This is a genomic window from Kosakonia radicincitans DSM 16656 (genome assembly GCF_000280495.2).
Lineage (GTDB): Bacteria > Pseudomonadota > Gammaproteobacteria > Enterobacterales > Enterobacteriaceae > Kosakonia > Kosakonia radicincitans.
The window spans coordinates 2,523,102-2,753,787 of record NZ_CP018016.1 but is presented as its reverse complement, the minus strand read 5'-3'; the positions used below and the strand labels follow the sequence as shown (position 1 = coordinate 2,753,787).

Annotated in this window: 211 protein-coding genes, 1 tRNA gene, 2 pseudogenes, 1 riboswitch and 1 other annotated feature (2 of these 216 only partly in view); of the genes and pseudogenes, 93 read left to right on the top strand and 121 right to left on the bottom strand. The window is 53.7% G+C overall.

Going from position 1 to position 230,686, the window contains the following annotated elements; all coding sequences use genetic code 11:
• Positions 1–149: the beginning of an ABC transporter ATP-binding protein gene (locus Y71_RS13320; protein ID WP_007375102.1), read on the bottom strand. Its footprint begins 553 nt before the window's first position; the window shows 149 of its 702 coding nt (coding positions 1–149); its start codon is at positions 147–149; its stop codon lies beyond the left edge, outside the window.
• A 235-nt stretch (positions 150–384) separates the two neighbouring features.
• Here Y71_RS13320 and Y71_RS13315 point away from each other — a divergent pair, with 235 nt between their 5' ends.
• Both Y71_RS13315 and Y71_RS13310 read left to right on the top strand, forming a co-directional pair.
• Positions 385–2,163 (top strand): sensor domain-containing diguanylate cyclase, encoded by a 1,779-nt coding sequence (locus tag Y71_RS13315; protein ID WP_007375103.1) that lies wholly within the window; start codon positions 385–387, stop codon positions 2,161–2,163.
• An 81-nt stretch (positions 2,164–2,244) separates the two neighbouring features.
• Complete coding sequence (locus Y71_RS13310) at positions 2,245–2,817, top strand: flavin reductase family protein (protein ID WP_007375104.1); 573 nt, start codon at positions 2,245–2,247, stop codon at positions 2,815–2,817.
• Between the two features lie 8 nt (positions 2,818–2,825).
• On the opposite strand, the gene Y71_RS13305 is transcribed toward Y71_RS13310, so the two are convergent.
• From Y71_RS13305 to Y71_RS13230, 16 genes are all read right to left on the bottom strand, one after another.
• Entirely contained in the window at positions 2,826–3,764 is a 939-nt protein-coding gene (locus Y71_RS13305; RefSeq protein ID WP_007375105.1) for an alpha/beta hydrolase, read from the bottom strand.
• Positions 3,765–3,922: 158 nt separating this feature from the next.
• Positions 3,923–4,171 (bottom strand): bacteriocin, encoded by a 249-nt coding sequence (locus Y71_RS13300; RefSeq protein WP_007375106.1) that lies wholly within the window; start codon positions 4,169–4,171, stop codon positions 3,923–3,925.
• A 141-nt stretch (positions 4,172–4,312) separates the two neighbouring features.
• A complete protein-coding gene (locus Y71_RS13295; RefSeq protein WP_007375107.1) occupies positions 4,313–4,549 on the bottom strand; it encodes a hypothetical protein in 237 nt (78 codons plus the stop codon).
• 101 nt (positions 4,550–4,650) lie between these two features.
• Positions 4,651–4,887, bottom strand: coding sequence for a hypothetical protein (locus tag Y71_RS13290; protein WP_007375108.1), 237 nt, complete (start codon positions 4,885–4,887; stop codon positions 4,651–4,653).
• Positions 4,888–5,023: 136 nt separating this feature from the next.
• Positions 5,024–5,284 carry a hypothetical protein gene (locus tag Y71_RS13285; RefSeq protein WP_007375109.1) on the bottom strand — a complete coding sequence of 87 codons (261 nt, stop codon included), beginning with the start codon at positions 5,282–5,284 and terminating at the stop codon, positions 5,024–5,026.
• 116 nt (positions 5,285–5,400) lie between these two features.
• A complete protein-coding gene (locus Y71_RS13280; RefSeq protein WP_035885681.1) occupies positions 5,401–5,640 on the bottom strand; it encodes a hypothetical protein in 240 nt (79 codons plus the stop codon).
• Positions 5,641–6,057: 417 nt separating this feature from the next.
• Positions 6,058–6,297, bottom strand: coding sequence for a hypothetical protein (locus Y71_RS13275; protein WP_007375110.1), 240 nt, complete (start codon positions 6,295–6,297; stop codon positions 6,058–6,060).
• A gap of 336 nt (positions 6,298–6,633) precedes the next feature.
• On the bottom strand, positions 6,634–6,882 hold the full coding sequence (locus Y71_RS13270) for a hypothetical protein (protein WP_007375112.1): 249 nt from the start codon (positions 6,880–6,882) through the stop codon (positions 6,634–6,636).
• 181 nt (positions 6,883–7,063) lie between these two features.
• Entirely contained in the window at positions 7,064–9,163 is a 2,100-nt protein-coding gene (locus Y71_RS13265; RefSeq protein ID WP_007375113.1) for a peptidase domain-containing ABC transporter, read from the bottom strand.
• Positions 9,156–10,430 (bottom strand): HlyD family secretion protein, encoded by a 1,275-nt coding sequence (locus Y71_RS13260; protein WP_007375114.1) that lies wholly within the window; start codon positions 10,428–10,430, stop codon positions 9,156–9,158. Before Y71_RS13260 ends, Y71_RS13265 begins: the two co-directional genes overlap by 8 nt.
• Positions 10,431–11,209: 779 nt before the next feature.
• The gene (gene pptA / locus Y71_RS13255; protein WP_035885678.1) at positions 11,210–11,440 is read right to left on the bottom strand and encodes a tautomerase PptA; all 231 of its coding nucleotides are present in this window, start codon (positions 11,438–11,440) and stop codon (positions 11,210–11,212) included.
• A gap of 48 nt (positions 11,441–11,488) precedes the next feature.
• A complete protein-coding gene (locus Y71_RS13250) occupies positions 11,489–12,532 on the bottom strand; it encodes an acyltransferase (protein ID WP_007375117.1) in 1,044 nt (347 codons plus the stop codon).
• 11 nt (positions 12,533–12,543) lie between these two features.
• Complete coding sequence (locus tag Y71_RS13245; protein ID WP_007375118.1) at positions 12,544–13,200, bottom strand: SGNH/GDSL hydrolase family protein; 657 nt, start codon at positions 13,198–13,200, stop codon at positions 12,544–12,546.
• Between the two features lie 197 nt (positions 13,201–13,397).
• Positions 13,398–14,018, bottom strand: a complete 621-nt coding sequence (locus tag Y71_RS13240; RefSeq protein ID WP_007375119.1) for a glutathione S-transferase family protein — start codon at positions 14,016–14,018, stop codon at positions 13,398–13,400.
• Between the two features lie 31 nt (positions 14,019–14,049).
• Positions 14,050–14,577, bottom strand: a complete 528-nt coding sequence (locus Y71_RS13235) for an AAA family ATPase (RefSeq protein ID WP_007375120.1) — start codon at positions 14,575–14,577, stop codon at positions 14,050–14,052.
• Between the two features lie 4 nt (positions 14,578–14,581).
• Positions 14,582–15,595 (bottom strand): LacI family DNA-binding transcriptional regulator, encoded by a 1,014-nt coding sequence (locus Y71_RS13230; RefSeq protein WP_081120767.1) that lies wholly within the window; start codon positions 15,593–15,595, stop codon positions 14,582–14,584.
• Positions 15,596–15,904: 309 nt separating this feature from the next.
• On the opposite strand from Y71_RS13230, the gene Y71_RS13225 reads away from it, so the two are divergent.
• Together Y71_RS13225 and Y71_RS13220 are read left to right on the top strand one after the other, a co-directional pair.
• Positions 15,905–17,101 (top strand): L-talarate/galactarate dehydratase, encoded by a 1,197-nt coding sequence (locus Y71_RS13225; protein ID WP_007375123.1) that lies wholly within the window; start codon positions 15,905–15,907, stop codon positions 17,099–17,101.
• 80 nt (positions 17,102–17,181) lie between these two features.
• Entirely contained in the window at positions 17,182–18,492 is a 1,311-nt protein-coding gene (locus Y71_RS13220; RefSeq protein WP_007375124.1) for an MFS transporter, read from the top strand.
• A 69-nt stretch (positions 18,493–18,561) separates the two neighbouring features.
• On the opposite strand, the gene Y71_RS13215 is transcribed toward Y71_RS13220, so the two are convergent.
• The 7 genes and pseudogenes from Y71_RS13215 to Y71_RS13180 all read right to left on the bottom strand — a co-directional run bounded on the left by Y71_RS13215 (position 18,562) and on the right by Y71_RS13180 (position 26,120).
• Positions 18,562–19,455, bottom strand: coding sequence for a transporter substrate-binding domain-containing protein (locus tag Y71_RS13215; RefSeq protein WP_007375125.1), 894 nt, complete (start codon positions 19,453–19,455; stop codon positions 18,562–18,564).
• A gap of 9 nt (positions 19,456–19,464) precedes the next feature.
• Entirely contained in the window at positions 19,465–20,238 is a 774-nt protein-coding gene (locus tag Y71_RS13210) for an amino acid ABC transporter ATP-binding protein (RefSeq protein WP_007375126.1), read from the bottom strand.
• On the bottom strand, positions 20,222–21,145 hold the full coding sequence (locus Y71_RS13205) for an amino acid ABC transporter permease (protein WP_007375127.1): 924 nt from the start codon (positions 21,143–21,145) through the stop codon (positions 20,222–20,224). Before Y71_RS13205 ends, Y71_RS13210 begins: the two co-directional genes overlap by 17 nt.
• A gap of 9 nt (positions 21,146–21,154) precedes the next feature.
• Positions 21,155–21,664, bottom strand: a complete 510-nt coding sequence (locus Y71_RS13200) for a GNAT family N-acetyltransferase (RefSeq protein WP_007375128.1) — start codon at positions 21,662–21,664, stop codon at positions 21,155–21,157.
• Between the two features lie 11 nt (positions 21,665–21,675).
• Positions 21,676–23,940: pseudogene (locus Y71_RS30710) on the bottom strand (NtaA/DmoA family FMN-dependent monooxygenase).
• Between the two features lie 63 nt (positions 23,941–24,003).
• Complete coding sequence (locus Y71_RS13185; protein WP_007375131.1) at positions 24,004–25,125, bottom strand: M20 peptidase aminoacylase family protein; 1,122 nt, start codon at positions 25,123–25,125, stop codon at positions 24,004–24,006.
• Complete coding sequence (locus Y71_RS13180; RefSeq protein ID WP_007375132.1) at positions 25,122–26,120, bottom strand: MsnO8 family LLM class oxidoreductase; 999 nt, start codon at positions 26,118–26,120, stop codon at positions 25,122–25,124. The genes Y71_RS13185 and Y71_RS13180 overlap by 4 nt, the downstream gene beginning before the upstream one ends.
• Positions 26,121–26,568: 448 nt before the next feature.
• On the opposite strand from Y71_RS13180, the gene ansP reads away from it, so the two are divergent.
• From ansP to tnpA, 4 genes are all read left to right on the top strand, one after another.
• Positions 26,569–28,038: an L-asparagine permease gene (gene ansP / locus Y71_RS13175; RefSeq protein ID WP_007375134.1), complete on the top strand. Its 1,470-nt coding sequence runs from the start codon at positions 26,569–26,571 to the stop codon at positions 28,036–28,038.
• A 275-nt stretch (positions 28,039–28,313) separates the two neighbouring features.
• The gene (gene pqqU, locus Y71_RS13170; RefSeq protein ID WP_007375136.1) at positions 28,314–30,428 is read left to right on the top strand and encodes a TonB-dependent receptor PqqU; all 2,115 of its coding nucleotides are present in this window, start codon (positions 28,314–28,316) and stop codon (positions 30,426–30,428) included.
• Between the two features lie 295 nt (positions 30,429–30,723).
• Positions 30,724–31,952, top strand: a protein-coding gene (locus Y71_RS13165) for an IS3-like element ISEc36 family transposase (RefSeq protein WP_172745716.1) whose coding sequence is annotated in 2 segments (ribosomal slippage) — positions 30,724–31,039 and positions 31,039–31,952 — 1,230 coding nt in all. Because the reading frame shifts where the segments join, the coding sequence is not laid out codon by codon here.
• A gap of 11 nt (positions 31,953–31,963) precedes the next feature.
• Positions 31,964–32,398, top strand: coding sequence for an IS200/IS605 family transposase (tnpA, locus tag Y71_RS13160; protein WP_007369221.1), 435 nt, complete (start codon positions 31,964–31,966; stop codon positions 32,396–32,398).
• A gap of 90 nt (positions 32,399–32,488) precedes the next feature.
• Here tnpA and Y71_RS13155 read toward each other — a convergent pair whose 3' ends face one another.
• The 4 genes from Y71_RS13155 to Y71_RS13140 all read right to left on the bottom strand — a co-directional run bounded on the left by Y71_RS13155 (position 32,489) and on the right by Y71_RS13140 (position 37,208).
• Positions 32,489–34,426: a methyl-accepting chemotaxis protein gene (locus Y71_RS13155; RefSeq protein WP_007372110.1), complete on the bottom strand. Its 1,938-nt coding sequence runs from the start codon at positions 34,424–34,426 to the stop codon at positions 32,489–32,491.
• A 195-nt stretch (positions 34,427–34,621) separates the two neighbouring features.
• Positions 34,622–35,278, bottom strand: a complete 657-nt coding sequence (locus Y71_RS13150) for a GntR family transcriptional regulator (protein WP_007372109.1) — start codon at positions 35,276–35,278, stop codon at positions 34,622–34,624.
• A gap of 249 nt (positions 35,279–35,527) precedes the next feature.
• The gene (gene curA, locus Y71_RS13145; RefSeq protein WP_007372108.1) at positions 35,528–36,565 is read right to left on the bottom strand and encodes an NADPH-dependent curcumin/dihydrocurcumin reductase; all 1,038 of its coding nucleotides are present in this window, start codon (positions 36,563–36,565) and stop codon (positions 35,528–35,530) included.
• Positions 36,566–36,632: 67 nt separating this feature from the next.
• Entirely contained in the window at positions 36,633–37,208 is a 576-nt protein-coding gene (locus tag Y71_RS13140; protein ID WP_007372107.1) for a helix-turn-helix domain-containing protein, read from the bottom strand.
• 37 nt (positions 37,209–37,245) lie between these two features.
• Between Y71_RS13140 and Y71_RS13135 the strand changes: the two genes are divergently transcribed.
• Positions 37,246–37,761 carry a GNAT family N-acetyltransferase gene (locus Y71_RS13135; protein WP_007372106.1) on the top strand — a complete coding sequence of 172 codons (516 nt, stop codon included), beginning with the start codon at positions 37,246–37,248 and terminating at the stop codon, positions 37,759–37,761.
• Positions 37,761–38,210, top strand: a complete 450-nt coding sequence (locus Y71_RS13130; protein ID WP_007372105.1) for a DMT family transporter — start codon at positions 37,761–37,763, stop codon at positions 38,208–38,210. The genes Y71_RS13135 and Y71_RS13130 overlap by 1 nt, the downstream gene beginning before the upstream one ends.
• On the opposite strand, the gene Y71_RS13125 is transcribed toward Y71_RS13130, so the two are convergent.
• Positions 38,211–38,444 (bottom strand): YdcY family protein, encoded by a 234-nt coding sequence (locus Y71_RS13125; RefSeq protein ID WP_007372104.1) that lies wholly within the window; start codon positions 38,442–38,444, stop codon positions 38,211–38,213.
• 10 nt (positions 38,445–38,454) lie between these two features.
• Positions 38,455–40,053, bottom strand: a complete 1,599-nt coding sequence (locus Y71_RS13120) for an ABC transporter substrate-binding protein (RefSeq protein WP_007372103.1) — start codon at positions 40,051–40,053, stop codon at positions 38,455–38,457.
• Between the two features lie 279 nt (positions 40,054–40,332).
• Between Y71_RS13120 and Y71_RS13115 the strand changes: the two genes are divergently transcribed.
• From Y71_RS13115 to Y71_RS13105, 3 genes are read left to right on the top strand one after another with little or no spacing between them, the layout of a single operon-like run.
• A complete protein-coding gene (locus Y71_RS13115; RefSeq protein ID WP_007372101.1) occupies positions 40,333–41,679 on the top strand; it encodes an SrfA family protein in 1,347 nt (448 codons plus the stop codon).
• Between the two features lie 4 nt (positions 41,680–41,683).
• Complete coding sequence (locus tag Y71_RS13110; protein WP_007372100.1) at positions 41,684–44,665, top strand: virulence factor SrfB; 2,982 nt, start codon at positions 41,684–41,686, stop codon at positions 44,663–44,665.
• A complete protein-coding gene (locus tag Y71_RS13105) occupies positions 44,662–46,836 on the top strand; it encodes a virulence factor SrfC family protein (protein ID WP_007372099.1) in 2,175 nt (724 codons plus the stop codon). The genes Y71_RS13110 and Y71_RS13105 overlap by 4 nt, the downstream gene beginning before the upstream one ends.
• 56 nt (positions 46,837–46,892) lie before the next feature.
• Here the strand turns inward: Y71_RS13105 and Y71_RS13100 are convergent, their stop codons facing one another.
• The 5 genes from Y71_RS13100 to Y71_RS13080 form a co-directional block, all read right to left on the bottom strand.
• Positions 46,893–47,654: an alpha/beta fold hydrolase gene (locus tag Y71_RS13100; protein ID WP_007372098.1), complete on the bottom strand. Its 762-nt coding sequence runs from the start codon at positions 47,652–47,654 to the stop codon at positions 46,893–46,895.
• 66 nt (positions 47,655–47,720) lie between these two features.
• The gene (locus tag Y71_RS13095) at positions 47,721–47,894 is read right to left on the bottom strand and encodes a GhoT/OrtT family toxin (protein ID WP_007372097.1); all 174 of its coding nucleotides are present in this window, start codon (positions 47,892–47,894) and stop codon (positions 47,721–47,723) included.
• Positions 47,895–47,982: 88 nt separating this feature from the next.
• Positions 47,983–48,156 (bottom strand): GhoT/OrtT family toxin, encoded by a 174-nt coding sequence (locus tag Y71_RS13090; RefSeq protein WP_064569008.1) that lies wholly within the window; start codon positions 48,154–48,156, stop codon positions 47,983–47,985.
• Positions 48,157–48,316: 160 nt separating this feature from the next.
• Positions 48,317–48,586: a hypothetical protein gene (locus Y71_RS13085; protein WP_227136866.1), complete on the bottom strand. Its 270-nt coding sequence runs from the start codon at positions 48,584–48,586 to the stop codon at positions 48,317–48,319.
• A gap of 204 nt (positions 48,587–48,790) precedes the next feature.
• Positions 48,791–49,938 (bottom strand): IS3 family transposase gene (locus Y71_RS13080; protein ID WP_085949497.1). Its coding sequence is split into 2 segments (ribosomal slippage): positions 48,791–49,701 and positions 49,701–49,938, totalling 1,149 coding nucleotides; the frame shifts between segments, so codons are not numbered across the junction.
• A gap of 137 nt (positions 49,939–50,075) precedes the next feature.
• Here Y71_RS13080 and Y71_RS13075 point away from each other — a divergent pair.
• Complete coding sequence (locus Y71_RS13075) at positions 50,076–50,513, top strand: ECs1072 family phage-associated protein (protein ID WP_007372093.1); 438 nt, start codon at positions 50,076–50,078, stop codon at positions 50,511–50,513.
• A 56-nt stretch (positions 50,514–50,569) separates the two neighbouring features.
• On the opposite strand, the gene Y71_RS13070 is transcribed toward Y71_RS13075, so the two are convergent.
• The 7 genes from Y71_RS13070 to Y71_RS13040 form a co-directional block, all read right to left on the bottom strand.
• Entirely contained in the window at positions 50,570–50,791 is a 222-nt protein-coding gene (locus tag Y71_RS13070; protein WP_035942268.1) for a hypothetical protein, read from the bottom strand.
• A gap of 271 nt (positions 50,792–51,062) precedes the next feature.
• Entirely contained in the window at positions 51,063–52,487 is a 1,425-nt protein-coding gene (gene patD, locus Y71_RS13065; protein WP_007372091.1) for an aminobutyraldehyde dehydrogenase, read from the bottom strand.
• A gap of 24 nt (positions 52,488–52,511) precedes the next feature.
• Complete coding sequence (locus tag Y71_RS13060) at positions 52,512–53,318, bottom strand: ABC transporter permease (RefSeq protein WP_007372090.1); 807 nt, start codon at positions 53,316–53,318, stop codon at positions 52,512–52,514.
• A complete protein-coding gene (locus tag Y71_RS13055) occupies positions 53,308–54,243 on the bottom strand; it encodes an ABC transporter permease (protein WP_007372089.1) in 936 nt (311 codons plus the stop codon). The genes Y71_RS13060 and Y71_RS13055 overlap by 11 nt, the downstream gene beginning before the upstream one ends.
• A 1-nt stretch (position 54,244) precedes the next feature.
• Positions 54,245–55,258 (bottom strand): ABC transporter ATP-binding protein, encoded by a 1,014-nt coding sequence (locus Y71_RS13050; protein WP_007372088.1) that lies wholly within the window; start codon positions 55,256–55,258, stop codon positions 54,245–54,247.
• 17 nt (positions 55,259–55,275) lie between these two features.
• On the bottom strand, positions 55,276–56,418 hold the full coding sequence (gene ydcS / locus Y71_RS13045; protein WP_007372087.1) for a putative ABC transporter substrate-binding protein YdcS: 1,143 nt from the start codon (positions 56,416–56,418) through the stop codon (positions 55,276–55,278).
• A gap of 346 nt (positions 56,419–56,764) precedes the next feature.
• Positions 56,765–58,171, bottom strand: a complete 1,407-nt coding sequence (locus Y71_RS13040) for an aminotransferase-like domain-containing protein (protein ID WP_007372085.1) — start codon at positions 58,169–58,171, stop codon at positions 56,765–56,767.
• 369 nt (positions 58,172–58,540) lie between these two features.
• Between Y71_RS13040 and Y71_RS13035 the strand changes: the two genes are divergently transcribed.
• The 3 genes from Y71_RS13035 to Y71_RS13025 are packed head-to-tail and all read left to right on the top strand — an operon-like array spanning position 58,541 to position 61,016.
• The gene (locus Y71_RS13035) at positions 58,541–59,878 is read left to right on the top strand and encodes a cytochrome ubiquinol oxidase subunit I (protein WP_007372083.1); all 1,338 of its coding nucleotides are present in this window, start codon (positions 58,541–58,543) and stop codon (positions 59,876–59,878) included.
• A complete protein-coding gene (cydB, locus tag Y71_RS13030) occupies positions 59,878–60,888 on the top strand; it encodes a cytochrome d ubiquinol oxidase subunit II (protein ID WP_035885647.1) in 1,011 nt (336 codons plus the stop codon). The genes Y71_RS13035 and cydB overlap by 1 nt, the downstream gene beginning before the upstream one ends.
• Positions 60,888–61,016 (top strand): DUF2474 domain-containing protein, encoded by a 129-nt coding sequence (locus Y71_RS13025; RefSeq protein ID WP_007372080.1) that lies wholly within the window; start codon positions 60,888–60,890, stop codon positions 61,014–61,016. The genes cydB and Y71_RS13025 overlap by 1 nt, the downstream gene beginning before the upstream one ends.
• Positions 61,017–61,172: 156 nt before the next feature.
• Here Y71_RS13025 and Y71_RS13020 read toward each other — a convergent pair whose 3' ends face one another.
• On the bottom strand, positions 61,173–61,916 hold the full coding sequence (locus Y71_RS13020; protein ID WP_007372079.1) for an AraC family transcriptional regulator: 744 nt from the start codon (positions 61,914–61,916) through the stop codon (positions 61,173–61,175).
• 180 nt (positions 61,917–62,096) lie between these two features.
• Here Y71_RS13020 and Y71_RS13015 point away from each other — a divergent pair, with 180 nt between their 5' ends.
• From Y71_RS13015 to Y71_RS12975, 9 genes are all read left to right on the top strand, one after another.
• Positions 62,097–64,229 carry a TonB-dependent siderophore receptor gene (locus Y71_RS13015; protein WP_035885645.1) on the top strand — a complete coding sequence of 711 codons (2,133 nt, stop codon included), beginning with the start codon at positions 62,097–62,099 and terminating at the stop codon, positions 64,227–64,229.
• The gene (locus Y71_RS13010) at positions 64,223–65,089 is read left to right on the top strand and encodes an iron-siderophore ABC transporter substrate-binding protein (protein WP_236946459.1); all 867 of its coding nucleotides are present in this window, start codon (positions 64,223–64,225) and stop codon (positions 65,087–65,089) included. The genes Y71_RS13015 and Y71_RS13010 overlap by 7 nt, the downstream gene beginning before the upstream one ends.
• The gene (fhuB, locus tag Y71_RS13005) at positions 65,082–67,055 is read left to right on the top strand and encodes a Fe(3+)-hydroxamate ABC transporter permease FhuB (RefSeq protein WP_007372076.1); all 1,974 of its coding nucleotides are present in this window, start codon (positions 65,082–65,084) and stop codon (positions 67,053–67,055) included. Before Y71_RS13010 ends, fhuB begins: the two co-directional genes overlap by 8 nt.
• A 29-nt stretch (positions 67,056–67,084) precedes the next feature.
• Entirely contained in the window at positions 67,085–68,698 is a 1,614-nt protein-coding gene (locus tag Y71_RS13000; protein WP_007372075.1) for a cyclic peptide export ABC transporter, read from the top strand.
• Positions 68,699–68,911: 213 nt separating this feature from the next.
• Positions 68,912–68,980: riboswitch (Fluoride riboswitch) on the top strand.
• Between the two features lie 77 nt (positions 68,981–69,057).
• A complete protein-coding gene (locus Y71_RS12995) occupies positions 69,058–69,966 on the top strand; it encodes a DHHA2 domain-containing protein (RefSeq protein ID WP_007372658.1) in 909 nt (302 codons plus the stop codon).
• Positions 69,963–70,388, top strand: a complete 426-nt coding sequence (locus Y71_RS12990; RefSeq protein ID WP_007372073.1) for an adenine nucleotide alpha hydrolase family protein — start codon at positions 69,963–69,965, stop codon at positions 70,386–70,388. Before Y71_RS12995 ends, Y71_RS12990 begins: the two co-directional genes overlap by 4 nt.
• 16 nt (positions 70,389–70,404) lie before the next feature.
• Positions 70,405–71,694 carry a phosphopyruvate hydratase gene (eno, locus tag Y71_RS12985; protein ID WP_081120764.1) on the top strand — a complete coding sequence of 430 codons (1,290 nt, stop codon included), beginning with the start codon at positions 70,405–70,407 and terminating at the stop codon, positions 71,692–71,694.
• 268 nt (positions 71,695–71,962) lie between these two features.
• Positions 71,963–72,397 carry a universal stress protein UspF gene (gene uspF / locus Y71_RS12980; RefSeq protein ID WP_007372068.1) on the top strand — a complete coding sequence of 145 codons (435 nt, stop codon included), beginning with the start codon at positions 71,963–71,965 and terminating at the stop codon, positions 72,395–72,397.
• 537 nt (positions 72,398–72,934) lie between these two features.
• Positions 72,935–74,491 (top strand): EAL domain-containing protein, encoded by a 1,557-nt coding sequence (locus Y71_RS12975; RefSeq protein WP_007372066.1) that lies wholly within the window; start codon positions 72,935–72,937, stop codon positions 74,489–74,491.
• Between the two features lie 141 nt (positions 74,492–74,632).
• Here Y71_RS12975 and Y71_RS12970 read toward each other — a convergent pair whose 3' ends face one another.
• The gene (locus Y71_RS12970) at positions 74,633–75,217 is read right to left on the bottom strand and encodes a TetR/AcrR family transcriptional regulator (RefSeq protein WP_007372064.1); all 585 of its coding nucleotides are present in this window, start codon (positions 75,215–75,217) and stop codon (positions 74,633–74,635) included.
• 120 nt (positions 75,218–75,337) lie between these two features.
• On the opposite strand from Y71_RS12970, the gene Y71_RS12965 reads away from it, so the two are divergent.
• Positions 75,338–75,733 carry a RidA family protein gene (locus tag Y71_RS12965; protein WP_007372063.1) on the top strand — a complete coding sequence of 132 codons (396 nt, stop codon included), beginning with the start codon at positions 75,338–75,340 and terminating at the stop codon, positions 75,731–75,733.
• A gap of 184 nt (positions 75,734–75,917) precedes the next feature.
• Here the strand turns inward: Y71_RS12965 and acnB are convergent, their stop codons facing one another.
• The 11 genes from acnB to Y71_RS12910 all read right to left on the bottom strand — a co-directional run bounded on the left by acnB (position 75,918) and on the right by Y71_RS12910 (position 87,790).
• The gene (gene acnB / locus Y71_RS12960) at positions 75,918–78,512 is read right to left on the bottom strand and encodes a bifunctional aconitate hydratase 2/2-methylisocitrate dehydratase (protein WP_007372062.1); all 2,595 of its coding nucleotides are present in this window, start codon (positions 78,510–78,512) and stop codon (positions 75,918–75,920) included.
• Between the two features lie 62 nt (positions 78,513–78,574).
• Positions 78,575–79,138 (bottom strand): RBBP9/YdeN family alpha/beta hydrolase, encoded by a 564-nt coding sequence (locus Y71_RS12955; RefSeq protein WP_035942266.1) that lies wholly within the window; start codon positions 79,136–79,138, stop codon positions 78,575–78,577.
• Between the two features lie 34 nt (positions 79,139–79,172).
• Positions 79,173–80,045, bottom strand: a complete 873-nt coding sequence (citG, locus tag Y71_RS12950; RefSeq protein WP_007372060.1) for a triphosphoribosyl-dephospho-CoA synthase CitG — start codon at positions 80,043–80,045, stop codon at positions 79,173–79,175.
• A complete protein-coding gene (citX, locus tag Y71_RS12945; protein WP_035942265.1) occupies positions 80,020–80,565 on the bottom strand; it encodes a citrate lyase holo-[acyl-carrier protein] synthase in 546 nt (181 codons plus the stop codon). The genes citG and citX overlap by 26 nt, the downstream gene beginning before the upstream one ends.
• The gene (gene citF / locus Y71_RS12940; RefSeq protein ID WP_007372058.1) at positions 80,565–82,085 is read right to left on the bottom strand and encodes a citrate lyase subunit alpha; all 1,521 of its coding nucleotides are present in this window, start codon (positions 82,083–82,085) and stop codon (positions 80,565–80,567) included. The genes citX and citF overlap by 1 nt, the downstream gene beginning before the upstream one ends.
• A 17-nt stretch (positions 82,086–82,102) precedes the next feature.
• The gene (gene citE, locus Y71_RS12935) at positions 82,103–82,978 is read right to left on the bottom strand and encodes a citrate (pro-3S)-lyase subunit beta (RefSeq protein WP_035885634.1); all 876 of its coding nucleotides are present in this window, start codon (positions 82,976–82,978) and stop codon (positions 82,103–82,105) included.
• Positions 82,975–83,268, bottom strand: coding sequence for a citrate lyase acyl carrier protein (citD, locus tag Y71_RS12930; protein WP_007372056.1), 294 nt, complete (start codon positions 83,266–83,268; stop codon positions 82,975–82,977). Before citD ends, citE begins: the two co-directional genes overlap by 4 nt.
• Before the next feature lies 1 nt (position 83,269).
• Complete coding sequence (citC, locus tag Y71_RS12925; protein ID WP_007372055.1) at positions 83,270–84,367, bottom strand: [citrate (pro-3S)-lyase] ligase; 1,098 nt, start codon at positions 84,365–84,367, stop codon at positions 83,270–83,272.
• A gap of 59 nt (positions 84,368–84,426) precedes the next feature.
• Positions 84,427–85,290 (bottom strand): fumarylacetoacetate hydrolase family protein, encoded by an 864-nt coding sequence (locus tag Y71_RS12920; RefSeq protein WP_007372054.1) that lies wholly within the window; start codon positions 85,288–85,290, stop codon positions 84,427–84,429.
• A gap of 72 nt (positions 85,291–85,362) precedes the next feature.
• Positions 85,363–86,607 (bottom strand): MFS transporter, encoded by a 1,245-nt coding sequence (locus Y71_RS12915; RefSeq protein WP_007372053.1) that lies wholly within the window; start codon positions 86,605–86,607, stop codon positions 85,363–85,365.
• 94 nt (positions 86,608–86,701) lie between these two features.
• Entirely contained in the window at positions 86,702–87,790 is a 1,089-nt protein-coding gene (locus Y71_RS12910; RefSeq protein WP_035942264.1) for a 4-oxalomesaconate tautomerase, read from the bottom strand.
• Positions 87,791–87,945: 155 nt separating this feature from the next.
• Between Y71_RS12910 and Y71_RS12905 the strand changes: the two genes are divergently transcribed.
• Positions 87,946–88,872 carry a LysR family transcriptional regulator gene (locus Y71_RS12905; RefSeq protein WP_007372051.1) on the top strand — a complete coding sequence of 309 codons (927 nt, stop codon included), beginning with the start codon at positions 87,946–87,948 and terminating at the stop codon, positions 88,870–88,872.
• A gap of 155 nt (positions 88,873–89,027) precedes the next feature.
• Complete coding sequence (locus tag Y71_RS12900) at positions 89,028–90,248, top strand: MFS transporter (RefSeq protein WP_007372049.1); 1,221 nt, start codon at positions 89,028–89,030, stop codon at positions 90,246–90,248.
• Between the two features lie 31 nt (positions 90,249–90,279).
• Here the strand turns inward: Y71_RS12900 and Y71_RS12895 are convergent, their stop codons facing one another.
• From Y71_RS12895 to Y71_RS12870, 5 genes and pseudogenes are all read right to left on the bottom strand, one after another.
• On the bottom strand, positions 90,280–90,756 hold the full coding sequence (locus Y71_RS12895; protein WP_007372048.1) for a GNAT family N-acetyltransferase: 477 nt from the start codon (positions 90,754–90,756) through the stop codon (positions 90,280–90,282).
• A 289-nt stretch (positions 90,757–91,045) separates the two neighbouring features.
• Positions 91,046–91,501 carry a hypothetical protein gene (locus tag Y71_RS12890; RefSeq protein ID WP_007372047.1) on the bottom strand — a complete coding sequence of 152 codons (456 nt, stop codon included), beginning with the start codon at positions 91,499–91,501 and terminating at the stop codon, positions 91,046–91,048.
• Positions 91,502–91,871: 370 nt separating this feature from the next.
• Positions 91,872–93,031: pseudogene (locus tag Y71_RS12885) on the bottom strand (IS30 family transposase).
• 125 nt (positions 93,032–93,156) lie between these two features.
• Entirely contained in the window at positions 93,157–93,936 is a 780-nt protein-coding gene (locus Y71_RS12880; RefSeq protein WP_081120761.1) for a DUF2971 domain-containing protein, read from the bottom strand.
• Positions 93,937–94,444: 508 nt separating this feature from the next.
• A complete protein-coding gene (locus tag Y71_RS12870; RefSeq protein ID WP_007372042.1) occupies positions 94,445–95,125 on the bottom strand; it encodes a nitroreductase in 681 nt (226 codons plus the stop codon).
• Positions 95,126–95,221: 96 nt separating this feature from the next.
• Between Y71_RS12870 and Y71_RS12865 the strand changes: the two genes are divergently transcribed.
• Complete coding sequence (locus tag Y71_RS12865; protein WP_007372041.1) at positions 95,222–96,184, top strand: LysR family transcriptional regulator; 963 nt, start codon at positions 95,222–95,224, stop codon at positions 96,182–96,184.
• A 70-nt stretch (positions 96,185–96,254) separates the two neighbouring features.
• Positions 96,255–96,509 (top strand): hypothetical protein, encoded by a 255-nt coding sequence (locus Y71_RS12860; RefSeq protein ID WP_007372039.1) that lies wholly within the window; start codon positions 96,255–96,257, stop codon positions 96,507–96,509.
• Positions 96,510–96,538: 29 nt separating this feature from the next.
• On the opposite strand, the gene Y71_RS12855 is transcribed toward Y71_RS12860, so the two are convergent.
• Positions 96,539–98,497, bottom strand: a complete 1,959-nt coding sequence (locus Y71_RS12855) for a peptidase U32 family protein (protein WP_007372038.1) — start codon at positions 98,495–98,497, stop codon at positions 96,539–96,541.
• Between the two features lie 218 nt (positions 98,498–98,715).
• On the bottom strand, positions 98,716–99,309 hold the full coding sequence (locus Y71_RS12850) for a helix-turn-helix domain-containing protein (protein WP_007372036.1): 594 nt from the start codon (positions 99,307–99,309) through the stop codon (positions 98,716–98,718).
• A gap of 76 nt (positions 99,310–99,385) precedes the next feature.
• On the opposite strand from Y71_RS12850, the gene Y71_RS12845 reads away from it, so the two are divergent.
• Positions 99,386–100,570 (top strand): benzoate/H(+) symporter BenE family transporter, encoded by a 1,185-nt coding sequence (locus Y71_RS12845; protein WP_007372035.1) that lies wholly within the window; start codon positions 99,386–99,388, stop codon positions 100,568–100,570.
• On the opposite strand, the gene Y71_RS12840 is transcribed toward Y71_RS12845, so the two are convergent.
• Positions 100,547–101,422: an AraC family transcriptional regulator gene (locus Y71_RS12840; protein ID WP_007372034.1), complete on the bottom strand. Its 876-nt coding sequence runs from the start codon at positions 101,420–101,422 to the stop codon at positions 100,547–100,549. The two genes, Y71_RS12845 and Y71_RS12840, sit on opposite strands and share 24 nt — an antisense overlap.
• Positions 101,423–101,595: 173 nt before the next feature.
• Between Y71_RS12840 and Y71_RS12835 the strand changes: the two genes are divergently transcribed.
• Positions 101,596–102,510: a DMT family transporter gene (locus tag Y71_RS12835; RefSeq protein WP_007372032.1), complete on the top strand. Its 915-nt coding sequence runs from the start codon at positions 101,596–101,598 to the stop codon at positions 102,508–102,510.
• 254 nt (positions 102,511–102,764) lie between these two features.
• Here Y71_RS12835 and Y71_RS12830 read toward each other — a convergent pair whose 3' ends face one another.
• Both Y71_RS12830 and Y71_RS12825 read right to left on the bottom strand, forming a co-directional pair.
• Complete coding sequence (locus Y71_RS12830) at positions 102,765–103,436, bottom strand: DUF3313 domain-containing protein (protein ID WP_007372031.1); 672 nt, start codon at positions 103,434–103,436, stop codon at positions 102,765–102,767.
• A 122-nt stretch (positions 103,437–103,558) separates the two neighbouring features.
• Positions 103,559–105,154 (bottom strand): ABC transporter substrate-binding protein, encoded by a 1,596-nt coding sequence (locus tag Y71_RS12825; RefSeq protein WP_007372030.1) that lies wholly within the window; start codon positions 105,152–105,154, stop codon positions 103,559–103,561.
• 106 nt (positions 105,155–105,260) lie between these two features.
• Between Y71_RS12825 and pepT the strand changes: the two genes are divergently transcribed.
• Positions 105,261–106,490 carry a peptidase T gene (pepT, locus tag Y71_RS12820; RefSeq protein ID WP_007372029.1) on the top strand — a complete coding sequence of 410 codons (1,230 nt, stop codon included), beginning with the start codon at positions 105,261–105,263 and terminating at the stop codon, positions 106,488–106,490.
• A gap of 94 nt (positions 106,491–106,584) precedes the next feature.
• On the opposite strand, the gene tehB is transcribed toward pepT, so the two are convergent.
• Positions 106,585–107,181 (bottom strand): tellurite resistance methyltransferase TehB, encoded by a 597-nt coding sequence (gene tehB, locus Y71_RS12815; protein WP_007372028.1) that lies wholly within the window; start codon positions 107,179–107,181, stop codon positions 106,585–106,587.
• Between the two features lie 115 nt (positions 107,182–107,296).
• Here tehB and ydcK point away from each other — a divergent pair, with 115 nt between their 5' ends.
• The 7 genes from ydcK (at position 107,297) to Y71_RS12785 (ending at position 113,391) form a co-directional block, all read left to right on the top strand.
• The gene (ydcK, locus tag Y71_RS12810; protein WP_007372027.1) at positions 107,297–108,277 is read left to right on the top strand and encodes a YdcK family protein; all 981 of its coding nucleotides are present in this window, start codon (positions 107,297–107,299) and stop codon (positions 108,275–108,277) included.
• Positions 108,278–108,507: 230 nt separating this feature from the next.
• The gene (locus Y71_RS12805; protein WP_007372026.1) at positions 108,508–110,130 is read left to right on the top strand and encodes a glycoside hydrolase family 19 protein; all 1,623 of its coding nucleotides are present in this window, start codon (positions 108,508–108,510) and stop codon (positions 110,128–110,130) included.
• Between the two features lie 145 nt (positions 110,131–110,275).
• Positions 110,276–110,434, top strand: a complete 159-nt coding sequence (locus Y71_RS30385; protein ID WP_007372025.1) for a hypothetical protein — start codon at positions 110,276–110,278, stop codon at positions 110,432–110,434.
• A 106-nt stretch (positions 110,435–110,540) separates the two neighbouring features.
• Positions 110,541–111,593 carry a catalase family peroxidase gene (locus Y71_RS12800; RefSeq protein ID WP_007372024.1) on the top strand — a complete coding sequence of 351 codons (1,053 nt, stop codon included), beginning with the start codon at positions 110,541–110,543 and terminating at the stop codon, positions 111,591–111,593.
• A complete protein-coding gene (locus tag Y71_RS12795) occupies positions 111,593–112,132 on the top strand; it encodes a cytochrome b (protein WP_007372023.1) in 540 nt (179 codons plus the stop codon). The genes Y71_RS12800 and Y71_RS12795 overlap by 1 nt, the downstream gene beginning before the upstream one ends.
• Positions 112,133–112,141: 9 nt before the next feature.
• Positions 112,142–112,648, top strand: coding sequence for an RNA polymerase sigma factor (locus Y71_RS12790; RefSeq protein ID WP_007372022.1), 507 nt, complete (start codon positions 112,142–112,144; stop codon positions 112,646–112,648).
• Complete coding sequence (locus Y71_RS12785) at positions 112,645–113,391, top strand: anti-sigma factor family protein (protein ID WP_007372021.1); 747 nt, start codon at positions 112,645–112,647, stop codon at positions 113,389–113,391. The genes Y71_RS12790 and Y71_RS12785 overlap by 4 nt, the downstream gene beginning before the upstream one ends.
• Positions 113,392–113,429: 38 nt before the next feature.
• On the opposite strand, the gene rimL is transcribed toward Y71_RS12785, so the two are convergent.
• The 4 genes from rimL to Y71_RS12765 form a co-directional block, all read right to left on the bottom strand.
• The gene (gene rimL, locus Y71_RS12780) at positions 113,430–113,987 is read right to left on the bottom strand and encodes a 50S ribosomal protein L7/L12-serine acetyltransferase (RefSeq protein WP_007372020.1); all 558 of its coding nucleotides are present in this window, start codon (positions 113,985–113,987) and stop codon (positions 113,430–113,432) included.
• A 45-nt stretch (positions 113,988–114,032) separates the two neighbouring features.
• Entirely contained in the window at positions 114,033–115,688 is a 1,656-nt protein-coding gene (locus Y71_RS12775) for a glucan biosynthesis protein D (RefSeq protein WP_035885595.1), read from the bottom strand.
• Between the two features lie 269 nt (positions 115,689–115,957).
• Positions 115,958–116,737 carry a transporter substrate-binding domain-containing protein gene (locus Y71_RS12770; protein WP_007372018.1) on the bottom strand — a complete coding sequence of 260 codons (780 nt, stop codon included), beginning with the start codon at positions 116,735–116,737 and terminating at the stop codon, positions 115,958–115,960.
• Between the two features lie 12 nt (positions 116,738–116,749).
• On the bottom strand, positions 116,750–117,919 hold the full coding sequence (locus Y71_RS12765; protein ID WP_035942261.1) for a pyridoxal phosphate-dependent aminotransferase: 1,170 nt from the start codon (positions 117,917–117,919) through the stop codon (positions 116,750–116,752).
• 111 nt (positions 117,920–118,030) lie between these two features.
• Here Y71_RS12765 and Y71_RS12760 point away from each other — a divergent pair, with 111 nt between their 5' ends.
• Positions 118,031–118,882, top strand: a complete 852-nt coding sequence (locus Y71_RS12760) for a LysR family transcriptional regulator (RefSeq protein WP_007372016.1) — start codon at positions 118,031–118,033, stop codon at positions 118,880–118,882.
• Here Y71_RS12760 and Y71_RS12755 read toward each other — a convergent pair.
• Positions 118,869–120,377 carry a carboxylesterase/lipase family protein gene (locus tag Y71_RS12755; protein WP_007372015.1) on the bottom strand — a complete coding sequence of 503 codons (1,509 nt, stop codon included), beginning with the start codon at positions 120,375–120,377 and terminating at the stop codon, positions 118,869–118,871. The genes Y71_RS12760 and Y71_RS12755 overlap by 14 nt on opposite strands.
• A gap of 45 nt (positions 120,378–120,422) precedes the next feature.
• Positions 120,423–121,766 (bottom strand): 2-oxoadipate dioxygenase/decarboxylase HglS, encoded by a 1,344-nt coding sequence (gene hglS / locus Y71_RS12750; protein ID WP_007372014.1) that lies wholly within the window; start codon positions 121,764–121,766, stop codon positions 120,423–120,425.
• A 300-nt stretch (positions 121,767–122,066) separates the two neighbouring features.
• On the opposite strand from hglS, the gene Y71_RS12745 reads away from it, so the two are divergent.
• From Y71_RS12745 to Y71_RS12730, 4 genes are all read left to right on the top strand, one after another.
• The gene (locus Y71_RS12745; RefSeq protein WP_007372013.1) at positions 122,067–122,990 is read left to right on the top strand and encodes a LysR substrate-binding domain-containing protein; all 924 of its coding nucleotides are present in this window, start codon (positions 122,067–122,069) and stop codon (positions 122,988–122,990) included.
• Between the two features lie 142 nt (positions 122,991–123,132).
• Positions 123,133–125,430, top strand: coding sequence for an FdhF/YdeP family oxidoreductase (locus Y71_RS12740; protein ID WP_007372012.1), 2,298 nt, complete (start codon positions 123,133–123,135; stop codon positions 125,428–125,430).
• Positions 125,431–125,685: 255 nt separating this feature from the next.
• Positions 125,686–128,064, top strand: a complete 2,379-nt coding sequence (locus Y71_RS12735; protein ID WP_007372011.1) for a membrane-bound PQQ-dependent dehydrogenase, glucose/quinate/shikimate family — start codon at positions 125,686–125,688, stop codon at positions 128,062–128,064.
• 182 nt (positions 128,065–128,246) lie between these two features.
• Positions 128,247–128,939, top strand: a complete 693-nt coding sequence (locus tag Y71_RS12730) for a DUF2076 domain-containing protein (protein WP_007372010.1) — start codon at positions 128,247–128,249, stop codon at positions 128,937–128,939.
• A 57-nt stretch (positions 128,940–128,996) separates the two neighbouring features.
• On the opposite strand, the gene Y71_RS12725 is transcribed toward Y71_RS12730, so the two are convergent.
• The 3 genes from Y71_RS12725 to Y71_RS12715 all read right to left on the bottom strand — a co-directional run bounded on the left by Y71_RS12725 (position 128,997) and on the right by Y71_RS12715 (position 132,262).
• Positions 128,997–130,682 (bottom strand): methyl-accepting chemotaxis protein, encoded by a 1,686-nt coding sequence (locus Y71_RS12725; protein WP_007372009.1) that lies wholly within the window; start codon positions 130,680–130,682, stop codon positions 128,997–128,999.
• 153 nt (positions 130,683–130,835) lie between these two features.
• Positions 130,836–131,954, bottom strand: coding sequence for an S-(hydroxymethyl)glutathione dehydrogenase/class III alcohol dehydrogenase (locus Y71_RS12720; protein WP_007372008.1), 1,119 nt, complete (start codon positions 131,952–131,954; stop codon positions 130,836–130,838).
• 32 nt (positions 131,955–131,986) lie between these two features.
• Positions 131,987–132,262: a metal/formaldehyde-sensitive transcriptional repressor gene (locus tag Y71_RS12715; RefSeq protein WP_007372007.1), complete on the bottom strand. Its 276-nt coding sequence runs from the start codon at positions 132,260–132,262 to the stop codon at positions 131,987–131,989.
• Positions 132,263–132,723: 461 nt separating this feature from the next.
• On the opposite strand from Y71_RS12715, the gene Y71_RS12710 reads away from it, so the two are divergent.
• Complete coding sequence (locus Y71_RS12710; RefSeq protein ID WP_007372006.1) at positions 132,724–133,065, top strand: hypothetical protein; 342 nt, start codon at positions 132,724–132,726, stop codon at positions 133,063–133,065.
• A 124-nt stretch (positions 133,066–133,189) separates the two neighbouring features.
• Here the strand turns inward: Y71_RS12710 and Y71_RS12705 are convergent, their stop codons facing one another.
• The gene (locus Y71_RS12705) at positions 133,190–134,515 is read right to left on the bottom strand and encodes an MFS transporter (protein ID WP_007372005.1); all 1,326 of its coding nucleotides are present in this window, start codon (positions 134,513–134,515) and stop codon (positions 133,190–133,192) included.
• Between the two features lie 220 nt (positions 134,516–134,735).
• On the bottom strand, positions 134,736–135,266 hold the full coding sequence (gene cybB, locus Y71_RS12700) for a cytochrome b561 (protein ID WP_007372004.1): 531 nt from the start codon (positions 135,264–135,266) through the stop codon (positions 134,736–134,738).
• Positions 135,267–135,453: 187 nt separating this feature from the next.
• Between cybB and gap the strand changes: the two genes are divergently transcribed.
• Both gap and Y71_RS12690 read left to right on the top strand, forming a co-directional pair.
• Positions 135,454–136,455, top strand: coding sequence for a type I glyceraldehyde-3-phosphate dehydrogenase (gene gap, locus Y71_RS12695; RefSeq protein ID WP_007372003.1), 1,002 nt, complete (start codon positions 135,454–135,456; stop codon positions 136,453–136,455).
• Positions 136,456–136,544: 89 nt separating this feature from the next.
• Entirely contained in the window at positions 136,545–137,471 is a 927-nt protein-coding gene (locus tag Y71_RS12690) for an alpha/beta hydrolase (protein ID WP_007372002.1), read from the top strand.
• A gap of 34 nt (positions 137,472–137,505) precedes the next feature.
• Here Y71_RS12690 and aldA read toward each other — a convergent pair whose 3' ends face one another.
• From aldA to Y71_RS12675, 3 genes are all read right to left on the bottom strand, one after another.
• A complete protein-coding gene (gene aldA / locus Y71_RS12685) occupies positions 137,506–138,945 on the bottom strand; it encodes an aldehyde dehydrogenase (RefSeq protein ID WP_007372001.1) in 1,440 nt (479 codons plus the stop codon).
• 198 nt (positions 138,946–139,143) lie between these two features.
• Positions 139,144–139,944 carry a YdcF family protein gene (locus Y71_RS12680; protein WP_007372000.1) on the bottom strand — a complete coding sequence of 267 codons (801 nt, stop codon included), beginning with the start codon at positions 139,942–139,944 and terminating at the stop codon, positions 139,144–139,146.
• A 182-nt stretch (positions 139,945–140,126) separates the two neighbouring features.
• Positions 140,127–140,585 carry a GNAT family N-acetyltransferase gene (locus tag Y71_RS12675; RefSeq protein ID WP_007371999.1) on the bottom strand — a complete coding sequence of 153 codons (459 nt, stop codon included), beginning with the start codon at positions 140,583–140,585 and terminating at the stop codon, positions 140,127–140,129.
• Positions 140,586–140,828: 243 nt separating this feature from the next.
• Here Y71_RS12675 and Y71_RS12670 point away from each other — a divergent pair, with 243 nt between their 5' ends.
• From Y71_RS12670 to Y71_RS12655, 4 genes are read left to right on the top strand one after another with little or no spacing between them, the layout of a single operon-like run.
• The gene (locus Y71_RS12670; protein WP_007371998.1) at positions 140,829–142,481 is read left to right on the top strand and encodes an MFS transporter; all 1,653 of its coding nucleotides are present in this window, start codon (positions 140,829–140,831) and stop codon (positions 142,479–142,481) included.
• Between the two features lie 19 nt (positions 142,482–142,500).
• The gene (locus tag Y71_RS12665; RefSeq protein WP_007371997.1) at positions 142,501–143,583 is read left to right on the top strand and encodes an HlyD family secretion protein; all 1,083 of its coding nucleotides are present in this window, start codon (positions 142,501–142,503) and stop codon (positions 143,581–143,583) included.
• The gene (locus Y71_RS12660) at positions 143,580–144,956 is read left to right on the top strand and encodes an efflux transporter outer membrane subunit (protein WP_007371996.1); all 1,377 of its coding nucleotides are present in this window, start codon (positions 143,580–143,582) and stop codon (positions 144,954–144,956) included. The genes Y71_RS12665 and Y71_RS12660 overlap by 4 nt, the downstream gene beginning before the upstream one ends.
• A gap of 24 nt (positions 144,957–144,980) precedes the next feature.
• A complete protein-coding gene (locus Y71_RS12655) occupies positions 144,981–145,643 on the top strand; it encodes an O-methyltransferase (RefSeq protein ID WP_007371995.1) in 663 nt (220 codons plus the stop codon).
• A 90-nt stretch (positions 145,644–145,733) separates the two neighbouring features.
• Here the strand turns inward: Y71_RS12655 and hrpA are convergent, their stop codons facing one another.
• Entirely contained in the window at positions 145,734–149,636 is a 3,903-nt protein-coding gene (gene hrpA, locus Y71_RS12650; RefSeq protein WP_007371994.1) for an ATP-dependent RNA helicase HrpA, read from the bottom strand.
• 198 nt (positions 149,637–149,834) lie between these two features.
• On the opposite strand from hrpA, the gene azoR reads away from it, so the two are divergent.
• A complete protein-coding gene (gene azoR / locus Y71_RS12645) occupies positions 149,835–150,440 on the top strand; it encodes an FMN-dependent NADH-azoreductase (RefSeq protein ID WP_007371993.1) in 606 nt (201 codons plus the stop codon).
• Positions 150,441–150,484: 44 nt separating this feature from the next.
• Here azoR and Y71_RS12640 read toward each other — a convergent pair whose 3' ends face one another.
• Entirely contained in the window at positions 150,485–150,916 is a 432-nt protein-coding gene (locus tag Y71_RS12640) for a MarR family winged helix-turn-helix transcriptional regulator (protein ID WP_007371992.1), read from the bottom strand.
• Between the two features lie 228 nt (positions 150,917–151,144).
• On the opposite strand from Y71_RS12640, the gene Y71_RS12635 reads away from it, so the two are divergent.
• Complete coding sequence (locus tag Y71_RS12635; protein WP_007371991.1) at positions 151,145–152,059, top strand: LysR family transcriptional regulator; 915 nt, start codon at positions 151,145–151,147, stop codon at positions 152,057–152,059.
• On the opposite strand, the gene Y71_RS12630 is transcribed toward Y71_RS12635, so the two are convergent.
• Genes Y71_RS12630 through Y71_RS12620 form a run of 3 tightly spaced genes read right to left on the bottom strand, consistent with a single transcriptional unit; the run spans position 152,019 to position 155,195 of the window.
• Positions 152,019–152,357, bottom strand: a complete 339-nt coding sequence (locus Y71_RS12630) for a YdbL family probable chaperone protein (RefSeq protein ID WP_035942259.1) — start codon at positions 152,355–152,357, stop codon at positions 152,019–152,021. The two genes, Y71_RS12635 and Y71_RS12630, sit on opposite strands and share 41 nt — an antisense overlap.
• Before the next feature lie 10 nt (positions 152,358–152,367).
• Positions 152,368–152,559, bottom strand: a complete 192-nt coding sequence (locus Y71_RS12625; protein WP_007371989.1) for a YnbE family lipoprotein — start codon at positions 152,557–152,559, stop codon at positions 152,368–152,370.
• Positions 152,556–155,195, bottom strand: a complete 2,640-nt coding sequence (locus Y71_RS12620; protein ID WP_007371988.1) for a YdbH family protein — start codon at positions 155,193–155,195, stop codon at positions 152,556–152,558. Before Y71_RS12620 ends, Y71_RS12625 begins: the two co-directional genes overlap by 4 nt.
• A gap of 171 nt (positions 155,196–155,366) precedes the next feature.
• Between Y71_RS12620 and Y71_RS12615 the strand changes: the two genes are divergently transcribed.
• The 3 genes from Y71_RS12615 to hslJ all read left to right on the top strand — a co-directional run bounded on the left by Y71_RS12615 (position 155,367) and on the right by hslJ (position 157,219).
• Positions 155,367–155,552 (top strand): hypothetical protein, encoded by a 186-nt coding sequence (locus Y71_RS12615; protein ID WP_007371987.1) that lies wholly within the window; start codon positions 155,367–155,369, stop codon positions 155,550–155,552.
• A gap of 135 nt (positions 155,553–155,687) precedes the next feature.
• Positions 155,688–156,677 (top strand): 2-hydroxyacid dehydrogenase, encoded by a 990-nt coding sequence (locus Y71_RS12610; RefSeq protein WP_007371986.1) that lies wholly within the window; start codon positions 155,688–155,690, stop codon positions 156,675–156,677.
• A gap of 113 nt (positions 156,678–156,790) precedes the next feature.
• On the top strand, positions 156,791–157,219 hold the full coding sequence (gene hslJ, locus Y71_RS12605; protein WP_007371985.1) for a heat shock protein HslJ: 429 nt from the start codon (positions 156,791–156,793) through the stop codon (positions 157,217–157,219).
• On the opposite strand, the gene Y71_RS12600 is transcribed toward hslJ, so the two are convergent.
• From Y71_RS12600 to cspE, 3 genes are all read right to left on the bottom strand, one after another.
• Entirely contained in the window at positions 157,213–157,479 is a 267-nt protein-coding gene (locus Y71_RS12600) for a putative hemolysin (protein WP_007371984.1), read from the bottom strand. The two genes, hslJ and Y71_RS12600, sit on opposite strands and share 7 nt — an antisense overlap.
• 990 nt (positions 157,480–158,469) lie before the next feature.
• A tRNA-OTHER gene (locus Y71_RS30315) sits at positions 158,470–158,547 on the bottom strand.
• A 14-nt stretch (positions 158,548–158,561) separates the two neighbouring features.
• Positions 158,562–158,774, bottom strand: a complete 213-nt coding sequence (gene cspE, locus Y71_RS12595; RefSeq protein WP_007371983.1) for a transcription antiterminator/RNA stability regulator CspE — start codon at positions 158,772–158,774, stop codon at positions 158,562–158,564.
• A gap of 849 nt (positions 158,775–159,623) precedes the next feature.
• On the opposite strand from cspE, the gene nifJ reads away from it, so the two are divergent.
• The 3 genes from nifJ to Y71_RS12580 all read left to right on the top strand — a co-directional run bounded on the left by nifJ (position 159,624) and on the right by Y71_RS12580 (position 163,878).
• Positions 159,624–163,148, top strand: coding sequence for a pyruvate:ferredoxin (flavodoxin) oxidoreductase (nifJ, locus tag Y71_RS12590; protein ID WP_007371980.1), 3,525 nt, complete (start codon positions 159,624–159,626; stop codon positions 163,146–163,148).
• Positions 163,149–163,269: 121 nt separating this feature from the next.
• Entirely contained in the window at positions 163,270–163,482 is a 213-nt protein-coding gene (locus Y71_RS12585; RefSeq protein WP_007371979.1) for a KTSC domain-containing protein, read from the top strand.
• A 69-nt stretch (positions 163,483–163,551) separates the two neighbouring features.
• Positions 163,552–163,878, top strand: a complete 327-nt coding sequence (locus Y71_RS12580) for an antibiotic biosynthesis monooxygenase family protein (RefSeq protein ID WP_007371978.1) — start codon at positions 163,552–163,554, stop codon at positions 163,876–163,878.
• 97 nt (positions 163,879–163,975) lie between these two features.
• Here Y71_RS12580 and Y71_RS12575 read toward each other — a convergent pair whose 3' ends face one another.
• Positions 163,976–165,268 (bottom strand): AppA family phytase/histidine-type acid phosphatase, encoded by a 1,293-nt coding sequence (locus tag Y71_RS12575; RefSeq protein WP_007371977.1) that lies wholly within the window; start codon positions 165,266–165,268, stop codon positions 163,976–163,978.
• On the opposite strand from Y71_RS12575, the gene Y71_RS31110 reads away from it, so the two are divergent.
• Positions 165,165–165,446 carry a hypothetical protein gene (locus tag Y71_RS31110; protein ID WP_167289967.1) on the top strand — a complete coding sequence of 94 codons (282 nt, stop codon included), beginning with the start codon at positions 165,165–165,167 and terminating at the stop codon, positions 165,444–165,446. The two genes, Y71_RS12575 and Y71_RS31110, sit on opposite strands and share 104 nt — an antisense overlap.
• Positions 165,447–165,705: 259 nt before the next feature.
• Positions 165,706–166,641, top strand: a complete 936-nt coding sequence (gene ttcA / locus Y71_RS12565; protein ID WP_007371976.1) for a tRNA 2-thiocytidine(32) synthetase TtcA — start codon at positions 165,706–165,708, stop codon at positions 166,639–166,641.
• A 36-nt stretch (positions 166,642–166,677) separates the two neighbouring features.
• On the opposite strand, the gene dbpA is transcribed toward ttcA, so the two are convergent.
• The 4 genes from dbpA to Y71_RS12550 form a co-directional block, all read right to left on the bottom strand.
• Complete coding sequence (gene dbpA, locus Y71_RS12560; RefSeq protein WP_007371975.1) at positions 166,678–168,048, bottom strand: ATP-dependent RNA helicase DbpA; 1,371 nt, start codon at positions 168,046–168,048, stop codon at positions 166,678–166,680.
• Positions 168,049–168,077: 29 nt separating this feature from the next.
• Positions 168,078–168,248, bottom strand: a complete 171-nt coding sequence (gene ynaL, locus Y71_RS31105) for a proline-rich small protein YnaL (RefSeq protein ID WP_435526110.1) — start codon at positions 168,246–168,248, stop codon at positions 168,078–168,080.
• Positions 168,249–168,518: 270 nt separating this feature from the next.
• Positions 168,519–169,502 carry a zinc transporter ZntB gene (gene zntB / locus Y71_RS12555; protein ID WP_007371974.1) on the bottom strand — a complete coding sequence of 328 codons (984 nt, stop codon included), beginning with the start codon at positions 169,500–169,502 and terminating at the stop codon, positions 168,519–168,521.
• Between the two features lie 147 nt (positions 169,503–169,649).
• Complete coding sequence (locus tag Y71_RS12550) at positions 169,650–170,840, bottom strand: methyl-accepting chemotaxis protein (RefSeq protein WP_035942256.1); 1,191 nt, start codon at positions 170,838–170,840, stop codon at positions 169,650–169,652.
• 453 nt (positions 170,841–171,293) lie between these two features.
• On the opposite strand from Y71_RS12550, the gene Y71_RS12545 reads away from it, so the two are divergent.
• Together Y71_RS12545 and Y71_RS12540 are read left to right on the top strand one after the other, a co-directional pair.
• A complete protein-coding gene (locus Y71_RS12545; protein ID WP_007371971.1) occupies positions 171,294–173,429 on the top strand; it encodes a putative bifunctional diguanylate cyclase/phosphodiesterase in 2,136 nt (711 codons plus the stop codon).
• Positions 173,430–173,525: 96 nt separating this feature from the next.
• The gene (locus Y71_RS12540; protein ID WP_007371970.1) at positions 173,526–174,749 is read left to right on the top strand and encodes a GGDEF domain-containing protein; all 1,224 of its coding nucleotides are present in this window, start codon (positions 173,526–173,528) and stop codon (positions 174,747–174,749) included.
• Between the two features lie 52 nt (positions 174,750–174,801).
• On the opposite strand, the gene Y71_RS12535 is transcribed toward Y71_RS12540, so the two are convergent.
• Positions 174,802–174,990 (bottom strand): YdiH family protein, encoded by a 189-nt coding sequence (locus Y71_RS12535; RefSeq protein WP_007371969.1) that lies wholly within the window; start codon positions 174,988–174,990, stop codon positions 174,802–174,804.
• A gap of 427 nt (positions 174,991–175,417) precedes the next feature.
• On the bottom strand, positions 175,418–177,034 hold the full coding sequence (locus Y71_RS12530; protein ID WP_007371968.1) for a peptide ABC transporter substrate-binding protein: 1,617 nt from the start codon (positions 177,032–177,034) through the stop codon (positions 175,418–175,420).
• Between the two features lie 189 nt (positions 177,035–177,223).
• On the opposite strand from Y71_RS12530, the gene mpaA reads away from it, so the two are divergent.
• On the top strand, positions 177,224–177,937 hold the full coding sequence (gene mpaA / locus Y71_RS12525) for a murein tripeptide amidase MpaA (protein WP_007371967.1): 714 nt from the start codon (positions 177,224–177,226) through the stop codon (positions 177,935–177,937).
• On the opposite strand, the gene ycjG is transcribed toward mpaA, so the two are convergent.
• Positions 177,928–178,893, bottom strand: coding sequence for an L-Ala-D/L-Glu epimerase (gene ycjG, locus Y71_RS12520; protein WP_007371966.1), 966 nt, complete (start codon positions 178,891–178,893; stop codon positions 177,928–177,930). The two genes, mpaA and ycjG, sit on opposite strands and share 10 nt — an antisense overlap.
• A gap of 116 nt (positions 178,894–179,009) precedes the next feature.
• Between ycjG and tpx the strand changes: the two genes are divergently transcribed.
• Positions 179,010–179,516, top strand: coding sequence for a thiol peroxidase (gene tpx / locus Y71_RS12515; RefSeq protein WP_007371965.1), 507 nt, complete (start codon positions 179,010–179,012; stop codon positions 179,514–179,516).
• Positions 179,517–179,552: 36 nt separating this feature from the next.
• On the opposite strand, the gene tyrR is transcribed toward tpx, so the two are convergent.
• The 7 genes from tyrR to pspA all read right to left on the bottom strand — a co-directional run bounded on the left by tyrR (position 179,553) and on the right by pspA (position 185,269).
• On the bottom strand, positions 179,553–181,094 hold the full coding sequence (tyrR, locus tag Y71_RS12510) for a transcriptional regulator TyrR (protein ID WP_007371964.1): 1,542 nt from the start codon (positions 181,092–181,094) through the stop codon (positions 179,553–179,555).
• Between the two features lie 144 nt (positions 181,095–181,238).
• Positions 181,239–182,288: a YcjF family protein gene (locus Y71_RS12505; protein WP_007371963.1), complete on the bottom strand. Its 1,050-nt coding sequence runs from the start codon at positions 182,286–182,288 to the stop codon at positions 181,239–181,241.
• Entirely contained in the window at positions 182,285–183,682 is a 1,398-nt protein-coding gene (locus Y71_RS12500) for a YcjX family GTP-binding protein (RefSeq protein WP_007371962.1), read from the bottom strand. The genes Y71_RS12505 and Y71_RS12500 overlap by 4 nt, the downstream gene beginning before the upstream one ends.
• A 40-nt stretch (positions 183,683–183,722) precedes the next feature.
• Positions 183,723–183,959, bottom strand: a complete 237-nt coding sequence (gene pspD / locus Y71_RS12495; RefSeq protein ID WP_007371961.1) for a phage shock protein PspD — start codon at positions 183,957–183,959, stop codon at positions 183,723–183,725.
• 10 nt (positions 183,960–183,969) lie between these two features.
• Positions 183,970–184,329 (bottom strand): envelope stress response membrane protein PspC, encoded by a 360-nt coding sequence (gene pspC, locus Y71_RS12490; protein ID WP_007371960.1) that lies wholly within the window; start codon positions 184,327–184,329, stop codon positions 183,970–183,972.
• A complete protein-coding gene (gene pspB / locus Y71_RS12485) occupies positions 184,329–184,550 on the bottom strand; it encodes an envelope stress response membrane protein PspB (RefSeq protein ID WP_007371959.1) in 222 nt (73 codons plus the stop codon). The genes pspC and pspB overlap by 1 nt, the downstream gene beginning before the upstream one ends.
• A gap of 50 nt (positions 184,551–184,600) precedes the next feature.
• The gene (gene pspA, locus Y71_RS12480; protein WP_081120759.1) at positions 184,601–185,269 is read right to left on the bottom strand and encodes a phage shock protein PspA; all 669 of its coding nucleotides are present in this window, start codon (positions 185,267–185,269) and stop codon (positions 184,601–184,603) included.
• Between the two features lie 167 nt (positions 185,270–185,436).
• Between pspA and pspF the strand changes: the two genes are divergently transcribed.
• From pspF to pdeR, 10 genes are all read left to right on the top strand, one after another.
• Positions 185,437–186,423: a phage shock protein operon transcriptional activator gene (gene pspF, locus Y71_RS12475; protein ID WP_172745715.1), complete on the top strand. Its 987-nt coding sequence runs from the start codon at positions 185,437–185,439 to the stop codon at positions 186,421–186,423.
• A gap of 98 nt (positions 186,424–186,521) precedes the next feature.
• Positions 186,522–188,162 (top strand): ABC transporter substrate-binding protein SapA, encoded by a 1,641-nt coding sequence (gene sapA, locus Y71_RS12470; protein ID WP_007371956.1) that lies wholly within the window; start codon positions 186,522–186,524, stop codon positions 188,160–188,162.
• The gene (gene sapB / locus Y71_RS12465) at positions 188,159–189,124 is read left to right on the top strand and encodes a putrescine export ABC transporter permease SapB (protein ID WP_007371955.1); all 966 of its coding nucleotides are present in this window, start codon (positions 188,159–188,161) and stop codon (positions 189,122–189,124) included. The genes sapA and sapB overlap by 4 nt, the downstream gene beginning before the upstream one ends.
• Positions 189,111–190,001: a putrescine export ABC transporter permease SapC gene (sapC, locus tag Y71_RS12460; protein WP_007371954.1), complete on the top strand. Its 891-nt coding sequence runs from the start codon at positions 189,111–189,113 to the stop codon at positions 189,999–190,001. Before sapB ends, sapC begins: the two co-directional genes overlap by 14 nt.
• Complete coding sequence (sapD, locus tag Y71_RS12455; protein ID WP_007371953.1) at positions 190,001–190,993, top strand: putrescine export ABC transporter ATP-binding protein SapD; 993 nt, start codon at positions 190,001–190,003, stop codon at positions 190,991–190,993. The genes sapC and sapD overlap by 1 nt, the downstream gene beginning before the upstream one ends.
• On the top strand, positions 190,993–191,799 hold the full coding sequence (sapF, locus tag Y71_RS12450; RefSeq protein ID WP_007371952.1) for a peptide ABC transporter ATP-binding protein SapF: 807 nt from the start codon (positions 190,993–190,995) through the stop codon (positions 191,797–191,799). The genes sapD and sapF overlap by 1 nt, the downstream gene beginning before the upstream one ends.
• 122 nt (positions 191,800–191,921) lie before the next feature.
• Positions 191,922–192,710, top strand: a complete 789-nt coding sequence (gene fabI, locus Y71_RS12445; protein WP_007371951.1) for an enoyl-ACP reductase FabI — start codon at positions 191,922–191,924, stop codon at positions 192,708–192,710.
• 178 nt (positions 192,711–192,888) lie between these two features.
• Complete coding sequence (locus Y71_RS12440; RefSeq protein WP_007371950.1) at positions 192,889–194,061, top strand: carboxymuconolactone decarboxylase family protein; 1,173 nt, start codon at positions 192,889–192,891, stop codon at positions 194,059–194,061.
• A gap of 122 nt (positions 194,062–194,183) precedes the next feature.
• Positions 194,184–196,118 carry an exoribonuclease II gene (locus tag Y71_RS12435; protein WP_007371949.1) on the top strand — a complete coding sequence of 645 codons (1,935 nt, stop codon included), beginning with the start codon at positions 194,184–194,186 and terminating at the stop codon, positions 196,116–196,118.
• 296 nt (positions 196,119–196,414) lie between these two features.
• The gene (gene pdeR / locus Y71_RS12430) at positions 196,415–198,406 is read left to right on the top strand and encodes a cyclic di-GMP phosphodiesterase (RefSeq protein ID WP_007371948.1); all 1,992 of its coding nucleotides are present in this window, start codon (positions 196,415–196,417) and stop codon (positions 198,404–198,406) included.
• Here pdeR and Y71_RS12425 read toward each other — a convergent pair.
• Positions 198,403–199,272 (bottom strand): crotonase/enoyl-CoA hydratase family protein, encoded by an 870-nt coding sequence (locus Y71_RS12425; protein WP_007371947.1) that lies wholly within the window; start codon positions 199,270–199,272, stop codon positions 198,403–198,405. The two genes, pdeR and Y71_RS12425, sit on opposite strands and share 4 nt — an antisense overlap.
• Positions 199,273–199,464: 192 nt before the next feature.
• On the opposite strand from Y71_RS12425, the gene yciZ reads away from it, so the two are divergent.
• From yciZ to osmB, 3 genes are all read left to right on the top strand, one after another.
• Positions 199,465–199,647 (top strand): protein YciZ/DeoL, encoded by a 183-nt coding sequence (gene yciZ, locus Y71_RS12420; RefSeq protein ID WP_007371946.1) that lies wholly within the window; start codon positions 199,465–199,467, stop codon positions 199,645–199,647.
• A gap of 88 nt (positions 199,648–199,735) precedes the next feature.
• Entirely contained in the window at positions 199,736–200,494 is a 759-nt protein-coding gene (yciT, locus tag Y71_RS12415; protein ID WP_007371945.1) for a DNA-binding transcriptional regulator YciT, read from the top strand.
• Between the two features lie 255 nt (positions 200,495–200,749).
• The gene (gene osmB, locus Y71_RS12410; RefSeq protein ID WP_035885807.1) at positions 200,750–200,968 is read left to right on the top strand and encodes an osmotically-inducible lipoprotein OsmB; all 219 of its coding nucleotides are present in this window, start codon (positions 200,750–200,752) and stop codon (positions 200,966–200,968) included.
• A gap of 106 nt (positions 200,969–201,074) precedes the next feature.
• Here osmB and yciH read toward each other — a convergent pair whose 3' ends face one another.
• From yciH to pgpB, 5 genes are all read right to left on the bottom strand, one after another.
• Positions 201,075–201,401, bottom strand: coding sequence for a stress response translation initiation inhibitor YciH (yciH, locus tag Y71_RS12405; protein WP_007371943.1), 327 nt, complete (start codon positions 201,399–201,401; stop codon positions 201,075–201,077).
• Entirely contained in the window at positions 201,401–202,138 is a 738-nt protein-coding gene (gene pyrF, locus Y71_RS12400) for an orotidine-5'-phosphate decarboxylase (protein ID WP_007371942.1), read from the bottom strand. Before pyrF ends, yciH begins: the two co-directional genes overlap by 1 nt.
• 188 nt (positions 202,139–202,326) lie before the next feature.
• Positions 202,327–203,496 carry a lipopolysaccharide assembly protein LapB gene (gene lapB, locus Y71_RS12395; protein WP_007371941.1) on the bottom strand — a complete coding sequence of 390 codons (1,170 nt, stop codon included), beginning with the start codon at positions 203,494–203,496 and terminating at the stop codon, positions 202,327–202,329.
• Between the two features lie 6 nt (positions 203,497–203,502).
• Complete coding sequence (locus tag Y71_RS12390) at positions 203,503–203,811, bottom strand: LapA family protein (protein WP_007371940.1); 309 nt, start codon at positions 203,809–203,811, stop codon at positions 203,503–203,505.
• Positions 203,812–203,951: 140 nt separating this feature from the next.
• Positions 203,952–204,716, bottom strand: coding sequence for a phosphatidylglycerophosphatase B (gene pgpB / locus Y71_RS12385; protein ID WP_007371939.1), 765 nt, complete (start codon positions 204,714–204,716; stop codon positions 203,952–203,954).
• A gap of 196 nt (positions 204,717–204,912) precedes the next feature.
• Here pgpB and ribA point away from each other — a divergent pair, with 196 nt between their 5' ends.
• Positions 204,913–205,500 carry a GTP cyclohydrolase II gene (gene ribA, locus Y71_RS12380; RefSeq protein ID WP_007371938.1) on the top strand — a complete coding sequence of 196 codons (588 nt, stop codon included), beginning with the start codon at positions 204,913–204,915 and terminating at the stop codon, positions 205,498–205,500.
• A gap of 46 nt (positions 205,501–205,546) precedes the next feature.
• Here ribA and acnA read toward each other — a convergent pair whose 3' ends face one another.
• From acnA to topA, 6 genes are all read right to left on the bottom strand, one after another.
• Positions 205,547–208,222 carry an aconitate hydratase AcnA gene (gene acnA / locus Y71_RS12375; protein WP_007371937.1) on the bottom strand — a complete coding sequence of 892 codons (2,676 nt, stop codon included), beginning with the start codon at positions 208,220–208,222 and terminating at the stop codon, positions 205,547–205,549.
• Positions 208,223–208,394: 172 nt separating this feature from the next.
• Entirely contained in the window at positions 208,395–208,493 is a 99-nt protein-coding gene (ymiC, locus tag Y71_RS30700; RefSeq protein ID WP_227136793.1) for a small membrane protein YmiC, read from the bottom strand.
• Between the two features lie 138 nt (positions 208,494–208,631).
• Positions 208,632–208,802 carry a YciX family protein gene (locus tag Y71_RS30375; protein WP_007371935.1) on the bottom strand — a complete coding sequence of 57 codons (171 nt, stop codon included), beginning with the start codon at positions 208,800–208,802 and terminating at the stop codon, positions 208,632–208,634.
• A 1-nt stretch (position 208,803) separates the two neighbouring features.
• Positions 208,804–208,965 (bottom strand): YmiA family putative membrane protein, encoded by a 162-nt coding sequence (locus Y71_RS12370; protein ID WP_072439810.1) that lies wholly within the window; start codon positions 208,963–208,965, stop codon positions 208,804–208,806.
• A 318-nt stretch (positions 208,966–209,283) separates the two neighbouring features.
• Positions 209,284–210,258 carry an HTH-type transcriptional regulator CysB gene (cysB, locus tag Y71_RS12365; protein ID WP_007371933.1) on the bottom strand — a complete coding sequence of 325 codons (975 nt, stop codon included), beginning with the start codon at positions 210,256–210,258 and terminating at the stop codon, positions 209,284–209,286.
• A 182-nt stretch (positions 210,259–210,440) separates the two neighbouring features.
• Entirely contained in the window at positions 210,441–213,038 is a 2,598-nt protein-coding gene (gene topA, locus Y71_RS12360) for a type I DNA topoisomerase (RefSeq protein ID WP_007371932.1), read from the bottom strand.
• Positions 213,039–213,433: 395 nt separating this feature from the next.
• Between topA and Y71_RS12355 the strand changes: the two genes are divergently transcribed.
• The gene (locus Y71_RS12355) at positions 213,434–213,685 is read left to right on the top strand and encodes a YciN family protein (RefSeq protein ID WP_007371930.1); all 252 of its coding nucleotides are present in this window, start codon (positions 213,434–213,436) and stop codon (positions 213,683–213,685) included.
• A gap of 34 nt (positions 213,686–213,719) precedes the next feature.
• Here the strand turns inward: Y71_RS12355 and sohB are convergent, their stop codons facing one another.
• Positions 213,720–214,766 carry a protease SohB gene (gene sohB / locus Y71_RS12350; protein WP_007371929.1) on the bottom strand — a complete coding sequence of 349 codons (1,047 nt, stop codon included), beginning with the start codon at positions 214,764–214,766 and terminating at the stop codon, positions 213,720–213,722.
• 224 nt (positions 214,767–214,990) lie between these two features.
• On the opposite strand from sohB, the gene Y71_RS12345 reads away from it, so the two are divergent.
• Together Y71_RS12345 and cobO are read left to right on the top strand one after the other, a co-directional pair.
• The gene (locus Y71_RS12345) at positions 214,991–215,746 is read left to right on the top strand and encodes a YciK family oxidoreductase (RefSeq protein WP_007371928.1); all 756 of its coding nucleotides are present in this window, start codon (positions 214,991–214,993) and stop codon (positions 215,744–215,746) included.
• Complete coding sequence (gene cobO, locus Y71_RS12340; protein WP_007371927.1) at positions 215,743–216,333, top strand: cob(I)yrinic acid a,c-diamide adenosyltransferase; 591 nt, start codon at positions 215,743–215,745, stop codon at positions 216,331–216,333. The genes Y71_RS12345 and cobO overlap by 4 nt, the downstream gene beginning before the upstream one ends.
• Positions 216,334–216,420: 87 nt before the next feature.
• On the opposite strand, the gene rluB is transcribed toward cobO, so the two are convergent.
• The 3 genes from rluB to rnm all read right to left on the bottom strand — a co-directional run bounded on the left by rluB (position 216,421) and on the right by rnm (position 218,897).
• Complete coding sequence (rluB, locus tag Y71_RS12335; RefSeq protein WP_007371926.1) at positions 216,421–217,299, bottom strand: 23S rRNA pseudouridine(2605) synthase RluB; 879 nt, start codon at positions 217,297–217,299, stop codon at positions 216,421–216,423.
• A 98-nt stretch (positions 217,300–217,397) separates the two neighbouring features.
• Positions 217,398–218,018 (bottom strand): L-threonylcarbamoyladenylate synthase, encoded by a 621-nt coding sequence (locus tag Y71_RS12330; protein ID WP_007371925.1) that lies wholly within the window; start codon positions 218,016–218,018, stop codon positions 217,398–217,400.
• An 18-nt stretch (positions 218,019–218,036) separates the two neighbouring features.
• Positions 218,037–218,897, bottom strand: coding sequence for an RNase RNM (gene rnm / locus Y71_RS12325; protein ID WP_007371924.1), 861 nt, complete (start codon positions 218,895–218,897; stop codon positions 218,037–218,039).
• Between the two features lie 161 nt (positions 218,898–219,058).
• Positions 219,059–219,153 (top strand) — a sequence feature (Trp leader region).
• A gap of 22 nt (positions 219,154–219,175) precedes the next feature.
• Here rnm and Y71_RS12320 point away from each other — a divergent pair.
• The 5 genes from Y71_RS12320 to trpA are packed head-to-tail and all read left to right on the top strand — an operon-like array spanning position 219,176 to position 225,710.
• On the top strand, positions 219,176–220,738 hold the full coding sequence (locus tag Y71_RS12320; RefSeq protein ID WP_007371923.1) for an anthranilate synthase component 1: 1,563 nt from the start codon (positions 219,176–219,178) through the stop codon (positions 220,736–220,738).
• Positions 220,738–222,333: a bifunctional anthranilate synthase glutamate amidotransferase component TrpG/anthranilate phosphoribosyltransferase TrpD gene (gene trpD, locus Y71_RS12315; protein WP_007371922.1), complete on the top strand. Its 1,596-nt coding sequence runs from the start codon at positions 220,738–220,740 to the stop codon at positions 222,331–222,333. Before Y71_RS12320 ends, trpD begins: the two co-directional genes overlap by 1 nt.
• Positions 222,334–222,336: 3 nt before the next feature.
• Positions 222,337–223,695, top strand: coding sequence for a bifunctional indole-3-glycerol-phosphate synthase TrpC/phosphoribosylanthranilate isomerase TrpF (gene trpCF, locus Y71_RS12310; RefSeq protein WP_007371921.1), 1,359 nt, complete (start codon positions 222,337–222,339; stop codon positions 223,693–223,695).
• 12 nt (positions 223,696–223,707) lie between these two features.
• Positions 223,708–224,901, top strand: a complete 1,194-nt coding sequence (gene trpB, locus Y71_RS12305) for a tryptophan synthase subunit beta (RefSeq protein WP_007371920.1) — start codon at positions 223,708–223,710, stop codon at positions 224,899–224,901.
• Entirely contained in the window at positions 224,901–225,710 is an 810-nt protein-coding gene (trpA, locus tag Y71_RS12300) for a tryptophan synthase subunit alpha (protein ID WP_007371919.1), read from the top strand. Before trpB ends, trpA begins: the two co-directional genes overlap by 1 nt.
• A gap of 20 nt (positions 225,711–225,730) precedes the next feature.
• On the opposite strand, the gene Y71_RS12295 is transcribed toward trpA, so the two are convergent.
• Positions 225,731–226,198 carry a MarR family winged helix-turn-helix transcriptional regulator gene (locus Y71_RS12295; protein ID WP_035885521.1) on the bottom strand — a complete coding sequence of 156 codons (468 nt, stop codon included), beginning with the start codon at positions 226,196–226,198 and terminating at the stop codon, positions 225,731–225,733.
• A gap of 74 nt (positions 226,199–226,272) precedes the next feature.
• Here Y71_RS12295 and Y71_RS12290 point away from each other — a divergent pair, with 74 nt between their 5' ends.
• A complete protein-coding gene (locus tag Y71_RS12290; protein WP_007371916.1) occupies positions 226,273–227,211 on the top strand; it encodes a quinone oxidoreductase family protein in 939 nt (312 codons plus the stop codon).
• A gap of 10 nt (positions 227,212–227,221) precedes the next feature.
• Positions 227,222–228,526: a chloride channel protein gene (locus Y71_RS12285; protein WP_007371915.1), complete on the top strand. Its 1,305-nt coding sequence runs from the start codon at positions 227,222–227,224 to the stop codon at positions 228,524–228,526.
• Positions 228,527–228,638: 112 nt separating this feature from the next.
• On the opposite strand, the gene ompW is transcribed toward Y71_RS12285, so the two are convergent.
• Complete coding sequence (gene ompW / locus Y71_RS12280) at positions 228,639–229,274, bottom strand: outer membrane protein OmpW (protein WP_007371913.1); 636 nt, start codon at positions 229,272–229,274, stop codon at positions 228,639–228,641.
• 279 nt (positions 229,275–229,553) lie between these two features.
• On the opposite strand from ompW, the gene Y71_RS12275 reads away from it, so the two are divergent.
• Both Y71_RS12275 and Y71_RS12270 read left to right on the top strand, forming a co-directional pair.
• Positions 229,554–229,958 (top strand): YkgJ family cysteine cluster protein, encoded by a 405-nt coding sequence (locus Y71_RS12275; protein WP_071532002.1) that lies wholly within the window; start codon positions 229,554–229,556, stop codon positions 229,956–229,958.
• A gap of 24 nt (positions 229,959–229,982) precedes the next feature.
• Positions 229,983–230,686, top strand: the 5' portion of a protein-coding gene (locus tag Y71_RS12270; RefSeq protein WP_035885517.1) for a YciC family protein. It continues 37 nt past the right edge of the window; only the first 704 of its 741 coding nucleotides appear in the window; its start codon is at positions 229,983–229,985; its stop codon lies off the right edge, out of view.

Sequence of the window (230,686 nt, the reverse complement as noted above, 5' to 3'; positions counted from 1 at the left end):
CGCAACAGCGTGCTTTTGCCGCAGCCGGAAGGCCCAAGCAGCGCAACGATGCTGCCAGGCTGGATATGCAAATCGATGTGATTAAGCACGGTATGTGTGCCGAAGGCGTAGGAAACACCTTGCAGCCGGATGTCAGTGAATGCGAACATCAGCGGCCTCCGCAGCGGGAAGCCGTGATCCACCCGTGGTTTTCAGCCGACGGGTCGCATCCACCTGCACAAAAGTCAGGGGAGTAAACATCTTGTTATCCTCTTTGGGATTTGATGCGGCAGACTATAGGCAGGGATTGTGACGAAGAAATGACGTCATTATTGCGCGTTGATTTTTAACCGAATGTCTAAACTGAAAGGCATACTTCTCCACCGTCTTTAAAAAGGGTTTCTCGTGCGTATCGCAACGATCACTAATTATGCTTACATCGCGACAGTGGCACTGACATTGACCTCCGGCGTTGCGTTGTTTATAGCTTCAGGCGCCGAACACAAAGAGCGCGACACGGTGGCGCAAAGCCGGACGTTTGATACCTTGATCGACGATCTGGAGAGAGAAGCCTTTGCGCTCAGCGATATGGCGCGCGATGCGGTAATCAAATTTACACCTGAAACGGTACAGAGCTGGAAAACCCGCCGGGAACAGGACATAAACCTGGAAAACCGGCTGGCTGCAATGCGTGACAGCGGTGCATCTGATGAAGAAATTCTGCTTCTGCGGGACGGGCTTACCACCCTCGACCAGCTTGAAGAAGAGCAGCGTATCGCCATTGAGGATGTGCAAAACGGCAAAGGCGTCGACGGCGTTAATCTGCTATTCAGTGGCAGCTACGAAGAAAAGCTTGAAGAGGCCGAATACCGCTTTGCCCATTTCCGCAGCCTGGTGGATCAGCGCACGCAGGCTGCCATCAAAGAAGCTACGTCACTCTCGCTGCGTCTGCGCACTTTATCGGAAGTGATGGTCGGTGTGACCGCGCTGCTGTTCTTGTTTGTGCTCGGCTTTATTATCAAACACCGTATTCTGCGCCCGGTGGTGACGCTCAGTGATGTGGTGAACCGGCTGGCGACGCAGGATTACAACGTCGAAGCGCCGGTGCTGGCGCAGGTGGATGAGATTGGCGATATGGCGCAGGCGATCCACATTTTCCGTGAAAACGGCCTTGCCAGGCAGCGGCTTGAGCAGGAGCGCGACAAGGAATGGGCTACGCGCACCCTGCTGGCGCGCATGACCCAGCGTTTGCAGGGGTGCGATACACACAGCGCCATTTTCCGTGTGGTTGACCGTTTTGCGCCGCAAATCATCCCGGAAATGGGCGGTCGGCTTTATGTGCTGAATACGCGGACTAATCGTATGAAATGCGTGGTGCGCTGGGGGTTGCCGCCCGGCGACGATGCCACTTTCCCACCGGAATATTGCTGGGCGCTGAAACGCGGGCAACTCCACAGTCCTGGCAAAGACACCGTGGATATGCCGTGCGAACATATTTTGCCGGAACTGGCGTCGCGGGCAATCTGCGTGCCGCTCAATGCGCAAAATAAGAGCATTGGCTTGCTGACCTTTGATAATTACACACCGGGTAAAGAGCCACCATATGCCTATCTGGAGTTGCTGGCAGAAACGCTGGCGCTGGCGTTAGCCAACCAGATCCTGCGCGATACTCTGACGGAAAGAGCGACGTATGATCCGCTGACTGGCCTGCGCAACCGCTACAGCCTGGAAGAGACGTTGCGAAATATGATCGATCAGGCAATGGTGGAGAACAGCACGCTCAGTTGCCTGATGCTGGACGTGGATTACTTCAAAAAACTCAACGATCAATACGGTCACGAAGCCGGTGATAAAGTGTTGCGCGAAATGGCGAAACTGATCACCGAAACGCTGGATGAGAACAGCATTGCGTTCCGCTATGGCGGCGAGGAATTTCTGATTATTTTGCCGGGCGTCGATGAAGCACAGGCGAAGATTGTTGCCGAAGCGCTGCTGCGTAATGTATTTAACCATCACATGCTGTATGAATCGCAGGATATTGGCCCGGTTTCAGTCTCTATTGGGCTGGCTACCTGGCCGCGCCATGCCCGGGCCGATAATCTGGTGCGCGCCGCCGATCTGGCGCTCTATATGGCGAAAGAACAAGGGCGCGGGAAGATTGTCGTTGCAAAAAGTGCCGGATAGTCCTTTTCCCCTGCTCTGCGCTGGCTTTTGGTGGCAGAACAGTCATTTAATGCCGGAAAATCATGCACAAAGGAGCCGTTTATGAGCTATTTTCGTCCTGTGGCATTAGAGCACGCCAGCCGCCTGTTAAACCATGGCCCGACGATTTTGATTACCAGCCGTGATGAACAGATCGATCGCCGTAATGTGATGGCGGCGGCCTGGTCGATGCCGGTGGAGTTTTCCCCGCCGCGTATCGCGATTGTGGTGGACAAAAGCGCCTGGTCACGCGAATTGATTGAGCGTAGCGGCATGTTCGGCATTGTGGTGCCTGGTGTGGCAGCGACTAACTGGAGTTACGCGGTCGGCAGCATTACCGGGCGCGATGAAGATAAATTCAACTGCTATGGGATCCCGGCGTTTGCCGGTCCCGTGCTTGGGCTGCCGGTGATTGAAGAGAAATGTCTGGCGTGGATGGAGTGTCGCCTGTTGCCGCCCACTGCCGCGCAGGAGAAATATGACACGCTGTTTGGCGAAGTGGTTTCTGCGGCTGCCGACGAACGGGCTTTTATCAACGGACGCTGGCAGTTTGATGACGACAAACTGAATACCATTCATCATCTGGGCGGCGGTAATTTTGTCGCCAGCGGCAAGCGCATTACCGCCGGCGAATAAGCTGGCGGTTACTGCGGTAACGCTTCGATCCAGTTCATCGCCAGTTGCGGCCACACGGCGGCTGGCTGGTTTTTCACACCGCGAACGCCAAATCCATGCTGCCCTTTACTGAACAGATGCAACTCCGTTAGTACGTGATGGGCATGCAGCGCATTGAACATCACCAGCGAATTGGCGACCGGCACGGACGGATCATCAATGGCGTGCAGCAAGAACGTTGGCGGTGTTTGCGCAGTCACATTCTGTTCCGGTGAGTAGCGTTTAATTTGCTGCGCGGCTGGGTTATCGCCAATCAGCGCTTTACGTGAACCGGGATGGGCAATTGCACTTTCCATCGAGATCACCGGATAGCCGAGCACAGCAAAATCAGGCCGTGCACTCTGCTTATCAATACTGTCCGTTGCCCGGTAAACCGTTTCTTCATAGCGCGTTTCCAGGCTGGCCGCGACGTGCCCGCCAGCCGAGAATCCCATCACGCCAATTTTGTGCGGGTTGATCTTCCATTCGGCCGCGCGGGCGCGCAGGGTTCGCAGCGCTCTCTGCGCGTCGGCCAGTGGCGCATCGGCACCTTCGGCATGGCCATCTTCCGGCATCCGGTAGGTCATCACAAACAGAGTGTAACCACGTGCGTTGAACTGCGGGGCTAAATCACTGCCCTCTTTATCCAGCACGACGCGTTTGTAGGAGCCGCCCGGTATGACCAGCAATGCAATGCCGTTTGGTTGTTGCGGCAGGTAAACGGTCATTTGCGGCGCACGGATGCCGGTCACTGCCCTGTCCGGCAGCGTTGGGTCTTTACTCCGCTCAAGCAGTGAATAACTGACCGGACTGTTTTTCGCACCAGGCGCTTCATCTGTTGGCCAGATCGGAAAATGCATGGTGGAAGCAAAAGCGATATGCGTGGTAAAGAAAATGGCGAATGCAGCAGTTTTAGGTATCCGGAACATAAGTCTCTCCTTGAGGAAAATGCTTATGTACCATTAAGCTATCGATGTAAAATCGAGATGCGCCACAAAACGGTGTTTCATTTTTACTAAAAAAGTGGCATTTATCATTAATGCCACTTAAATAAATCAATATAAAAGCGAAGACGGATTGCTAATAATTACTGCTTAGGACCAAAGTCGTCGTTCAGTTTATTGCCCAAAAGCTCAATAAACTTTGCCAGAACCCCACCCACACCTTGTGCAACCGCGTTGAGTACCGGCGTAAGGATCGGTGATAAGACGTTGTAAATAGCGCCGCCAATGGCGTTGCGCACCGGTTCAAAAATGTTGCCAACTATTCCCAGAACAGAGTCGAACAGACCCGCACCGGAAACCGCCTGCATTTCATTTTTAGTTAATTCTTTCACAATAATCCCTTACATTCTAAAACAGGCTGGAGCGTTAACCCCAGCCTGGATGACTGTCAGTGATATTTTAACGAAATGCCATCGACAGTCAGTTAATTAAAAATGGAGATAATTTTCTGTCAGAAATTATTGGCAGATTAATTAAGCTTTGGAGCCAAACAGGCCGCCGAACAGGTTTTTAATGATACCAAAGCCAGATTCGATGAAACCGGCAACTGCCTGGCAGGTTTTACGGCCCATATCAGCAAAAGTGGTTTTGTCGCCACCCAGGATTGCGTCAACAAGACCGCCCAGAGAACCACCGATCATGCCAGCAGTATCAGACAGAAAACCTGCGCCAGAAACAGCCATCATTTCATTAGTGTTCAGTACTTTCATGATATTTCCTTATATTTTAAAATCGGAGTATTCGCTCCGTGGTCATTTTTCATCAATGATATTCCCGCTGGAATTTCACCGATGGAGTTATTCTTCGTTAATTACGCTTTGGAGCCAAACAGGCCGCCGAACAGGTTTTTAATGATACCAAAGCCAGATTCGATGAAGCCGGCAACTGCCTGGCAGGTTTTACGGCCCATATCAGCAAAAGTGGTTTTGTCGCCGCCCAGGATTGCGTCAACAAGACCGCCCAGAGAGCCACCGATCATGCCAGCAGTATCAGACAGAAAACCCGCGCCAGAAACGGCCATCATTTCGTTATTGTTAAGCTCTTTCATAAAAACTCCTTTTTGTGTAAAGGGGCAGAATAATTACTCTACCCATGAAAACCAGAAGTGTTATTCCACCCGGAATATCACTCTCATTCAGTAAATTAAAAATAGAATCTATTATCTTTCAGGAAGACCTGACAGATTATTGATCTTTCGAACCAAACATACCGAAAAGCCCGCCGAACAGACTGCTAACGGCGTTTTTAACCATGTTGTAACCTGATTCGACAACGCCTGCGACGCTTTCGCAAATGCTACGGCCGGCATCAGAGAACGTGGTATTTTTACCACCCAGGAAAAGGTCAACGATGCCACCCAGGCCACCACCAAATGCACCAGCGGCATTTGATAAGAAGCCAGCACCGGAAACGGCCATCATTTCGTTATTATTAAGCTCTTTCATACATACTCCTTGGTATTGTAATAAATCGAAGGGAAACTCCGATTCAGAGATCAAAAGTGTTACCCGATATGGAGTAGCACCCGTGATCGGTTAATTAAAAATGTCTTTTCGAATTATCAGCCGTTATTTCGGTTTAGTAAGTTACCCAATATAACGCCAAATACTCCCAGAGGATTTTCAGCGATTGCACCAATAAACCGGCCAATAGTACGGCAAGCGTCAGTCACGAGTGTGCTTTCACCAGGGATAATAGCATCAAAGATACTACCGATACCTGCGCCGACCATACTACCTACAGTCGATAAAATGCCAGAGCCTGAAACCTCCTGCATTTCAATTGCGTTGAGTTCTTTCATATTTATCATCCTTAATCTTAATGCTCTTTATAATATACGGCTGTGGTTTGTAGAGTCTAATTTCTCGCCGCTCATAAAATTGTTTATAAAATGATTTAAACTCTGCTTTATTCGTTGAGCAAAGTATCTCTTAAAACACTTCTCGCTGTCTATAAAGAGTGAGAGATATTTTTCCTAAAACAGTATGTCGAATTCTGGTAAGAATTAAAAAAACGACCAACCTGGTAAATATCATTAGTCATATTGTATAGAAAAATGGAAATTAACATGATGCACATAGTGAGCGCATGCCAGCCGTTATTTTAGATTGATAAAGAAAGAGGGCATGCAGTCACATAAAAAATAAGTGATATTCCGGATGGAATATCACTTATGAGAGGAGCTACCAGAGTATTAATAAATGATGCTTAGCGGGGATTAGTCGCTTTTTTTACCGAACAGACCGCCGAAGAAAGAGGTAATTGCATTGATGCCAGCTTCAACAATACCGCCAATGCCTTTACCAATATTACGGCCTGCATCAGCTGCCGCAGTGTTTTTGCTACCCAGAGCCAGGTCAACGATAGCACCGATACCCCCACCGAGCATGCCAGCGGTATCAGCTAAAAAACCGGCACCTGAAACTTCTTTCATTTCTACAGTATTGAGTTCTTTCATGACTATTATCCTTAATGTTTACTTATTTAAATGCGAAACAGCAATCGAAAATTATTACTATCCGCTTTCTTTTGTTATTATTGCTAATAACGACAAACGTTATACTGAGTTGTTAAGCGAAATTATCTGCTGAAGTCATTTTTCTGTCCAGCGATCGTAATCGATAAATTTCCTAAAAAATACCATCAAAATATAACAAGCCACTTTTTTATTTATGAAGAGCAAAAGTATCTTTTTTCTTCACAAATAAAAAAGTGGCATCCCATACGGAATGCCACCAAACATAAACATCAAATAATAACTAATGGCGCTTAGCTATCAGAGGGTATTAATAATTTATTTTTTCTTGCCGAACAGACCGCCGAAAATGCTGTTGAAGATATTGTTAATAATACCGAAGCCAGATTCAACGATTCCGGCGATGCTTTCAGCCATGTTGCGGCCAGCATCTGCAGCTGCTGTGCTTTTACCGCCCATAACCATATCCACAATCGCACCAATACCGCTGCCGAGCAGACCAGCCGCATCTGACAGCATGCCAGCACCAGAGACTTCACGCATTTCAATAGAATTAAGTTCTTTCATAATATTATCCTTAATATTTCACTGTATTTTAGTTAATTGCATTTTTAACTTATTGTCTCTTGAACAGGTACTCTTTATAACCTGTGAATAAATTATCTATTATATGCCGCTTTATCGTCCAGAAATAATTTGAAATATTATTCCTAAAGTAAACAAAGCGGCATGCCGGGTGTTTATGGAATTACAGGTTGATAACGCGATCCGCTGTTGCAATAGTTGTTGCACGGTGCGCGATAATAACACGAGTAATATTCAACTGCTTAATAGCGTTATTTACACAGGCTTCGCTTTCATGATCCAGCGCACTGGTCGCTTCATCCATAAAGAGCAGCCCTGGCTTGCGATAAAGCGCGCGCGCAATAAATACGCGCTGCTTCTGCCCGCCGGAGAGCCCCTCGCCCAGTTCGCCAATTAGCGTTTCGTAGCCCATTGGCATTGCGAGAATAACATCGTGGATATGGCTTGCTTTGGCGCACTCAACCATCCACTCCTCATCGGCATGTTCAGCGAATCCACAGATATTTTCCCGCAAAGAACCGGCGAACAGCTTGTCATCCTGTAGCACGCAGCCAATCATTTTGTGGTAGTTATTGATCCCGAGTTGTTTGATATCCATGCCATCAACCAGCACCTTACCGGCATCGGGTTCAAACAGGCCGCAAAGCACTTTCATTAATGTCGTCTTTCCGGCGCCAGAAGCGCCGACCAGCGCTACACTCTCACCCGGCTCAATCCGCAGCGCCAGATCATTAAATATCGGGGCTGACTGGCTGTCGTAACGATAACTCAGTCCGGTGGTTTCAAGGCCGAGAGGACGCATTTCCGTGGTTGCCGGTAAATCCGGTTTTCTCGGCTCGCGCTCATGCAAAGCGATATCGGAAATACGTTCGTTATGCAAACTCATCATTCGCAGTTGCAGTAAGAAATCAACCAGCGAACCGATACGATCAGAGAACTGGCCACGGAAGGCGCCAAAGGCAACGAACATACCGATAGTCATCTGATTGTCTATCACCAGACTGGTGCCGAGCCACAAAATCGCGACCTGATCGCAGGCGGCAATAAACGTATTAAGGCCATTAAAAAAGAGATCCAGGCGAGTAAGTTTAATCCCGGTGTTGATGGTATCGACCTGCAAATTTAGCCAGTGAGTGCCACGACGCTCGCTCATATCCTGCATTTTGACCGTAGCGATACCGTACAGCGTCTCCATAAAATAGGAGCTGGCGCGTGCGCCTCTGACCAGGCGTTCTTCCGAGAGCTGGCGATAGTAGTTATACGTTAACAGACGGATCAGCACATAAACTGCGGTAAACCCAAGCACCACCCATGTCAGCCAGCCGCCATACAGCACCAACATTATCAATACGCCAACCACCATAATACCGTCCATGATGGCGCCGACGACGCTGCTGGTAAAGGTTTCACGTAGCGTATCCAGTGAGCCGAAACGGGATTGAATATCCCCCATTTTACGCCGTTCAAAATAGCCCAGCGGCAGTTTAATCAGGTGCCGGAATAAGCCCGATTGCCACTGCACATTAATGAGCGTAGACATCACCAGCGATGTCCAGGCGCGCAGCATGCTGACGGAGGCCCGCAACAGAATAAAGAAAAACAGCCCGATACAGATGAGCGACAGCAAACCGCGATCGCCCGCCGGAATAGCATGGTCCATGACCAGTTGCGTACCTACCGGCAGTACAAGGTTGATCGCTTCAATGACGATAGAAAGGCAAAAGATCTTTGCCAGCGTGGCTTTAATTCCGTGAACGCTACCGATCAGCGAGCGCAAGCGTACGCGATTTTTTACTTTTTCCTGGGTAAATTCACTGCCCGGCATGGCTTCCAGCGCGACGCCGGTAAAGTATTGCGACATCTCCGCCTGGCCGACAGTTCTGCGTCCACGCGCTGGATCGTTAATCACATACTTATTGCCTTTGACGGCGACCAACACCACAAAGTGGTTAAAATCCCAGTGCAGGACGCAAGGGGTTTTAAGCAGCTTCAGCTCATGCAAATCCAGCGATAATGCACGGGTAGCAAGGCCAAGCTGGCCCGCAATTTCATTCAACCCAATCAGCGTGGTTCCTCTTGCTGAGAGGTTAAACTGCTGACGCAGACTTATCAGGTCAATATTTTTGCCATAGTGGCCACAGATCATGGCCAGGCTCGCCAGACCACACTCCGAAGATTCTGTCTGGTGTACCATCGGAACGCGTCGGAACCAGCTTAAATCCAGCTTGCCGAGCAGCGCGGTAAATAGGCTTTTATTACTCATTTACAGGTCCTGTTGCGCTGTGCTTCATGTCGTAGAACGGGGAAAGCATCCATTGATAAATTCTTCTTTTTTCGAGAAACAGCGTGCTCTGCGCCTTCATGCCATTTTCCAGAGAAATACGTTTTCCGTCGTACTCCACCACTTCGCGATCGGGTTTAATAACGACTTTGTAATAAGGGATCGATGTACCCTGGAGATTTTTTGGTGCTCCAGGATAAGTCATCATTTCCTGTGTTGAAGCCGGTGTTTTCGATATCTGACTGATGGTTGCCGAAAACTGGCCGAATTTTTCGGCAGGAAAAGCTTCATAGCGGAGATTGACTTTGTCGCCGACGGCGATATACGGCGTCGCGTCGTTTGGCACCCAGGCCACCAGTAAATGGTGATCGATAGATTCGGGGATAATCTGCAACAGACTGTCGCCGGCATTCACCATTTGCCCGGCAGTGACGCTCAGGGAATCGATTTTGCCGTCAGACGTTGCCCGCACAATCACATCACCGCTGATATCAGCATTCAGACGCTCTTTTTGCAGGTCGTAACGCTGAAGTTCCATCTGGTAAATACGATTGTCGAAATCTGCCGCCTGCGTCTGAATTTCACTCTCGAGGCTGGTCACTTGCAGCGCATTTTGTTCACTCTGGCTGCGCAGACCTAACAGGTCATTCTGCTGCTGATAATAGAGCGTCACATGGTTCGTAAGCTGATCCTTGGTGATAAGACCCCGGGCCTGATAACGACGATAATTTTCCATGTTCTCTTTCATCAATTTAACGCCCTCTTCTGCCCGGCGAATAACGGCGGTCGAAAATTTAAGCGCTTCGCTATATTGCTGCTTTTGCTTCTCAAGCGTTTTCAGCGTGGCATTTTTACTCTCCTGTAACCCGGCGATAATATTTTCCACGCGGGTGATTTGTTGCTCGATATCATTGCGCTGATTATCACTGACCACGCCGCTATGGGTGCTTCGGCTGACATCAATCAGGTATACCGGATCGCCTTTTTTTATTTTTTGCCCTTCCGTAACATAGGATTTAACAATAAACCCCTGAGCATTTGAATAAATGGTAACAGGGCGAGGCCAGGTGGTAATTTCTCCACTGACGTTTACCCTGCGCATATATGTGCCATCAATTACAAAGGTCAGAAAAGCGGCCAGAAAGCAGACGCAGAACATAATAATGAGCCAGAGCGGGACGCCAGGCAGTAGTATTGCGCGTCCGCGCCATCTCATTTTTCGGTTTTCAAGTGCTTCCTTTCTAAACATTACCCCCCTCCTTAGTGGGATATTTTATCGGGTCTTATTTAGTTGCTGTTTATCACTAAATAAAAATACATTCACAAAGAAAATAATTACGTGATATTGTTTTAACAAAAACAATCACATGCAAGATTCGACATTAATAATATTGAAGGTGGCAAGCACAATTTAAATGATAACAGATATTGTCCGGGTTCTATTTGCTGCTAACGTATGTGAACGGCAAATATAAATGCTCAATATATGTTTTCGCCATAGTCATTATAAAGTTAATCAACCTGGCATAGATTCAGGGGAACTTTATATTTTTGATAGACAACTTGCAAATATGAAAGTTCCTAAATTGCTGAAAGACGTAATAAAATAAATGCGAGGTGTATAATAAAAATGGCTATTAATAAAAAATATGAATACATATAAATAATGCGTCAGCGCGGGCGCATTATCATCAGGAATAATTAATTAGCTTCGGGCTATGGCGTGAATAACCGCCCCGGTAACCTCGTGTGTGGTCGCCTTGCTTCAATATCGCCCTGCCGTTTTGCCAGAGCATGTAGTACGTGAACGCCAGCGGAAATCACTTCCGGGCAATACCATCCGCAGGAAGGGCAACAATAGAACAGGTTTTCACGGGTATCTCTTTGTCAGTGATGTACTGGCGAATATGCAGATATCCCACAGGCAATCATCGGCGGGGAACTATACAAAAAATGCAATAACAGAAATGGAGATAACTCATGATGGATAAGAAAAAAGCCCACACAGGTGATGTGGGCAGCCGCGTTTTACATACTGTAGCCCGGTTTTTTAATCAATTGCTCCATTTGCGGAGCAATTTCCGTATCCCAGACCTGCGCTTTCCACTCTTCCGGCGCGTATTCATTCAGCGCAACGCTGATGGAACTCTCTTTGCTGTTCAGATGACGCATAATCACTGCGGCAATATCCTCTGCCAGAGCGGTTTTCTGCTCATCGTTCAGATCGCGGGGAAAACATTTGATATCAACGTGCGGCATAGCAAACTCCTCGTTTTCAAGAGAGTGTCACAGTAGCACAACACGTTATCAAAGTGTGACCAGTCTGGCCGTTACCCGTGTGCGCTTGAGCAGCGTACAAAGGCCGTAAGAAAGAAGAAAAGCCAGTAACGAATAGAGCAAAATATAGAGATATGTGTCTGTTATCCCTGTCATGCGCAACAGCCGTTCATGAATAAATGCATTGTGTATCTCGATAACAAAAATATTATGCACGAGGTAAATTCCCAGCACGTTTTCACTGAGGTGGTTCACCCAGGCTGGCGAGGTGTTAATGTTCAAACTGGTCATAAAAATAAACAGACCTACAGCCGCCGTGAGTAACAGTAAGTTATAAAATTTACCATAGAAAATAGCGATCCCGGCGTGAGAGGAGATAAGTGACAGCGCAATTAGCGCCGCGATAGCCGCGAACAATGACGCTAAATGCGCAATGCCGAATGGCCTGAAGCCTGGCTTTACCAATCCGAGATAACCTCCAATCAAAAAGCAGATTAATCCTTCAGGTTGAAACGGTATCAGCAAATTGAACGGAAAAATGGCAAAGGAAAAGTAAGCCCCGGTCAATGCGTTCACTAACGTCAGGTTAGAAATCACCACCATCAAAATGAGGATTTTCAGGATCTCTGTGGCATGCTCCTTTTTAAAAGAATATCGAAATAGCGGCGTAAACACATAGAGCGGAATGACGGCAAAGATAAACCACAGCGGTGTGGCTTCGGTGTTTGCATTACTGACATTGAGATAGTTGAGGAAACCGATATCCGGAATATCGGTAAATCTGCTGATAAACTCGTTGTCATAAACATAATAAAATAACAGCCAGAAAACCAGCACGACAACGATGCCTTTGATCTTGCCAATGACATAATTCGCCTGGTTTTCATGTTTGTTATTTAATAAGAAATAGCCGCTACACACGAAAAATAGCGATACGCCAAGTAACCCAGCCTGCCTTAAAAAACATAATATGACATCATTACCATTGCGATTGAGAAAAAAGAGCGTGGTGTGTGCCATTACCACGAAGAAGATCGACAATATCTTCAGAATATCAATGGTTGCAATCCGCATTGCTGGCTCTCCTAAAGCGATAAGATAAAATGCGTGATTTTACTCGCTAACCTTTCCATGCCTAATTTTGAAGGGTGCAGCCCGTCGGAAACCGTTCCAGCGGTGTTGCTGGTCATAATATTCATGTTGAGTTCGTTGAAGCCGGAATTCTTTTGTAAGTCCAGATAAGGAATAGAGTATTGCTCACACATCTCACGGCAAACGTGGCAGTAATCGGTAAGATAATATCCTTTAGCATTCTTTTGATCTCTGCCACGGGCAAAGGAAACCGGCGTGGTGACAATGAATCCGACGCGCGCTAACGGATATTTTTTAATGACGCTGGCCAGTAATAAATTCATCGCGCCATAAAATGTCAATGGCGTATTATCTTTGATTTTTCCTATTTCTGTACCGCCCTCGGAACCGAAGTTAAAACCAAAGTCATTTCCTCCACCCCAGATGGTAATCAAATCGGGGTTCTCCCCCATCTGGTTATATCGTAAACACATCGCGGTATTATCATGTTGGTTTTTCTGTGCAATACAAGTTCCGCCAATACCATAGTTTGTCCACTCAGCAAGCCCCAGATTTTTGGCGACAATAGGCTGATACCATCCGCGTTCTGTTATGCTATCACCCAGAGTAAACCACGAACCACCGACCAGATACGAATGAATATATTCCATTACTATCATCCCGTTAATGTTAATATGATATTTCCATCTTTTATTGCCATCCGGAAATATTATCTATGGACGTCGTCCCGGTAGGAGTTGTCTCACAGAAAAGGGGCGATATCAATTTATTTTTCGCCCCTTCATCTTATATAGATTTTCAATTTATATGATGTTCTAAGAATATTTAAATACCCAGCAATAATCCGTTATGTCATGATGTCATTATTTCGCAGTACCTCCTGAAGGGCGGGTACACGACAAACCGCATCGGCAATGGCGCTGAATTTCGGCGTATGTTCCTTAAACCACGCGTGCCGCGGTCCCCAGGTTCGCATCACGCAGATATAGATATCGAGCAACGTCAATGATTCGCCAAACGCATATGGTGCGGCTTTTAGCTGGCTCTCCAGCCACAAATAGAGCGACTTGCGGTATGCCTTGCAGTTTTCCTGTAATTGTTCCGGCGCGTCGCTGGCCCAGCGTTCCGGGTAATCTGCGTAGGTAAATGTGGGATAAACATTGGCGACCAGCCATACCAGTAATCGCCAGAATTGTTGCCTTTCCGGCGTGCCGACAGGCGGCGCTAAATCCGGGCGCTGGTCGAGGATCATCAACGCCACGGCAGCCGATTCGGTCATAATGCTGCCGTCGTCAAGTTGCAGTGTCGGCACCTGGCCCAGCGGGTTAAGTTTTTTCAACATCTCCTGTCGGGCGCCAGGCTGGTCAAAGCCGTCGACGTTGACAAAGCGATAAGGGATTTCCGCCAGCGTCAACATCACTTCACTTAGCGCCGATCCCCAGCCGGGGACACCATAAACAGTGATCATAAGGGCTCCTTACAGAGGATAAGCCCTAATTTTAGGTCAAAGTGGCGAGAAATTCGTCAGCCTGCTGTGGGCTGGTAAGACGCACAAAACGCAGATGCTGGTAGCGCGGGTCCGCCATATCCTGCGCGTAACGCTGGCGATTCGCGCGCCACGTTTTTATCGTCCAGAGAATGATCGACTTGCGGCTGAAGAATGAGCGGCGGAAACTTTCACAGTTTCCGGTGCCCGGCCATAGCTCCTGTTTATGCCAGGCACGGCGCGCTGCGCGCAATACCGCCTGACGCATCGTGCGCCAGAAACCGTAATCAACCCACACGACAAGATCGACATGCCGCCATTTTATATCCCGGCTGCGATTGTAGTTGCCATCGAGTACCCAGCCCGGCTGTGCCAGTAACTGTTCCAGGCAGGAATACAGTTCCTCATCCGGCGTTCCCTGCCAGTTGGCCCGCCAGTAAAGTCTGTCCATTTCGATATAGGGCAAATTAAGCTTTGCGGCGATGCGTTTCGCCAGCGTTGATTTTCCGCTGCCGCTGGTGCCGATGACATTAATTTTCATGGAGTTATGCGGATTCCCGTTCCACAAAATGGAAGCCAATATCAACAATAGGCGCGTCAACCTCGCATCCTTCGATACGATCGGCCAGCATCGTTGCCGCCCGCTGACCAATAATTTGCCGATCGACGCTGACCGTGGTAATGGCAGGCTGATTTCCGGCGGCAAAATCGAGATCGCCAAAGCCAATCACCGCCAGATCGCGCGGCACCTGTAAACCACGCGACTGCGCTTCAATGATTGCGCCCTGCGCCAGCGTGTCGGAGCTGCAAACAATCACATCGAAATCGCCCTGCTCCAGTAGCTGCGCCAGCCCCTGGCGCCCCGAGGTGAATCGCGCTGGTAAAGCCACATCGACGCTGCCCGGTTCGCTGATGCCATTACGTTCCAGCACTTCGCGCAACCCGGCTTTACGCTGCGCGGCGCGTTTGTCCACTGTCCACAGCAAACCAGGACGGCGATAGCCTTTACGCAGCAGATACTCGGCCGTTGCCTGGCCGACTTTCTCGTGGGAGAAGCCCACCAGCATATCCAGCGGCGTCGGGGTTAAATCCCAGATTTCCACTACCGGTACGTTGGCATTGAGGAGCACTTTTTTCAGATCTGTCGAGTGATGAATCCCGGTCAGAACGATACCGTCCGGGCGGCGCGAAAGCAGCGCGGCAACCAGATCGGCTTCGGTTTGTTGCGTGTATCCGGCAACGCAGAGCAACATATGGTAACCGCGCACTGCCAGCTCATCGCTGATGGCCTGAATCGTGTCGACGAACATGTTGTTGTTAATTTGCGGCACCACCACGGCGATTAATTTACTGCGCCGCGAGGCCAGCCCACCGGCCAACGCATTGGGGATATACCCCGTTGCTTTGACCGCCGCGATAACCTTTTCTACCGTTTTGGGACGTACCAGTTGCGGCGTGTTAAGCGCCCTACTTACGGTCATGGATGACAAGCCAGCGGCACGGGCTACATCTTCCAGCGTGGGCGCACGCGGTGGGACAGAACGAGATGTTTTCGACATGTTCACTCACAGAGCATTCAGCGTTTTTATGATTCTCGCGTTGTATTATACGCATTTCTCCCATCATTGCCGCCGCTCCTCAGAAATCAGTGCGTTAGCAGGCATTTTATACTTTTTATGTTAACGCTATCATTTATAGGGCAACCACTCTGCCTGCGACTATTAAATGCGAAGTTATTCACAATAACATCTCCTTTGGCACCATTATTTGTGATCGATTGTACATAATCACACCATTTCTCTGGTCATATATTTGTTGCGGATCTACAAATGTTAGCGCAAACATTATGTTGTTCACAGGAGCTAATCATGACCGTAAGTGCGAATTCCGATGCCGTGACCTATGCCAAAGCCGCAGGGGCAAAAACCGCCGCTGAAACCGGCGATCGTATTGCGTGGGTAAAACTCTCCCTCGCCTTCCTGCCGCTGGCGACGCCAGTAAGCGATGCGAAAGTCCTCACCGGCCGCCAAAAGCCGCTGACTGAGGTGGCGATCATCATTGCGGAGATCCGCAGTCGTGATGGTTTTGAGGGTGTCGGCTTCAGCTACTCCAAACGCGCCGGGGGTCAGGGGATCTATGCGCACGCCAAAGAGATTGCCGATAACCTGCTGGGCGAAGATCCGAACGATATCGACAAAATCTATACCAAACTGCTGTGGGCAGGCGCATCGGTTGGCCGCAGCGGGATGGCGGTGCAGGCCATCTCCCCTATCGATATTGCATTGTGGGATATGAAAGCCAAACGTGCAGGTCTGCCGCTGGCGAAACTGCTGGGCGCGCACCGCGACTCGGTGCAGTGCTACAACACCTCCGGCGGCTTCCTGCATACCCCGCTGGATCAGGTGCTGAAAAATGTGATTATTTCCCGTGAAAACGGCATCGGCGGCATCAAAATTAAGGTCGGCCAGCCGGATACCAAAGAGGATATCCGCCGCCTGACAGCCGTGCGCGAAGCGCTGGGCGATGATTTCCCGCTGATGGTTGATGCCAATCAGCAGTGGGATCGCGAAACCGCGATTCGCATGGGCCGCCAGATGGAAAAATTCAATTTGATCTGGATTGAAGAACCGCTGGATGCTTATGACGTCGAAGGCCATGCCCAGCTCGCTGCCGCTCTGGATACGCCAATCGCCACCGGCGAAATGCTGACCAGCTTTCGCGAACACGAACAGCTTATCCTTGGCAACGCCAGCGACTTCGTGCAGCCAGATGCGCCACGCGTCGGCGGGATTTCACCCTTCCTGAAGATCATGGATCTGGCCGCCAAACATGGCCGCAAACTGGCGCCGCACTTTGCTATGGAAGTTCACCTGCACCTTTCTGCCGCTTATCCGCTGGAGCCGTGGCTGGAGCACTTCGAATGGCTGAATCCGCTATTTAACGAGCAGCTTGAACTGCGCGATGGGCGTATGTACGTCTCTGACCGCCACGGTCTTGGTTTCAGCATCAGCGAACAGGCCCGCGCGTGGACGCAAACCAGCTGTGAATTCGGTAAACGCCCATAATAATGACATCCTGACGGGAGAGCCCTCCCGTCTTTTTTCTGTTCCCTACACCACATTCAACCCTGTTTCGAGGAGTTGCGATGAATACAATAATTAAACGCACCAATGTGCGTTACAGCATTCTTGTTTTCTTATTTCTTGCCACCGTATTTAATTATGCTGACCGCGCCACTCTTTCGGTGGTCGCGCCAATCATGAGTAAAGAATTAGGTTTTGATCCGGAAGCACTTGGCCTCGCATTTTCGGTATTTGGTATTTCTTACGTGGCCCTGCAAATTCCCGGCGGTTGGTTGCTGGATAAATATGGTTCACGGCTGGTGTATGGCTGCGCGCTGATTGGCTGGTCGATAGTCACCATGTTTCAGGGCACCATTTACCTCTACGCCAGCCCGCTAATTGTGCTGGTAATACTGCGCCTGCTGATGGGCACGATTGAAGCGCCCGCCTTTCCGGCCAACAGCCGCTTAAGCGTGCAGTGGTTTCCAAATAAAGAGCGTGGATTTGTTACGGCTGTATATCAGGCGGCGCAATATATTTCGCTGGGTATTATTACGCCGCTGATGACCATTATTCTGCACAATCTTAGCTGGCACTATGTTTTTTATTATATTGGCGCGATCGGTGTCGTACTTGGCATATTCTGGTTGGTGAAAGTTCGCGATCCGTTATCGCATAAAGATATTAACCAGCAGGAAATTGATTATATTCGCGACGGTGGCGGTGAACCCTCGCTCGGCAGTAAAAAAGGTCCGGAAAAAATCAGCCTGGCGCAGATCAAAAGCGTCTGTATTAATCGCATGATGATCGGTGTGTATATCGGGCAATTTTGTGTCACCTCGATTACCTGGTTCTTCCTGACCTGGTTTCCGACCTATCTCTACCAGGCCAAAGGGATGTCGATTCTGAAAGTGGGTTTTATCGCCAGTATTCCGGCGATCGCCGGGTTTATCGGTGGGTTGCTGGGCGGCGTTGTTTCCGACTGGCTGCTGAGACGCGGTTACAGCCTGACGACGGCGCGTAAATTCCCGGTGATCTGCGGCATGCTGCTCTCCTGTGTGATTGTGCTGGCCAACTATACCGACTCAGAAGTGGTGGTAGTTGCGGCGATGAGCGTGGCGTTCTTCTCGAAAGGGTTTGGCAACCTGGGCTGGTGCGTGTTGAGTGATACATCGCCGAAAGAAGTGCTCGGTATCGCGGGTGGCGTGTTCAACATGTGCGGTAACCTGGCGAGCATTGTCACACCGCTGGTCATTGGCGTGATCCTCGCCAATACCCACTCCTTCGATTACGCCATTTTGTATGTCGGCTCAATGGGGCTGGTTGGTCTGTTCTCGTATTTGTTTATTGTTGGTTCGCTGGAGCGCATTACGCTAGCGCCAACGGCGGCCTGAGTCTGATTCTGGCGTCCCGCTAACGCCGCGCTGCTCCGTCACCCTGTACTCCCGGCGGAGCAGCTTTTTTTAGTTGTAGGTAATACCCGGTGGATTGACCAGCGATTGCGTCACCGCCTCCCCCTGCTCTCCCCAGCGCGCCAGCACCTGCTGGTACTCGCCGCGCGCAATAGCGCCGTCAAGCGCTGCCTGCAAGGCATAGACCAGCCCGTTCCCTTTTTTGGTAGTGGTGGCGACCCACGCTTTTTTCGGCCCCAGCCCGACCACCCGTGTGGTGCCATTCAGCGCCGCTTTATACGACGCCACAGCCTGCGGACCAAATACCACATCCGCCCGCCCGGACTGAATATAAAGATTGCCGGAAGCGTCATCCGTCAGGTAGATCGGCTGCGCCGGTTGTCGTCCGGCGGCGCGGTTCTCTTCATTCCAGCCCAGCAAAATCCGCTCCTGGTTGGTACCGGAGCCGACAATCACTTTGCGACCAGCCAGATCCTCCGCCCCATGAATCGCCTGGATTGGGCAGGAGGATTTCACGGAAAAGGCCAGCGAATCCGCACGATAGGTGGCGAAATCAAACTTCTGTTTTCGCGCTTCGGTCACCGCTATGTTCACCAGCGCTACATCGTAGCGCCCGGAGGTGATACCCAGCGGCCAGTCCTCCCACGCGGTCGGCACCAGTTTCAGTTTTAACCCAAGATTTTGCGCCAGCAAGCGAGCGATATCCGGATCGCTGCCAATGCGGGTGCGATTATCGCTGGCGACCAGCGCCAGCGGCGGCGAGTTGAGCGCGGAGATCGCCACCGTTAACGTCCCCGGCTCCACAAAGCGATAGTTCGCCGGAATTTTGGCGATCGCCGTCTCATCGCGCCGGGCGGTGAGCGGCTTTTCGTTGGCTTGTAAATCGATCTGTCCGGCAGACGCGCTGCCAGCTATCAGCAACAGTGCCAGAAATCCCTGTTTCATTTTCACTCCTTACAACACTTTGGATAAAAACTGCCGTGTCCGTGGATGCTGCGGATGGTTGAGCACCTCATCGCTGCTGCCCTGCTCAACAATTTTGCCATCGACCATAAACACCACCTGGTCGGCGACTTCACGGGCAAAACCAATCTCGTGTGTCACCACCACCAGTGTTGATCCCGCACGCGCCAGCTTTTTAATCACATCCAGCACTTCGCCCACCAGTTCCGGATCGAGTGCGGAAGTCGGTTCATCAAACAACATCACGCGCGGACGCAGCGACAGCGCGCGGGCAATGGCAATACGCTGTTGCTGCCCGCCGGAAAGATGGCGCGACCAGGCATCCGCTTTATTGCACAGGCCCACCACATCCAGCAGTTCCCAGGCTTGTTCGATGGCCTCTTTGCGGCTCAGTTTTTTATGGGCAATCGGCGCTTCAATCAGGTTTTCCAGCACGGTCAGATGCGGGAACAGATTAAAGTTCTGAAACACATAGCCGACATTGACCCGCTGGCGCAGGATCTCTTTCTCCTTCAGCTCATAAAGTTTGTCGCCGCGCAGGCGGTAACCGATATATTCGCCGTCGATGCGGATAAACCCTTCATCCACGCGTTCAAGGTGGTTGATGGTGCGCAACAGCGTGGATTTGCCCGAACCGGAGGGGCCAAGGATCACCGTGACGGACCCCGGCGGGATCTCCAGCGATACGCCGTCCAGCGCTTTGTGGCGACCAAAATATTTGCTGACGCCGGTAATCGAAATATGCCCATTAAGAGACGTTGGCATGAACAGGCTCCTGCGGTTGTGCGGTGCGAACACCAGCGGTAACGCGTTTGCGTGATGGAGAGATAGCGGAACGGCGTTCACTGCGTGCCAGCCAGCGCTCAACCAGATACTGAATGGCCGACAGCACGCTGGTGATCACCAGATACCAGACCGCGCCCACCATCAGCAGCGGGATCACCTCCTGCGTGCGGTTGTAGATCATCTGGATGGTGTAAAACAGTTCCGGCATCGCCAGTACGTAAACCATCGCGGTGCCTTTGGCGAGACTGATGATTTCGTTAAAACCGGAAGGCAATATCGTGCGCAGCGCCTGCGGCAGAATAATGCGCAGCGTACGGCGCCAGGCCGGTAACCCCAGCGCGGCGGCCGCTTCGTACTGCCCGTGATCGACGCCGAGGAATCCCCCGCGGATGATTTCGGCGGTATAGGCGCTTTGCACCAGCGTTAAACCGACCACGGCGGTGGAGAACTGGCCGAGCACGTTAATGGTTTCGTAATGGCCCCAGCTTATTGCCGTAAAGGGAATGCCCAGCGACAAGCTGTCGTACAGATAGGAGAAGTTATACAAAATGATCAGCACGACAATCAGCGGCAGCGAGCGAAACAGCCAGATATAGCTCCACGCCAGGCTGCTCAGTAGCCTGGACGATGAAAGCCGCGCCAGCGCCAGCAAGCCGCCGAACACCACACTCAGCGCCGTGCCGAGCAGCGTCAGCAGTAACGTCTGCCCTAACCCGTCGAGGATCACGGGATCGAAAAACCAGCGGGCGAATACCTGCCACTCCCAACGGGGGTTAAACGCCACAGACTGCACAATGCCCGCCAGCACAAACAGCGCCACCACTGCACCCACCGTGCGCAGCGGGTAACGTGCGGGGACGACTTTAACCGGTTCGATCGTTTTCATGCTCCCTCCTCATGCCGTTTTACTTAAGCGCGCTGTCGAGAGCGCTTTGGTAAAGCGCAGCCGCCCGTCGAAAGGCGGCTGGCTGTACTCTTCCGGATCGCGATGGAGATCAAACTGCGGCTGATAACCCTGGCTTATATAGAGACGCACCGCTTCCGGCTGGCGAAAACCGGTAGTCAGGTAAATGTGGCTGTACCCGGCGAGTAATGCGCGGCGTTCCAGCTCCAGCACAACGCGTGCGGCCAGACCTTGCTGGCGCAGCGTCGGGTGCGTCCAGATACGTTTGATCTCCGCCGTGTGCGTATCAAACGGCTTGTACGCGCCGGTGGCAATGATCTCGCCATCGCGCTCCAGCACGATAAACAGCCCCTGCGGTGCCAGATACCACTCGGTCTGCTCCACTTCCGCATCGCGGGAGAAGTAGTCGCCATAACGCGCGGCGTACTCGCCAAACAGCCCGGTTAAAATAGGCTGAAGCTCCGGCGCTTCCGGCGAGACATCACGGAATCGTTCGCTCATCTCAGACCTCCTTAATCGCCCAGACCGGCCGGGTTGATCTCCGACGTTGGCAGTCTCTCCACGCCTTCGCCCCAGCGATTAAGTACTTTGTCGTAATCGCCATTCTTGATAACGCCGTTCAGCGCGGTTTGTACCGGTTCCGCCAGGCCGCTGCCTTTCCGTAGTGTGACCGCGATGTGCGCCGCCTTCGGCCAGCCGCCATCGACGCTGCCAACCAGCCGGGTTTTGCCGGTCAATGCCGCTTTCCATGCGCCAATGACATTCGGGCCGAAATAGGCGTCGGCGCGCCCGGATTGCAGCGCCAGTGTCTGCGCGGCGTCATCTTTGGTGTATATCGGGGTAAACGGCTTCAGCCCTTTTTTCAGGTTTTCAGCGTTCCATGCGAGCAGGATCGCCTCCTGATTGGTGCCGGAACCGACAATAATGCGTAACCCGGCGATATCTTCCGCTTTCTCGATCGACTTCAACGGACTGGTCGATTTGACGTAAAAGCCGAGGGAGTCTTTGCGATAGGTGGCGAAATCAAATTTTTCTTTACGCGCTTTGGTGACGGTAATGTTGCTGATGGCCGCATCATATTTCCCGGAGGTGACGCCAAGCGGCCAGTCTTCCCAGGAGGTAGGAACGACGTTCAGTTCCAGCCCCAGACTGTCGGCAACCAGACGGGCAATATCCACCTCGCTGCCGAGCAACGTTTTGTTATCGTCGGCGAACACCGTCAGCGGCGGCGAATTAAGCGCAGCAACGGCAACGGTAAATTTGCCCGGCTGCACGAAATGGTAATCCTTTGGCAACTGCGCGACCGCCACCGGATTTTTCTCGGTGTTAATCGGCGTTTTATTCGCCTCAAGGCTGACGCCGGTGCCGTTAATATTCACATCCTGAGCCCAGGCCAGCGGCATGACGCTCAATGTCAAAGCCAGCAGTAGCGATGTTTTGTGCATAGCGTTTCTCTTCTTTTATTGTTGTGAAAACGGATTAGCGGGCAGCGGCAGACCTAAACTCTCGCGGAGTGTTGTGCCGGGATACGCCTTGCGAAACAGCGCGCGCGCCTGCAACAGCGGCACGACTTTGTCGACAAAGCGCGGGAAGGTATCCGGTGTGCCGCCCTGGATGATGAAACCGTCGGCAGCGTAGCTTTCAAACCACTGCTGCAAGCCATCGGCAACCTGCTGCGGCGTGCCGGAAAAACGCGGGCGCGGCGTGGCGCTCTCCAGCGCCACCTGGCGCAGTGTTAACCGGCGTTCACGCGCATTGCGTTTGATTTCGTCAGTGGTACTACGAAAGCTGTTCTGCCCCAAATCGCCGATATCGGGGAAAGGTTCATCCAGCGGATACTGGCTGAAATCGTGATGTTCGAAATAACGCCCGAGATAATTGAGCGCATCGGCAATGGATACCAGCGCTGCGGTGGTCTGGTATTGCTGTTCGGCGTCCTCTTCGCTGTCGCCGACAATCACACTGACACCCTGGAAAATATGCAATTCATCATGGCGGCGACCATACTGTTCCAGTTGCTGTTTGACGTCGCGATAAAATGCTTTCGCCTCGTCAAGCGTCTCCTGATGGGTAAAAATGGCGTCGGCATGACGTGCCGCCAGCTTTTTACCATCATCGGATGCACCTGCCTGGAAAATAATGGGTCGTCCCTGCGGCGTGCGGCCGATATTTAATGGCCCGGCAACCTGAAAAAAATCACCGTGATGATTCAGCGTATGTAATTTAGCCGGTTCGAAGAATTGCCCGCTGGCTTTATCACGAATAAAGGCATCTTCTTCCCAGGAATTCCATAATCCTTTCACCACATCGAGATATTCATCAGCAATGCGGTAACGCAGCGCGTGATCCGGATGTTTTTCCCGTGAGAAGTTTTTTGCCGAGCCTTCCAGCGGCGAAGTCACCACGTTCCAGCCTGCGCGGCCATTACTCAAATGGTCGAGGCTGGCAAACTGTCGCGCCACGGTGAAAGGCTCGCTGTAGGAGGTGGAAAGCGTACCGACCAGCCCGAGATGAGTCGTCACACTGGCCAGTGCGGATAATACGGTGATTGGTTCAAAGCGGTTTAAAAAATGTGGGATCGATTTTTCGTTGATATATAAGCCGTCAGCGACAAATAAAAAATCGAGTTTCCCTTTCTCGGCAATTTTTGCCGTCTCCTGCACAAAGCCGAAATTAATACTGGCATCGGCAACCGCCGCCGGATGTCGCCAGGCGGACATATTTCCCGATGCGCCATGCAATATGGTGCCAAGGCGCAATTGTCGTGCTGTAGACATACTCCATCCTCATATTCAGGCAACAGAATGCCCGGCGCAGCCGCGCCAGGGCGATAATATTTTTCAGGGTTGCAGTAAGGCTTTTTCCGCTAACAGCGCGAAATAACGCGCTGCCGGTTCGATGAGATCCTCATCAGGATTAAACGACGGATGATGCAGACCGTATTCACTGGCGCTGCCAATGCTGACAAACGCGCCCGGAATATGTTGCAGATAGACGGCGAAATCCTCGCCGCCCATATGCAGATCCGCCTGTGCTGTCTGGTAGCCGTGCCAGTCGGCGACATCACGGGCAAATGTCGCCCAGCGCTCGTGGTTGATCAACGCATCCGGACCGGCAAACCAGTTGACGGAGATTTCCGCATCAAAGGCGCGCGCCAGACCAGCAGCAATCTCATCGACACGACGTTTGACGCTGTCGCGTACATCGTGGCGGTGCGTGCGCAGCGTGCCTTCCAGCTCGACGTGTTCTGGCAACACATTCCAGGTGTTTCCACCCTGAATACGGGTGACGCTCAGCACCACGGATTCGAGCGTATTGACGTTACGGCTGGCGATACTCTGCAGCGCCACCACCAGTTGGCTGGCGAGTAAAATGGCGTCGTTGCCTTCATGTGGCCGCGCGGCATGCGCGCCTTTACCGGACACTTTTAAGGCAAAGCGATCTACGTTTGCGTAAAACGCGCCGCTGCGCGTGGCAAACGTCCCCACCGGTAAACCCGGTTCATTGTGCATGCCGAAAATGGCGCTGACGCCGTTAAGTGCTCCCGCCTGAATCAGGCGCTTCGCGCCGCCAAAATTCTCTTCGGCGGGTTGAAACAGAATGCGTACCCGACCAGCAAGCTGAGACTCTTTCTCTTTCAGCAACAGCGCCGCGCCGAGCATCACTGTCGAGTGAATATCGTGGCCGCACGCATGCATGATGCCCGGATTACGCGAGGCAAACGGCACGTCCACCGCCTCGTCGATCGGCAGGGCGTCAATGTCCGCGCGCAGCGCAATCACCGGCTCGCCGTCACCCACTTCCGCCACCACGCCGGTCGGTAGCGACAGCGGCAGCAGGCGCAAACCGGCGTTTTCCAGCCAGTGGCGAATGCGGCGTGTGGTTTCGAACTCCTGCAAGGAGAGTTCCGGGTGTTGATGCAGTTCGCGGCGCCAGGCAAGCAGTTGTTGTTCAAAACTCATTCTGTCACCTCCTGGCGTGCATGGACCTCTGCCAGCAGCCGTAACGACTGCAAGCGCGCGCTCCCTTCGCTCACCGGTGTATCAATAATGAATTCATCAATCGCAAATTCCTGATGCAGCGCTTCCAGCGCCGCGCGTACTTGCGTCGGTGTACCGGCAATCAGCGAAGGTTCGCGGCGAGTAATGCTGACTGCCGGGCTCCCGGCCTGACGGGCAAAGGCATGTCCTTGTGCTTCGCTGGCGACGCTAACGCGTTGTCCATTCGCCAGCGTCACGCCCCATACTTCAACGTGTTGCGCGAGTTCCTCGGCCTGCGCATGGGTTGGCGCGACAATCACCTGCACGGCAACCAGCGTATCGCGCTGGCTCTGCTGCTGCCACTGTGTGACAACGTCACGCAAAAGCGCTTTATCGCCGTTCAGGTGGGCGGCGAAAACAAAATTCCATCCCTGTTTTGCCGCAAGCGCTGCACTCTCAAGGCTCGCCCCCAGCAGAAAACCCTCTGCGCGCACTGGCGGTAGCGGTGTGGCGAGCAACGACTCTTCGGCGCTGCCGTCGGTCGGTGACAGCCAGCCATCCAGTTGCGCCAACTGTTCAGCAAAGCTGCCCTTCTCTGCGCTGTTGACGCCATGCTGCAGGGCGCGTGTAGAAAGCGGTAAGCCGCCGGGTGCTTTACCGATGCCCAAATCAACCCGCCCCGGCGCCAGCGAGGCCAGCAGGTTAAAGTTTTCCGCTACCTTATACGGGCTGTAGTGCTGCAGCATCACACCGCCGGAGCCAACGCGAATACGCTGTGTTTGACCCAGTATCCAGGCAATCAGCAGCTCCGGCGAGGGGCTGGCAAGCTGGGCAGTGTTGTGGTGTTCGGCGATCCAGAACCGGTGATAGCCCCAGCGTTCAGCCTGCTGCGCCAGTTGCAGCGTGCGGGCCAGGGCATCCTGCGCGGTTTCCTGCTCCGCGATGGGGCTTTTATCCAGCAAACTCAGACGATACATGCAACGCTCTCATGTTGAAGGAGATACGTTCATTAATAGGTGGCGCGGCGCACGCTGTGAAACAATTAATTTACATTAAATAAGCAAAAAAGTAGCAAAGTCGGCGCGGCGGTCATTATGCATGCTTATGGGATAAGCCTATAACCTTATAAAATTGGCAGGTATTTACCGGTTTATGGCTGGTTTTTTCTGTTGCTTTTATCTGCTGGTTGAATCATTTACGCTGCTTGTCTCCTTTCACCTCACAATTTCTGCTAATAGTCCCATCACTGGCGGCGGGTATGTTTTGCGTCATTTGCCGATTGCAGGTAGGATGCTGCGCCATGTTTCTCTTATCCATACGTAGAATCACTGGAAAGGCAAACATTTACCGCGGAGCAATCGTTTGGCTTTTGCTCACGCAGGTTGAGGAATTCCGCAAGGTTCAGACAGGTTAACAGGTAACGAAATGAAAACAGACAACAACAGCGCCACGGAGCATCACGCGGCGAAACGACGCTGGCTTAACTCTCATGAAGAGGGCTACAACCGGGCGATGGGTAATCGCCAGGTACAAATGATCGCTATTGGCGGCGCGATCGGGACGGGGTTATTTTTGGGCGCAGGCGCACGATTACAGATGGCGGGGCCATCGCTGGCAATCGTCTATCTGGTTTGTGGTCTCTTCTCTTTCTTTATTCTCCGCGCGCTGGGCGAACTGGTATTGCACCGCCCTTCCAGCGGTAGCTTTGTTTCCTATGCCCGTGAGTTTCTGGGCGAAAAAGCCGCGTTTGTCGCCGGCTGGATGTACTTCATTAACTGGGCGATGACCGGTATCGTCGATATCACCGCCGTTGCGCTCTATATGCACTACTGGGGCGCGTTTGGCGATGTGCCGCAGTGGGTGTTTGCGCTGGCCGCGCTGGCGATCGTCGGCACCATGAACATGATTGGCGTGAAATGGTTCGCCGAAATGGAGTTCTGGTTTGCGTTAATCAAAGTGCTGGCGATTGTGGTGTTCCTGATTGTCGGGACCATCTTCCTCGGCAGCGGTAAACCGCTGGACGGCGGCACAACCGGCTTCCATTTGATCACCGACAACGGCGGTTTCTTCCCGCACGGCTTGCTGCCAGCGCTGGTGCTGGTTCAGGGCGTGGTCTTTGCGTTTGCCTCTATCGAGCTGGTCGGTACTGCCGCCGGTGAGTGTAAAGATCCGCAGACCATGGTGCCAAAAGCGATCAACAGCGTGATCTGGCGTATCGGTTTGTTCTACGTCGGCTCGGTGGTTCTGCTGGTGCTGCTGCTGCCGTGGAATGCCTATCAGGCAGGTCAAAGCCCGTTTGTGACCTTCTTCTCCAAACTGGGCGTGCCTTACATTGGCGACATCATGAATATGGTGGTGCTGACCGCTGCGCTTTCCAGCCTGAACTCCGGGCTCTACAGCACCGGCCGTATTCTGCGTTCGATGTCGATGGGGGGGTCCGCGCCGAAGTTTATGGCGAAAATGAGCCGTCATCATGTGCCTTATGCCGGTATTCTGGTCACCATTTGCGTCTATATCGTCGGGGTGTTCCTGAACTATCTGGTGCCGTCGCAGGTGTTTGAAATCGTGCTGAACGTGGCCTCCCTGGGTATTATCGCCTCCTGGGGCTTTATCGTGATTTGCCAGATGCGTCTGCGTAAGGCGATCAAAGAAGGCAAAGTAGCGGATGTCAGCTTCAAAATGCCAGGTGCTCCGGTCACGTCATGGCTGACGCTGCTATTCCTGCTGAGCGTACTGGTGCTGATGGCGTTTGATTATCCGAACGGTACTTACACCATCGGTTCTATCCCGCTGATTGCCGTGCTGCTGGTTGCTGGCTGGTTTGGCGTACGCAAACGCGTACAGGAAATTCACAGCACTGCGCCGGTTGCGCCGACTGAGAACGCCTCGCGCTAAACGGGCGGCAATAAACATTAAGGGAAGGCACTGGCCTTCCCTTTTTTATTACAGCGCAATACGAATAACATCATCTGGTACGCTGACATACAGCGTTTTGCCATCTCATTAATAACAATAAAGTGGAACACCAAATGAGGCAGAAGCGCATCTGGCAGGCAGGGACTACACTCATTCTTAACTTAACGTGCGTTTAATGTTTTCAAAATATTTACATAACCTTTAACATATTGGCGCATGTTCCATTTGGTTCGTTTTTCTCACTCGGTTCCGATATGACTATTCTTTCTGCCACGAAGGCCACTCTGCCGGCGTTATTACTCCCGGCTGTCCTCTCTCCGTCTGCTTCTGCCGCTGACAATGAACAAACAATGATCGTCAGCGCCGCGCCACAGACAGTCTCTGAACTTGATAGCCCTGCCGCCGTCAGCGTTGTACAGGGCGACGATATCCGCCAGGCGGCACCGCGCGTCAATTTGTCGGAATCGCTAAACAGCGTGCCCGGCTTGCAGGTACAAAACCGGCAAAACTATGCCCAGGATCTGCAACTTTCCATCCGTGGATTTGGTTCGCGTTCCACTTATGGTGTGCGCGGTATTCGCCTGTACGTGGATGGTATTCCTGCGACGATGCCGGACGGTCAGGGGCAAACGTCGAATATCGATCTCAACAGCGTGGAGAGCATTGATGTGCTGCGCGGCCCCTTCTCGGCGCTGTACGGCAACGCCTCAGGCGGGGTGATGAATGTCACCACGCAGACTGGACGCCAGCCGACAACCATTGAAGCCAGCAGCTATTACGGTAGCGACGCAAGCTGGCGTTACGGCCTGAAAGCAACTGGTGCGGTAGGCGACGGCACACACGCGGGCGACGTGGATTACACCGTTTCCAGCACCCGCTTCGTCACCGGCGGCTACCGCGATCACAGCGGCGCGCGCAAAAATCTCGCCAACGCCAAACTGGGTGTGCGGATTGATGATGTCAGTAAGCTGAGCCTGATCTTTAACAGCGTTTACATCAAAGCCAACGATGCGGGCGGCCTGACCAAAGAGGAGTGGCAGGATAATCCGCGCCAGTCGCCGCGTGCTGACCAGTACAACACCCGCAAAACCATCAAACAAACGCAGGCCGGGCTGCGCTATGAGCGCCAGATGAGCAGCCAGGATGATTTAAGCGTGATGATGTACGCCGGAGAACGTGAAACGACGCAGTATCAGTCGATCCCGCGCGCGCCGCAGCTTAACCCGGCCCATTCAGGCGGTGTGATCGATTTGACGCGCCATTATCAGGGTATCGACACGCGCTGGACGCACCGTGGTGAGCTGGGCGTGCCGGTGACTTTTACCGGCGGGCTGAACTACGAAAATATGAGCGAGAATCGCAAAGGTTACGAAAACTATGTGATGGATGGCTCGACGCCGGTCTACGGCGAAAAAGGCAATCTGCGCCGTGACGAACGCAACCTGATGTGGAACCTCGATCCGTACGTGCAAACGGCCTGGCAACTGACGGATAAACTCTCTCTCGATGCGGGCGTGCGCTACAGCTCGGTGTGGTTTGATTCCAACGATCACTACGTTACGGCCGGTAATGGCGATGACAGTGGTGAAGCCAGCTATCACAAATGGCTACCGGCGGCTTCACTGAAATACGCGCTCACCGATGCGTGGAACGTTTATGCGGCGGCCGGACGCGGTTTTGAAACCCCGACCATTAATGAACTCTCCTATCGTTCCGGTAACCAGAGCGGGCTGAATTTCGCGCTGAAACCCTCTACCAATGAAACCGTGGAAATCGGCAGTAAAACGCGCATTGGCAACGGCCTGCTGACCGCAGCGCTGTTCCGCACCGATACCGATAATGAGATCGTGACCGACACCAGCAGCGGCGGGCGCACCACGTACAAAAACGCCGGGAAAACCCGTCGCCAGGGCGCGGAGCTGTCGCTCGATCAACAATTTGCCGGAAACTGGCGCGCCAAAGTGGCGTGGACTTATCTGGATGCCACGTACCGTAGCGAAGTCTGTACCAACAGCGACTGTAACGGCAACCGTATTCCGGGCATAGCGCGCAATATGGGTTATGCGTCACTGGGCTGGATCCCGGATCAGGGCTGGTACGCGGGTGCCGATGTGCGCTATATGAGCGATATTATGGCCGACGATGAAAACAGTGCGAAAGCCCCCTCCTACACCGTTACGGGCATCAACACCGGCTACAAATTTAGCTACGGCAACTGGATGATGGATGTGTTTGGCCGCATCGATAACCTGTTTGACCGTGAATATGTTGGCTCAGTGATTGTTAATGAATCGAATGGTCGTTACTACGAACCCGCTCCGGGACGTAACTACGGCGTCGGTTTGTCCATCGCTTATCAGTTCGAATAATGCTCGCCAACCGCCTTCACCCGAGGGCGGTTTGTAATAGAAAAAAGCCCGGAAGCTGATGCTTACGGGCTTTTTTTATTGTCACCCTTAAACCACCTCCTGGGGAGGTGGTGATTGATCCTGTAAGGCTATAGCCTGAAGAATGCCCATGCCGGAATATCTCTGCTTACTCACCACAAGTAAAAGGAGACAAACCGACATGGGTAGACTGGCCCCCTGAATCTCCAGACAGTTGGTATCACTTAAGTTAGTGATAGTCTTAATACTAGTTTTTAGACTAGTCGTTGGAGTCCGAATGATTGATATTTTAGGTCCAGAGAAGCGCAGACGGCGAAGTGTTCAGGAAAAAATCGCCCTTGTTCAGCAGAGTTTTGAGCCCGGAATGACCGTGTCGCTGGTCGCCCGTCAGCATGGCGTTGCTGCCAGTCAGCTGTTCCTGTGGCGTAAGCAGTATCAGGAAGGCAGCCTTACAGCCGTTGCCGCAGGAGAACAGGTTGTGCCCGCGTCGGAGCTGGCATCTGCGATGAAGCAAATTAAAGAGCTGCAGCGCCTGTTGGGCAAGAAAACCATGGAAAACGAGCTGCTAAAAGAAGCCGTTGAATATGGCCGACAAAAAAAGTGGATAGCGCACGTGCCCTTGTTGCCGGAGGATGGCGAATAAGCCTTGTCAGTCGTTGCCTCCGGGTCTCACGTGCGCAACTGCATGCCATGGCCCGTCGGTCGAAGGACTGGCAGGATCGTCGGTGCAAGCGCAAGCCTGATGATACTGACGCGCTGGCCCGTATCCATACCGTTATCGGCGATCTGCCCACCTATGGTTATCGTCGGGTATGGGCACTGCTGCGCAGACAATCAGAAACTGACGACATGGCGGTGATCAATGCCAAACGCGTATACCGCATCATGCGTCAGAATGCGCTGCTGCTTGAGCGTAAACCGGAAATACCGCCATCGAAGCGGGCGCATACAGGGAAAGTGGCCGTTGGAGAAAGTAACCAGCGGTGGTGCTCTGACGGCTTCGAGTTCAGCTGTGATAACGGTGAAAAACTGCGGGTCACGTTCGCTCTGGACTGTTGCGATCGCGAGGCACTTTACTGGGCGGCCAGTAACGGTGGATATGACAGTGAAACCGTGCAGGACGTCATGCTGGGTGCCGTGGAGCGTCGCTTCGGTAACAGCCTGCCGACATCCCCAGTTGAGTGGCTGACAGACAACGGTTCAGCCTACCGTTCTTATCAGACGCGTCAGTTCGCCAGAATGGTAGGACTGGAGCCTAAACATACGGCGGTACGTAGCCCGGAAAGCAACGGGATGGCAGAGAGCTTCGTGAAAACGATGAAGCGCGATTACATCAGCATCATGCCGAAACCCGACGGGTTAACAGCGGTAAAGAACCTTGCGGAGGCCTTCGAACATTACAACGAATGGCATCCGCATAGTGCACTGGGGTATCGTTCGCCACGGGAATATCTGCGGCGGCGAACCAGTAATGGGTTAAGTGATAAAAAGTGTATGGAAATATAGGGGCCAATCCAATGGGGCTTTACAGGAGTTCATCACATGTATATTGGCGTTGTAAATATCACATAGTCTGGACGCCTAAGTACCGTTTCAGGATCCTGAAAGATAAGTTGGGCAAGGAACTTTACAGGACAATCTACATTCTCTGCGGAATAAAGGATTGTGAGGTTCTGGAGCTAAATGTTCAGCCAGATCATGTACATCTGGTCGTAATAGTCCCGCCGAAAATCTCGATATCAACTCTAATGGGGCATCTGAAAGGTCGCAGCGCAATCAGACTCTACAATCGTTTCCCACACATAAGAAAGAAGCTATGGGGCAACCACTTTTGGTCACGTGGCTACTTTGTAGATACTGTCGGTGTGAACGAGGAAATTATCAGACGATATGTGAGGCATCAGGAGAAAACGGAACAAATACATGAACAGCAAATGGAATTGCTAGAGTAGTAAGCGGGAAGTGACAATAGCCCCCCTTACAGGGGGCATTCTCAAAAGCCACCTTCTAAGAAGGTGGTCTTTTACTGAGTTAAAACACTGTCAGAAGGTGGTCCAGCCTTCATCGCTGCTTTGTGTTTCACGCGGTAAAGCAGGCGCTTTCGCCGTTGGCGTGGCTTTGGGTTTTCCCGCTTTCGGTGCGCTTTTGGCTTCGTTTTGCTCCAGACGGAATGTTGCCACCAGTTCTTCCAGCAGACGCGCCTGTTCTTCCAGCGAACCTGCCGCTGAAGACGATTCGCTCACCAGCGCGGCGTTTTGTTGCGTGGTGCTGTCCAGCTCGCTCACTGCACGGGCAATCTGCTCAATACCACGGCTCTGCTCTTCCGACGCCGAGGAAATTTCACCCATGATATCGTTAACACGCGTTACCGATCGGACAACCTGGTCCATGGTTTCACCGGCTTTGGCCACCAACTCACTGCCGACATTGATACGGGAAACCGACTCGCTGATCAGTTGTTCAATATCTTTTGCCGCCTGCGAACTGCGCTGAGACAGGCTGCGCACTTCGCTGGCCACTACGGCGAAACCCCGGCCTTGTTCACCGGCACGCGCGGCTTCCACTGCGGCGTTCAGCGCCAGAATGTTCGTCTGGAACGCAATACTGTTAATCACTGCGGTGATATCAGCAATTTTGTTAGAGCTGCTGTGAATGTCGCCCATGGTATTCACCACTTCGCGCATTACCGTACCGCCTTCGCCGGCCGTCTGTGAGGCCTGCGCCGCAAGGCTGCTGGCGTTACGGGCGTTATCGGCGTTATTTTTCACCGTCGCGGTCAGCTCTTCCATGCTGGCTGCCGTTTCCACAACCGCTGCGGCCTGCTGTTCCGTACGGGAAGAGAGATCGGTATTGCCTTCGGCAATTTCGGTTGCCGCGCGGGAAACCTTCGTCACGCTGTTACGTACTTCGTGGATCATTTCACGCAGCGTGTCGTTCATCCGCCCCATTGCCCCGGTCAATTGCCCCAGTTCGTCGGTACTCTGCGCGCGAATTTGCGAGCTGAGATCGCCGCTGGCAATACGTTCCGCCAGTGCAAGGTTGCGGTCAATCGGACGGGTAATCTGGCGGATCACCCACCAGGAGACAATCACTCCGAGCAGAATGGCGATAGCGCCGATAATTGCGGCGATGGTACTGGAGCTATAGGCCAGCTCATCGTTGTGCGCTTTTACTAGCGTAATGATCTGCTTCAGCGCCGCGCTGCTGTTATCGCCACCGGTTTTAACATGATCTTCTGCGGTCTTGAGAGCCTGATAGGCGGTGAAATAGTTGCGGCTCAAATCGTGGTATTTAACGGTGTTATCCCATAAAGCCTGTAACAGCGCTTGCAGTTCGCCCGGCAGCTGGCTCGACAGCGCCTGAACACTTTTTTGCGTGTCGCTGAAATGGCGCTCCAGCGCATCGCTGCTCTCTTTGCCTGGGCTATAACGGACAACCAGCGCCGCTTCACGCACTGCGCTGATAGCGAATAATTGCTCATAAACTTGCGTCATCAGGCTCGGATCGGCAACCGGCGTACGCACGAGCGTGGTGTAGCTGGCGGCGAGATCTTCAGCAGCGAGTTTATCGAGCGCATCGCGAACGGCGTGAATATCACTGGTCGCTTTTTGCATCTCGCCAATGCTGCTCTGGAACTTCGCCAGATGATCGGCGACATCGTTGATGATCTGTTTTTCGTTGGTTGACCAGCTCATGTTGTCAGCGCTGGCCGTCAACTCTGAAGCGTGGCGAACGTAATCAGACATCACCTGACCGGATTTATCATCACCATAGAAATATTTCAGGCGGTTAATTTTTGCCTGAAACACTTCGATGTTGATGTTATACATCAGATTGGTTTTTTGATAGACGTCGCGGATTTCCTGAAAGCGCAACACACTGAGGACAGAAGCAACAGCAACCAGAAACAGAACTAACCCAAATCCTACCGACAGCTTTCTACTAATTTTTATATTGCTTAATCGTTGGTTAAATGACATTCCCCGACTCCTCGCTGGACACCAAATGTTAGCGCCTTACTACGCGCAAGAAAGGTTATCGGCAGGGAATGCGTGGATTTCAGGTATTAACTGGTCTTATAAGCGCAAAACGTGATATGGATGCGCCCCAATGACAAATTTTTGTCGGGAAGCATCCATGATTTAGGTTAAGTGATTGTATTTAAGAGAAATAGCTCAGCGATAAAATTGCTTATGAATAATGTTTGCGCCCTCATCGATGGCCCGCCATATTCCGCGTTCGCTGGCAAAAGCATCACCTTCTTCAAGTGCGGCTAATAAGTCTGAATAATCGTGGCTGCGTGTTAAATCATCCGAATGTGGATAAAGATAATTAAAACATGGGCCAATGCGTACCCATAATTGCTCAATCAATGCTGTCAATGTCGGCATACCTGCCTGCTGGTAAATCGAAAAGCGAAAAATCCGATTTGCCTGCAACATCTGCTCGGTATGGCCGCTTTTTAGTGTTTCGTGAAAAGCCGCAGCCAGCGCACGCAACTCCCTGATCCTCTCCGGGGTCATACTTTGACTGGCGGCACGGGCAGCCATCCCTTCAAGGTTTTTGCGTATCTGGTTGATTTCGTCATAGCGTTCAAGGCTGACCTCCGGCACTAAAAACGCCTGCGCCGGTGTGGCATGTAGCGCGCCTGCAGAGACCAAACGCAAAAGCGCTTCCCGTACCGGAGTAATACTGGTACCCAACTGATCTGCTATTTCTTTCGTGATAAGCCGCGCGCCAGGTTTTAGCGCGCCGATAATAAGCGCATTTTTCAGACTCGCCTCCACCTGCATAGTGAGGCTGGTTCGTTGCGCTTTCTCCAAATCAAGCATGTTTGCGTCCTGTATAATTTCTTATTTATTTTCAGCCTGGTAGCGTGTCCGTAATCATTCAAATATATTATATAAACATGCCTGGTATTGGATTGTCGCGTAAAAGATGTAGCTAATAATTAGTTATTATGCACAACTACCAGGAACCGCCTTCACAAGGTTATCAGTTCCTTATGCTTGTCTAATTAAAGACGTTTTTTCGGATTTTGCACAATTCTGACGGCGGTTTTTTTCGCCGCCATCAGTCTCTTAGCGTGATGGTCCAATTTGCACTACGACCTTGCCGAAATTTCGACCTTCCAGCATACCGATAAACGCCTCCGGCGCTTGCTCAAGACCTTCTGTTAGTTGTTCACGGTAGTGAATTATTTCCTGTTTTACCCATTTCCCCATTTCTTGCTGGAATTCGTTAATTCGGTGACCGTAATCCTGAGTAATAATAAATCCCTGCAACCGAATTCGTTTTTTAAGCAGCGTTGCCATTAATAACGGAATACGATCCGGGCCGTCAGGAAGTTCCGTGGCGTTATAACCGCTGACTAATCCGCAAAGCGGAATTCGCGCCCTGGTATTTAATAATGGCAGCACGGCATCAAAGACTTTGCCGCCAACATTTTCAAAATAGATATCGATCCCTTGCGGGCAGGCCCTCGCCAGTTGTTCGGCAAAATCTTCCGCGTGATGGTCGAGACAGAGATCAAAACCGAGTACCTCCACGGCATGACGGCACTTCTCTTTGCCCCCGGCGACCCCGACAACGCGACACCCCTTGATTTTACCGATCTGCCCGACCGTTGCGCCGACCGGGCCGGTTGCAGCGGCAACGACCAGCGTTTCCCCCGCTTTCGGCTGACCGATATCAAGCAGCCCCATATAGGCGGTAAAACCTGGCATACCGAGGATACCCAGCGACCATGAGGGATGCTGTGGATCTTTACCAAGGTTGATCACATCATCGCCGCTGGCGATGTCGTAATCCTGCCAGCCGCTGTAAGCCAGCACCCAATCGCCTTCGGCAAAATCCGGATGCAGTGAACTGACCACGCGGCTGACCGTCGCGCCACACATCACTTCGCCGATTTTTACCGGCGGCGAATAGGATGGCGCATCGCTCATACGACCGCGCATATAGGGATCTAACGAGAGGTAGACCGTTCGCAGTAACACCTGGCCTTCGCCGGGTGCCGCGATGTCATCCTCTTCAAGGCGGAAATTGTCGGTAACCGGGGCGCCATGTGGGCGAGAAGCCAGCACCCAACGGCGATTGCGGTGAGAAGATTGATTCATCGTGCTCTCCTGTGCATGAAAGACTAATTACTGATACTAGTCGTTTCCTGCCAGCAGCGCGTTAACATTATGTACCGGCGTGGTTGAGCCGCACCACCAGATAGCGGCAAGGTGCGCTGCTCTCGTTGATAAAACGGCAATCGTTCGGCGGCCCGAGTTCCAGGCAATCCCCGGCTTTCATTTCGTGCCGCGTATCGCCTTCAACAAACACCAACTCGCCTTCCTGCAACCAAATTAACTGCCGTGCTAACGCATAAGAAGAAGCGGGCATCGGAATATCGCTGCCCGCTGGCAGGTCGATTTGCACCAGATCGATAGGCAGATCGCTGCGCGGCGAAACGTGGCGGCGCAGGTAGTGGCTTTGCGGGTCGCTCCATACCGGCTGATCGGCGTAGCGCAGCAGCTTTCCTTCCTGCATTTCGGCGCGGGCAATCAGCGTTGACATGCTGATGCCGAATGCGCCGGAAAGCCGCGCCAGCAGCGCCGCCGTTGGGCTGCTCTCGCCGCGTTCGATTTTGTGGATCATCGCCCGCGAAACGCCCGCGCGTTCGGCCAGTTCGCTCAATGACCAGCCGCGGGATTCACGTTCTACACGAATTCTGGCACTGATCCGTTGATTTATATTGTCTGAGATAGTATTCATATCGTAATACTATAGTGTACAAATCTGAGGTTCAACCATGAATATTCGTTTTGCCGGGAAAGAAGATTGTGCCGCCATTGCAGAGATCTACAACCATGCGGTGGTGAACACTGCTGCCATCTGGAACGATCAAACGGTCGATGTAGGGAACCGTATTGCCTGGTATGAAGCGCGCGCCAAACTGGGTTATCCAGTGCTGGTCAGCGAAGAAAATGGCGTGGTCACCGGCTACTCTTCGTTTGGTGACTGGCGCGCCTTCGATGGTTTTCGCCACACCGTCGAGCACTCGGTGTATGTTCACCCCGAACATCAGGGCAAAGGCCTCGGGCTGGCGCTGATGGAACGCCTGATCGAAGAAGCCAGACGCATTGGTAAACATGTGATGGTGGCGGGCATTGAGTCGCAAAACCATGGCTCTATTCATCTGCACAGTAAACTGGGTTTTGTCACGACCGCGGAAATGCCGCAGGTCGGCACCAAGTTTGGTCGTTGGCTCGATTTAACCTTTATGCAGTTGCAGCTCGATAACCGTACCGATCCGGATGCTATCTAATGAACCAGTCGTTGACCCTCACCTTTCTGATCGCCGCCGGGATTGGCCTGGTGGTGCAAAACACGCTGATGGTGCGCATTACTCAGTCGGCCTCGACGATCCTTATCGCCATGCTGCTCAACTCGCTGGTGGGTATTGTGCTGTTTGTCTCGATTTTGCTGTTCAGGCACGGAATGAGCGGGTTTCAGGAACTGTACGCCAGCGTGAAGTGGTGGACATTAATTCCCGGTTTGCTGGGTTCGTTTTTTGTCTTCGCCAGCATCAGCGGTTATCAGTACGTTGGCGCGGCAACGACCATTGCAGTTCTGGTGGCAAGCCAGCTGATTGGCGGACTGGTGATGGATGTGGTGAGGAGTCAGGGGATCGCGCTGCGGGCGCTGATTGGCCCGGTATGCGGCGCGGTGCTACTGGTGATTGGCGCCTGGCTGGTGGCCAGACGCCAGTTCTGATCACAGGATTGAGCCACCTTTAGTGAGCTGGTCTCGGCGCGCTTCCATATCTTCTTTATGCTGGCGGCCGTGATGCGCAATCGCCGTTCGCAGGCGCTGCTGCTGCGCATAGCGCTCTTCCCGGCTTAGCGCGGCGTCATCGCTGAGTTCAACCAGTAATTCGTTCATCCCGATAATAACGCTCTGTTCAATGGCCGCATCAACGCGCGCGACAACCTCATCCAGATGTGACATATCCACTCCTTTAATTCAATTTCACTTTCGAGAAATCACTGCCCATCAGGCTGACCTGATAACCGGTCACATTACTGCGCGTGGCGTAGAAGGTTTTGCCATTCGCCAGCGCAATCCACGGCGCCTGCTGGTAGAAGATATCCTGCGCCTGTTCGTACAGTTTGGCGCGGGCCGCCGGATCGCTGACCACTTTGGCTTTCTGCACCAGCGCATCATAGCCTTTATCGCACCAGCGCGCGGCGTTGGCGCCGTTTTTGATGCTGTTGCAGCCCAGCAGCGTATCGGCGAAGTTATCCGGGTCGCCATTATCCGACATCCAGCCGAACAGAGCCGTATCGTGCTCGCCTTTACGCATTCCGGCCAGATACTCCCCCCACTCGAAAGAGACAATCTTCGCTTTCACGCCCACTTTCGCCCAGTCGCTCTGGATCATCTCGGCGATACGGCGCGAGTTCGGGTTATACGGACGTTGTACCGGCATTGACCACAGTGTGGCTTCAAAGCCTTTCTCCAGGCCCGCCTGTTTCAGCAGCGCTTTGGCTTTTTCCGGATCGTAGCTGTAATCCTTCAGATCTTTGTTATAGCCCAGCATATTGGGCGGCAGCGGCGATTTCGCCACGCTGCCGGAGCCGAGGAACACGGCGTTAACGATCGCCTGCTTATCGGTGGCATAGTTCAGCGCCTGACGCACCAGTACGTTATCAAACGGTTTTTTCTCGGTGTTAAATGCCAGATAACCGACGTTCAGCGCATCAATGGTATGCAGCGTCAAATCTTTGTTGTTTTTTATCTGATCAAACTGCACCGGTGACGGCGCCGGAATGATCTGGCACTCGTTGGTTTGCAGTTTCGCCAGGCGTGTCTGCACATCCGGGGTGATAGAGAAAATCAGGTGTTTGGTTGGTACCGGGCCTTCCCAGTAGTTCGGGTTGGCAAGATAACGGATTTGCGCATCGGTTTTGTATTGCTGCAACACATAAGGGCCGGTACCGATTGGCCAGTTGTCGACGTTTTCCGGCGTGCCTTTTTTCAGCATCGCATCGGCGTATTCCGCTGAGAGAATAGAGGCGAAATCCATCCCCCAGTCGGCAAGAAATGCGGCGTTCGGTTCGTTCAGCACAAACTGGACGTGGTAATCGTCTACCTTTTTCACCTCTTTAATCAGCTTATCAAGGCCGACATCGGTGAAGTATTCGTAATTACCCCGCGAAACATTGTGATACGGGTGTTTCGCGTCCATTTGCCGCATAACGGAGAAAATCACGTCATCGGCGTTGAAATCGCGCGTCGGTTTAAAATATTTATTGCTGTTGAATTTTACCCCCTGGCGCAGCGTAAACGTCCAGGTCTTGCCATCTTCCGACACTTTCCACTCCGTCGCCAGCGACGGAATCGGGGTATTTTTCACCGGATCGAAGGTGACCAGGCGGTTATAAAGCACCTGCGAGCTGGCAACAAAAGTCGGCCCGGAACTGGCAATTTGCGGGTTAAAGGATTCAGGCGACGCTTCGGAGCAGTAGACGATGGTGTCGTTAGACGCGGCCCATGCCGCACTTGCCGGTAACAGTGTGCTCAGCGCGAGGGCGAGCAGCGTTTTCCCTGTAGACATTATCAGGAACCTTCTTATTTATATGGAGTAGTAATCTCAGCACAGCTCAGGTGAACTGGCAAATGGTGATTCTCTATCAGGTTATGCTAAAGCAGTTGATTTCGCTGAAATATCAACCATCATTACGATTAAAATTTATCTTAAATAATTATCGCGGCGTCAAGTCTGATTGATGTCATCTATGCATCGAGAATTCAATGGTTTTGCAGTCTCCTCTTCCTTTTACTGGCGACAAGTTTGCGTATAGTAGACGCGTAAAGAAGCCTATGGGATGAAAACGTGGCAAAAACTCTCTTACGCAGCGGCGATCTGGATGATTTCCAGGCCGTGGGCGGCGGCGGTCAGGCCGTATTTGATTCGGCATTACAAATTCGTGAAGCACTGCGCCTGCGCAAACAGCAGGCGCTGGTTGACTGTCTGGCAATACCCCAGGTTAATGATGAAGGCGATCGTGTCGACTGGTATTCACCCATCGACGGTCGCTCGGTTTCGTGGAAAGCCGCCGACGAAGAGGCGCGAAGCCGCGCCCGCGAGCACCTCGAAAATACCCTCGACAGCGCTTATGCCCTGAGCCGCAAATGCCTGCAATCGCAGAAAACAGCGCAGCAGCTGTTTGGCTCGCTGCTGGAGAAAGCGCTGCAATTTCCCGGTGAAAATCACGTTTTCCTCGTCGATGGCAAACCGGTCATCACCTTCTGGGGGTTCGTCAACCTCAATGAAAGCGCACGTGAAAATGTGCTCGACTGTCTGCGCGAACCGGAACCCGAAGTGCCGGAAATCACCATGTTGCCGGAACCGGAGCCAGAAGAAGAGCCTGCCGTTGAAGTCACCTTCAGCCAGGCGGATGCGCCGCTGTTAAGCACGCCGCCGGAAATCAAATTGCAGCCAGAACCGGTTGAAGAACCGCCTGTGCAGGCCGCGCCGATGCCAGAACCCGCTCCGGTTGCCGCCACGCCTGCGAAAAAACGCCGTCGCTACGGTCTGTGGGCGCTGCCGGTTGCTGCCGCAGTCGCGGCGGCTATTGCCACCCCGCTGCTGCTGAAGCAACAAGAAGTTCCGGCTCCCGCGCCGGTGATTGCAAAAGCTGAACCTGTCGAAATTGCGCCGCCCGCCATGCAGGCCGCGCCAATTCCTGCGCTGACGGCGAAGCTGCCACTGCACCAGGCGGAAGTCTCCGCCCCTGCCGAAACCGTAGCCGAGAAACCCGCCGCGAAAGAGCCGGTGGTGATTTCCGCCATCCCGAAAGGCGCGCTGGTGATGGATGCTGTCGAGGTGAAAATCGGTTCAACCAAATTCCTTAACGGTAACTGGCGCGTTGATCTGGATGTCAAAGATCCCGTGACCGGCAAAGCGCCAGCGGTGCGTTATCAAATCCAGAACAACAAAGGGTCGGCGCGCATTGTTCACGGTAAGAACATTACCTGCCGCGCAGATCTCTTCTCTGGCCTGCACGAAACCGGCGAACTGTTGATTAAAAGTCGCGGTAACGCGCGGTGTAGCGACGGTACCCGTTACCCGATGCCGGACATTTCCTGTAAAGCAGGCAGCAACGACGTAGCCGAGTGCAGCGCACGTTTTGACGCCAAAACCACCGTTCCGGTGACGTTCAGAAAAACAGGTGACTGAGTTTATGCTGGTTAATCTTTGCGACTACAAACAGAGCGTGACGCTGATTGCCAACAGCGGCGTGCAGTTTCTTGATTTTGGCGTGACGCCGCAGGATTCGGCCAACAGCGGCCGATTTGTACGTAAAACGGCCAATGGCCCACTGCTGCGGCTCGATTTTGATGTAGTGAATGAGCGCTATACCCTGCCGAACCGCGATGGCGGTCAGCCGGAAGTGGTCAAGCCGGAAAGTACCCACGCGTTGCAGTATTCGCTGTCGATCCTTGATGGCGTCTGGCTGCCGGTGCCTTTTTTGCGCTTTAACCCGCCGCGTACTTTTGTTGAAGGGCCGGATAACTGGGCGCGGGTGCAGATCCGTAAATTGAGCGAACCGGACAGCGCAGGCAACACGCACCGTATCGCGCTGGCGCTCGACAGCCAGATCAACGACAACTCTCCGGCTTCTCTGGCGCCGCAGGAGAACGATATCCTTAACGGCACGCGCTTTGCGCTGGCCTGGCATGATGATGAAGTCGCCGATTTCCTCGATCAAACCTGGGTTGACGGCTGGCTGCGGGAAGCCTTCTTACATTACATTTCGCAGCATGAAAGCCGCAGCGAGCGTGAGATCACGCAGGCGCTGCGCGGTTTTGAATACCAGGCGCACTGGCTGAACCTGATGACCCTGCTCGGCTCACAATTGCAGGTCCCGGAAGTCAAAATTGTCACCCACACGCTGAGCACTCCGGCGATTCCGGTTGATCTGATCCTCGATGTCGGTAACACCCACACTTGCGGCGTGATCATTGAAGATCATGGCGATGCCAATGATGGTTTGCGCCAGACGGCAGAGTTGCAGGTGCGATCGCTCAGCGAGCCGCAATTCCTTAACGAACCGTTATTTACCAGCCGCCTGGAGTTTTCGGAAGCGCGTTTTGGTAAGCAGCACTTCTCGGTGGAGAGTGGGCGCGAAGATGCATTCATCTGGCCGTCGATTGTGCGTGTCGGTGATGAAGCGCGCAAACTGGCGATGCAGCGCGTCGGGACTGAAGGCAACAGCGGGATCTCCAGCCCGCGACGTTATCTGTGGGATGAAACCCCGGTGTTGCAGGACTGGCGTTTTAGCCAGATGAACAGCAAAACGCAGCGCGAACCGCTGGCCACCGCTTTCCCGCTGATGAACCTGATGAATGATGAGGGCCAGCCGCTCTACAGCCTGCCGCTGGATGAGCGTTTGCCGGTCTTTTCGCCGCAGTACAGCCGCAGCACCCTGATGACCCATATGCTGTGCGAATTGCTGTCGCAGGCGCTGGGGCAAATCAACAGCGTGGCAACGCGTTTACGCCTCGGCTTCCCGGCTTCTCCGCGCCAGTTGCGCACCATTATTTTGACTTTGCCTTCCGCGATGCCGAAGCAGGAGCGTGAAATCTTCCGCCGCCGCATGTTTGAAGCGATCGCGCTGGTGTGGAAAGCAATGGGCTGGCATCCGCAGGATGAAGATTTTGCCGACCGCAAGCAGCAGGAAAAAAGCGTGGTGCCGGTGCCGCATATTCAGATGGAGTGGGATGAAGCGAGCTGCGGACAACTGGTATGGCTGTATAACGAAGCGATCTCCCGTTTTGCCGGGCAGACGGAAACCTTCTTTGCCTCCCTCGCCCGCCCGGATCGCGCCGAAGCGCCCGGCGCGGTGAAAGGCCGTTCGCTGCGCGTTGCCTCTGTTGATATTGGCGGCGGTACCACCGATATGGCGATCACCCATTATCAGCTTGATGATGGCACCGGCAGCAACGTCAAAATCACCCCGCAGTTGCTGTTTCGTGAAGGCTTTAAAGTGGCGGGTGATGACATTCTGCTGGATGTCATCCAGCGCTGCGTGCTGCCTGCACTGCAAACGCAGATGCAAAAAGCGGGCATCAGCGATGCGGCGGCGATTATGGCGACGCTGTTTGGCGACTCCGGGCGTATTGATACGCAGGCGGTTTTGCGCCAGCAGACCACGCTGCAACTGTTTATGCCGATCGGTCACGCAATCCTTGCCGCCTGGGAAGAGAGCGATATCAACGATCCGCTGGCCGGATTGCATGCGACCTTCGGTGAATTGCTCAAGCAGCAGCCGACGCGCAATGTGATGAATTATCTGCGCCAGGCAATCGATCATGCGTTGCCGTCCGGCTCGGCGGAGTTCGACGTGCTTTCCGTACCGTTGCAGGTCAATTTCCGCGAATTGCAGGATGCTATGCTGAACGGGCAATTTACGCTTACCGCCCCGCTGCATGCGGTGTGCGAAGCCATTTCCCACTACAGTTGCGACGTGCTGCTGATCACCGGCCGTCCTGGCTGCCTGCCGGGCGTGCAGGCGCTGATCCGCCATTTGCAGCCAGTGCCGGTTAACCGCATGATCTGGCTGGATAAATATCGCGTGCATGAGTGGTATCCCTTCAGCCAGCAGGGCAAAATCGGTAACCCGAAATCAACAGCGGCGGTCGGTGCGATGCTGTGCAGCCTGGCGCTGGATCTGCGTCTGCCGCGCTTTAACTTTAAGGCGGCTGACATTGGCGCTTATTCCACCGTACGTTACCTCGGTGTACTGGATAACGTGGTGAACACGTTACGCGACGAAAACATCTGGTATCACGATATCGATCTCGATAAACCGGGCGCCAAGCTGGATGCGAAGCTGCACTTCCCGCTGCGCGGCAATGTGACGCTGGGTTTCCGTCAGTTAGCTAACGCCCGCTGGCCCGCCACGCCGCTCTATACGCTGAGCATTAACTCGCAGGATCTGGCGAAAACCATCGCCGGCGATGGCGTGTTAAACGTGCGTCTGGCCTTTAGCGGCGGCAACAAACATCACGGCCCGGAATCCTTCACGCTGAGTGAAGCCTGGTTGCAGGACGGAACGCCGGTGCCTGCCGACGCGTTAACTTTTAAATTGAATACGCTGGCCGACCGCCGCCATAGCGGTAGTCACTACTGGATCGACAGCGGGAGTGTGTATCTGAAATGAGTGCGAGCGTAAACACCACCCAGGCGTTGAGCGCATGGATTAACGAGAACCGGACACTTTCACCGCTACTGGATGATGATGCCGATGCGCTGCTGGCGCGCCTGAATGCGGCCGCAGCCGGAGAAACCGCGCTGCGCGACGCCGTTAACGCGCCCTGCACCATCGGTCTGTATGGTCATTCGCAGGCGGCAAAAGCTCATCTGCTCGCCGCGCTGTGCGGCAGCGGCAACGGGCGGCTGGATGTGCGTCCGGGCGATAAAACGCTGGATTACTTTACCCATATCAATCCGGGTCACGCGCTGACCAGCATGGCGCTGCGTTTCAGCCCGGATCACTCGCCGATGGACGACAGCTTTCCACTCTGCTTGCGCATTATCAGCGAAGCTGAACTGGTGCAGTTGTTTATTGCCCATACTCAGCAGCAGCCGGAATTACGCGCGGCAGACAAAGCGGTGATCGAAAGCCGGGTCGCGAAATGGCGCACCCTGCGCCAGCCGAATCCGGTACCGGGGATCACCGCCGAAGAGATTGGCGGCATTGCCCGTTTCTGGCGCTCGGTAGTGCCTTCATCGCAGCAGCAAATGGACGATGCTTTGTGGTATCAGTTCGCCAGCCTGCTGCCGCAACTGGATCTCAGCGCGCGAGCCAGCGCCTGGTCGTTATTATGGGGCGAGCAACACGAACTGACGCAGCAGTGGTTGGCGCTGGCGCACACCCTGCACCAGACCGGCAATGCCAGCGAACTGGCCGCGCCGTTAAGCGTTCTGGTCGATAGCTTCGCCCTGCCGACTGACGGATTTTTAACGCCAGCGGAACCCGGCAGCGAAGAGATTCATGATGAAGTGGTGGTGCATCCATGGGCCAACGAGCAACGGCTCAATGCGGTCAGTATTCCACTGGCGACGCTGGCGCTGATCACCCGCGAACTGGTGCTGCCGGTGGAAAACAGCGTGCTGCCGTCAGTGGATATTCTCGATATCCCGGTGCCCGGCCCGCAGGACGGCCAACCGCTGTGGCGCAGCAAATGCCGCTGGCTGCTGGAGAGCTATCGCCAGCGCTTACAGCCGGACGTGCTGATGATCTGTAACGCCACGCTGGAGCGTTCGACCACCGCCGCCACTGCCCGCGCCCTGCTCAACTGGGTAAAAGAGACACAATCGGGCCAGGAAGCGGCGCTGCCGGGTCTGGTCTGGGCAATTACGCCACAAGATGCGCGTTTTACGCTGGCGCAGAACCTGGATGAAGCGGTCCAGCAGTTGATCGGCAAACCGGGACAACACTGGGGCACGTTGCAGGCGCTGGATGCCAGTAGTCTGCAACGCCTGCTGGCATGGTTAGCGCAGGCCACCGCGCCGGATCTGCGTCAACAGCGTTTAAAAGCGCTGGCAGAGCGCCATCAACATGCGCTGCGCGAACTGCTGCAAACATGGCTTGTCAGCCCGGAGAAGGACGCGGCCACTCAGCGCACCCGCGCTGAAGCTGTCGTGCGCGAATTGCAGGGGCAGGCTTCCCGTCACGGTGAATTGCTGGAAGGTTTGCAGCCGGATATGCAGCAGTTCGACACGCTGTGGAAAGTCCAACAGCCGCGCGAAGAGAAAGTCAGCGGTTTGTTTAATGATGCAATCGATCTGTTTGCCGAATCACCGGACAACACGGAACAGCAACCGCAAAGTAAAGATGTCGGTCAGCAGGCACATGCGCTGTGGGTTAACCATGTCCGCCAGTGGAGCCGCAACGACGACAACGCCGTGCGCCTTGGGCTCAGCCCGACAGCCCTGCGCCAGATGGCGGAAATTGTAATTGTCAGCAGCTACCGCCTGAATCTGCCGGAACAGCTGCAAGCCATCATGCAGCGTGATACTGCCTGCGCCGCACAGCTGCACGCTGCGATTGGCAACTTTGTCGCCTGGCTCGGTTATGCATCGGTGGCGGAAGCCGAGCGTCCGGCCAGCCGCGTGCAGAAAGATCGTGCCATTTTCGCCACCGGTTCGGCGGAGGCGAGCAATACGCGCCTGACACGACTGAGCGAGCAACCGGTTCACGCCGCCACCCGTTATGTTTACGACTGGCTGGTTGCGCTCTATCACCGGGCAACGGAAAACATTGGCTACCGCCACCCGCTGGATGTCACTCCGGCGGCGCGCAAGAAGCTGAAATCTTTACTGCCATAAGCTAAAACGGATGCAGCATAAACAGAAACCCGGCCGGTTTTGCGCGCCGGGTTTTTTTATTCGTGTTCAGTAATAAAGCGATTTAGCGTCTGCGCCAGCGCGGCGGGCTGCTCCCACGACATCGAATGCCCCGCATCGGCAATCACCTGTACCGGGATCCCCTGTTTCCGTACCGCCTCTTCGTCTTTATCCGGCAGTGAAAGCGCGCCAAAGATCAGCGTTTTTGGCCGAGGGAAATCGACAAACAGCGTCATCCATGTTGGCTCAATACCGTCGACCAGGCTTTTCGCCCCGCGCCAGACCGCCCACGGCGCATTACTTTGCAGGCATCCGGCCCACGCGGTTTTCTCCTGCGCCAGCATTGCCGCGTAACCGCTGGTGACAAACCCCGCTTCATCCTGGCTGGCAATCTCACGGCTGAACATACCGCCGCCGGGATAGAAATTGGGTTCCGATACCGCCAGCCCGTTCACGCGCGCGGCTATCTGCGCTGCCACCTCAATGGCAATGCTGCCGCCCATGCTGTGGCCGTAGAGCCAGAAAGCCTGCAAATCAAGCTTATTCAGCAGCTCCACCACCACTTTCGCCTGATCGCTGGTGCGATAGGAGAAACTCGCTGGACGTTCGCTGTAACCGCTGCCGGGTAAATCGATAAGGATGGCGCGCCTGCCGCCAAATGCGGGATCGGCGACCACGCGCGGGTATTCAAACGATGATGCGCAGCCCAGCCCGTGGATAAACACCAGCGGATCGCCGTGCCCCGGCAGATCGTGCCAACGCACCTGCCCCTGAGCATAACGTGAATAGAATGTGTTCATGAGGTTTCCCTTTCATTGGATTACTGTGATTATATACAGTATTTCGATAAAAAGGAGAGATCGCGATCAAAAGAGTGAAAACAGTAACGCGACCGGAAAGCTGATGGGCCAGGTCGCACCGATGAGTATCGCGCTGAGGAGCCGGACTTTGCGGTTGTCGCGGGCCAGAAAGTACGTTGCCACGCCGGACAGTACCGCCATCACAGCGTAGAAGATCAGCATTTTTGTGTAGAGTTCCAACGTATGCCTCCTGTCCTTAGGTAAACATTCAGCTAACATGTTGCCCTAATTTTCAATAAGGTATCGCTTTATCTGTCACGCTTTAAGATCAGAAAATCGAGAACAACAACGCCACGGGAAAACTCATGGGCCAGGTGGAGCCGACCAGAAAGGCGCTCAGCAAGCGAATACGTTTACGGTCATGTGAAAGGAACCAGGTAATCAGTGCGCAAATCAGCGCCATCACTGCGTAGAAAACCAACATTTTTTGATATAACGACATAACAAACATTAACCAGTAAGTAACAAAACGTGCGCAATATGCTCTAATTATTGATATTTATCAAGTTTAATTACGTTTGTAACAATCCTGGCTATCAGTAATTTTGATTTAACTTACTGAAGAATGTAAAAAAGCCGGGATTTTACCCGGCCTGTCACTTTTACGGCTGCTGGCGCTCGCGCCAGGCTTTCACCTGCTCTTTACTGACATCATCAGGATAACAAAGTGGCGAATAGCCTCCCTGTTTGCTCCAGGCGCTGCGCCTGCCGCACGCACTGCCGTTGCGCGCCTGATTGTACGGGCAGGCGCAGGGTCCGGGATATTGCGCAATGGATTCCGCAATGATCGCTTTTTTAACCTGCGCATCGGACAGCGCCTGCGTTCTGGCAACCCCTTCTGTTGCGCCCAGTAATGAGATCGCAACAACCATCCCCCACATCATCGAACGAATTCGCATTTTTGTTATCCTGGAAAAGGTAGGAATATGCAGATTATTATTCTCACCACCTGTGAATATTGATTAAACACAAATTACGCTGACCCTTTTCTTTTTTATAGTGAGATTTAACTTAAGTCTGAATTTAAGGCCGGCAGCATTAACGTAAGCATCGGGAAATGAATCGCCACGGATAATCTAGACACTTCCGAGCCGTTGATAATACTGGTTTTCATATTCTGTCGGTGACATCTGTTCGCTAGAACCATGCCGACGCTTACTGTTATAAAACATTTCGATGTAATCAAAAATATCACTGCGGGCTTCTTCCCGCGTTCCGTAGATCTTTTTCTTTATCCGTTCACGTTTCAACAACTGGAAAAAACTTTCTGCAACCGCATTATCATGGCAGTTACCGCGACGGCTCATGCTACCCTCCAGGCCGTGTGATTTCAGGAACGACTGCCACTCATGGCTTGTGTACTGACTGCCCTGATCCGAATGAACCAGCACCTGTTTTTCGGGATTACGCCGCCATACAGCCATCAGCAGTGCGTTCAGGACAATGTCCTTTGTCATCCGGGATTGCATGGACCAGCCGATAATTTTGCGTGAGAACAGATCAACAACAACGGCAAGATACAGCCAGCCTTCGTGGGTCCTGATGTAGGTTATGTCCGTTACCCAACGCTCATCAGGAGCATCCGGATTGAACTGTCGCTGGAGCCTGTTGGGTGACACGATACTGGCCTCGCCTTTACGTGCCCGCGGGCTTCGGTATCCGACCTGAGCCTTTATTCCGACACGTTTCATCAGTCTCCAGACTCTGTTTACTCCGCACTGTTGCCCGCTGTCACGCAGATCCAGATGGATTTTGCGATAACCATAGACGCATCCCGACTCCAGCCAGAACTGTTTAATCTGTCCTGTCAGTCTCAGGTCTGCCTGATGGCGTTGTGAATGCGGCTGCTGAAGCCAGGCGTAAAAACCACTGGGATGAACATCCAGCACCCGACAGAGCAGGCGAACAGGCCAGCAACAGGAGTTGTCACGGATAAAGGCGTACCTCAGTCGGACAGCTTTGCGAAGTACGCCGCGGCTTTTTTTAATATGTCCCGTTCGTCGGTAACCCGTTTCAGCTCTTTCTGGAGACGGCGGATCTCGGCCTGAGCATCTGACTGTTCTTTATTAGTGGAAGAATCCGGACCGTACTTCTTTATCCAGGCATAAAGGCTGTGGGTGGTGATATCGAGACGTGTTGCAACGCTGGCAACAGAATAACCGCGATCAACAACCTGTTTGACTGCTTCAGTTTTAAACTCTTCGGGATAACGCTTACCGCTCATGGGCACCTCTCTTTAAGCCATCTTAAATGACTCTGAGGTGTCTGTTAAACCCGTGGCGATTCAACATTTGTCGGCGCACAATCTTCTCTGATATTGTTTCTCTGCAAGGAATACTTCGGATCAAACAAGGTAAGGTTATGCAGAAATATGACGACCTGTGGCAAGCCATAGAAGTTCGGGTGCGTGAAAACAATGACATAACGCACATCGATATGACCACTGACACACCGCGCGGACAGGCAGCTCGCCAGCGCATCGCGCAGATTTTTATCCTTGAATACCTGCTTGCGCGCCACCGCGAGAAGTACGCCTGCAGTTTTGTTCCGTTGGCAGGCGAAGAAGCGCTTTATCATTTGATTTTTAAACGCACTGGCTGGAAACCCTTTGAAGTAAAACAGTTATCCTTTATTGATACGCTGTTTGTACTGGCAGAATTATTCCGTGATGAAAACTTGCCAGCGGAAGTTCGCGCTGTTATTCGTTCTCAGGGTGTAAAAGAAGAGTCCTACCCGACCTATGATTTTTCAGAGAAAGATTGGGCACCGCGCGAGAATGAAGCGTTTTTAAAACGATAAGCAGACAAATTAATTAAATAATTAAATAAAAAAGGGCTCACTCCGGAGCCCTTTTTTTAATTTAATGATACTGAGGCAATTTCACTGCTGGAAAGATTTTCCACGCGCGCAAAATAAAACTCTTCGCCTTCGCAGTAGTAGGTTTCGATGGGTAACAAACCGGTTTGTGCCCCACCACTACCGCTGCCAGTAGCCCATGAGACGGCGGTTTCGCTATCATCGACCGTCAAAAGCTCAGACGCGCCCCCGGGTACGAGCACGACCACGATTTTACTCATTATGGGTTTTCCCCTGCCTGTTTTTTATAAAAAAGCCAGTCATTATCTTCTGTCGCAATGACTGTCTATTGTCGAACCGATGACACTCATATGACGGGCAGAGGAAATGCTGGTGCGCGGTATTATTTGATTGAGATATTTCGCCACTCCGCTGATGGCTGAATATTATTAAATCAGTTTTTTATGAATAACAACACAGATAATTTACCTATGAGATTTGCCTCATGATTCATAAGGTTTTTTAAAAGCCTTCCATGGCTTTATTTAGCGATTAATGTTTGATCATTACGTGACGAACAACCGTGTAATCTTCCAGCCCATACAGCGACATATCTTTGCCATAACCAGAGAGTTTCTGCCCGCCGTGCGGCATTTCGCTGACCAGCATAAAGTGGGTGTTCACCCAGGTGCAGCCATATTGCAGACGCGCACTTAAGCGATGCGCCCGCCCGACATCACGCGTCCAGACTGATGATGCCAGACCGTACTGTGAGTCATTCGCCCAGCCCAGCACCTGCTCTTCATCATCAAACACCGTTACGCTGACCACCGGGCCAAACACTTCACGCTGCACAATGGCATCTTCCTGTTTCGCCCCGGCCAGCAAGGTTGGCTGATAGTAATAGCCTGCGCCCTCGCCCTTTTTCCCGCCGGTGACCACGCTGATGTGGCTCAGCGCTTTTGCCTCTTCAACCGCTTTACTGACACGCGCCAGATGAGCGGCAGAACTCAGCGGCCCCAGTTCGGTACTTTCCTCTTCCGGCGCTCCCATTTTCAGGCTGGCGACGGCGGCACCCAGTTTTTCTACCAGCGCATCGTAGATCCCTTTTTGCGCGTAAATCCGGCATGCCGCGGTGCAATCTTGCCCGGCGTTATAAAAACCAAAGGTGCGCACACCTTCTACCACAGCGTCGAGATCGGCATCATCAAACACAATCACCGGCGCTTTGCCGCCCAGTTCCATGTGGGTACGCTTAATTGACGATGCGGTATGACCAATAATGTGTTCGCCGGTGGCGATCGAACCGGTGAGCGACACCATACGCACTTTTTCGTGGCCGGTTAACGGATCGCCAACCGTCTGACCACGGCCAAACAGCACATTCAGCACGCCAGCCGGGAAGATATCTTTCGCCAGTTCGGCCAGTTTCAGCGCCGTCAGCGGGGTAATTTCCGACGGTTTGATCACCACGCAGTTACCCGCCGCCAGCGCCGGGCCCAGTTTCCATGCCGCCATCATCAACGGGTAGTTCCACGGTGCAATGGAAGCCACCACACCCAGCGGATCGCGGCGGATCATCGACGTATGCCCTTCCAGATACTCCCCGGCCGCCAGCCCGTTCAGGCAGCGCGCCGCTCCGGCGAAGAAACGGAATACATCTACCACCGCCGGAATTTCATCATTCAGCACGCAGTGGTAGGGTTTGCCGCAGTTGAGGGATTCCAGCTGCGCGAAGGTTTCGGCGTTGTCTTCAATCACCTGCGCCAGTTGCAGCAGGCATTCGGCCCGCGCTTTCGGCGTGGTTTGCCCCCAACTGGCAAAAGCCCGATCGGCGGCCTGCACCGCCGCATCGACCTGCGCGGCGGAAGCTTCGGCGATCTCCAGCAACACCTCGCCGGTGGCCGGATTGTAAACAGCCTGTTTCTCGCCTTCGCCGTTAACCAGTTCTCCATTGATAAACAAGTGATGTTGCATAGTTCTGTCCTTCAGCTTGGTGTGTTATTTGCCGGTTCCGGCAACGGTGTCGGTATCACGTGTCAGCCACCAGGCACCGAGAATAGGTAGCATCGTCACCAGCATCACCAGCAGCGCCACCACATTGGTCACCGGCACATCGCGCGGGCGCCCTAACTGGTTCAGCAGCCACAACGGCAGAGTGCGCTCATGGCCTGCGGTAAAGGTGGTGACGATGATTTCGTCAAACGACAGCGCAAACGCCAGCATCCCCCCGGCCAGTAGCGCCGAACCGAGATTCGGCAGCACCACATAGCGAAAGGTCTGCCAGCTGTTGGCGCCCAGATCCATTGAAGCTTCCACCAGGCTCCACGAGGTGCGCCGGAAACGGGCGATGACGTTGTTAAATACCACCACCACGCAGAACGTCGCGTGCCCGACGACAATGGTGAAAAAACCCGGCTCCAGATTGACCGCTTTGAAGGCGGTCAGCAGAGCCAGCCCGGTAATGATCCCTGGCAACGCGATCGGCAACAGCAGCAACAGCGAGATTGCACTCTTGCCAAAAAACTCGCTGCGCCACAAGGCCATTGCAGCAAGTGTGCCAAGAATCAAAGCGATAGCCGTTGCCAGCGCCGCTATCTGGAGTGACAGCGTCACTGCATCAAGAATATCCCCGCGTGCTGCCGCAACGCTGAACCAGCGCAGCGTAAAGCCCTGCGGTGGAAAACTGAACGCCGCGTCCTCGGTATTGAAAGCATAGATGGCAATGATCAATAGCGGGAAATGGAGAAAGATAACGCCGCCCCAGGCAGCGACTTTGAGAAAAAACGGTGCGCGGTCAGAGTGCATCGAATGCTCCCAGACGTTTCACGAACGCCAGATAAAGGGCAATCAACACGATGGGCACCAGCGTAAAGGCGGCAGCCATCGGCATATTGCCAATCGCGCCCTGCTGCGCATAGACCATGTTGCCAATGAAGTAACCCGGCGGCCCCACCAGTTGCGGCACGATAAAATCGCCCAGCGTCAGCGAGAAAGTGAAAATCGACCCGGCCGCCACACCCGGAATTGCCAGCGGCAACACCACATAGCGGAAGGTCTGGCGCGGATGCGCGCCCAAATCGGCGGATGCCTGCAACAGCGAGGGCGGCAGCCGTTCCAGCGCCGCCTGAATCGGTAAAATCATAAACGGCAGCCAGATATAGACGAACACCAGAAAGCGCCCCAGCCCGGACGTGGAGAGCGTATTGCCGCCGACGGCGGGCAGCGTCAGAAAGGCGGTTAACAGCGGCTCCAGCCCCAGATGGCTTAAAAACCACTGTGCCACGCCATCTTTTGCCAGCAACAGCGTCCACGCATAGGCTTTGACGATATAACTGGCCCACATCGGCAACATCACGGCGATATAGAAAAATGCCTTCCATTTTCCCCGCGCATAACGCGCCATATACCACGCCATCGGGAATGCGAGGATGGCGCTCGCCACGGTGACGGTAATCGCCATCATCAGCGTGCGCACGATGATGTCGTAATTCGCCGGGTTGAACAGCGCTTGCAGGTTGGCGAGCGTTAAATCCGGCGTCACCGACATGGTGAAGTCATCGAAGGTGTAAAAGCCCTGCCACAGCAGTGTTAGCAGCGAACCCAAATAGACAATGCCGAACCACATCAGTGGCCCCAGTAACAAGAGCAGCAGCCCAAGCAGCGGTTTGCGCCATAACACCCCGCTCAGGCTGGCACGCCGCCGGGCGGTTAACGGAATACTCATGGCCATTTCACCCCGCTCCCTGCAACGGCACCATCGCGTCCCGCGACCATGAAATCTGCACCTGTTGCCCCGGCGTCAACGTTTCGGTCAGCAACACGCCGGAGAGATTCGCCTGGCTGACCATCACTTTCTCCCCCTGCGCCAGCAGCAGTTCAAAACGCGTCGCCGCTCCCTGATACTGCACCGCCTGCACCACGGCGTTGACTTCAATTTCCCCTGGCGCATTCAGGCGAATATGTTCAGGGCGCAACGAAAAAGTGCCCTGCATACCGCACAGCTTGCTGGCAAGATCCTGACTGAAGACGTTTGACGTACCGACAAACCCGGCGACAAACGGCGTGCGCGGGCGCAGGTAAAGTTCGCGCGGGGTATCGATCTGTTCGATGCGGCCATTATTAAACACCGCCACCCGGTCGGACATTGACAGCGCTTCGCCCTGATCGTGAGTGACGAAAATAAAGGTGATGCCGAGATCCTGTTGCAGTTTTTTCAGCTCCAGTTGCATCTGTTCGCGCAGTTTCAGATCGAGCGCGCCGAGCGGCTCATCCAGCAGCAAGACGCGCGGCTCGTTGACCAGCGCACGGGCGATCGCCACCCGTTGCCGTTGCCCGCCGGAGAGCTGAGAAGGTTTGCGCGTATGGACAAAGCCGAGCGCCACTTTTTCCAGCGCCTCACGGGCGCGGGCGTGGCGCTGCTTTTTGTCCACGCCTTTCACCATCAGCCCGTAGGCCACATTGTCGAGAATCGACATATGCGGAAACAGCGCGTAGTCCTGGAACACGGTGTTGACGTCCCGCTCCCACGGTGGCAGTTCGCTGGCTTCGCGGCCAAAGATGCGGATTGCGCCGCCGCTCAATTGCTCAAACCCGGCAATCAGCCGCAGACAGGTGGTTTTGCCGGAGCCGGATGGCCCCAGCATGGAGAAGAACTCCCCGTCGTTGATGGCGATAGTGACGCCGTCAACCGCCCGGACGTCGCCGTATAACCGCGAGACATCCAGAAATTCAACTGAATAGGTCATACTCAGCTCCTGGCAGGTTAACGGCCACCCATAATGGCGATGTAATCCTGTGTCCAGCGGCTGTACGGCACATATTTGCCACCCTCAGCAACCGGGGTTTTCCAGAAAGCGATTTTGTCAAAGAAACGGTAACCGTTAGTTTCGCAGCCTTGCTCACCCAGCAGCGTGCTGGCTTTGCACCCTTCCGGCACCACCGGCAGCGAGCCAAACCAGGCGGCCACGTCGCCCTGAACTTTTGGCGTCAGCGACCAGTTCATCCACTTGTAGGCACAGTTCGGGTGTTTCGCATCGGCATGCAGCATCGTGGTATCCGCCCAGCCAGTGACGCCCTCTTTCGGGAATACGGTGGCGATCGGCTGGTTTTCACCTTTCAGGGCATTCGCCTGATACGGCCAGGCGCTGGAGGCAACAACGCCTTCGTTTTTGAAGTCGCTCATCTGTACCGTGGTGTCATGCCAGTAGCGGTGGATCAGTAAGTGCTGATCGCGCAGGGTTTTCAGTACCGCCTGATATTGCGCTTCCGTGAGCTGGTACGGATCGTCAATGCCCAGTTGCGGCTGCGTGGCTTTCAGGAACAGCGCCGCATCGGCGATGTAGATCGGGCCGTCATAAGCCTGTACGCGCCCTTTATTGGTTTTGCCATCCGGCAGGTTTTGTTGCACAAACACCACTGACCAGCTATCCGGCGGCGTCGGGAAGGTTTTGGTGTTATACATCAGCAGGTTCGGCCCCCACTGATACGGTGTGCCATACACTTTGCCGCCGACGTTAAACCACGCGCCGTTAATCAGTTTCGGGTCGAGGGTTTTCCAGTTCGGGATAAGCGCAGTATTAATCGGCTGCACGCGTTTCCCCATAATCAGGCGCAGCGAGGCATCGCCTGAAGCGGTGACCAGATCGTAGCCGCCTTTCGCCATCAGGCTGACCATTTCATCGGAGGTGGCGGCGGTTTTGACGTTCACCGCGCAACCAGTGTCCTTTTCAAAAGCGGTAACCCAGTCATATTGCTTGTCGGTCTGGCCGCGTTCGATATACCCCGGCCAGGCAATAATATCCAGACGACCTTCCCCTTTTCCCACTTCGGTGGGTTCGGCGGCATGCGCGACCATCATCGTCATGCTCAGCGCACACAGACTGCTGCGGGCAAATTTCTTGCTCATTGTTTACTCCTGTCGCAATGAAAAAAGTGCGGCAGCCTTGCCGTAAATATATCTCCCTTAATAAAAATAGACGGCACGCGGACGGCCAGAATGTCGCCCGGCGTAAATTTCGCCAGGATGTGACACATAACGCATTACGTTTCGAATGAAAATAATAACCGACCGTCTTTTTGAGTATAGACAAGGAGTTAGCCGGTACGAGGTTAATCTGTGTTGCTATTCACATTTCCTATGAATACACAAAACAAAAGCACAGAAAATAATGACGGTGACCTGCAAGTTTTCATCGTCACTATTTTTAAAATGAGAACAAGATATTCAGAAAATAAGAATGGGCTGAGCGAGTTTATTTCATCATCTGCCGAATCAATTCCCCTAAGCGAATTGCCGCACGTTCCTCTTTATCGCCCCACGCCCAGGCGCAATTAAAGCGGAAAAAGGATTGCCAGCGGTCAGATGTCGAGAACATTTTCCCCGGCGCAATGCTGATATGGTGCGCCAGCGCAAGCTGGCTGAGCGCTCCGGCATCCAGCCCGGCGGGTAGCTCCAGCCAGAGAAAATAGCCGCTCTCATTACGGTAAATTTTTACCTCCGGCGGAAGATGGCGCAGCAGCGCCTGCCAGGCCAGATGTTTGCGCTCCGCCAGCACGCGCCGCAAGCGGCGCAGGTGCGCGTCGTAGTGATGGGTGGAGAGATAATCGACCAGCGCCAGTTGCAGCGGCGAACTGGTGGAGAGCGTACTCATTAACTGCAGTTGCTGAATGCGCCGCGCGTGGCGACCGGCCGCCACCCAGCCAACGCGGAAACCGGCCACCAGGCATTTAGAAAACGACGAGCAGTGCAACGTCATATCCTGTTTATCCCACGCTTTTGCCGGTAACGGCTGCTCGCGCCCGTAATAGAGTTCGCTGTAGACATCGTCTTCGATAAGCGTGACGTTATGTTCCGCCAGCAGCGCCACCAGACGCGCTTTTTTCTCCGGGCTCAGCGTAAAACCGAGCGGATTCTGGCTGTTGGTCATCAGCCAGCAGGCTTTTACAGGGTAATCGACCAATGCCTGCGCCAGCGCATCAAGATCGATCCCCTCTTTCACATCTGTCGGCACCGACAGCGCTTTCAGCTTCAGCCGTTCCAGCGCCTGCAACGCGCCATAGAAGCACGGGCTTTCAATGATCACCCAGTCGCCCGGTTCGGTGACCGCCTGCAAACTGAGGTTCAGTGCCTCCAGCGCTCCGGCGGTAATGACAATTTCGTCCGGGGAGATGTTCATCCCCTGACGAGCGTAGCGACGGGCAATAGCATGGCGCAACTGGTTGTTGCCCGGCGGCAGGTTTTCAATCACGCTCATGGCGGTGGCGCTTTTACTGACCTTCGCCAGCGAACGGTTAAGCTGCGGCATCGGAAACAGTTTTGGATCGGGAAACGCTGAGCCAAACGGCAGCACCGAGGCATCGCAGCTGGCCTGCAACACATCGAAAATATAGGTATTAATATCCACCGCTTCATCGCGGGTGACCTGCGCCGCCGCCACGCGCGGCACACCGGATGCCGGCGCGACAAAGTAACCGGATTGCGGCCGGGCAATCACCCGCCCCTGGCTTTCCAGCAACTGATAAGCATGGCCTACCGTCATAAAACTCAGCCCGCTGCTGGTGACCTGCTCGCGCAGCGACGGCAGTTTTTCCCCCGGACGCCAGACGCCAAGATCAATTTGTTCGCTGATTTGTTGCGCCAGGCGCTGGTATTTTTTCATGCATATTCACCGGGTTGAGGATGGTGAATATGATGGCACGGGATACGCATCCTTGCTATATCAGTAATGAAAAAGATAGTGCTAAAAAAAACTGTTATACCTCTATATCTCCGCTCAGCATCGAAACGGTAACACGGGATGATCTGCTCAGTTTATTGAATCAACCGCGGTGATACTCGCAGCCCTCAGGGCAACGCTGCCGAATTTATCAATAGCCCGGTAGTAGGTTTACTGTCTTCATCTATAACAGAGCCCATTTTAATGGGCTTTGTATTTAACTGTTATACAAAAATTTCGCCAATCTGTTTCTGCAAGTTCCGGCTCGCGCTCATTACCATACCCCTCACAGCAGTTGATCTGAGGTTGTCCATGTTTGGTTTAGACGCGTTTCACCTGGCGAGAATACAGTTCGCCTTCACCGTTTCGTTTCATATTATTTTTCCGGCGATCACTATCGGGCTGGCCAGTTTTCTGGCGGTACTGGAAGGCTTATGGCTGAAAACCCGTAACCCGGACTGGCGCACGCTGTACCACTTCTGGTCGAAGATTTTCGCCGTTAACTTCGGTATGGGCGTGGTTTCCGGGCTGGTGATGGCCTACCAGTTTGGCACCAACTGGAGCGGCTTTTCCCAGTTCGCTGGCAGCATTACTGGGCCATTACTGACCTATGAAGTGCTGACTGCGTTCTTTCTGGAAGCCGGTTTTCTCGGCGTGATGCTGTTTGGCTGGAACCGTGTCGGGCCGGGGCTGCACTATTTTGCCACCTGCATGGTGGCGCTGGGCACGCTGATGTCCACTTTCTGGATCCTCGCCTCCAATAGCTGGATGCACACGCCGCAGGGTTACATTATCGAGCAGGGCCAGGTGGTGCCGGTGGACTGGCTGAAAGTGATCTTCAACCCGTCATTCCCTTATCGCCTGATGCATATGACCATTGCCGCGTTCCTCAGCAGCGCGCTGTTTGTCGGCGCGTCTGCTGCCTGGCATTTACTGCGCGGTAACGATACGCCCGCGATGCGCAAAATGTTCTCAATGGCGATGTGGATGGCGCTGATTGTCGCGCCGATCCAGGCAATGGTGGGCGATATGCACGGGCTGAACACGCTGGAGCATCAACCGGCGAAAATTGCCGCCATTGAAGGCCACTGGGAGAATCCGCCGGGCGAAGCCACCCCGCTGCTGCTGTTCGGCCTGCCGGATATGCAACAGGAACGCACCCGTTACGCGGTTGAGATCCCGGCGCTTGGCAGCCTGATCCTCACCCACAGCCTGGATAAACAGGTTCCGGCGCTGAAAGAGTTTCCCAAAGACGAGCGCCCCTATTCGCCACTGGTGTTCTGGTCATTTCGCGTGATGGTCGGCCTCGGCGTGCTGATGATCGCACTGGGCATCGGCGCACTGTGGCTGCGCTACAAACAGCGGTTGTACCAGTCGCGACCGTTCCTGCATTTTGCCCTGTGGATGGGGCCTGCCGGGCTGATCGCTATTCTCGCCGGTTGGGTCACCACCGAAGTTGGCCGCCAACCGTGGGTCGTCACAGGGTTGTTGCGTACGGCCGATGCGGTTTCGGCTCACGGTGTAATGCAGATGAGTCTCAGCCTGCTGACATTCTTCGTGGTTTACAGCGCCGTTTTCGGTGTCGGCTACAGCTATATGGTGCGGTTGATCTGCAAAGGCCCGCAAGCCTGGCATGAGGAGGCAAAATAATGGGTATCGATCTTTCGCTGATCTGGTTTGTGATTATTGTTTTTGCCACCCTGATGTACATCGTGATGGATGGTTTTGATCTGGGGATTGGCATTCTGTTTCCTCTGACCCGCGATGCTCACGATCGCGATGTGATGGTGAACAGCGTTGCGCCGGTCTGGGACGGCAACGAGACCTGGCTGGTGCTCGGCGGCGCGGGGTTGTTCGGCGCATTTCCGCTGGCCTATGCGGTGATTGTTGATGCGCTGACCATTCCGCTGACGCTCATGCTGCTGGGGCTGATTTTTCGCGGCGTGGCGTTCGAGTTTCGTTTCAAAGCCACACCCGCACATCGTCCGTTCTGGGATAAAGCGTTTATGGCAGGTTCCGTGCTGGCGACCTTTACTCAGGGCGTGGTGGTTGGCGCGGTGCTGAATGGTTTTTCGGTCAGCGAACGGCGTTTTAACGGCGGCGCGCTGGACTGGCTGACACCCTTCACCCTGTTCTGCGGCGTCGGGCTGGTGATTGCCTATGCGTTGCTGGGCGCAAGCTGGCTGGTGATGAAAAGCGGCGCGCCGTTGCAGGATAAAATGCGCGCAGCGGCGAAGAAATTGCTGCTGGTTTTACTGGTGGTTATCGCGGTCATCAGCCTGTGGACACCGCTGGCGCACCCGGCGATTGCTTCCCGCTGGTTCAGCCTGCCAAACCTGTTGTTCTTCGCGCCGGTGCCGTTGCTGGTTATTGCGCTCAGCGCCTGGCTGTGGCGCAGCCTCGGCAATCCGCAGCATCATGCCTTGCCGTTTGTGCAGACGCTGGGCCTGATTTTCCTCGGCTTTAGCGGGCTGGGCATCAGCATCTGGCCGCACATCATTCCGCCGGATATCACCTTCTGGCAGGCCGCGGCACCGCCGCAAAGCCAGGGCTTTATGCTGGTCGGCGCGCTGCTGATTATTCCGATTATCCTGGTCTATACCGCGTGGAGCTATTACGTGTTTCGCGGCAAAGTACAACCTGGCGAGGGCTATCACTGATGAAACACTCGTTTTTCAACCGCCTGATGTGGCTGGTACTGATTTGGGGCGGCAGCGTGCTGGCGCTGGCCGCCGTGAGTATGGTGTTCCGCCTGCTGATGTCGGCGGCCGGGTTTAAATCCCACTGATGTGCGCAGAGTTTGCTGTGGTAAACGGCAAACTCTTTTTACGTGCAGGCGACAGAAATAAAGCGGTCAGGAGCGAGGAGCAAACGTTGAGTTAGCCGGATTGCAAGGGACTGCAAAAGTTACAGACGCGGGTTTCCGGACATAGCTAGCTGATGCTTAGCGTACCGCCTGCAGATACCGCTGCGGTGATACGCCCAGTTTTTTACGAAACATGGCAATAAACGCGCTGGGGCTGGCATATCCCAGATCGCTCGCAAGCTGCGTCACCGCGCTGCCGCGAGCCAGATTACATACGGCTTCCATCAGCCGCAGCTGATGCTTCCATTCGGAGAAACTCAGGCGCGTTTCTTCCCGGAACAGTCGCGCCAGCGTACGCTCGCTGGCCCCGACCTTCTTCCCCCACCAGGCAAGCGTTTCTCCGTGATCGAGCTCGCGGCAGAGGATATCGCACACTTGCCGCAACCGGCGGTCAGCTGGCAGCGTGATATGACAGAGTTCCAGCGGCGCTAAACGGCGGAATTCGTCGCTCAATAGCCCATAAATTAGCCCGGTGCGTTCAGCGGAGAGCGATGCCTCCAGCCCGGCATCCAGCAGCGCATCAAGTAACTGCGTCACGCGGCCTCCCCGGCACTGGCCTGGCTGGCGTTGCGAAAAAGCGGGATTAAAATAGATATTTTGCGTGACCACATTATCAATGGCCTGCAGCCCGTGCGGAGTCCCGCCAGGTATCCAGATTGCTCTTCCCGGTGACAGCAGCCAGATATGCTGCGGCGTAATAATTTTTGCCACACCGCGCCGAGCCCAGATAAGCTGCCCCTGGGGATGCTGGTGGACGGGCTCTTCACCGCCCTTGTCGTACTGCAACTGGCGAATACCATCAATGCCGTGCTGAAATGTCATCTGCCATGCCCTTTGTCCGATTCAAACCATTTTTCATCCTGATTGCTGATTAGGAAGACAAGCTTTGTCTGCCTGACAACACTCTTGCCTTTAGTTACGCCATTCTGCCATGCTTCCGCTTCTCTTTTGAAGTTGAATAATTATCATTTCCATTCAATTCTAATAACAAGCGGAAGTGCTATGAAACACACAGGTCATTTATTTAGGGATAACTCATTGAAAGTGATGGTGTTAAGCATCATTGCAGGATACAGCGGGCATGCTTTTACTGCAGACCTCGGGAAGAGTAACACAAAAGAAGAGACGCTGGTGGTCAGTGCCGCCGCCTCTCAGGGCGAAGAGGATGAGAGTACGCTGGTGGCACATAATGCCGCAGCAGCCACCAAATCCAGTCAGCCCATCAGCCGTACTTCGCAAAGTATTTCCGTCGTGACTCAGGCTGAGATTGCTACGCACGCCGCCAGAAATATTCCGCAAGCGCTGCGCTATGTCTCTGGCGTTACTTCGGAGAACTCAGGTGCTGATACACGCTTTGACACGATCATCGTGCGCGGTTTCGAAGCGGATGAATATCTCGATGGCCTGCGCCTGCCCAGAGAAGCCTGGTGGAGCCGTCCCGCCTGGGATCCGTTCCTGCTGTCACGCATTGAGGTGGTAAAAGGTCCCTCGTCCGTGCTGTACGGTCAGGCGAATCCCGGCGGCATCGTTAACATGGTGAGCAAAACGCCGCAGGCCACGCCAGCGGGCCAGATTTACGTCAGCAGCGGCAATCACAATCAGTTTGGCACGGGTTTCGACACAACCGGCGCACTCAATGATTCTCAAACGTTGCTCGGCCGCGTCGCCGGAACTTTCTTCGACACCGAAACCCAGGTGGCGCATACCCGCTATCAACACTATGACATCGCGCCTTCCTTCACCTGGCAGCCGGATGCGCAAACCTCGCTGACGCTCCTGTCTCAGTTGCGTAAAGATCCGGACAGCGGCTTCTACAACCAGATGCCCACCTCCGGCACGTTGACGCACAATCCGTTCGGTAAAATCTCCACGGGCACCTACATTGGTCAACCCGGCTACGATAAGTATCAACGCGAGCAGGGTAGCGTGGGCTACCAGTTCCGCCACGATTTCAACGATATTGTCACCTTCCGGCAGAATGTGCGTTATCTCAGCAGTACCGGTCGCTATCGGATGGTTTATCCCCTGGGCATTCGCGCGGATGCGCCGCTGGTCGATCGCGCCACAATGAACATCAAAGAGACGATGTCTAACTTCGCGATGGATAACCAGGCGGAGTTTCATCTGCAGAGCGGGCCGGTGCAGCACACCCTGCTGGCCGGTATCGATCGGATACATACCTCAGTGCGCAGCCGCTCGGGGTACGGTGACGCCGGCTCCATCAACTATCTGGATCCGGACTACAACACAGCGGTAGACGACACGCCTTATACCAGCAGTACGCACAATACTCTCGACCAGACCGGTTTATATCTGCAGGATCAGATGGAGCTGAATAACTGGATCCTGAGTCTTGCTGGCCGCTATGACGATGCCAAAACCAAAAATATCGATCTGCTAAGCGACAGCCGTACGGAGCGCAATGACTATGTCACTACCGGACGCGCCGGTCTGCTCTACCACTTTGATAATGGGCTTGCCCCCTATATCAGCTACTCCACCTCATTCGTTCCCAGCAGCAGCAATGATTACAACGGTCATCCGTTTAAACCGACCCGCGGGAAACAGAGTGAGATCGGCCTGAAATACGATCCTGTGGGACTGGATGCGCTGTTCACCGTTGCCCTCTACAATCTGCGCGAAACCAACATGGCCACCACCGACACGGACCATCCGGGCTTTAGCATCCAGACCGGAGAGGTACGTTCCCAGGGGCTTGAGTTGGATGGTCGCATCAATATTACTCCGGCCTGGACGGTTCTGGGCTCCTGGAACCTGATTAGCCAGACGGTCCGCAGCGCTAATGACGGAACTCAGGGCAAACACCCGGTGGGGGTATCCCGCAATACGGCGAAACTGTGGAGCCAGTACGCCTTTAACGGGGCGCTTGATGGCTTCTCGGTTGGCGGAGGAGTGCGCTATATGGGCACCAGTTATGCGAATACCAGCAACACCCTGAAAGTCCCGGCGGCTACTGTCTACGACGCCCGGGTCGCCTATCAGTGGCGCCAGTGGCAGTTGGCGCTCAACGCGGACAATATCGGCAACAAAACCTATATCGCTTCATGCAATAACCTCGGCTGCGAATACGCGCTTAAACGTCAGTACGTCGCGACGGTGAGCTACGCATGGTAACGATGTTATCCCGGCGAAAGCTGCTGCGGGCCTCGTTGCTCACCCCGCTCATGAGTTGGGCGGGGAGATCCTCAACACCGCCGAGGCTGGCGGTGCTGGACTGGGGATTGACGGAGATGCTGCTGGCTCTGGGCATCACGCCGACGGCGGTTGCCGCACCGGCGTGGTACCGCAAGCTGATCCCGGCGCCCCCATTGCCGGAGGACGTCGTGGATCTTGGGCTGCTCTTTCAGCCAAACCTGGAGACGCTGTGGGCGCTCAGACCGGATATGATCGTCATAACGCCGCAGCACGCATTGCTGAAACCCACGCTGGAAAAGATCGCCCCCACGCTCACGCTCCCGACGCATACCCTGGCGGGATTTATCACCGCTACCCGGGAGCTTGGCGCAAAATTTGATCGCCAACAGCAGGCCTCCACCCTGATTGAACAGTTGCAGCAAACGCTCAATCGCATCGCGCGGCAGGGGCGCGAGGTGAAGCTGCCGGTCTTTCTCGGCAGTGCCGTTGACACACTGCATTTGCGGCTCTGCACCGTCGACAGCCTGCCCGGCAACGTGCTGAGCGCCTGCGGGTTGCGCAATGCCTGGCGCGGCAGTCCGGGGGCAGAAGGAAGCGTACTGGTCGAGCTGACCCGCATAGCCGATACGCCTGCCAAACTACTGCTGTTTGTGCCAGAAGAGCAGCGCGACGCGATGCAACGTTGGCGTCAGAGTCCCCTGTGGCAGCAGTTGCCTCTGACGCGTCCGCAAAACCTGAATCTGCTGAACACGCAGTTCAGCGATACTGGCGCACTGATCACGGCCGGGCGCTTCGCGACGCTCCTGAATGACAGAATAGAGGCGTGGTGTAATGAGTAATACTCGCCGTGGCTGGGCGCTGATTTTGTTGCTGTGGCTCACTGCCGCGCTGATGGCCCTGTCAGAACTCCACCGCCAGGGCGGATTCAGTGCGCTCTTCGGGACAACGTCCCCCTCTTCATCGGCCATTATTTTGCGCAGCATGTGGTTCCCCCGGCAGGGAATGGCGCTGCTTACAGGCGCTACACTGGGCGTTTGTGGCTGGCTGATGCAGCGCGCCTTACGTAACCCGCTGGCGGAACCCATCACCCTCGGTATGACAGCGGGTGCCACACTGGCAATGGGGCTCGCTTCGCTGTGGTTTCCGGCACTGCTCGCCAGTGCCCGCCCTGCCCTGGCGATAACCGGCGAGCTTGCGGCGTTGCTGGCCGTCATACTGCTGAGCTGGCGGCAGCGTCTGTCTCCTCTGGTGATGGTACAGGCGGGGATGATGATTAACCTGTGGTGCGGAGCGCTCACCCTGCTTATCGCCATCATCAACGATCGCTTTCTGCTGCAGGTATTAATGTGGGGCGGTGGCTCGCTGGCGGTTGAGAGTAGCCAGCCGCTGCGCGATCTTTTGCTCCCCCTGACCGCCGCTTTTGCCGTTCTGCTTCTGATGCTCCGGCCGCTAACGCTACTGCAACTGCCGGAAACGATGGTCAATAGCCTTGGCGCCTCAGCGCTGCGCATACGGAGTATGGCGGTTCTGCTGGCGCTGGTCATGAGCGCCTTCACCATCAATGCTGTTGGCGTGATCGGCTTTCTCGGCCTGGCAGCGCCCCATCTGGCCCGCTTCGGCGGCGCGCGAACATCACGCCAGATGCTGCTACATACGGCACTTATGGGGGCCGGGTTGCTGTGGTTTACCGATCAGTGTGTCGCGCGGGTCTCGCTGGCGAATGGCCAGCTACTGCCCGTCGGTATGCTCACGGCGGTGACGGGCGGCCCGCTGCTGATGTTGCTGGCGCGCTTCTCCAGATCGGGAACGTCTCCAGTAACTGCGCCGGAACCCGCGGCTCCAGTAACCGCCGGCGCCGCATTGTTCTGGGTGTCCGGCACCCTTTTCCTGCTGGCGGTGGTGGTGTCGCTCTATACGGGCCACGGCCTGCAGCAGTGGAGTTGGGCCAGCCCGGACGAACTCGCCCATCTGCTGCCGCTGCGGGTGCCGAGACTGCTGGCGGCGCTCAGCGCTGGTGCACTGTTAGCTGGCGCTGGCGTACTGATGCAGCGGGTCAGCGGTAATCCGTTGGCCAGCCCGGAGGTACTGGGTATTGGAGGCGGTGCCGCCATGGGCGTCATGGCATGGGTTGTGCTTTTCCCCGCCAGCAGCGGCGGGCTGCTGCTGAGCAGCCTGAGTGGGGCAACGCTCAGTCTGCTGCTGACGCTGTGGAATAGCCGTCGCGGAGCGTTTAACCCGCAGCGAGTCTTGCTCAATGGACTGGCGCTGAATGCCTTGTGTCAGGCCACCGTCAGCCTGGTGATGCTCAATAATCTCACGGCAAGCGCCATGTTGCTGCCGCTCATGACCGGCAGCACCTACTACATCAGCGCGCCGCTGGCAGAGATCCTCTTTGCCTCAACGCTGCTATTACTGGCCGTGGTTCCGCTATTTCGCCGCTGGCTGCTGCTGTTGCCAATGGGCAGTATTGCCGGTTCGCTCGGTGTCTCTTTGCCGCTGGCGCGGGTTGCTGTATTGAGCCTGGCCGCCGTAATGACCGGACTGGCGACATTACTGGTGGGACCGGTATCGTTCATTGGCCTGTTGGGCCCACATCTGGCGCGCAGGCTCGGTGCCAAAACGCCGCTCTCGCAGCTGTATGCCGCAGCCCTGCTGGCCGCCACCATCATGACGTTTGCTGACTGGATTGGGCGCAATGGCCTCTATCCACGTCAGTTGCCTGTAGGGCTGGTCGCCTCGCTGATTGGTGTCCCGTTGCTGATATGGCCACTGCTGCGGGGCAAAGTATCCCGGCAGGCTGAATAAAGAATGTGCATAAAGTGAAAGGAATACAGATGTCGGTATTGATAATGGTCTTCAGGATGGTTCGAGGCTGGCTTATCCTCGCCACGATCGCTGGGCTGATCAGCGGTTTTTGTAATGCTACGCTGCTGGCAATGATTAACCACAGCCTTAACCAGCCTCTGTCCGCCGCCTGGTTCAGCCCCGGTGTCGACTTCGCCCTGCTGACCCTGCTGATGCTGGCCAGCCGGGTTATCTCTCAAACGACATTTATGTCGCTGGGCCAAAAGGTGAAAGCCCGACTGCGTAAACAACTGGTCCGGAACATCAGTGAAACCAGTTGGCTGCAGCTGGAAAAAGCCGGAATGGCGAAAGCGTTATCGGCATTGACGCAGGATCTCGATACGCTGGTAGTCTTTTTTGTTAGCCTGCCTAACCTTTGTATCTATGGTGCAGTGATCGCTGGCTGCCTCATCTACCTTGGCAGCCTGTCGCCGAGCGTTCTGTTGCTGGCTATCGTTGCCATCCTGCTGGGAAGTTTCGGCTATCGTGCGGCTCAGGGCCCGGCAATGGGGCTGTTGCGCACGTCGCGTCAACGGGAAGATACGCTGATTCAGCAGTGTAAAAAATTGTTCGATGGCGCACGGGAGTTCAGGCTCAATACCATGCGCCGCCAGCAGTTTGTTGGCAGTGAGTTGTCCCATACCATTGAAGCCGTATGCCGGGAGCGCACCCGGGGGTACGCACTGTACGGTCTGGCCAGCAGTTGGGGCAGTATTCTGTTTTTTGCCTTTATCGGAGTCGTACTCTTCGGGCTGCGCGACATGCTGGCACTGGATACCCGAACGTTGACTGGCTATATCATGGTCTTCCTGTATATGGTGGTTCCGGTGGAAGGCATCCTCTCTGCTCTGCCTGCCATCGCAGGTGCCCGGATCGCAATGCAGCGGGTCCAGCAACTTACCACCGGATTAAGCCCGGAAATTTCCCCGAAAACGTACGCGGCAGAACCATTTACCTCTCTGGCACTGGAGAATATTCACTACCAGTATCAGGGTGAAGATGGGGAACGTTTTTCCCTCGGCCCGTTGAGCCTGACCTTTACGCCCGGGGAGCGTGTCTTTATCGTTGGCGGCAACGGTAGCGGTAAAACCACGCTGGCAAACTTGCTGGTGGGGATCTTCCCCGCTGACAGCGGCCAGCTATGGCTGAATGGCAACCCTGTCGCGGCAGACGATCTCCAGCACTGGCGTCAGCACTTTTCAGTGATTTTCAGCGATTTCTTTCTCTTTGATGATGTTGTGTTCGTCACCGATCGGACGCAGTCACAGGTTGAGCATCTTCTTAACCTGCTCAAACTTAAGCATAAAGTCAGCTTTAACAACGGGCGCTTCTCTACCGTCGCACTCTCTCAGGGGCAGCGTAAAAGACTGGCCCTGTTGCAGAGCTGGCTGGAGAACCGCCCGATCTATCTGTTCGATGAATGGGCTGCCGACCAGGATCCGGAGTTTAAGGCCGTTTTCTATCTCGAGTTGCTGCCAATGCTGAAAGCGGAGGGGAAAACCGTGATCGCCATTACTCATGACGATCGCTATTTCCATCTGGCGGATCGGCTCATTAAGCTGGAGTCGGGTAAGATTGTCGAACACTCGCCTCTGGTAGCGTGAGAAGGCCGCTCAGCTTTTGCAGAGCAATGTCACGGCCACCAGTCATCAAACAGCCGGGGCGGCAGCCTGACATTACATGGCGCCGCGCCCGACAATTGCAGGGATGCACTGAAATCAGCCCAGCGTGACATTTGAGCCGTCTGTTGAACCCGTGGCAATTAAGTATTAACCAGCCGAAATGGTGGCTGACAGCTTTGTTCTTCTGACCTATACTGCCTGCAAGGTGATGGCGTTCCACCTTTCCCAACCGCCCCGTCCGGGGCTGATGACGCCTGATATGACTCTTGATTTTCAGGAGGTATGTCAGGCCGTCGATAAATCCTTCCGGCCTGTGTACTTCCCTTAACGGGGATACATCTTTGATTAATGTTTTTGGTCATCTTAACCCTGACAGCGACGCTGTCTGCACCGCAGCCGTGACGGCGGGCTGGCTCAACCGGTGTAATCGTCCTGCCCGTGCCTGGCGGCCCGGTGAAGCGAATCCTGAGACACGCTATATTTTTGAAGCTGCCGGGCTCTCCCTGCCGCCCCTGCTTGATATTCCACTGAAAGGTGAACCGGTATGGCTGGTCGATTTTACCGAACCGGCACAGGGGCCTGCTGATCTCCTCCAGAGCAATATCATCGGGATTATCGACCATCACCGGCTTGGCGGTCTGGTCACGCAACTGCCGCCGGAGGTCTGGATAAAACCGGCAGGCAGCAGCGCAACAGTACTCTGGCTGCTGATGGATGCAGAAATGCGCCGCACAATGCCCCCGACTCACGCCATCCTGCTTCTTGGCGCGCTGCTCAGCGACACCGTTAATCTGCGCTCACCCACCACGACGGAAGACGATATCCGTACAGCCACTGAACTCTGCGTTCTGTCGGGAGTAAAACGTAAGGCGTTTGCCCGCGGGCTATTGGCAGCCAAAACCGATATCACCGGACAGTCCACAGAACAGCTTCTGCATAAAGACCTTAAGACCTTTTCGCTCGCCGGCACGGATGTGCGTATCGCACAACTGGAGGTGAGTTCACCAGGCCAGGTCACTCCCGTACTGGATGAACTGCAAAATGCGATGGCGCAGATGGCGGTGACAACCGGAGCCGGACTTATCGTGCTGATGGTGACTGATATCCGTGAATACTTTTCAACACTGTATTTCGCCGGGCCGGAGAGTGGCAACGCGGCGCCCTGCTCCGTGCCGGACATGGTCAGCCGGAAGAAACAGCTTCTGCCCTGGCTGGAACACTTCCTCAATCAAAGCCGGAGACAGCCATGAAAATCTACACACATGCACTTGTTCTTGTTCAGGGGAAAGAGGATGGCGTCCCCCTGCTCGCACTGGCGGCAACTCTGTCCCGCCTGCTGCAAATGAACATCACACTTGCTCATATCTGTAATGACTATCGGGAGATGAACTACATATCGGACGGCCTGATGGACGATGCCGTATCAAAAGACGTTGTTCAGGCGAAGGCGTTGTTCAGTGAGCTGACGTCCTCTGTGGCGGAGCACGTTGACGCGCGAGAGCTGGTCACCATGCGGCGTTTTGAAGATGTACAGAAATGCATTACCGACACCGGTGTGGACCTGGTGATTGCAGGCCACCGGAACCGTTTTATGGGAGCACTGACGTCCCGTTCGGCTGAATACGTTAACCACCTGAACGTAGACGTTCTGATTAAACACATTCACGACTGAGCTACAGGAGAACTGTATGAATTTTCTACTTGAAAAAGTCACGGCCCGCGAAATTCTCGACTCTCGCGGTAATCCCACGGTTGAGGTGGACGCTTTTACTTCAGATGGTCAGATGGCACGTGCATCGGTACCGTCCGGGGCCAGTACCGGCTCAAGAGAGGCAACTGAACGCCGCGATGGTGATCCCGGGCGTTTCGGCGGGAAAGGAGTCCGTGATGCCGTTAAGGCCGTGGAGACAGAAATTTGCGACGCCGTCAGGGGAACCGATGTGCGGGAGCAGCGGCGACTGGATAATCTGATGCGGGAACTGGACGGTACGGAGAACAAAAGCCGACTTGGTGCCAATGCCATTCTGGGTGTTTCGCTGGCGGTGGCCAGACTGGCCGCTCAGGTCACCCGTCAGCCACTTTACCGCTATCTCGGCGGACTCAATGCCAGCCTTTTGCCCGTTCCGTGTATGAATATTATTAACGGTGGCGTTCATGCCCGTGGTCAGGGAGCCGATTTTCAGGAATTCATGATAGCACCGCACGGTGCTTCAACGCTGGCAGAGGCCGTTCGTCAGGGCAACGAGGTCTATCAGACTCTGCGCCAGATCCTGCTGTCCCGGAACCTCTCCGCTGCGGTGGGCGATGAAGGGGGATTTGCTCCGGCCGTCTCCTCGAACCGTGAGCCGCTGGAATTCATTGTTCAGGCCATTGAGAAAGCCGGTTACCGACCGGGGGAAGATATCAGTATCTGTATGGACCCGGCATCCAGCGAATTTTACCGTGACGGGAAATATCACCTTCGCACCGAAAACAGCGCCCTGAGCGCTGAAGAGATGACGGATTATTATGGTGAACTGATGAGCCACTTCCCCATTGTCCTGCTTGAAGACGGGCTCGCCGAGGATGACTGGGCTGGCTGGAAACATCTGCATGAGAAACTTGGCGGACGCGCCGAACTGGTCGGTGACGACCTTTTCGTAACGAATGTGAAGTATATCCGCCGGGGTATTGAAGAAAACCTGGCCAGCGCGGCGCTCATCAAACTCAACCAGATTGGTACGTTGAGCGAGACGTTCGACGCGGTTTCACTGTGTCATGAACACGGATGGGGCGCTTTTATTTCGCACCGCAGCGGTGAAACCATGGACACGTTTATCGCCGACATGACGGTGGCATTGCGGGCGGGGCATCTGAAAACCGGCGCGCCATGCCGCGGCGAACGTATTGAAAAATACAATCAGCTTATGCGCATTGAGCAGGAACTGGGCAATGAAGCCCGATATGCAGGCATCAAAGCTTTTGTTCGCCGTGCCTGACCGAAATCATCATGGCATCTGCCGTGTGTATGCCGGTGAAAACCGGCATACACCCTTCAGGTTATATTCACCTGAACAAGCATGATAATGAAACTGACTCCGACTTTATTACTGTCCGAATGAATCCTTCTGATTTTGATGTACCTTCCCACGGTATGTTTCATCTTCGATAAGGAGTGAAATGGAATCAAAATTTGGCTGCAGGTACACATTTTTTAATTGTAAAGAGACTATTCTCAACTAAACAAAATAATACAGGAGGTCTAAAGTGTACAATTCTATTCTGGTTCCCATCGATATCTCTGAAACAGAGCTGACCCACCAGGTCATTCCCTTTGTTCAGGCGCACGCTGTGATGAATACCGCCAGAGTGCATTTTCTCACGGTTATACCTTCGTTACCGTATTATTCAACGTTGGGTCTGGCCTATTCGATTGAAATGCCGAAAATGAAAGAAATACAGCATGCTGCATTATCAAAACTGGATGAGCTTGCTAAGCAATTCAAATTGCCATCCGAAAAGATCCAGACCCATGTTGCAACCGGATCACCAAAGGATCAAATCCTCAAGCTTGCCGATTCGATTAATGCGGATTTAATCATCATTGCCTCCCATCGACCGGATATCTCTACCTATCTGTTGGGTTCAAACGCTGCAGCAGTGGTGAGACACGCCAGATGCCCTGTTCTGGTCGTTCGGTAACATGTTCCGGCGGGCCAGGAAAAGGCCCCCGGAGAAGACAGGAGTTTCATGCTTTCTCCTGAGGCGCGACAAGACCAGAGGAACCGGGCACAGTTAACGGAAAGAACCCGGTGGCGTATGTGATATTTTCGGTTTTCCACACAGCCAGGCTTTGATAACACAGCTGTAATTTCTAACTGTCGTATGGTTGCAATGCTGCGCAAGATCGTTGCCTGGCTGCATACACTCTGACCAGAGACTCCCCCTTTTCACGGGGTTGGATGACCCTGTCAAAATTTCCCGAAAAGTCAGGGAATTGCCAGAATATTTAGCCAGACTGAAGCCGGTTATTCCTGATTATGACTCGGGGTAAGGGTCACAGGTATCGCCGAATGAGGGAATGGGTATACATTACTGATAAAGTCCAGAACCGTACGGCCGATAATCACGAAAACTGTTGTTTACCTCTCATGTCACAATGCGATGGCAGGAGTATGGTCAATATTATGCAAAGCGTTCACGCCGGATAACCATAACGACAGGGGGATGCTGTCAATAATGCCAATGCAAATACTGAAAATTATCCACCACCGGATCAGTATCTACACGCTTTCAATAGTCTTAACATTCGGCGTTCTGTACGGCACAGGACAAGGGGTTTATTATTACTATATCCATGAAAAAATGGAAGATTATGCTGATTCAATTCTGGCACGCAGTGACAGCCTGATCGAGCAGGTAAAACTGATTGATGGACTTCGACAGGAGTTCGCAGTCTATGAGCCATGCAGTAGCCAGTACCTGAATGCGCTGCGAAAACAGCTCTGGCCCTACCCTCTGATTAAGGATATCGCCTATGTTGATGATGAGAAAATTATCTGTTCAGCCCTCTGGGGAAAACTGAATTCACCTGTTTCTTTAAATATATTCAGAAATAAGGTTAATCGGGGTAGTTATACCTGGGTATTTGACGCATTGATAGAAGAGAACATTACCGCAGATGTTCTTTACACCAATAACTTCGCCATAACGGTTTCTCCCTTTGCCTTCAAGCGTTTCTGGGAGGAAGCCAATAAAATGGATTTTGATGCTGTCATAGGTGATTTTAACCACGAAAATCATTTTTTCATGATTGGCAAAAACACGCAATTACTGGAATCGGTAGAGCATAATAAAGCTCATTCTTTGTTGTACTTTACTGAACACTCCTGCAACAGGGTGAATGATATTTGTGTTATTACCGGAACCTCACACTCTCTCTTCTTCAAAAACAATATTTATGTCCTGGCGTTTTTATTTAGCCTGTCCTTTATTATCGGGTCTTTGATTGGCACGCTGTATGTTAATGGCTTATCACATAAGCAATCATTACTTTCCCGGCTGGAAAATGCAATTCTGAATCGGGAATTACATTTCGTCTATCAACCCATATACAAAGTTAAAGACCGGAATATAACCGGAGTAGAGGCACTTTTACGCTGGACAGATCCTCAGATAGGATATATTGGCCCTGATATATTTATTCCGCTTGCGGAAAGAAATGGCTTAATAGCCAAGATTAGCCAGTATGTGGTTGAGCATGCCATCAGGGAGTGTGCGCCAATATTGCTGAACAACGATATCACTTTAAGCATCAACGTGAGTTGTGCTGATATCTGCTCTGCGGAATTTCGTGAAAAACTGCTGAGCACGTTAAAAAAAGAAAACGTTGCAGGCAAGTCTATTATTCTTGAAATTACGGAAAGACAAAGCTCCGGAACCGATGATATCAAGCAAGCGATGGATTTTTTTAAGGGTACCGGTATCATGTTTGCACTTGACGATTTCGGAACCGGTTATTCGAATCTGAACTGGCTTTCATTACTTGACGTTGATGAAATTAAAATTGATAAATCATTAACTGATTCGATAGGGACTGAATCCATCAATAAACATATTCTTCCTGGTTTGATAGAAATGTTTAAAAACATTCCTAAAATAGTGGTCTTCGAAGGAGTGGAAACTGAAATGCAGTATCAGTTCCTCAGGGAAAATGTACCTGAGAGCTGTGCTCAGGGATGGTATTTCGCAAAAGCTGTTCCTTTAAGCGAACTACGTGCCGTCCTCGCGGGTTAATGGTGAACATCCGTTAACCACACCGGCACAGATTTTACTTATGACCTGGATCTGACCGGCTGGCGCAATCACTGACAGATATAAATTACGGAGCTGGCCGATGCGACAATCAGAACGGTGCATTCGGCTCAGCCCTGTCGGTTAATTACGTAAGCCGCTCGCCAGGAGCGTAAATACCTCAATATAGTTAGGAAGCGCTTTTTGCGGATCGTCGCAGGCCGCAATCGACAGCGCGGCATTCATTGCCGCACCATTTAACATGCGCGCAGCGGCATCGGCATCCACCGACTTAAGAATACCACGATCAATCATATTCAACACCGCCTGGCGGGTGGATTCCAGGCAGCTATTCTGGCTTGGCCACTGCGCCGGGTCGCCGAGAAAAGCCGGACCATCCAGTAAAACAATACGCTGCACTTCCGGGTCGAGAGCCATTTTGATGTAGGCAATCCCTTCGGCCAGTAACCTCTCCCACTCATCGTTGGCAGTGGCCGCAACCGCTTTTGCGCGTTGTGCCATTTCACCATCCACCTGCGCAACAACCGCGGCAAGCAACCCCTTTTTATCACCAAAATTGTGATAGAGCGCGCCGCGCGTCAGGCCTACGCTGGCCGTTAACTCATCCATTGATGCGGCGGCATAGCCTTTTTCTGCAAACGCCTTTCGCGCTGCACTAATCAACCTGCCCCGGTTCTCTTCCATCGTTTCGCTACGACGCTTGATCATGCGATCTCCTTTTGACATACGCGGCGTATGTGATATTAATTTAACATACGCCGCGTATATTAAACGATTTGTCAGCACCCTGCTTCTCGTTTTTAACATTCACTGAAAAAAGGAAACCCTATGATCCAGCGTGAACCCATTTTCCCGGCTAACCGTCATGCGCTTTATGAAGAACATGGTTATTCAGCCGCCATCCGTTCCGGAGATTTGTTGTTTGTTTCCGGCCAGGTCGGTAGCCGCGCCGACGGTACGCCGGAGCCAGATTTTGCCGCTCAGGTGCAACGGGCATTCGATAATCTGCAAGCGACGCTTGCTGCCGCAGGTTGTACGTTTGACGATCTGATTGATGTCACGACCTTTCATACCGATCCGCAAAACCAGTTTCCAACAATTATGCAGATAAAACAGGCGATCTTCCCGCAGCCACCCTATCCAAACTGGACTGCCGTAGGCGTTACCTGGCTTGCAGGATTCGATTTTGAAATTAAGGTCATTGCCCGAATTCCTGCCCGATAAAAACAGGAACGCGCATATTGCCGCCGCTTGATGCCGGTATTGGTGTCGTTCATGCTTCGCGCGCATGGCCGGGCAATGCCGACACCAACCCGACGTTGTCACTCTGATCTTAATCGGCTGAAGATTTACGCCGATTAAGATCAGTCACACCAGGCTATCAGGCCAGCAACAAGAACCGTGAAGCTTAAATCGTTACGACATCAATGCGTTCATTTCCCGCTGTTTGATACTCAGCCAACTGATGGAAATTTAAGTAACGATAAGTATCTTCCCGGGTGTCATTGATCCTGTCCATATGCCAGAGATACTGTTCAACGGTTGGCATTTTGCCAAGCATTGCGGCAATCGCACTGAGCTCAGCTGATGCCAGGAAGACTTTTGCATCGGTACCAAGACGGTGCGGAAAGTTACGGGTTGATGTGGAAACAACGCTGCTCCCTTCTTTAACCCGGGCCTGATTGCCCATGCAAAGTGAGCAGCCAGCCGGCTCAATTCGCGCTCCGGAGCGGATGAGCTTATTAAAATACCCTTCGCTGGAAAGCTGCTGTGCATCCATTTTGGTTGGCGGAGCAATCCACAGCCGGGCAGGAATCTCTTTGGACTCTGCCAGCAGTTTCCCGGCGGCCCGGAAGTGACCAATATTTGTCATGCAGGAGCCAATGAAAACCTCCTCTACTGGCGTGCGGGCAACGTCGGACAGTAAACGGGCATCGTCAGGGTCATTTGGCGCACAAACAATCGGCTCCGTAATTTCAGCCAGATCGATTTCAATGATTGCCGCGTACTCAGCATTTTCATCTGCACTCAGTAATGACGGATTCGCCAGCCAGGCTTCGATCTCTGCAATGCGCTTTTCAAGCGTTGGCGCATGCTGATAACCCTGGTCAATCATCCAGCGCAGCAAAGTGGCATTGGAACGCAAATACTCCGTAACGTTCTCTTCTTCGAGACGTAACACACAGGCAGCAGCAGAGCGCTCAGCGGAGGCATCGGCCAGTTCAAAGGCCTGCTCGGCTTTTAGCATTTGCAAACCTTCGATTTCCAGGATACGGCCGGAGAAAATATTGCGCTTGTTTTTCTTCTCCGTCGTTAACAACCCTTGCTTAATGGCGTAGTAAGGAATCGCATGCACTAAATCGCGCAGAGTGATCCCTTTTTGCATTTCACCCTTAAAGCGGACCAGCACAGATTCAGGCATATCGAGAGGCATAATTCCAGTGGCCGCCGCAAAAGCAACCAGTCCGGAACCGCCAGGGAATGAGATCCCTAATGGAAAGCGCGTATGTGAATCAGCCCCCGTCCCCACTGTGTCAGGGATGAGCATGCGGTTAAGCCATGAATGGATAATTCCATCGCCCGGTTTCAGTGCAACGCCTTTTCTGCTGGTAATGAACTGAGGCAGCGTCTTATGCAAATTAACGTCGACAGGTTTTGGATACGCGGATGTGTGGCAAAACGACTGCATGACCAGATCGGCAGAAAACCCTAAGCATGCAAGATCCGTCAGTTCATCGCGCGTCATCCCGCCGGTCGTATCCTGCGAACCCACCGTGGTGATTTTAGGTTCACAATATTGACCAGGGCGAATACCTTCAACCCCGCACGCTCTGCCAACCATTTTTTGCGCCAGTGTAAACCCTGCAGAAGAAGGTTCAGGCGCCTTTGGTTTTCTGAAAATGGACGTTGTTTGCAGCCCCAGAGACTCCCTGGCTCTTGCTGTTAAGCTACGGCCAATGATCAACGGAATGCGGCCACCTGCCTGTACTTCATCCAGCAAAACTTCAGTTTTCAGGTGAAATGAGGCAATCAGCGTTTGATCGCGATGGTTGCGGATCTCGCCTTTGTACGGATAAAGATCGATCAGCATCCCCGTTGATAAACCAGAGACATCCAGCTCAATGGGAAATGCACCGGAATCCTCCAGGGTATTGAAAAAGATAGGCGCAATTTTCCCTCCGAAGACAAAACCCCCGCTGCGTTTGTTCGGCACGAAAGGGATATCCTTGCCGATATGCCACAGGATTGAGTTCGTCGCAGATTTTCGTGAAGAACCGGTCCCCACCACATCCCCGACGTAAGCGAGAGGATACTGCTGGTTTTTTAATGCTTGTATCTGAGATATCGGGCCGCATTGTCCCGGCTGGTCAGGATTCACCCCTTCCCTTACAGAACTCAGCATTGAGAGCGCATGCAGGGGAATATCCGGGCGTGACCACGCCTCAGGCGCCGGAGAAAGATCATCCGTATTCGTTTCACCGGGGACTTTAAATACGGTCAGGGTTATTTTTTCATCAAGCCCGGCGCGTTCGGTAAACCACTCGGCATTGGCCCATGATTCAATAATCGCTTTGGCATGAGCATTTCCATTACCGGCTTTCTGCTCGATATCTTTAAATTTTTCAAAAATAAGAATTGTGTGGCTCAGTTTAATGGCCGCTAAAGGAGCTAACTCGTCGTCATCTAACGAATCAATAAGAGGTTGAATATTGTATCCACCCTGCATAGTGCCAAGAATATTTATAGCGTTGTTGGGAGTAATGCCGTATTGATTTGTTTTTTCCTTAATGATTTTATCAAGAAATTCCGCTTTGACTTTCGCAGCGGCATCAACACCAGGAGAAACCTGATTAATTAACAGATTAATTAAACATTCTCGTTCCTCACACTGTTCATTTTCGAGGAGAGTAATTAATTCGCTGGTCTGCTGAGCGGTGAGCGGTTTTGCTGGTATGCCATTTTTTGCCCGTTCAGCGACATGTATTTTATATGCTTCAAACATAGGATTTCGACCTTATAACAGGAGATTGAAAATGTGTCAGGGTGTCATCTACATTAAAAAATTCATTTGTCTGTTTTTAATAGCATCTCTCCAAATTCTGATACTTTTTCAAGTCCATATTCCCACTCGCCAAATCCGGATTCAGAATTAATATGACCAGCATCGCCGACATCTATCAACTCGCATCCCCAACTGTCAGACCAAAATACAGCGCGATTGAATGACATAAGCGGGTCATTGTGACTGGCAAAGACCATTCCGGGTATTTTTAACTTCGACGCGGTGACAACTTCTTCAAGTTCAAAATGTGAAGGTTCAGCAGGCGCAACCATAACAATCCCGGCAACATTTACCGCTCTGCTCTGGATCTGGTACCAGGATGCAAGCGCGCCAAAACTATGCCCAATCAAAATAACGGGCAAAGTACAGGTGGCTAATTCTCTGCGAATCGCTGCGCCCCAATTTTCAATATCCGGCTGCAACCAGTTTCGTTGGCTTATTCTTTTCCAGCGAGGTAAACGACGCGCCCAGCAGGTTTGCCAGTGGTAATCGTCGCTATCTCTTAATCCCGGAACAAGAATCGTGGTGAAAGAATCATCCAGCTTTAACAGACGCGGTATTGTCATGGTAAATTCCATCAGTCCTTAGTTTTCCAGCCTTTCAGGCCGGAAAATTCGCCAGCAGCCAGGTGACGGCCAGCAGATCCGCACTTCCTCCCGGACTTAAATTTCGGGCAATGAACGCTTTGTCCATATTTAAAAGCGCCTGCCTGAACCTGTTGCCGGTGAAGCGTTTAATGCGCAGGATTCTGGCCGCATATCGCTGTGCATAGCGCAACCCTTTGAGGCCCCCACGCGCGAGGATATTGGTATCCGGATTGTGAGCAATTAATGAAAGCAAAACCCGCAGTAAAGACTCCTCGGGCGAATAACCCGCGTTAATGGCGTTTTCCCATACGGGTAATCCATGAATCCTTACCGTCGCAAAGCCACTTTCAGCCTCCCCACGCGCTCCGGTAAAGCCATAATCGCGAAACAGTTGTTCACCTTTGGTTTTCGCATCGCCATTGTGTTTCAACTCCCGGCTCACCATACCGGCGCAGATCAGGCTAACTTCCCGGCAAAGCGCTCCGCGATTGATAGCTTCGCCCTTACCTTTCAGCCGCCCGGCAGCAGAACAAAACAGGCCCAGCGAAAAAATTCCCCCTTTGTGGGTGTTGATCCCCCCCGTCGCTCTGAACATTGCCTGCTCACAGGCAAGCCCTACAGGTCGGATGGCCAGGAGCGTCTGCCTGGACTCTTGCTTAGCTGTTTGTCGCCCTTTTGCAACAAACAATGCGAACCAGGGGGCAATTGCTGCAATACTGGACATGAACAGGTTGAAATCCATGTCGATATGCGACCCATTATTATGACGGTCTACCAGCCCTGGTTTCGGTGTCAGAATGACTTCGCGGTACATCCCCTCCGCAGCCAGCTCCGCAATGTTAAGTTCATGAGTGAACGGTTCATTTCTGATGGCAGAAATAGTCATCAATCATATCCCCCATAACTGCTTGTAAAGCGTGGAGCGAATGTCGCCGCATTCGTGAACAGACATGTGCCGGCTCATCACAGATGAAACAGCGTCTTTTGTTTTCACCGACAGATTTGCGGCTCAATAAACCGGTATCCGGGCAAAACACATCGATATCCCACAACCTTCCCAGTGGATGACTCTCTTCCAGACGTATTGTGGCCTTCTTTACCTGTGATGCGGGTGCGCTGACGGACCAGAATGACTCTGGCCCGGTAACAAACTGGCGAGCGTCGTGCCTGATGATTTCCCAGCCATTGGTGGCGATCAGCGCAGTGAGCGCTTCATTTGCTGCCGCCATGACAGCCCTTGATTCAGGCGTATCTTTTACCTCACCTGGCCAGACCAGGGTCGTAGAAATCAGGGTTTGTCCCCAACGGGTCAACCAGAGTTGTTGCTGGTACGAACGAGCTTCTCTGGCTGCCAGTAACTGATCCAAAGAAATGGGTGTGCACGATACGCCTGCCATAGTGTCCATTACTCTTTAACCTGCCGCACAACGTCAATGACGCTTCCATCGCGGTAACGAACAACGCCCACAATTTTGGACGTAAATTCGATGGCTTTTGGATGACCGGAGATTTCCAGCGCACGCTGATATAAATCCTCAATGCTCACGACAGGTAACCCTTTATCCACCAGTCGCTGATAAATTTCAGGACGTGAAGGGTTTACCGCAATACCGTGATCGGTGACCAATACATCAATGCTTTCACCCGGTGTAACGCATGTTGTAACGTGCTTCACAACGGTCGGAATTCGGCTGCGGATCAGCGGCGCAACAACCACTGTCAGGTTCGCTGCAGCAGCAACATCACAGTGACCGCCGGAAGCACCGCGCATCACACCATCCGATCCCGTCAGCACGTTAACGTTGAAATTTGTATCAATTTCAAGGGCGCTTAAAATCACAATATCGACCCGATCGCAGCATGCCGCTTTCGATGCCGGGTTAGCGTAAACGTTGGTTGAGATTTCAACATGGTTTGGGTTTCTGGCTAAAGAGGCTGCGGCAGCGCTATCAAAACTCTGGGTATCCAGCAGTTTTGCGATCAACCCTTTCTCATGAAGATCGACAATACTGCCGGTGATACCACCCAATGCGAAACTCGCAGTAATGTTTTTATTTTTCATGCGCGATTCTAAAAAACGCGTACATGCCGTTGAAGCCGCGCCTGAACCTGTCTGGATTGAGAATCCCTGTTCGAAGTAACCCGAATGCTCAACCACATCAGCCGCTGAACGCGCGATCATTAACTCACGAGGATTACTGGTTACGCGGGCGGCGCCGACGCTGATTTTTGCAGGGTCACCAACACTGTCAATTTTAACAATGTAATCGACCTGATCCTGAACAATGCTCGCAGGCATATAAGGGAAAGGTTCAATGGATTCGGTCAGCAGTACAACACGTTTCGCGTATGTAGCATCAACCATGGCATAGCCCAGAGAGCCACAGCGTGACTTACCACCACTACCACTGGCATTGCCATATTCATCGGAACAGGAGACAGCCAGGAAGGCGACATCAATATTAATTTCACCGTTCTGAATGAGATTAACACGACCACCATGCGAATGAATTTGTACCGGTTCCTCCATCAGGCCATGAGAAATAGCATCAGCTAACTCTCCACGCATACCGGAGGTATAAATTTTCGTAATCACCCCATTACGAAGATGATTAATTAAAGGAGCATTACAGGTCATTAATGAACTGGATGCCAGAGTAATACCTTTCAGACCCAATGAGGCAAGTTTATCTACCACAAGATTGATAACTTTATCACCTTCACGGAAGGCATGATGAAATGAAATAGTCATACCATCATGGAGTTCACAACGGTCTAAAATTTCATCCAGACTTTCACAAAGCTTACGTTTATATTTTTGTTTAGCATCTGCAAGATAAGGCGTTGCTGCATTGGCATGAGTAAATGCGACATATTCTTTTGAACGCCCGACCTGCTCTTGCAAAGCTTCGATTAATTTGCTCATCTTTATTATCCTGTAAATTAGTGGCGGATGCCTGATGCTTTTCTTCTCTCAAGAACAACTCTGGCGTGATTGATTATTGGCGCGTCAATCATTTTGCCATTCAGAGAAATCACCCCCAGTCCACTACGCTCACCTTCTTCGGCAGCAGTAATTACGCGTTCCGCGTAATCAACCTCTTCCTGGGTTGGTGCATAGGCATTGTGAAGCAGCTCAATTTGCCGGGGATTAATTAAAGATTTACCGTTGAAGCCCATGCGGCGAATTAAATCGACTTCTTTTAAGAAGCCTTCTTCATCGTTAACATCGCCATAGACAACGTCAAAAGCATCGATACCAGCCGCACGCGCCGCATGTAAAACCGCACAACGCGCATAGAACAGTTCAGTACCATCCCCGCGCTCTGTTTGCATGTCCATTACGTAGTCAAATGCGGCTAATGCAATGCCCATCAGCCGATCTGAAGAGCGGGCAATTGCAACAGCATTGATGACGCCAACAGCAGACTCAATAGCCGCCATCAGCTGCGTGGAACCGACTTTACGGCCACAGCTTTCCTCAATACGTACAATTTCACGTTCAAGCTGGTGAATATCTTCCGGCGTATCCGTTTTAGGGAGTCGAATGACATCGACCCCGGCACGCACAGCCGCCTCAAGATCTTTCAATCCAAAGGGTGTATTCAGAGGGTTAATCCGTACAACCGTTTCAATACCTTTATACATGGGGTGCTGGAGCGCATTGAAAACCAAAATACGCGCACTGTCCTTCTCCCTCAAAGAAACCGCATCTTCAAGATCGAACATGATCGAATCGGGTTTATAAATAAAAGCAGTAGATAACATGGCAGCACTTGAGCCTGGTAAGAAAAGCATGCTACGACGTAATTTTTTCATTGTAATTTCTCCCAGTTAATTTCATCGCTGCATGTTCCTCGCATAATGGCAACTTGCATGCGGGAGCGAATAACACAATCAAGCGCACCTTTGTCATCCACAATAATTTGCCCATGAGTGACGTTAAATGCCGTTAACGTCTCTTTGACTACTTGAGTAATTTGCTCGCCAAATTGCTTCATTACTTCGCTGTTAATAACAATATCCAGCCCGGCGTCCGAAGGGCTAACTTTAACCATTAGATCGCTCGATTCCAGCGTACCCGCCAGAGCTGCCTGTACAATTTTCATTTTAATGTCCTACGCTAATACTCATGAGATTCCCTGCCAGATGGGGTTCCGGCAAGTCATGGTGATTTGCTCTCAGCCAGTTATGTAAATAAGGCATAGTGCTTTCTGGTACCATATTTCTTGCAACTGACAGTTTGTTTTTATTCAAGAGGGAACGAACGGCCGATGCGGATATGGGATAATTATTTGCATCAGTTTTTCGATCTATTTCATGAACCGTAATAGCATTAGATGGAATGACAAATTCATCTTCAAGCCAGTGGTGCATTGCCTGGTTATATTGGGCAGTAACTTTACAATATGGCTCAGTGCCGACGAAACGATGTGTAATCCCCAGAGAAGGCGCAATGTAACGCCGAAAAATAATCAAATCGATTGCGGAATACACATCATTAACCACCTGTTTTTCTTTTAAGAAATAGCCGGGAAACGTGCCGCGAGAAATAATGTATCTGGAACCAGGGTGTACCGTTACATTGGCGAGATGTTTCACGCCATCGCGTACCATTGCAATACGGTCATTAAAGGAGAATTGAGACAAATTCTCCTCTACAACAAAAACATGCAGCCAGTGACAGGCCCGGGAAGCTTGCTCAATAAGAAATTGATGGCCTAACGTGAACGGATTCGCATTCATCACGATTCCACCAATGTTGTCTGCCGGGATGAAATAATCGGCACGCAGTTTCTTGCAGTAACGATGGATGCCAACCGGGGTGTTTTCCATCAACGTCGCTTTATTCTCAAGGGTGGCTAAAGGATAGAAGCCGCATCCACGGAAAGATTTGACATTATCAGGACAGGTTAAAAGGAACAGATGATGATCGCCATTTTGGTTTGCCAGATATTCAGCTTCACGGATCAACTGCAGCCCCAGGGATGTTCCGCGCCATTCAATGTGAACGGCAATACACTTTAAGGTATTGCCCGCGAGGCCAGCACAGGCAATTAATTCTTTGCCTGTACGAGCAATAACGAACTGCTCGACATCATCATCTATTCCTAATCCATTACTTTGCAGAAACCGGATAATCTCGTCTTTGAGAACACCGTTGCTCGTTTCAACAGTATCGAATTCTGGCATTTTTTCGGCGTACATCTGAATGGTTCCTGACCTGATATTAATCGACACTGAGTTGTGTATTTATTGTGCGTAAATTAAATGGCTAACAGATTTGATTGCGCCGTTGATTCAACAATTGTATTGGTCAGTCGTCCCAATTTTTCGATTGTCACTTCAACACAATCCCCTTCGTGCATGAACAGAGGTGGGTTACGTTTTTTTCCGACGCCACCCGGTGAGCCAGTAATAATGACATCGCCAGGGCTAAGCGTAGTGAAGGTGCTGATATATGAAATCAGATCGGCAACTTTATGAATCATACTGGCTGTTGAATCATTCTGAACCAGCATACCGTTTAAATATGTCTGAATGGATAAAGCGTGCGGATCCGGGATTTCATCGACAGTCGTCATATAGGGCCCAAAAGCGCCGGTTTGACGCCAGTTCTTACCCGCTGTAAACCATGCGTGCTGCCAGTCACGAACAGAGCCATCCATGTAGCAGCTATATCCTGCGACATGGCTCAGCGCATCACTGCGAATAATATTTTCGCCCGCTTTTCCGATGATGACGGCAAGTTCGCCTTCGTAATCAAATTCTTCAGTAATATTCGGTTTGATTACCGGTCTTGCATGCCCGGTTTGAGAATCCGCGAAGCGAATAAATAATGTCGGCGCATTGTTCGTTTCAGCGAACTCCTTTCTTTTTTCTGCATAATTCATTCCCACGCAGAAAATTTTCCCTGGCTCCTCAATAACCGGTAAAAAGGTAATATCTTTATCAGTAATATCCGCTGGATAATCAACATACTGTTTTGCAACAGCGAGAGCATCCCATTGCAGAAGATCTTTCAATGTAGGATATTGCTGACCAATTTTTTGACCAAGATCGATAATACCGGCTTCAGTATAAATACCGTAACTTTTACGACCGTGATGGATATAACTTGCAAGTTTCATAATGACACCTAATGACTATTTAGCTTTACCCCCTCACGCCAATTTTAGCCGTGAGGGATGTAATTATTACGGTTACTTTGCAGTTTCTGCTGGAACAAGATTCGCCTTAGTACCTGAGGCAAGGTGTGTCGCCACAATCATGCCCAGCACCAGCAAAGCAATAATAAATGCTGTCATGCCAGCCCAGCCGGTAGCGTGGAAGACAAAGCCATTGAAGAAGCCAATCACTGAGCCGCCCATGTAGTAGAAGAATAAATAGAGAGCTACTGCCTGCCCGCGTGCATGTGTGGCGTTTTTACTCACCCAGCTCAGGCCAATGGAGTGGCAACCGAAGAAGCATGCGGTGAAGATGACTGCGCCTATGATGAACGTGATTACGTTCGGGGTTAATGTCAGTAACATGCCCAAAGACATGATGGCAAATAACGCGCGAAGAACATTCATGCTGCCATATTTAGCGGATAAACGACCAGCTTGCGGCGCAGTGAAAAAGCTCAATGCAAAGCTGAATGAGAGTAGCCCGGCGTTCGCAGGAGAGATATGGAACGGTTCACCCTTAAGGAAAAATGCCAGGTAGTTGTAAAGAGAAGTGAAGGTACCAAAAATGATGAAGCTAATGACAAAAGCGAGGGCGAGTTTTTTATTTTTAAAATGTGAGGCGGCTCCTTTCACCACCCGGAAAACATTCAGGTTTTCCGTAGGTGTGAATTTTTTAGAGGCTGGCAGAATGAAAAATACCAGTGCTGCAACAATAATCAGGCTTGCTGCAAAACCATAGAAGATGGTGTTGATGGAAATATGGTCGATCAACTGGCTGGCGACGATACGGCCAGACATCCCGCCCATCGAGTTTCCGAAGACAAAGTAGCCCGTTACCACCCCTGCAACGACCGGCGCCACTTCCTCGCTAATATAAGCTGTTGCCGCCGCGGCAATGCCGCTCAATGCCAGCCCAATCACTGCCCGCAACGCCACCAGCATGGCCCAGGACTGTACCAACGGACAAAGAGCCGTCAGAAGCCCGCCAAGCAGTAAGGAGACGATAATCAGACGCTTACGACCATAGTGATCGGAAAGCGTACCCGTGAACAATAAACCAATCGCAAGCAAGGCAGTTTCTGCCGAAAGAATAATACTTACCTGGTGGACAGGAACGTCATATTCAACGGCAAGTACAGGTAACAAAGGCTGAATAAAAAATAAAGAAGCTAATTCAGCCAATCCTGAAAGTGCTAAAGCAAAAATCACACGGATGTATTGACTTGCTTTAACATCTCCAGTTCCACCTGAATTATTTTTAACATTAGTTATAGCCATAATATCCTCAACTTTATATTTCTGGTACAGAGTTTCTTAACCCTTGCGGGCTAAAGGTATTAATACGTTCAGATTTTCAAAGGCTGGCTAACGTTTAGATAACTTCCGCTAAGGCGATTTCCGGAACACAAACATTACCCTCGAATAATTTACGAGTCGTTCTGATTACAGCAGCACGGGTATTTTCTATTTTATTTCCGCACTTTAATAAAGAAACTGTGATCTTGCCGCTCGGATGCTCAATGTTAACAATATTGGTAAATGCATCTTTGGGTTGGTCGCTAATGATTTTCTGCGCAACGGAACCTTCGATTATCGTTGCAGTAGAAATACCAATAGAGCCAGTAATAGCAAGTGATTTATGGCAATTATGCGGCATGAAATAGCGAACCTTGATCGTACCACCTGCCGTGGGTTTGCTAAGAAGGACGGGTTTAGGAATAACTTTGTTGGTTACATCGCCAAAGCCCATCGCCTCACCTGCTTTGAGACGGATTTTTTCGAGACGTTGCATAAACGCCAGATCAGAATCCAGATCAGCCGGTGATTCACTGCCGGTTTTATCCATCTGATGTGCATCGATTAAGATCATCGGCATTGCCATATCAATGCATGTGACTTCAACACCATCAAACACATCCGTTATATTACCGGTCGGAAGCAACTTACCGGTTTTGCAGCCTGCGGAATTCAGGAACGTCAAACCGACAGGAGCAGCAGTACCCGGCACGCCATCAATCTGCGTATCTCCCTCGTAACTCACCCGGTAATCAGGTGTCTGCACTTCGGCATCAACGAATGTTCCCGTGTTGAGATTGCGGATACGTACTGTTGTTACCGGATTTTTAGGCGCAACCAGTCCCTTTTCAATGGCAAAGGGGCCAACGGCACATAACATATTTCCACAGTTTGGCGTTGTATCCACTCGCCGCTCTTTCACCATGACCTGCGCGAAAAGATAGTCAATGTCCGCATCGGGGCTATCCGAAGGGCTCACAATCGCCACTTTACTGGTTTGTGGGCTCCCCCCACCGATACCATCAATTTCCAGTTCATGGCCAGCCCCCATCAGAGACAACAGAACCGCGTCTCGCTCCTGAACGTCGACGGGTAAGTCACTCGCCAGAATAACCGGTCCCTTAGACGTGCCACCACGCATCAATACGCAAGGTATGTTGAACATAGGTTTTCTCTTCCCACATGTTGAATGATGTAGTAAGCGTCCCATAAGCGGATAAATAACTCTAATGTCAAAAAACGAAGGATTGATGCGTTTTACACATTAATCAGCCTTCGGCTAAGATGGCTAAATGACAGGGCAACCAGAAGGTTTGAAAAATGCAGCATGAATTACAGGGCGTTCAAGCTTTTGTTAAAATTGCAGAAATTGGATGTTTTACAAGAGCGTCACAGTTTTTACACATCTCTCAGCCAGCATTAACAAGACGAATAAAAAAACTTGAAGAAAGTTTGGGCACAACGTTATTTGAGCGTTCGACCCGGCGAGTAAAACTTACCGCAGTAGGAAGAGACTTCCTGCCTAAGGCAAAGAATCTCTTAGATTTTTATGAAAGCTCGATACTCAGTATCAAAGAAATGGCGACGCATCAGACAGGCGTGATTACGCTATCCTGTTTACCCACTGCTGCCTTCTATTTCTTGCCCGCCGTTATTCGTGATTACAACGAACATTACCCAAATATTCGCATCCGCATACTTGAGCATAGTGCCAACGACTGCCTCGAAGCTGTGCTTAACGGCGATGCAGATTTTGGAATAAATATGATAAATATCACACACCCGTATATTGAGTTTACCCCGCTGGTCAATGAGCCTTTCGTTCTCGCCTGTAAACGAGACCACGAACTGGCAAAAAAATCACTTGTGATGTGGGAAGATCTTGCCGGACTCAGGCTGATTGGCGTCCGTAAATCGAGTGGCAACCGGCTGCTGATTGATCAGGCGCTGGAAGGATTTGACTGGCGACCAAACTGGTTTTACGAGGTAAGGCATCTTTCCACCTCTCTTGGGATGGTTGAGGCCGGTTTAGGTGTGGCCGTTGTTCCCAGCCTGGCAATGCCGACAGATGAGCATCATGTTCTGGTGAGTCGGCCGCTTATTGAGCCGGTTATCCGCAGAACCCTTGGATTAGTCGTCAGAAGGGGAAATTCTTTGAGCCCTGCGGCGGAAAAATTTCGCGAAATGTTGATGAAGCTATGGTCCCAGGATAACACCAGCCCCTGGATTGGAAAATTTAACAATTAGCCATAGCAATTAATCAACATGGACGAAACCGTTTTTTCACGCGACATCTTATTTTCATCAAACGCCGATACACTTAATGAGAATAATTTGCTGAGCTTTGTTGAGGCATATGCCATTGCTAACAGAGTGAGTTAACTATGCTAAAGGCCGGAAATATGTCTCTTCGTTCCCTGAGGGCGCTGTGCCTGACGAGTTTTTTTATTGCTGATGTCCGCGATGGTCTCGGCCCTTTTCTGGGGATATTTCTCACCCAGCGCCACTGGCAACCGGATGATATCGGCTTGCTGATGACGCTGGGCGGAGTGGCAGGATTATTGGCGACGCTCCCGGCAGGATTTATCACCGACACGTCCAAAAACAAACGCACTCTGCTGGCGCTGCTCTGCATAATGATTACCGCAAGTACGCTTTTGCTCTGGTTCAGCCAGCAAAACAGCGTCGTCGCGCTTTCGCAAATGGTCAGCGGAATATGCGCGGCTTTTGTCGGCCCCCTGATCACGGGGATTACGCTGGGTCTGACAGGACAACGCGGCTTTAATGCGCAAATGGGTAAAAATGAGGCATTCAATCACGCCGGAAATTTCTTTACCGCACTGATTGCCGGAGGCATTGCCTGGTACTGGGGCGTCGGTGGTATTTTCCTGTTGATGGCCTGTACGACCGTGTTAACGCTGTGTGCGCTGCTGGCTATTCGCAGTCAAGATATCGATAACGATGCGGCGCGAGGTATCCAGTCCTCTGTTCCCCAACCGCTGCCGGGGCTCTCGGTACTCACCCAAAACCGGGCACTTTTGATTACCGGATTGACTCTGATGCTGTTTCATCTGGCCAATGCCGCACTGTTACCCATGCTCAGCATGCGCGTCGCCGCCGCACCAGGCGCCATGAATCCCGGTTTATATGCTGCCGCCACGGTGATTATTTCTCAGGCGGTGATGATTCCGGTGGCCATCTGGGTTGCCCGGCGAATCGATAAGTACGGTTACTGGCGATTAATTATGCTGGCGTTGCTCATAATGCCTCTGCGGGCTGCGCTGGCAGCAACCTCAGCTGCCCCGCTGATGATGGTGCCAGTGCAAATACTGGATGGCGCGGCTGCGGGTATCCTCGGCGTGGTGGTGCCAGGTTTTATTGTGGCGTTGCTGTGCAATAGCGGGCACGTCAACGCCGGGCAAAGTGTGGTGATGCTAATGCAGGGAGTGGGTGCGTCAATGAGCCCGGCATTAACAGGGATGATTGCCGGTAATTACTCATTTGCCACGGCGTTCAGCGTGCTGAGCGCCATTGCGCTTGTGGCGCTGCTTATCTGGTGGCGATATGCGAACGTACTTATTGAGCATGCATCCGCACGGGCATTAAAGGTGGGGGCGGACTGAGCCACATGGCTTTCAGATGAGCCGCCGCAATCTACTCTTTTATACTCTTGCTCATGTTGATTCCTGTCACGCCAAAACCGATGGCCTCATATACGTGCCGGGCGCGATCGTTGTCGCCAGCAACGCGAAGCCGGATCTGTTCAACGCCCTTACACCGCATCTCATGCTCAAACGTCCGCAGAGCAAGTTTACCCAAACCTTGCCCCTGCAAGGCGTTGAAAATATGAAAATCGTAGATGAAAACGGTACGCATGGCATTATCGGGTTTATACCAGAGATAGCCGACATGCTTCTCCGTGTTGTCTGATTTGGCAACCAGACACAGCAAAACCTGGCCTGGTGTATTTACTCCCTCCGGAAGATCTTCCGCAATCTCCTGCTTTGCTCTTGCCAGTGAGTCTTCAGCAGAAAGACGGTAGTTTGACGCAATTTCCCGCGCATAATCCGTAATGAAATATTCCAGATAACCAGGATATTCATCCTCGCGCATTGGGCGAAATTCAATCATTCGTGTTCCTTTATTTTGGTGTGTATTCTGCAATAAATAATGGCGTTTATTGTTTTTATCTGACTGTATAGCAAGGATAAATTGTCTCTGTGGCTCTGTCAGCATAAAACACATACTCATGTTGATCTTTATGGCACGTGCTCGTGTTGAATATCTTGCTCAGTGAAAATGCGCTGCCCATTTTGGCGGGCGGAGATGGGTGTTACTGGGCTACGTGGTTTACATCCCCTGACATCTGCACAGAGTTTGCTGCGATCTGCAGCAAACTCTTTTTCATCCGCGACAGGATTTAATTCAACGCGTCCAGCGCAATAATCCCCTGCCCGGTTTTTATCCAGCGCGGCGCTTTCAGGCGCTCAGCAAAAAACATCACCAGATCCAGCAGCAAATCCCCCATCACGCGGGACTGATCAATGGACAGCGAACCATTAATCAGCAACCGCGTTAGTTCCTCGCAATAGCGGCACAGCGCATCGCTTTCCGGTGCGAACTCCGGAATATAGGGTAAAAACTCGACGGTCAGTGATTCAGTTAAATGCGCAGGGATCGGTTCGTGTAATGTTGTGCGTAATAAATTAAGGCAGGAAGAGAGTTTGCCGCAGAGCGCCAGTTTTTCCGCCGGTTCATGCGTTTCCACCAGCACTTCGGCAAATCGCTCACAGTTATCGGCCAGTTCGGTGAAATCGGTTGAACAGGAAAAAGGAAGCGCTAACAGAGAATGAATGTTGTTGGGAGTTGTAGCCATAAGGCAGCCTCACTAAGTGTGTTTTTGACATCGATCGTCACTAAGTTTTATCAGGAGGCTAACCCCGACACCTGATTTTGCAGGTGCGGCAAAAAGATACGACGGGCAGACACATGCCGCAATGGGTATTACTGGGAAGTACTTCTCAGAAAATGAAGAAAATATATGAAACATCATATGGAGTTTCTGGAAAACAACTAATCAGAAGTGACAGATGTAAGACCGTTGTGAGAGAGGAGCGGAAGTTCATAATTGATCCTGAAGGTGCAACTTAAAGTGCGGTGTGTTACTCAACGGGAACAGGTCACATCCGCTTTGGGTGCCGAGGGACTAGGCGCGACAAGCGGAAGGTCTGCTACGAGTTGTGAGTTCAACCGATGGATGCAACACATTGGTTAAAACGCTCTGCGGGTGATTCAAAGTCCAGCGTTTTTCTCGGCCTTTCGTTGAGCTGTCTGGCAACACTGTTAAGTCTTTGCTGGCTGTGAACCGATAAGTCAGTTCCTTTTGGAAAATACTGCCTGAGCAATCTGTTCGTATTTTCATTGGAGCCGCGTTGCCAGGGGGATTGAGGATCGCAGAAGTAAACCTGAATATCTGTGGCTACAGTAAACCGGGTGTGGCTGGTCATTTCAGCGCCCCGGTCCCATGTTAATGTTTTATAAAGCTCAGCAGGTAATTCCCGGGCTTGTCTGATGAGTGCAGATATAACCGTTATGGTCTTGTTGTCCCTGATCTTGGCCAGCATAACAAAACGGGAATGACGTTCTACAAGGGTGACGATACAGGAGTTTTTCGAGCCCTGGATCAGGTCACCTTCCCAGTGCCCTGGTATGGCTCTGTCAGCGGCTTCAGGTGGCCTTTCGCTGATAGAGATTGTATCCGGGATTGACCCTAAACCTTTCCCTTTAAGCGATGATGTTCTGGATCGACGCACGACTCTTCCGCTTCTGAGGCATTGCTGCAGTTCTTTTTTAATGCACCCCGGGTTTGTATAAAAAGCGTTTTATAAATTGTTTCGTGTGACACATGCATTTCCTGATTATCGGGATAACAGCGTTTTAGCCAACCGGCGATTTGTTCCGGCGACCAGTCCTGATGCATCTTCTCTGCGATGATTTTACACAAAGTGGGGCTTTCGATTAGCTTGCAGGGTTTTGGTCTCAGGGCACTTTCCCATGCAGTGGCATCCGCTTTTGCTGCACGATATTGTTTTGCACCTCCGTGCCTATTGATCTCGCGACTAATCGTTGAGGGAGCTCTTGATAATTTGGCAGCGATGTCCCTGATGCTGCGTTTTGCTACCAGCCCTCTGGATATCTCCTCTCTTTCATCAAGCGAAAGCGCTAACGGGTGCCGCTTTCGGACAGGGGGACGGTATCCACCAGTCTGGTGGATAGTGGGCATGATAGAAGAATGATATCTGTCGAACATTCTGGCGATATCATGCAGGGAATCACCTTGCTTATATCTGTCCTGGATAATCGCTTTCTGTTCTGGCGTGTAGTAAATGCGCGTTCTTCGTTTCATGGCAACGTCCCCCTTCGATTAAGGATAGCGTTGCATCGACCCGTTGAACTCACAGTGAGGAGAAGACGACTATTCAACATGCCATCGATAATGGCAAACAGATTCCATCTAAATTTTAATGTTAATTATTTGAATGGATTCGCATTTATATTCCAACCTTTGCCTTCCGTGTTACAAAGTAAAACCTCGCAATCTGGTAAGTTTTTTTTGATTTCATTACATATAATATTTGCACTTTCCAGTGGAAATCCATGAATGCTGCCTATATATATTTCCTTTATACTATCCTTCGCTATATTATTAATTTCCTGCCTACGTTCTTCTTGACATGCTCTAGTTATATTTCTCACAACCCGTACTTCCTCTTCATACGACCAATCCGCTGATTTATACAAAAATATCCTTTGCAGTGCCTCTAAATATTTAGAATCAAAATGAGTTATCATTCCTTCAATGATATCTATATTTTCTGAATCATTGAATCTCGAAGTGGGTTTGGTTGATGTGTAAATTACACTACCGAACTTTGCGGGGATTATATTATTTCCTTCCTTGTTTAGACCTGCCGTATCAACGTCAATTCCTATGACTAATCCACCGTGAGTCATATTCTTTTCTCCAAGATTAATATATTTACTACTCCCCCGTCTTTTTCCCCGTGCGTAATGTGCCCACATTAAGGGATTTAGTGGTGTTCTTGATAATGAAAGAACCCCATAACACATACTTAACTTATGAAGATTTGATCGATTATTTCTATGTAAATAATCATGATCATCAGTCTCATAAAACGAAGATGTTATTTCAAATGGATCATTAAGGTTATAAGGATGCGTGAATTTTACTGAAGGATTTCTTACAATTTTCATCCCAGTGCATAAATCGACATATTTATACAGTATCATTCAAAACTCTCCTCAATTTCTTAGAATTTTAGATTTTCAATTAACTGTATAAGAAATTAATCGGATTCTGCCTAGTTTTCAACTTATTGCCATAAATTTCCTGCAGTATCTTTATGGCTTTTTTCTGTTAAATATAAAAAAACTTCGCTAAGGTTCGCTTTTGTCACATAGCAGCTTCTTAGTTTATATAACCGCAGCGACATTGTTCCCTCACTTTACGGTAGTGAACGGGGGGTTACGCACGTAAACATTTATTCATTGCCCAACAGTAAAAGTGAAGCGGCGGCTGGCATGATACTGGCGGTGATTCGCCCGGTTAGCGGCTGGATACGCCGCCACACGTAACAGACAGTGCAGCGGCAATTGCGCGTTGATAGCCGGATGGCGGCGTGGCCTTATCAGGCCTGCGGATTTAACCGCCATTGAGATGAATGGCGGCGCTGGTTTCAATATATTCGGCAGTGATCGGCCTGACGCAGAGCAGAATTCACCTGCCCCGGCCAACATCTTACCCGTGCATCACCACACTGCTTTCCACCGGTATGCGCGGCATCCGGGTATTGGCAGCAACGGCGCTTTTATCGGCATAACCAAACGAGATGCCAAACAGCAGACGATATTCGTCGGAAACGCCCAGCTCGGCGCGGATCATATCGGCGTGAAAACCGAGCATCGTTTGCGGAATACCGGCAAAACCGCGCGCAGTCAGTGACAGCAGAAAACTTTGCGCGTACATGCCGATGTCCGACGCAACGCGGATGTTATCGCCAAAAGACGGCATAAACAGAAACGCGGCGTGCGGCGCATTAAAGAACTGGTAGTTACGCAGGTAGGCTTCTTTGCGGCGAACCTTATCGTCGCGGTCAATGCCGATAGCCTCGTAGTAAAGCCGCGCCTGTTCGTATGCGCGTTCAATATAGTCGCCGTGGAAATCCTCATAAGAAAAAGTGAAATCCGGCGTCTGCAGCCCTTCCAGGTCGTTAGCCGTCATCATTTTCGCCAGCCGATCTTTGGTCTCGCCGGAAACCACATGCACGTGCCACGGCTGCGTGTTGCAGTTCGACGGTGAGTATTGCGCATCCTGCAATACCGCGCGGATCTGCTCATCAGTCAGCGGTGTGGGTAAAAATGCGCGAACGGACGAACGCGAACGGACGGTTTCATCGAATGCTAAAACAGGGTTATTCATCATACTCTCCGGTGATTATCGTTCTCACAGGTTAGCGATGAACTCTGTGCGTAAAAACACTACAATGCGCTATGGACCATTGCGGATTACGCAAAGATGAAATCACTTAGCCAGATTAGCGCCCGTTCGATGCACCTGTTTCTTGCCATTGTGCGCGAAGGGAATTTGTCCGAAGTGGCGCGGAACGAAGGGATTGCCGCCTCATCGCTTTCCCGCGTTGTTCAGCAACTGGAACAGGCGCTGGAAACGCAACTGCTGTATCGCAACACCCGCGCGGTGACGGCCACCGATGCCGGTCATATCTATGCCGAAGCCTTTCGCGTCATGCTCCAGCAGCTTGCCGATGCGCAAACGCAGGTGGGCGAACGGCGCAACGAACCCGGTGGACGCATTCGCATTAACGCCCCAACTTCCTTCGGTTTACGGCATATCGGCCCACACATCAGCGAACTGAGTGCGCGTTACCCGGCGCTGTACATTGAGCTGAACCTGAATGATGACTATATCGATCCGTTTGCCGACGGCACGGATCTGCTGCTGCGCATCGCCTCGCTGAAAGATTCAGAACTGCATGGCCGCTTGATCGCCAGCCAGCGCTGTCATCTGGTGGCAACGCCCGCCTATCTTCGCCGTCACGGGCGGCCAGAATCACCGGAAGCGCTACAACATCACCAGTTACTGGCTTATCGCGGAAAAACCGGGCTGCAGCGTTGGCGCTTTCAGCAGGGCGATCGGCAGTATCAGTTTTTCCCGCAGGCAAAAATCGTTTCTGACAATGCCGAATTGTTACTCCAGGCGGCAAGAAATGACGCCGGAATCCTGCTTTATCCGGACTGGCAGATAGGCGAGATGCTGAATCGCGGTGAACTGGTCGATTTAATGGCGGAATTTTCGCCAACCTATTCCGCCGAAGCGCAATCGCTTTATTTGCTCTATCCAGGCGGGAAATACCCGTCGCTCAATACCCGCGTGGTGATCGATTTCTTACTGGCGAGTTTCGGTTCGCCGCCCTACTGGCGCTATCTGCCGTCATCTTCCAGGAATATTCCAGAAGGTTAATGGCTCCATAAAATCTTCACTTTTTTGGCGTGAAATCAGCGCCACGCAATAGCGCGTGTAAGGACGTAATATGAAAAAGATTGCACTGATGTCTGCCATTCTGGCCGTGAGCTTCTCTTCAATGGTATTTGCTGACGATCGTCCGCCGGTACCGCAGGATCAATACCCAACCGGCGAACACCATAAAGGTGATAAGAAGCCGTCGCGCGAAGCGCCGCCGCCGAAACACAAGGGCGATAAAGCGCCGCGTCATGATGAAAAACATAACGACAAGCACAAAGACGAGCACGGTAAAAAACCGCCGCTGCCGGAAGATAACCGCTAAAAAAACGGGTGGCTTAGCCACCCGTTTTGCTATCTGTTTTTCGGTAACGTCTTCAGCAAATCATCCGGGCTGATGGACGCCACCACGCTGCCGGAGAGCGGCATCTTCAGGATGTGGTTTTTAATTTTCCCAATCACATGCATTTCGCACGGACGGCAATCAAATTTCAGCGTCAGCACTTCATCACCGTGCACCAGTTGCATCGGCGTGGCGCGCCAGCTTTTGATATTGCCTTTCGCCTGTTTCGGGCACAGGTTGAAGGCAAAACGCAGGCAGTGCTTGGTGATCATCACCGGTACGTCGCCCTTCTCTTCGTGCGCTTCAAAAGCGGCATCGATCAGCTGTACGCCGTAGCGATGGTAAAATTCACGCGCTTTATGGTTATAAACGTTGGCAAGGAATGAAAGATGCGTTTCCGGGTAGACCGGCGGCGGCGTGGCTACCGCTTTACGGCTGCCGCGCTGGTAGTTAGCCAGACGCGCCTCTTCCAGCATCTCCACCGCTTCACGGCGTAACTGGTTAAGCTGGCTGTTGGGCACAAACAGCGCGCCAGGCAGATTGACCTGAACCTCTTTGGCGTAGTAGCGAGTTTGCCCCAGCTTCATCAGGCCATCTTTCAGATTATCCAGCGCTTTTTGCGCGTTGTTGGCTTCGTCGAATTGCCCTTCCAGCGTATGCGTTACCGACACGCCATCTTCGCTGGTCAGCGTTAACACCAGTTGCTCCTGCCAGCCGCCCAGCTCAATATCCACCGCGACACGGCGTTCACTGGAAGTTTTCAGCAACGCCTGCTGCCAGTTGTGATCGAGGTTGCGGTTCAGCGGATGATGCGGACGCAGGGTTTTCAGCACGTCCGGCATTTCGTTCGGGAACACGCGATAACGATTTTCGGCGGTTTTCTCCGCCACGTTGACGCGAAAACCGACCACTTCACGTTTCACCAGCACGTTCAGGCCATCACCGTTCGCCAGCGGCTCGGTAACTTCAACATCGAGATGATCTTTGCCCACTTTCAGCACTTCACCGACCGGCAGGCCGATAAATTTCGGTGAATCGAAGGCGCCAATATCGCCTTTGCGCGCATTAACAAAGTAGTCGGTGCTGCCACGATGGAACGTTTTGTCCGTCGAGGGAATAAAGAAGTGCTCGGTACGCCCGGCGGAAGCGCGCGCGAGGTCGCCACGATCTTCAATAATCGCATCGAGCATCTGGCGGTAATGCGCGGTGATGTTTTTCACGTAGCTCATGTCTTTGTAGCGCCCTTCAATCTTGAAAGAGCGCACGCCTGCGTCGATCAACGCCGCCAGGTTGGCGGTCTGATCATTATCTTTCATCGACAGCAGGTGTTTTTCATAGGCCACTACGCGTCCCTGATCGTCTTTCAGGGTGTACGGCAGACGACAGGCCTGCGAGCAGTCGCCACGGTTGGCGCTGCGCCCGGTTTGTGCATGGGAAATGTTGCACTGTCCTGAATACGCTACGCACAGCGCGCCGTGAATAAAGAACTCGATGGTGGAGTCCGTCGCGTTGTGAATGGCGCGGATCTGCTCAAGGTTGAGTTCACGCGCCAGAACGATCTGGCTGAAACCCACATCAGAAAGGAATTTGGCTTTTTCCACGCTACGGATATCGCACTGGGTGCTGGCGTGCAGCTCAATTGGCGGAATATCCAGCTCAAGAATGCCCATATCCTGCACAATCAGCGCATCAACACCCGCCTGGTAGAGTTCGCCTATCAGGCGCTGCGCCGGTTCCAGTTCGTCATCGTGAAGGATGGTGTTCAGGGTGATAAACACTTTCGCACCGTAGCGATGGGCGAACGGCACCAGCTCAGCGATATCCTGCAGGCTGTTACCGGCATTGTGGCGAGCGCCAAAACCCGGCCCGCCAATGTAGACGGCGTCCGCGCCGTGCAGGATAGCCTCACGGGCAATGGCGGCATCGCGGGCCGGGCTTAACAGTTCAAGATGATGGGGTTGCAGGCGCATACAATCGTCGTTATCCATTATGTACAAAATGGCGGCTATTGTAGTCACAACCGGGGCGTTTCACCACCTGCCGCAGGGGGAATTTGCGCCAGCTGGTAATGCAATGTCGAAATTGCTATTTCCGCTGCGTTTCGCTTAACAGTAAGGTGGTGACTCGGACATTCCTCGTCACGTTGTTAACCCGTCATACTTCAGGTTGCAGGAGGCTGCTCCCCGAATTATTCAGGGTTGTCTGATTCGTTAATCGTCGTCGTTTTTGCCGCAGGTTTGCTTGCGGCTTTTTCTTTTGGGTAATGGATAAGCGAGTGGAAATGCGTTGTTTGCGCCGTACTGTTACGGTAGGCATGCGCTTCATCCCCGGCAAAACGCAGGCCGCTGCCCGCCGCGATGGTTCGCCACTGCCCGTTAATGCACATATCCAGCACTCCGCTAATCACAATCACATGCTCGATAACTCCGGCTTCGTGCGGCGTGGATTCGCTGAGAGCACCAGGCGCGAGATTAATCGAGAAGAGATCAAAGTGCAGCTTCTCGTCCCACGGGAAAATTGGCGTGACCACCATCGCCTGCTGCTGCGGATCGTAGGCCCGCGGCGTTTCCTCTTCCGGCGGCGCAATAAAAGTGGAGAAAGGAACATTCAGGCCGGTGGCGATTTTCCATAACGTCGAGACGGTCGGACTGGATTCGTTGCGTTCTATCTGCCCGAGCATCGCTTTGGAAACGCCCGTCTCCTCTGCCAGGCGGGAAAGGCTCCAGCCGCGTCCCTGACGCAGGCTTTTCAGCGTAGTTGCCAGATAAACGGTGAGATCCATTATTCCTCCTGCTTACTTGTACGCTATAGCGCACGATGCTAAATTATCCGAATGCTATAACGCACAAGGAGCGCCAATGCGTCTTGCCACGTTTTCCACAACCTCTTCGCTGCCGTTTACCAGCATTCTGGCGGGCTTCGTCGCCGTGCTGGTCGGCTACGCAAGCTCTGCCGCTATTATCTGGCAGGCGGCCTCCGCTGCTGGCGCGAGCCCGGCGCAAATCGCCGGATGGATGACCGCGCTTGGCTTCGGCATGGGCATCAGCACGCTGGCGCTGACGCTCTGGTATCGCATGCCGGTACTCACTGCCTGGTCTACCCCCGGCGCGGCGCTGCTGGCGACCAGCCTGCAAGGTGCAACGCCCGGTGAAGCGGTCGGTATCTTTATCTTTGCCAACGCGCTCATCGTGTTGTGCGGCGTCACAGGGTTATTCGCCCGGTTGATGAAAATCATTCCGCACACGCTGGCGGCCGCGATGCTGGCCGGTATTCTGCTGCGTTTTGGCTTGCAAGCCTTCACCAATATTGAGGGCCATTTTGCGTTGTGCGGCAGTATGCTACTGGCCTGGCTGGTCTGTAAAGCCCTCGCCCCGCGCTATGCTATTGTTGCAACATTAATTATTGGCGCACTGGTCGCTATTCTGCATGGTGACGTTGTCACGGATCGACTGACACTTTCCGTCGTTGCTCCGGTTTACACCGCGCCGGAGTTTCGCTGGACATCGCTTATCAGCATCGGCATTCCCTTTTTTCTGGTGACAATGGCGTCGCAAAATGCTCCCGGTTTCGCCACGATGCAGGCTTCCGGTTACACCATTCCGGTTTCACCGCTGATTATTTTTACCGGCGCGCTGGCGCTATTGTTCTCACCGTTTGGTGTCTATTCGATCTGTATTGCGGCGATTACGGCAGCCATTTGCCAAAGCCCGGATGCGCACCCGGACGCCAGTAAACGCTGGGTGGCAGCGGCGGCGGCTGGCCTGTTTTATCTGCTGGCGGGAATATTTGGCGGCTCGATCAGCGGGCTGCTGGCCGCCCTGCCGTTGAGCTGGATCCAGACGCTCGCCGGTCTGGCGTTATTGGGCACGATCAGCGGTAGTCTGCATCAGGCGCTGGTTAAGGAAACGGATCGCGATGCGGCCATTGTCACCTTCCTGGTAACTGCCAGCGGGGTCACGTTGCTGGGCATTGGTTCGGCATTCTGGGGATTAGTGGCAGGCGGTATCTGCTACGGCGCATTAACGCTGGCGCGCCGCGCGTAGCTGTGACGGCGTCAACCCTTTTGCTGCTTTAAAGCGGTTGCTGAAGTGGCTGGCGGAACTAAAACCGCAGGCCAGGGCAATATCGGTCAGCGGAAGAGTGCTGTTGAGCAACAGATCGTTGGCCCTTACCATCCGGCGCTGCATCACAAACTGGTGCGGCGCAACACCCATCGACTGGCGAAACATGCGGGCAAAGTGATATTCACTGAGCGCAACCTGCGCCGCCAGATCCGACAGCAACAACGGCTGCGCCAGATGCGCTTCGATATAATCCAGCACATTACGCAGCGCCACCGGTGCCAGACCGCCATTCACCACGGGCAATTGCCACTGCACATTGCTGTAGTGCTGCACCAGATGCGTCAGCAGCAGTGTTGAAGCGGTGCTCAGCGTAAGCTGGTTGGCGTTTTGCTGCCAGTCGCAATCCAGCAGAAACTGGCGATAAAGCGCGGTGATGCGCGCATCCTGCGAGAAGGTTTTCTCATCAAGGGTGAATGCGGCCGGGCTGCGATCCCAGACCCGCTCCCCAACGTCCCGCAGATGCTCATCAGTGCAGTAAAGGTGGACGAAGGTCAAATCATCGCGAATATCCCACACCGATTCGCTCTCTTTCGGCATCAGACAAAAACGATCCGGCCCGCCGCCGTTTTTCCAGCCATACGCAGTTTTGTGGTAGCTCTCGTAGCCATCGGCCACGTACAGGCTCAGCGTATGGTGGTTGCAGTACTGCGTAATGTTGTCGCGTTTGTTCGACCAGACGGCCAGTTGAATGCCAGAGTGAAGTGCCACCGAATTGTGCAAAACGGTGTTGTGTTTGCTCAGATTTTCAAAGGCTTCGTAGTGGTCAGGCATTCGCGGAATTTATCATTGATCAACCAGAACCCCAGTCTATGAATAGCTGAAGCCGGATTCCAGCGTTGTGTGAAGAAAAGCGCAAGAATATGCAAGTCCGGCGCAACCCCGTGCAATCGCCCCTGCCCGCGTTTTGCCACACTCAGGGTTCGTTTTTCGCATCGGAAATGACTATGAACGCATTGCTGTACGGTCTGGTGGTGGTTATTTGGGGAACTACGTGGATTGCGATTTTTCTGCAACAAGGCCCGGTGCCCGCGCCGGTGTCGATTTTCTGGCGTTTTGCGCTGGCAACGGCGGCAATCATGCTGGTGCTGCTGGTTCGCCGCAAACTGCGTGGTTTACCGCTGCGCGATCACCTGTTTTGTCTGCTGCAAGGCAGTTGTGTCTTCGGCTTTAACTTCTGGTGTTTTTATACCGCCGCCGCGTGGATTAACACCGGGCTGGAATCGGTGATCTTTTCGATGGCGGTGCTGTTTAACGCCGTTAACAGCTACCTGTTTTTCGGGCAAAAACCGCCTGCACGCTTCTTTGTTGCGGCTGCGCTGGGGTTAACTGGTATTGTGACGCTGTTCTGGGAAGATCTGGTCACCAGCGGCTGGAGCAGCTCTCTGCTGCTGGGTATCGGTCTGTCGGCGCTGGGGACACTGGGCTTTTCGTTTGGCAATATGATAAGCCTGCGCCATCAGCGTAAAGGGCTGGAAACCCTGACCACCAATAGCTGGGCGATGCTGTACGGCACGCTGATCATGGGAATAATTGGCCTGCTGCGCGGCGACGATTTTACGCCGCAGTGGACGACAAGCTACCTCGGCGCGCTGCTCTATCTGGCGTTGTTTGGCTCGGTGATCGGCTTTGGTGCCTATTTTACGCTGGTTGGCCGCATTGGTCCGAGCAAAGCCGCGTACAGCACCTTGCTGTTTCCGCTGGTTGCGCTGAGCATTTCGACCTTTTATGAGGGTTACGTCTGGCATCTGAATGCGATTGCCGGTTTACTGCTGATCCTCACCGGCAATCTGGTGATGTTTGCCCGCCCGGAAAACTGGCTGGGCGGACGCGGATGGCGGCGTAAAGCTAACGTTTGCTGATGCCCCAGTTGGGCACAGGAAAATATCGACCGTACATCCGTCTAAAAAATTAACGGCGATGCCCCAGGGATCTTAATGCGATCCCTGGGGGTTATCTGTGGTAGCAGACTGCTCGCTACGTACAGCGCGCCCCATCACGATCGCTTTTTCGCACAGGCTGTTCAATAAAAAACTGGCTGAAAGGAAGTATGCCCCTTTGCAGCCAGTTGAACTCAGTCAGTCGAAAAATCGGTTTAATTTACAATACGTTCTGCTTATCTGACTGAGCTTATATCAAACATCGTGGCGTCGGTCGCCATATCGTCAATCACCTGTTTCAGGGAATCGACGGTGACCTGCGCCTTTTCATTGCTTACATCTTTGCCCTCTCCTTTGCGCACCACTTTCAGTACCGGCGCATTGGTTTGGGCATCAATCAGCTCACCTTCAAAGTAGAGATGCGTATTCATGGTGCGGTGGCCGGTTGCCATCTGCGTGCCCGCAACCACCATCGCCACCGGGATCACTTCGTAGAACTGCAACCCCTGTTTGCTGGCGTCAACGCCGGTGATAGCACCGCGGAAGATCAGGCTATGCTGACCCGGCGAAGTGACCAGTGGTTTACGCGCCGCCGCCGCGGCTTTCAATTTACTGTTGGTGTAATTGAGTACGCCATCCAGCACCTGTTGATTCACCTGGCTGGTGGGTTTGGCTACCGGATAATAGGTTACCGGGTGATAAACAATGCTGTCATATTTTGCCGGGTCAAATCCCGGCGCCACCCAGCGCAGCACCGGTTTGCCGGTTGCTGAAGTGGTTTCCTGCAGGCCGGAATAATCTTTCAAAAAGCCGGAGTATTTTTCCGGCGCGGTCACTTTTGAGGCGCAGCCTGATAACGCCAGCAGACCGGTCAATACGGCAACGCTAACCAACGCATGATTACGCATAAGGAATTCCCTGTGAGTGCACGATTGCCATTAAGTTATAGCAAATGCATTCACAGTGCGGCGTGGCAAAAAATCGCGCGAGATCAAAAAATTGCCACCTGTCTTAACCAGGCGGCAAACGCTTATTTTTTCAGATCCACCTGCCAGAAAATATGTTTGCCAAACGGATCGATTTCATAGCCCTGCACCTCTTTGCGTACCGGCTCGAAAATCGTTGAATGGGCAATCATCACCGCAGGCATCTGGTCATGCATCATCTGCTGCGCCTGTTTGTAAAGCGCCACGCGTTTCTCATGATCGGTGGTGGCTTTCGCTTCGGCAATCAGGTTATCAAACGGTTTGTAGCACCATTTCGCTGAGTTGGAACCGCCATTGGCCGAGGTACAAGTAAACAGCGGGCCGAAGAAGTTATCCGGGTCGCCGGTAGCCGTCGTCCAGCCCATCAGCGCCGCCTGATGTTCGCCGCCCTTCACGCGTTTCAAATATTCGCCCCACTCATAAGTGACGATTTTCGCCTGCACGCCCACTTTCGCCCAGTCCGCCTGAATCATCTCCGCCATACGTTTGGCGTTCGGGTTATAGGGACGCTGAACCGGCATCGCCCACAAATCGATGGTGGTTCCCGCCGGTAGTCCGGCCTCTTTCAGCAGCGCTTTCGCTTTCTCCGGGTCATAATCGTAATCTTTCAGTTCGCTGTCGGCGCTCCACACGCCCGGCGGCAGCAGGTTTTTCGCTGCGGTGCCGGTGCCCTGGAATACCGCCTGAATGATGGCCGGTTTATTGATGGCCATCGCCAGCGCCTGGCGCACTTTGACATTATCCAGCGGCGCTTTTTGCGTGTTAAAGGCGAGGAAACCGGTATTCAGCCCGGCTTTGCTCAACAGGGTAATATCTTTGTTCTCTTTCAGGCGCGGCAGATCCGCCGGATTGGGGAACGGCATCACCTGACACTCGTTTTTCTCCAGTTTCGCCACACGTACAGAGGCATCCGGGGTGATACTGAACACCAGTCGGTCGATTTTCGCTTTGCCCTGCCAGTAGTTATCAAACGCGGTGAACAGAATGCGCGAATCTTTCTGATACTGCGCCAGACGGTACGGACCGGTGCCGATCGGGTCCATATCCACCCGCTCCGGAGTGCCAGCTTTCAACATCGCATCGGCATATTCGGCGGAAAGAATCGAGGCAAAATACCAGCCCAGATCGGCGACAAACGGAGCTTCCGGGCGCGCCAGCGTAAAGCGCACGGTATGGTCGTCGAGTTTATCGATAGCGGTGATCAGCGAACCAAATTCCAGGCTTTCAAAGTTGGAATAGGTGCCGTTAGAGACGTTGTGGTACGGATTATTGACATCTTTTTGCCGCATAAACGAGAAGATCACATCGTCGGCATTAAAATCGCGCGTCGGCGTGAAGTATTTATTGCTCTGGAACTTGACCCCTTTGCGCAGATGGAAGGTATAAACCTTACCGTCTTCGCTCACGTCCCAGCTTTCCGCAAGGCTCGGCTGCAACTCGGTGGTGCCGACTTTAAAATCCACCAGCCGGTTGTAAACCGGTACGGCGCTGGCATCCACGCTGGTGCCGGAGGTGTAAAGTTGCGGGTTGAAGTTCTCTGGCGATCCCTCTGAACAATAGACCAGGGTCTTAGCGGCGACAGAAGAACTGACTACAAGCGAAGCCAATGCCAGAGCAAGTGTTGTCGGTTTGCTAATCATAGTTTTTCCTGTTGTTTTCTTTTAAATGCTTGTTGTTTGCCCTTTCATAAATAACATTAAAGTGAATTTGCAAACACCTGATAATTCAAATAAAGAAGGAATCACTATGCCGTCGTCTCTCGCCAGTCAATTAACTCATCGCTTCTTTCGTTACCTCTCTATCACCAGCCAGAGCGATGCCACTGCGACAACACTGCCGACCACCGTCGGGCAGTTTGATATGGCGCGCGAGCTGGCGAATGAGCTGAAAACACTGGGGCTGGACGAGATCGTGATTGATGATCATGCGACAGTGACCGCCGTGAAAAAAGGCAATGTTCCGGGCGCGCCGCGTATCGGTTTTATTACTCATATTGATACCGTTGATGTCGGTTTGTCGCCACATATTCATCCGCAAATCCTGCGTTTTGAAGGTGAAGATCTCTGCCTGAATGCCCGCAAAGATATCTGGTTGCGCGTGGCGGAGCACCCGGAAATTCTGGCTTATCCCGATGAAGAGATTATTTTCAGCGACGGCACCAGCGTGCTCGGCGCGGATAACAAAGCGGCGGTCACCGTCGTTATGACGCTGCTGGAAAACCTTACCGCCGAACATCGCCACGGCGATATTGTAGTGGCCTTTGTGCCGGATGAAGAAGTCGGGCTGCGCGGGGCGAAAGCGCTGGATTTAAAACGCTTTGACGTTGATTTTGCCTGGACCATTGACTGCTGCGAGCTGGGCGAGATCGTCTATGAGAACTTTAACGCCGCCAGCGCGCAGATCCGCTTTACCGGGGTAACCGCGCACCCAATGTCGGCGAAAGGTGTACTGGTTAACCCGCTGCTGATGGCGATGGATTACATTAGCCATTTTGACCGCCAACAAACGCCGGAACACACCGCTGACCGCGAAGGTTATATCTGGTTTAACGGCATCAATGCAGTGCAGGGACATGCCGATCTGAGCGCCAGCATTCGTGATTTCGACAGTGAAAGTTTTGCCCGCCGTAAACAGCAGATCGCCGACGTTGCCGCCAAAATCGCCGCGCAATACCCCACCGCCAAAGTGGAATACAGCATCAGCGATACCTACAGCAATATCAGCAATGCTATCGGCGAAGATCGCCGGGCGATCGATTTGATGTTTGAAGCGATGGAATCGCTGGGCATTACGCCGAAACCGACGCCAATGCGCGGCGGCACCGATGGCGCAGCGCTGTCGGCCAAAGGTTTGCTGACGCCGAACTTCTTTACCGGTGCGCACAACTTCCACTCGCGCTTCGAATTTCTGCCGCTAAAAGCGTTTGAAGCCTCGTATAACGTGGCATTGCAGCTTTGCCTGCTGGCAGCGCGTTAATGCTTTTCGCACATTAAAGGCCGGTTCCAGCGCCCTCATATGGCGAACAGCGAGCAGAAAACGCGGGCAGAGATTGCCCGCGAGCAGGACGGGATCAGGCAGGTTTGCGCGCCAGTATGGTGGCGAAACGCAGTTTGATGCGGTTACCGTTGGCATCGGTGCGGTGTAGTTCACCGACATCTTCGTTGTATTTCAGCAGTTCCCAACCGGCGTAGTATTCACGCAGTTCACCCTCTTTAAAGGCAAACGGGAAACCGACCGTGCATGGGAAATCCGCCGTATCCATCGCTGCCACAATCAGGTTATAACCGCCCGCTTTGGTGCAGCGCTGCATATTATTAATAAGCCCGGGAATGGTTTGCGCTTCGAGGAACATCAGCACCACGGTAGAGAGAATAAAATCGTATTCACCGTCGAATTGCAGGGTGTTTAAATCCGCCGCATCAATGTGCAGGTTTTCCAGCCCTTCAGCATCGCGAATCGCTTTCAGGTTATTGAGACTGTTCGGGTTTTTATCCCAGGCGGTAACCTCAAAACCCTGGCTTGCCAGCCACAGGCTGTTGCGGCCATTGCCGCAGCCGAGATCCAGCGCCTTCCCCGGCTGGATGTATTTCAGGGCGTTCAGCACTTCGGAGTGCGTCGCGGTCAGCGCATATTTTTCCGTAAAGTAGTTTTCAGGGCGGTTCGTCATGGTCAAGTCAGTACCTTTAATGTGCATTTGGCATGCATTTTATGAATTTCATCCGCCGATAGCCAGTGGCAGAAAGTTTGCTACGTTTAACTCAGGCTGACGGGAGATACGTAGCATGAATAAATATCGTCTCAGTGATGAGTCGCGCACGTTTAGTTATCAGATTGGCGGCGAGAAAAAAACGGTCGCGCTGCGCCAGATTATCGCGCTGCGTGATTTTAATGACGTCAAAGCGGGCAGTCATGGCGGCTGGGTTGATGAGGACAATGTCGTCGATCAGCAAGGAAATTGCTGGATTTATGATGAAAACAGCATGGTTTTTCTCGGTAGCCGCATCAGTGACAACGCGCGGATCACGCAGCCCTGCGTTATCTGCCATAACGTGGTGATCAAAGATAACGCCTGGGTGGATAGCAGTGAAATCAGCCACGGCGCCGAATTAAGTGACAACGTCACCGTTCAGTTTTCGACAGTGCGCGGTGAGTGCCGTTTACGCGGTGATGCGCGTATTCTGCACGGTTGCAATATTTTTGCCGCCAAAGGGTTAACGCCGGAACGCGAGCAGATCCTGCAAATTTACGACCGGGCCACCGTTACCCACTCGCGCGTGGTGCATCAGGCGCAGATCTATGGCGACGCTATTGTGAATTACGCTTTTATTGAACATCGGGCGGAAATTTTCGATTTTGCCCTGCTTGAAGGGAATGAACTGAACGACGTCTGGGTGTGCGACTGCGCCAAAGTTTACGGTCATGCCAGAGTGATCGCGGGTGCCGGAGACGATGACATCCCGACGTTGCGTTACAGTTCGCAGGTGGCAGAAAACGCCGTAGTGGAAGGTAATTGCGTGCTCAAACACCATGTACTGGTGGGCGGCAATGCGCGGCTGAGCGGCGGCCCGCTGCAACTCGACGAAAAAATTGTCGTTCAGGGCAATGCGCGCATTCACGGAAATGTGCTGATCGAGCATCAGGTGACGCTGAGCGACGATGCAGTTGTCGAAGCGCTGGAGGGCGAAAATATTCTGCTGCGTGGCCCCAAAGTTATCAACAACGATCAACGTATTACCCGCACGCCGCTGGCTGGTGCAATATAAATATTCCCCCGCGATTATTCCCGCTGGAAAGATAATTTCCCGGCGGGAAAAGAATTATCCATGAAGTATGATGAAAGTTCCCCCGAGAAATAAACATTGATCTGCATCTAATGAACCCGCCGTTTATTTTGCTGAAATCCGTCGCGGAAAAACGATGACATTTCGCATTGCCTTTATTTATTTTTATTTTTTAAAAACCGTTGGCATTTCAAAATCATGGAGTGATTCGAATGAATCTTTTTAAGGGAAATTTTGCGTTATCGCTTATTGCTACTGGAATTATTATTTCCTGTAATGCATTTGCTTATCCGCAATATGACATCAGTAAAGCCTATCTGGGCGGTGAAAAAGTTACCGATAATAAAATAGATTATGAAGCACAATGGTATGCCAACCCGGGCGAAAAACCGAACCCGTCCGTGCAGAATACCTGGGAAAACGTCTGGAAAAAAATTGGCGAATCCACTGGCACCGATCCAGAGCCAGAACCACAGCCTGAACCTGAGCCGGATCCAGAACCGCAGCCGGATCCGACGCCGTCTGAATACCCTCCTTTCCAGGCCGGCCACGCTTATCACCAGGGCGATATCGTCAATAACGCAGGTAAAGATTATGTCTGTAATGTCGCCAACTGGTGCAGCAGCAGCTCGGAAGTTTACATGCCGGGTACGGGCTGGGCGTGGGAAAGCGCCTGGTCTCTGCTGAACGGTACGCCGGAAGCGGGTTTAGAAGTCACGCAGGCCGATCTGGACGCGAAGAAAGCACAACTGACCGATTTCCCGCAATTGGTAGCGGTAAAAGATGCGCTGCAGACGCTGGACAACGCGCTGGTTGAAAAAATTCAGCCGGGTGCCGCCACAAACCCGGCGAACGTAAAACGCGTGGAGCAGTTGATCACCGCTGAAAAATGGGAGCTTTTCTTCCCGCATCGCGACCCGGCTTATACCTACGACAACTTCCTGAAAGCGGTGGGTAAATTCCCGATTCTTTGCGCCGATCATACCGATGGCAAAGATGCGGATGCCATCTGTAAAAAAACGCTGGCGACCATGTTCGCTCACTTCGTACAGGAAACCGGTGAGCACGCGGCGCAAAGCGATGTGGCGCAGTGGCAGCAGGGTCTGCACTGGGTGCGTGAAATGGGTATGTCCGAAAGCGCTTACGATCAGTACACCGGCGCAACCTGCGATCCGACAACCTGGCAGGGCAAAGCCTGGCCTTGTGCGAAGGACGCCAACGGCAACAAGCTGAGCTACTTTGGCCGTGGCGCCAAACAGTTGAGCTACAACTTCAACTATGGTCAGTTCTCCCAGGCAATGTTCGGCGACGTCAATGTTCTGCTGAAACAGCCGCAGCTGGTGGCCGATACCTGGCTGAACCTGGCGAGCGCTATTTTCTTCTACGTTCAACCACAGCCGCCAAAACCGAGCATGCAGGCGGTTATCGATGGTAGCTGGCAGCCGAACGATGCCGATAAAGCCAACGGTCTGGTACCGGGTTTCGGCGTGACAACGCAGATCATCAACGGTGGTGTTGAATGCGGCGGCAGCACCGAGATTGCACAGTCGTTAAACCGCATCAGCTACTACCAGGAATTCGCCAAACAACTGGGTGTACCGGTACCGGCAAATGAAGTGCTGGGCTGTAAAGGTATGAAACAGTTCACTGAAACTGGCTCTGCGGCGCTAAACCTGTTCTGGGTGAAAGATGACAGCTATGTCGCCAGCAACCCGGGCGGTAAATCCTACGCCTGTAAACTGGTTAACTGGCAGGAAAATGACTTCAGCGCGTTGGTCAAAGGCGACTACACCCGCTGTGTTAAAGCCAGCTTCCCGGATATCGTGATCAAATAATCCTCTCTGTGCCAGGCGCTGAATCTGCCTGGCACCCTTCTCTTGCCCGCTGCAAGATCCGTACAACGGCGGCGCAACTCCCCCTAATCAGGCAGCCGCAGCAGGCAACATTGATGGCAACCCTCTGGCCTTCGTACCGCGCACCATGCCGCTGGCAGACGATATCAATAAAGTGATGCGGCTTCTTGAGCAGCAGGCGCATCCGGACAGCGAGATCCTGCTTGAGCGCGATAAACCCCGGCGTCGGGCAGAAAAAGAGGGAACTTTTGCGCAGATTTTTCAGGCCATGAACCCGGACACTTAACCCCTTTCTGGCAATTTTTCGCTGACTGAACTTTTTTTTCACCAGGCGGGAATAAACGACCCGCCTGTTCGTCTTATCTGCTCATTGTTAGCAGGATGAGCGAAAAATGACCCAAACTCCCTTTACTCCACGCCAGTTAATCACGCGCCTTGCCGTCATTGCACTGGTTCCGTTGCTATTGATCGTACTCTTTTTGTGGGGTGGCGGCTGGCTGTCGCCTCAGCGGCTAACCTCCGACAAGCTGGTCGGCGTATTGCAACAAGCCGGTGGCGAACATCCGGGGTTTCGCCGCAATCATGCCAAAGGCATTTGTGTGATCGGGCGTTTTATCTCTAACGGCAATGCCAGCGCACTTTCACGGGCGTCGGTATTTGCTGTGGGAGAAACACCGGTGATCGGGCGTTTTGCTATTGCTGGCGGAAATCCCTCCGCGCCGGATTACGCCGTGCCGGTTCGTAGCCTGGCGCTTGCTTTTCAACTGACAAACGGTGAACAGTGGCGCACCGGAATGAATGCCATGCCTTTTTTCCCGGTTTCGACGGTAGAACAGTTTTATGAGCTACAAGTCGCTTCGCTGCCGGATCCGGCAACCGGTAAACCGAACCCGGAAAAATTCAAAGCATTTGTACAGAAAAACCCCGAGATTATGCCGTTTCTGGCGTGGGCAAAACAGAACGTCCCCTCCTCAAGCTGGGCAAGCGATCGCTTTAACAGCCTGAATGCCTTCCGCTTTATCGACAAATCCGGCGCGTCGCATCTGGTGCGCTGGAGCGTGGTGCCGCACACCGCTTATCAGCCGATCGGCGCCGCGCAGAAAAACGATAACGATTTCCTGCAAAAGGATATCCAGCAGCGGCTGGCGCAAGGGCCATTACAGTGGGATCTGCTGATCACCGTAGCCGGGAAAGGCGATGATGGCAGCCGCGCATCGCAAGTCTGGCCCGCCGATCGCCAGACCATCAATGCCGGGACACTGGAGCTAAGCCAGGCTATTGCCCAGCAACAAGGCCCGTGCAATGACATCAATTATGATCCGCTGATCCTGCCCGATGGCATCGCCGCCTCTGACGATCCGTTACTGAATGCGCGTTCGGCGGCCTACGCCAAATCGTACAACGCGCGTACCCGTGAACAAGCCGCACAGACAGGAGCTCACTGATGAAACAGGTTGCTTATTTCCACCCGGCGCTGCGCGTCCTGCACTGGCTGATGGCGGCGGCGATCATCGCCATGCTGTTTATTGGCGTGCTGATGGTCTCGACCATTTCGTCACTGCACAGTTTGCTGGTGTCGATTCATAAACCGCTGGGTATGATGATTCTTGTCCTGGTGGTCGTGCGTTTGTGGCTGCGGTTTTATACTGCCACGCCAGCGTTACCGGCTTCACTGCCCGCCTGGCAGCGCGCGATGGCGCACCTCTCTCACTGGGCGCTCTATGCGATGATGCTGGCGCAACCGCTGATCGGCTGGGCAATGCTGTCAGCGGCAGGCTACCCTGTATCATTAGGTTCAGGCTTCGTTTTACCGCCCATTCTGCCGGTAAATAATGACTGGTATGCGATCCTGCGCCCGCTACATTCTTTGGTCGCGTTGGCGCTATTTGTTACGGTGATGCTGCATCTGGCCGCCGCCTTATTACACGCGTTAATACTGCGTGACGGGGTATTTGAAAGTATGTCCGGAACCCGCAAGCGATAAAGGCTATTTATGCAACTGACCGATGAAGAAATTCGTCAGGTGATGCCACATTTGCAACGTTTTGCCCTGTGGCTGACCCGCAACCCGCACAGCGCGGAGGATCTGGTGCAAAGCTGCCTGACGAAAGCATTGACGCGCAGGCTGGATAACACCGGGACGGAAAGCCTGCGCGCATGGCTGTTTGCTATTCTCTACCGGCAATTTATTGACGGCGAGCGGCGACGCAAACGCTATATGAAGCTGCTCAGCTTTTTTACCGGCGAGGAAACACTTAGCGACTCGTCGGAGTCGCTGGCGATTGCCGACGATACGCTGGCGCTGTTTGCCACGTTGCCCACCGAGTATCGCGTCATTTTGCTGCTGGTGAGCGTTGAGGGGCTGAGCTATAAAGAGGTGGCCGCCACGCTGGATATTCCGACCGGCACCGTAATGTCCCGCCTTTCGCGGGCGCGCAAAATGTTGCATGAGAAATTAGAAGGTAAGGTAACACCGTTACCGCTGAGGAGACTGAAATGACGCTGCCACCTGATGAACACGATCTGCATGCCTGGATGGATGGCGAAACCGATGACGCGACCTCAAAGCGGATTGAACATTATCTGGCGCAAAACCCGGTGGCCGCTGCACAAGTCGCGGGATGGCGGCGCGACGCGCAGCAGTTGCGCCAGGCGATGCAACAGCAACACGTACAACTGGAAAGCCCCGAACCGCACTATTTTCGTCGCCAGGTGCGGCAGCAACGCCAGTGGAAACTGGCGACGGCATTCGCGCTGGTGCTGGCGCTGAGCGTCGGCGGTTTCACCGGCTGGCAGATGAAAGAGTCGCAAATGTTGATGACGCATCAGCCGATGGAAGATGCGGTACAGGCTTATAAGCTGTTTGACAATACCTCCGTCACACCAATGGATGTGGTTGCCACGCAGCAAACGGAGCTAACCCGCTGGGTGTCGCGCTATTTCATTAACGGTCATCAGCCGCCGAACCTGGAGCAGTACGGCTTTACGCTGGTTGGCGGACGATTGATTGCCACCGCGCAAGGGCCAGCCGCGCTGATTATGTATCAGGGGCCGAGCGGCACGCGGGTTGGCTGGTACATTCGTCCGCTCAGCCCGGTGAAATTACCGCACGGCGAACGTCAGGCAGACGATGTCATGGCGCAATACTGGAGCGATGAACACTATAACTACGCGCTGGTGACACCGATGAATTCCGCCGCCGTCAATGGATTGCGTAAAGCGGTTTCGCAGGCGACCAGCTAGCGAGGTGAAGTAGCAAGAGAGCGGCGCAACACGCGCCGCTATTTACGCGCTACAATTTTTGCCCAGATGTTCTGGTCGTCATAGTGGCCGTTGAGAAACTCCGCCTGTTTCAGACAGCCTTCCAGTGTAAAACCATTCCGTTTCGCCACCTGATTACTGGCGTGATTCGCCACCCGGCATTTGATAACAAAGCGCCGCACATCGCCCCGGCGAGCATAAAACGCCATCAGTGCCTGCAGCGCCTGCGACAAAATCCCCTGCCCCTGAACTGCTTTATCCAGCCAGTAACCGATATAGGCCGTCTTGTTGAGCGGTTCGATGGCGTTAAATGCCAGCACGCCAGTGACAACTTCATCAACGACGATCATAAACATCTTCGCGTAGCCACGCTGATGCAGCAGCATATTGCTCTGTAGTGTTTTACGGGTATCTTCCACCGTGCGCACATACTGCGGCCAGTCGAGGAACTGCTGCAAATCGTCGCGATTTTTCACGATCAACTGGTGTAATTGATGCACAAATCGCTCATCAGCGGCCTGCAGCGTAATACGGTCGTTAACGGGAATGGTGGTATCTGAGTGGTGTTCCGTTGCCATTACGCCTCCGGAAAACTTTCGCCCCCAAACGGGGGCGAAGGAAGATTAACGCATCACGCGGTCGTCAACGTAGTTACGCTTGTCCGCCGCGGGCGGGAAATATTGATACAGCCAGGTTTCACTGATGGCATCGCCCTGACAGCGCAGGAACATGCGCATCTCCACCGGATCGGTGGAATCATTGGTCGGATACCAGTCGAAGAGAATGCGGTAACCGTCGAACGGTTCCACATACAGGATTTCTACCTGTTTCGCTTCGCCGCTGGAGAGCGTGATCACCGGCTCAATGCCTTTCGGCGCGGCCGCTTTCAGATCGCCGCCGACGAAATCAATAGCAAAGCGACGCGCCCATTTCTCCGGATAATGTTCGCCCGGCGCCCAGCCTTCCGGGAAGCCGCCCATCCCGGTACGGGTCGCGTAGACACGTGCCAGCGGTGAACGGACCGGCGGCATTGCACTCCAGTACAGACGATACTGGAAAGCAAACTCATCACCCGCTTTCACCGGTTTTTCCGGTTGCCAGAAGCACACAATGTTATCCAGCGTTTCGCCGGTAGTCGGGATCTCCATCAGGCTCACCGCCCCTTTGCCCCAGCGATTGCGCGGCTCGACCCACAAACTTGGGCGTTTGTTATACCAGCCCATCACATCCTGATAGTGGGAGAAATCGCGATCCAACTGCAACAGGCCAAAGCCTTTCGGGTTTTCATCCTGGAAAGCATTGAATTGCAGTTTTTGTGGGTTATTCAGCGGGCGGCAGATCCACTCACCGTTGCCACGCCACATTGCCAGACGGTCAGAGTCATGAATTTGCGGATGAATAGTGTCGCATACGCGACGCTCATTGTTGCCGCAGCTGAACATACTGGTCATCGGCGCGATACCGAGCTGTTTGATGTCTTTGCGCGCATACAGACGGTTATCCACATCCATGATCACCTGGCTCTCTTCGCAGTGGATCACGAATTTGTAAGCCCCGGTGATGCTCGCGCTGTCCAGCAGCGCATAGACGGTAAACGTGGTATCAGACGGTTTCGCGGTTTCGAACCAGAAGGCGGTAAAGTCCGGGAACTCTTCCGGCTGATCGGTAAAGGTGTCAATGGCCACGCCGCGCGCGGAAAGGCCATACTGGAAAGTGCTGTCCACCGCGCGGAAATAGCTCGCGCCGAGGAACGAGACGATATCGCGGCGCGCCAGTTCCGGCGCTTTAAAGGCACGAAAACCGGCAAATCCGAGATCGCTCTGGCCTTCCAGTTGTTTGGTATCCACGCCCGCATCGTGATAGTTGAACAGCTCCGGGCGGAAGTGAATTTCACGCGCCTGATGCGTTTCCTGATCCAGCGAGAACATGCGCACGCGGCGGCGGAAACCCATGCCGACGTGGAAGAACTGCACATCCAGTTGACGCCCTTCGACGTTATTCCACAGCGAATGCTGCGCATCATACTGGATGCTGTTGTAAGCCTGCGGCGTCAGGTTTGCCAGCGTATTCGGCAATGCTTTCGGCGCACCGCCCCACGGCTGTTCCGACAGATCGTGCGCCATTGATTGCAGCACAGAGAAGTCAAAACGGCGGCTCTGCCCATCGGCAATATCCGTCTCCGCCGCAAACGCCGCGCGGGAGAAAAGAGATGCAACACCGGTGGTGCCGTAGGTGGCTGCAAGGGCCATGGATGCCTGAATAAATCGTCTGCGGTTCATGCCTGGTAACACGTCCTTCTGGTCGTAGAATGGCATTTCGCAATTGTGCGAAATAGCGACAAAAGCATTTCTTTATTGAACGCACACTCTAGACAAAATTCATTGAGAATCCAATTGTTGGCAGTTGAGAATTTACTCAAAACCGAAAATATTTCCTGTCGATGAGATCAGGCTGAAAATAATATGAAGTGAGGTATAACGCTGGAATTACACAGAAAGAAAAAAGCCCCTGCCGGACATCAGGCGGCAGGGGCCAGAGTAGTGAATCGTTATTGTGCGCTTACGCTAACATCAATACCGGGGAAGTACTTTTCCGCCAGACTTTTGATGGTGCCGTCAGCGCGGACTTTATCAATGGCGGCATCAAGCTGTTTTTTTGTCGCATCGTCACCTTTGCGCAGCCCAAAACCGATGCCGCTACCGAGGATCGTATCGTCCGATACCGGTTTGCCAATAAAGCCAAACCCTTTCCCTTGCGGCTTGCTGAGGAAACCTGCCTGCCCCGCCGCCGACATCACCAGTGAGGCGTCGATACGGCCGTTCAGCAAATCTCCCCACGCCATGTTCTGATCTTTATACGACACCACCGTGACACCGTGCTTTTCCCAGTGCTCTTTGGCGTAGGTTTCCTGAATAGAACCCTGCAACACGCCGATGGTTTTCCCTTTCAGCCCTTCCGCAGTGGCTTCCATCCCGTCGCCGCTTTTACCGACCAGTTGTGAAGGAATACGGTAGATTGGCTGTGTGAAATCGATGCTTTTACGCCGTTGTTCGGTGATGTTCATCGCCGAGTTAATGGCATCAAATTTTTTCGCCGTCAGCCCTGGGATCAGCGCATCAAACGAGGTTTCCACCCAGCTGCATTTCAGTTGTGCGGCTTTACAGATGGCGTTGCCCAACTCGATATCAAACCCTTCCAGCTCGCCTGCGGCATTGCGGCTTTCGAACGGCGGATATTCCGCCTCAACGCCATAGCGCAGTTCCGTTGCCGCGAATGAAGAGAGTGAGCAGAGCAAACCCATACCCAGACAGAGTGCTTTTAGTTTCATTATTAACGCTCCTTAGCGTGGCTTAACACGACACAGGGCCTGCGCGCCTGCTCTTAATGTGGCCTCATCTTTGGCAAAAGAGAGGCGAATGAGTTTGTTATCTGTCCCGTCTGTATAAAACGCCGACAGCGGTATGGTCGCAACACCGTACTCAGTAATCAGGCGTTTGACCATCTCGCTGTCGCTCTCATCGCTGAACGCACTGTAATCCGCTAACAGGAAGAAAGAACCCGCGCTGGGTAACAGGCGGAACGGCGAATCAACCAGCAGCGTTTGCAGCAGATCGCGCTTGCGCTGATAAAACGACGACAGCATCAGCCAGCCTTGCGGATCGCGCATCTGCTCGGCAAACGCGTACTGCATCGGGGTATCGGCAGAGAACATCAAAAATTGATGTACCTTGCAGATTTCATCCATCAATTCGGCGGGAGCAACGCAATAGCCGACGCGCCAGCCGGTAACATGATAGGTCTTCCCGAAAGAAGAGACGATCACGCTGCGCTCCGCCAGCTGCGGGTGCGTCGCCATGCCGTGATGCGGTTCACCGTCAAATACGACGTGCTCGTACACCTCATCCGAGAGGATCACAATATCCGTATTGCGGGTTAAGGCGGCCAGTTGATCGAGGTCAGCGCGGGAGAAGACCTGCCCGCTGGGGTTGTGCGGCGTGTTAACGATGATCATCCGCGTACGCGGCGTAATCGCTGCCCGCACTTCATCCCAGTTAACGGCGAAATCCGGCACCGTCAGCTTAATGGCAATCGGTGTGGCACCCTGCAAACGAACAATCGGCGCATAGCTGTCAAACGACGGTTCAAAGTAGATCACTTCATCGCCAGGATGCACCAGCCCGCTAATCGCGGAGTACAAACCCTGGCTGGCGCTGGCGGTGATCAGCACTTCGCTATCGACGTCGTAATGCGTGCGGTAGAGATCGGCAATTTTCTGCGCAATACGCTCTTTCAGCGAACGCAGCCCGGTCATCGGTGCGTACTGGTTGTGATTCTCCTGCATGGCGCGGGTAACACCGGCAACCAGTTGCGGATCGCAGGGGAAATTGGGCGCGCCCTGAGAGAGGTTAATCGCGTTGTGCTCGGCGGAAAGCTGGCCAATCACGGTAAAAATGGTGGTACCGACATCAGGTAATTTGGAACGGGTTCTCACCGGCGTGCGCAAAGTCATTGTTCATCCTTTCGCTAAAAAGTGCATAAGCATTCAAACCAAAAGCACGCTGTCGCGACAATCGAATTGTTGTCATAATAGCCATGATAAAAACGCATAGCTGGAGTTGCCATGTCACACCGAACCCTGCCGCTGAATGCCATTGACGCCTTTCTGGTCACCGCCCGTCATCTCAATTTGACGCACGCTGCGCGCGAGTTATGCCTGACGCAGGGTGCGGTCAGCCGCAAGATCGCCGCGCTGGAAAGCTGGTTTGGTTTTCCGTTGTTTGAGCGCCACGCGCGCGGGCTGCGCTTATCCCCGCAGGGCAGCGCCCTATTGCCGGAACTGCGCAGCGCGTTTGAACACTTGTTGATTGTTGCCGACCAGGCGCGCGCGCAGCAGACGGTGGTGCGACTGAAAGCGCCAACCTGCGCCATTCGCTGGCTGGTGCCGAAGCTGTTGCACATTGAGCAGCGCTACCCGGAGTTGCAGATTTCGCTCACCACCACCACCGATCACACCATCAATTTCAAAACAGAACCTTATGACGCAGCAATTGTGTTCGGCACGCATTTAAGCGCCGGGGATTTGCTGTTTGAAGAGGCGCTGACGCCGGTACTAAACAGCGCGCTGGCCGCAAAAACGCCGCTGGAGAAAGCAACGCTACTGCATCCGACGCGGGATAAAACCGACTGGTCGCTGTGGCTGGCCAGGCAGCAGGATTTCCAGCCGGCCATGAGGAAAAATCAACACTTCGACACCATGGATCTGGCGATTACCGCCGCTATCCAAGGGCTGGGGATGGCCATTGCCGACGAGACAGTCGTGGCTGAAGATATCCGCGCCGGGCGGCTTCAGCGGCCGTTTGCGCTGAGTATCAAGACCGGCGCCAGCTACCGGCTGGTCCTGCGCCAGTCGGCCAATAAAGCCGACGGGCTGGCGGCGTTTCGTGAGGGCTTGCTGGCGGCTAATCCAGCTTAACGTGGTGGCGCATCACCCGGCGAAAGAAGCTCAGACGCGTGCGCATAAAGCGATTAACCAGGCGAAATCCTGCATGTTTATTCAGTCCGATGCGCAGCAGTCTGTCGCGCCCGCGCACGCAGGCCAGCCAGTTCACCGGGCCGGCAAGCGATTCACAATGACGGCTGGCATGGCGGGCAAACTGCACCCAGTAATCGGCAAGATGCGCGGCAAACGCCAGATCGCGCGGGTTAACGTAGCTGCGCGACGGCTCCGAAAGCATAAGATTGTCGAATACGTAGGGCACTTCGTTACCGTGCCACGCGCCGTTGATGTAAGTGTCATGCGCTGCTTCCGCAACATAATCAAACCAGTAGCGCCAGCAGGGTTGCCGCACCCGCTGCTGCGCCTGCATCACCACCAGCCCGAGCGTGGTAAATGCCATATCGCGACACACCTGGCGGCCCAGCTCGGCATCGCCCTTCACACCCGGATAAAGCAATTTAATCAGCCCTAACCCAAGGCGCTGCTCGCGACGCATTTTCTCGATCTGCCCGGCGAGATCGACGCCAAACTCCGCCATCACGCTGGCTTCATCGCTGTTCGAGCCAATAATCACCGGCATCGGGTGCTGCCTTGCGGCAAAAAACACATCGAGCATCGGTTCCGGAAGTACCTCGTCGCCGACAATCGGCGCAGGGGCAATTTTCAGCGGTGCAACCAGCGGCCAGAACGCATCGGCCGGGATCGCCCGCAATTGCTCTGCGCTGGCGTTTGTCAGGCCAAAGTGCGCAGCAATCGCTTCGCCTTTTGCCAGTGCCGCTTCCCGCGGCGTATCCGGCAAGGTATAGCTGCTCTGAATAATGCCTTTATGAAACAGCCCTTTTGCCAGTGGAGAAGCCATCAGCGCCATCACGCTGCGCGCCCCGGCAGATTCGCCAAACAGCGTAACGTTTTCCGCATCGCCACCAAACGCGGCAATGTTCTCCTGCACCCAGTGCAAGGCGGCGATTTGATCGAGCAAGCCGAAGTTATATACGCGTTCGCCCTCTTCGGCTTCCAGCGCCGGATGGGCGAAAAAGCCGAGATGGCCGAGCCGATAATTGAGCGTCACCAGCACCACGCCGCGCGCGGCCAGCGCTTTGCCATCGTAGGGCGGTAGCCCGCCGGAGCCAATGGTAAACCCGCCGCCGTGCAGCCAGACCATCACCGGCAGCGGTTTTTCGCGTTCGGTGGGCGACCAGACGTTAAGGTAGAGGCAATCTTCAGAGAACTGTCCCGGATCGCCACCGCCAATCTGCTGACAAGACTCGCTGTTTTGCCAACTGGCGGCAGAAAAACGGTCGGCGATGCGCACCCCTTGCCAGGGTTCCACCGGCTGCGGCGCGCGCCAGCGCAGCGGGCCAACGGGCGGCGCGGCAAACGGAATACCGCGCCAGACATCAAAGGCCGCTTCGCGACAGCCCAGCACGCTGCCGTGGCGGGTGTGCGCCAGCGGCGCGGAAGGATTCTCCATAACAACATCATCCGGAAATAACTGATTTCTGGCAGATTACCTGTTTTACAGCAGACCGCAACGTCGTTTGCTGCGCTCGGATGCCTCCTGATAAAGAGTAAATTCGTCGAGTACCGGGCAACCGAGCGCCGCTTCAAACTGCGCTTTGCTGGCGTTGCCGTGGCTGCGCGCCTGGGTTTCATTGCCAAGGTTGGACTGGAAGATCCCCGCTGCGCTGACCGGCAGAAAATCTTCGTAGGTGATGGGCTGCGCCACTACCCAGCCGCGTTCGATCAGCGGTTGCGGATCGTCGCCGGGGCGGATCGCCTGGCGATGCGCTTCGCCGGTAGGCGTCAGCCGGTAGCGGAACCACGCCAGCTCCTGCTTACGCAACAGCATTTCGCTGTCCGGGAAGGCTTTGAACACGTCCTGTAAATGCAACTGGTGCGTGAGATTGTCTTTACCAGTGCCCGCCTCTGCCAATAACTGATCGTACAGCGCCCGCCCTTTTGGCGTCAGCGCCACGCCGCGCTGCTCGATTTCACCGAAGCGCGCGGTATGCGTTCCCTGATGTTCACCGTTGAACAGCACCGGTTCATCCAGCGCTTTGAAACTGGTCTGACGCAGTAAAATCGGCACATCGCGGCGCGGCGGCCCTTCGATAAGGATCTTCGGCTCGATTCCGTATTTCGGCATCAGCGCCTGCACACGATCGATATCCAGCGTTCGCGGCGTTAAGTGATTGATATGGCAGCCTGGGAAACAGACCACATCGGCAATCAGCCGGTGCTCGTTGTGCAGAGCCTGGTACGTTTGCTCATCAACCGTGGCATGACGATGCCAGCGGAATGTCTCCAGCGCCTCCTGCACAAAAGCGTCGGCCTGCGGCGCGGTAAAACCGCCGTTCAGCTCATGCAGTTCAATCAACTGGCGACAAGCCGGCGTAAAGATATCGCGCTTCGCCAGGATCGCCGCCGCTTTGTTGCGCAACGACTCGTTCTCTATCAACTCCAGCCGCAGCAGCGAAGTAAAAATGCGAAACGGATTGCGCGCCAGCGCGGCGTCATCCACCGGACGAAACGCGGTAGAGTGTACCGGTACGCCCGCCTGCGACAGGTCGTAATAGCTCACCGGGTACATCCCCATAACGGCAAACATCCGCCGCAGCCAGGATAACTCTTCCGCAGTGCCCACCCGGATCGCGCCATGGCGCTCAACATTAAGCCGTGCCAGCTCATCCGCATTGGCCAGTTGTTCATGTAACCGGGGATTGTGTTCCAGAACGGCGAGGTTCACATCAGCAACCAGCTCCAGCAGCGTGCCGTATTGCGGAACTTCCTGCTGGTACATTGCCGACATGGCCTGTGAAAATTGTTCGCGTATCTCATCGGCCGTGATGTTGTAACCCATTTCATTTTCCTTCCTGTGTGCTCTCTTCTGGAGTGTAGGAAGCACATTCACGCGCGTGATGGGAAATTTACAAAGTGTGATCGTGGCAGGAAACGGATGCCGCTGAAGCGCAAAAAAACATAACGAAAGATTATGGAAACCGCCGGAGAAACCCATACAAAGTTGCAGGTTTCGTCACACTGCGCGGAAAATCTGTTTGTGACTCAAATAGATTAGATGTTAAGAATACTTTGCAATCAAGTTATCAAAAATAAACAACTTTACTTGTCACCGAAGCCGCTTAGTTTTTAACATCATCTTATGGAAAAAAATGGTCTCTTTTCACAGCGCATTCGCCTGCGCCATTTACATACCTTCGTGGCCGTTGCTCAACAAGGAACTCTGGGGAGAGCGGCTGAAACCCTCAATTTAAGTCAGCCTGCGCTGTCGAAAACCCTGAATGAACTGGAACAACTGACCGGCAAGCGTCTGTTCGAACGTGGTCGTCTCGGCGCGCAGTTGACGCATGTCGGCGAGCAGTTTCTGACGCACGCGGTACGGGTGCTGGATGCCGTCAATATTGCCGGGCAGTCGCTGGATCATAAGGCGGAACAGAAAAGCGATCTGATCCGCATTGGCGCCCTGCCGACTGCCGCGCTGGGTATTTTGCCGGCGGTGATTGGCCAGCTCCATAAACAACAACCGGATCTTAAGATCCAGGTCGCTACTGCCCATAATCCGATGCTGCTGGCCGGGCTGAAGTCCGGTGAACTCGATCTGGGCATTGGCCGGATGTCAGACCCGGAGCTGATGAGCGGCCTTAATTACGAACTGCTGTTTCTGGAATCACTGAAACTGGTGGTGCGTCCAAAGCATCCCCTGCTGCAAAGTACCGTGACCTTAAGCCGCGTGCTGGAGTGGCCGGTGGTGGTGCTGCCGGAAGGCACCCCTCCGCGTGATAGCGCAGAAGAACTGCTGGCCAGCCAGAATTGCAAACTGCCCGCTGGCTGTATCGAGACGCTCTCTGCCTCGCTGTCGCGCCAGTTAACCGTCGGTTTTGACTATGTCTGGTTTGTGCCGTCGGGCGCGGTAAAAGATGATTTACGTCTCGGCTCGCTGGTCGCCCTGCCGATTCCGCCGCTGGGAATCGGCGATCCGGTTGGCATTATCACGCGTGTCGATACGCCGCTGCCGCCTGCTGCGCATTCGCTTATCAGCGCAATCCGCAAAATCATGCCGGGTTAACCTCCCGGCACTTCATTCGGTTCTTCTTGTTGCGCAAATGGTAAACATCTCGTTAATTGTGTGATAAAAAGTGGTTGTTGATTAAGGGTTGTTGTTACACGAGCCAGGATAACGCTGTAACAACCCGCATCCGGAAGAACCAATGAAATTTAAAACAGCGATTAAACCCTACCACGCCGCTGCCGGTGGTCTGGGCTCTCTGGAAGCCACCACGCGCTTCGTCATTGACAGCAAAAATGCCCTCAAAAATATGCGCAACCTGTTGCGCATGAACAAAGCTCGGGGCTTCGACTGCCCTGGTTGCGCCTGGGGCGATGATAATAAAAGTACCTTCAGTTTCTGCGAAAACGGCGCGAAAGCGGTCACCTGGGAAGCTACCCGCCGCCAGATCGACGCCACGTTTTTTGCGCAACACAGCGTCAGCGCCCTGAACCGCCAGAGTGACTACTTTCTTGAATATCAGGGGCGCCTGACCGAACCGCTGCGCTATAACCCGCAAACCGACCACTACGAACCGATTAGCTGGGACGATGCGCTGGCGATGATCGGCGAACATATCCGGGCGCTGGATAATCCCAACCAGCTTGAGTTGTACACCTCCGGGCGCGCCAGTAATGAAGCCTCTTACCTGTATCAGTTGTTTGGCCGCATGGTCGGTACCAACAACTTCCCGGATTGCTCCAATATGTGCCATGAAGCCAGCGGCGCCGGGCTAAAACGTAGCATTGGCGTCGGTAAAGGCACCATTCATCTGGTTGATTTTGATAAAGCGGACGCCATTTTTGTCTTCGGACAAAACCCCGGCACCAACCATCCACGCATGCTGCACAGCCTGCGTCACGCCGCCGATCGCGGCGCGCGAATTGTCACCTTTAACACCCTGCGCGAACGTGGCCTTGAGCGTTTTGCCGATCCGCAAAAACCGCTGGAAGTGATCACGCCAATGGCGGGAACCATCAGCTCTTCCTACTATCAGCCGAATCTCGGCGGTGATATGGCAGCGGTACGCGGGATCGCCAAAGCGTTGCTGGAAACCCAGCGTCAGCGCCTTGCTAACGGCGAAAGCAGCATCTTCGCGGATGATTTTATTACTGAGCACACTCAGGGCATTGAGGCGTGGTTTGCGCAAATTGATGCCACCGACTGGCAAATCATTGAGCAGCAATCTGGCCTCAGCCAGCAGCAGTTGCGTGATGCGGCGGCAATATGGCAGACCGCAGAACGGGTGATCTGCACCTGGGCGATGGGCATTACCCAGCACAAACATTCGCTGGATACGGTGCGGGAAATTACTAACCTGCAACTGCTCGGCGGCCATCTGGGTAAACCGGGAGCCGGGCTGTGTCCGGTGCGTGGTCACAGCAATGTGCAGGGCAACCGCACGATGGGGATCGATGAAAAACCGCCGCAGGCACTGCTCGACAGCCTTGCCCGCCACTTCCATTTCGAACCGCCGCGTGAGCACGGTCACCATACAGTTGAAGCTATTCAGGCGATGCTGCGCGATGAAGTGAAAGTGTTGCTTGCGCTGGGTGGTAATCTTGCCGCCGCCGCGCCGGACACGCCGCTGACCTGCGAAGCGCTGCGCCGCTGCGGGCTAACGGTCTATATCAGCACCAAACTCAACCGCAGCCATTTAATGCCGGGTAAACAGTCGCTTATTCTGCCAACGCTGGGCCGCACCGAAGAGGATGTTCAGGCCTCAGGCCGCCAGTTTGTCACTGTCGAAGACTCCTTCAGCATGGTGCATGCTTCCGAAGGGATCGGCAAACCGCTGGCGGCAACGCAGCGCTCGGAAACAGCGATTGTCGCCGGGATTGCCCATGCGACCTTAGGCACAGCGCAACTCGACTGGCTGGCGCTGGCCGCCGATTACAACCTGATTCGCGACCATATTGCCGCCACGATCCCTGGCTTTCAGAATTTCAATGCCCGTTGCGACGAACCCGGTGGTTTCTGGCTGGGCAATGCGGCGGCGGAGCTGCGTTTCAATACGCCATCCGCGAAAGCGGAATTCAGCGCTGCGGCGCTGCCTGACGCGGTCTGCCCGGAAATCACCGCGCCGTTTGTGTTGCAGACGTTACGCTCGCACGATCAGTACAACACCACGATTTATGGCCTCGACGATCGTTATCGCGGGGTTTATGGCCAGCGCGATGTGCTGTTTATGCACCCGGCCGATATTGCTGCGCTCGGCCTGAGCGATGGCGATCGCGTCGATATTGAAACCCAGGCCACGGATGGCGTGGTTCGCCGCGTGGAGGATTTCCGCCTCGTCGCCTACGATATCCCGCGCGGTAACCTTGCAGCTTACTACCCGGAGACGAACCCGCTGGTTCCTTTGACCCGCTTTGGCGACGGCACCGGGACACCCACCTCAAAATCGATCCCCGTGAGCGTCACTGCGGCGCAAACGCGCGCAACCCTGCGTATAGCCTGACCTTCCAGCCCGCATTTTGCGGGCTTTTTGCTCATTACCCGCGCCGGATTTTAACAACTTCGAATAATAATTTAACAGAATCATCATACTTTCGATTCACCATATGGTTCATTTATGTTTACAATGGTGCTTCGTTTTGTGACAAAGAAAGTAATTTAACCTTCATTCATAACAATACCCCTATAAAAATTATCCATTTGGTTCGGACGGTTACCGTTTGCCGTTCCGCACACGAATGGGTTTCAGGAGAAAAACATGGCACCTGGTAATACGCCACGCGGGATGGTAAGCGTCCTGAAGTGGTTACTGGCCGTACTGATGATGGTTATCGGTCTGGCGATTGGCATTCTCGGTTATAAACTTGTCGCCGTCGGCGGCAGTCCCTACTTCCTCATCATGGGCATCGTGATGGTGGTGGCGGCAGGTTTGATTATCAAAAACCGCCCCAGCGGTATTATGCTCTACGCACTGGCATTTATCGTTTCTCTTTTCTGGGCAGTCAGCGACGCTGGCTGGTCATTCTGGCCGCTGTTCTCGCGCCTGTTTACTTTCGGCGTGCTGGCCTTGCTGGCTGCACTGCTGTGGCCGCTGCTGCGTGCGCAACAACGTGCGACGCCGCTGCGTAAATCCTCATTCAGCCTGGCAGGCGTACTGGCGGTGCTGCTGCTGGTTAGCGCAGGCGGCATGTTCAAAACATGGAATGTGATCGCGCCAACGGAAGCAGTTCCGGTGAAACCTGTTGCCGCCGGGACGGCGCAGCAGGACTGGAAACACTGGGGCAACACCACCCACGGCGATCGCTTCGCCGCGCTGGATCAGATTAACAAGCAAAACGTTAACCAGTTGAAAGTCGCCTGGGTCGCACACACGGGAGATATCCCGCAGAGCAACGGTTCTGGCGCGGAAGATCAGAATACGCCGCTACAAATTGGCGACACGCTATATGTCTGTACGCCGTACAGTAAAGTGCTGGCGCTGGATGTGGATTCAGGCAAAGAGAAATGGCGCTACGATTCGAAAGCTACTGCGCCAAACTGGCAACGCTGCCGCGGCCTGGGCTATTACGAAGACAGCCAGGCGCAGGCTGCGGCACAGAGCACCTCGCCTGCTGCCTGCCCGCGTCGTCTGTTCCTGCCCACCACCGATGCACGCCTGATTGCGATTAATGCCGATAACGGCAAAGTCTGTGATGACTTCGGCGACCACGGTGTGGTCGATCTGGGCGTTGGCATGGGCGAAATCAAACCGGGTTACTACCAGCAAACCTCGACGCCACTGGTCGCCGGGAATGTGGTGGTGGTCGGCGGTCGCGTGGCGGATAACTTCTCCACAGGCGAACCGCCGGGCGTTGTTCGTGCGTACGACGTTCACAGCGGTAAACTGGCGTGGGCGTGGGATCCGGGCAACCCGGCGATCACCGGACTGCCGCCGGAAGGCCAGACTTATACACGCGGTACGCCGAACGTCTGGTCTGCGATGTCGTATGACGCCAAACTGAACCTGATCTATCTGCCAACCGGCAACGCCACCCCGGATTTCTGGGCCGGTGAACGTACCGCGCTGGACGATAAATACAGCTCTTCAGTGGTTGCTGTAGATGCCACCACAGGAAAAGTGCGCTGGCACTATCAGACCACACACCACGATTTGTGGGACTTCGACCTGCCTTCACAACCCGCGCTGTTCGACCTGCCGGATGGCAAAGGCCACACCACGCCGGTACTGGTGCAGACCAGTAAACAGGGCATGATCTTTATGCTCAACCGTGAAACCGGCGAGCCGGTGGCGAAAGTGGAAGAGCGTCCGGTTCCGGCGGGCAACGTGCAGGGCGAGCGTTATTCACCGACGCAGCCTTACTCGGTGGGCATGCCGATGATTGGCAACCAGACGCTGAAAGAGTCTGATATGTGGGGTGCGACGCCGATCGACCTGCTGTTGTGCCGTATCGCCTTTAAATCGATGCGCCACCAGGGTGTCTTTACCCCGCCGGGTCTCGATCGTTCCCTGCAATTCCCTGGCTCACTGGGCGGAATGAACTGGGGCAGCGTGTCGCTCGACCCGAACCATAACCTGATGTTTGTTAACGATATGCGTCTGGGGCTGGCGAACTATATGGTGCCGCGTGCGAACGTCGCGAAAAACGCCAGCGGTATTGAGATGGGGATTGTGCCGATGGACGGTACGCCGTTTGGCGCGATGCGCGAGCGCTTCCTCTCGCCGCTGGGTATTCCGTGCCAGCAGCCGCCTTTCGGCACAATGTCTGCAGTCGATCTCTCCACCGGGAAACTGGTGTGGCAGGTTCCGGTCGGTACCGTAGAGGATACCGGCCCACTGGGTATCCGCATGCATATGCCAATTCCAATCGGTATGCCGACGCTGGGCGCGTCACTTTCCACCCAGTCCGGCCTGCTGTTCTTTGCCGGTACTCAGGATTTCTACCTGCGCGCGTTTGATACCGCCACCGGGAAAGAGATCTGGAAAGACCGCCTGCCGGTGGGTAGCCAGTCCGGCCCGATGACCTATGTGTCGCCGAAAACCGGTAAGCAATACATCATTATCAATGCGGGCGGTGCACGTCAGTCACCGGATCGCGGTGACTACGTGATTGCTTATGCGCTTCCCGATAAGCAATAAGTTGTGATGGTGATAAAAAAGCCTGCTGATGCGGGCTTTTTTTTCGTCCGCGGCCCCCGAAAGCAGGGCGAGTTTCAGCCAACCTGCAACCAATCTTAAACAAACATTTCACTCGCCAGACACAGATTGCCGCCGCTGATAAACTACATAGTATCCACCCTGGAGAGCGGAAGGTTATTGTCATGCAATATGAAGAACAGCAGCTTATCAACGGCCTTTTCGAACGTCTGAAACAGACCGGACAACAAAACAGTCAACGGGATGCAGATGCCGAGCGTCAGATCGCGGAATTCGTCAGACAGCAGCCTGCAGCCCCCTACTATATGGCGCAATCGATTTTGATTCAGGAAGCGGCGCTGAAACGCCTGCAAGCGCGGGTTCAGGAGCTTGAAAGCGAATTAGCCGCGCAAAAAAGCAAACCCTCGACGGGCGGCAGCTTCCTCGGCGGCCTGTTTGGCGGCGGGAAAAGCAACCCGCAGTCGGCCAATAGCTGGAATGCCCAGCCGCAACAACCACCGGCACAGGATTATTCACGGGCGGCAGCACCGGCTTCGGCCCCGGCTCCCCGCAGCGGCGGTTTTATGGCTGGCGCGCTGCAAACTGCCGCTGGCGTGGCCGGTGGCGTCGTGCTGGCCGAGATGCTGACCAGTATGTTCCATCAATCGCGGCCGGAAGAGATCGTGAATATCATCGAAGAACCGGCAACACCCGCCGGTGGTGATCCGTTTACCGCCAATCAATACGGCGACTTTAATAACGTCTCTGACACCCGCTTCCTCAACCAGGACGATCAGTTCGGCAATAATAACGACGCCTGGCAGAACGATGATTTTGATGACAACGACTACAGCAATGATGACGACAGCTTTATATAACGACGTTAGCGCTGGATAGAAAAAGAGGCCTTACGGCCTCTTTTCTTTTGCGGATTATCAGAAGGTTTCCCAGTTATCGCCGTTTGCCAGCGCAGGGCGCTGCGGTTTAAACGGTTTTGCCGTTGGCGAAGATGTGCTGTTCTGGCGCTGCGGCGCAGCACCGGTCAGGCGGAAAGCGCCTACCGCTTCGGTCAGACGCGCGGCCTGCTCTTCCAGCGAAGCGGCTGCGGCGGACGCTTCTTCTACCAGCGAGGCGTTTTGTTGCGTTACGTTGTCCATTTCCGTGATCGCCTGGCTCACCTGGGTGATACCTTTGCTCTGCTCATCGGATGCCGCTGCAATTTCCAGCATGATATCGGTTACGCGTTTCACCGCCGTCACGATCTCATCCATCGTTTCGCCAGCAGAAACCACTTCACCGGAACCTTGCTCAATCAGGCTGACGGATTCACTGATCAGCGCTTCAATCTCTTTTGCCGCCTGCGCACTGCGGCTCGCCAGCGTACGCACTTCGCTGGCCACCACGGCAAAGCCGCGGCCCTGTTCACCGGCACGCGCCGCTTCTACGGCGGCGTTGAGCGCCAGGATATTGGTCTGGAAGGCAATGCTGTTGATCACCGCAGTAATTTCAGAGATTTTGCGTGAACTGGTGGTGATGTTGCCCATCGTCTGCACCACGCCGGAGACAATTTGCCCGCCTTTGGTCGCTTTGCCGGAGGCGTCACGCGCCAGACCACTGGCATGGTGTGCGTTGTCAGCGTTCTGTTTCACCGTCGCGGTCAGTTGTTCCATGCTGGCAGCCGTTTCTTCAATTGCCGCCGCCTGTTGCTCGGTACGCGAAGAGAGATCGGTATTACCGGCGGAGATTTCACTGGTTCCTCTATAGATCTCTTCCGCGCCCTGGCGAACCGTAGCGACGGTGGTAACCAGCGAATGCTGCATCGCCTGCAAATCACTGCTCAGACGGCCAATCTCACTGCGGCCAGTCGGTTCATCCTCAACGGTCAAATCACCGGAGGCAATGCGCGCGATACGCTGCGCCGCACGTTGCAGCGGGTTGATCACCACGCGGCGCAGTACGATGAAGGTGATGACTGTCAACACCAGTGCAAAGGCGAAGGCAGCGGCCATAAAAGTAAGCCCTAATTGCGTACGGCTGTGCGCCAGCTCTGTCAGATGTTCTGCGCGATCGGTGCGGATCTTAATCGCTTTCAGCAGCACGGTGTTATACGCGGCATCAAGCTGGCGCGCCTGTTCGCTTTCATGGTTGATGATGGCTTCAAACATGCCGTTTTTCGCGTATTTCAGCATCGGCTGCATGCCTGCGATGTAGGCATTAAACAGGCGAGTCAGATCGTCATCCAGCGCAACGTCCTCAGGCGTTTTAACTTCGCGCGCCATATAGACCTTGAAACCATCCTGCGATTGTTGAATACGTTTTTCCGCTTGCGCGACGTTATTTTTCATGTCGTCCATTTCGGCGATACGGCTTGCCGCGCCGGCATGGATCAGATTAAGACGAGCTGTACGTAAGTTGTTAGAACTGTTAGATAATCCCATGCGAACCTGGATTTCCTGCGTCACATCACGCTGATCGCGATCCGCTTGCATCATAAAATATCCTGCCAGGCCGGAGCTGAGCGCAAACAGCACCAGAATACCGCTGAGAATGGAGGAAAACAGGGGAACCAATCGAATATTGTGCATAAATCCAATGCTTTGCATTGCTGCTTTGTTATCCATGGCTATCGACTCTCATATTTGTCTAATGCATTCATCACGATGATATATATGCATCGGCAATAATTGGATTTTTCTTATGGAGAAAATCGTAACAGCGGTCACAGATTTGGACATTGGTAGCGCCAGCGGTTACACCGCTGGCGTGAAGCAGGATTAATTATCGCCGAAATGGATAACGGTACGGATAGATTTACCTTCGTGCATCAGATCAAACGCGTCGTTGATCTGCTCCAGCGGCATGCGATGGGTGATGAACGGATCGAGGCGAATTTTGCCCGCCATCGCATCTTCCACCATGCCCGGCAACTGGCTGCGGCCTTTCACGCCGCCAAACGCGGAACCGCGCCATACGCGACCGGTCACCAGTTGGAACGGACGGGTGCTGATCTCCTGGCCCGCGCCCGCGACACCGATGATCACGCTTTCGCCCCAGCCTTTATGGCAGCACTCAAGCGCAGAACGCATAACGTTGACGTTACCGATACATTCAAAGCTGAAATCAACGCCGCCGTCGGTCATCTCAACAATCACATCCTGAATCGGACGGTCGTGATCTTTCGGGTTGATAAAGTCGGTTGCACCCATCTCTTTCGCCAGCGCGAATTTATCCGGGTTGGTATCGATAGCCAGAATCCGCCCGGCTTTCGCCTGAACCGCGCCCTGAATCGCCGCCAGACCGATACCGCCGAGACCGAAGATCGCCACGGTATCGCCCTCTTTCACTTTCGCCGTGTTGTGCACCGCGCCGATACCGGTGGTAACACCGCAGCCGAGCAGACAAACTTTATCCAGCGGCGCCTGCTCGTTCACTTTTGCCAGCGAGATTTCCGCGCAGACGGTGTATTCGCTGAAGGTGCTGGTACCCATATAGTGGAAAATCGGCTCGCCGTTGTAAGAGAAACGGGTGGTACCATCCGGCATCAGACCTTTCCCCTGCGTGGCGCGTACGGCCTGGCAGAGGTTGGTTTTACCGGATTTACAGAACTTACATTCACCACATTCTGCGGTGTACAGCGGAATAACGTGGTCGCCCGGTTTCAGGCTGGTCACGCCTTCGCCGACTTCAACCACAATCCCGCCGCCTTCATGGCCGAGCACCGCCGGGAATACCCCTTCCGGATCGTCACCGGAGAGCGTAAACGCGTCGGTATGACACACCCCGGTATGCGTGATACGGACCAGCACTTCGCCCTTTTTCGGCGGCGCAACGTCGATTTCGACGATTTTAAGAGGTTGACCCGGCCCGAAGGCAACGGCTGCACGTGATTTCATATGTCTCTTCCTTTTTGTGAATACCTTGATGCTTATTTTAGATAAGAGCGCAAAAGATGACCGACTTCTGCCATGCGAACCGCACGCTGCTCCGCAGTGGTGTCGCCGTTGACCAGCTCATCTTTCAGGTGAATTTCAACCATTTCGCCCATCAGGCCGTTGGCCGCGCCGCGCACAGCGGCAATTTGCTGCAAAATGGCGATGCAGGGTTCGCCGCTTTCCAGCGCACGTTCCAGCGCATCGACCTGACCACGGATGCGGCGCACTCGCGTCAAAACGCGTTTCTTGTCTTCTGGTGAATGGGGCATGTGACCTCCTGCATACTATAGGGGGGTATGGTACATAAGAACATCATCCGCAGTAAACGGTAAGTTTTGTACGGGTACAGGAAGGCCGCCGGGAAAGTATAAAAATGGATGTGGGGATCGATTAGCAACCCGGTATATAACTTAATAAATATACTAAAACGACCTTTTCAAATATATTATATAAAGCCCAATACTGTTCGTTATTTGTTATCTTTTCGTGAGTTTTAATTAACCACGCAACAATATCAGAATGTAATTAATTCTCGCTGCTTGAATAACTCGCAAGACAACAATCAAAACCCACTCAACTTTGTTTTGTATCAAGATCCATTGTAAAGCTTATTAAATATATCCCAGCTTTAGCTATTTAAATTAAATATATTAATTGGGTTAGGTTCTCACTTACTTATTTGTTAAGATTTTTCTTATTCAGGAGATTAAATTAGCCGCAAGGAGCAGCTATGCGCTGGAATATTACGGAAATGCTGGTATCACCAACGACCAAAACCGCTTTCGCCCTGGCCCGCAACACACCAGAGCTGGCGGTCATTGTCTGGTATAAAGGTAATTATTTTTTACGCCCTGATAACATATTACATACGTACAAGGAACACCTCACCGTTAATGGAAAAACATGTGACTTTAACATTATTCATACCTTGCCCTTTTTTCCCGCCGTCTGGCAAACACTAAAAAAAGGCTGTCACTGTCCGGGCAATGAGGATATTTCGTTAAGAACGTGTGAACATCAAAAAACCTGTGAATTCGATCTTTGCCCCTACGGTATAAAAATGATCAAGTGATTATTTATTAATTTAATTATTACCCTGCAATCGAATAATGTTGATGGGGCGCGAACTGCTACGCCCATCATATTCAACCACGCATATATAAAAACCCCGGTGGAAGATCTCACCGGGGCGACATTCAACGTTTCAGCGGCAACCCGGCCGTTTCCCGGGCGCGCAGCACAGTAAGGAAGGTAATCAGCGCAGCGGCCATTACGTAAAAAGCTGGTGAGAATTTATCGCCGGTGCTGGTGATCAGCCACGCCGAAAACCACGGGGTGATCCCGCCGAAAAACGCGACCGCAAAGTTATAAGCAATAGACAAGCCGCCGTAGCGCACGCTGGTCGGGAACAGTTCCGCCATCGCCGCCGTACAGGCACCGTCGAAGGCGGCAATAAATGCGCCGAGCATCACCATCGCCAGCACCGCCGACAGCACGTCCCCGTTCGCCATCACCATCATTGCCGGATAACTGAGCAGGATAAACCCGGCGCAGCCCGTCAGCATCAACGGCTTGCGACCATATTTATCCGACAGATAGCCCATAAACGGCACCAGAACCGCGACGGAAAAGAGCCCGATAGTCGTGATGGCATAGGCATTGAGTTTGGAAAAATGCAGCTCGGTCGCCAGATAACTCGGCATGAACGTTTGCAGCGTCCAGTGCCCGACGGCCTTGATCACCACAAAACCCACGCAGAACAGCAACGCGCCCCAGGCGGTGGTCACCGCTTTGCGCAGCGGCGCACTGGATGTCTGACCGCTCTTCATGGCGGCAATAAATTCCGGCGAATCTTCCAGATGTTTTCGCAGATACAGCCCCACCCAGCCCAGCGGCCCGGCGATCAGGAATGGGATACGCCAGCCCCAGTCGTTCATTGTGCTTTCGCCAAGTGTTGCGGTCAGCAGAAAAACCAGCCCGGAACCAACCACGAACGCCATAAAGCCAAAGTTATCGATCCAGCAGGTAAAATAACCACGGCGTTCTGTCGGGGCGTATTCCGCCAGGTAAGTTGTGGCCCCGGAGCTTTCGCCCCCGGCGGCAAAGCCCTGCACCAGGCGCGTGATCACCAGCAGCACTGTGGCGGTGATCCCCACCTGGTGATAAGTGGGCAACAAACCCATCACGAATGTCGCCCCGGAAGTCAGCAGGATCACAGTCGCCAGTACTTTCTGCCGCCCTTTGCGATCGCCCAGCGAGCCGAAGAATAATCCGCCCAGCGGGCGCATAATAAAGCCCGCGCCAAATACCGCGAATGATGAGAGCAACGCAACGCTCGGATTGCCGGACTGGAAAAATTGCAGCCCGATAATCGCGGCCAGCGTGCCGTACAAGCCGAAATCAAACCATTCCACAAAATGGCCGATCCCGGTGGCGAGTAGCACTTTGCGTAATTTACGCGATCCGGCCACCTGCTCCTGCTCGGTCGCGCGATCGAAAGAGTCCTGTACAGGCTGTGTCATATCCCCTCCACTTATCAAAGTGTTTCTATAATAGATATACTATCTACACGGCTTGTACGAATTCAGCACAGCACAGATGGCGTAAAATGTGATTTCCGCCCTGCTTTTCTCGGCGAAAAACCAGGCAGGATCACATTTTACGCCATAAAAAAGCCCCGCATCGCGGGGCGAAATACATTGTTTTAACCCGATAAGTTTAGCACTATCGGGCAGATAACTATTAGTTGCGTTTTTTCGGCATCATCCGCAACAGCGTATTGTCTTTATAGTAGTAATGATGCGCCAGCGCCGCCACGGCATGCAGGCCAATAACAAAATAGCCCAGATTAGCCAGAAATTCGTGGTACTCCTTCAGCGTATCCACCAGATCAAAGTTAGCCTCTGACGCATACGGCATCACCATGCCGAACGCGATCCACGGCCCGCCCCGGTTGTACATCATTAGCAGGCCAATAACAGGCAGAACGATAAACAGCAGATAAATGACCAGATGGCCCAGATGCGCCAGCCCGGTCATCATTGGCGAGGGTTTGGGCACAATCGGCGGCGTCGGGTTTTTTAGCCGTGCCAGCAAACGAGCGACCATGAGAACAAGAATAGAAATACCGCAGGAGACATGCACCATGTTAAACCACGGGCGGTAGCTGCGTGGCGCAAATCCGCGAAACTCCATGGCGCAATAAGCGGTTACGATTAGCAGAAACACCAACCAGTGAAGGGTGATTTGCACGGAAGAATATTTACTGCGCATAAGGCGATCCTGAAAAAATAACAGAACGCCAACATAGCCGTATTTCCTTAAAAATTCATTAACTTTTCCTCTTCAACATTCAGTCACTTACCCTTCATTGAACGCGATTCATTTGCCCAACAATCCCCACCAGGCTATCACTGAGGTGTGCAATAACGTGATCATGACCTAAAAAGCGGAGTGAATTATGAGCAAAATTGGCATCAATGGATTCGGGCGTATTGGACGTCTGGTACTGCGTCGTCTGCTGGAAACCAACAGCAGCGCGGAAGTTGTCGCAATTAACGATCTCACCTCACCCAAAGTGCTGGCCTATTTATTGAAGCATGATTCTAACTACGGTCCATTTGGCTGGAGCGTGGATTTCACCGAAGATTCGCTGATCGTCAACGGTAAAAGCATCACTGTTTATGCCGAGAAAGAGGCGAAACATATCCCGTGGCGCAGCGCCGGTGCCGAGATCATTGTGGAATGTACTGGCTTCTATACGTCGGCTGAAAAATCACAGGCGCATCTGGAAGCCGGTGCGAAAAAAGTGCTCATCTCCGCGCCCGCCGGTGAGATGAAAACCGTGGTCTTTAACGTCAATGATGAAACCATCAATGCTGAGGACACCATTATTTCGGTCGCCTCCTGCACCACCAACTGCCTCGCGCCGATGGCCAAAGCGCTACAGGACAACTTCGGCATCAAAGCTGGCACCATGACCACCATTCACGCCTATACCGGCACGCAGGCGCTGGTCGATGGGCCACGCGGCAAAGATCTGCGGGCCTCGCGTGCGGCAGCGGAAAACATCATCCCGCACACCACTGGTGCAGCAAAAGCGATCGGTCTGGTGATCCCGGCGCTGAGCGGCAAACTGAAAGGCCACGCGCAGCGCGTTCCGGTGAAAACCGGCTCGGTAACCGAGCTGGTATCGGTTCTGGAGAAGAAAGTCACCGTCGATGAGATCCACCAGGCGCTGAAAAAAGCCACTGAAAATAATGAATCCTTCGGCTATACCGATGAAGAGATTGTTTCGTCCGATGTTATTGGCAGCCACTTTGGTTCGGTGTTCGATGCCACGCAGACAGAAATCACCGAAGTGGGCGATCTGCAACTGGTGAAAACCGTCTCCTGGTACGATAACGAGTACGGTTTTGTCACCCAGCTCGTGCGCGTACTGGAAAAATACCGCGCGCTTTAACGTTCACATAGGCCGGATGAGGCAACGTCTACCCGGCCTGCGCTAATTGCAGGCCGGATAAGCGCAAGCGCCATCAGGCGAGGCGAGACATGAGAAATATCAGCCCGGAAGATTTATTGACGTTGATGAATGTCGCAGTGCAGCACGCCAGTACGTTTCCCGTCTGGCCGCAGGGAGAAGCGCCAGGCGCCGCCGCCAGCCCGGTGCGTTTTCAACTCGAAACGTTTCACACCGGCCCAACCCCCTTTGACCGCTCAGTCACCGGCGTTCGCGCCCCGGAAATCACCGTTTACGCCCCGCAAAACCCCAACGGCGTTGGGATCCTTATCACGCCTGGCGGTTCTTACCGTCGGGTGGTTCTGGATAAAGAAGGCAGCGCGCTGGCTCCCTGTTTCAATGCCAAAGACTACACCCTGTTTGTGATGACCTACCGGCTTCCGGCAGATCAGCATGCAGAAGGCGCGGATGCGCCGCTGGCGGATATACAGCGCGCCATGCGCACGATCCGCGCCCGCGCCGGGGAGTGGCGGCTGGATCCCGCAAAGCTCGGCGTGATGGGCTTTTCCGCTGGCGGCCATGTCGCGGCCAGCCTCGGCACACGCTATGACGAAGTGGTTTACCCGTCGTCTGACGACATCGACCGCCAGAGCGCGCGCCCGGCGTTTATGGCGCTGGTTTACCCGGTTATCACCATGCAAGCTGAAATCGATCACCCGATTTCCCGCCAGCAACTGCTTGGCGAGTCACCGACTGACGAACAGGTACGTCATTATTCCCCCGAACAGAATGTTAACAGCGAAACACCGCCGGTTTTCCTGCTGCATGCGGTGGACGATCCAGCGGTGAAAGTGGAGAACAGCCTGGTGATGTTTACCGCGCTGCGCCGTCTTGGCGTACCGGTAGAGATGCATCTGTTTGAGCAGGGGAAACACGGTTTTGGTATTCGTGATGCGCTGGGGTTGCCGGCCGCCGTCTGGCCGGAGCTGATGATGGCATGGATAGCGACCAAAGTGTAAACGCGCCCCCGCGCCTGGCGGGGGCGATACATTATCAGGATTGCAGATACACCATCTGGGTTTGCAGATATTCGTTCAGGCCGTGACGCCCATCCGCCCCGCCGATCCCGGACTTGCGCCATCCGGCGTGGAAACCCTGCATTGCTTCAAAGTTTTCACGGTTAATATACGTTTCGCCAAATTTCAGCCCGCGCACGGCCTTCATCGCCGCATTCAGATCGTTGGTATAGACGGAAGATGTCAGGCCGTAATCGCTGTCATTGGCCATCGCCAGCGCGTCATCGAGCGTGTCGAATGCCACCACCGGCAGCACCGGGCCAAAGGTCTCTTCGTGCATGATCGCCATTTCCTGACGGACATCCAGCAGCAGCGTTGGCGGATAGAAATAGCCTTTCCCTTCCGGCGCTTTACCACCCAGCACCACGCGCGCGCCTTCCGCCACTGCGCGCGCCACTTTCTGTTCCACACGTTCCAGTGCGGCGGCGTTGATGAGCGGCCCCATGGCAATGTCGTTACGCTGCGCCGGATCGCCGAACTGCACCGCTTTCATCGCTTCACCAAGACGGTTAACGAAACGGTCGTAAATGCCCTTCTGCACATAAACCCGCTCGGCGCAGTTGCACACCTGCCCGCTGTTGATGATGCGGGAATCAACAATCGCTTTCACCGCCAGCTCAAGATCCGCATCATCCAGCACAATGGCTGGCGCTTTCCCGCCGAGTTCGAGGCACACTTTGGTGATATTTTTCGCTGCCGCAGCCATGATTTTCTCGCCTGCGCCAACGCTGCCAGTCATGCTGACCATCGCCACTTTCGGGTTGGCTGCCAGCTCCTGGCCGACCGTTTCGCCACGCCCTAATACCAGGTTAAAAACCCCTTTTGGCAATCCGACATCATGCACGATTTTGGCAAACGCGACGGCATTGTTCGGCGTGAATTCGCTGGGTTTAATCACAATGGTGTTGCCGGTAATCAGCGCTGGCGCCATTTTGCGGGCAATCAGGAAGAACGGGAAATTCCACGGCAAAATGCCGGTGGTCACGCCAAGGGCGCGCTTAAAGACAAAGATATTTTCATTCGGCCGGTCGCTTTGCAGGATCTCTCCTTCATAGCGGCGCGCCCATTCGGCCATATAGTCGATGTAGTCGGCGGTAAAAGAGACTTCCACTTCAGCCAGTTGCTGAATTTTGCCGCCCTCAGCCACAATTAATGCGCTGATTTCATGCGCTTTCTCGCGAATGCCCGCGGCGATTTTGCGTAACCAGCCTGCGCGTTCTATTGCTGGCAAGGCTTCCCAGGCGGGCTGGGCGCGTTCCGCCGCCGCAATCGCTTTACGCGCATCTTCCGCTGTGCCATCAGGAATGCGCGCCAGAATCTCTTCCGTCGCCGGATTGACGACATCGAGCCAGTTGTCGCCCTGCCAGCTGATGAATTGACCATCGATAAACATCGGGTGTTGCACGGGTGCTGTCATGACCTGCTCCTGTAATGACATTGTTTTTAACAAGTAAACTCATTGTTAAAAATCTATCCCCATGCGAGGTATTGCTCAGGCACAGCATCGGCTTTTGTGAGTGGATTCATAAAAAACCCAGCAAGTTCGCAACAAATAAATTACAACAGAGGGAGGATAATGCCCGTTTGCTGCAGCTTTAGCGCAAACGGGCATTTTTCACAGTGAACGACTGGCGAGCGCGGCGGCAAGGGTCTCATCGGCAATCAGCACCTGCCAGGCCGCTTCCACGGCGGGTGGAAAATCAACGTGAACAAGGAAATCACGCCCTTTCGGCCCGTAGCCCGTGGCGTCATCACGCAGGCGGGGAACTTCGCCCATCATTAGTGACAGATAGCGATCCACGGGCCACAGCCCCTCCTGCTGCGGCTGGAAGGCCAGCCCTGCCGCCGTATTGCATAAACGCGGCGTAAAACCCGGCCAGCTTAGCCAGTGCGGCGCGTCGGCACACTGCTGGCTGACGCGGGCAAAGGTGGCGACGGTGCGGCGCTGCATGGTTGGGTCCTGCACCACCATTGCCGTTTTCGCTTTTATCCCCTGCGAAAGCAGCAAATCAACGCTGAAACGCGCATTTTCGCCGCAGTTTCTTGATTTATCTTCAACCAACAACTGTGAATCAGCAAGGTTCCAGAAGTGGCGCCCGATATCCGCCATGATCGCCGCCTCACTGCGCCCGGTCGTTCGCAGCACGTTATAACGGGGATGGCGCGCAACGGCGGCATACAGAAACGTTGTGGAGTGCCCCACCCCCCCCGTCACCAGTAGCGGCGTGTTCTGCGCCGCTGCCAGCGCGCACGCCGCATCGATGGTCGGCATCACCGCATTACCTGCGAGGATCACCACATCCGCGCGTACCGGCGTGGGTTTACCGGCAAAATCATTTTGTGCCAGCCATGCACCCAGCGTATTCGCCGCTGCCAGCGTGGTTTCCGATAAGGCGGGAAATGTTGTTATCTGCATCAAAACCTCCTTTGCTACACCCGTCAGAGACTAACGCCTCTGTGTGTCCTGAACAGGGGATCACTCCGAATCCCGTTCGGGTAAGTTTCTGTCGCTATTTTGGATAACCGGAAGCCGCCCCAAATAGCCAGATTGAACGCGAAACGGTAGCCGCAGGAGAAAAGCCCGCGCTTCCTGATTTCTCAGCGCTCAGACAATCTTTTCTCAAAGCAAACGGCTTCCGCCCGCCCTGCATAGCGACCGTAGTTTTCGCGGATCTGATAACCATTGCGTAAATAGAACGCCACAGCCCGCTGGTTGATTTTACGCGTCTCCAGCCACAGCGTTTTAAAGCCATGCGCCAGCGCATACCTTTCCAGCGCCTGCAGGAGTTGTGCGCCCACACCGCGCGTTTCAGGCCGCGCGTACATACGTTTGATTTCACCGATTTCTGCCGACACTTCACGCAGCGCACCGCAGCCAACGGCAATATCGTTGTTGCATGCCAGCAGAAAAATATCCCGTTCACCCCATGTGCTGGCATCAAAGGATGCCCTGCCGCTGCTGCCGGTGATTTGTTGCAACGTAGCGGAAAGCTCATCCTGCAATTGCAGGCAGGCTTTATCGTACGGTGAGGTGGGTAAAATAGTGATTGCACTCATTTGTGACAGTGTCACCTTTATATCGGTTGTTTTTATCACTTAAGCGGATCGCCGTGCGAAGGTAATCTATATTTTTCTTATACACTTGCATCAGCTTTATTGACACAAGTAATATCATTAGCCCCCTAACTATTCAGTGAGTGAAAAGCTTTTCCGGGATAACTGCGAACTTCGCTGCCTGCAGCTACGCTCTCCCATAAACGACAAAACGCAGGGAAACCTGCTTCGCGAGGTTAAGAAGTAATGCGTTTGCCGAAAAGCGATCCGTACACTCCGCGCGAATGGGCCGCTCACGAAAAGCCCATGTTGCTGGGTTCTCCCTCAACGCCTTATCACAGTACGCCGCGCCGTATTGCCTACGGTATTGTTGGCCTGCTGGTCTGTCTGACCGGCGCGCTCGGCAATGCCATGGTGACGGCCAACCTGCAAAACCTTCAGGGCACGTTCGCGGCCTGGTCAACGGAAATCGCCTGGCTGCCTGCGGTGTACGTGATGACCAATATCTCTATCAACCTGCTGCTGGTAAAGTTCCGCCAGCAGTATGGGCTGCGCGCCTTCACGGAAGGGTTTCTGGTGCTGTATGTGCTGGTGACCTTTTTTCACCTGTTTATTAACGATCTCAGTTCGGCAATGTTCGTCCGTGCCGCGCACGGCATGGTCGCCGCCGCACTCAGTTCGCTCGGCATTTACTACCAGATCCAGGCGTGGCCGGCGAAGCATCGTCTGAAGGCATTAACCATTGGTATTACGGGTTCGTCGCTGGCGATCCCGATGGCCCGCCTCTTCTCCAGCGAATTGCTGCAACTCAATGAGTGGCGCGGCCTTTACCTGTTTGAACTGGGGCTGGCGCTTATCTCCCTGGGCTGCGTGATCGCCCTGAAATTGCCGCCAGGGGATCGTAAAAAGGTGTTCGAAAAGAAGGATTTCATCACCTTCTTTCTGTTGGCGCCTGGCATGGCGCTGCTGTGCGCGGTGTTATCGCTGGGCCGTCTTGACTGGTGGTTCGAAGCACCGTGGATCGGCTGGGCACTGGCGGCTGCGGTAGTGCTGATCGTGTCTGCGATTGCCTTTGAGCATAACCGCAGCAACCCGCTGCTCAATACTCGCTGGCTCTCCAGCGGCAGTATTGTGCGTTTGGGGCTGATTATGCTGTTGATCCGCATCGTGCTGGCAGAGCAGAACACCGGCGTTTTCGGCTGGCTGCAATACGTGGGATTGCAGAATGAGCAGATGACAAAACTGGCGTGGTCGATTCTGGCGGGGATTGTCTGCGGCATTGTCGCCAGTTGCCTGACCATTAAGCCTCAGCGGCTGGCGTGGCCAGTTGTCTTCTCGCTGGTGTTAATGATTATCGCTTCGCTAATGGACAGCCACTCCACCAGTCTTACGCGGCCTAATCAGCTCATCATCAGCCAGTTTTTACTCGGTTTTGCCAGCGCTTTTTTTATTGCGCCAGCGATGCTCGCTGGCATTGGCGGCGTGATAGCTGAGCCGCGAAATCTGGTCAGCTTTTCGGTGCTGTTCGGCATGAGCCAGAACATTGGTGGCCTGCTGGGTTCGGCAATCCTCGGTACGTTCCAGACATGGCGTGAGAAATACCACTCCAGCCTGCTGGCCGACCAGCTCACCACCCTTAATCCGCTGGTGAATGACCGGTTGCAGCTTTACAGCCAGATGTACCAGAGCATGCTCGGCGACAGTTCGCTGCTGAGCACCCAGGCCGTGACGCAACTGCAAACGGTCTCCACGCTGGAAGCCAACATTCTGGCCTACAACGATACCTATCTGCTGACGGCCAGTATCGCCGCCGCCACGCTGATCTGGATTTTATGGCGCTTGTTGCGCCTAAACATTACCGCACGCCTCGCCTTAAAGCGGGCGACTGGGACCAAATAATAATGTTACTGGAGTGTTTATGAGCCAGCAGGATGCCGCCAAAGAGCGCGCCAGCACCCGCAATAATGTTCGCATCGTTTCCCTCTTCACCGCCGCTGCCATTGGCCTCGTCGGTGTACTGGTGATCCTCTATGCGTGGCAATTGCCGCCGTTCACTCGCCATACTGAATTTACCGATAACGCCTATGTGCGCGGGCAAACCACCTTTATCAGCCCGCAGGTCAATGGGTATATCACCGAGGTGCCGGTACAGGATTTTGTCTGGGTGAAGAAAGGCGATCTGATTATGCAGATCGACGATCGTATTTATCACCAGCGGGTGGATCAGGCAAAAGCGACGCTGGCGATGAAAAAAGCCGCGTTGGCCAATAATCTTCAGCAACGTAAAAGCGCAGAAGCCGTGATTGAACGCAACAAAGCGGCGCTGGCCAGCGCCAAAGCGCAGGATCTGAAATCGCAGGCGGATTTAAAACGCGTCAAAGCGTTGACCGCCGACGGTTCGCTGTCGATTCGCGAGCGCGATGCCGCCCTTGCGACGGCGGCGCAAAACACCGCCAGCATTGCGCAGGCTGAAGCGACGCTGGAGATGTCGCGCCAGGATCTGCAAACCACGATCGTCAACCGCGCGTCGCTGCAAGCGGATGTGGAAAACGCCGAGGCAGCGCTGGAACTGGCGCAAATCGACCTGCAAAACACCCGCATTGTCGCTCCGCGCGACGGGCAACTGGGGCAGATCAGCGTGCGGCTTGGCGCGTATGTGACTGCCGGTACGCACCTTACCTCGCTGGTTCCATCGCAGCGCTGGGTGATCGCCAATCTGAAAGAGACGCAACTGGCGGATGTCGTTGTCGGCCAACCGGTACGTTTTACCGTGGATGCGCTCGATGGCCGCAGTTATCACGGACGTGTCGAGAGCCTCTCGCCAGCAACGGGCGTTGAGTTCAGCGCCATCAGCCCGGATAACGCTACCGGTAATTTTGTTAAAATCGCCCAGCGTATTCCGGTGCGCATTCAGGTTGAGGGTAACGATGATGACATTGCCCGCCTGCGTCCGGGAATGTCGGTACAGGTGTACATTGATACCGGGGAGCCGCAGAAATGAGGTGTCACCCGCTCTTTCTTGCCCTCGCCTTTACGCTGGCGGGCTGCCAGTCTGCTGATGTGCAACAGGCCCAACCGACGCTGCAAATCCCGGCCGCCTGGCGCAGCGCCAGCGGCCCGTTCGGTAAAACGGATAGCGTCTGGTGGCGCAGTTTTCATGACAGCCAGCTTAACCGCTATGTTGATCAGGCGCTGCGCTATAACAGCGACGTGCTGATTGCCCGCGAACGGGTCAATGAGTACCAGGCACAGGTTTATGCCGCTAACAGCGCGCTGTTCCCGGAACTTGATGCCGGGCTTTCCGGCACGCGCGCACGTTCGCAATCGGCAGCGACCGGTTTGCCGATTCACAGTACCCTCTATAAAGGCAGCCTGACGGCCAGCTACGATGTCGATATCTGGGGTGCGAACCGCAGCGCGGCGCGCGCGGCGGATGCCTCGCTGGAGGCACAAAAAGCGGCGGCCGCTGCCGCTGATTTGACCGTCGCCACCAATGTGGCTTCCGGTTATCTCACCCTGTTGTCGCTGGATGAACAGTTACGCGTCACGCAAGAAACACTCAAAGCCCGGCAAGAAGCGTGGGATCTTGCCCGTCGCCAGTATGAGACTGGCTATACTTCTCAACTGGAGTTGATGCAGGCGGATTCCGAACTGCGCGCCACCCGTGCACAGGTGCCGGTGCTACAGCACCAGATAAACCAGCAGGAAAATGCTCTGAGTCTGTTGCTCGGCAGCAACCCTGGCGCGGTCAGCCGCAACACTTTTGCGCAACTGACGCCGCTGAAGTTGCCGTCGCAATTACCCTCTTCGCTGTTAAACCGGCGTCCGGATATTGTACAGGCACAGCGCCAGCTCGTCGCGGCGGATGCCTCACTGGCATCAAAGCAGGCGCAACTGCTGCCGTCGCTCAATCTGACGGCGACTGGCAGTATGCAGGACAGAACCCTGCCGGGCCTGCTCAATAATCCATTACGTTTGTGGAGCCTTGGCGGCAGTATTCTCGCCCCGCTGCTTAACCGCCAGGCGCTGAACGCGCAGGTGGATGTCTCCATGTCGCAGCGGAATCAGGCGCTGTACAACTACGAGAAAACCGTGCGTAACGCCTTTAAAGAGGTGAATGACAGTCTCGACGCCATCACCCGCCTTGGCGAGCAACTGAGCGAACTTGAGGGGCAACAGCAGGTCGCGCAGGAGACGCTGCGCATTGCGCAAAACCGTTACAACAATGGGTATTCCGCCTATCTGGATGTGCTGGATGCCCAGCGCACCTTATATTCTGCACAACTAAGTGCGGTACAGGTGAAAAACAACCTGCTGCTGGCGCAGGTGGATCTCTACCGGGCACTGGGAGGTGGCTGGTCCGGAATTGAGTGAATTTTGATAATCAGGAGTGATGTTATGCAGCAAAAGTGGTCCGCAGTTGATGAATACTTAGCGCAAAAACTGATCCCGGAAGATGAGGTATTAGAGCAGGTGCTGGCGAACAACCAGCGCGCCGGGCTTCCGGCGATTGATGTCTCGCCCATGCAGGGGCAATTACTGGCGCTGTTAGTCCGCATGGTACGGGCAAGGCGAATCCTGGAAATCGGTACGCTTGGCGGCTACAGCACGCTATGGATGGCGCGCGAACTGCCGGTAAACGGCGAACTGTTAACCCTGGAAGCTGAACCGCTGCATGCGGCGATTGCCCGCGAAAATCTGCATTTTGCCGGAGTGGCGAACCTGGTTACCGTCGCGGAAGGCCCGGCATTGCAGACGCTGGAAAATCTCGGCGAGCGCCCGCCGTTCGATTTGATCTTTATTGATGCCGATAAGCCCAATAACCCCAGCTACCTGAAATGGGCGCTGCACTATTCTCGTCCCGGTACATTGATTATTGGCGATAACGTGGTGCGCAACGGGGAAGTGACCAATCCAACCACCACCGACGCCAGCGTGCAGGGCGTGCGTAAATTTATTGATATGTTGGGCAATGATCCGCGCCTGACGGTGACGGCCATGCAGACCGTCGGCGTGAAGGGTTGGGACGGTTTTACGCTGGCGTGGGTTAACGCCATCTAAAAATACCGGATGGCGGCTAACGCCTCAGACCTACAAAAACAAACCGTAGACCTGAGAAGCGCAGCGCCATCAGGCTATTTCCGAATGCGCTCAGGCGCTGATTTGTTCCATTGCCTGCAAAATGCGCTTATCGGAGATGGGATAAGGTGTTCCGAGCTGCTGGGCGAAATAGCTGACGCGCAGCTCTTCTATCATCCAGCGGATCTCTTTCACATCATCATCATCGCGGCGAGCGGGCGGCAGCTTATTCAGCCACTGCTGCCACGCCTGCTGCGTCTGCTCCACTTTCAGCATCTGCGCGCGATCACGATGCGGATCGACCGCCAGTTTCTCCAGCCGTTTTTCGATCGCCTGTAAATAGCGCAGCGTATCACCCAGACGGCGGAAACCGTTGCCGGTCACAAAACCGCGGTAAACCAGCCCGCCCATCTGCGCTTTGATATCCGACAGCCCCAGCGCCATGGTCATATCGACGCGCCCTTTCAGACGCTTGTTGATATTGAACACCGCAGTGAGGATCTGCTCGACCTGTTTGGCGATCTCAACCACCGTTTCGTTCAGTTCGGCGCGCACTTTTTCATGCAGCGCGGCAAAACCCTCTTCCGTCCATACCGGGCCGCCCGCTTCATCGATCAGCTTGTCGACGCCGCAGGAGATACAGTCATCAATCAGGTCCAGCACTTTGCCGTACGGGTTAAAGTAGAGGCCCAGCTTGGCCTTATTCGGCAATTTTTCGTGCAGATATTTTATGGGCGACGGAATATTCAACAGCAGCAGACGGCGGATACCGCGCCACATTGCCTGTTGTTGCTCCTGCGGATTATCGAACAGCTTGATCGCGACACTGTCACGTTCATCCACCAGCGCTGGCCAGGCTTTCACCTTATAGTTACCGCGCTTCTGTTCGTAGCTTTCCGCCAGTGTGCCGAAACTCCAGATATGCAGCCCGCTCTGCTCGATGCCGTCATCGGCAACCGCAGACAGCGTTTCCTGCACTTTACCTTTCAGGCTCTCTTTCAGTTCCGCCAGCGAGCGCCCTTCCAGCAGCTTCTTGTTTTTGTCATCCACCACGCGGAAGCTGATTTTCAGGTGATCGGGCACCTGATCCCAGTGCCAGTCATCGCGGTCAACGATCACACCGGTCATACGGCGTAATTCGCGCTCCAGCGCATCCAGCAGCGGCAGCTCCAGCGGCGTAACGCGACCAAGAAAGGCTTCGGCATAATTCGGCGCCGGAACAAAATTGCGGCGCGTCGGTTTTGGCAGTGATTTGATGAGCGCAATCACCAGCTCGCGGCGCAGGCCGGGGATCTGCCATTCAAAGCCACTCTCGTTCACCTGATTCAGCAACGGCAGCGGGATATGTACCGTCACGCCGTCAGCATCCGCGCCCGGCTCAAACTGGTAGCTCAGCCGCAGCTTAAGGTTGCCCTGATGCCAGAAGTTCGGATAGTCGAGTTTGCTGACGTTTTCCGCACCCTCTTTAATCAACATGCTCTTTTCAAAGTTGAGCAAATCCGGCGTTTCGCGGCTGGCCTTTTTCCACCAGCTATCAAAATGACGGGCCGAAATCACCTCAAGGCTGATGCGCTGGTCGTAGAACTCAAACAGCGTCTCATCATCCACCAGAATGTCGCGACGGCGGGATTTATGTTCCAACTCTTCCACTTCAGCGCGCAGTTTCAGGTTCTCGCGGAAAAAAGCGTGACGGGTTTGCCAGTCGCCTTCCACCAGCGCATGACGAATAAACAACTCGCGGCACAGCGCCGGATCGATCTGGCTGTAGTTCACCTTGCGCGCGGCGACAATCGGCAGCCCGTAAACGGTGACTTTTTCTGTCGCCATCACCGCGCCCTGCGCCCGCTCCCAGTGCGGCTCGCTGTACGAACGTTTGATCAGATGCTGCGCAACCGGCTCCACCCACTCCGGATCGATGCGGGCAGCAATACGCCCCCACAGACGGCTGGTTTCCACCAGCTCCGCGACCATGGTCCATTTTGGCGGCTTTTTAAATAAACCCGAACCGGGGAAGATGGCGAAACGGGCATTGCGCGCGCCGGTATATTCCTGCTTTTCCGCATCTTTCATGCCGATATGCGACAACAGCCCGGTCAGCAGCGCGATATGAATTTCGCGGTACTCTGCCGGCTCGCTGTTCACCGGAATGCCTAACTCTTTTACCACCTGGCGCAGTTGGGTGTAGATATCCTGCCATTCGCGCACGCGCAGATAGTTGAGGTAATCCACCCGGCACTGACGGCGGAACTGATTCGAAGAGAGCGCTTTTTGCTGCTCGCCGAGGTAGTTCCACAGGTTCACAAAGGCAAGGAAATCAGACTCTTTGTCGTGGAAGCGCTGATGTTTTTCATCCGACGCTTGCTTTTTATCCAGCGGACGTTCGCGCGGATCCTGAATCGACAACGCCGACGTGATGATCATCGCTTCACGCACGCAGCCATGTTTCTGCGCTTCCAGCACCATCCGCGCCAGACGCGGATCCACCGGCAGTTGTGAAAGCTGGCGGCCCAGCGGCGTCAGTTTATAGGCTGTTTGCTGCTCATCGGTCGTAATGGCCCCAAGCTCTTCCAGCAGGCGCACGCCATCCTGAATATTGCGTTTATCCGGCGCTTCAACAAACGGGAATGCGGCGATATCGCCCAGCCCCAGCGCGGTCATTTGCAAAATGACCGACGCCAGGTTGGTGCGCAGAATTTCCGGGTCGGTAAATTCCGGGCGCGACAGAAAATCATCTTCCGAATAGAGACGAATACAGATCCCTTCCGAAACGCGACCGCAGCGGCCTTTACGCTGGTTAGCTGAAGCCTGCGAAACCGGCTCGATCGGCAAACGCTGCACTTTAGTGCGATAGCTGTAACGACTGATGCGCGCCGTGCCTGGATCGATCACATATTTGATGCCCGGCACGGTCAGCGAGGTTTCTGCCACGTTGGTCGCCAGCACGATACGCCGCCCGCTGTGCGGCTGGAAAACACGGTTCTGCTCGCTGTTCGACAAACGCGCATACAGCGGCAGAATCTCGGTATGGCGCAGATCGCGTTTGCTCAGCGCATCAGCGGTATCACGAATTTCACGCTCGCCGCTCATAAAGATCAGAATATCGCCCGCGCTTTCACGGCCGAGCTCATCGACCGCATCAAAAATCGCCTGTAACTGATCGCGTTCCGTGTCATCCGCTTCTTCAACAATCGGGCGATAGCGCACTTCCACCGGATACGTACGGCCGGAAACTTCAATGATTGGCGCATTATTGAAATGGCGCGAAAAACGTTCCGGATCGATCGTCGCAGAAGTGATGATGATTTTCAGATCCGGGCGCTTCGGCAGCAGCTCACGCAGGTAACCGAGCAGGAAATCGATGTTCAGGCTGCGTTCGTGCGCTTCATCGATGATGATGGTGTCGTACTGCATCAGCAGACGATCCTGCTGGATTTCCGCCAGCAGGATACCGTCGGTCATCAGTTTAACCATCGTGTTATCGCTGACATGATCGCTAAAACGGACTTTGTAACCGCTGCAGCCGCCCGGTTCCGTTTTCAACTCTTCAGCAATACGGTTCGCCACGGTGCGCGCCGCCAGACGACGCGGCTGTGTGTGGCCAATCAGGCCTTTCACGCCGCGCCCCAGCTCCATGCAAATTTTCGGTAACTGGGTCGTTTTACCGGAACCGGTCTCACCGGCGACGATGACCACCTGGTTATCGCGCACCGCTTCGAGAATGACCTGTTTCTTCTGGCTGACCGGCAGGTTATCCGGGTAATCAATCTGCGGACGCGCCGCTTCGCGCAGCGCTACTTTTCCCGCCGCGTCCGCAATCTCCTGCGCCAGTTGCCGCAGCAGTGCCTGCTGAGATTCAGGATTTTTAACTTTCTTGCTGCCATGCAGACGGCGAGCGAAGCGTTGTCTGTCGCGTAACATCAGGGTGTCGAGACGCGGCAATAGATCGGAAATCGTTAAGGTATGTTGTTCTGTCATAACGTTATTGGGCAGAGCACTGCCGGGAAACTGCGTAAGTTCTTAATGGACGTAGAATATCACATCGTGGCACGGCTTGCCTTGTTCAAGAAATTCGAACATAGGATTCGATATATTGCGCTATTCATCGCAGAATTTTGTGCATACAGTGTCACGAATTACGGGGCGACCCCATATCAATACAAAAAGGAACCACCCATGAGTAAAGTGTTAGTTCTTAAATCCAGTATTTTGGCAGGGTACTCACAGTCTGGTCAGTTGGCTGACTATTTCGTTGAACAGTGGAGCGCGAAACACGCCGGCGATCAAATCACCGTTCGCGATCTGGCTGCAAACCCGATTCCGGTGCTGGATGGCGAGCTGGTTGGCGCTCTGCGTCCGAGCGATGCTCCGCTGACGCCGCGCCAGCAGGAAGCGCTGAAACTCTCCGATGAGTTGATTGCTGAATTGCAGGCTCATGATGTGATCGTAATTAATGCCCCGATGTACAACTTCAACATCCCGACGCAGTTGAAAAACTACTTCGACCTGGTCGCTCGCGCTGGCGTGACCTTCCGTTACACCGAAGCAGGCCCGGAAGGCCTGGTGAAAGGTAAACGCGCGGTGATCCTCTCCAGCCGTGGCGGCATCCACAAAGACACCCCGTCTGACCTGGTTGCACCGTACCTGAAGCTGTTCCTCGGCTTTATCGGCATTACCGATGTGAACTTCGTGTTCGCTGAAGGCATCGCTTACGGCCCGGAAGTGGCTACTAAAGCGCAGACCGACGCCAAAGCGGCTATCGACAGCCTGGTCGCTGCATAAGATATTCCCCCTCTCACCATCCGGTGGGAGGGTTTCTCCCCGCTCTACTCTGCCGTATAGCGCTTTGTCGCTGTCAGGATCGTTTGCAGTAACCCATCCAACTGTTCCATTTGCCCGGGAAAAATAGTGTGAAACAGCGGCTGTAGCGCCTGCTGGATCTCGTTATACATCGCCACACCTTGATCGGTGATTTTGATGGCGTATTTACGCCGGTCGCTGATATTGACCGCGCGCACCAGCAATTTCTGTTTCATAAGCTGTTTGATCAGCTCGCCGACGCTGGGCTCCTTAAGCCCCATGCGCAGCGCGATTTCCCGTTGCGTCACAATCTGCGATTCGTTACGAATACAGACGAGAAGCATCCAGCCATTAAAACCGATGTGGTTGTCTTTAATTTTTTGATCAATCAGCAGACGCAAATTATGCGACGCCAGGTACAACATGTGTACACGCGATAAAAGCCCGGCATTGTCCATAGGGGATCCTGAAAAAGCAGAACTGAGGAGTGGTGCCGGGTGCCTCCCGGTAAGCTACGTTTGATCCCGTAGCCTGCGCAGCAATGTTCTTCATGATCAAAAGCGCCCCGCCGCATAGGGGGATTCACCACGTTAATCAGGGCTGTACGCTCAGCAGATGGACAAGCCTATACCGGGCTAATTATAATGAAAATAGGCATTTCCTTATGAACTCTATAAATATTCATTATGTTTAACCCGCAGCTTTTACGATCATTTAGCGCCCTGATTGAAGCCGGATCGTTTACCCGCGCAGCGGATAAGCTTGGCATTACCCAGGCGGCGGTCAGCCAGCATATTCGCCAACTGGAGCAACAAACCGGCCCGCTGATTTTGCGCGGGAAACGGACGCTGGAGCTAACGCCGCAAGGCAACGCATTACGCGATTATTGCCAGGAGCTGGAACAGGCGGATAAGCGTTTACAAAATCGTCTGGAAGATAAGGATAAAGCAGGCGGTGAAATCAGCGTCATATGCCCGGGCAGCATCGGGTTGCGCATCTACCCGCTGCTGCTCAATTTGCAGCAGCAGCAACCTGAACTGACCATCCGCCTGCGCGTATCGCCCAATCACTCGGTGATTGCTGAAGTGCTGGCCAGCCGCTACGAGTTAGGGTTGGTCACGCAACAACCAGATGACACGCGTCTGACGGCGCATAAATTCACCGAGGAGCCGCTAGAATTAGTGCTTCCCGCTGGCTGTACTGCCAGTAGCTGGCAGGATCTGCAAAAGCTGGGGTTTATCAGCCACCCGGATGGACATGCGATGGCGACGCGGCTGCTCAGCCGCCGTTTTCCCGGCAATCCGGGAATGCAAAGCATACGGGTGAGCGGTTTTATTAACCATATTGGTCTGATACCGGAACCCGTTTCACGCGGGCTGGGTTTTACGGTGTTACCGCGCTATGCGCGGCTGGCCTTTCCGCGCCAGGCACTGTTGCAGGTTGACAACCATCCGGTCAACGTTGTCGATACGCTGTGGCTGATTCACCGCGCGGAGTGGCCGATAACGCGGCGGGCGGAACAGGCGCTGGCGTGGTTACGCCAGCATCTTAGTGATGAAATCAATGCGCCGCTGACGATTTCTTCAGCCATTTACCGTTAATGCCCTGCACATATTCACCGGGCCGGGCGCGATCCACCAGTTTCTGCCCCGCCATCTTCGCCACATCATCAACGGGGATGTTGTTGCTATCGGCCAGTTGCTGGTAGCTTTCGGCACGCGCTTTGTTAATGCGATCCACCAGCGCCATCGTCTCTTTATCGTGGCTTACCGGCGCAATGTAGCCGGTTAAGGTTTCCCCCACCCGCCCTTGTGAACGGGCTTCGTCCAGCGTCAATGCCTGCGCGGTTGCACTGGCGAGGCTCAGCACCAACAATGCCATCAGCAGTCGTTTTTTCATCATGATGGCCTCAGAACAGATCGCTGCGCGATTTCAGCAGGGTTTCGACATCTTTATCCACTTTGATGTGGATTTCATGCTCGATCTTCACATTCATATTGATGGTGATCGGCTCTTTTGGCGCCGCCACCTCGATGCGCGGCGTACAGCCAGCCAGCAAGGTAGTTATTGCCAGCACCGGCACGGCTATCGGGGTTTTCATTGTTTTTCCTCACACTTTTCGCCCTTCGCACAGCGCGCCTGGGGAAGCGCGGCATGTTGCTCAAGCCATGACTGCAAATTGTCGCCAAAACGTAAACTGCGCCATAAGGTAAAGACGTTTTCCTCATGGGTATAGTTCAAATTCACGGTGCTGCTCTTGCCTTCAACATAGCTGGTGCCGCGAATGGTAGCCTGCATTTTTAACACGCCAAGATTATCCAGATCTATCTTTGTCCAGGAACGGGAAATTTCCATATAGCGCAACCAGTTGATAGCCGCGCCTGCCGCCATGTTGTCGTTCACCACCGCATCCGCGGTATCTTTGTCGATACGCAGCGTCATCGGACCCGGGTTGTGCAACCAGCCGTCCTTAATTATCCATTGCGGATTATCCAGCCACAGCGGCAGCGCGCCGTCAAAAGGCCCGGAAAGCGCAAACTGCTTCGGATTGACCGCGCTGACCAGCTCGCTGGATGAAATATGATTAATGCGCACCAGTGCCGGATCGTGCTGCGGCATGCGCAGTTGCTGCATGGTCACTTTACCGCCGAGCATATCGACGCTGACATCGCTCAGAATGAGCGGGTTTTCTTCGCTCCACGGCCAGGCCCCCTGCAAATCAGCGGTGATATTTTTGGCTGTCACCTGGTTAACAATTTCGCCAATGCGCAGCGATACCGGCCTGCGGGTACCCAGTTGCCAGGCAGCATTGCGGTAGCGGAAAGGCAATACAAAATCGACACCGCTGATTTCATTATCCGGCGTCCAGACGCTGCCGCTTTTCAGCACGCCGTGCCCACCGGCTTCAAAACCTTGCCCGGCCGCCGCAGAAAACGCCACCTGAGCGTAGAGCGAGCCATTGAGCAGCTTCATCTTCCAGTCTGGCGGGATCAACGGCTGGAAAACACTGAGCGACTGACGCGGCCACCAGGCCTGCCCGCGCAATCTTTCGCCATCCCAGCGGCCATTCACCTGCACAGGGCCGATAGCATTGGCACTCAGGGCGCCTTTAAACTGAAAATCGGTGGGATTGGCGCCGTCAACGCTGAACTTGAGTTGCGAGGCGGGCAAATGGCTACCGCCGCTAAAGGTCGTTTGCCCGGCATCCAGCGTCAGTGCGCCGCTGAACTGTGGCTTCTCCTCATCCCGCACCCATTTCACCGGTTCATCCAGCACCAGCCGGGGCGTACTGATTTGCATGGTGCCGTACTGAAGTTGATCAAAACCGGTTGAAAGATCGGTCAGCGTGATGGTGTTGTCCTGCCACTCGCCGCGACCGGCAACGTCCCAGCGCGCGTTCATCGGCGTAAAATTGCCATCCCCCCAGTAACGCCAGCGCCACTCGCCATTATCTGGCAAAAAATTCTGCGCCTGCCCATCGAGATGCAGGCGAAAATCGCCCATCACATTCTCGTGCGCACGAAGAATTGCCTGCAAACGGCCGTCGATGCCCTGCCGGGTCAGTTTTACGCCCGCCAGCGGCCAGCGCACCTCATCAATATTCAGTGAATCGATCACCCGTCCGCGCGAACGCAGCAGCGCGCCGGGCGTAAAGGCCAGTTGCGGTTCATCAAAGCTGCCGCTCAGTTGTGCCGGTAATACGGCGTAAAGCACCAGATCGCCCTGCTTCGCTTCGCCGGTCAGTTGCAGCGGCATGGCGTTGTCGGTCATGCTTAGCCGACCCGGACCAATCGTCAGCACGGCATTGCCTTTACCGGCTTCCCCCTGCGTCAGCACGTTCAGCCGACCGCTTATCTGCGCCTTATCCAGCCCCTGCTGCCAGTTGTCGATCTTCAGCCCTACGCGACCGCTCAGCGGAAAACCGGCATATGGCCAGTTCCAGCGGCCATCGCTGATGGCGAGCTGCTCGCCGGTCACCTGCCAGGGTAAGTCGAGCAGCGGATCGCTGCTGTCGCGCGACATAACAATCGTCTGCCCTTCGTTATCGCGCCACTCCATATCAACATCCACCAGACCGGGTTGCTGTGGCAGAGTAAGCGTGCTTTGCATATGGCCATTGACGGGCCATCCATCCGGGACGGCGGGCAGCGTAAATTCACCGCCAAGCGTGAATGGCGGCTGGTTATCAAACAGTTGCAGCGCGAGTCGGTTAACGCTCAGCGCCTGCCCGTGCAGACGGGCCTCAAGCTGCACGCGCTCACCGTTGTAACTCAGTTGCTGAATTTGAGGTGTCAACGCCAGCGACAGTTTGCCGCCCCATGATTGCCACGGCGAAATGGTTAACCGATCCACCGTAAGCCAGGTGTAAGGCAGCATCGCTTGCCATTCGCTCAGCGTTCGCGGCGCGGTTGATGGCGTGTCGTTTGCTGGCAGCTTATTGAGACAGGCGCTATTGATCGTCAATGCGCCCGCGTGTAATTGCCAGCGGCTGGGATGGGTAAGCTCAGCGTTCTGGAGCCACGCCAGTTGGCAATCGTCAACCCAGTAGCGCAGATCGGGAATTTTCAGTGAATGGCGGGTAAAGCGCGGGCGCTCTTCCATTGCGATGCGCGTACCGGCAGGCAGCCAGATCCCGGCAAGGGTCGGCACCCATTGCGCCAGCGTCATCAGTAACGTTAGCGGCAGCAGTATAAATAATAAAACCAGTGCGATGGCGGCTTTGTATTTACCCTTCATGGGCAGCTAATATCCTGATTTATCGTGTGATTAAGCCAATTCTGCCGGATATTGTGACATGTTTAACCGCCCTGTTAAAAGCGCGAGCCGCTTTAATCATAGTCTGGCTGTTGCATTTTCAGTAGCAGAGGACGATATTGCTGCGAAATCATTACGCTATAGGTTTAAGGAATGTTCACTAAAGGTTCTCTGATCCGCGGTTGGTTCGCGGGCGCCACTATTTTCACCTGTTTCACGTTTGGTGATTATCTCAGTGCAAATGTGTTTCACGACTCGAAAATCCCATGGGTTATCAGCGTGCTGCTGGCCTTCATCATTAACTGGAGCGCTAACAGCACTCTCAAGCAACTGCGCTAATACTGTCGGCAGTGCAGGCAGTTATACTGAGAGTAGACACATTCATCAGGCCTATGATTATCAATAAAATTTGAAGGTTTACATAATAATTTTAAACAGTGATAATGTAGGCAGGAAACCGTTGGAGAAAGCCTTATGAAACTCGCGATATATAGCACAAAGCAATACGATAAAAAGTATTTGCAGCAGGTAAACGAGCATTATGGCTACGATCTTGAATTTTTCGACTTTTTGTTAACGGAGAAGACCGCCAAAACCGCCAACGGCTGTGAAGGGGTCTGTATTTTCGTCAATGATGACGGTAGCCGCCCGGTACTGGAAGAGTTGAAAAAGCTGGGCGTGAAATTTATCGCGCTGCGCTGTGCCGGGTTCAATAACGTCGATCTTGATGCGGCCAAAGAGCTTGGGCTGCAGGTGGTGCGTGTGCCTGCCTACTCACCGGAAGCGGTGGCGGAACATGCGATTGGCATGATGATGACACTCAACCGTCGTATTCACCGTGCTTATCAGCGCACCCGTGACGCCAACTTCTCGCTCGAAGGTCTGACCGGCTTTACGATGTACGGTAAAACGGCTGGCGTGATTGGTACCGGCAAAATCGGTGTTGCGGCGCTGCGTATCCTGAAGGGGTTCGGTATGCGCCTGCTGGCGTTTGATCCCTACCCGAGCGCGGCTGCGCTGGAACTGGGCGTAGAGTATGTGGATCTTGATACGCTGTTTTCCCAGGCCGACGTTATCTCCCTGCACTGTCCGCTGACGCCGGAAAACTTCCATTTGCTGAACCGTACCGCGTTTGAGCGCATGAAAGACGGCGTGATGATCATCAATACCAGCCGTGGCGGTTTGATCGATTCACAGGCGGCGATTGATGCGCTGAAGACACAGAAAATTGGCGCGCTCGGCATGGACGTGTATGAAAACGAACGCGATCTGTTCTTTGAAGACAAATCCAATGATGTGATTCAAGACGATGTGTTCCGTCGCCTGTCGGCATGCCATAACGTGCTGTTCACCGGCCACCAAGCATTTCTGACCGCCGAGGCGTTGACCAGCATTTCTGAGACCACGCTGGAAAACCTGCGCCAGTTACGTGACGGTGAAAGTTGCCCGAACGCGCTGTTCTAAGCGGTTTGTGCGGTTCCCCGGCCAGGGGAGCCGTTTTAAGATTAACGGCCAGTGACACCCAGGTTAACCCTGTTAAAATCCCCGCCCTGAATGGAAAATTCTTAGAGGAAGAGATGAAAAAAATTATCCCTTTAATTGCGCTGAGCATTGCGCTTTCCGCCTGTGTCAGTTCCCGCACTGATACCCTTAAACCGGAACAGTTGGCTAACCAGCGTTTTGTACTGACTACCTTTAACGGCAAAGCACTGACGACATCAGACCAGAGCCCGGCTCCGGAAATCCGTTTCGACAAGGATCTGCGCGTCTCAGGCAAAATGTGCAACGGCTTTATGGGCCAGGGCAAACTTTCTGACGGCGCATTAACCGTGAAGCACATGGGCATGACCATGATGATGTGCGCAGATCCGCAGCGTAACGAGCTGGATCATACTATTCAGGGCATGCTGAGTGACGGCGCGCAGATCGATTTGACCGGCGACCAGCTAACGCTGGCAACCGCTTCGCAGACGTTGATTTATACCCGCGCGAATAACGCTCAATAATTACCGCAGCTTCCGGTGGCAAGCGACTGTTCGCTACAGCGTTTGCCATTCGGCAATGCACACATTCCCACCATCGAACCGTCAAGCTGACGCGCGACAGATAACGATCCGCCAATCATTGCACAATTTGCCTGACCGCTGTTAGACATCGCGGCCTTTATGCCTGGCACAACGTGAGCAGCCGTAGCCTGTTGCACAGGTTCACTACTGCATGCCGACAATAATAAAACGGCGCACCCCACCCAAAACGCAGAACGCATCTCTTCTCTCCCTTTATTAAAGCGAAACCCAAGCATAATAGGCAGCACAGCGCAATACGTCGAGAGCTGAAAGTCATCTTTATGCACCGCAGAAACATTTTTTTGCGTTTTTATCGCCTGACGCAGGTAATAACTGGCTTGCCCACACTTCACCAGAGATTTTCTGTCCTCACGGTACGCCCTTTTCGAAGCACTACGGGCTGGCTCCTTGATGGCGGTGGTATCGGCTCCGGTTGTAAGAATTCATGAAGTGGATCCCCGCAGCCTGAAATAAAAAAACCTGCCCGGTGAGCAGGTTGCTGATAACGTGTTTTTTATAAACAGGAAGAATTCAACTTTGGATCCTGCGGAAGAATTGCTCAGTCGATTCCCGGACGTGCTCATCAGGGTTCTCGGCAATATCCCCCTCTCCTGACGAATGTCGAACGTAGCTACTTTTTTGCCCGTGAAGCAAGGCAGGAGAAGAACCTGCATAGCCTGCAACTGAACAAAATGACAGAAACAGTAGAAACCATGCAGTTCTCAACGTCTTACCCATCATTCATAACCCGTATGTTGTTGGCATTCGAAAACATAGTGGCGTAATGAAAGTAAAATGCTGTATGCGATACTTAAACGTATCCAGGAAGCTATGAAAAATTACGTGGGTTGAAATGCAATAATAAATTCGCAGGATGTACTACCAGATGCTTCACATTATTAACGTTCATGACTATGTGTACTTCGAAGCGAAATTGTTGCTTACACGATTGGCCGACAGAACGTAACTCCGCTATTTCTTCTTTTATTTTGCTCTTATTTTTGATTTACATCAGCGGTGCGGTGCAACAGCGCATACAAGGGAACACATGTTGAAAAGTTGTTTTGTCAGTTTCCGAGGGGGAATTCTTAAATAAAGAAAGCCGGAAGCAGGAGCAATGCAAACAGAGGTTACCAATACTGAAAATAAATAACCCCGCCAGAGAGGCAGGGTTATCTTGTTAAAATCGGGCCGCTATCGAGGACTCAAACCCCGACTCTGCTTTCTGTAAATAAAGCAACGCTCTAACCGTGCTGAGCTAATAGCGGACCGGGAATGCTATTTATATTGCGGAAACATTCCCGGCTGACGGGCCTTTTTGCCCATCTTCAATCGTGAATTCTACTTTCTGACCTTCATTCAGCGTTTTAAAACCGCCGCTCTGGATAGCCGAAAAATGCACGAATACGTCTTTGCTGCCATTGTCAGGCGTGATGAAACCAAACCCTTTGGACTCATTAAACCATTTTACTAAACCAGTCATTTTGTTAGACATAAATATTTCCTCAATATACATAGAGCCTTTCGGCGAAAAAGGGTTTTCGCACAGAATTAAATTATTAACGATAAGGAGGCTCAAAAAGAAGAATTATCTACAGATAACACTTGTGATGAGGACTGCTTTACTAAACCGCTTTATTACATCTGTGGAACAAACCTACCACTCATTAGTCACACATATACCAACTTATAGCAAGCTTTATTTTAGATTGATGACCCACGACGCGAGATGTCAGGCAATTGGTATTATTAGTAAAATGACGTCCAATGTTAGAGCAAACCCAGGCGATTTTATCAAATATGTCAGACATCATGGTGCTAAAATCCAACACTATGCTGCTATCTTGTCACGCCCTGTAAATGGGCTGTGTGAATGCTTCCTCCTGCAAGTGCCTGTTGACCCGCGCCCTGCTCGCGTCGGCGCAACCGTGCGTTCGCGGGCAGGGTTGGCTGGCGATTCCCCCACCTTTGCGCCAGAGTTACAGGACGTTTTACGCAGGATTAGCACCAGCAAAGTCAATGAGTGCTACTTACGGGAAAATAACTGGCTGCATTTCAGTGTATTTTTCCACGATAGCGCGACGTAGCTGTGAATCGGTTACCAGAAACATACCTGATACGCTTTCTGTTCGAAGGAAGCGGTTGATGGAGTGCAATGCATTAAAAAATAAAATAAAAAATCGTTCAGAACGCACAGGCTGATGAAAAAAGAAACTCCTGAGCCCGATCTGACAGAACGCAACGAATTCATTCACATGCTAAATACCGGCCAGGCACATCAGATCAAATATCTATCTTCGCTGGCTGTTTATACTGAATATAATTAAGTAATGAGAGCATTCATATGATCACTATTGACGGTAATGGCGCCGTGGCCTCGGTGGCCTTTCGTACCAGTGAAGTTATCGCCATATATCCCATAACGCCCAGTTCAACGATGGCTGAGCAGGCTGATGCCTGGGCCGGTAACGGTCTGAAGAATGTCTGGGGCGACACGCCCCGCGTTGTTGAAATGCAGTCGGAAGCCGGGGCTATTGCAACTGTCCACGGCGCACTGCAAACCGGGGCGCTCTCAACCTCATTTACCTCATCGCAGGGGCTGCTGCTGATGATCCCGACGCTGTACAAACTGGCTGGGCAACTGACCCCCTTTGTACTGCACGTCGCAGCACGTACAGTGGCTACCCATGCCCTCTCCATTTTTGGCGATCACTCCGATGTGATGGCGGTGCGCCAGACTGGCTGCGCCATGCTCGCTGCGGGTAGCGTGCAGGAAGCGCAGGATTTTGCGCTGATTTCGCATATTGCCACGCTGAAAAGCCGCGTGCCGTTCATTCACTTTTTTGATGGTTTCCGTACCTCGCACGAAATCAACAAGATTACGCCGCTGGCGGACGACACTATCCGCAATCTGCTACCACAACAGGAGATTGACGACCATCGCGCCCGTGCGTTGAACCCGGAGCATCCGGTCATTCGCGGCACATCGGCTAACCCGGACACTTACTTCCAGTCCCGCGAGGCGACCAACCCGTGGTACAACGCGGTTTACGCTCACGTCGAACAGGCAATGAACGATTTAGCCGAAGCCACCGGCCGCAGCTACAAGCCGTTCGAATACTACGGACATCCGCAGGCCGATCGCGTGATTGTACTGATGGGTTCAGCAATAGGTACCTGCGAAGAGGTGGTTGATGAGTTGCTGACGCGGGGTGAGAAAGTCGGCGTGCTGAAAGTTCGCCTCTATCGCCCGTTTAGCGCCGCGCATCTGCTGGCGGTCTTGCCGGAAAGCGCGCGTACTGTCGCTGTGCTCGATCGCACCAAAGAACCAGGCGCGCTGGCGGAACCACTTTATCTTGATGTGATGACCGCGCTGGCGGAAGCCTTTAATCACGGTGAACGCGAAACCCTGCCGCGAGTGATTGGCGGGCGCTATGGTTTATCCTCCAAAGAGTTTGGCCCGGAATGCGTGCTGGCGGTGTTTAACGAGCTGCGCGCGGCAAAGCCCAGACCGCGTTTTACCGTCGGTATCTACGACGACGTTACCAATCTCTCGCTGCCGCTGCCGGAAAACACCCTGCCATCGCACGCGAAACTGGAAGCGCTATTTTACGGGCTGGGCAGCGATGGCAGCGTCTCGGCGACCAAAAACAATATCAAGATTATTGGTAACTCCACGCCGTGGTATGCGCAGGGTTATTTTGTCTATGACTCGAAAAAAGCGGGCGGCCTGACGGTTTCGCATTTGCGCGTCAGCGAAAGACCAATAAACTCCGCCTATCTGGTTTCGCAGGCGGATTTTGTCGGTTGCCATCAGTTGCAGTTTATCGATAAATACCAAATGGCCGAACGGCTGAAGCCGGGCGGTATTTTCCTGCTCAATACGCCCTACAGCGCAGAGGAAGTGTGGTCGCGGCTGCCGCAGGAAGTTCAGGCGGTGCTGAATCAGAAAAAAGCCCGTTTCTTCGTGGTCAACGCGGCGAAAATCGCCCGCGAATGCAGCCTCGGCGCACGTATTAACACCGTAATGCAGATGGCGTTCTTCCATCTGACAAATATATTGCCGGGCGACAGCGCGCTGGCTGAATTGCAGGGCGCGATCGCCAAAAGCTACAGCAGCAAAGGTCAGGAGCTGGTTGAGCGCAACTGGCAGGCACTGGCGCTGGCGCGTGAATCACTGTTCGAAGTATCGCTGGAGCCTGTCAACCCGCTGAGCGCACACCGCCCGCCGGTGGTTTCCGATGCGGCGCCGGATTTTGTCAAAACCGTCACCGCCGCTATGCTGGCGGGCCTTGGCGATGCGCTGCCGGTCTCAGCCCTGCCGCCGGACGGCACCTGGCCGGTCGGCACCACCCGCTGGGAGAAACGCAATATCGCGGAAGAGATCCCCATCTGGAAAGAAGATCTCTGTACCCAGTGTAACCACTGTGTCGCCGCCTGCCCGCATTCGGCGATCCGCGCGAAAGTAGTTTCTCCGGCAGCGATGGAAGAGGCTCCCGATACGCTCCATTCACTGGACGTAAAATCGCGCGATATGCGGGGTCAGAAATATGTCTTGCAGGTCGCGCCGGAGGATTGCACCGGCTGTAATCTGTGTGTTGAGGTCTGCCCGGCGAAAGATCGTCAGAACCCGGATATCAAGGCCATCAATATGATGTCGCGCCTTGAACATGTGGAAGAAGAGAAAGTGAATTATGACTTCTTCCTCGGTCTGCCGGAGATCGACCGCAGCACGCTGGAACGCATTGATATCCGTACTTCGCAACTGATCACCCCGCTGTTTGAATATTCCGGCGCGTGTTCCGGCTGCGGTGAAACGCCGTACATCAAGCTCCTGACCCAGTTGTATGGCGACCGGATGATGATTGCCAACGCTACCGGGTGCTCATCCATTTACGGCGGTAATCTGCCTTCAACGCCGTATACCACAGACGCCAACGGGCGCGGTCCGGCGTGGGCGAACTCGCTGTTTGAGGATAACGCCGAGTTTGGTCTGGGCTTCCGTCTCAGCGTCGATCAACATCGCCAGCGTGTGATGCGTCTGGTGAATCAATTTGCCGACCATATTCCGGCGGAACTGTTTGCCGCTCTTCAGCAGGAGGCCACGCCGGACGTTCGCCGTGCACAGGTTGCTGAACTGCGTAACGCACTGGCCAATGTTGAAGGTGCACAGCAACTTCTGACCGATGCCGATGCGCTGGTTGAGAAATCGATCTGGCTGATTGGCGGCGATGGCTGGGCCTATGACATTGGTTTCGGCGGGCTGGATCATGTGATGAGTCTGACCGAAAACGTCAATATTCTGGTGCTTGATACCCAGTGCTACTCCAACACCGGCGGCCAGGCATCAAAAGCCACACCGCTGGGTGCGGTGACCAAATTTGGCGAACACGGTAAACGTAAAGCGCGCAAGGATCTGGGTGTCAGCATGATGATGTACGGACATGTTTATGTGGCGCAGATTTCCCTTGGCGCACAGTTGAACCAGACCGTGAAAGCTATTCAGGAAGCGGAATCCTATCCGGGGCCATCGCTGATCATCGCTTACAGCCCATGCGAAGAGCACGGTTACGACCTGGCGCTGAGCCACGATCAGATGCGTCAGTTGACCGCCACCGGCTTCTGGCCGCTCTATCGTTACGATCCACGCCGCGAAGAGGAAGGCAAAATCCCGCTGGCGCTGGATTCACGTCCGCCATCTGACGCGCTGGCGGAAACGCTGCTCAATGAGCAGCGTTTCCGTCGTCTGAATGCGCAGCAGCCGGAAGTGGCAGAGCAACTGTGGAAAGATGCCGCCGCCGACCTGCAAAAACGCTATGACTTCCTCGCGCAACTGGCCGGAAAAGCAGAGAAAAGCCCGACCGAGTAAACGAGCTGCCTAAAAAGCCACCGGTTAACGCCGGTGGCTTTTTTAACGCACGGATTTCGCATGACACCATCCGCAAGCTGCGTTAATAATCAGTTTTCCCGGGCAGCAAGGAGCGAACAGCATGCGACATCATCCCGTAACCTCATCACGCATTTCTTCCATTGGTTATGACAGCCGCAGCCTCACGCTCGAAATCTGTTTTCACGATAAAAGCATTTATCAGTATCAGAACGTTCCGGAGCGGATCTTCACGGTTTTTCTGACCGTTGTCTCGAAAGGCCGCTTTTACGATGGCGTGGTCAAAGGAAAATTCCCCGAAAAAAAAGTCGCCTGAACAGGTAGCTGCCCGCCGTTCTTATAATCTGTCAGGATAAGTTTTTTCACTCTTATAACGGAAACCGCAATGTCAAAAAACAGTCCTTCCACGCCCTATTACGCCGTGATTTTTACCTCCGTGCGCACAGCGGTTGATGACGGTTATGGCGCAATGTCCGATCGTATGATGGAACTGGCGATTAACCAGCCGGGTTTTCTCGGTGTCGATTCCGCGCGTGAGGAAGTGGGAATTACCGTCTCATACTGGGAATCACTTGACGCGATTAAAAACTGGAAAGCAAACGCTGAGCACGCGATAGCGCAGAAAACCGGACGGGAAAAGTGGTATCACTCCTTCACCACGCGCATCTGCCGGGTTGAAAAAGAGTATTCGTTTGCTGCGCCACAGGAATAATCCATCGATTTTACTGCCTGGAAACATGCCCGGAGTGAAAAACTGCCGGAGTTCCGGGCATGTACGGTGAGAATATTTTTCGCTAACAGACGCTTGTTTATAAACCGCAAGCAGGTACACGCACTGATTCAATCAGCGCTGAAAAACTTGCCAGCGAACACATTCCCTGCGCATTTTTTTCGTTGCATGCCGTGAGCTTCAGATCCACTTGTCCGGGTGGATTTTCCAGCGATAAAGGCTGCATTTCCCGCATCTCCTGCAATGTCTGATAAACGAACGAAACCTGAATCCAGTCGCTATTATCACTGAGCCGCTTCCATCTTTCGAAAACCAGCTCACCGCCCGGCGGAGTATTATCGGGCTGAGCGGGGAGCAACCAGTTAATACCTAATGCCCCGCTGATATTGGCCAGATTGGTATCGTGCCCGGCAATAAATAACAAAGAAACCGGCAAGTTAATGCCATAGCTATTTTCGGCTGACCCTTTCGTTACCAGCGCAGTGCGAATCAAATCGAGTAAGGGCGTTGCCTTGCTACGTGCCACTTCTGGCGTTTTTTGCAAAAGGTCAAACTGCGCGTTGTGCAGACTTAATAACTCGCCCCATTCTTTCTCCCCCGCTATCCGTCCCCAGGCCACTTGTGGCATACCCTGAGCCTGCTGGAGCAGGAATATCTCTGTCAGCATTGAAGAAAGCCCCCATGCGCCGGTTAACGAAACATTATCCGGCGTGGCGTTGAGTTTCGTGGGTAAGACCTGGGTTAATGAGCAGCCATTATTCTGCCCGGTTGCTTTGCATTTTTCTGACTGAGAGAAATTTAAAACCTTTTCCAGAGTCTGAAAGGCTGGTTGGTATCGTTGCGCGTAGTGCCCGATATCGCCTCCGGCCTGGTTCAGAATCGCCTCTTTCACTTTTACAGGGTTGAATGAACATTTACCCGCTTTTATGGGGTTAAAAACAGGATCTGTTCGGGTTTGCTGTTGTTGATAGTGCACCGGGATATGGCATTCTGGCGCAAACCCGGCAAGAAATGCTTCACCTGTTTTACGCGTTCGTTGATCCGTATCGGCAACGACAGCGACCTGCGCAAACGGACACGTTTTATCGCCTTGCAGACCTTTCTCCGCCAGCCGCAAACGCTGATACTTCCCCAACTCAGAAATAAGCTGCCCTCCACGCGGCGTCAGCCAGCCTAAAGGCACGTCCCATTGTGGCCACTGATAAGGTGTGACGGCTTGCATGAGCGCGGTGGATTTTGTCGGTGCCCTTACGCCATGGCGGCTGAGAATGACCACGCGTTCCAGCTTCATTTCGCTCTTTCCCGAAGCAAGCGCTGGAACCGAACCGAATATCAGCGTTAAAAAAATGAAACGAACAATCAAGGTGTTCATTGCTTACATCTCCCTTGCTGTTATAGAGATAACAGGATATTTCTCCCTACCAGGCGATACAGGTTTGAGGAAGATCCTACGGACAGAAGACGGTAAAATGCATGATGTTTATATTCAGCGAATGCGCAAAAGCGAACGAAAACCACACTATTCTTTATCCTTTGCAGGGGCAAGATGAAATGCGCTCGTAAAACGCGCTGGCATTCGTCGCCGGAATCCGTACCATACGCGCATACTTTTGCCTGCTGACTTTTGAGTGCCGGCGCTAATCTGTATTTTATTGCCAACCTGAAGGGGCATAAAAACGCGCAAATGGCTTATGGCGCATGGACAGAGGTAATGAACCAGAATCGCACTGTCACAGGGAATAATCGGCTGTCCCTTGCGGATTTGGTTTGCCCACGTCGTGCTCCCGACGCATCCAGAGAAAAGAAATAATGACCGAGAAACAAGAGATTACAAAGAAAGAGCAGTACAACCTGAACAAACTGCAAAAACGTCTGCGCCGTAACGTCGGCGAAGCCATTGCCGACTTCAACATGATTGAAGAAGGCGACCGCATCATGGTCTGCCTTTCCGGCGGCAAAGATAGCTACACGATGCTGGAAATTCTGCGCAACCTGCAACAGAGCGCGCCGGTCAATTTTTCGCTGGTGGCGGTCAATCTCGATCAGAAGCAACCGGGTTTCCCGGAACATATTCTGCCGCAGTATCTGGATGCGCTCGGCGTTGAGTACAAAATCGTGGAAGAGAACACTTACGGCATCGTGAAAGAGAAGATCCCGGAAGGCAAAACCACCTGTTCTCTCTGTTCCCGCCTGCGTCGCGGGATCCTCTACCGTACGGCGAGCGAACTGGGCGCGACCAAGATTGCCCTTGGCCACCACCGCGATGACATTCTGCAAACGCTGTTTTTGAATATGTTCTATGGCGGGAAAATGAAGGGCATGCCGCCGAAGCTGATGAGCGATGACGGCAAACACATTGTGATCCGCCCGCTGGCTTACTGCCGCGAAAAAGATATTGAGCGTTTTTCACAAGCGAAAGGTTTCCCGATCATTCCGTGCAACCTGTGTGGTTCGCAGCCGAACCTGCAACGCCAGGTGATTGCCGATATGCTGCGTGACTGGGACAAACGTTATCCAGGGCGCATCGAGACCATGTTCAGCGCCATGCAGAACGTGGTGCCATCGCATCTCAGTGACGTCAATCTGTTTGATTTCAAAGGTATTACACACGGTTCGGAAGTGGTCAACGGCGGCGACCTGGCGTTTGACCGCGAAGAGATCCCGTTGCAACCGGCTGGCTGGCAGCCGGAAGAAGATGACGCGCAGCTCGATGAACTGCGTCTTAACGTCATTGAAGTGAAATAAATCCCAGCCTCTCTGCTGCATGCAGAGAGGCGGATTTTACAACAGCCGTACGCGGCAGCTCTTGCCTTTAATCTTCCCGTTCTGCAACTGCTTCCACGCCTGACGCGCCACACTCTGGCGAACAGCCACATAAACATGCGCCGGATGCACGGTGATTTTACCGATGTCCGCGCCATCCAGCCCCATATCGCCGGTCAGCGCGCCCAGCACATCGCCGGGACGCATTTTGGCTTTTTTACCGCCATCAATGCACAGCGTGGCCATTTCCGCTTCCAGCGGCACCACTTTGACGTTAGCTGGTGCGTTGCACCAGTTCAGCTTCAGTTGCAGCATTTCCGCGAGAATATTGGCGCGCTGTGCCTCTTCCGGCGCACAGAAACTGATTGCCAGGCCGCTATTACCCGCGCGCGCAGTACGTCCGATACGGTGTACGTGTACTTCCGGATCCCATGCCAGTTCGTAGTTCACCACCAGCTCGAGCGATTTAATGTCGAGACCACGCGCAGCGACATCGGTCGCCACCAGCACGCGCGCGCTACCGTTGGCAAAACGCACCAGTGTTTGATCGCGGTCGCGCTGCTCCAGATCGCCATGCAGCGCCAGTGCGTTCTGCCCCGCGGCGTTCAGCGCATCGCACACTTCCTGACAATCTTTTTTGGTATTACAGAACACCACACAGGAAGCCGGACGGTGCTCGCTTAAGAGCTTTTGCAACAGTGCGGCTTTGCCCTGACGGGAAACCTCGAAGAACTGCTGTTCAACGGCGGGCAGCGCATCGACGCTATCGATTTCAATGGTTTCCGGGTCGCGCTGGACGCGGCCACTGATGGCGGCAATCGCTTCCGGCCAGGTGGCTGAAAACAGCAGGGTCTGCCGTGAGGCAGGCGCAAAACGGATAACGTCATCAATCGCCTCGCTGAATCCCATGTCGAGCATGCGATCGGCTTCGTCCATGACCAGCGTTTGCAGGTTATCCAGGGTAACGGTGTTTTTTTGCAGGTGATCGAGCAAACGCCCCGGCGTGGCAACAATAATGTGCGGCGCATGTTGTAATGAATCGCGCTGCGCACCAAATGGCTGGCCGCCGCAGAGAGTCAGCACTTTGATATTGGGCATATAGCGCGCCAGGCGGCGTAACTCGCTGGCGACCTGATCGGCCAGCTCACGCGTCGGGCATAAAATCAATGACTGCGTCTGAAATCGGCTGGCATCAATATGTTGCAATAAGCCCAGCCCAAACGCCGCCGTTTTGCCACTGCCTGTTTTTGCCTGCACGCGGACATCTTTTCCGGCGAGAATGGCAGGCAGCGCAGCGGCCTGGACTGGAGTCATAGAGAGATAGCCCAGATCGTTAAGATTCTCGATCTGGGCGGCGGGCAAAGCATTTAAGGTTGAAAAAGCGGTCACAATAAAGTCTCGCGATAAAAGGGCTGAGATCAGCAGGCGCGTATCCTCTCAGATCTGCCCTGTTTACGCGACATCTTAATGGGTTCTTCATCCGGCGGCGGGTCCGGCATCGGTTGCGGATGGGGAATGGGATCGGGAATCGGGATCGGATCGGTCGGAACCGGATCGCTGGGATATGAGGAATTGCGTGTATTCATCATCGCCTCCTTTACGTGAGATACCTTGTTAAGGGTAGTCGCAGGTAAAAAAGAGGCAAAAAAAAGCCGACTCATTAAGTCGGCGTCGTACGAATCAATTGTGCTATGCAGTAATTCAAAAAAGGAAGTAAGACAATATGGAGCGCAACGCCCATCGCTTGACGTTGCATTCACCTGCGAGAGAAATATTGCCCTGAATAGGTATTGTATTTATTGACCTCGCTCAAACTATCTGGCGTTTTTATGTTCAAAAAATGTTAAAAAAGTGAAATTTTACAGCCAGTTACTACGATGCAACCACCAGGTAACACCGCCGATCAGTACCACCAACATCACGCAGAAGATCGAAAAGCCGAATTGCCAACCGCCTCCCGGAATGCCGCCCAGATTGACGCCAAACAAGCCAGTAAGAAAGGTACTCGGCAAAAACACCATTGCCATCAACGACATGGTATACGTGCGTCGCGCCAGCGACTCCTGCATCACCTGCGTAATCTCATCCGTCATCACTGCCGTACGTGCAATGCAGGCATCGATCTCATCCAGGCCACGCCCGAGGCGATCGGCGATATCCTGCATCCGACGGCGCTGATCGTCACTCATCCACGCCAGACGTTCACTGGCCAGCCGTGAAAAGACATCACGCTGCGGCGCCATATAGCGGCGCATAACAATTAACTGTTTGCGCAGCAACGCCAGAATTCCCCGCGGAGGAATTTGCTGATCGAGCAGGTTATCTTCCAGATCGATAATCCTGTCGTGCAAGGATTCAATAAATTCGCTGGCATGATCGGTCAACGCATCGCAAACATCCACCAGCCAGGCGCCGCTATCCGTTGGGCCGGAACCCTCTTCCAGATCCCTGACCACATCATCCAGCGCCATAACTTTACGCTGACGCGTGGAGACAATCATCCGCGAATCCATGTATAACCGCACGGCCACGAGCTGGTCGGGTCGTTCATCAGTGCTGCCGTTAATGCAGCGCAGCGTAATGAGCGTCCCCTCACCCAACCGGTTAACGCGTGGACGCGTACTTTCTCCGGAAAGCGCATCACGCGCACTGTTCGGCAGCAACGGCGTTGAGGCCAGCCACTGTGCACTCTCCTGATTGGTATAATTCAGATGCACCCAGCACGGTGTTTGTTCAGTAATAATGTCATCATCTTCGAGCGGCTTAACGCCCCCTTTTCCATCCAGCCGCCACGCAAAAACCGCATCCGGGACATTCACCCCGGAGCCTTTTAATGCTTCCACAGCGCCTCCAAAATCAGCAAGGTATTGCTGTCAGTCTAGCCGGATGAGAATCTTAAGCAATCATCACGCTGAATTTGTTAACAAATTCACGCAAACTGCAAATAAAAAACCCGGTTTCCCGGGCCTTGTTGTTCAGTACAGAGATCTTCAGAAGGAGTGCCAGTAATTTTCCTGATTCTGCAAAACCGGCGTTTTGACGCGCTGGCGCTGTTTTTCCGGCGGCAACGCGGTCTCCGCTGCCACGCGTGCTGCCGGAGCGCCCTCGATCAAACGGAATTTACCGGTCCGTTTTTGTAACTCCTCGACCTGATGTTTCAGTACGTCAGAGGAACCGGCAAGTTCATCAACCGTGGTGACGTTGCTCTGTGTCACTTTTTCTAACTCTGCTAACGCCAGGGTGATCTGCGAAATGCCTTTTTCCTGTTGCAACGTCGTGACGGCAATTTCATCCATCAACTTACTGACCACGCTCGCGCCAGAAACAATATCATGCATGTTTTGTTCTGCTTCGTTCACCACTGTCGCACCCTGCGTCACGTTATCTGTCGTTTCGGCAATCAGGGATTTGATATTTTTCGCCGCCTCAGCGCTGCGATGCGCAAGGCTACGCACCTCACCGGCCACTACGGAGAACCCCTTCCCGTGATCGCCTGCTCGCGCTGCCTCTACCGCCGCATTGAGCGCCAGAATATTGGTCTGGAAAGCGATACCGTCAATAATCGAAATAATCTCCGTCATCTGATTGGCGCATTCGGTAATTGACTGCATATTTTTCGCTACCAGCCCCATTAAATCCCCGCCTTTTAACGCACAGCTGGTCGCATCTTTAGCGCGGGTGCTGGCGATGCGCGTATTGTCGGCATTATTTTTGGTGCTGGAAGCCATTTGTTCCATGCTGGAGGCGGTCTGTACCAGTGCAGCAGATTGCTCCTCGGTTTTAACGGAGAGGTCAGCGCTACGCGTGGCCAGTTCAGCCGAAAGATTGAGGGCAGAATCCGAAGAGGAGCGAATTTCTCTGACTAAGGTAGCAATGCTGGCAGAAAGTGAGTTGATTCCGGGTATTAAGCGACCGGCGCAGTTATTTCCAAATTCAGGAATAACAATAGAAAGATTTCCTGAGGTTACCTCTTCTATACTTTTTTTAACAGTATTAATCGGCGTCACTAAATATTGCGTCATATACAGCCAAAGTAATGCCAGCGAAGTAATGGAAACAACTGAGGTAGTCATAATCAGGGTGGCATTTTTTGAGAGAATGATCACCAAAGCTTCCATGAGAATAAAAGAGAAAAGCAAAAATAAAATAATAAAAGTCCTTACACTAATATGCCTTAACATAGTGATACCCACCAAACAGCAGAAGAAGGTAAGATCGTTATAGCATTCGAAATATACTTTTACACGGCTAAATTGATACTGCGCAATGTTCACGGTTAAGTAACTACAATTCAGATTAAGTCAGGTTATTCATCTGAACATAAGCCGCAACCCCAACACAAACAGCCAGGTAATGCGATAAACCCAGAATTCAGCATCAAAATATATCATATAAAAAACAGCCTCACTCAGTGAGCCTCACAGCATATTTCCTTCTTAATTTAGTTTTAGCCTCGCTTAAATCATCCACTTTTTTTAAGTTCCTGCTGTTAATGTCGATAAATAAAAGATGCTCCATGTTTATTAATTTGTCCTCGCAATAATAAACTCAGCGCAACCATTAAATTCATCAGGTTACTTGCTAAAATTAGTGCCAGGATTACATATCAACTCTTTTGCCTGCGTGGATGACATATGCTTTATGTTTCGTGGGACCCTATTCTGGTCGGCATCTCTTTTTTGGTGGCATTCATTGCCTCATTTGTCGCACTCGATAGTGCAGGTAAAGTGCTGAACTCAGAACCTCGTAGCGCCCTGTTCTGGCGGATTTCTGGTGGAGCCACATTGGGCATGGGCATCTGGTCAATGCACTTTGTCGGTATGCTAGCGATGAAAATGCCGATAATGATGCATTATGATTTTGAATTAACCATCCTCTCATTTGTTATTGCTTTACTGGCCTCGACGCTGTCGCTCAATATCGCCGTCAGCAGCCATACCTTGCCGATAAAGCGCCTGATTTTCGCCACCCTTGTCCTCGGCAGCGGCGTGGTGTCGATGCATTATATCGGCATGGCAGCGATGATGAGCTTCGTCAGCATTTACTGGAATATCCCGCTGGTGGCGCTGTCGATCGTGATTGCCATCGCCAGCGCCTGGGTCGCGCTGTGGCTGGCGTTCAGCCTGCGGCAAAATACGCACGGCGTCTTTATTAATCGCGTTTTTGCCTCGCTGGTGATGGGCATTGCCATTTGCGCCATGCACTATACCGGCATGAGCGCCGCGACCTTCAGTAATGATGGGCTCGGCATTATCGTGCGTAGCGATGCCATACATATCATGAGCCGCGGCGTCGGCGAGCAAGGGCTGTCACTGTGGGTCGCCACTACAACGCTGGTGATTTTTGGCATCATGCTTTTTATCTCGATGATCGATTCACAATTGCGGACAGCACGCCTGACCGATAGTCTGCGTCAGCTAAACCTGCAACTGGAGAAACAGGCGCATTATGATCCCCTCACCGGGCTGGCAAACCGTATTCAGCTCGATATTTTGCTGGACTCCTGCCTGAATCGCGCAGCGGAAGAGCAGACGACCTTCGCGCTGATTTATATGGATCTGGATCGCTTCAAGCTGGTGAATGATGCCTGGGGACACCATATTGGCGACCGGTTGCTGGTCGTGGTGGCAGAACGGCTTTCCGCCTGTATTAATGACAAAATGTCGCTGGCCAGGCTCGGTGGTGACGAATTTACGCTGCTGGTGCCGCAGACCAGCGAGGAAGAAGTTGACGCCCTGATTCGCCGCCTGATCGCGACCATTCAGCACCCTTTTTATGAATTAAGCCATGTCATCAATGTATCGCTTAGCGCCGGGGTGAGTTTTTATCCTGAGCACGGTGAAAACGCCCATGAGCTGAAGCTGAAAGCCGATACCGCCATGTACAGCGTTAAGCAGGAAGGTCGCAATGGCTGGGCGATTTATCACGCCGGAATGGCGCAGAAAACCGCCGATGCGCCACAGTTCTTGCAGGATTTATCGCAGGCGCTGACGCGTAATCAGTTTGAACTCTGGTATCAGCCGCAATATACCGCGCCCGAACAAACCCTTGCCGGATTTGAAGCCCTGCTGCGCTGGCGTCACCCGCAGCAGGGAGTTTTGCAGCCGGCAACGTTTCTGCCGATGCTGGAAAAAACCGGACTGATTCTCTCTGTTGGTCAGTGGGTGATCGAATCTGCCTGTCGCCAGTTACATTACTGGAATACCCAGGGTTTTCCCCACCTGACATTGGCGATTAACCTCTCGCCCAGCCAGTTTGAACAGCATGATATTTATGAACAGGTCACTGATGCCTTGACCCGTTACCGTGTCGACCCGACGCGCCTGACACTGGAAATCACCGAGAACACCGCGCTGAAAAACCTTGAGCGTAGCGTTCATCTGCTGACCCAGTTTGCGCAGTTGGGGATCACGGTGGCGATTGATGATTTTGGTACCGGTTATTCCAATATGTTGATGCTGAAAAAATTGCCTGCCACTGAACTCAAAATTGATAAAAGTTTTGTGAAAGATATTCGCGAAAATAGCCGCAACGTGAAAATTGTCTCGACGATAATCGACATTGCCCACTCGATGAATATGCGTGTGGTCGCCGAAGGAATCGAAACGGCAGAACAACATGCATTGCTCACCAATATGGGCTGTGCTTTTTTACAAGGTTTCCTGTTTGCCCGTCCACAACCCGTCGAGAAGATTTCAGCGTTGCTTAAACATAAACCTTTCGCGTTGTCACTGGAATGTTCAGAGCCGTCACAAAAAAAACCTGCATAAGGCTCTACATTTCATGTGTGTTGCAATAAAGTTAGTAAATTGCCGCAACATCTGGCCAGCGGCGACATTGCAACCTGCGCAATAAGTGGAGTAGCCATGCTTAAATATCACCTGGATGCGCTGAATGTCCTCTCCACGCCGGTTTGGGTGGTCGCCCCTGACACGGAAACGTTGTTATTTTCTAACACACAGGCGCAGAAGCTGGCGGCGGGTCGTTCATTGCGTGAAATGCGCAGTGGCCTCTTTTCTGCCATTGCGCAGACCAGCCTCTCAATGTATTTACCCTGCCTGCAAAATCACGAAGATGTGGTCGAAATCTGGAGTATTTGCCCTTCCGGTGAAGAGTGTACGATCAGTTGCCGCGCCGTGCTGCGCGAACTTGAAACTGTCGGTGAAGTGCTCATTTTCGAAGGCATTTCCGGTGGCGCTGCAGCCGCCGCGCTCAAGGCCAACCACTCCTCCTCTTACCGGCCGAGTAAGCAAGGGTTCTACGCCCGTTTTTTCTATACCACGTCAGCCCCAATGCTGCTTATCGATCCCGTCCGCGATGGCCTGATCGTGGATGCCAATCTCGCTGCTCTGCGCTTTTATGGTTACGATCATGAAGAAATGTGCCAGAAGCACACATGGGAAATTAACACCATGGGGCGCAGCGTCTTGCCGGTGATGTCAGAAATCGCCAGGCTGCCTGGTGGACATAAGCCGCTCAATTTTATTCATCAGTTGGCCGATGGCTCAACGCGACATGTGCAAACCTACGCCGGGCCAATTGAGATATACGGCGAACGGCTGATGTTATGCATTATTCATGATATTACCGAACAGAAGCGGCTTGAGCAGGAGCTGGAATACGCTGCACACCGCGATGCCCTCACCGGGCTTTTGAACCGCCGTCAGTTTTATCACCTGACAGAGCATGTTCTGCCGACCGTGCTCGATTTTTGCGTCATGCTGGTCGATGCAGATCATTTCAAACATATTAACGATCAATTCGGCCATCAGTGCGGGGACGAAGTGCTGATCGAACTTGCACGCACGCTGGAAGCCAACAGCCGTAGTGGTGATTATGTCTTTCGCTGGGGTGGCGAAGAATTTTTACTGTTGTTGCCGCATACCCGCATAGATACCGCGCTGGACGTGGCGGAAGCCATCCGCCTGGCGGTAGTGAATATCGCCACGCCCGGTCTGCCTGACTTTACCGTCAGTATCGGCGTCGCGCGTCATTTGCAAAATGAAAGCCTCGATGCCCTGTTCCGTCGCGTCGATGAAGCGCTTTATCGCGCAAAAAATAACGGTCGTAACCAGGTGCTTGCCGCCTGAATGAAGGCAAAAAAAAGCGCCCGCTTTCGGGCGCTATGGCGTTATCACGGCATTAATGAATGCCCAACCGCCAGGCAAAATCGATCTCTTCTTTTAATTCTGTATGCGAAAGGGTCAGCAGATCCGCAAACTCCAGCCGGAGTCGTTTGAGTTTTTTGAGGTACTCGGCCGGTGTCATCGCACTGCGATCGCGACGCAGATATTCGATAGCCAGTTGGGTTGGGTCTAATTCAGTCTCCATAACGTCCTCTGAGGTAGTAAACACCCTTCTATTATACCACCGAATGCTGTCTGTTTTTTGACCATAATCGTAAAAGAGCTGGGTTTATCCGCGGAAAATGCCGCTCCGAACGACCTTACAAAAAAAGGGGTTGCGCCAATAAATGATAAAGATTATCTTTCTCAATACTGAATAGTTGAGTTAAACACTCAGGTATTCAGTACGACATTGCTCACATTGCTTCCAGTATTTTTCGCCCGCTCAATGTAGCGGGCTTTTTTTGGCCAGTACCCGAGAACGGTCATTCACATTCCCGCAACGCTCCTTATTTCCTCCATTGTCCCTTCACATTCCTTAAGTAAAATTCTTAACACTCCTGCTAAGACAGGAATCATTCCGTAATCAATGAGTTTCCCCTTACTTCCCGTGACGTAAGGGGATTTTTTTATTAATGCTTAATAATGTATAGCGTGCGGCTGTATGCCACATCTTCCGGGTTGTTAATCGGGTATCCCTTCAGCCACGGCTTAATTAAGCGCCCATTGGTGTACTGATAAATCGGCGCAATCGGCGCTTTTTCGGCAATAAGATGCTCCGCCGCGTTGTAGTCCACGTTACGCGCTTTGGCGCTGGTTTCCTGCGCCGCCTGTGCAATCACTTTGTCATAGCTTTCATCATTGAAACGCGAAATATTGCTGCTGCTTCCCGACGTCAGTATCGACAGGAACGTGGACGGTTCGTTGTAATCCCCCACCCATGACGCGCGGATCACATCAAAATTGCCGCTGTTACGGCTGTCGATATAGGTTTTCCACTCCTGGTTTTGCAGCGTCACATCCGCGCCCAGACTCTGTCGCCACATTGAGGCCACTGCGATAGCAATCTTCTGGTGACTTTCAGAACTGTTATACAGCAACCGGAGTTTAAGCGGCCGCTGCGGGCCGTAACCTGCCGCCTGCAATAACGTTTTCGCCTGCGCGTTCAGCTCTGCCTGACTCATCGATTCAAATTGTGAACGTTCCGGGGTGAAACCTGCCGTCACGTCCGGCGTTAAACGCCATGCGGGTTTCTCGCCAGTGCCCAGCACTTTTTGCGCGATCACACGACGGTCGATCGTCATACTCAGCGCCAGACGCACGCGGGGATCGGACGTTGGACCTTTTTGCGTATTAAATGCGTAGTAATAAGTGCCCAGTTGCGGCGGCGTGTAAACCTGCCCCGGGATATCTTTCAACAATTTCTGATAGAGGTTTTTCGGGAAAGATTCGGTAATGTCGACGCCATTCGCCAGGTAACGCTTGGTGGCAGCGGACTCCTGATTGATGGGCATAAACGTCACCTTATCGATCACGGTTTTGCCGTCATCCCAGTAGTGCTTGTTGCGGTTGAGCACCAGCTTTTCGTTCACCACACGATCGCTCAGCACAAACGCGCCGTTACCGATCAGATGACCCGGACGCGTCCAGTCTGCGCCGCTTTCAACATTCGCTTTTTGTACCGGGTAGAGCGCGAAACTGGCCGCAAGACTCGGGAACCACGGTACGGGACGGGAAAGTTGCACGCGCAACGTGCGCGCATCCATCGCGCTGACGCCGAGCTTATCCGGCGTCGCTTTACCCTCGGTAATATCCTGCGCATTGGCCAGACCCGCCAGCGCCGCAAAGCTGGCAAAAGGCGAGGTCGTTTTCGGATCCACCAGACGCTGCCAGCTATAAACGAAATCCTCTGCGGTTACCGGCGAACCATCAGACCAGCGGGCATTGTCACGCAGGGTAAAAATCCAGATGCGATTATCATTGCTCTGCCATTTGCTGGCGACGCCGGGAATAATGTTGCCCTTCTCGTCCTGATTCACCAGCCCTTCGAACAGGTCGCGCAGCACCTGAATCTCCGGCAGACCCACGGCTTTCGCAGGATCCAGCGAGGCGGGTTCATCTTTCAGATGACGCACAACTTCCTGCGTTGCCGCCAGTTGCGTACCTGGAGGAACATCAGCAGCAAACGATACAGAAGAAAAACCGCACAGCCAGAGCGCGCAGCACAGCGTGGAAACTCGATGCGTCATGGGATCCCCTTTTGATGTGTCATTTCCCGGCAATAGAAGTGTAATTATTTGTTTTAACATACCGGAATGCAAACCTGGTCAGTCAAAAAATTGATGATGGACAGTAATTTAACCTCCATGGCAAGATTTGCGTCACACCGATTTTTGCTCAACACTTGCTGTAAGCAAACGCCAGAACAAAGGAAATTTATGCCTGTCACACGACCACGTCCGCAGCGGGGCCGTTTTGCCCCCGGAAGCGAAGAGTTTGGCCGCTCACAGCTTGGCGCGCCGCTGATCTGGTTCCCGGCACCAGTCGCCACGCGCGAAAGCGGTTTGATCATCGCCGGGACTCACGGTGACGAAAACTCCTCGGTCGTCACGCTTTCCTGCGCCCTGCGCACGCTGAAGTCCGATCTGCGCCATCATCATGTGGTCCTCGCGGTCAATCCGGACGGTTGCCAGCTTGGCCTGCGCGCGAACGCCAATGGCGTCGATCTCAACCGGAATTTCCCCGCCGCCAACTGGAAAGCAGGTGAAACGGTTTATCGCTGGAACAGCGCCGCGGATGAACGGGATGTGGTGTTGCTGACCGGTGACGCGCCCGGTTCTGAACCGGAAACGCAAGCGCTGTGCCAGTTGATTCATCGCATTCACCCGGCATGGGTGGTGACGTTCCATGATCCGCTGGCATGTGTGGAAGATCCGCAGGAAAGTGTGCTTGGCCAATGGTTGTCCAGCCAGCTCTCCCTGCCGCTGGTCACCAGTGTTGGTTACGAAACACCCGGCTCTTTTGGAAGCTGGTGCGCGGATATCGGTCTGCACTGCATCACCGTTGAGTTTCCGCCGATCTCCGCCGACGAAGCGAGCGAAAAATACCTCGCGGCAGTGACAGAATTACTGCACTGGGATCCTCAAAGATGAAGCGTGCCGGTGGTAAAGTGCAGCGCCGGTTCGACGTCCACCGCCAGCCACGTCGGGCCATCCAGATCGGCGAAGCGCACACGGTTTGCCAGCGGTAATGCCGCGCTGATGGCGCGCGACGTGCAGATCATGCAGCCCAGCATCAGCGCAAAACCCTGCTTTGCGGCCTCGTCGGCCAGCGCCAGCGCTTCCGTCAGACCGCCGGTTTTATCGAGCTTGATGTTGACCATCTCGTAACGCCCGTGCAAGGACGCCAGGCTTTCCCGCGTATGGCAACTCTCATCAGCGCAAATGGGCAACGGGTGGATAAAGTTGGCCAGCATCTCGTCGTTCCCGGCCGGAAGCGGTTGTTCCAGCATCGCCACACCTAAATCCGCCAGCAGCTGGCAACGCGCCGCAAGGCCTTCGGCATGCCACGACTCATTGGCATCGACAATCAGTGTCGCTTCGGGCGCTGCGGCGCGGATCGCCACCAGCCGCTCACTGATCAAGTGATCGTCAAGCTTCACTTTCAGTAACTGAGCGCCCTTCTCGCTGAGCGCCGCCGCGCTGGCCGCCATCTGCTCCGGCGTGCCGATCACCACGGTCTGCGCCGTGATGACATTTTGCGGCAATGTAACGCCTGCATAGTGTGTCAGGGTCTGGTTTGCTTTGCGCGCCGCCAGGTCCCAGAGTGCAGAATCCACGGCGTTTCGCGCAGCGCCGGGCGGCAAGAGCGTTTGCAACTCCTCGCGGCTGAGCCGGGTTTCCAGTTGCGGCACAATGGTCAGTATCTGCGCCATGACTGACGCTTCGCTCTCACCGTAACGCGGATAAGGCGTACATTCACCGGAGGCTTTAATGCCATCTTCTTCCAGTTCAACGACCACCACGCGCGCTTCGCTGCGGGCGCCGCGCGAGATCACGAACGGAGTGTGCAGCGGCCAGGTTTCCTCATAAACTTTAACGTTGCGCATTCCTCTCTCCTCTGCCGCAATGTAAACCAGTATAGATATGAAAATTGGTTTGCCGTGGTCTCGGCGGATGGCATACACTAGCCCCGACGTTAACTATATGTAAACAGGAAGATATTATGTCACAACTCGTTCATTTTCAGGGCAACCCGGTTCCCGTTGCAGGCGCAATCCCGCAGGTTGGCGCACAAGCCAAACCGTTTACGCTTGTGGCTAAAGACCTGTCTGACGTCTCTCTCGCGCAGTTCGCGGGCAAACGCAAAGTACTGAACATTTTCCCGAGTATTGATACCGGTGTTTGCGCAGCTTCTGTCCGCAAATTCAACCAGTTAGCCACTGAAATTAGCAACACAGTGGTACTGTGCATTTCTGCCGATCTGCCGTTTGCGCAATCCCGCTTCTGCGGCGCGGAAGGCCTGAGCAATGTGATTACGCTGTCAACGCTGCGCAGCGCTGATTTCCTGGAAAACTACGGCGTGAGCATTTCTGAAGGCGCACTGAAAGGCCTGGCGGCACGCGCTGTCGTGGTACTTGATGAAAACGATAAGGTTATTTTCAGCCAGTTGGTCAATGAAATTACTACTGAGCCGGATTACACTGCGGCACTTGACGTGCTGAAAGCCTGATATTTCAGCCCGGCAGCGAACGCTGCCGGGTTTTCTCTACTCTTCGCTTTTCTTCTGGCTTAAACCATATTCCCGCAACTTATTGGCAATCGCCGTGTGCGATACGCCAAGCCTACGCGCCAGTTTACGCGTACTGGGATAGTTGCGATAAAGCTGGGTCAGCAGCGAACGTTCAAACCGGCTGGTGATCTCATCCAGTGAACCTTCCATTGCATCTTCACCCACTGCAACAGTAGCTGCGTCGTAATCCGGCAACAAAATATCCTGCGCGCGCAGTTCATAACCTTCCAGTTGCGTTAACGCCCGGTAAATGGCGTTTTTCAGCTGACGGACGTTGCCCGGCCAGCTATAGCGGTTCAGCAATGGCGGCAGATCCTGCGATAATTTTGGCCGTGGTACGCCCTGCTCATCGGCGAAACGGGCAACAAACAGTTCCGTCAGCGGCATGATGTCCTGCGGACGTTCGCGCAGCGGCGGCAAATTCAGCGTCAGGACATTCAGACGATAATAGAGATCCTCGCGAAACAGCCCCTTCTGTACCAGCTCCACCAGGTTACGTTGCGTGGCGCAAATCACTCTGACATCAACATGCACTTCATGATCTTCGCCAACGCGGCGGAAAGTCCCGTCGTTGAGGAAACGCAGCAGTTTGACCTGCATACGCGGCGACATTTCGCCAATTTCATCCAGCAGCACCGAGCCGCCGTTAGCCTGTTCAAAAAAACCTTTTTTTCCTTCCGGCGCATGACCGAAAAGTTCGCTCTCGACCGATTCTTCCGGGATCGAGGCACAGTTCAGCGCCAGATACGGCTTCGCCGCTCGCGGGCTGGCAAGGTGGCAGGCATGCGCCAGCAGATCTTTTCCTGTACCGGTATCGCCGGTAATCAACAGCGGTGCGGTCAGCGTCGCCAGTTTGCGCGCTTGCTCGACCACATGCTTCATCTTCTGGCTGGCAGCGACAATCTGGCTGAAGGCGCTGATATCCTGCGGGCTGATATTCTGTAACTGCCGTCCCATGCGCACGGTGGAACGCAGCATAACAACGGCGCCTGTCAGCATCGGTTCGCCGGTTTCCCCTTCCAGGTGCACCGGGGTAATTTCCATCAGGAAGTTTTGTCCGCCGATCACCACATGTTCGCTATGGGAGTTATGCGGGTTCCCCTCCAGCCAGCGCTGGAAGTTAAAACCAGGGATCAGTTGTGCGGCATTGTGGTTGCGTAATTTGTCGATATCCTGCGTGAAAAGCTGGCAACTGGCCGGGTTTGCCAGCTCAATTTTACTTTTCATGTCCAGCGACAGTACCGGCTCAGGCAGCGCTTCCAGCAGCGCACTCAGGGCGCGGTGCTCGCGCTCAGACGGCATCCACGATACGGTGCGAACGTCGGTAACGCCGGGAATGCGGCGAATTTCAGCCATCAGGCTACTGAATGTATCGAACTGAAGCGCGGCGAAATTGAGGTAAATACGCCCGACTGGATCAATTTCGATGCCGCGCAAATCAATGCCGCGCAGCACCAGTAAATCGAGCAATTCACGTGTCAGACCAAGACGATCCTCGCAAAAAACTTCAAGACGCATGGGAATAACCACCCTTTTTTCATTCACGTAATAAAAGGATGATAAGCCACTTCCCGGCTGGCAGGAAGATGTCTGTCAACAAATATTGACAGCCTGCCGGAAAAAGCGGCATAGCGCTGTAAAGATAAGCGCGCAGTGCCGTTGTTACTCCGCCGGCCGCTTTTGCAGGCTCTCTTTAAGCTGACCAATCAGCTGGAGACGGAAATCGCCGAGTCGGGGTTTATCATCATCCAGCCACGGCAAAGGGCGGCACAATTCCATGGCCTTAATTCCCAGACGCGCCGTCAGCAACCCGGCGCCAATTCCCTGTGCGGCGCGAGCAGAAAGCCGCGCAGCGAGATCCTGCGATACCCAGTCCATTCCCACTTCGCGCACCAGTTCACTGGCACCAGCAAAGGCAATATTCAGCAAGACCAGGCGGAATAATCGCAAGCGGCTGTAATAGCCCAGTTCAATACCATAAAGCGTGGCGATACGATTGATCAGCCGCAGGTTGCGCCAGGCGATAAACGCCATATCCACCAGCGCCAGCGGACTGACTGCGATCATTAATGTGGATTCGGCCGCCGAACGGCTGATTTCACGCCGCGCCTGCGCATCCAGCACCGGTTGCACCAGGTGAGCGTAGAGGCTGACAATTTCACGATCGCTTTGCGTTTCGTGAATGGCTGCATACCAGCGCTGCATTGCCGGGTGTGCATGATCGATGCCTGCCTGCTGCGCCAGCTTTTCGCAAAACGCGCGGCCTTTGCCAGTACCATGGCTGTGCAGCAAATCACGGGCTTCATCACGCTCCTGCGCTCGCTGCCGCAAACGCCAGAGCCGCCGCCATTCGCTGGCGACCGAACCGACGCCAGCGCCGATGATCAACGCGCCGGCCGCACAGCCACCGAGCGCGACCCAGTCCTGGGTCTGCCAGGCGTTCATCGTCCACTGCACACCCTGACCGATAACGCTCACGCCAAACAGCGCCAGCCCGGCGCTAACCATTTTGCGCCACAGACTGCGCTTCGGACGCAGCGCGGATTCCACTACGGCTTCCGCCTGCCCGTCGGTTGGCAAATTGTCAGTGACGAGCGGCGAGAATTTCTCCGCCTGCTGTGCGTCAAAAGTTTGCGCGCCTTTAAACTGCGCGTCGGTTTCCGCATCCAGCGGCCCGGCGAAATCGATTCTTGGTTTTAGCGGCTCGCTCATCGCAATTTATCTCCAATTAAAAACTCCAGCGCGGCATCGAGGCGGATATGCGGTAGCGGCGTATCCACATCCATCGCCTGTGGGCGAAAAGCTTCAAAGCTGAAACCCTGTTTATCCCAGAACGCCTGCCCCGGCAGACGCGCGGGCACTTCACCCGGATAAAAGGTCAATGGCGTACCGTCACTCAGACGATGCCCGCGCAAGGCCGGGATTTTCTCGCCATTCACCTCAATGATGCCGCTCTGCGTCGCCTGTACCGAGGCCAGCCCCATGCAATCCATGCTAATACCTTCAAAGGCCGCATTCTGCCAGGCATCCTGGATAAGTTGTTGCAGCAACGACACCATATTGGCGTGCTGATCGAGCGTCACATGATCAGCTTTGGTGGCGGCAAACAGCAATTTATCGATCACTGGCGAAAACAGACGCCGAAACAACGTGCGCTGACCATAATGGAAACTTTGCATCAGTTGGGTCAGTGCCAGCCGCATATCATTGAACGCCTGCGGACCGTTGTTCAGCGGTTGCAGACAATCCACCAGCACAATCTGGCGATCGAACTTCAAAAAGTGATGTTTGTAGAAGCCCTTCACCACATGTTCGCAGTAATAGTTGTAGCGCTCGCGCAGCATCCCGGCATTGGTGTGTTTATCGGCCTGTGCCAGTTTCGTCTCGCCGCCGCTATCGACATCCGGCCACGGGAAGAATTGCAGCGCGGGCGCACCCGCCATATCGCCCGGCAGCACAAAGCGCCCAGGCTGAATAAAGTGCAGACCTTCACGTTTGCACTGATGCAGGTAGTCTGTCCACGCGGCAGCAATTTCCGCCAGACGGTTCTCATCGGCTGGTGCAAGCGGATCGAGATCGGCGCACAACACGTGCCATTTTTGCGACCACGCCTGGCGTTGCCCTTGCAAAAGCCCGGTCATCTGCCGCGACCAGCTCAGGTAGTCCTGCGCCAGCATTGGTAAATCCAGCAGCCACTCGCCGGGATAATCGACAATCTCCAGATAGAGCGTGGAGGTCTCTTTGAAATGGCGCAGCAGCGAATCATTCGAGCGGAAACGCAGCGCCAGACGAATTTCGCTGACGCCGCGCGTTGGCGTCGGCCAGGCGGGCGGCGTTCCATAAAGCTGGGCCAGCCCTTCATCGTAGGTGAAACGGGGAATGCCAAAATCGCGCTGGGGAACGCGTTTCACACCCAGTAACCGCTCTTCGCGCACGGCGCTCAGCAACGGCAATCGCGCGCCAGCATGCAGGGTAAGAAGTTGATTGACCAGCGCCGTGATAAACGCGGTTTTTCCACTGCGGCTCAGGCCGGTGACCGCGAGGCGTAAATGCCTGTCCATGCCGCGGTTCACCAGCGCATTCAGTTCGTTCTTAAATCGGTCCATCGCCATGCTGCATTGCCCTTAGGGTGAAGCCGTAAATCACTTATTTTACATGCCTCTCGGCCATAAAGCGGCGAGAAAATTTATCTGCTGCACGCTTCAGTAACGGTTCCAGTGCAAATGCCAGCAGTACTCTGGCCGGACGGCGGGCCACGGATTTAACCGCCCAACCGGCGACGCCCGCCGGGCCATAACGCAGCGCGGTGAGCAAAACCAGCTTACCGGCGAATTTTAACCCCGGTTTGACATGCTGCCGTGCCTGTTGCCAGTGACGATTCATGATTTACCTCTTAAAGCTGACGGAAACGGCTGCGCAGCGAGAAGCTGTCGGAAGTGACATAGCGTTCCATCTGGCGCAGGCGATGTTCCCCTTCAGCCAACTGCGCATCGACGATATCGAGCAATTCGCTGCTGGAGGGAACGCTTTCCCCTTCCGCGTAATTATCCGGCAGCGGATCGAGGACAAAAAACAGCACGATATAGGCGGCGACGACAAAGAAAAACAGGCCGAAAAACATTGCCAGGATCGCCAGAATACGCACCACTTTGACTTTGATATCCAGATACTGCGCAATACCGGCGCAGACGCCGCCCAGTTTGCCGCGCTGCGGGATACGCCATAATTTCTTATTCAGATCTAACGTTGCCATCAGCGATCCCTCCAGTTCGGATGCTCAGCATCAAGAATATCTTCCAGCGCCTGAATACGTTCGCGCATCCGAGCGGCATCGGCGGAAAGTTGCTGGAGCCGCTGCTGCTCGTTCTGATTCAGATCGCCGCGCTGGCGATTGTTGTAATGCAGCCATAACCAGACGGGCAGAACAAACAGGATGAATAGCGTCAGGGGTATAGCCAGAAAAAGCGTGCTCATGTGTACTCCTTACAGCAAGTGAGGCGGCATCTTCTGATACCGCCTTATTATTATTGGTTGTCCTGTTTCATTTTGGCTTTCAGTTGCGCCAGTTGCTCGCTGATTTCGTCATCCGCACGCAGTTCGGCAAATTGCTGATCCAGCGATTTTTGTTTACCAAAGCCGTGGCTTTCGGCTTCCGCTTCCATCTGATCGATACGACGTTCGAAAGATTCAAAACGCGCCATCGCCTCATCCAGTTTGCCGCTATCCAGTTGACGGCGCACATCGCGCGAGGAGCTGGCCGCCTGGTGGCGCAGGGTCAACGCCTGCTGACGAGCACGGGTTTCGCTGAGTTTATTTTCCAGCTCGCCAATCTCTTTTTTCATCCGCGCCAGACTTTCATCCACCAGCGTGACTTCCTGGCCCAGAGTATCAATCAGCGCGGTGACTTTCTGTTTTTCGATCAGCGCCGCACGCGCCAGATCGTCTTTATCTTTACGCAGCGCCAGTTCAGCTTTCTCCTGCCACTCTTCTTGCTGGGCCGTGGCCTGCTCAATACGGCGCGTCAGCTGTTTTTTTTCCGCCAGCGCACGCGCTGAAGTTGAACGCACCTCAACCAGCGTATCTTCCATCTCCTGAATCATCAGGCGCACCAGTTTCTGCGGATCTTCCGCCTTTTCCAGCAGCGAGTTAATGTTGGCGTTCACGATGTCGGCAAAACGAGAAAAAATACCCATAATCTGTTCCTCTTCCTGTTTCTGTTATCGGGCGTGGCCCTGCTACATGACTACATAGCCCTGCTATTACAATCTTCGTGCCAGGTTTTTATTTAATTGATTTTTAAGAAATTGAATAATTTTACCGCAGCGACGTTTTCATTTAGAGTGGTTAATAAGACCAACTAATGGCGAATTTCATCATGTCAGAATATAAGGATAACCTGCTCGGTGAGGCCAATAGCTTTATCGAGGTGCTGGAACAGGTTTCGCGCCTTGCGCCGATCGATAAACCGGTACTGATCATCGGCGAGCGCGGCACCGGTAAAGAGTTGATTGCAAACCGTCTGCACTTCCTCTCCTCGCGCTGGCAAGGGCCATTTATCTCGCTTAACTGCGCGGCGCTGAATGAAAATCTGCTGGATTCCGAATTGTTCGGCCACGAAGCCGGCGCCTTTACCGGCGCGCAGAAGCGCCATCCAGGCCGCTTTGAGCGTGCCGACGGCGGAACACTGTTTCTCGACGAGCTGGCCACCGCGCCAATGCTGGTACAGGAAAAACTCCTGCGGGTCATTGAATATGGCGAACTCGAACGCGTGGGTGGCAGCCAGCCTTTGCAGGTGAATGTGCGGCTGGTCTGCGCGACCAATGCCGACCTGCCACAGATGGTGCTGGACGGCACCTTCCGCGCCGATCTGCTCGACAGGCTGGCCTTTGACGTGGTGTTGTTGCCACCGCTGCGCCAGCGCCAGAGCGATATCATGCTGATGGCCGATCACTTTGCCATTCAGATGTGCCGGGAACTTAAATTGCCGCTGTTCCCCGGCTTTACCGAACGTGCCCGCGATGTGCTGATGAATTACGCCTGGCCCGGAAATATTCGCGAGCTAAAAAACGTGGTGGAACGTTCAGTTTATCGCCATGGGCGCAGTGATGAGCCGCTTGATACCATCATTCTTGACCCGTTTAACCGTACATTGACTGCACCGAAGGCTGAAGAGAATACCTCAATTTCCCTGCCGCTGGATTTGCGTCAGTTTCAGCACCAGCAGGAAAAGCAACTGCTGCAGCAGAGTCTGCAACAGGCGAAATTTAGCCAAAAACGCGCCGCGGAATTGCTGGGACTGACCTATCACCAGCTACGGGCACTGCTGAAAAAGCATCAAATAAGCTGAAATCGTCGACAATAACAGCAGTCGCTTGCAGACATTTGTACGAAGCCATAGCAAGTGCGATACACTTTGTTCATGAATTTAAACATGTTGAATAAATCATGCGTCCGGTTCTCTCCTCTCTGCTGTTGACCGCAAGCCTGATCGCAGGCATCGCCCAGGCGGCAGTCACGCCTGCTCCGCTGGCGGATATTCGCGACAGCGGTTTTGTTTATTGCGTCAACGGCCAGGTCGATACTTTTAACCCGCAGAAAACCAGCAGCGGTTTGATTGTTGATACGCTGGCCGCGCAACTCTACGATCGCTTGCTGGACGTCGATCCCTACACTTACCGGCTGGTGCCGGAACTGGCGGAAAGCTGGGAAGTGCTGGATAACGGTGCAACTTACCGTTTTCGTCTGCGCGATAACGTTGCCTTTCAGACCACGCCCTGGTTCACTCCGCACCGCGCATTAAATGCCGACGACGTGGTATTTACTTTTCAGCGCATTTTCAACCGCAATCATCCCTGGCATAACGTCAACGGCGATAGTTTCCCGTACTTCGACAGTTTGCAGTTTGCCGATTCCGTCGACAGCGTGCGCAAGCTGGACAACCGCACCGTCGAGTTTCGCCTGAAAAAACCGGATGCCTCATTTTTATGGCATCTGGCAACACATTATGCCTCGGTGATGTCGGCGGAATACGCAGGCGAACTGGCGAACAAAGATCGGCAGGAACTGATCGATCGCCAGCCGGTCGGCACCGGCCCCTATCAGCTTGATGAGTATCGCGCCGGGCAATATATTCGGTTACAACGTCACGAAAAATTCTGGCGCGGTAAACCACTGATGCAGCAGGTGGTTGTCGATTTAGGCTCCGGCGGTACGGGCCGTTTATCAAAATTACTGACCGGCGAGTGCGATGTCCTGGCGTGGCCAGCCGCCAGCCAGTTGACCATTCTGCGTGACGACCCGCGCCTGCGCCTGACGCTGCGTCCGGGGATGAACATCGCCTATCTGGCATTTAATACCAACAAACCGCCGCTGAATAACCCGCAAGTGCGCCATGCGCTGGCACTGTCGATCAATAACCAGCGCCTGATGCAGTCGATCTACTACGGCACAGCGGAAACGGCGGCGTCAATTCTGCCCCGCGCCTCCTGGGCTTATGATAATGAAGCCAAAATCACCGAATACGATCCGGATCAGGCGCGCGAACGGCTGAAAGCGCTGGGGCTGGAGAATCTCACATTACAACTGTGGGTGCCGACCAGCTCACAGCCCTGGAACCCCAGCCCGCTGAAAACCGCCGAGCTTATCCAGGCCGATATGGCGCAGGTCGGCGTTAAAGTGGTGATCGTACCGGTGGAAGGCCGTTTCCAGGAAGCGCGATTGATGGACATGAACCATGATTTGACACTCACGGGCTGGGCGACGGACAGTAACGATCCGGACAGTTTCTTCCGCCCGCTGCTGAGTTGCGCGGCGATAAACTCGCAGACCAACTTTGCGCACTGGTGCGACCATGAATTCGACGATGTGTTGCAAAAAGCGCTCGCTTCACAGCAACTTGCTGCGCGAATTGATGATTATGACGAAGCCCAGCAAATCCTCGCTCGCGAATTGCCGGTGCTGCCGCTGGCCTCCTCGCTGCGTTTGCAGGCGTATCGCTATGATATTAAAGGGCTGGTGCTGAGTCCGTTCGGCAGCGCCTCTTTTGCCGGGGTCTCGCGGGATAAACAAGAGGTGTCGAAGCCATGATTATCTTTACTTTGCGTCGTCTGTTGCTTCTGTTGGTGACCCTCTTTTTGCTGACGTTTGTCGGCTTCAGCCTGAGCTATTTCACGCCACACGCGCCACTCCAGGGCGCCTCGCTGTGGAACGCGTGGGTGTTCTGGTTTAATGGCCTGCTGCACTGGGATTTTGGCGTATCCAGCATTAACGGCCAGCTTATTTCAGAACAGTTAAAAGAGGTATTCCCCGCCACGATGGAACTCTGCCTGCTGGCTTTTGGTTCCGCGCTGGTGATCGGTATCCCGGTCGGGATGCTCGCCGGGGTAATGCGCAGTAAGTGGCAGGATTCACTGATTAGCGCCATTGCGCTGCTCGGCTTTTCCATCCCGGTGTTCTGGCTGGCGCTGCTGCTGACGCTTTTCTTTTCGCTCAATCTTGGCTGGCTGCCGGTGTCCGGGCGCTTCGACCTGCTCTATCAGGTAAAAACAGTCACCGGATTCTCGCTGATTGATGCCTGGCTTTCGGACTCGCCGTGGCGCGATGAGATGATGGCCAGCGCTTTGCGCCATCTGATATTGCCGGTAATGACGCTGGCGGTAGCGCCAACGACGGAAGTGATCCGCCTGATGCGAATCAGCACCATTGATGTATTCGACAAAAATTACATTAAAGCGGCGGCGACGCGCGGTCTTTCACGCGTTACGATTTTGCGCCGCCATGTGCTGCATAATGCCCTGCCGCCGGTGATCCCGCGCCTTGGGCTGCAATTTTCCACCATGCTGACGCTGGCGATGATCACTGAAATGGTATTCAGCTGGCCGGGCCTTGGGCGCTGGTTGATTAATGCCATTCGCCAGCAGGATTACGCGGTGATTTCGGCCGGTGTGATGGTAATTGGCTCGCTGGTCATTATTGTCAACGTGCTGTCGGATATTCTGGGTGCGCTGGCGAACCCGTTGAAACATAAGGAATGGTATGCCTTACGATAGCGTTTATAGCGAAAAACGCCCGCCCGGCACGCTGCGCACAGCCTGGCGTAAATTTTATGGCGATACCACCGCGATGATCGGTCTGTACGGCTGCGGCGCGCTGGCGTTGCTGTGTATTTTTGGCCACTGGTTCGCGCCTTACGGTATCGACCAACAGTTCCTCGGTTATCAGCTTTTACCGCCATCATGGTCGCGCTATGGCGATGTGTCATTTTTCCTCGGCACGGATGATCTGGGGCGTGATGTGCTGAGCCGTCTGTTAAGCGGCGCAGCGCCAACAGTAGGCGGTGCATTTATCGTCACGCTGGCTGCCACGCTGTGCGGGCTGGCGCTCGGCATTTTTGCGGGCGCCACCCACGGGCTGCGCTCAGCTGTGCTGAACCATATTCTCGATACGCTGTTATCGCTGCCGACACTGCTGCTGGCGATTATTGTGGTGGCATTTGCTGGTCCGCATCTTACTCATGCGATGTTCGCCGTCTGGCTGGCGCTGTTGCCGCGCATGGTGCGTTCGGTCTACAGCATGGTGCATGACGAGCTGGAGAAAGAGTATGTGGTCGCCGCCCGGCTTGATGGCGCGTCAACGAGCAATATCCTCTGGTACGCCGTGCTGCCTAATATTACCGCCGGGATGGTGACGGAAATCACCCGTGCGCTGTCGATGGCGATTCTGGATATCGCTGCGCTGGGCTTTCTCGATCTCGGCGCGCAGCTTCCCTCCCCTGAATGGGGCGCAATGCTCGGCGATGCGCTGGAACTGATTTATGTCGCGCCGTGGACCGTGATGCTACCGGGCGCGGCCATTATGATTAGCGTGCTGCTGGTTAATATCCTCGGCGACGGGATCCGTCGTGCGATCGCGGCGGGAGTCGAATAATGCCACTTCTTGATATCCGCAATCTGACCATTGAAGTGAAGACCGGCGATGATTGGGTTAAAGCCGTCGATCGCATCAGCCTGACGCTTGCAGAAGGTGAAATTCGCGGGCTGGTGGGCGAATCTGGTTCGGGTAAGAGCCTGATCGCAAAAGCGATTTGCGGCGTCACCAAAGATAACTGGCGCGTCACCGCCGATCGCATGCGCTTTGACGATATTGACCTGCTGCGTCTCTCGGCGCGCGAACGCCGCAAGCTGCTCGGCCATAACGTGTCGATGATTTTCCAGGAGCCGCAATCCTGTCTCGATCCCTCGGAGCGCGTCGGTAAGCAGTTGATGCAAAACATTCCCGGCTGGACGTGGAAAGGCCGCTGGTGGCAGCGCTTTGGCTGGCGTAAACGCCGGGCTATTGAGCTTCTGCACCGCGTCGGGATTAAAGATCACAAAGATGCGATGCGCAGTTTCCCCTACGAGCTGACTGAAGGCGAATGTCAGAAAGTGATGATCGCCATCGCGCTGGCTAACCAGCCGCGCCTGCTGATTGCTGACGAACCGACGAACGCGATGGAGCCGACAACCCAGGCGCAGATTTTCCGTCTGCTCGACCGTCTTAACCAGAACAACAACACTACCATTATGCTGATCAGCCACGATTTACAAATGCTCAGCAAATGGGCCGACCGCATTAATGTGATGTATTGCGGGCAAACGGTGGAAACCGCGCCCAGCGAAGAGCTGGTGGTTACGCCGCACCATCCGTATACGCAGGCGCTGATCCGCGCGATTCCGGATTTTGGCAGTGCGATGCCGCATAAAAGCCGCCTCAACACAATGCCTGGCGCCATTCCACTGCTTGAGCAACTGCCGATTGGTTGCCGCCTCGGGCCGCGCTGTCCGTATGCGCAGCGCAAATGCGTCGAAACACCGCGTCTGACCGGCGCGAGAAACCATCTTTATGCCTGCCACTTCCCGCTGAATATGGAGAGCGAATGATGGTTGAGACCTTGCTTGAAGTGCGTAACCTGAGCAAAACCTTCCGCTACCGCACAGGCTGGTTCCGTCGTCAAACCGTGGAGGCAGTTAAACCGTTAAGTTTTACCCTGCGCGAAAAGCAGACGCTGGCGATTATCGGCGAGAACGGTTCCGGGAAATCGACGCTGGCGAAAATGCTGGCGGGCATGGTCGAACCCTCTTCCGGCGAGCTGGTGATTGACGATCAGCCGCTGCATTATGGCGACTATACTTTCCGCAGCCAGCGCATTCGCATGATTTTTCAGGATCCCACGACATCGCTCAACCCGCGTCAACGTTTGTCGCAAATTCTTGATTTTCCGCTGCGTCTGAACACGGATCTGGAGCCGGAAGCACGACGAAAACGCATCCTGGAGACGCTGCGCATGGTGGGGTTGTTGCCGGATCATGTCAGCTACTACCCGCACATGCTGGCGCCAGGACAAAAACAGCGCCTTGGTCTGGCGCGCGCGCTGATCCTGCGGCCGAAGGTGATCATCGCCGATGAAGCGCTGGCCTCGCTGGATATGTCGATGCGTTCGCAGTTAATTAACCTGATGCTGGAATTGCAGGAAAAACAGGGTATCTCTTATATCTATGTCACCCAGCATATCGGGATGATGAAGCACATTAGCGACCAGGTGCTGGTTATGCATCAGGGCGAAGTGGTGGAGCGCGGTAGCACTGCCGATGTGCTGGCCTCTCCGCTGCATGATTTAACAAAACGTTTGATCGCCGGGCATTTTGGCGAAGCATTAACCGCTGATGCCTGGCGTAAAGACCGCTGATTGACGAGATTCAGTGGTCGGATTAACTCATTCGGCGACTCATGATAGAATCGCCGCGTTTTAACGACGAGCGCCCCATGAAGAGGACGCTCGCCACAACAATGAATATAAGGATTAAAGCTATGGGTTTTCTTTCCGGTAAGCGCATTCTGGTTACTGGCGTCGCCAGCAAACTCTCCATCGCATACGGCATCGCACAGGCAATGCATCGCGAAGGCGCTGAGCTGGCATTCACCTACCAGAACGACAAGCTGAAAGGCCGTGTTGAAGAGTTTGCCGCCCAGCTGGGTTCCAGTATTGTTCTGGAATGTGATGTTGCTAAGGATGAGAGCATCGACGCGCTGTTTGCGGACCTGGCGAAAGTCTGGCCGAAATTTGACGGTTTCGTTCACTCCATCGGCTTCGCTCCGGGCGATCAGCTGGACGGCGACTACGTCAACGCGGTAACCCGCGAAGGTTTTAAAATCGCACACGACATCAGCTCCTACAGCTTCGTGGCAATGGCTAAAGCCTGCCGCCAGATGCTGAATCCTGGCTCCGCGCTGCTGACGCTCTCCTACCTGGGCGCTGAGCGTGCGATCCCGAACTACAACGTAATGGGTCTGGCTAAAGCCTCTCTGGAAGCGAACGTGCGTTACATGGCGAATGCCATGGGCCCGGAAGGCGTGCGTGTTAACGGTATTTCCGCAGGTCCGATCCGTACGCTGGCGGCGTCCGGTATTAAAGACTTCCGTAAAATGCTGGCGCACTGCGAAGCGGTTACCCCGATTCGCCGCACTGTGACCATTGAGGACGTGGGCAACTCCGCTGCGTTCCTGTGCTCCGATCTCTCCGCCGGTATCTCCGGTGAAGTGGTTCACGTAGATGGTGGCTTTAACATCGCTGCGATGAACGAACTGGAAATCAAATAATTTCCCCTCGCCCCTTCTCTGAAGGGGCTTTTCCTTCGATATGCCATTCTGATATTTATTATCACCTAACAATCTTTCATCCCAAACTTGCCATGCGCCAGGATAAAGCAGCAAAAAAGATCCGGCGTATAGACCTGACGTCGAATCCGGATCGCCACTTTCAGACCAAGGAACGACCATGGAACGACGCCGGACAGAAGGCAAAAACCACTGGTACCATGAGACCCAGTCGAGTGCCAGCCGTGCGCAGGCGCTACCGCTGGTTCCCGAAGCCGCCACGGTAAATGACCCTTTCCTGCTCGATATCGCCCTGCCTGAAGACCAGGCTGCCAATCTTGACGGTATTGTGACACCCGCCCGCAAGCTCTACGCCCTGCTCTTTCCGCAGCGCGTGACGGTTAATCGCCTGCGCACCTTCAGCACCTACGATCGTCTCAGCACTGCGCTTACCGTAGCGCAGGTTTTTGGTATTCAGCGGTTATGCAACCACTATGCAGCGCGACTAGCACCGCTGCCAGGCCCGGATTCTTCGCGGGAGAGTAACTACCGGCTGGCGCAAATCACGCAATATGCCCGCCAGCTTGCGGCTTCACCGTCAGTGATTGACGCCCGCGCGCGGCAGCAACTGGAAGATGTCGGTTTAACCCAGTATGACGTGGTGGTTATCACGCAAATTATCGGCTTTGTCGCTTTCCAGGCCCGTGTTCTGGCGATATTGCAGGCCGTTCTCGGCCAGCCTGTGCGCGTGATCCCTGGCATGGAGGTACAACAGGAAGCCGATGCCTCACTGTTCGCTCACGCCGATATCATATGGGAACCCGCCATTGATGCCGTGGATTTGCGCATTGCTAACGCGCCGCAGATGGAGTCGCTGGCTCACTGGCAACCGCTACCGGAACTGCGCCTGCTCGCCCCGCTGCTGGCACATGAACATTTGCAATTAAATGCGCTGGGCGAGATTTGCGACAAGCTGACCAGAGCGACGCCGAATAAACAGCTCGCCGGGCTTACCGCGCTCTATACTGCCCGCATTAATGGCAGCGTCGGTTGTTTCGCCGAAGCGCTACAACGTGCGCCGCAGGAGAGATCGATGGAACACGCCTTGCGCGGCGGCGAGCGCGAGGTTAATCGCGAAACGGCCGACAATCCGCAAATCAGGGCATTGCTGCAGTCCGTGCAATTGCTTACCTGCGCCGCCGATCGCTTCAGCCCACTGCACTTTTCACTGCTTGTTGAGCAAGGTTTCAGTCGCCAGGCAGCGGTGAGCCTGCTGATGGGCTGCGCCCTGAACGGCTGGCTTAACCGCCTGAAAATCGCCCTCGGGCAAACTACCTTCCCTGAGACGGAATAACGCAGCGGCAAGCGGCTTCGCCGCCGCTTGCCCACACAGATTTTGCTGAAACAGCGCTTGCCGCAACCAGCAGAATCGCGTAAAACTGTCAGCCGCTCTTTTAGCCACGAAAATACATAACTATGTTTCAGGACAACCCGCTGCTAGCGCAGCTTAAACAGCAACTTCATTCCCAGACACCACGCGCGGAAGGTGTTGTAAAAGGCACGGAAAAAGGCTTCGGATTTCTGGAAGTCGATGCGCAAAAAAGCTACTTCATTCCGCCGCCGCAGATGAAGAAAGTGATGCACGGTGACAAAATCATCGCCGTCATTCACAGCGACAAAGATCGCGAAAGCGCAGAACCTGAAGAGCTGGTCGAGCCGTTTCTGACCCGTTTTGTCGGTAAAGTGCAGAAGAAAGACGATCGTCTTTCCATCGTACCGGATCATCCGTTGCTAAAAGACGCCATTCCCTGCCGCGCGGCTCGCGGCGTGGAACATGATTTTAAAGAAGGCGACTGGGCCGTTGCGGAAATGCGTCGCCATCCACTCAAAGGCGATCGCGGCTTCTATGCCGAACTGACGCAGTTTATTACCTTTGCGGAAGACCATTTTGTTCCGTGGTGGGTTACCCTGGCGCGCCATAATCTGGAAAAAGAAGCGCCGAACGGCGTGGCGACGGAAATGCTTGATGACGGTCTGCAACGCGTCGATCTGACCGCGCTGGATTTCGTCACTATCGACAGCGCCAGCACTGAAGATATGGACGATGCGTTGTTTGTGGAAGAGACCGCCGACGGCAAACTGCAACTGACCGTTGCTATCGCCGATCCTACCGCGTGGATTGCTGAAGGCAGCAAGCTGGATGATTCCGCCAAAGTGCGCGCCTTCACCAACTATCTGCCGGGCTTTAATATCCCGATGCTGCCGCGCGAACTCTCCGACGATCTCTGCTCTCTGCGCGCGAACGAAATCCGCCCTGCGCTGGTTTGCCGCATGACGCTGGATGACGAAGGTAGCATCGAAGAGAATATCGAATTCTTTGCCGCCACCATCGAATCGAAAGCCAAACTGGTTTACGACGAGGTCTCCGACTGGCTGGAAAATACCGGCTCATGGCAACCGGCGAATGAAGCGATTGCCGCGCAGATCCGTCTGCTGCATCGCGTAAGCCAGCTTCGTTCACAGTGGCGTCAGACCCACGCGCTGGTGTTCAAAGATCGCCCGGATTACCGCTTTGTGCTGGGTGAAAAAGGCGAAGTGCTGGATATCGTGGCCGAACCGCGCCGCATTGCGAACCGCATTGTTGAAGAGGCGATGATCGCCGCCAATATCTGCGCCGCTCGCGTTCTGCGCGACAAGCTGGGCTTCGGTATTTATAACGTGCACCTTGGTTTTGATCCGGCGAACAGCGAGCAGCTGGCCGCCATGCTGAAAACCCATGGCATGCATGTTGATGCGGAAGAAGTGCTGACGCTGGAAGGTTTCTGCAAACTGCGTCGCGAACTGGATGCTCAACCGTCAGGCTTCCTCGACAGCCGTATTCGCCGCTTCCAGTCGTTTGCCGAGATCAGCGTTGCGCCAGGCCCGCACTTCGGTCTTGGCCTCGAAGCGTATGCCACCTGGACTTCACCAATCCGTAAGTACGGCGATATGGTTAACCATCGTCTGCTGAAAGCGATTATTAAAGGTGAAACGCCGAAGCGTCCGCAGGACGAAACCACCGTGCAGATGGCTGAACGTCGCCGTCTGAATCGCATGGCTGAACGCGATGTCGGTGACTGGCTGTACGCCCGTTTCCTGCAAAACAAAGCCGGTACAGACACCCGTTTTGCAGCCGAGATTATCGATGTCAGCCGTGGTGGTATGCGCGTGCGCCTAGTCGATAACGGCGCCGTCGCGTTTATTCCGGCCCCCTTCATTCACGCTGTGCGTGATGAGCTGGTTTGCAGCCAGGAAAACGGCACGGTGCAAATCAAAGGCGAAACAGCGTTTAAAGTGACGGATGTTATTGATGTCACGATCGCCGAAGTGCGCATGGAAACCCGCAGCATTATCGCGCGTCCGGCCCTGTAAAAAACTCACCAGCGGCTCCTTCCCCGTCGAAGGAGCCGTTTTTCGCTGCGATCCCTCCCGCATTTTTTTTCAATTCCTCCCACAACCCGGTAAAAACAGCCACAATAAAACCAGGTCAACTTACTGTTTCGCCCCGATTTATACATTTTTCGCGCCAGCTCTGCTGATACCCGGACTCGCGTTAATGGCATATTCTAAGAAATACAACGCGTTCGTCCTGATGGCCCTTTAACCTGGGCGGTGTTACGCCCGTAAAATGAGTACCCGTTGCGCTTTTAGGTGGGTTGGGAGATAGCATGAAAGACTCGCAGGAACAGAATCTGCTGTTTCGTTACCTGGGTTCGAATAGCCCATTCTGGCGATTGAGCGCCGATAGCAACGCCCTGCACTTTGCCCCCGATGAAACTGCCGATATCAGCCAGGTAGTGCCTCTGACTGATGAGCAGGCGGAACAGATCCGCGAAATGACGGTGATCACTTCCAGCTTAACTATGCATATTTCCGTTTACGGTGAAGAGATGTCCATCCATCTGGTCGGGCGCAAAATTTCCCGCCGGGAATGGGCTGGTACCGCTTCGGCATGGGACGATACTCAGTCTGTCGCCCGCGACCTGGTTCAGGGGCTCTCTTTTGCTGAACAGGTGGTTTCGGAAGCTAATTCAGTGATCGTGATCCTCGACCGCCTCGGCAATATTCAGCGCTTTAACCGATTGAGCGAAGAATATACCGGCATGAAAGAGCAGGAAGTGATCGGGCAAAATGTCTTTAAGCTGTTTATGAGTCGCAGCGAAGCCGCCGCCTCAAAGCGCAATATCACGCAATTTTTTAGGGAAGGTTCATCCTATGAGGTGGAGCGCTGGATCAAAACGCGCAAAGGCCAGCGCCTGTTTCTGTTTCGCAATAAGTTCGTCCACAGCGGCAGCGGTAAAAACGAGATCTTCCTGATTTGCTCGGGCACGGATATTACCGAAGAGCGCCGGGCACAGGAACGATTGCGGGTGCTGGCTAATACTGACACCATCACCGGTTTACCTAACCGCAATGCCATTCACGAGATGATCAGCGACGCCATTGCCAACCGGGGCGATACGCAGGTCGGGATTGTGTATCTCGATTTAGATAACTTCAAAAAGGTCAACGACGCGTATGGCCACATGTTCGGCGATCAACTGTTACAGGCGGTTGCACTGGCTATTTTGAGCTGCCTTGAAGAAGGCCAGGTGCTGGCAAGGCTCGGCGGCGATGAGTTTATTGTGCTGGGGACGAATACTTCTCAGAGCACTCTCGAAGCAATGGCTTCCCGTATACTGACACGCCTGCGTCAGCCCTTCCGTATCGGGCTTATCGAAATTTATACGGGGTGTTCATTGGGTATTGCGCTTGCACCGCAGCACGGTGCCGATCGCGAAAGCGTGATCCGCAATGCCGACACGGCGATGTATACCGCCAAAGAGAATGGCCGTGGGAAATTTTGCGTCTTCTCGCCGGAGATGAATCAACGTGTTTTTGAATATATCTGGCTGGATACCAACCTGCGCAGAGCGCTGGAAAAAAACCAGCTCGTCATTCACTATCAACCCAAAGTGACCTGGCGCGGCGAAGTTCGCAGCCTGGAAGCGCTGGTGCGCTGGCAATCACCGGAGCGCGGATTGATCCCGCCGATGGATTTCATTGCTTATGCGGAAGAGTCGGGGCTGATTGTTCCGCTCGGACGATGGGTCATGCTGGAGGTGGTGCGTCAGCTCGCGAAATGGCGAGACAAAGAGATCAATTTGCGCGTTGCGGTCAACGTTTCAGCACGCCAGCTCGCCGACCAGACGATTTTTAGCGACCTGAAACAGGCGCTTCACGACCTCAATTTTGAACACTGCCCTATTGATGTCGAACTGACAGAGAGTTGCCTGATTGAAAACGCTGAACTGGCGCTGTCGGTTATTCAGCAATTCAGCGCATTAGGCGCGCAGGTGCATCTGGATGATTTCGGTACCGGCTATTCGTCTCTGTCGCAGTTGGCACGTTTTCCCCTGGACGCCATCAAGCTCGACCAATCTTTTGTCCGTGAAATTCATAAACAATCCGTTTCGCAATCACTGGTGCGCGCCATCGTCGCCGTGGCGCAGGCGCTGAATTTGCAGGTGATTGCCGAAGGAGTAGAGAGTGCAAAAGAAGACGCCTTTCTGACCAAGAATGGCGTCAATGAGCGGCAGGGGTTTCTGTTTGCCAGACCGATGCCCGCTGCCGCGTTTGAGCGCTGGTTTAAGCGCTATCAGGCGCGAAAGATGCGTTAGCTGGCATTACGTAAGCTCACCGCAGTGTGCCGGTTTTGCAGCAACACCAGGCGTTCCATATAAGCAATATCTTTTGGCTGGACGCAAAACGCCGCATCCACCCAATCTTCCGTAATATCCATCAACTCGCTGCGCGGCAGTTGCAGTACCCGCTGCCGTGCACGTAGCATTGCGCGAACACCGTTCAGGCGGGGCTGGAGCGTATCGATAAAAGTACGTACCGCCATAAACCCCTGCCCGACATCAAAGGTCTGATCCACCAGCCCCTGCTGTTCGTACCACTCTGCGGTATGCGACTCGCCTTTGTAGATCAGGTCTTCCGCCAGTTTCATACCAGAACGGCGAACGACCAGCGAATAGGCTCCCATACCGGGAAAGAGGTTAAAGGCTATTTCCGGGAACCCCATACGGGCATCACGTTGCGCTAACAGAAAGTGGTGCGCCAGCGCCGCTTCGAAACCACCACCGAGCGCGCTGCCTTCGACCATCGCCAGTGAAATCGCACCGGTGTCAAAGCCGCGTGACGCGGCATGGACACAGTCCACGCAGGCACGGGCGTAGGCACGTAGCGCTTCGCGTCGTCCATTTTTAATGCATTCAACAAAGAATTGTAGATCTCCGCCTGTGTTGTACATACCGGGAACCAGCGAACCTGTTACCCAGAAATCCACTGCGAACCCTGCCCGTTTGACGAGCCAGGAGATATTCATGATCTCTTCAATCAATGCGTGGTTGAAGCAAGGGCGCGGCCTGGCGCGCAACATCATCCACACGGTACGTCGCTCCTCCTCATAGTATCCAGAAAGTTGCGTAAAACGTTCATTATCAGTAAACAGTTTGCACGTAGCCTGGTTGATAACAGTCATTGCTTTATCCTCCGGTAAAAAAAGCGCATTGCGCGCACTGCAAGACTAATCCACGCCAGAACCGGGCTGCCTGTGACATAATGAATATATGCTGAGTGCTTATAAGAATTTGAGATTTCGTTTTTTTTCTTCTCTTTTTACACTCTTTTCTGCATCATTAATTTATTCATTTTTCGATATAAAGGTGAAGGTATGGCAGACATTGACCTTAAACTCCTTGCGGGCCGGATCGATACCGTTCTGGACATACTGGTTGCCGGAGACACACAATCTGCAATTCGCAATCTGGAGATTCTGAAGGCGGAATTATTGGATCTCGACAACAACGACAAGGCCTCCTCTTCTGGCGCGCCTAAAACGCCCTGGGAAATTTGATCTTTCATTTTCACCATCACGCGGCAGCAGGATGCGATAGCCGCAGTGGTGATGTCCGAATTCAATACCTGATTAAAACGACACGACTATGAATTCCCGACAACAAATTATTCTGCAAACGGTGATTGATAAAGGCCAGATGAGCGTCGCCGATCTGGCTCGCATGACCGGCGTTTCTGAAGTCACGATTCGCCAGGATCTGAATACGCTGGAGAAACAGAGCTATCTGCGCCGCACACACGGTTTTGCCGTGCCGCTGGATAGCGATGATGTTGAAACGCGCATGATGAGTAACTACACCGTCAAGCGCGCGCTGGCGGATTTTGCCGCCTCTCTGGTTAGCCCAGGCGAAACTGTATTTATTGAAAACGGCAGCAGTAATGCGCTGCTCGCCCGCAAGTTAGGCGAACAGAGCGACATCACCATTATTACTGTCAGCAGCTATATCGCGCACCTGCTGAAGGAGTCGCTGTGCGATGTGATCCTGCTTGGCGGCATCTACCAGAAAAAGAGTGAAAGCATGGTCGGCCCGCTGACGCGGCAGTACATCCAGCAGGTGCACTTCAGTAAAGCGTTTATCGGTATCGATGGCTGGCAGCCGGAAACGGGTTTTACCGGTCGGGATATGATGCGTACTGATGTCGTTAATGCGGTGCTGGAAAAAGGCAGCGAGGCGATTGTGCTTACCGATAGCTCCAAATTTGGTGTGATGCATCCTTATACGCTAGGCCCGGCTGAACGCTTCCAGCGGGTGATTACCGATGAAAAACTCTCTTCCGAAGCACATCAACAACTTCGCCAGGCAGGCCTGATCGTTGATATTGTTAAACCCGGTATTACTGATTAATTCTCCGCCCGCGAAAGCGGGCTATCTTACTTATATCTGGGAATATTCCGACGCGTTGATTAAGAGTTTTTACCTGTCTGACTTTCTGCCCGCGAGTAAAATTAATATTAGCGATATAACAGGAAGTGACTATCACTCGCGTGATTGTATTACACCTGCGCAGCAAGGTTTCACGGAAGTGCTTTAAGGTGGGCTACAGCTTCTATACTTAAAGAGAACATTTTTCCGTGAATCGATAATTCAGGAGAAAGTATGATGATGTTAACAAGTAAAAAAATGGCCACCGCACTTCTCACCGTAACCCTGGCAATGTCTCTGAGCGCCTGCGGTCACTGGGATAAACGTTCTCGTAATACTGCCATCGGCGCAGGTGCGGGCGCGCTGGGTGGTGCTGTACTGACTGATGGTAGCACGCTGGGTACATTAGGTGGCGCGGCTGTCGGCGGTATTATTGGCCACCAGGTTGGTAAATAATTGGTCATTGAAACGGCGACAACAAGAAAATAAATATACTTTCTTTTCAGGTCTGAGTTACGCAGTGTAAAAATAAGGCCGCGATTTATATCGCGGCCTTTCTGTTTTATCCACCGGCAAGTTTGACTTTCATTCCTTTGGCTTCCAGCAGCGATTTTAATAAATCACGCTTGTCCCCCTGGATCTCAATTACACCGTTTTTTACCGCACCGCCGCATCCACATTTTTTCTTCAATTCAGCGGCCAGTTTCGCTAGTGTTTCATCATCAGAATCGATACCGGTGATCAGGCACACGCCTTTGCCTTTGCGTCCGCTGGTCTGACGTTGAATACGTACAATGCCATCGCCTTTCGGGCGTACGGCAGCCTCTTTGGGCTCGTCAATACGCCCGGTTTCCGTCGAATAAACCAGACGGCTGTTGTTGTCGCTCATTAAGCCCCCTTACCCAGCGAAGCGTTGATGGCTTTCAGGGTTGCGGCCGGATCTTCCGATTGCGTAACCGGGCGTCCAATTACCATATAGTCTACGCCTGCAAGCTGCGCCTCTTCCGGCGTCATAATACGGCGTTGATCGCCCGCTGCACTGCCCTTGGGACGAATGCCCGGCGTCACCAGTTTAAACGCCTTACCCAGTTCGCTTTTGAAACGTACGGCTTCCTGAGCAGAGCAGACTACGCCATCAAGGCCGCACTGCTGCGTCAGGCGCGCCAGACGCTCAGCATGCTCTGCCGGTGAGGTGTTGATGCCCAGATCCTGTAAATCGCTGGCTTCCATGCTGGTTAATACGGTCACAGCGATCAGCAGCGGCGCATCGGAGCCAAAAGACGATAGCGCCTCTTTCGCCGCCGTCATCATCCGCGCCCCACCCGAGGCGTGAACGTTAACCATCCACACACCGAGTTCTGCCGCTGCTTTCACCGCATGCGCCGTGGTGTTAGGGATATCATGAAATTTCAGGTCGAGGAAAATATCAAAACCACGCTGTTGCAGATCGCGCACCAGTTGCGGCCCGAACAACGTAAACATCTCTTTGCCCACTTTCAGGCGGCAATCGCGGGGATCGATGCGGTCGACAAACGCCAGTGCTTTGTCGCGGTTATCGTAATCAAGTGCCACTACCACCGGGGAAGCAGTCACAGCGCGGGAAGTCGATAAAGGAGTAGATGTCATGATCAGACCTTCTGAAATGAGGCACCCGCACAGGCGCGAAGTGAATAAACGGCGTGCATTCTACCTGCGGGAGCCTGGAAATAACAGTTTCCATTTTTCGCCTGCAAAGCGATGTTACTGCGCAGGTCTGACAAATGGGTGTTCAAATCTATCAGTATGTTGTAACTAAAATAAGGGCTTTTAAAAAATCACTGCCCATCGAGGCCGCGAATAGGCTTAACCGTTGACCACGCCCGGCACGACGGACAGTGCCAGTAAATGGTAAATGCCGTAAAACCGCATTTATGGCAGCGGTAGCGCGGTTTACTGCGCACCTGCTCACCCACCATGTCGCGCAGTACCATCAGGCTCTCTTTCGCACGCCCTTCCTCTGCATCATTCAAATGATAATCAATAAGTTTGTGGAACACACGCATGGTCGGATGACGCTGTACCTGTCGGGTCACGTAGCTCTGCGCAGCATCTGCCCCATCACGCTGCTCAATGATTTCCGCCAGCATCAGTTCCGCGGTGGCGCCAACGTTCTCTTCAACACAACGTTGTAGAAAAGCTGCCCACTCGTCATTTTTGCCCAGTTGCTGATAGCAGGTCTGGAGCATATCCAGCGTTTCGCATACCAGCTCCTTATCCTGCTCGATAACCCGCAACAATGTTTCGACCGCTTTACTGTACTCCCCGTTGGTCATAAACACCCGCCCCATCATGATGGAGACGCGTGGGCTATTACGATCGGCGGCGGCACCTTTTTTCAGCAGCCCCATCGCACGATCCATATCTTCATTGCCCATCTGTTGCAGCGCCAGCTCACAGTAGAAATGGGCGATCTCGACGAGTTGCTTCTCTTTGCCGAGTTTCACCAGCCGCTCAGCCACATCAATCGCTTTCTGCCATTCACTGGTGGCCTGAAAAATTTGCAGCAATTGCTGCAGTGCGTTGACGCGGAAATCCGTCTCATCGACCAATTGCTTGAACATATCTTCGGCCCGGTCATACAGACCCGCCGCCATATAGTCACGACCCAGTTGCTGCACGGCCAGCAGACGCTGGTCATAGGTGAGCGAAGCGCTTTCCATCAGCGTCTGGTGTATGCGAATAGCGCGATCCACTTCGCCGCGCGAGCGGAACAGGTTACCAAGGGTGAGATGAGCTTCGACGGTGCCGGTATCCTCTTTCAACATCTCGAGGAACAGATCTACAGCCTTATCTTGCTGGTTGCTGAGTAACAGGTTAACCCCAGCCACATATTCACGTGAGAGCCGGTTAGCTTCATCCTGCTTTGTTTGTTGAGCATTTCTGCGCCCCATATACCAGCCGTAGGCAGCGGCGACAGGTAACAACAGAAACAGCAACTCCAGCATAAAATATTATTCCTTCACCGCCGCTGTGCCGGAGACAACCGGTACATCTGAGGCGGGAGCAAGCTGGTGCTCAAGTCGTTTGATCTTACGTTCCGCGCGAACCAGAGAGACACGCACGCGTAGCCAGAACAGGCCGCAAATCAGCCAGCCGATGATAAACCCGGCTGCAAACAGCACAGCCAACAGCGTAGAAATGCGATATTCGCCCTGCGCGAGTAAATAATTGAATGTCACTTGCTGATCGTTTTGCGCACCAAGCGTAATCGACACGACAAAAATCGCTAATACCAGTAAGAAAATGAGTAAATATTTCACATTACATCCCGTTATGTGGTTCAGGCGACGAATTTCTATGCAAATGACTGCACGCAGCCTTATAACCTATCATTTTAGCGCCCATCGTGGAATGAAATTACATAATGCCAAATTCCGATTTGCGGGCGAAATATCGAAAATCAAGTCTCGCGATCTCTGGCGACAATTTCTGGCACCTCTTGCGCAGGCGGCGTTAATGGCCCACACAGGCATTGCGCCAGCCAGGTTGCCAGCGTAACCAGCAGCCAGGAGATCAGCGTTGCGACCACCAAATCGCGCGGCCAGTGCATACCCAGCAATAAACGGCTACCCATTACCCCGGTTGCCCATACTAGCAGGAAAACAATGGTCCATGTCCGTCTGCGCGGCCACAATAACCCCACACCCAGCAGCGCCCAGCTGGCAGCAAACATAGTGTGCCCGGAAGGAAAGGCAAAACCGGTCCCTTTTTGCCAATGTTTACGTAAAAAACCAGGAATATCATGCTGTCCGGAGAGTTGCGATTTTACCAGTTCTCCCCGTGCCTTACGCTTTAAAGTGTAGAACTCATCCGCCGGGATATTGTGCGTTTTTTCCAGCCATAACACGAAAGGACGCGGCTCCTGCACCCGCTCTTTGACGAAGGATTTTACCCCCTGCCCGACCAGGATTGCGCATCCAAGAATAGCAAACAGCATCAGCGCCGCTTTCAGGCGAAAACGCAGGCACCAGAGAAACCAGCCGCACAGCGCCACGTGCGTAATAATCCCCCACGGTTGCGTAACCGTTTCGGTTAGCCAGAAGAGAAAATGGAGCCACCATCGGGATTGTCCGGGCTGCCAACTCCAGCCGGAAACCCACACGGTCAGCGGCATCACCAATAAAATCGCCGCTCCCACAGTTGTACGCTTTACAATTGACAGCATGTCCTCTCCTTTCTGATAAGCGACTCAATCATAACCGAAATATAACATTCACGCTAAAAGCGCCGTATTTGTGCGTTTAACCAGCAATGGAATGGTCACTTGTAGGTGTTATTCAGTGCATTGTGGCAAAATACACCTATACAGAAGGCCAACAGGCTAAAGGCGCGCAGTGCGCCAATATAATTCGGAGATTCACATGCAACTTAAACGTGTGGCAGAAGCCAAGCTGCCAACCCCATGGGGCGACTTCCTGATGGTGGGTTTTGAAGAACTGGCTACCGGGCAAGATCACGTTGCTCTTGTTTTCGGCGATATTTCCGGGCAGTTGCCTGTCCTGGCGCGCGTGCACTCGGAGTGTCTGACCGGTGACGCACTTTTCAGTTTGCGTTGTGACTGCGGTTTTCAGCTTGAAGCGGCCCTGAATCATATCGCCGAGGAAGGCCGTGGAGTGTTGCTTTATCATCGCCAGGAAGGCCGTAACATTGGTCTACTGAATAAAATTCGCGCTTATGCGTTGCAGGATCAGGGCTACGACACCGTTGAGGCCAACCATCAACTGGGTTTCGCCGCCGATGAACGCGATTTCACCCTGTGCGCCGATATGTTCAAACTGCTGGGCGTCGATGAAGTCCGCCTGCTGACCAATAACCCAAAGAAAGTGGAAATCCTGACCGAAGCCGGGATCAACATCGTGGAACGCGTACCGCTGATTGTCGGCCGCAACCCGAAAAACGAACATTATCTGGATACCAAAGCCGAAAAAATGGGGCATCTGCTGAAATAAGCTGCCCGATGAAAGTAAAAAGGCCCGCATCTGCAGGCCTTTTTGTTTAGTTCAGCATGTTGCGTATCACATAGTGCAAAATGCCGTCATTGCGGTAGTAAGTCAGCTCTGTCGCTGTATCAATGCGGCAGCGGCACTCCAGCATTTCCTGCTTACCATCAGCGCGGGTTAGCGTTACCGCTAATGTTCCGCCCGGTTTGATATGCTCCAGATCCACAACGTCCAGTTTTTCCTCGCCAGTAAGTCCCAGCGTTTTGCGCGTGACGCCTTGCGGGAATTCCAGCGGCAGGATCCCCATACCAATCAGATTCGAACGGTGAATACGCTCGAACGATTCGGCGATCACCACGCGAATCCCCAACAGACGCGGCCCCTTGGCGGCCCAGTCGCGGCTGGAGCCTGAACCATACTCCTTACCGGCAATCACCGCTAACGGCGTTTTCTCCTGCTGATAGCGCATCGCGGCATCATAGATAGAGATCACTTCACTGCCCGGTAAATGGCGAGTCATGCCCCCCTCCACGCCGGGCACCATTTCATTACGAATACGAATATTGGCAAATGTGCCGCGCATCATGACTTCATGGTTGCCACGCCGCGATCCGTACGAGTTAAAATCGCGACGCTCAACGCCGTGGCTTTGCAGATAACGTCCAGCCGGGCTGTCCGCTTTGATACTGCCTGCCGGCGAAATATGGTCGGTGGTGACAGAATCCCCCAGCATGGCAAGGATCCGCGCGCCGTGAATATCCTCCACCGGCTTCGGTTGCGCCGCCATATCATCAAAGAACGGGGACAACCGGATATAGGTCGAATCGTTCTGCCAGCCGTAAGTGTCCGAACGCTCAACCTGGATGGCTTTCCATTCCGGCGTACCTTCAAACACTTCGGCATACTCTTTGCGGAACATCTCTGTCGAGACCTGCTCAACGGCCCGCGCGATTTCGTTGCTGGAGGGCCAGATATCTTTCAGGTAGACCGGATCACCTTTCCGATCGTGGCCCAGAGGATCGGTTGCGAGGTTGATATTCATGTTCCCCGCCAGCGCGTAGGCCACCACCAGCGGCGGAGACGCCAGCCAGTTGGTTTTTACCAGCGGATGAATGCGGCCTTCAAAGTTACGGTTCCCCGAAAGCACCGCACCAACAGTCAGGTCGCCCGCACGTATCGCCTGCTCAATCGGTTCCGGCAACGGGCCGGAGTTACCGATACAGGTCGTACAGCCATAACCGACCAGGTTAAAACCCAGCTCATCAAGATAAGGCGTCAGGCGAGCCTGCGCCAGGTAATCGGAAACCACTTTCGAACCCGGCGCCAGTGAAGCTTTTACCCACGGCTGACGTTTCAACCCAAGTGTGACGGCTTTCTTCGCCAGTAAACCGGCGGCCATCAGCACGCTGGGGTTTGAGGTATTCGTACAGGAAGTAATGGCCGCAATGACCACTGCGCCATCCGGCAACTGATATGAATGTCCATTGAGCACGTAGTCGACCGGTTTGCGGTCTTTCTGCGCCGTATTCAGTTCCAGTTCAGAGCTGGCAGCAAAAACTTTAGGCACATCGCCAAGCGCTACACGATCCTGTGGACGTTTTGGGCCAGCAAGGCTTGCCTCGACATCATGCATATTCAGTTCGAGTGTGCTGGTAAATACCGGTTCATCACCCGGGTTACGCCACATGCCCTGCGCTTTCGCGTAGGCTTCAACCAGCGCAACCTGCTCTTCGCTACGCCCGCTCAGGCGCATATATTCAAGCGTTACGCCATCAATAGGGAAAAAACCGCAGGTAGCACCATACTCCGGCGCCATGTTGGCGATAGTGGCACGATCGGCGAGCGGCAGCGAATCGAGTCCGTCACCATAAAATTCGACGAATTTTCCCACCACGCCGTGTTTACGCAACATCTGCGTCACCGTCAACACCAGGTCGGTGGCGGTAATGCCTTCACGCAGTTTGCCGGTCAGTTTAAAACCGACGACGTCAGGAATGAGCATTGATACCGGCTGGCCGAGCATAGCGGCTTCCGCTTCAATACCCCCAACACCCCAGCCCAGCACGCCCAGGCCATTGATCATCGTAGTGTGAGAATCGGTACCGACCAGCGTGTCCGGATAAGCAACCCACTCTTTGTCCTGGAGTTCACTCCATACGGCTTTGCCGAGGTATTCAAGGTTGACCTGATGACAGATACCGGTGCCCGGCGGTACGACGCTGAAGCGGCTGAAGGCTTGCTGGCCCCAGCGCAGAAAGACGTAACGCTCATGGTTACGCTCCATCTCCAGCCGGACGTTCTCTTCGAATGCGTCATCGTCGCCAAAATGGTCAACGGTGACAGAGTGGTCGATAACCAAATCAACCGGTGACAGCGGGTTTACTTTGGCGGTATCACCACCGAGACGTTTTACCGCTTCGCGCATGGCAGCCAAATCAACGACTGCGGGAACACCTGTGAAATCCTGCATCAGTACCCTGGCCGGGCGATAGGCAATTTCTCTGTCGGCATGGGCGGTACTTAGCCAGCCCGCCAGCGCACGGATATCCTCTTCAGTAACGGATTCCTCATCCTGCCAGCGCAGAAGGTTTTCGAGTAGTACTTTGAGTGACTTGGGTAGACGCGCAATATCCCCAAGTTGTCTGGCGGCCAGCGGCAAGCTGTAGTAGTGGTAAGTTTTATTCTCTGCCTGCAACGTGTCCTTACTGGCTTCGCGTAGGGTCAACGACATGTGCTCCTCCTTACTTACAGGGATTGCGATACCCTGAGGATCTTCAGGGTCTGTATTAAAGATAACACAAACATATCGTAACGATTTGATAACAACCCCAATTGCTACAAATGGACAAATTTGCAGGCGAGGAAATTAAAAAAGCCCCGCAGTTGCGAGGCTTTTCAATTCATTACCGGAAGAGCATCCAGACAATCTGAGTCCAAAAGAGGATGGAAACAGAAAACACGGTGATCCACGACCAGTATTTCATTCGACAATCATTATTCATCAATAAATTACCAGAAAAACTATTCATTAAAACTGAGTCTTTACTCAATTCATTTATGCTGTGTATTAATTAAAGAGTACATAAGAACATATCAATGAATAGCGCAGATAATTTCCCACAATTATTCTGATGATATATTTATTGTTTTTTGGTGTCGTCTTCCGCGAAGGCATCAATAAAAGCTTGCTGCTGTGGCGTCAGTTTCCAGCATGCTGGAATAGAGGTCACAGTTTTGGTTTTCGCTTTCTGTGGTGTGTCACGAAGCTGACATACTTGCTTAACTGGTTCTAATCGACCCGCTATAGCCATTTTAACCCCAGAATTTCCAGATCAATAACGCGATAACCGCCCAAAATAAGGCAGAACCAAGAAATACCGCCAGCCAGGCTTTACGCTTGAGCTCAGGATCCCTTTTTGGCTCTTCACTTCCTGATGGCATTGCTAACCTCGTACAATCGACATCACTTATCATTTTAGGCACCAACAATAGGTACAATTAATCATGAGATGAGACAAATCCTAAAAGAACTTTAGCCGAAAATCCAGTGAATTTACTCACCATTTCCAAAGAAATATTTAATCTTTTGACCACAAATAAATTATTGAAGTAATAAATTTGCAGACCAGCAATTTAGTTTCTATTTTTGTCGCTAATTAGTGACAGTGTCTGCTTTGAGGATGTGATTTCAATCACTGAGGCGGATTTTCGATAAGTCAGATGATGATAATAGTGATTTAGCTTTAGTCAGAGTTAAGGGTATCTTTTCAGTCGAAAAGATACCCTCTGACATTATTTTTGCGGCAACTTAATATCTTTAAACATCGCTTCTATATCTTCATTAGAACGCAATGCCACGGCAGTGTCGACCACATCGCGGGTTAAATGCGGTGCAAAGCGCTGAATAAAATCATACATATAGCTGCGTAAGAAGGTGCTGCGACGGAAGCCAATTTTGGTTGTGCTGTGGCTGAAAATCTCATGCGCATCCAGCTTAACCAGGTCTGGATCGGAGACTGGATCGACCGCCATACTGGCGATAACACCAACTCCCAGGCCAAGTCTTACATAAGTTTTAATTACGTCTGCATCGGTGGCGGTAAAGACAATACGCGGCGTTAACCCTGCGCGATTAAACGCAGTATCCAGCTCAGAACGGCCCGTAAAACCAAAGGTGTACGTTACCAGCGGATACTGCGCCAGCTCGTCAATCGTGACCGATTGCTTTGAGGCGAGCGGATGGTCCGGCGTGACCACGATGGAACGATTCCAGTGATAGCACGGCAGCATCACCAGATCGTCATACAGATGTAACGCCTCGGTGGCAATGGCGAAGTCCGCATTACCCTTCGAAACCGCTTCGGCAATCTGCGTGGGCGAGCCCTGATGCATATGCAGGGAAACACGCGGATAGCGCTCAATAAAGCCTTTGATCACGTTAGGCAGCGCATAGCGCGCCTGGGTGTGCGTGGTGGCGACATACAGCGAGCCTTTATCGGGCCAGGTATGTTCCCCCGCCACCGATTTAATCGCGTCCACTTTTGACAGGACTTCACGCGCAATGCGGATAATTTCCTGCCCGGCGGGCGTTACCTGAGTAAGATGCTTGCCGCTGCGGGCAAAAATTTGGATCCCCAACTCATCTTCAAGCATGCGGACTTGCTTACTGATACCTGGCTGGGAAGTATAAAGCCCTTCCGCCGTCGAGGAGACATTGAGGTTGTGATTCACCACCTCGACGATATAACGAAGCTGCTGTAGTTTCATGACAGACCATCCGAAGTACGCAAATGGGTTATCGCTTAAGACGATTTCATAATAAAAAAGCGGGTTACTATAACAACTATATCATTTATAGCTTCTGTGTATAGCAGCTAACAAAGAATAATAATGCAGGCATAAAAAAGGGCCGACAGAGCGGCCCTTTGGGGATAGGTAACTGAAGTCGCTTATTTTTTAGCTTCAGTCCATTTGTTATCAATGTAGAAAGCCGACCATCCGGTTGCTTTGCCCTCTTTTTCCGATGCCACGTACTGCTGTTTGGTTTTACGGCTAAAGCGGACAATCGTTTTATTACCTTCCGGATCCTGCTGTGGTGCATCGGCCAGGTAACGCAGTTTTTCCGGCAGACGATCACGGAAACGGTACAGTTCCTCCACCAGCGGTGCACGCGTTTCACGCGATTTCGGGAAGGTATTGGCGGCGAGGAACACCCCGGCAGCACCATCACGCAACACGAAATAAGCGTCGGATTTCTCGCAAGGCAGCTCCGGCAATGGCACCGGATCTTCCTTCGGCGGTGCTACGTCGCCGTTACGCAGAATTTTACGCGTGTTTTTGCATTCGTCGTTGGTACATGCCATGTACTTACCAAAACGCCCCATTTTCAGGTGCATTTCAGAACCGCACTTCTCACATTCAACGATCGGACCGTCATACCCCTTGATGCGGAACTCGCCCTCTTCGATTTCGTAGCCATCACAGGTCGGGTTATTACCGCAAACATGCAATTTGCGCTTCGGATCAATGAGGTAGCTGTCCATCGCCGTGCCACACTTCTGGCAACGACGTTTGGCACGCAGCGCGTTGGTTTCCGCGTCATCGCCTTCCAGCACATTGAGCACTTCGTTTTCCGGCACCAGGTTAATGGTGGTTTTACAGCGCTCTTTTGGCGGCAGCGCATAGCCGGAACAACCGAGGAATACGCCGGTACTGGCAGTACGAATCCCCATTTTACGGCCGCAGGTCGGGCAGTCGATGCTGGTCAGCACCATCTGGTTCGGTCGCATCCCGCCAGCTTCCGGATCCTGTTCAGCTTGCTCAAGCTGGCGAGAAAAATCGCCAAAGAAGCTGTCCAGCACCTTCCGCCACTCGGCTTCATGGTTTGCGACACGGTCAAGGCTGTCTTCCATCTGCGCGGTAAAGTCGTAGTTCATCAGCTCGCGGAAGTTCTCTTCCAGGCGATCGGTAACGATTTCACCCATTTTTTCCGCGTAGAAGCGACGGTTTTCCACGCGCACATAGCCCCTGTCCTGAATGGTCGAAATGATCGACGCATAAGTGGACGGACGGCCAATGCCGCGTTTTTCAAGCTCTTTAACCAGCGAAGCTTCGCTGAAACGCGCTGGCGGCTTGGTAAAGTGTTGCGCCGGAGTCAGTTCGACGAGCGACAGCACATCACCTTTATTCACCGACGGCAGAGTGCGATCTTCATCGCCCTTGCGCAGTGCCGGCATCACTTTTGTCCAGCCATCGAAACGCAAAATACGCCCGCGCGCTTTAAGGCGGAAATCACCCGCGCCAACGGTCAGCGTCGTGGAATCGTACTGCGCTGGCGTCATCTGACAGGCGACAAACTGACGCCAGATAAGCTGATACAGCTTCTGCGCATCGGTTTCCATATCCTTCAGCGACTCAGCCTGCACCGCAACATCGGAAGGACGAATCGCTTCGTGCGCTTCCTGGGAATTCTCTTTACTGGCGTACTGGTTGGCAGATTCCGGCAGGTATTTCTTCCCGAAATTGTCAGTAATATAGCCGCGAACCATGCTGACCGCGTCCTGGCTCAGGTTGGTTGAGTCAGTACGCATGTAGGTGATGTAACCGGCTTCGTACAGACGCTGCGCCATCATCATGGTTTTCTTCACGCCAAAGCCGAGACGCGTACTGGCGGCCTGCTGCAACGTGGAGGTAATAAACGGCGCGCCCGGCTTGCTGCTGGTCGGTTTATCTTCCCGCTCCAGTACGGTGTAACGCGCTTTCTCCAGCAGGCTAACGGCGGCCATTGTCTGTTCGCGGTTGACCGGACGGAACGCTTTGTCGCCTTGATGCGTCACCTGCAGCGGCAATGCGTCGCCGCCGGGCGTCGCGGTAGCGGCATCAATTTCCCAGAACTCTTCCGGTACAAAGGCTTTGATTTCGCGTTCGCGTTCAACCACCAGACGGACAGCAACAGACTGCACGCGACCAGCAGAAAGGCCACGGGCAATTTTCTTCCACAGCAGCGGAGAAACCATGTAGCCCACAACGCGATCCATAAAGCGGCGCGCCTGCTGGGCATTCACACGGTCAATATTCAGTTCACCCGGCGTTTCAAAGGCCTGGCGAATGGCATTCTTGGTGATTTCGTTAAACACTACGCGGCTGTAGCGTTTTTCATCACCGCCGATCACTTCCCGCAGGTGCCATGCAATGGCTTCCCCTTCGCGGTCAAGGTCGGTTGCGAGATAGATGTGGTCGGCTTTTTCAGCCAGCGATTTCAGTTCAGAAACCACCTTCTCTTTGCCTGGCAGCACTTCATAATGTGCATCCCAGTTGTGCCATGGGTCGATCCCCATGCGATTGACAAGAGCGCCGCGTTCATCCTTTTTAGGCTTCTTAGCCGTTTTGGTGGAGGCTGAGTCTGCGCTCTTTTTGGGTGCTGAGCCACTGGTCGGCAAATCACGGATATGACCAACACTGGATTTAACCACATAGTCATTACCCAGATATTTATTGATCGTTTTGGCTTTTGCCGGGGACTCAACGATAACGAGAGCTTTACCCATATTCACCTTTACCTAATTTAATTCTTCCAGGAATACGTCGACATTGCTTAACACCACCAGCGACGAACCTTCACTATTGCGGCGACAACCGGGGATATCAACCCCCATATCTGGCCAGGCGCGTCAAACGGAGCATTCAGGTGGCTGAGTTTACAAGCTTTTTCGCGTCAGGGTGATGTAGTACGACGGTGTTATGGTCGAATGTCAAGCAATTCTGTTGCCAGGTTGACGAAAGCGTCACACTGTACCTGATAAAATTTGTTACGCAACTTTATTAGCACGCAAAAACGAAACGCGCCAGCACAACAACAGCTCAAACCCTTTGCAAAAACAGGGAAAATTTGCTCCCTGTCCGGGCCAGCGGTAAACTTCAGAAAATTTTGAGGAGTAGAAAAATGACCGGTACATCTCAACCCATCGATCGCCAGACATTGCTGGAGCTGGCTAACAAACTGATCCGTGAGCATGAAGATACGCTGGCAGGTATTGCCGCCACCGATGTTACCCAGCGCAATGGCGTGCTGGTGTTCAGCGGTGAGTACTACCTGGATGAGCAAGGTCTGCCGACGCCGAAAAGCACGGCAGTATTCAATATGTTCAAATACTTAGCACATGAACTTTCTGAAAAGTATCATCTTATCGACTAAGTAAAAACGCGAGGCTTCTGGCCTCGCGTTTTGTTTACATCAGGGGTTTTTGCCCGCGCTGCCACCAGCGCATCAGCAGATGGTCAATACTCTCTGTCGCACTGCCGGTAAACCGCTCCATCATTTTCTTCCGTTGCTGGTAGCGGACGCCGATAACTTCATGATTCTCATACAGGCTGAGTAGCAATTCGTCGCTGGTGCCAATCTGATCAATCAGACCCTTCTCCAGCGCTTGGGAGCCGTACCAGTGTTCACCGGTCGCCACGCTTTCAATATCCAGCGCCGGGCGCATCTGATGAACAAAATCTTTAAATAAGTCATGGGTTTCATTCAGGCTTTCGCGGAATTTCTGTCGCCCTTCTTCGGTGTTTTCACCCAGTAGCGTTAGCGTACGTTTAAACTGTCCGGCAGTGTGCAACTCAATATCGATCTCTTTGCCTTTCAGGAAACGGTTGAAGTTAGGGATCTGCGCCACCACGCCGATAGAGCCAATAATGGCGAAGGGCGCGGCAACAATTTTATCCGCCACGCAAGCCATCATATAGCCACCGCTGGCTGCCACTTTATCAACGGCGATCGTCAGTGGGATATGTCTGTCACGCAGGCGCTGTAATTGAGAAGCCGCGAGACCGTAGCCGTGCACCACTCCGCCGGGGCTTTCAAGCCGCAGAACAACCTGATCCTGCGGTTTTGCCACGGTCAGCACGGCGGTAATTTCCTCGCGCAACCCGCTGACTTCTCCGGCGTCCATACTGCCTTTGAAATCCAGCACATAAACGCGTGATTTTCCTGAGTCAACGCTTTTCCCTGCTTTTGCTTTCGCCTTGGCTTCCTTTGCCTCCTGCTTGAGCTTTTTCTTCTGCGCTTTATGCCACTGTTTCTGCTGATGATCGTCCAGCAACGAAGCGGACATCTCTTCCTGCATCTCTTTATACTGCTCGCTCAAACGGGTAATTTTCAGCTCGCCCCGCTGACGCTTGCGCTGCGTCAGATTGACAATCAGTACCGCTATCACCGCAATCGCCACTACCACGGTCGCGATCTTGGCCAAAAACAGACCATATTCAGACAGTAATTCCACGCGTACCACCTCGGTTACACCAATAATCATGGCTCCAGTGTACATGAGCCATCCGGGCGCGTCTCGCGCAAGCCGTGCACCAAATGTGCCATGTTGCTGAATTTTTTAACACTCTTTGGCTTAAAGGTTGCGCAACTCTCCGCGAGGCCGATTGAAATAGCCTGTCATTTAAGGCATAAAGCCAACATATGAAGGTGAATACCGGCCCGGCCTGAGGAGGCAGTATGCATTATCAGCCGCAACGCGATCTGCTAAACGACCGCATAATTCTTGTTACCGGTGCCAGTGACGGCATCGGTAAAGAGGCCGCCCTGACCTACGCTCGCCACGGCGCGAGCCTGATTTTGCTCGGACGCCAGGAAGCGAAATTACGCCAGGTCACGCAGGCAATAAATGACGAAGGTCAGCAGGCACAATGGTTTACTCTGGATATGGCAACCTGCACGCCGGAAGAGTGCCAGCAACTGGCGGCAACGATCGCTGCCACCACACCACGCCTTGATGGCGTGCTGCACAACGCCGGTTTACTGGGCGATGTCTGCCCGATGAGCGAACAGGATCCCGCAACCTGGGATGCCGTTATGCAGGTCAACGTCAGCGCAACGTTCTATCTTACGCAGGCGCTTCTTCCTTTATTACTTAAATCAGACAGCGGTTCGCTGGTGTTTACCTCTTCCAGCGTGGGACGTCAGGGGCGCGCCAACTGGGGCGCTTACGCAGCGTCAAAATTCGCCACCGAGGGAATGATGCAGGTGCTGGCCGAAGAGTACCAGAACCGCCTGCGGGTCAACTGTATCAACCCGGGCGGCACGCGTACCAAAATGCGTGCCAGCGCCTTCCCGACAGAAGATCCGCAAAAACTGAAAACCCCCGCCGATATTATGCCGCTCTATTTGTGGCTGATGGGCGATGACAGCCGACGCAAAACCGGGATGAGCTTTGATGCACAACCCGGCCGTAAACCAGGGATTGCACAATGAGTGAAGAACGTTATCAGCAACGCCAACAGCGCGTAAAAGAACGCGTTGATGCCCGCGTGGCCGCCGCGCAGGACGAACGTGGGATTATTATTGTCTTCACCGGCAACGGCAAAGGCAAAACCACCGCGGCATTCGGCACCGCCACGCGCGCTGTCGGCCATGGGAAAAAGGTTGGCGTGATCCAGTTTATTAAAGGAACCTGGCCTAATGGCGAGCGTAACCTGCTGGAGCCATTGGGCGTGGAATTTCAGGTCATGGCGACTGGTTTTACCTGGGACACGCAAAACCGTGAAAGCGACACCGCGGCTTGTCTGGCGGTGTGGCAACACGCGGAGAGGATGCTGGCAGACCCTTCTCTGGACATGGTGCTGCTCGATGAGCTGACCTATATGGTGGCGTATGATTATTTGCCGCTGGAAACAGTGCTGAACGCGCTGCGCAACCGTCCGCCGATGCAAACGGTGATCGTTACGGGACGCGGCTGCCACCGGGATATTCTGGAACTGGCGGACACGGTCAGTGAACTACGCCCGGTAAAACATGCTTTCGAAGCAGGTATCAAAGCGCAGATTGGTATTGATTATTGATGGCAATTCTGGCCTGCCGATGATGCAGGCCCGTTGACGAGCAACGCCAACGCAGGCGATAAAAAAGGGGCTTTCGCCCCTTTTCTGTTAATCGTTTTTGTTACGCGTGCTGCCAGGACGGCGAGTGCCGCCAGGCTGGCTGTGGCGCTTCACGGCACGACGGATCTGGTTTGCTTTCATGCGGCGACGATCTTTCTCCACCGCCACTTTTGATTGCGTTTCAACGTCCAGACCAACCAGCTCGCGCAGATAGTTGGTCTGCGCCAGATCCAGCTCGGTCCAGCCGCCGCGAGGCAGGCCTTTCGGCAGCGGGATATCGCCGTAACGTACGCGGATCAGGCGGCTAACCTGGACACCCACCGCTTCCCACAGGCGACGCACTTCGCGGTTACGCCCTTCGGTCAGAGTCACGTTGTACCACTGGTTAATCCCTTCACCACCGCTGAATTTGATGGTTTTAAATGCCGCCGGACCGTCTTCCAGTTGCACACCGCGCGCGAGATCGCGCAGCTTCGCATCATCCACTTCACCAAATACGCGCACGGCGTATTCACGCTCAACTTCACGGCTCGGATGCATCAGGCGGTTCGCCAGCTCACCGTCGGTGGTGAACAGCAACAGACCGCAGGTATTGACGTCGAGACGACCAACAGCAATCCAGCGCGCACCGCGCAGTTTTGGCAGACGATCGAACACCGTCGGGCGGCCTTCAGGATCGTTGCGGGTACAGAGCTCGCCTTCTGGTTTGTAGTACGCCAGCACACGACAAATCTGCTCAACGGACTCTTTCACCGAAATGAGATGACCATCGATGCGAATTTTCAGCCCCGGCGTCACCTCAACGCGGTCGCCCAGGGTAGCGATTTTACCGTCCACGCTGACGCGGCCAGCTTCAATAATAGATTCGATCTCACGGCGGGAGCCGTGGCCAGCTCGCGCCAGCACTTTCTGTAGTTTTTCGCTCATAGAGCATCCTTAGGTGTCGCCTTCACAGGCGTCGAATAGGGTTATCAGTCCGGCGAAGCCGCTGCTGAAATGGCCGCGTAGTATAGCGGCTTGCGCCGCTATAAGAAAGGTTTAACGTCACCGACGCCTTCGCGAAGCACGACCGGCGAGTCATCGGTTAAGTCTATTACGGTCGTTGGTTGCTGCCCGAGATAGCCGCCGTGAATGATCAAATCGACGACCTTCTCCAGTCGGTCTTTGATTTCATCCGGATCGGATTCGGTAAAATCGCTACCCGGCAGCATTAATGACGTCGAGAGCATCGGCTCATTGAGCGCTTCCAGCAGGGCCAGCGCAATTGGATTCGACGGCACACGCAGCCCAATGGTTTTGCGTTTTTCCTGCAATAAACGACGCGGCACCTCTTTTGTCCCTTTCAGGATAAAAGTGTAATTACCGGGTGTATTGTTTTTAATCAGACGAAACGCCACGTTATCAACGAACGAATAGGTCGACAGCTCGGACAGATCGCGACACATCAGCGTGAAGTTGTGGCCATCCGGCAGATGACGGATGCGGCAAATCCGCTCCATCGCGCCTTTATCCTCGATTTTGCACCCCAGCGCATACCCGGAATCGGTGGGATAAACAATCACACCGCCCTTACGCACGATCTCCACCGCCTGATTAATCAATCGCGGTTGTGGGTTTTCCGGATGAATATAAAAAAACTGACTCATACTTCCCTCTCTTACGTTTTACTGCGGCTGCTCCCATTTCAGCCAGACGCCTTCAACACCGGCCGGTAGCCAGAGTTTTCGCCCCAGTTCAATCCACGGGCAGGGCTGATGGAAATCCGATCCTTGCGACGCCAGCAAACCATACTGGCGGGCATACCCGGCGAGCTGCGCTCGTTCATTGGGAGCCTGCTGGCATTGGGCAACTTCCATCGCCTCCCCGCCGCGGTCAGCAAAATGCGCCAGCAGTCTTTTCAGCCATTTAGCGGAAAGGTTATAACGACCAGGATGGGCCAGCACCGCCGTTCCGCCAGAATGATGAATCACTTCAATAGCTTGTTCTATTGTACACCACTGCGGCGGAACATATCCCGTTTTCCCGCGCGCAAGATATTTTTTAAAAACATCGGCGATGTTACTGGCCTTACCCTGCTCCACCAGAAAGCGTGCAAAGTGACCACGCGTCACGCTCGCGCCCTGCGCCAGTCGCTGTGCGCCTTCCCACGCGCCGGGAATATGCGCTTTTTCCAGACGCCCGGCAATCAGTTGCGCGCGCTGAATACGACGCGCGGACTGCTGCTGCAAAAATTCGCACATCGCCGGGTTTTCGATATCAATGTTCAGACCCACGATATGGATTTCATGATTTTCCCAGACGGTGGAGATTTCCACGCCACTAATTAATTCCAGCGCCAGCCCGGCACGGACAATTTCAGCCCGTGCCGCAGGGATCGCGGCTGTGGTATCGTGATCGGTAATGGCCAGCGTGCCCACGCGCATTTCTACCGCGCGATGTACCAGTTGTTCCGGAGAAAGCAAGCCGTCAGAGGCGCTGGTGTGGCTATGCAGGTCATAAATTATGGCGTAGTTCGTGTCGCTCAAAGCGGCTCCGTAGATTTATCAGGACATCTGTTTGCGCCCTATCATAACGGTTAGCCAACTTTTTCTGAAATCGAGGGTTGACTTTCTTTCCGTGAACCAGTTAACTAGTACGCAAGTTCACACGACAAGGTATCGCAACAATGAATGCACATTTCTCTGTTACTCGCTGGTGGCGCACTCCCTGAACAGGGCTGTGAGATCACGTGCGCATTCAGCATACCGATACCCGGCCCGCTCACTCAGCGGGCTTTTTTTTGAACAAATTTATGAGAGCGACTATGCAAACGCAAAAACCAGCACTCGAACTTCTGACCAGCAACGCCGCATACCGCGACAATCCGACGGCGCTGTTCCACCAATTATGCGGCGATCGCCCGGCCACGTTGCTGCTGGAATCCGCCGATATCGACAGCAAGAATGATTTAAAAAGCCTGCTGCTGGTCGATAGCGCGCTGCGCATTACCGCGCTGGGTGACACTGTCACTATTAAGGCGCTCACCGCCAACGGCGCTTCCCTGCTAAATCTGCTCGATGCGGCGCTGACCGCCGGGGTTGAAAACACCGTGCTGACGGATGGCCGCGAATTGCGTTTCCCGTCGGTCAGCACGCTACTGGATGAAGATGCCCGCCTGTGCTCGCTCTCGGTATTTGACGCTTTCCGCCTGCTGCAAACGCTGGTGGACGTCCCGGCAGACGAACGCGAAGCGATGTTTTTTGGCGGCTTGTTTGCCTATGACCTGGTCGCCGGTTTTGAAGATTTACCGCAGCTTGCCCACGATCGTCGCTGCCCGGACTACTGCTTCTATCTCGCGGAAACATTACTGGTGATCGACCACCAGAAAAAGCAAACGCGTATCCAGGCGAGCCTGTTCAGCCAGGACGCCAGCGAAAAAGCACGCCTGCTTGAGCGTGTTAACGTCCTGCGCCAACAACTGGATCTGCCCGCAGAGCCGCTGCCGGTGCAGACCGTGACGCATATGCGTTGCGAGACCAATCAGAGCGACGAAGAGTACGGTGCCGTTGTACGGGAGATGCAGAAAGCGATTCGCAGCGGCGAAATTTTCCAGGTTGTCCCGTCGCGCCGTTTTACGCTGCCTTGCCCCTCGCCGCTGGCCGCTTATGAAGTGCTGAAAAAGAGCAACCCCAGCCCGTATATGTTTTTCATGCAGGACGATGATTTTGCCCTGTTCGGCGCCTCGCCGGAAAGCTCACTGAAATATGACGCCAGCAACCGCCAGATTGAGATCTACCCCATCGCCGGAACGCGCCCGCGCGGTCGTCGCCCGGATGGTTCTCTGGATCGCGATCTCGACAGCCGTATCGAACTCGATATGCGTACCGACCATAAAGAACTTTCTGAGCACCTGATGCTGGTCGATCTGGCGCGTAACGATCTGGCTCGCATCTGTACGCCTGGCAGCCGTTATGTTGCCGACCTGACAAAAGTGGATCGTTATTCATACGTTATGCACCTGGTTTCCCGCGTGGTGGGCGAACTGCGTCAGGATCTGGATGTGCTGCACGCTTATCGCGCCTGCATGAACATGGGAACGCTTAGCGGCGCACCGAAAGTCCGCGCTATGCAACTGATTGCCCGGGCCGAAGGCGCACGACGCGGCAGCTATGGCGGCGCTGTCGGTTACTTCACTGCTCACGGCGATCTGGATACCTGCATTGTCATTCGTTCCGCGTGGGTTGAGGACGGTATTGCCACCGTTCAGGCCGGCGCCGGCGTGGTACTGGATTCTGTACCGCAGTCTGAAGCCGATGAAACCCGTAATAAAGCTCGCGCGGTTCTGCGCGCTATTGCCACTGCACACCACGCACAGGAGACGTTCTGATGGCTGACATTCTGCTGCTCGATAATATCGACTCTTTTACTTACAACCTGGCGGATCAGCTGCGTGCAAGCGGACATAATGTGGTGATTTATCGCAACCATGTACCCGCACAAACTTTAATTGACCGTCTGGCAACGATGCAAAACCCGGTGCTGATGCTGTCACCAGGCCCGGGCGCGCCGTCTGAAGCAGGCTGTATGCCGGAAATGTTGACGCGTCTGCGCGGCAAGTTACCGATTATTGGTATCTGCCTTGGGCACCAGGCGATTGTCGAGGCCTACGGTGGCTATGTCGGCCAGGCCGGTGAAATCCTGCACGGCAAAGCCTCCAGTATTGAACATGATGGCCAGGCGATGTTTGCCGGTTTAAGCAATCCATTGCCGGTGGCGCGTTACCATTCGTTGGTTGGCAGCAATATTCCCGCAGGGTTGACCATCAATGCGCATTTCAACGGCATGGTGATGGCGGTACGTCACGATGCGGATCGCGTCTGCGGCTTCCAGTTCCATCCGGAATCGATCCTCACCACGCAGGGCGCACGCCTGCTGGAGCAGACGCTGGCCTGGGCGTTGCAGAAACTGGAGCAGAGCAACACACTGCAACCGATTCTGGAGAAACTTTACCAGGCGCAAACCCTCAGCCAGCAAGAGAGCCACCAGCTCTTCTCGGCGGTGGTGCGCGGCGAGCTGAAACCTGAACAACTGGCCGCAGCGCTGGTCAGCATGAAGATCCGCGGTGAGCACCCGAACGAAATTGCCGGTGCCGCTACGGCGCTGCTGGAAAATGCCGCGCCCTTCCCGCGCCCGGATTATCCGTTCGCGGATATCGTCGGTACCGGCGGCGATGGCAGCAACAGCATCAATATTTCCACCGCCAGCGCGTTTGTCGCTGCCGCGTGCGGGCTGAAGGTCGCTAAACACGGCAACCGCAGCGTTTCCAGCCGTTCAGGTTCATCCGATCTGCTGGCCGCATTTGGTATTAATCTGGATATGAATGCCGACAAATCGCGCAACGCGCTGGATGAACTTGGCGTCTGCTTCCTGTTTGCGCCGAAATACCACACCGGTTTCCGCCACGCAATGCCGGTACGTCAGCAGTTGAAAACCCGCACCCTGTTTAACGTGCTGGGGCCGCTCATCAACCCGGCGCATCCGCCGCTGGCATTAATTGGCGTTTACAGCCCGGAGTTGGTGCTGCCGATTGCGGAAACCTTGCGTGTTCTCGGTTATCAGCGCGCTGCCGTCGTGCATAGCGGCGGGATGGATGAAGTGTCATTACATGCGCCGACGCTGGTTGCGGAGCTCAATAACGGTGAAATTAAAAGTTACCAGTTGACTGCCGAAGACTTCGGCCTGACGCCTTATCATCAGGAACAGCTTGCGGGCGGCACGCCGGAAGAAAACCGTGACATTCTGACGCGCTTATTACAAGGTAAAGGCGAAACTGCTCATGAAGCCGCTGTGGCCGCCAACGTCGCGGTGCTGATGCGTCTGCACGGCAACGAAGATTTGCGGGCCAACGCGCAGAAAGTACTGGATGTGCTGCACAGCGGAGCAGCCTACGACAAAGTCACCGCACTTGCGGCAAGAGGATAAAAGATGCAGACCGTTTTAGCGAAAATCGTCGCCGATAAAGCCATATGGGTTGCGGCGCGCAAGGAGCAACAACCGCTGGCCAGCTTCCAGAACGACGTCGTGCCGAGTACACGCAGCTTCTACGATGCCCTGCAAGGAACACGGACCGCCTTTATTCTGGAATGCAAAAAAGCGTCGCCGTCCAAAGGCGTTATCCGTGACGATTTCGATCCGGCGCGCATCGCCGGCGTTTATAAACATCACGCTTCGGCGATTTCCGTACTGACCGATGAGAAATATTTCCAGGGCAGTTTCGATTTTCTGCCCATTGTTAGCGCCATCGCGCCACAGCCGATCCTGTGCAAAGATTTTATTATCGACCCATATCAGATCTATCTGGCGCGTCACTATCAGGCCGATGCCTGCCTGCTGATGCTGTCAGTGCTGAATGACGAACAGTATCGCCAGCTTGCTGCCGTGGCCCACAGCCTGAAGATGGGCGTGCTGACTGAAGTGAGTAACAAGGAAGAATTGCAACGTGCCATTGCGCTGGAAGCGAAAGTGGTTGGCATTAATAACCGCGATCTGCGCGATCTGTCGATTGATCTCAACCGTACTCGCCAGCTTGCACCGCTTCTGGGTAAAGGCGTCACGGTGATCAGCGAGTCCGGCATTAATACTTACGCCCAGGTTCGCGAACTAAGCCACTTTGCCAATGGTTTCCTGATTGGTTCGGCGCTGATGTCGCATGACGATCTCGATGCCGCCGTGAAACGCGTGCTGCTCGGCGAGAACAAAGTTTGCGGATTGACTCGCGCCGAAGATGCCCGCGCCGCCCATGAAGCGGGCGCGATTTACGGTGGATTGATTTTTGTCGCCTCCTCGCCGCGCGCCGTCTCCGATGAACAGGCGCAGGCAGTAATGCAGGGCGCGCCGCTGCAATATGTCGGCGTGTTCCGTAACGCCCCGGTTGACGATGTGGTGGCGAAAGCAAAAGCGCTGGCACTTTCTGCGGTGCAGTTACACGGCAGCGAAGATCAGGCCTATATTGACGCTCTGCGCGCGGTATTGCCTGCACAGACGCAAATCTGGAAAGCGCTAAGCGTCAGCGACACCCTGCCGCCACGTAACTTACAGCAGGTCGATAAATATCTCTTCGACAACGGCCAGGGCGGCAGCGGCCAAAGCTTCGACTGGTCACTGCTGGCCGGCGAACCGCTCGATAATGTGCTGCTGGCTGGCGGCCTGAGCGCAGATAATTGTGTGCAGGCGGCGAAAACCGGCTGTGCCGGACTCGATTTTAATTCAGGCGTGGAGTCGGAACCGGGTGTTAAAGATGCCAGCAAACTGGCTTCGGTTTTCCGTACACTGCGTGCTTATTAAGGAAAGAAGAGAATGACAACACTATTGAACCCATGGTTTGGCGAGTTTGGCGGCATGTTTGTTCCACAGATCCTGATGCCCGCGCTGCGCCAACTGGAAGAAGCGTTTGTCAGCGCCCAGAGCGATGCGGATTTTCAGCGCCAGTTTAACGATCTGCTGAAAAACTACGCCGGACGTCCGACTGCGCTGACGAAATGCCAGAACCTGACTGCCGGTACCCGCACCACGCTGTACCTGAAACGTGAAGATCTGCTGCACGGCGGCGCGCACAAAACCAACCAGGTTCTCGGTCAGGCGCTGCTGGCAAAACGGATGGGCAAAACCGAAATCATTGCAGAAACTGGCGCGGGGCAACATGGTGTTGCATCGGCGCTTGCCAGTGCTCTGCTCGGTCTGAAGTGCCGCATCTATATGGGCGCAAAAGATGTTGAGCGCCAGTCGCCGAACGTCTTCCGTATGCGTCTGATGGGTGCAGAAGTGATCCCGGTACACAGCGGCTCCGCCACGCTGAAAGACGCCTGTAATGAAGCGCTGCGCGACTGGTCCGGCAGCTACGAAACCGCGCACTATATGCTCGGTACTGCCGCTGGCCCACACCCGTTCCCGACCATTGTGCGTGAATTCCAGCGCATGATCGGCGAAGAGACCAAAGCGCAGATCCTCGAAAAAGAGGGACGCCTGCCGGATGCCGTGATTGCCTGCGTCGGCGGCGGCTCAAATGCTATTGGCATGTTTGCCGATTTTATCGATGAAACCAGCGTTGGTCTGATTGGCGTTGAACCGGCCGGTCACGGTATTGAAACCGGCGAACATGGCGCGCCGCTGAAGCACGGCCGCGTGGGTATCTATTTCGGCATGAAATCGCCGATGATGCAGACCGATGAAGGCCAGATTGAAGAGTCTTACTCCATCTCCGCCGGGCTGGATTTCCCGTCTGTCGGGCCGCAACATGCGTATCTCAACAGCATTGGTCGCGCTGATTATGTGTCGATTACTGACGACGAAGCGCTGGACGCTTTCCAGGTGCTGAGCCGCCATGAAGGGATTATTCCGGCGCTGGAATCTTCGCACGCCCTCGCCCATGCGCTGAAAATGATGCGCGAAAACCCGGATAAAGAGCAGCTGCTGGTGGTTAACCTCTCCGGCCGCGGCGATAAAGACATCTTCACCGTACATGACATCCTGAAAGCGCGAGGGGAAATCTGATGGAACGCTACGACAACCTGTTTAAACGGCTCGCCGACCGGAAAGAAGGCGCTTTCGTTCCCTTCGTTACGCTGGGCGATCCGTCGCCGGAACAGTCGCTGAAAATTATCGATACGCTGATCGAAGCTGGCGCGGACGCGCTGGAACTGGGGATCCCCTTCTCCGATCCGCTGGCCGACGGCCCGACGATCCAGAGCGCGACGCTGCGCGCTTTCGCCGCAGGCGTTACGCCGACTCAGTGCTTTGAAATACTGGCAACTATCCGTCAGAAGCATCCGACCATTCCAATTGGCCTGCTGATGTACGCCAACCTGGTGTTCAGCGGCGGCATTGATGAGTTTTATGCCAAATGCGAAAAAGTCGGTGTCGATTCCGTGCTGGTGGCCGATGTGCCCATTGAAGAGTCTGCCCCCTTCCGTCAGGCGGCGATGCGCCACAATGTTGCGCCAATCTTTATCTGCCCGCCGAATGCCGATGATGAACTACTGCGCCAGATTGCCTCTTATGGCCGCGGTTATACCTATCTGCTGTCGCGGGCTGGCGTAACCGGTGCGGAAAACCGTGCGGCGCTGCCGTTGCATCACCTGGTGGAAAAACTGAAGGAATACCACGCTGCGCCGCCGTTGCAGGGCTTTGGTATCTCTGCGCCGGATCAGGTTGCCGCTGCGGTGAACGCAGGCGCAGCGGGCGCGATTTCCGGCTCGGCGATTGTCAAAATCATCGAAAAAAATCTGCAAAACCCTACAGCGATGCTGGCTGAGCTGAAAGAGTTTGTTCAGAGTCTGAAAGCCGCTACGCTGCCGCGTTAATTCTGTTGCCGCCTGTTCGCTCAGGCGGCTTCTTCTTGCTTCAGTAGTGTCTGCGCATACTTCTGGACCAGCCGGAACAGCGACTGAACATCATCGGGTTCCCAGCCGTCGAATGTCGCATTCATCAGCCGCTGCCGCGCTGCATCAATTTTCATTGTCATCGCTTTGCCCTCTTCGCTGATGGTGAGTTCGCTCACCCGTTTGTCCTGCGGCTGACTTTTTTTCACCACCAGCCCGGCCTGCTCCAGTTTTTTCACCTGGCGGCTTACCGTGGTGTAATCCCGTCCGACACGGTTAGCCAGTTCAACCACGCCAATGGGGCCAAAACGTTCAACCGTCACCAGCAGCGGAAACAATACCTGATCAAGGGTGATATCTGCCGCGCGCATCAGCGCCATATCACGTAACGGATGATTCATCACGCCAATAATAGTGAGTAACGCGCGATGGAAGTCATCGATGTCATAATTAATATGTGCATTTTGCATATAAATTCCTGATGGTGTAGAGTGGCAATCTCAATATGTGCATTTTACACATAAACCCTGACGGAGAGAATTCTATGTACGCAGCCATTGTCCACCAGACCAACCAGCCCCCAAGTTATGCCAGCTTCGCCATGCCTGAAGCCCGACAGGGCGAGTGTCTGATCACCGTTAACGCCGCCGCGATAAGTCATGTGGTGAAAAGCCGCGCATCAGGCCAGCATTACAGTTTTGATGGTGCGCTACCCTTTGTGCCGGGTATTGATGGCGTCGGCACACGACCAGATGGCCAGCGTGTCTGGTTTGCTTTTCCGCGCGCGCCATGGGGCAGCATGGCAGAGTTTGCGCCAGTTGCGGAACAGCACTGCATCCCTCTGGTGGATGGGCTGGACAGCATCAGTGCCGCGGCGATGGCAAATCCGGGCATGTCAGCCTGGGCCGCACTGGTAAGCCGCGCGGGCCTCCGTCGCGGTGAAACGGTGTTGATCAATGGCGCAACAGGCAGCGCCGGACAACTTGCGGTGCAGATTGCCCGCTACCTCGGCGCGGGGAAAATTATCGTCACCGGGCGTAACGCCGCCGTTTTGCACAGTCTTGGCGCAGATCACGCGATCAATCTGACGGATGAGAGCGAAGCGCTGCGCCAGCAATTCGCTGGCGCCTTCGCGACTCCTGTCGATGTGGTGGTGGATTATTTGTGGGGTAGTAGCGCAGAACTGATCCTCACCGCCGCCGCGAAGGCAAAATCGCCAACCCGCTTTGTTCAGGTGGGTGCGCTTTCCGGGCAGGATATCCGTTTGTCCGGCGCCTGGCTGCGCGCAGCGCCGATCCAGTTGATGGGCAGCGGCATCGGTAGTTTATCGTTACCTCAGCTGCTGCAAGCTACCGCAGAGATGTTCGCCGTGGCGCTACCGGCGCAACTGCGTATTGCCACTACGCCTGCGCCTCTGAGTGACGTTGAAACTGCCTGGCTGCGTGATGACAGCCAGAAAAGAACCGTTTTTGTTATCAGCTAATGGTAACCCATTGTTAAAAGGTTCATATTTTCTGTGGAATAATGACCGTGACGCTGGTTATACAGAGAGTGAATCGATGAGTGACACACCTTCCCCCTGGCCGCGGCGCTGGATAGCGCTGCTGCTGACTGGCCTGCTTTCCGGCGCGTCAGGCATGCTAATTGCGCTACTGCTGCATGAAATCCAGCATCTGGTGTTTGGTTACAGTCAGCAATCACTGATTGGCGGCGCGCCGTTTCTGCAAGGCGTTACCGATGCCAGTAACCTGCGCCGTTTTGCCGCACTGACCGGTGCCGGTGCAATTGCCGGCTGCGGCTGGTGGTTGCTGGCGAGATATGGTAAGCCCCGGGTAAGCGTTACGGCGGCGCTCGGCGAAAAGGGTCGCCAGATGCCAGCGGGTACCACAATCTGCCATGCCCTTTTACAGGTGGTGACGGTGGCGATGGGCTCGCCGCTGGGACGTGAAAGCGCGCCGCGAGAAGTGGGCGCGCTGTTTGGCGGCAACATTGCCCGGCGTAGCGGCCTCAATGCACAGGAAACCCGGATGGTGATCGCCTGTGGTGCAGGAGCCGGGCTGGCTGCGGTTTATAACGTCCCGCTGGCCGGTGCGATTTTCACGCTGGAAGTGTTGCTGGTGACCATCGCCTGGGATGCGGTGATTGCCGCAACGGTCAGTTCCGCGCTGGCGGCGTTTGTCGCCTCTCTGGTGCTGGGCAACGAACGTCAGTACCAATTTATTGCGCCACCTGCACCAGTGTCATTAATCGTTTGGGCGGCGCTCTCCGGCCCGCTGTTCGGTTATGCCGCTTGCCAGTTTCGCCGCATGACGCGACAAGCGCGCGGCCAGGTGAAAAGCAACTGGCAGATGCCGCTATTCTGTTTACTCGCCTTTGCCTGCCTCGGTTTGTTCTCCATCTGGTTTCCGCAACTGCCGGGCAACGGCCGCGGGCCGGTGCAGCTCAGTTTTGGCGGCGGTGTCACTCTGCCGCTGGCCGCCATGCTGATTGGCCTGAAAGTAGTGAGTATCTGGATGGTGCTACGCGGCGGCGCGGAGGGCGGCCTGCTGACGCCCGGCCTGGCGATTGGCGCACTGCTGGGCGCGCTGATGTATCTACTTGTCGGCCCCTTCTTCCCTGGGGGCAGTATGGGAGAATTTGCTCTCACCGGCGGTGCCGCGTTTCTGGCGTCATCCATGCAGATGCCGCTGACCGCCATTGTCCTGCTGATGGAATTTACCGGCATGGACTTCAGCTTTTTTGTCCCTCTCACCTTGTGCGTGGCTGGCGCGTATATGACCTGCCGCTACGTGGAGTGATCCCGACGACTAATTACCGTGCAGTGATTAAATGGATTTGGCGGTGTAAAAGCCACGAACGCAGAGATAAACGGGGAAACTGGCCGCAAGCTGGGCCAGTTTCCAGCCGGACTCAAAAACGATAACCCGCAGAGAACATAAATACCCACGGATCCAGGCGAGTGCTGACACTCTGCTGAGCGCCATTGGCCTTGAAACGCACATCCGTATCAATATCCATATACCAGACCGACATGTTGATTAACCAGTTGCTATTGATCAGATAGTCCAGCCCTACTTGCCCTGCCGCGCCCCATGAATCTTTCAGGCTCAGATCGGAAAGCCCGGCTGCTTTACCGGTGTCGTTAAATTTTTCGTCAAAGAAAGTGGTGTAGTTGATACCCGCGCCAATATACGGACGGAATTTGCTTTTCGGATCACCAAAGTACCACTGCGCCATCAGCGAAGGCGGCAAATGATGCACGGTTGCGATATCGCCCGTAGGGCCAGTGCCTACGCGGTGGCGGAACGGCGTCGCAGCCAGCAGTTCAATACCCACATTGTCCGTTGCCATCCATGTCATCGTCACACCCAACTGGGTGTTATTGCTGACATTAAAACTACCAAGACTACCCAGAACATTATCCGAACCTGCCGTTGGACGGACAGTCGCGGAACCGGCACGAATAAAGAATTCGCCCGCGTCATGCGCATACGCGCCGCCGGAAAGCGAACTCAGGACTAATGCTGCCACAGCTAATTTTTTCATATCCACTCCGTAATTGTGGTTTTTATCGCGACGTGAATATACCCATAACTGAGTACAAAGTGATCCAACCCAGATCACACTTAATCCCATAATTTAACATTCATTGATCTGAGTTAATTTTCATCCTCATGCCACCCCCTTAATTTTTGTATTTAAATCAATTTTCACTTTTTCAGGCATGAAAATTTTCCACCTTAGCCATCTTGTACGCCAGTAAGCGCAGAGATAATTTAGTGGCCTGACAATTCGTCTTGATACGTTGTGAAGTGCAGGTGTGCTATGAGCGATCTCAATCCGTGCATGTCGTGCGGAGCATGTTGTGCGTATTTTCGTGTCTCTTTTTACTGGGCTGAAGCGGATGACGCTGGCGGCCCTGTCCCGGCTCAACTTACAGAGCCACTAACCCCCTTTTTACGCTGTATGAGCGGCACTAATCAGAAACAGAGCCGCTGCGTGGCGCTGGAGGGGACCCCCGGCGAATCGGCCCGTTGCAGTATCTATGAAGGAAGACCATCACCTTGCCGGGAATTTGCGATGTCTGGCGAGAATGGCGAAGTGAATGAAGCCTGCGATCGCGCCCGCGCACGTTACGGATTAGCGCCTCTTTACAAAGATATGCTTTTCCATACAAGCCATGATGCTGCCACTGAGCCACTATTCGGGGTACAATCGCCGACAATTTGATACCGCAATACTCAAGGAGAGTGCATGTCTATCACGGCGAAGTCCGTTTACCGTGACACGGGGAATTTTTTTCGTAATCAGTTGATTACCATTTTGCTGATTGCGCTGCTGTGCGCATTTATCACCGCAGTCATTGGGCACGCGTTTTCACCCACTGACGAACAACTCTCCATTTTAACGCAAGGGGATAACCTGGCGGGCAGCGTCGGCTTGTTTGAACTGGTGCAAAACATGACGCCAGAGCAACAGCAGGTGCTGCTGCGCGCCTCGGCAGCATCGACCTTCTCCGGGCTTATCGGCAACGCGATTCTGGCAGGCGGCGTTTTGCTGCTGATCCAGATGGTTTCAGCCGGTCAACGCGTCAGTGCGCTGCGCGCGATTGGTGCCAGCGCGCCGGTGCTGCCAAAGCTGTTTTTATTGATCCTGTTGACCACCTTTATGGTGCAGATCGGCATCATGTTTATCATTGTTCCGGGCGTGATTCTGGCTATTCTGCTCTCCTTCGCCCCCGTCATGCTGGTACAGGATAAAGTGGGGATTTTCGCCGCCATGCGCAGCAGTATGCGTCTGAGCTGGCGCAATATGCGTCTGGTAGCTCCGGCGGTCATAAGCTGGCTGCTGGCAAAAACAGTTCTGTTAATGTTCGCGCACAATTTCGCGGTTTTCACCCCGGAAGTAGGCGCAGTTATCGCGAATACAATCAGCAATTTGATCTCGGCGGCGCTGCT

Bases quoted from the DNA above. Each gene is read 5' to 3' on its own strand.
- Y71_RS12720 (WP_007372008.1), bottom strand. From the start codon at position 131,954: ATGAAATCACGTGCAGCCGTTGCCTTCGGGCCGGGTCAACCTCTTAAA.
- citC (WP_007372055.1), bottom strand. From the start codon at position 84,367: ATGTACGCCGAAAAAATGCCAGAATTCGATACTGTTGAAACGAGCAAC.
- cobO (WP_007371927.1), top strand. From the start codon at position 215,743: ATGAGTGAAGAACGTTATCAGCAACGCCAACAGCGCGTAAAAGAACGC.
- Y71_RS13110 (WP_007372100.1), top strand. From the start codon at position 41,684: ATGCTGGTTAATCTTTGCGACTACAAACAGAGCGTGACGCTGATTGCC.
- hslJ (WP_007371985.1), top strand. From the start codon at position 156,791: ATGAAAAAAATTATCCCTTTAATTGCGCTGAGCATTGCGCTTTCCGCC.
- Y71_RS13070 (WP_035942268.1), bottom strand. From the start codon at position 50,791: ATGAGTAAAATCGTGGTCGTGCTCGTACCCGGGGGCGCGTCTGAGCTT.
- Y71_RS12585 (WP_007371979.1), top strand. From the start codon at position 163,270: ATGCGACATCATCCCGTAACCTCATCACGCATTTCTTCCATTGGTTAT.
- Y71_RS12330 (WP_007371925.1), bottom strand. From the start codon at position 218,018: ATGAGTCAGTTTTTTTATATTCATCCGGAAAACCCACAACCGCGATTG.
- fhuB (WP_007372076.1), top strand. From the start codon at position 65,082: ATGAGTAATACTCGCCGTGGCTGGGCGCTGATTTTGTTGCTGTGGCTC.
- Y71_RS13205 (WP_007375127.1), bottom strand. From the start codon at position 21,145: ATGAAAACGATCGAACCGGTTAAAGTCGTCCCCGCACGTTACCCGCTG.
- Y71_RS12625 (WP_007371989.1), bottom strand. From the start codon at position 152,559: ATGAAAACCCCGATAGCCGTGCCGGTGCTGGCAATAACTACCTTGCTG.
- pepT (WP_007372029.1), top strand. From the start codon at position 105,261: ATGCCGTCGTCTCTCGCCAGTCAATTAACTCATCGCTTCTTTCGTTAC.
- Y71_RS12765 (WP_035942261.1), bottom strand. From the start codon at position 117,919: ATGACTTTGCGCACGCCGGTGAGAACCCGTTCCAAATTACCTGATGTC.
- lapB (WP_007371941.1), bottom strand. From the start codon at position 203,496: ATGCTGGAGTTGCTGTTTCTGTTGTTACCTGTCGCCGCTGCCTACGGC.
- pspB (WP_007371959.1), bottom strand. From the start codon at position 184,550: ATGAGCACGCTTTTTCTGGCTATACCCCTGACGCTATTCATCCTGTTT.
- Y71_RS12505 (WP_007371963.1), bottom strand. From the start codon at position 182,288: ATGAGCGAGCCGCTAAAACCAAGAATCGATTTCGCCGGGCCGCTGGAT.
- pptA (WP_035885678.1), bottom strand. From the start codon at position 11,440: ATGCCGCACGTTGATATCAAATGTTTTCCCCGCGATCTGAACGATGAG.
- Y71_RS12755 (WP_007372015.1), bottom strand. From the start codon at position 120,377: ATGGAGAATCCTTCCGCGCCGCTGGCGCACACCCGCCACGGCAGCGTG.
- Y71_RS12890 (WP_007372047.1), bottom strand. From the start codon at position 91,501: ATGGCTACAACTCCCAACAACATTCATTCTCTGTTAGCGCTTCCTTTT.
- Y71_RS13185 (WP_007375131.1), bottom strand. From the start codon at position 25,125: ATGAGTTTTGAACAACAACTGCTTGCCTGGCGCCGCGAACTGCATCAA.
- Y71_RS13100 (WP_007372098.1), bottom strand. From the start codon at position 47,654: ATGAACACATTCTATTCACGTTATGCTCAGGGGCAGGTGCGTTGGCAC.
- Y71_RS12840 (WP_007372034.1), bottom strand. From the start codon at position 101,422: ATGCCTGACCACTACGAAGCCTTTGAAAATCTGAGCAAACACAACACC.
- ansP (WP_007375134.1), top strand. From the start codon at position 26,569: ATGAAAACAGACAACAACAGCGCCACGGAGCATCACGCGGCGAAACGA.
- tehB (WP_007372028.1), bottom strand. From the start codon at position 107,181: ATGACGAACCGCCCTGAAAACTACTTTACGGAAAAATATGCGCTGACC.
- Y71_RS12795 (WP_007372023.1), top strand. From the start codon at position 111,593: ATGAAACAGGTTGCTTATTTCCACCCGGCGCTGCGCGTCCTGCACTGG.
- Y71_RS12785 (WP_007372021.1), top strand. From the start codon at position 112,645: ATGACGCTGCCACCTGATGAACACGATCTGCATGCCTGGATGGATGGC.
- Y71_RS13090 (WP_064569008.1), bottom strand. From the start codon at position 48,156: ATGTCGTTATATCAAAAAATGTTGGTTTTCTACGCAGTGATGGCGCTG.
- Y71_RS12355 (WP_007371930.1), top strand. From the start codon at position 213,434: ATGACCGGTACATCTCAACCCATCGATCGCCAGACATTGCTGGAGCTG.
- Y71_RS13000 (WP_007372075.1), top strand. From the start codon at position 67,085: ATGTCGGTATTGATAATGGTCTTCAGGATGGTTCGAGGCTGGCTTATC.
- Y71_RS13240 (WP_007375119.1), bottom strand. From the start codon at position 14,018: ATGATCACTGTTTATGGTGTCCCCGGCTGGGGATCGGCGCTAAGTGAA.
- Y71_RS13150 (WP_007372109.1), bottom strand. From the start codon at position 35,278: ATGCTTGATTTGGAGAAAGCGCAACGAACCAGCCTCACTATGCAGGTG.
- Y71_RS13010 (WP_236946459.1), top strand. From the start codon at position 64,223: ATGGTAACGATGTTATCCCGGCGAAAGCTGCTGCGGGCCTCGTTGCTC.
- pspC (WP_007371960.1), bottom strand. From the start codon at position 184,329: ATGGCAACGTTAGATCTGAATAAGAAATTATGGCGTATCCCGCAGCGC.
- Y71_RS13200 (WP_007375128.1), bottom strand. From the start codon at position 21,664: ATGAGCGAACGATTCCGTGATGTCTCGCCGGAAGCGCCGGAGCTTCAG.
- Y71_RS13015 (WP_035885645.1), top strand. From the start codon at position 62,097: ATGAAACACACAGGTCATTTATTTAGGGATAACTCATTGAAAGTGATG.
- Y71_RS13215 (WP_007375125.1), bottom strand. From the start codon at position 19,455: ATGAAACAGGGATTTCTGGCACTGTTGCTGATAGCTGGCAGCGCGTCT.
- trpB (WP_007371920.1), top strand. From the start codon at position 223,708: ATGACAACACTATTGAACCCATGGTTTGGCGAGTTTGGCGGCATGTTT.
- Y71_RS12970 (WP_007372064.1), bottom strand. From the start codon at position 75,217: ATGATCAAGCGTCGTAGCGAAACGATGGAAGAGAACCGGGGCAGGTTG.
- Y71_RS13265 (WP_007375113.1), bottom strand. From the start codon at position 9,163: ATGAGTAATAAAAGCCTATTTACCGCGCTGCTCGGCAAGCTGGATTTA.
- Y71_RS12640 (WP_007371992.1), bottom strand. From the start codon at position 150,916: ATGGACAATGCCGGGCTTTTATCGCGTGTACACATGTTGTACCTGGCG.
- trpA (WP_007371919.1), top strand. From the start codon at position 224,901: ATGGAACGCTACGACAACCTGTTTAAACGGCTCGCCGACCGGAAAGAA.
- Y71_RS13295 (WP_007375107.1), bottom strand. From the start codon at position 4,549: ATGAAAGTACTGAACACTAATGAAATGATGGCTGTTTCTGGCGCAGGT.
- Y71_RS12800 (WP_007372024.1), top strand. From the start codon at position 110,541: ATGACCCAAACTCCCTTTACTCCACGCCAGTTAATCACGCGCCTTGCC.
- Y71_RS12550 (WP_035942256.1), bottom strand. From the start codon at position 170,840: ATGTTAAGGCATATTAGTGTAAGGACTTTTATTATTTTATTTTTGCTT.
- mpaA (WP_007371967.1), top strand. From the start codon at position 177,224: ATGCCTGTCACACGACCACGTCCGCAGCGGGGCCGTTTTGCCCCCGGA.
- Y71_RS13305 (WP_007375105.1), bottom strand. From the start codon at position 3,764: ATGTTCCGGATACCTAAAACTGCTGCATTCGCCATTTTCTTTACCACG.
- Y71_RS12425 (WP_007371947.1), bottom strand. From the start codon at position 199,272: ATGACTGTTATCAACCAGGCTACGTGCAAACTGTTTACTGATAATGAA.
- cysB (WP_007371933.1), bottom strand. From the start codon at position 210,258: ATGAAACTACAGCAGCTTCGTTATATCGTCGAGGTGGTGAATCACAAC.
- sapF (WP_007371952.1), top strand. From the start codon at position 190,993: ATGGTTGAGACCTTGCTTGAAGTGCGTAACCTGAGCAAAACCTTCCGC.
- Y71_RS13055 (WP_007372089.1), bottom strand. From the start codon at position 54,243: ATGGCCATGAGTATTCCGTTAACCGCCCGGCGGCGTGCCAGCCTGAGC.
- Y71_RS13020 (WP_007372079.1), bottom strand. From the start codon at position 61,916: ATGACATTTCAGCACGGCATTGATGGTATTCGCCAGTTGCAGTACGAC.
- Y71_RS12910 (WP_035942264.1), bottom strand. From the start codon at position 87,790: ATGTTCAACATACCTTGCGTATTGATGCGTGGTGGCACGTCTAAGGGA.
- Y71_RS12370 (WP_072439810.1), bottom strand. From the start codon at position 208,965: ATGATAAGTGATGTCGATTGTACGAGGTTAGCAATGCCATCAGGAAGT.
- Y71_RS12620 (WP_007371988.1), bottom strand. From the start codon at position 155,195: ATGAAGGGTAAATACAAAGCCGCCATCGCACTGGTTTTATTATTTATA.
- Y71_RS12275 (WP_071532002.1), top strand. From the start codon at position 229,554: ATGAGCGATCTCAATCCGTGCATGTCGTGCGGAGCATGTTGTGCGTAT.
- Y71_RS12615 (WP_007371987.1), top strand. From the start codon at position 155,367: ATGTTCACTAAAGGTTCTCTGATCCGCGGTTGGTTCGCGGGCGCCACT.
- Y71_RS12690 (WP_007372002.1), top strand. From the start codon at position 136,545: ATGAGAAATATCAGCCCGGAAGATTTATTGACGTTGATGAATGTCGCA.
- Y71_RS12715 (WP_007372007.1), bottom strand. From the start codon at position 132,262: ATGCCCCATTCACCAGAAGACAAGAAACGCGTTTTGACGCGAGTGCGC.
- ycjG (WP_007371966.1), bottom strand. From the start codon at position 178,893: ATGCGCAACGTTAAAGTTTATGAGGAAACCTGGCCGCTGCACACTCCG.
- cspE (WP_007371983.1), bottom strand. From the start codon at position 158,774: ATGTCTAACAAAATGACTGGTTTAGTAAAATGGTTTAATGAGTCCAAA.
- ydcK (WP_007372027.1), top strand. From the start codon at position 107,297: ATGAATAAATATCGTCTCAGTGATGAGTCGCGCACGTTTAGTTATCAG.
- Y71_RS12730 (WP_007372010.1), top strand. From the start codon at position 128,247: ATGCAATATGAAGAACAGCAGCTTATCAACGGCCTTTTCGAACGTCTG.
- Y71_RS12835 (WP_007372032.1), top strand. From the start codon at position 101,596: ATGAACGCATTGCTGTACGGTCTGGTGGTGGTTATTTGGGGAACTACG.
- Y71_RS12580 (WP_007371978.1), top strand. From the start codon at position 163,552: ATGTCAAAAAACAGTCCTTCCACGCCCTATTACGCCGTGATTTTTACC.
- ompW (WP_007371913.1), bottom strand. From the start codon at position 229,274: ATGAAAAAATTAGCTGTGGCAGCATTAGTCCTGAGTTCGCTTTCCGGC.
- ymiC (WP_227136793.1), bottom strand. From the start codon at position 208,493: ATGAATAATGATTGTCGAATGAAATACTGGTCGTGGATCACCGTGTTT.
- sapB (WP_007371955.1), top strand. From the start codon at position 188,159: ATGATTATCTTTACTTTGCGTCGTCTGTTGCTTCTGTTGGTGACCCTC.
- Y71_RS12290 (WP_007371916.1), top strand. From the start codon at position 226,273: ATGTACGCAGCCATTGTCCACCAGACCAACCAGCCCCCAAGTTATGCC.
- Y71_RS13050 (WP_007372088.1), bottom strand. From the start codon at position 55,258: ATGACCTATTCAGTTGAATTTCTGGATGTCTCGCGGTTATACGGCGAC.
- Y71_RS13120 (WP_007372103.1), bottom strand. From the start codon at position 40,053: ATGTCTACAGGGAAAACGCTGCTCGCCCTCGCGCTGAGCACACTGTTA.
- Y71_RS12895 (WP_007372048.1), bottom strand. From the start codon at position 90,756: ATGATTGAATTTCGCCCAATGCGCGAGGATGAATATCCTGGTTATCTG.
- Y71_RS13180 (WP_007375132.1), bottom strand. From the start codon at position 26,120: ATGTATCGTCTGAGTTTGCTGGATAAAAGCCCCATCGCGGAGCAGGAA.
- Y71_RS13225 (WP_007375123.1), top strand. From the start codon at position 15,905: ATGACCGTAAGTGCGAATTCCGATGCCGTGACCTATGCCAAAGCCGCA.
- sapA (WP_007371956.1), top strand. From the start codon at position 186,522: ATGCGTCCGGTTCTCTCCTCTCTGCTGTTGACCGCAAGCCTGATCGCA.
- citG (WP_007372060.1), bottom strand. From the start codon at position 80,045: ATGACTATTTCTGCCATCAGAAATGAACCGTTCACTCATGAACTTAAC.
- trpD (WP_007371922.1), top strand. From the start codon at position 220,738: ATGGCTGACATTCTGCTGCTCGATAATATCGACTCTTTTACTTACAAC.
- sapC (WP_007371954.1), top strand. From the start codon at position 189,111: ATGCCTTACGATAGCGTTTATAGCGAAAAACGCCCGCCCGGCACGCTG.
- eno (WP_081120764.1), top strand. From the start codon at position 70,405: ATGAATTTTCTACTTGAAAAAGTCACGGCCCGCGAAATTCTCGACTCT.
- Y71_RS12805 (WP_007372026.1), top strand. From the start codon at position 108,508: ATGAATCTTTTTAAGGGAAATTTTGCGTTATCGCTTATTGCTACTGGA.
- Y71_RS12630 (WP_035942259.1), bottom strand. From the start codon at position 152,357: ATGAAAAAACGACTGCTGATGGCATTGTTGGTGCTGAGCCTCGCCAGT.
- Y71_RS12295 (WP_035885521.1), bottom strand. From the start codon at position 226,198: ATGCAAAATGCACATATTAATTATGACATCGATGACTTCCATCGCGCG.
- Y71_RS13035 (WP_007372083.1), top strand. From the start codon at position 58,541: ATGTTTGGTTTAGACGCGTTTCACCTGGCGAGAATACAGTTCGCCTTC.
- Y71_RS13230 (WP_081120767.1), bottom strand. From the start codon at position 15,595: ATGTCGAAAACATCTCGTTCTGTCCCACCGCGTGCGCCCACGCTGGAA.
- Y71_RS12870 (WP_007372042.1), bottom strand. From the start codon at position 95,125: ATGAATAACCCTGTTTTAGCATTCGATGAAACCGTCCGTTCGCGTTCG.
- Y71_RS12760 (WP_007372016.1), top strand. From the start codon at position 118,031: ATGTCACACCGAACCCTGCCGCTGAATGCCATTGACGCCTTTCTGGTC.
- Y71_RS30375 (WP_007371935.1), bottom strand. From the start codon at position 208,802: ATGGCTATAGCGGGTCGATTAGAACCAGTTAAGCAAGTATGTCAGCTT.
- Y71_RS12500 (WP_007371962.1), bottom strand. From the start codon at position 183,682: ATGGACCGATTTAAGAACGAACTGAATGCGCTGGTGAACCGCGGCATG.
- trpCF (WP_007371921.1), top strand. From the start codon at position 222,337: ATGCAGACCGTTTTAGCGAAAATCGTCGCCGATAAAGCCATATGGGTT.
- Y71_RS13060 (WP_007372090.1), bottom strand. From the start codon at position 53,318: ATGCACTCTGACCGCGCACCGTTTTTTCTCAAAGTCGCTGCCTGGGGC.
- Y71_RS13105 (WP_007372099.1), top strand. From the start codon at position 44,662: ATGAGTGCGAGCGTAAACACCACCCAGGCGTTGAGCGCATGGATTAAC.
- Y71_RS12705 (WP_007372005.1), bottom strand. From the start codon at position 134,515: ATGACACAGCCTGTACAGGACTCTTTCGATCGCGCGACCGAGCAGGAG.
- Y71_RS12880 (WP_081120761.1), bottom strand. From the start codon at position 93,936: ATGATACTGTATAAATATGTCGATTTATGCACTGGGATGAAAATTGTA.
- Y71_RS12825 (WP_007372030.1), bottom strand. From the start codon at position 105,154: ATGATTAGCAAACCGACAACACTTGCTCTGGCATTGGCTTCGCTTGTA.
- acnB (WP_007372062.1), bottom strand. From the start codon at position 78,512: ATGTTTGAAGCATATAAAATACATGTCGCTGAACGGGCAAAAAATGGC.
- curA (WP_007372108.1), bottom strand. From the start codon at position 36,565: ATGAATCAATCTTCTCACCGCAATCGCCGTTGGGTGCTGGCTTCTCGC.
- pyrF (WP_007371942.1), bottom strand. From the start codon at position 202,138: ATGACATCTACTCCTTTATCGACTTCCCGCGCTGTGACTGCTTCCCCG.
- yciT (WP_007371945.1), top strand. From the start codon at position 199,736: ATGAATTCCCGACAACAAATTATTCTGCAAACGGTGATTGATAAAGGC.
- Y71_RS12435 (WP_007371949.1), top strand. From the start codon at position 194,184: ATGTTTCAGGACAACCCGCTGCTAGCGCAGCTTAAACAGCAACTTCAT.
- Y71_RS31110 (WP_167289967.1), top strand. From the start codon at position 165,165: ATGACCACGCGTTCCAGCTTCATTTCGCTCTTTCCCGAAGCAAGCGCT.
- Y71_RS12440 (WP_007371950.1), top strand. From the start codon at position 192,889: ATGGAACGACGCCGGACAGAAGGCAAAAACCACTGGTACCATGAGACC.
- Y71_RS12535 (WP_007371969.1), bottom strand. From the start codon at position 174,990: ATGGAGACTGAATTAGACCCAACCCAACTGGCTATCGAATATCTGCGT.
- Y71_RS12740 (WP_007372012.1), top strand. From the start codon at position 123,133: ATGAAATTTAAAACAGCGATTAAACCCTACCACGCCGCTGCCGGTGGT.
- citE (WP_035885634.1), bottom strand. From the start codon at position 82,978: ATGAAAAAATTACGTCGTAGCATGCTTTTCTTACCAGGCTCAAGTGCT.
- Y71_RS13280 (WP_035885681.1), bottom strand. From the start codon at position 5,640: ATGAAAGAACTCAACGCAATTGAAATGCAGGAGGTTTCAGGCTCTGGC.
- cybB (WP_007372004.1), bottom strand. From the start codon at position 135,266: ATGCGCAGTAAATATTCTTCCGTGCAAATCACCCTTCACTGGTTGGTG.
- hrpA (WP_007371994.1), bottom strand. From the start codon at position 149,636: ATGACAGAACAACATACCTTAACGATTTCCGATCTATTGCCGCGTCTC.
- Y71_RS12735 (WP_007372011.1), top strand. From the start codon at position 125,686: ATGGCACCTGGTAATACGCCACGCGGGATGGTAAGCGTCCTGAAGTGG.
- Y71_RS13130 (WP_007372105.1), top strand. From the start codon at position 37,761: ATGAACCAGTCGTTGACCCTCACCTTTCTGATCGCCGCCGGGATTGGC.
- ttcA (WP_007371976.1), top strand. From the start codon at position 165,706: ATGACCGAGAAACAAGAGATTACAAAGAAAGAGCAGTACAACCTGAAC.
- Y71_RS12530 (WP_007371968.1), bottom strand. From the start codon at position 177,034: ATGACGCATCGAGTTTCCACGCTGTGCTGCGCGCTCTGGCTGTGCGGT.
- Y71_RS12775 (WP_035885595.1), bottom strand. From the start codon at position 115,688: ATGAACCGCAGACGATTTATTCAGGCATCCATGGCCCTTGCAGCCACC.
- Y71_RS13135 (WP_007372106.1), top strand. From the start codon at position 37,246: ATGAATATTCGTTTTGCCGGGAAAGAAGATTGTGCCGCCATTGCAGAG.
- Y71_RS13285 (WP_007375109.1), bottom strand. From the start codon at position 5,284: ATGAAAGAGCTTAATAATAACGAAATGATGGCCGTTTCCGGTGCTGGC.
- osmB (WP_035885807.1), top strand. From the start codon at position 200,750: ATGATGTTAACAAGTAAAAAAATGGCCACCGCACTTCTCACCGTAACC.
- citF (WP_007372058.1), bottom strand. From the start codon at position 82,085: ATGAGCAAATTAATCGAAGCTTTGCAAGAGCAGGTCGGGCGTTCAAAA.
- Y71_RS13250 (WP_007375117.1), bottom strand. From the start codon at position 12,532: ATGCGGATTGCAACCATTGATATTCTGAAGATATTGTCGATCTTCTTC.
- yciH (WP_007371943.1), bottom strand. From the start codon at position 201,401: ATGAGCGACAACAACAGCCGTCTGGTTTATTCGACGGAAACCGGGCGT.
- Y71_RS12900 (WP_007372049.1), top strand. From the start codon at position 89,028: ATGTCTCTTCGTTCCCTGAGGGCGCTGTGCCTGACGAGTTTTTTTATT.
- Y71_RS12665 (WP_007371997.1), top strand. From the start codon at position 142,501: ATGAGCCAGCAGGATGCCGCCAAAGAGCGCGCCAGCACCCGCAATAAT.
- fabI (WP_007371951.1), top strand. From the start codon at position 191,922: ATGGGTTTTCTTTCCGGTAAGCGCATTCTGGTTACTGGCGTCGCCAGC.
- Y71_RS12680 (WP_007372000.1), bottom strand. From the start codon at position 139,944: ATGCAGATAACAACATTTCCCGCCTTATCGGAAACCACGCTGGCAGCG.
- pgpB (WP_007371939.1), bottom strand. From the start codon at position 204,716: ATGCTGTCAATTGTAAAGCGTACAACTGTGGGAGCGGCGATTTTATTG.
- pspF (WP_172745715.1), top strand. From the start codon at position 185,437: ATGGCGAATTTCATCATGTCAGAATATAAGGATAACCTGCTCGGTGAG.
- tyrR (WP_007371964.1), bottom strand. From the start codon at position 181,094: ATGCGTCTTGAAGTTTTTTGCGAGGATCGTCTTGGTCTGACACGTGAA.
- gap (WP_007372003.1), top strand. From the start codon at position 135,454: ATGAGCAAAATTGGCATCAATGGATTCGGGCGTATTGGACGTCTGGTA.
- Y71_RS12660 (WP_007371996.1), top strand. From the start codon at position 143,580: ATGAGGTGTCACCCGCTCTTTCTTGCCCTCGCCTTTACGCTGGCGGGC.
- Y71_RS12850 (WP_007372036.1), bottom strand. From the start codon at position 99,309: ATGGATCTCACCGTTTATCTGGCAACTACGCTGAAAAGCCTGCGTCAG.
- Y71_RS12725 (WP_007372009.1), bottom strand. From the start codon at position 130,682: ATGGATAACAAAGCAGCAATGCAAAGCATTGGATTTATGCACAATATT.
- Y71_RS12600 (WP_007371984.1), bottom strand. From the start codon at position 157,479: ATGCGTTCTGCGTTTTGGGTGGGGTGCGCCGTTTTATTATTGTCGGCA.
- Y71_RS12670 (WP_007371998.1), top strand. From the start codon at position 140,829: ATGCGTTTGCCGAAAAGCGATCCGTACACTCCGCGCGAATGGGCCGCT.
- Y71_RS13075 (WP_007372093.1), top strand. From the start codon at position 50,076: ATGCAGAAATATGACGACCTGTGGCAAGCCATAGAAGTTCGGGTGCGT.
- Y71_RS12545 (WP_007371971.1), top strand. From the start codon at position 171,294: ATGCTTTATGTTTCGTGGGACCCTATTCTGGTCGGCATCTCTTTTTTG.
- Y71_RS12655 (WP_007371995.1), top strand. From the start codon at position 144,981: ATGCAGCAAAAGTGGTCCGCAGTTGATGAATACTTAGCGCAAAAACTG.
- hglS (WP_007372014.1), bottom strand. From the start codon at position 121,766: ATGGGTTACAACATCACGGCCGATGAGATACGCGAACAATTTTCACAG.
- Y71_RS12830 (WP_007372031.1), bottom strand. From the start codon at position 103,436: ATGCGTAATCATGCGTTGGTTAGCGTTGCCGTATTGACCGGTCTGCTG.
- tnpA (WP_007369221.1), top strand. From the start codon at position 31,964: ATGGGGCTTTACAGGAGTTCATCACATGTATATTGGCGTTGTAAATAT.
- Y71_RS13210 (WP_007375126.1), bottom strand. From the start codon at position 20,238: ATGCCAACGTCTCTTAATGGGCATATTTCGATTACCGGCGTCAGCAAA.
- Y71_RS12675 (WP_007371999.1), bottom strand. From the start codon at position 140,585: ATGAGTGCAATCACTATTTTACCCACCTCACCGTACGATAAAGCCTGC.
- Y71_RS30385 (WP_007372025.1), top strand. From the start codon at position 110,276: ATGCCGCTGGCAGACGATATCAATAAAGTGATGCGGCTTCTTGAGCAG.
- Y71_RS12610 (WP_007371986.1), top strand. From the start codon at position 155,688: ATGAAACTCGCGATATATAGCACAAAGCAATACGATAAAAAGTATTTG.
- Y71_RS13025 (WP_007372080.1), top strand. From the start codon at position 60,888: ATGAAACACTCGTTTTTCAACCGCCTGATGTGGCTGGTACTGATTTGG.
- tpx (WP_007371965.1), top strand. From the start codon at position 179,010: ATGTCACAACTCGTTCATTTTCAGGGCAACCCGGTTCCCGTTGCAGGC.
- ribA (WP_007371938.1), top strand. From the start codon at position 204,913: ATGCAACTTAAACGTGTGGCAGAAGCCAAGCTGCCAACCCCATGGGGC.
- Y71_RS13155 (WP_007372110.1), bottom strand. From the start codon at position 34,426: ATGTCATTTAACCAACGATTAAGCAATATAAAAATTAGTAGAAAGCTG.
- Y71_RS12320 (WP_007371923.1), top strand. From the start codon at position 219,176: ATGCAAACGCAAAAACCAGCACTCGAACTTCTGACCAGCAACGCCGCA.
- Y71_RS12905 (WP_007372051.1), top strand. From the start codon at position 87,946: ATGCAGCATGAATTACAGGGCGTTCAAGCTTTTGTTAAAATTGCAGAA.
- rimL (WP_007372020.1), bottom strand. From the start codon at position 113,987: ATGGCAACGGAACACCACTCAGATACCACCATTCCCGTTAACGACCGT.
- patD (WP_007372091.1), bottom strand. From the start codon at position 52,487: ATGCAACATCACTTGTTTATCAATGGAGAACTGGTTAACGGCGAAGGC.
- ydcS (WP_007372087.1), bottom strand. From the start codon at position 56,418: ATGAGCAAGAAATTTGCCCGCAGCAGTCTGTGTGCGCTGAGCATGACG.
- sapD (WP_007371953.1), top strand. From the start codon at position 190,001: ATGCCACTTCTTGATATCCGCAATCTGACCATTGAAGTGAAGACCGGC.
- Y71_RS13275 (WP_007375110.1), bottom strand. From the start codon at position 6,297: ATGAAAGAACTCAATACTGTAGAAATGAAAGAAGTTTCAGGTGCCGGT.
- Y71_RS12975 (WP_007372066.1), top strand. From the start codon at position 72,935: ATGCCAATGCAAATACTGAAAATTATCCACCACCGGATCAGTATCTAC.
- Y71_RS12345 (WP_007371928.1), top strand. From the start codon at position 214,991: ATGCATTATCAGCCGCAACGCGATCTGCTAAACGACCGCATAATTCTT.
- Y71_RS12855 (WP_007372038.1), bottom strand. From the start codon at position 98,497: ATGCGCCTGCAACCCCATCATCTTGAACTGTTAAGCCCGGCCCGCGAT.
- Y71_RS12965 (WP_007372063.1), top strand. From the start codon at position 75,338: ATGATCCAGCGTGAACCCATTTTCCCGGCTAACCGTCATGCGCTTTAT.
- Y71_RS12865 (WP_007372041.1), top strand. From the start codon at position 95,222: ATGAAATCACTTAGCCAGATTAGCGCCCGTTCGATGCACCTGTTTCTT.
- Y71_RS13125 (WP_007372104.1), bottom strand. From the start codon at position 38,444: ATGTCACATCTGGATGAGGTTGTCGCGCGCGTTGATGCGGCCATTGAA.
- pdeR (WP_007371948.1), top strand. From the start codon at position 196,415: ATGAAAGACTCGCAGGAACAGAATCTGCTGTTTCGTTACCTGGGTTCG.
- Y71_RS12635 (WP_007371991.1), top strand. From the start codon at position 151,145: ATGTTTAACCCGCAGCTTTTACGATCATTTAGCGCCCTGATTGAAGCC.
- Y71_RS12770 (WP_007372018.1), bottom strand. From the start codon at position 116,737: ATGAAACTAAAAGCACTCTGTCTGGGTATGGGTTTGCTCTGCTCACTC.
- nifJ (WP_007371980.1), top strand. From the start codon at position 159,624: ATGATCACTATTGACGGTAATGGCGCCGTGGCCTCGGTGGCCTTTCGT.
- Y71_RS12845 (WP_007372035.1), top strand. From the start codon at position 99,386: ATGCGTCTTGCCACGTTTTCCACAACCTCTTCGCTGCCGTTTACCAGC.
- Y71_RS13085 (WP_227136866.1), bottom strand. From the start codon at position 48,586: ATGGTTGTTGCGATCTCATTACTGGGCGCAACAGAAGGGGTTGCCAGA.
- cydB (WP_035885647.1), top strand. From the start codon at position 59,878: ATGGGTATCGATCTTTCGCTGATCTGGTTTGTGATTATTGTTTTTGCC.
- Y71_RS13290 (WP_007375108.1), bottom strand. From the start codon at position 4,887: ATGAAAGAGCTTAACAATAACGAAATGATGGCCGTTTCTGGCGCGGGT.
- Y71_RS12575 (WP_007371977.1), bottom strand. From the start codon at position 165,268: ATGAACACCTTGATTGTTCGTTTCATTTTTTTAACGCTGATATTCGGT.
- Y71_RS13040 (WP_007372085.1), bottom strand. From the start codon at position 58,171: ATGAAAAAATACCAGCGCCTGGCGCAACAAATCAGCGAACAAATTGAT.
- Y71_RS12915 (WP_007372053.1), bottom strand. From the start codon at position 86,607: ATGGCTATAACTAATGTTAAAAATAATTCAGGTGGAACTGGAGATGTT.
- Y71_RS12920 (WP_007372054.1), bottom strand. From the start codon at position 85,290: ATGAAACTTGCAAGTTATATCCATCACGGTCGTAAAAGTTACGGTATT.
- pspA (WP_081120759.1), bottom strand. From the start codon at position 185,269: ATGGGTATTTTTTCTCGTTTTGCCGACATCGTGAACGCCAACATTAAC.
- topA (WP_007371932.1), bottom strand. From the start codon at position 213,038: ATGGGTAAAGCTCTCGTTATCGTTGAGTCCCCGGCAAAAGCCAAAACG.
- citX (WP_035942265.1), bottom strand. From the start codon at position 80,565: ATGGACACTATGGCAGGCGTATCGTGCACACCCATTTCTTTGGATCAG.
- azoR (WP_007371993.1), top strand. From the start codon at position 149,835: ATGAGTAAAGTGTTAGTTCTTAAATCCAGTATTTTGGCAGGGTACTCA.
- Y71_RS12860 (WP_007372039.1), top strand. From the start codon at position 96,255: ATGAAAAAGATTGCACTGATGTCTGCCATTCTGGCCGTGAGCTTCTCT.
- Y71_RS12745 (WP_007372013.1), top strand. From the start codon at position 122,067: ATGGAAAAAAATGGTCTCTTTTCACAGCGCATTCGCCTGCGCCATTTA.
- Y71_RS13140 (WP_007372107.1), bottom strand. From the start codon at position 37,208: ATGAATACTATCTCAGACAATATAAATCAACGGATCAGTGCCAGAATT.
- ynaL (WP_435526110.1), bottom strand. From the start codon at position 168,248: ATGATGAATACACGCAATTCCTCATATCCCAGCGATCCGGTTCCGACC.
- Y71_RS12790 (WP_007372022.1), top strand. From the start codon at position 112,142: ATGCAACTGACCGATGAAGAAATTCGTCAGGTGATGCCACATTTGCAA.
- Y71_RS13245 (WP_007375118.1), bottom strand. From the start codon at position 13,200: ATGGAATATATTCATTCGTATCTGGTCGGTGGTTCGTGGTTTACTCTG.
- yciZ (WP_007371946.1), top strand. From the start codon at position 199,465: ATGGCAGACATTGACCTTAAACTCCTTGCGGGCCGGATCGATACCGTT.
- Y71_RS12955 (WP_035942266.1), bottom strand. From the start codon at position 79,138: ATGACAATACCGCGTCTGTTAAAGCTGGATGATTCTTTCACCACGATT.
- acnA (WP_007371937.1), bottom strand. From the start codon at position 208,222: ATGTCGTTGACCCTACGCGAAGCCAGTAAGGACACGTTGCAGGCAGAG.
- Y71_RS12540 (WP_007371970.1), top strand. From the start codon at position 173,526: ATGCTTAAATATCACCTGGATGCGCTGAATGTCCTCTCCACGCCGGTT.
- Y71_RS13260 (WP_007375114.1), bottom strand. From the start codon at position 10,430: ATGTTTAGAAAGGAAGCACTTGAAAACCGAAAAATGAGATGGCGCGGA.
- Y71_RS13270 (WP_007375112.1), bottom strand. From the start codon at position 6,882: ATGAAAGAACTTAATTCTATTGAAATGCGTGAAGTCTCTGGTGCTGGC.
- aldA (WP_007372001.1), bottom strand. From the start codon at position 138,945: ATGACAGCACCCGTGCAACACCCGATGTTTATCGATGGTCAATTCATC.
- citD (WP_007372056.1), bottom strand. From the start codon at position 83,268: ATGAAAATTGTACAGGCAGCTCTGGCGGGTACGCTGGAATCGAGCGAT.
- Y71_RS12710 (WP_007372006.1), top strand. From the start codon at position 132,724: ATGCGCTGGAATATTACGGAAATGCTGGTATCACCAACGACCAAAACC.
- Y71_RS13235 (WP_007375120.1), bottom strand. From the start codon at position 14,577: ATGAAAATTAATGTCATCGGCACCAGCGGCAGCGGAAAATCAACGCTG.
- pqqU (WP_007375136.1), top strand. From the start codon at position 28,314: ATGACTATTCTTTCTGCCACGAAGGCCACTCTGCCGGCGTTATTACTC.
- rluB (WP_007371926.1), bottom strand. From the start codon at position 217,299: ATGAGCGAAAAACTACAGAAAGTGCTGGCGCGAGCTGGCCACGGCTCC.
- Y71_RS12990 (WP_007372073.1), top strand. From the start codon at position 69,963: ATGAAAATCTACACACATGCACTTGTTCTTGTTCAGGGGAAAGAGGAT.
- Y71_RS13310 (WP_007375104.1), top strand. From the start codon at position 2,245: ATGAGCTATTTTCGTCCTGTGGCATTAGAGCACGCCAGCCGCCTGTTA.
- pspD (WP_007371961.1), bottom strand. From the start codon at position 183,959: ATGAATCGTCACTGGCAACAGGCACGGCAGCATGTCAAACCGGGGTTA.
- Y71_RS13220 (WP_007375124.1), top strand. From the start codon at position 17,182: ATGAATACAATAATTAAACGCACCAATGTGCGTTACAGCATTCTTGTT.